Origin of the sequence: Mycobacterium sp. SVM_VP21 (genome assembly GCA_024758765.1) — a bacterium.
Taxonomy (GTDB): Bacteria; Actinomycetota; Actinomycetes; order Mycobacteriales; family Mycobacteriaceae; genus Mycobacterium; species Mycobacterium heraklionense_C.
The window spans coordinates 514161-744846 of sequence record CP101406.1; the positions used below are offsets into that span (position 1 = coordinate 514161).

Consider the following 230686-nt stretch of genomic DNA (forward strand, 5'->3'; position numbering starts at 1 on the left):
GAGCATGCCTTTGGCCTGGCCGATGATGTCGCGGGAGGCCAGCGCACTGCGAAACTGCTCGTCGCGACGAACCATGTGCCAGGCCAGTGCGGCGTGAGTGGCCAGGATCAGCCCTAATTCCACCGCGTCGTCATCGAAAGCGTTGGCGGTTTGGGCGTAGAAGTTCAGAGCGCCAGTGGTGCCATCACCGGTGAATATTTCGAATGCCAGAACGGAACGGATCGGCGTGGTGGCTGCGACCTCCCGGCAATACGACGGCCAGCGCTCCTCCCCGCAGACGTCATCCAGCCGAACCACATGATGCTTCCACGCCGCGGCCAGACACGGCCCCTCCCGCAGACGACGCTGAATGCCGTCCAGCGCAGCCGGGTATCCATCTGTCGCGGAGAGGGTCTGCACCTCACCGCTCGATGTCGCGAGCGTGACACCAGCATGCTGGGCACAAGACATGTGCCCGAGAAGATTGGCGACCAGTTCGTCGAGCGCGCCATCGGCGTCGGCACGAGTCCGCTGATTCAGCGTGTGCACCAGGTCCGCCACGTCACGCATCATGTCGTTGCGGCTCGTCACCGCCATGTCTTCGCTCCGCCCAGGTCCCCCGCCAGATGGATCCATGCTCCTCCGATCAGCCAGTAGCGGCAACCACTTCAGCGTTGGGTCCCGACAATCCGTGCTGAAACGAAAGTTTCACCAAATTTCGTTCAGGTGTTACATATTTGAAGCCCGGGCCGGGGCTGCGGTAGGCAGGAGCCGTTCGTACACCCGCAGCGTATCGGTCGCAACCCCGTCCCAGGAGTACCTTGCACGGGCCCGCTCTCGCCCGGCCCTGCCAAAGCTGGACGCAGCGCGCCGATCCCGACGTACTGCGTTGATGGCGTTCGCGCAGGCGCGCGGGTCCTTCGGCGGGATCAGCAGGCCCGTCACGTCGTAGACACCAGTGTCGAGCGTGCGGGTGTAGACGTCGACATCGTGGCCACGGCGGGCCAGCGCCGCCGACAGCTCAGCGACGTGAACGGTCTGGCCGCCAGCGTCGGCTCCGCTCAACGCGGCGAGCGGGCTGGCATGTTCGGAGATCATCGCGATCTTCACGGCGATCCTCCCCCGCCGCATTGCGCCTCGATGATCTGGTCCCACTGATGCAGGAATCGGTCGAGGCCGAAGTGTTCCGTGGCGTAGTTGCGGGCTGCCTTGCCCACGACCTCGGCCAGGTAACGGTCGGCGATCAGCCCGCTCAGCGCGGTCTGCAGGGTGTCGAGGTCCGCACTGACGACCCCTGCCTCGGGTGGCACCACCAGCGGGGCCATCGTGGCAGCCACCGCCACCACCGGCATGCCCAGGAACATGGCCTCCAACAGCGAGGGGCCCAGCGATGTCCAGCGCGCGGTGTGCAGATAGACCCGGCGGTGTGCCAGTTCCTTCATGAGCTGGTCGGTGCGCAAGTCGCCATGGCCGACCACACCCGCACACCGATGCGCCGGCTCATTCAGATCCTCGGTGCCGATTCCCCAGACATCGACCGGCGCGAACCGCCCCAACGGGCCCAGCAGGTCGGCGCCGACGGTGCGCCACCGACGCAACGGTTCGTCGATCAGGGCACCGGCTGCCGCGATGTCCCCGGTATAGAGGTGGCCCGGGTCGGCGATCCCGTGGTCGATCACCATGGTCGGTGCACGACCGTTGTCCCACATCAGCTGGTTGAACGCGGTGACGTGGATCAGCGGGATGTCATTGCGGTCCGCGATGGGGTGCAGGCTCTCCACCACAAACGGTCGCGGGGTGTTGTGCTCGACGTACACCGCGGGGACATCGATTCCGGGCCGGCGGCCCAGCAGGCGTGCCGTCAGCTCCAGCTCGTGGGGTCGCTGCAGCACCACCAGGTCGATCTCCTGGTCACGCAATGCGGTCAGGGGCACTTCCCGTGCCCGCGGCCAGTCCCGACCGCACAGCCCACGCCCGTCGGGATCACGCGGGGCGTTGACCGGAATGAGGTAGCGGTGTTCGCCGGCGACGAAGGAATCCATCCACGAGCCGTGCACATGCCAGACGAGCAGCGAACGGCGGGTGGTCTGCGGAAATGCCATAACCGGTTGTTACCCGCGACACCGGAGCCTAAACGTGGAAAAGGTCCCCGAAGCGGTTTGCTACAAGGGGATTCGGCGGCGATCGGGGAAGGGACCGTTACCAAATCGTTGCAGTGCGCCGAACATCGGCGTAGGTTCGTTAGCAGGTTGAGTTAACAGCCACCCGGAAAGACGCGTCAACCACGCTAGCCAGGGAGGCACACTCCCTGCATCTCATCCGTGAAGGTGTAACTCGCATCGACGCGATCCACAGTACGAGTTTCGACTGATGGAGTAATTCAATGCCCGCTTTAAGAACCGCCGGATCGGTGTTCCCGGCGACCCGAATAAATTCCCTTCCCCCGTCCGATACCTGGGCGAGCCGCACCGCCCGTTCCGTAACCCGCTGGGGGCGGTCTGGCGCAGTGATCAGCGTCGGCGGTGAACTCGACGCCTCCAACGCCAACCAGCTGTCCGACTACGTGCAACGCTGCGCGGGATACTGCGAGTGGCTGGTCCTCGACCTCAATGACCTGGAATTCATTGGTACCGCAGGCTTTTCGGCACTCAAGACGATAACCGACCGATGCGCCGAAACGATGGTGTACTGCACGACGGTGCCCGGTGTCGCGGTATCGCGCCTGCTGCGAATCTGCGATCCCGGAAACGCATTCCCCACCACCACGTCGGTGGCTGACGCACTGGCCGGCGTGCAGGGGTTCCGGCAGGTCCGCTAGCTATCCCGTCCCCGGGCGAGTTCGCGGGCCCGTGCTTCACTCTCCACCGCCGGCCCCGAACCGGGTAGCCGCCTTCCAGCGACTTCGGGGGTGAAGGCCAGCGCGAGCGCGCCGATGGCCCCGGCCACGACCAGCAGGTAGGCCGGTGCCATCGGGTTGCCGGTGCTTGAAACCAGTGCCTCGGCCATCAGCGGTGTGGTGCCGCCAAACGCCGAGACCGACACATTGAAGCCGATGGCTAGCGCTCCGTAACGAACCGGGGTGGGAAACAGGGCGGGCAGTGTCGCCGGCAACGTCGCATCGAAGCACAGCAGCATCAGCCCGATCAGCAGAACTCCGGCAAACGCCGTCGGACAGTTGTGGGCGGAGCAGATCAGACCAAACGCTGGAACCGAAAGAGCCAGCAACATAGCGCATCCCGTCCACAGCACCGGTTTGACTCCGATGCGATCGGACAACCGTGCCACCGGAATCACAGTGGCCATCAGCACCAACAGCGTCAGCACGATTACGAGCAGCCCGGCAGTGTGTGGGATCTGCGCGGTGGTCTGCAGGTACGTGGGCAGGTAGCCGGTGAGCAGGTAGTCGGTGACGTTGTAGGTCAGCACCAGTGCGATACACAGCAGCAGGGGCCGCCACTGACTGGCGGTACGTCCCAGTTGCCGCACGGCGGAGTCCTCGGAGTCTTCCTGCTGGCCGCTTGTCTGTTCATAGGCCGGTGATTCCTCCAAACGCAGCCGCAGGTAGAGGGCGATCATGCCCAGTGGGGCGCTGAGCAACAACGGAATTCGCCACCCCCAACTGACCATTTCCGCGTCAGTAAGCCGACTCTGCAGTACGGTGACCAACACACCGGCGGCGACGTAGCCGGCCTGCGAACTCAGCGGAAGAAATCCGGCCATCATGCCGCGTTTGTTATCCGGAGCCTGCTCACCCACGTAGACCATCGCACCGACGTATTCACCGCCGGCGGAGAAGCCCTGCACCATGCGCGTCGCGACGAGCAGGATGGGTGCAGCGACACCGATAGCGCTGTAGCCGGGAAGCAACCCGGTGGCGGTGGTGCCGAGCGTCATCAGCAGCAGCGTGGTGACCAGCACCCGCTTACGCCCGATCCGATCACCGAGTGGGCCGAAGACCACTCCGCCGACCGGGCGCACCGCGAACGCCGCGGCCAGGGTGCCGAAGGCGCCGATCAGGCTGCTGGTGCCGGTGCCCGGGTAGAACACCCTCGCGATGGTCGTGGCCAGGTATCCGTAGACACCAAAGTCGTACCACTCCATGAAGTTACCGATCGCAGTGCCGCGGATGGAGCGCCGGAGCTGCTCAGGATCAGCGACCCGGATCTGTTCGCGCCGCCACAGTCGGCGGCGATGTCTGCGTCCGACCAGCGGGCTATCCCACGCGGCCCTGGAGCTGCTGCGCGGCGAAGTCGGCCCCCTGTTGGACCATCGTTGCGTCATCGCCGGCGTAGCTGTCGTGTGCCGCAAAGTTCATGCCGTCGGAGCACACCGCATCCTCGACTGCGCACACCTGCAAAGTCTTTGCCTGGTACAGGGGTCCGATCACGATCGTGGGCTCTTGCAGAAAATTCATCGCCCGCTCGTTGGGCATGGCGAACAACACGACCGCGGCCACGTGGTCGGCAACGTCGGGGTCCAACGGTTTGGGCACTGTCGCCGGGTCGATCCCGTCCGGCACCTGGGCCGACGTGACGAAACCCATCACCGCCGCGCCCTGGGAGTAGCCGCCCAGCACCATCTTGGTTTTAGGGCAGCTGGTCGCCCGGGAGACGACGTGAGTACCCGCGTCTCGAATGCCGTCGACGCCGGTGTCCCAGTGGTCGGTGGCGGGGTAGTTGACCGCGTAGACAGCCGGGCTCGTTCCCAGGCGGGCATTCAGCGCGTTGAGGAAGGCTTGGCCCGTCGGGCCGACGCCTGGCGGCTCACCGGTTCCGCGCGCGAAGACCACCTCGGTGTCGGGACACGGCGCTGCCCTCGCGACGGGGACGCCGGGAGCCAGAAGCATCGCGGCCCCGGCAGCGGACGCCGCGATCGCCAGCGGGCCAATGGAATCGAGGCTGGTACGCGCAGACATGTCGGTGTAGGTGCCCACCGCGCACCCGCCTCAAACCGCATGTCCGAAAAATTTATATCCCGGTAGCGCTTTGGCGAACACTCTGGACAACAGTCCGCCACTTTGTTAAGACAAGAAGGTCAGATATCTGTCTTCAGACTGCAGGGCAGCCATCCGCGGATTTTCCTAACGCCGACGGGTGGGCCAAAGCCTCCGGGCCCTGTGTCGATCTCTCCCCTCTCGCGCACCCGGCCGACGGGCCTTGGCGCTCGGGTCTTCGCGAAAGGGGAGAACGATGTGGAACAACGCAACGTACCGGCCGCGCCGGGTCAGCGCGGTCGCAGCAGCGACGGTGTTGCTGCCGGCATTGATCGGCTTGGGTGCGTCGGCCCCGCCCGCCGGAGCTGCCGGGCCGGAATTTCTCTCTGTGCCCTCGCCGAGCATGGGCCACAACATCACCGTGGAATTCCAGGGCGGCGGCGCGCCGGCCGTCTACCTGTTGGACGGCTTGCGGGCTCGCGACGATCGCAGCGGCTGGGACATCGAAACGCCGGCATTCAGCGAGTACGCCGGTTCCGGGATGTCGGTGGTGGCACCGGTTGGCGGACGTTCCAGCTTCTACACCGACTGGTACGGGTCGGCCAACGGGCAGACCTACAAATGGGAGACGTTTCTGACCAGTGAGCTGCCGAACTTCCTTGCCGGGAAAGGTGTGCGCTCCACCCGCAACGCGGTGGTGGGCATTTCCATGTCTGGATCTTCCGCACTGATCTTAGCGGCCTACCATCCGCAGCAATTTGCCTATGCCGCATCACTTTCGGCGCTGCTGACCCCGTCCAGCGGCAACGGGCCCATGCTGATCGGCATGGCGATGAACGACGAAGGTGGGTTCAATCCCCAGGACATGTGGGGCCCCTCGGGCAGCGCAGGGTGGCAGCGCAACGACCCCACGGTCCAAGCCGGGCGTCTGGCGGGCAACGGCACCCGGCTATGGATCTACAGCGGCAACGGCACTCCGTCGGAGATCGGCGAGGGAAGCCTGCCCGGCCAGGTGATCGAGCAGGTCGTCATGCAGAGCAACGTCGCCTTCCGCGACGCCTACACCGGTGCGGGCGGGCACAACGCGACATTCAACATCGACAGCGCCGGGGTGCACAGTTGGGGCTACTGGAACGCCCAACTGGTGGCCATGAGGCCGGACATGCAAGGCACGCTGGGCGCCGGTGGGCGAGTCTGACGTGGGGGATCCAGCGTGAACGCCGCTAGGGCATTCAGTACCAGTAGCGTCGGCCGCCGACCGGCCGCCCCACCGCCCCCAATATCCAGAACACCGCGCCCACGACCAGCAGGACAATCCCGATCGCCCACAAAACGTAGACGTTGAAAACCAGGCCCAGGATCAGCAGCAACAAACCGAGGCCGATCATGAGTCATACCCCAGGATTGCGTCGCGTGCCCGGTCCACCATCGAGGCAAACGGTCCGACGAAGGCGTTGGCAAGCGCGCCCTCGACCCTGGCGTGCGGCCTGGTCGGTGCGATCGCCTCGGCGAGCCTGACCGCCCGCTCCAACAGCTTCAGTTCGGATTCACTGAGTTCGTCACGCAGCTGGGCGAATTCGTCGTGTTCTTCGTGGCCGGCATGTTCGAGAACATCGTCGCGAAGTTCCCGGAGTTTTTCGGTGAAGAACTCCGAATCGACATTGACGTTCTCCAGCTCGCCCAGGGCCTCCTTGGCTTTCTTCTCCTCGGCCAGCCGTGCATCGATCATTGCGCGGCCGTTGTCGAGCTCCTGGGCAGCTCGCGGGTGCACGATCTCTTCTTCGGCCGTCTCGTGGACGGCCAGCAGCCGGCGCAACCGTACGAACGACTCGTCGCGCTCGGAGCCGGCGGCCAGCAGTGTCTCGTCAAACAGCGTCTTGATGCGGTGGTGCTGCTCGGTGAGGAAATCGACCACGTCTGTCCGGCTGTGCAATGTCGTCTGTGCCATGGCTATGGGCTACCCCAACGAAGTTGGGGCAAAACCCGCACCTAGGCCACCACTCGGATGTGCTCGAGTAACGAGTCGGCAGCGTCGGGCAACGCCATCCCGGCGGCCAGCCCAGAGCGCAGATAGTCGATGACAGCGGTGTTGAGCCGTTCGCCGGGCACCACAGCCGGCACTCCCGGCGGATACGGCGTGATCTGCTCTGCTGCGATACGGCCGGCAGCTCGTGATGCGGCGATCATCTCGGTAGCGCCAAAGAATGCATCCCGGGGCAACTGCACGGTCTCCAGCTGCAGTTCCTGCGGCGAGGGCAGACGGATCTCCGGCGGTCGTTGGAAAGACGTTGCGGCGTCGCGCCACCCGCGCAGCGCCTCCAGCAGCCGGTCAGTCGTTCCGTGGTCATCGGCGAAGGACATGGTGACCAGGATCCGCCGGTGGTCGGCCAATCCCACGTCGAGGCAGCGCTGTTCGCGGAGCCAGTCCCGGGCCTGATAGCCCGACGTCCCGGTTGCCGATACGTCGACCAGCACCTGCAGCCGGTCCAGATCGTGGGAGGCCTCCGCACCGAGCAGCGCATGTTCGAGCACTTCGACGTCCGGAATCTCATCGATACGCCCGCGCACGTCGCGCGCCAACTTGATTGCGGCATCCAGCAGTTCATGTCCGTGGTACACCATCTGGCGACGCCAGCCGTCCAGTGCTGCGTAGATCGGCACGCTGGGACTGGTGGTCATCAACAGATCGGCGCACGCCGTCAGTCGCTCCCGGTCGATGAGATCACCTTGGATGTGGTAAACGGAGCCCTGCTCGAATCCCGCGCCCATCTTGTGCACGCTGACCACGCAGACGTCGGCGCCGGAGTCCATCGCCCAGGTCGGCAGGTCTTCGTGGAAGGGCAGGTGGGCGCCCCACGCCTCATCGACGATCAGCGGCTTGCCACGTTCATGACAGATCTCGGCGATGGCGGCCAGGTCTGCGCAGGTGCCGTACGGCGACGGGCTGACCACCAGCGCGCCCGCTGCGTCGGGATTCTCCTCCCACGCACCGGCAACCCGTTCCGGTGACGGCGGATGGCACAGATGCCGTTCGGCGTCCCAGCGCGGGGCGATCCAGCGCGGTTGGATGCCGGAGAAGATCAACCCACCCACCACAGACTTGTGACTGTCGCGCGGCAGCAGCAGCCCACCGCCCGCGCCGCCGGCCACCGCCATCATCGCGGCACGAACGGAAAGCGAACTGCCACAGGTGGAGAAGAATGCCGTCGAGGCACCAACGGCGTCGGCCATCAGTTGCTCGGCATCGGTCAAGTACTCTGCGCGTGCTTCCCAGTCATCCAAGCCGCCGCGGGCGAGCACATCGGCACGGAACAGGTCGGCCCCCAACACCTCGAGCACTGATGTGTCTGCGCCACGTCCCCGGCGGTGCCCGGGAGGGTTGAACCCATATCGGTCCTTGCGGTGATAGTCGGCCAGGGCTTCCAGCACAGGTGCTCGGCGCTGATCCATATCGACGAGCCTCCTGTCTCTCTAGTGCCGGAAGGCGATCACCAGCGCCAACAGATCGACCCCCAGCAGCGCCCAACCGGCCACCGGCACCAGGAAGCCACGCCGGCGTCCCGCTGTGAAAAATGAGGCCAGGATGGTCAATGCGGCAATGGCCGGCGCGCCGTAATAGAGCAGTCCGAAGACCGCTCCGCTGGGCCCGAGGTCGGGGCACTCCGCGGTGCTGCAGGCGGCGGTGCTCATCACCGCGCCGGTCGCTACCACCATCACCAAGGCGGCCCCGGCGGCGGTCAGCAGAGCAGCGGCCCAGTTCACCCAGAGTCGGGCGCGGCGGTTGTCGGTCTCGACCGGTACCGGCATCGGTTCGGCCATCACAACGTCGCCTCGCGTGTCGCGAACTCCGCCACCAGGGCATCGCAGAAGGCCGGCAGGTCGTCGGGTTTACGGCTCGACAAGAGGATCGATGGCCCGCAGTCGCAGCGCACCAACTCCTCGTCCACCCAATCACCGCCCGCATTGACGATGTCGGTACGCAAGCTCGGCCACGACGTAATCCGCCGGCCGGCAACGACTCCGGCCTCCACCAGCGTCCACGGGCCATGGCAGATGACAGCGACCGGTTTGCCGACATCGAAGAACTCGCGCACGAACGACACCGCGCGTTCATCGGTACGCAACTGGTCGGGGTTGGCCACCCCGCCCGGCAAGACCAGCGCATCGAAGTCATCCGCCGACCCATCCTCGACCTGCCGGTCCACATCGAATTTGTCGGCACGGTCCAGGTGGTTGAAGGCCTGAACCGGGCCATCGGCGGTGGACACCAGCACCGGACGCCCACCGGCCTCAGTGACCGCGCGCCACGGTTCGGTCAGCTCGACCTGTTCGACGCCTTCCGGCGCCACCAGAAATGCGACCCGTCGTCCTTCCAACGGTCCGGACATGACCTCTCCTTTCTGTGCTGCAGTCAGGTCCCCCGGTAGCGACCCGCATACCCGGCTGCCCGGTCCCACAAACGAAGCGGTGTAGCAAGCCAATTGCGGGGGTACCCCGCCGTAATGGATTGGCGGACCGGACGCGTTGCTCCGGTTATAGGCGCGCTCATGTGTCGGCCGCTCGCCGATCTTCTTGCACGCCACCATCCCGGCGTGCCATCGACCACCGGGCCGGCCTACCGTCCGGGCCGGCCCGGTCCGCACCACTGCCCGGCAACCGGCAGCGCAGCAGTAATACAGCGCCCGCCAGCGTGAGCAGTGGTACGTGCGGTTCCCGGCAGCGTCTCTCGCCCAACCAGCGGGGAGCGGCTGGATTGCCGCGACGGCCACGGTTACCGCCACGGCAATCCAGCCGATGGGTATCCCGGCTGCGGTCTATGAAGCCATCCTTCAGTACTTGTTGCAGGTCTTGGCGATGGGACCGACCATGTTGACGAACGGCGCCGCTTCCGGCACCCCCTGTGCCTGCTGAAGCATCTGCTCACGCTGCGGCGCCGGTGAGGCGAGGAAGTTCTGCAAGAAAGACTGAGCCATCGGCGTGGCGTCGAATTGTGCCGCGGTATCCGGTGACTGAGCATTCATGGCCGCCACCACCTGCGAATAACTACATGTCGTGTTCACCGCGGGATTCTGCGACCACTGGCTCGGCTGCCCCGGCTGGTTCGGCTGACCCGGTTGAGCCGGCTGGCCGGGTTGGCCCGGTTGGGTCGGCTGAGGTGGCTGCCCCGGTTCGGCGTTCGCCAGTCCGATGCCGCCTGCCAACGCCAGCGCCATGCCGCCGACAGCGGCAAGCCTGATCAAAGACGTTGTGATCATTGGTTTCTCCCCTTCAATTCATGTTCCGTCGACGACGGCACCGGGTTAGGCTTGCCGTTTTCGCCCGAGCTAAACCCCGGTTTGCCGCCGGGAGCAATGGTTTGCCCACTGTTTACAGCGGGTACGGACCAAGTGCTGTGATTACTCGAATCCTCACCGTGGTGGGCCTGTCGAGTTGCGCGCTGCTGTGCTGGCCGGGCCCCGGCGAAGCGGCCGCATCCGGATGCCCCGACATTCAAGTCGTGTTCGCTCGCGGCACCGGGGAACCGCCCGGTGTCGGCTGGATGGGCCAGCAGTTCGTCGACGCACTACGGTGGCGCACCTGGGGACGCACCGTGGACGTTTACCCGGTCGACTTTCCCGCCGTGCCCGAATTCGGTCCCTCCGCTGCGGGTGTCAGCGATGCAGCCGACCACATCCGCGACACGGTGGCGAGTTGCCCGAGCACCCAAATGGTCCTCGGCGGATATTCACGTGGCGCGGCCCTGATCGGATACCTCACCGAACCGAGCGCCAGACTCGGGGCACCGTTAGCACCCGCTGCGGCCGACCACGTCGCCGCGGTGGCGCTGCTGGGAAGGCCATCAGCGGCGTTCCTGAACTCCATCGGCGCTCCGCCGCTGGAGATCGGTTCGGGCTACACCGGCAAAACGATCGACCTGTGCGCGCCGGGTGATCCAGTCTGCTCGGTGGGCGGTGACGGTGCCGCGCATGCGGCATACGCGGCCAACGGAATGACGGCACAAGCGGCGGACTTCGCCGTCGACCACCTCAGGCCACCCGAAAGCGTTCCAGATCAACCGCTTTGACCGTCAATCCTGCCCAGCGGAGCTGCGGTCGGGACGCAACACCCCGCCCGCTTGCGGTGGTAGCACACCGGCGAAGGCCATCCGCGTGGCGTCCACCGCGGGGTCGCGGCCGACTGCCAGGGTCTTCGGGAGCGCGTTGCCGTCTGCCGTCTCGGTGCCGGCAACACACCGGTTGACAGGCCCACGCACTGCTGAGCGTGATCTGCACACGTTTCACCACCGCCCCGCGGGGTACTGATCGACCATGACCTCGTTGTGGCTTGCCGACCGGATCGCAACATCACCGGCTTCGGGCACCGCTGAAGATCTGCCCGGTATCGCCGACGTGGTGGTGGCCGGTGCCGGTATCACCGGTCTGATGACCGCGGTGCTACTGGCACGCGCAGGCCGCCAAGTGCTGGTGCTGGAGGCCAGGACGGTCGGAGGCTGCGCGACCGGCAACACCACCGCCAAAATCAGCCTGCTGCAGGGCACCCAGCTGTCGACGATCTCGGCGAAGCAGGGCAAGAGCCTGGCCGCTGCATACCTGGACGGCAACCGCACCGGACAGGACTGGCTGCTGTCGTTCTGCGCGGCTACCGGAGTGCCGGTCCAGCGCGAGGACGCCTACAGTTTCGCCCAGTCTGAGCGTGGGGTGGCGGCAGCGCGCGCCGAGTTCGAGGCCTGCCGGGCACTGGGGCTGCCGGCAACCTGGGAGGCGCACGCCGACGTGCCGTTTGACTACCACGGCGGTGTCCGACTGGGCGAACAGGCACAGTTCGACCCGATGCCGCTTCTCGACGCACTGCGCGCCGAACTGCTCACCAGCGGTGGACAACTGCTGGAACACACTCGGGTGCAGCGTGTTTCCACCAACCGTCGCGGCCTTCGGCTAGAAGTCGACGGCCCGCACCGGCACGCCGAACTGCAGGCCACCCACCTGGTGCTGGCCACCGGAATCCCGATCTTGGACCGCGGCGGATACTTCGCCCGCGTCAAACCCAGCCGGTCATACTGCATGGCTTTCGACGTGCCCGGCGAGGTCACCCGCCCCATGATGATCTCCACCGATTCACCGACGCGCTCGCTGCGCTATGCCCCGGTCGACGGCTCAGAACTACTCCTGGTCGGCGGGGCCGGGCACACCGTCGGCCGCGAAAAGCACCCGATCGACGCGCTAGCCGAACTCGAGTCATGGGCGGTCAGGCATTACCCGGGCGCCACCCGCACGCACCTGTGGTCAGCGCAGGACTACGCGCCCATCGGCGAGCTGCCCTATGTCGGTCCTATCCTTCCGGAGAACGACACCATCTACGTGGCAACCGGTTTCAACAAATGGGGCATGACCAACGGGGCCGCCGCTGCCCTCGCATTGTCGGGCCGGCTGCTTGGCGAGCGGCCGCCGTGGGACCGGGCGTTCGCGAGCTGGAGAACCGGTGAGCTACGTGGACTGCCGGCGGCGGCGGCCAATCTTGCGGTCGGCGTCCACCTGGCGAAAGGCTGGATCACGCCGACGGCCCACGTCGGCCAGCAGTGCCTGGGCACGGACGCCGGCGTGGTCAGCGGGCCACCGTGGCGCCTGCAGGCCCACTGCCGAGTGGACGGTGTCGAACACCGCCTCTCCCCGGTCTGCCCCCACCTGGGTGGCATCGTCACCTGGAACGACGCCGATCGAGCCTGGGAGTGCCCGCTGCACGGATCACGCTTCACCCCCGACGGGACCCTTCTGGAAGGCCCGGCCACCCGCGGGCTGGCCGCCAGCAGCTGAGCAGCCGGCCGGCGTCGTTTACCCCACGCCGGGGCGGGTAATCGACCGCTGGGCGGTCAAAGACGGCTGCGAAGCGACGAGGTGCGCGGTGTGCATCATCGACCATGCCATGCGTCAGATCGTCGAGAGCGCAAAGCTGGCGTTCGTGGCCACCGTCTGCGACGACGGTTCGCCGAACCCGTCACCGAAGGAGTCCCTGCCGGTCTACGGGGACGAGCACCTGGCATTCATGCACATGGCGTCGCCGACGACGGCGGCCGATCTGCGCCGCGACCCGCGCATTGAGGTCAATGTGGTGGACTTCCTCAAACGGCGCGGCTACCGATTCAAGGGCACCGCACAGTTGCGACCGCCCGGCGACGAGGTCTACGAGTGGCTGCGGCAGGCAGTGGGGACCACAAGCGGATGAGTTCGGCTTCGTGGGCATCGCCGAACATGTAGGCCCCGTACAGATCTACGGGCTGCGATGAGCAAGGCTACTGCAGCTGATCGCGCAGCTTCGCCAGCGATTTAGCCAGCAAGCGCGACACGTGCATCTGCGAGATGCCGACCCGCTCGGCGATCTGAGTCTGGGTCATCGACTCGAAGAACCGCAACACCAGCACTGTTCGTTCCCGCTCCGGAAGGGCGTCCAGCAAGGGCCGCAACGCCTCTCGGTCCTCGATACGGTCCATCCGGGCGTCGACCTCACCGAGGGTGTCAGCGATCGAGCGGACGTCGTCCTCGTCCGAGCTGCCGCCGCCGTCAATCGACAGCGTGTTGTACGAGCTGCCCGCGACCAGCCCTTCGACCACCTCATCGCGGCTCAACTCGAGCTCGGCCGCGAGTTCGGAGGCGGTCGGCGCGCGCCCCAGGCGTTGGGAAAGTTCGGCCGTGGCCACCCCCAACCGCAGGTGTAGCTCTTTGAGCCGGCGGGGCACTTTGACCGACCAGCTGTTGTCGCGGAAGTGGCGGCGGACCTCGCCCATGATCGTCGGCACCGCGAACGAAACGAAATCCGAGCCGGTCTCGACGTCGAAGCGTGTCACGGCGTTGACCAGACCCACCCGGGCTACTTGGACCAGGTCGTCGCGCAACTCTCCGCGGCCCTCGAATCGGCGAGCAATGTGGTCGGCCAACGGCAGACACCGCTCCACGATCTTGTCTTTGCGGTTACAAAAGTCGGGCGAATCGGCATCGTATTGGGCTAGTTCCCGAAACATATCGCCGACATCGGAATACTCCGATCCGGACTGTGAGCCGCTGCCGGCGGCACGCGGAGTCACCGTCTGGAGTCCGCCCGGCGGGTTGTCAGCGTGACCCCGAATACCTCACCCGCATTGTCGGATTCATGCGCACCGCGGAATGTCTGGACATCATCGACCAGCGAAGTCAGCACGTGCCAGCTGAAACTTCCCGGAGTCAGTACACCCGCCCCATCACCGGCAGCCGACGCCTGGATCGTCACGTGGTCGTCATGCGGGTCGATGACGACTGTCAGCATTGCGCCGGGTGCCGCGCTCCGGATCAGCTGGGTGCAAAGCTCATCGATCGCCAACCGCAGATCAGAGACGGTGTCGACATCAAGGTCCTCGTAGGTGGCGATCGCACCGACCAACATGCGCACCACCGCCAGGCTTTCCAACCTGGGCGTAACCCGCAGTTCGACGGCCCGTTCGCTGCACGATCGCTGAGCCCGGTCACTGTCAATGTCGGTCATGAGGCCTCCCGGCGAAATCGGACCGAGACTACTGCTGCGTGTCAATCGACTGCTCACCACCCTCGCCCGCAGGCACCCTCGCGCATTCCGCCCTGAGCCGACACCGTCAACATCGCACGCCGGCCGCCCGGAGATCAGTCATGGGAAGTCTGTACCCGATCGCCAGGGAACTCAATCATCGATTTCGGCGCCTAGTCATTTTGGCGCCCAGTCATAGAGCGGCCCGGCCGGAACACCGGCCGGGCCGACTTGCCCCCCGGGTTAACTTGTGGAGGGCTGCTCGCGCATCTCGGCGTGTGCCAGATGCCACTGATGGTTCACTTTGCCGATCCGGCGATGCTCGACCAGCAGCCACACCGTGCCCAGAGCGGCGGCGAGCACCGCGATGATCGCGACCTCCACGCCCTGACGATCGTGACCGGTCCCAAACGCGGCTAGGCAGCCGATACCAGCCACCATGCCCACCACCAGCAGTGAGTAGCCCGGCCAACCCATGACGTCGATCATGGCGCGGCCCGCATGGGGCCGAGTCGTCCGGACATGGTCGACCGGGTCATGAAACGTGTCGCCCATCGCACTTCCTCCTCCTGAACAGCAATCTGGAGCCGCTCGAAGAAGTCGACCGATATGAGGTGAACCCGTCCGCGACCCAAAACTATCGTATGCCGATATGTAGATCGCAGCGCCTCGCTTACAGGATGTTCACAGCCACGCAACAGCGAAGTCATGGCGGCCCCCGCGATCAGCCAATGCCCATGATCGGAACCCCACTCACCAGCAAGACGACCAGCATCAGCGTCAACAAGAACCATCCGGCACCCTGCCAGCCCCACCAAGTGCCCCGTGCGCGCCACACCTGGTACGTGCGCGCAAACGCGCGCAACCCACCGGAGACCAGGATCACCGGAGCACCCACGGCCAGGACGGTCCGGTAGGGCCGCCCGCACCCCGCGGTGGCCGCCCGCGGGTCGCACGTGCCCACCCACAACACCGCTATCACGACAAACGCCAGCGCGGCAGCGGTGATCATCCCGGCGAATCGAGCGGCCGCTCGGACCTCCCGGTCCTCCTGGCCCAGCCGATCGCCACCGGGAGCAGTGCGCGACGGTGTGCGCGGTTCCACATCTCCCACCGTCCGCGCTGATGAGCTCTGCGTCAAGGCGATTCATTCATCTGCGCCAACGTTTGGGCGCCCGGCTGCCCGGGAAGCCTTGCGGTTGTGGCGGGCCTCTCCACCGGGTGGGGCTGTCACACGAACACGAAGGGAGGGCTCATGTCGGACGACAAGAGCAGCGCTACCGAAGACGGCATCCGCGGCACCGTGGAGGGCGTCAAGGGCAAGGCCAAGGAAGCGTTAGGGGCCGTGACCGGCAACGACGAGCTGGCCCGCGAGGGCCGGGCGCAGCAGGACAAGGGCGAAGCGCAGCGCGACGCCGCGAAGCACCAGGCCGAGGCCGAATCGGCCCGAGCGGGTGCGAAGGCAGCCGAGGCGCGCGAACAGTCTCACCAGTAGCCCGAGGGGAGGGCAGGCCCGGTCCGCCTGACGGGCCGGGCCTGTCGCTACCTGCGGGGTGGTTATTACCTGGGTACAACGGGTAGTAAAAGCCTTGAGGCAGAAAAGTATCCACGGGTTGGAGCCAGGCGATGGAGATCATGTTACTGACCGGCCGCGACGCATTCGCGCGGTCACTGTCTGGGTTGGGTGTCTTCGGCCATTCGATCGTCCGCAGTCCACTGGCACTCACCGCGCGAGCCGACTGCCGTGGGGCGACAGCCGTTCTGGTGGACGGCTGTGCTGACGTGCCGACCGCGAAGGAGAGCTGCCGCAAACTCGGAGTCTGGGAGCCGTCGGCTGCCGTGCTGGCCGTCGTTGCCGCCGAGAACTTCGCCGCGGTCGGTCTCGATTGGCACGTCGATGATGTTCTGATCGCGACCGCAGGCCCCGCGGAGGCGAACGCTCGGCTGCGACTGGCCCTAGCCCGTCGGCGCGAATCCACCCACAACACGCTGCAATTCGGCGCCTTGGTCATCCACCCGGACAGTTTCACCGCGTCGCTGTCGAATCGCGATCTTGACCTCACACTCACCGAATTCAAACTGCTCAACCATCTGGTACAGCATGCCGGCCAAGCATTCACGCGTGCCCGGCTGCTGCGTGAGATATGGGGCGGCGAGGGTGGCCGCCGCAAAGTCGACGTTCACGTGCAGCGATTGCGCGCCAAGCTCGGCGCCGACCACGAGTCGATCGTCGATACCGTTCGCGGTGTCGGCTACATGACACCGGAGTTGCCTCAATCGCAATGGGCCATCGCCAACTGAGAAAGCCAAATGCCATGACAGAACAACCCGATTCCGATTCGGCGGCCACCGACACCACCGGCGACGACACGCTGCCGCCGAGTGAGGCCACCGACTCCGACGAGCTGCGCAATGACGACGGCGACGCCACTGTCACCCCACCGGACAATTGGCAAGCCGCTGACAGCGCGACCGCTTACGAGTCGTTGGACGCCAAGCTGGCAGCCGAGCAACCCGAGGACGCGGGCACTGGCCACGATCCCGATGACGTTGTCGGAGCTGTTGGAGGCGGTCGACACCGCGCACAGGTATCTGGAAGTCCCGAAGACGGCGACTCGTTCTTCGCTGTCGAGGAGTGAACTCAGTAGTAGTTGTCGCAGCGATCCCCTCTGCAGATCCGCCACTGGGTCCGTCAAAACATCAGGACCAAAACCCCCAAGTCGGCCAGCAGTAGCGCCCACCCGCACGCCCAGACCACGATCCCGCGGCGATGCGTCGCCAGGAAGAAGGCGAGGAACAGCGTCAGCGCAGCTACGCCAGCCGCTCCGTGATAGAGCACGCCGAACAGTGGCCCGTTCACCTTGAGCTCCGGGCACGCCGCCCGGTTACACAGCGCGGAGCCGGAGACCCTGGCCAGCGCGAATGCCATGAGCAGTGCGGCGGCCGGCGCGGTCAGCAGCGACAGTGCCCAGTTGGCCCACGTCCAATCGCGGGGCAGCGCTTCGGACGGCGCAGCGCCTGCCGCGCGCGGTTGCGCATCGGCGAAGATCGGCCGGACTGCCGTCACACCGTCATCCAGAATGATCATCCCCCGCCTCCGATCACCGACATCACCGTTGCCGGATACCCGGCGACGACGAGCACAAAACCGCAGCGCGGGAGCGCTCCGGCTCCACACTTGGCACCATGGCTGGGTGGGACCACACGACCGACAAACCCCCGGGCCGCTCGCTCGGTTCTCGGCGCTGACCCGCGACTGGTTCACCGGCACCTTCACGGCGCCGACGCCGGCGCAGGAGCAGGCCTGGTCGGCGATCGCCGACGGCCACAACACGCTCGTGGTCGCGCCGACCGGTTCCGGTAAGACGCTGGCGGCATTCCTGTGGGCGCTCGACCAACTGACCGCACAGCCCGGTCAGGGCACCCGGGTGCTCTACATCTCGCCGCTCAAGGCGCTGGCCGTCGACGTCGAGCGCAACCTGCGTACCCCGTTGGCCGGCATCGCCCGGATGGCCGCACAGCGCGAGCTACCCGCTCCGGGCATCACCGTGGGCGTGCGCTCCGGCGACACCTCGCCGGCGCGGCGCCGTGAACTGGTCGCCAAGCCGCCCGACATCTTGATCACCACCCCGGAGTCGCTGTTTCTGATGCTGACTTCGGCGGCACGGGAGACATTGACCGGAGTCCGCACGGTGATCGTCGACGAGGTACACGCAGTGGCCGGGACCAAGCGGGGCACCCACCTAGCACTGTCCCTGGAGCGCCTCGACGCGATCCTCGCCCGGCCCGCCCAGCGGATCGGGTTGAGCGCGACGGTGCGCCCGGCCGAAGAGGTCGCCCGGTTCCTGTCCGGTCAGTCCCCCACCACGATCGTGACTCCCCCGGCCGCCAAGACGTTCGAACTGACGGTTCAAGTTCCCGTCCCCGACATGGCCAATCCGGCCGAGGGCACCGTCTGGCCTGAGGTCGAAGAACGCATCGTCGACCTGATCGAAGCCCACCAGTCCTCGATCGTCTTCGCCAACTCTCGTCGGCTCGCCGAGCGTTTGACTGGGCGGCTCAACGAGATTCACGCGGAACGTTGCGTTGACACCGCGCAGGAGCTGGCCCCTCTGGCACGAGCCCACCACGGCTCGGTATCGCTGCAGACCCGAGCCGACGTCGAGGAGGACCTCAAGAGCGGGCGGCTGCGCGCGGTGGTGGCGACCTCGAGCCTGGAGCTGGGTATCGACATGGGTGCGGTCGACCTGGTCATCCAGATCGAGGCGCCGCCGTCGGTGGCCAGCGGACTGCAGCGCGTCGGCCGGGCCGGGCACCAGGTCGGCGAGATCTCCTCGGGTGTACTGATTCCCAAACACCGCACCGATCTGATCGGCTGCGCGGTCGCGGTACAGCGGATGCTCGCCGGCCAGATCGAAACCCTGACGGTACCGGCCAACCCGCTGGATATCCTGGCCCAGCACACGGTGGCCGCGGCCGCGCTGGAGCCATTGGACGCCGAAGCCTGGTTCGACACCGTGCGCCGCAGCGCTCCGTTCGCCACCCTGTCGCGCGGTGTTTTCGAGGCGACGCTGGACCTGCTCTCCGGCAAGTACCCGTCGACCGAATTCGCGGAACTGCGACCACGTTTGGTCTACGACCGCGACACCGGAACCCTGACCGGCCGGCCCGGCGCGCAACGACTCGCCGTCACCTCCGGCGGCGCCATCCCCGACCGTGGACTGTTCGCGGTGTACCTGGCGGGCACTGACGAAACACGGAAGCCCTCCCGGGTAGGCGAACTCGACGAGGAGATGGTCTACGAGTCGCGTCCCGGCGATGTGATCTCGCTGGGCGCCACCACCTGGCGGATCACCGAGATCACCCATGATCGGGTGCTGGTTGCCCCGGCACCCGGCCAGCCGGGACGGCTGCCGTTCTGGCACGGCGACGGTGTCGGGCGGCCGGCCGAGCTGGGTGCGGCGCTCGGTGCGTTCACCGGTGAATTGGCAGGCCTTGACGCTGAATCGTTCGACAAACGCTGCGCGGATTTGGGTTTCGACGACTATGCGCTCGACAATCTGAGGCAACTGCTCCACGATCAGCGCGCCGCCACCGGGGCCGTGCCCACCGACACCACGCTGGTGGTGGAGCGGTTCCGCGATGAGCTCGGTGACTGGCGGGTGGTCCTGCACTCCCCGTACGGACTACGTGTGCACGGGCCGTTGGCACTGGCGGTGGGCCGGCGGCTGCACGACCGCTACGGCATCGACGAGAAGCCGACGGCCTCCGACGATGGCATCGTGGTCCGGCTGCCCGACACCGACTCCGGTGCGCAAGCGCCCGGCGCGGAACTGTTCGTGTTCGACGCAGATGAGATCGAGCCGATCGTCACCGCCGAGGTGGGCGGCTCGGCCTTGTTCGCCTCCCGGTTCCGGGAATGCGCGGCACGGGCATTGCTGTTGCCGCGCCGGCACCCCGGCCGGCGGACCCCGCTTTGGCAGCAACGCCAACGAGCGGCCCAACTGCTCGACGTGGCCCGCAAATATCCGACGTTCCCGATCGTGCTGGAGACGGTGCGCGAATGCCTGCAGGACGTCTACGACGTCCCCGCGCTGACGACGCTGATGGCGCAGATCGCCCAACGCCGGGTGCGGGTGTCCCAAGTCGAGACCGCCACCCCGTCACCGTTCGCGGCGTCGCTGTTGTTCGGCTACGTCGGGGCATTCATGTACGAAGGCGACAGCCCGCTGGCCGAGCGCCGCGCGGCGGCCCTGTCACTGGATCCCACTCTGCTGGCGCAATTGCTGGGCCGAGTCGAACTGCGCGAACTGCTCGACCCGGAGGTGGTCACCGGCCTGAGCGCACAACTGCAGCATCTGACGCCGGAGAAGGCCGCCCGCGACGCCGAAGGGGTAGCCGATCTGCTGCGGCTACTCGGTCCGCTCACCACCGAAGAGGTCAGCGCCCGAGCCGCCGGCGCTGCGGTGAACGGCTGGCTCGAACACCTGTTGGCCGCCCGGCGGGTGCTGACGGTGGCGTTCGGCGGGCAGCGCTGGTGGGTGGCGATCGAGGACATCGGCCGGCTGCGCGACGGCCTCGGGGTGGCGGTACCGCCCGGGGTGCCGACGGGCTTCACCGAACCGGTCGCCGATCCGCTGGGCGAGCTGCTGGGCCGCTTCGCCCGCACCCGGGGGCCGTTCACCACCGGGCAGGCCGCAGGCCGGTTCGGGCTGGGAGTGCGGGTCGCGGCCGACGCGCTGGGTCGATTGGCCGCCGACGGACGGGTAATGCGTGGCGAATTCGCCGACTTCCCGGACTCCCCCGGCGAACAGTGGTGCGACAGCGAGGTGCTGCGGATCCTCCGGCGCCGGTCACTGGCCGCGCTGCGAGCGGCGATCGAGCCGGTGTCGCCGGGCGCCTACGGGCGCTTCCTGCCGGCCTGGCAGCAGATCGGCACTCCGGACGTCGCCACCACCGGCGTGGACGGGCTGGCCGGGGTGATCGAACAACTGGCCGGCGTAGCACTGCCCGCTTCGGCGGTCGAACCGTTGATCTTCGGGCCGCGGGTGCGCGACTACTCACCGGCCATGCTCGACGAACTGCTGGCCTCCGGGGAAGTGCTGTGGTCGGGCGCGGGCGCGCCGGCCGGCAGCGCCCCGGCCACCGACGGCTGGATCAGCTTTCACACCGCAGATTCGGCGCCGCTGACGTTGTCACCCGCGACGCCGATCGAGTTCGGCGACGCCCACCGGGCGATTCTGGACGCCCTACACGGCGGCGGTGCGTTCTTCTTCCGCCAGCTCTGCGGTGACGCGAGCGAAGCGGAACGCAAAGCCGCACTGTGGGAGCTGATTTGGGCGGGATGGGTCACCGGCGACACCTTCGCTCCGGTGCGCGCGGTGCTGGCCGGCACCCGGCGCGCCACCCCGGCGCACCGCAGTAGACGCCCGCCCCGGCTTAGCCGCTACAGCGTGGCGCAGGCCGCTGCCCGCGCCACCGACCCAGCAGTGGCCGGTCGCTGGTCGGTTTTGCCCGCCCCGCAATCCGATTCCACCGTGCGAGCGCACCACACCGCCGAACTGCTGCTGAACCGCTACGGCGTGCTGACCCGCGGCGCAGTCGCCGCTGAGGCGGTACCGGGCGGTTTCAGCACCGTCTACAAGGTGTTGACCGCGTTCGAGGAAGCCGGGCGATGCCAGCGTGGCTATTTCATCGAGTCGCTGGGGGCTGCGCAGTTCGCGCTGGCCTCCACCGTGGACCGGCTGCGCGGCTACCTCGACGGTGTCGACCCCGCCCGGCCCGACTACCACGCGGTGGCACTGGCCGCCGCCGACCCGGCAAACCCGTACGGCGCGGCACTGAGCTGGCCGGCCCACCCGGGAACGGCCCGACCGGGCCGCAAAGCCGGCGCGCTGGTGGTCCTGGTCGACGGGGAACTGGCGTGGTTCGTCGAGCGAGGCGGTCGAACGCTGCTGAACTTCGCCGACACCGCCGAGGCACAGCGTGCCGCCGCCGGGGCGCTGGCTCGGCTGATCGCCGACCGGCGGGTGGACGGGATTCGCATCGAGCGGGTCGACGGCGTGCCGGTATTGGAGCTACCCGATTCTCCGACACTGGATGCGTTGATCGAGGCCGGATTCTCCCGCACGCCACGCGGATTGCGGATGCGCTGATGCCCGAGGGGGACACCGTATTTCACACTGCGACGGTGCTGGACGCCGCGTTGACGGGAGAGACCTTGACCCGCTGCGATATCCGAGTGCCACGATACGCCGGCGTCGATCTGAGCGGGCAACGCGTCGATGAGGTAATCAGCCGCGGCAAGCATCTGTTCGTCCGCGTCGGATCGTCCAGCATCCATTCTCATCTGAAAATGGAGGGCAGTTGGCGGGTGGGGCGACATCTTGCCGGACACAGCCTGGTCAATCATCGGGTGCGAATCATTTTGGAGGCAGGCCCCGTTCGAGCCACCGGTGTTGATCTGGGTGTGCTGGAGGTGCTGAACCGCCACCATGACGGCGATGCCGTGGCGCACCTGGGACCGGATCTGCTCGGCGCCGACTGGGATCCGGCCTTGGCCGCAGCCCGCCTAGTTGCCGATCCTGCGCGTCCGCTGGCGTCGGCACTGTTGGATCAGACGGTGATGGCCGGGATCGGCAATGTCTACTGCAATGAGTTGTGCTTCGTCGTCGGCCGGCTGCCGACGACACCCGTTGTGGAACTGAATGATCCGGATCGACTGGTGTCGCGGGCACGCGAGATGTTGTGGGCGAACCGGTTGCGATGGTCGCGCTGTACCACCGGCGACACCCGGCCGGGCCGACAGCTGTGGGTGTACGGCCGGGCCGGCCAGCCGTGTCGGCGATGCGGTACCAGCGTGGATTCCGACCGCAACGGCGAGCGTATTCGGTTCTGGTGCCCGTCGTGTCAGCGGTGATGCCGGAGTTCCCGGCCGCCGACAAACCGAAGCCGGCCGGCTAGCTTGCCGGCCGGCTTTCGGCTGTCAGCACCCGAGGCGCTGGTCGATCACGGCCAGCCGCCGCAACCCACGCCGGGCACGCAACCGCCGCCGCCGCCGGGTCCACCCCAGCCGGTGGGGCCACCGGGGATCGTGCCGCTGCCCCCGCCGGGCCCACCGCCACCGGTCGGACCACCGGGAATCTGGCCCCCGCCACCACCAGGCCCACCACCACCGGTCGGGCCACCGGGAATCTGGCCCCCACCACCACCGGGTCCGCCACCACCGGTCGGACCACCCGGCTCGCCCGGCTCACCCGGGTTTTCTGGGCCCGGTCCGCCCGGTACCGGCTCGAGTGTGGTCTCAGTTGTGGTGGTGGTCGTCGTCGTGGTCGTGGTGGTACTCGGACCCTCCTCTTTGGTGCCGTTGCAACCGGCTGCCACCAGCGCGACTGCGCTGCCGAGCACCGCGATCGTCATCTTGCCGTGTGCCTTCATCAGAATCAGACTCCTTCTGCTCTGGTCGTGCCTTCCTGTACCCAGGACTGTCACAGCCGAAACCCCGGGCGGCTGGAGTCAGTTCGCGTCGAGGTCGCGTTCACTCACGAAACCGCGCGGCCGCCCGGTGAAGGGGTCGTCGAACTCCAGCCGGTGGGCCAGCAGTCGTAACGGCTGCGAGAAATCGTCGGGGGCAACGTCGATGATCTGCGGGTACAGCGGATCGCCGTCGATAGGCAGACCGAGTGAGGCCAGGTGAACTCGCAACTGGTGGGTGCGCCCGGTGCGCGGGGTAAGCCGGTAGCGGCCATCCCCCACCGACTCGACCAGCGTCTCGGCGTTCGGCTCGCCGGGTTCTTCACGCGCCTGCAGGCAACCACGCTCCTTGACGATGCGACTGCGCACCAGCTGCGGGAACGCGACGGTCGGCTCGGCGGAGGACCGCGCCAGGTACTGCTTGCGCACTGCGCCGCGGGCGAACAGGGTCTGATAGGGCCCCCGCAGCTCTCGGCGGGTGGTGAACAACAGCACCCCGGCGGTCAGTCGATCCAGCCGGTGCGCCGGACTCAGCTCTGGAAGGTCTAATTCGCGCCGCAGCCGTACCAGCGCGGTCTGGGCCACATGGCTGCCGCGCGGCATGGTCGCCAGAAAATGCGGCTTGTCGATCACCACCAGGTCCGCGTCGCGGTGCAGCACCGGAAGGTCGAACGGCACCGGCACCTCGTCGGGCAGATCGCGATAGAAGAAGACGTGCGCCCCGGCCGGCAACACCGTGGTGTCGTCGACGACCGCCCCGTCTACGGTAACCACTTCGCCGGCAGCCACTTTCGCCGCAGTGGCCGTACCGAACCGGCTACGCAGCTCGGCGGCGACCGGGCCCCCGTGCAAACGCAGCCGGGCCGGCCCCAGACCGTCGCGCACGGGCAGCGGGGCGGGGCGTCGCCGGGTCACGGCAGCGTGAGGTCGAACGACGAGGCGTTGTCTTCCGAGCGGGCATAGGCCCGGTCGCGAGAAGTCAGCAGTACCGCCGCCAGCAGCGCCGAAGTCAGCGTGCCAATAAGCACGCCCAATTTGACGTGTTCTCGGCGGACGGGGTCGGCAAAGGCGAGGTCACCTACTAGCAGTGCGACGGTGAATCCGATGCCGCCGAGTAAGCCCAGCGCAACCACATCAATCCACTTCAGCGAGGTGTCGAGTTCGGCTCGCGTCAACGCGGCGGTCAGCGCGGCGGCTCCGACGACGCCGACGACCTTTCCCACGACCAGGCCGGCGACGATCCCGATGGCGACGGGATCCCGCAGTGCCGTGGCCAATCCATGCAGGCCACCAAAGGTGACCCCGGCAGCGAAGAATGCGAATACCGGTACCGCAAGGCCGGCGGACAGCGGGCGAATCCGGTGCTCGAGGTCTTTGGTGTCCAGCCAATGCCGCGCTGACGTGCCGCGCTTGCCCGACTCGCGAACGGGAACGGCTAGACCGAGCAACACACCGGCGATGGTGGCGTGCACACCGGATTCGTGGACCAGATACCAGGTGACGGCGGCCAGCGGAAGCAACACGGCGGCGTTGCCGAAACGCCGAGTGGCCACCGCGAACAACGCCAACGGAACGAGTGCCAGCCCAAGGGCGGCGAGGTTGAGGTCGTCGGTGTAGAACACCGCGATCACGGTGACCGCCATGAGGTCGTCGACCACAGCCAAGGTCAGCAGAAAGGTACGCAGCGCCGAGGGCAGGTGTGACGAGATCACGGCCAGTATGGCCAGCGCGAACGCGATGTCCGTGGCGGTGGGAATGGCCCACCCGCGTAGCGCGCCACCCCCGGTGTTGGCGTTGACGGCGATGAATATCGCTGCGGGCATGACCATTCCGCCGACCGCGGCGATGACGGGAAGCGCTGCGCGACGCGGGTCACGCAGGTCGCCGGCGAGCACCTCGTACTTCAATTCCAGGCCGACCACGAAGAAGAAGATCGCCAGCAGGCCGTCGGCCGCCCACGCCGACAACGGAAGACTCAAATGCCAGGCGCGGGGGCCGACAGTCAGGTCGCCGAGCCGGAAGTAGAAGGCCGACCAGGGTGAGTTGGCCCATACGATGGCGACGGTGGCGGTGAGAAGCAACAGCGCTCCACCGACGGTCTCCTTGCGGAGCACGTCGGCGAGCCGTCGAGCTTCGGCCGAAGATTCGCGGCCGAAAAGTGGGGGGCGACCAGAGGTCAAAGGAGAGCCTTTGATTCGAATGACAGATTGTCAGCGGCCTAGAGCCTCGAAGGCGAAAGGCGTTGTCGCTCAGTGGTGCGCCGGGGGGCAGCCGGCAAGCTTGCCATGCGCATTGTTGCCCCAGGACGTGGTGTAGCCGTTGGTGCCCCGGGGGCGCAGATCCCGATCGGCCGGCAGCAGCACTTTCCGCATGGTGGTGCGGCGCGTCTGCTCGGGCATGCCGCTCACCATACCGGGACCGACAGACGTTCCGCCAGGTCAGCGGTATTCGGTGTTCAGGTAAGCGGAATCGGCTCCAGAATTTCGGCCCGCGCCTCGGGCGCACTGACTCGCAGCGCATCCGCCGAGGCGTCGTCGGGCTGCTCCTGCGAGAGGATCTCGGCCTCCACCCGTGCGGTGTAGTTGGCCACCTCCGCCTCGATGTCGGCGTCGTTCCAGCCGAGCACCGCCGCCATCACTTCGGCGACCTCGCGCGCGCAGTTGACTCCGCGGTGGGCGTACTCGATGGAGATCCGGGTCCGCCGGGCCAGTACGTCCTCCAGGTGCAGTGCGCCCTCCGCGGCGGCCGCGTAGGCGACTTCCACCTTCAGGTAGGTGGCTGCCTCGGCGATCGGGTCCAGTAGCTCCGGCTGCCCGTCGGCCACCGCCAGGACGTCGTGGATCAGCGAGCCGTAACGGTCCAGCAGGTGCCGCACTCGGTAGGGGTGCAGGCCCTGGTGGGCACCGACGTGCTCGACCTGGTTGATCAGCGCGAAGTAGCCGTCGGCGCCCAACAGCGGCACCTTCTCGGTGATCGAGGGAGCGACCCGCGTCGGGATGTACTCGGCGGCGGCGTCGATCGCGTCGGCTGCCATCACCCGGTAGGTGGTGTACTTGCCGCCGGCGATCGCCACCAGGCCCGGCGCCGGAACCGCGACCGCGTGCTCGCGCGACAGCTTCGAGGTGTCGTCGTTCTCCCCCGCCAACAGCGGCCGCAGCCCCGCGTAGACGCCTTCGATGTCGGCATGAGTCAGCGGCGTGGCCAACGCGGTGTTGACGTGGGTCAGGATGTAATCGATGTCGGCTTTGGTGGCCGCGGGGTGGGCCAGATCCAGATTCCAGTCGGTGTCGGTGGTGCCGATGATCCAGTGGGTGCCCCATGGGATGACGAACAGCACCGACTTCTCGGTCCGCAGGATGATGGCCGCTTCCGAAACGATCCGGTCGCGCGGCACCACGATGTGCACGCCCTTGGAGGCCCGGACGTGGAACCGACCGCGCTGACGCGAGAGCGCCTGGATCTCATCGGTCCATACCCCGGTGGCGTTGACCACGACGTGTCCCTGAACTTCGGTGACTTCGCCGTTCTCGGAGTCGCGGACCCGCACCCCGGTCACGCGGTCGCCTTCGCGCAGCAGCGCGACGACCTGGCTGGAGATGCGGATGACCGCGCCGTAGTGCCCCGCCGTGCGTGCGACGGTCAGGGTGTGGCGGGCGTCGTCGACGACGGTGTCGTAGTAGCGGATGCCGCCGATCAACGCGCTGCGCTTCAGCCCCGGACACAAACGCAGTGCGCCGGCGCGGGTCAGATGACGTTGCGCGGGAACCGATTTCGCCCCACCAAGCTGGTCGTAGAGGAAGATCCCGCTGGCCACGTATGGCCGTTCCCACCACCGCCGGGTCAGCGGGTACAGAAACGGCAGCGGCTTGACCAGGTGCGGCGCCAGCGTTGTCAGCGACAGCTCGCGTTCGTGCAGCGCCTCGCGCACCAGCCCGAACTCCAGCTGCTCGAGGTAGCGCAGTCCACCGTGGAACATCTTCGAGCTTCGGCTCGAGGTCCCAGCGGCGAAGTCACGCGCCTCCACCAGCGCCACCTTGAGGCCGCGGGTGGCGGCATCGAGCGCACAGCCGGCGCCCACCACCCCGGCGCCGATCACCACTACGTCGAACTGCTCACTGCCCAGTCGTTCCCAGGCTCGTGCTCGTTGGTCCGGTCCCAGCGTGCTCACGTGTGCCAGGCTACGTGGCCGCCCGCCCAAACACGCTGCGACGCTCGCTTCAGTACCGCTGCTCAGTCGAGGTCGTCGTGCGTCATCAGCCGGCGAGCCGCCTCGGTGAGCGAACCCGACAGCGACGGATACACCGCCAGGGTCTGCGCCAGGTCGGACACGGTGATGCGGTTCTGCACCGCCAGCGCGATCGGCAGGATCAGCTCGGAGGCGATCGGCGCCACCACCACCCCGCCGATCACCGTTCCGGTGGCCGGTCGGCAGAACAGCTTGAGGAAGCCGTATCGCATCCGGCTCATCTTGGCCCGGGCGTTGGTCTGCAGCGGCAGCATGACGGTGCGGGCGGGCACCGTGCCGTCGTCGATCTGCGACTGCGGTACCCCGACCGCGGCAATCTCGGGTCGGGTGAACACCGCGGCCGCCACCGTCCGCAGCCGGATCGGGGCCACCGCGTCGCCCAACGCGTGATACATCGCGATCCGGCCCTGCATGGCCGCCACCGACGCCAACGGCAGCAGCCCGGTACAGTCCCCGGCCGCGTAGATCCCGGGTACCGACGTCCGCGACACCCGGTCCACCTGCAGGTAATTGCCGGGTCCGAGCTCGATTCCGACCCGCTCCAGACCCAGCCCGGCGGTGTTGGGCACCGACCCGACCGTCATCAACGCGTGGCTGCCCGCCACGGTGCGGCCGTCGGTCATGGTGACCAGCACCCCGTTGCCCGCGCGGCTCACCGAGGCGGCGCGGGCGTTCTTGACCAGGGTGACGCCGCGTTCGGCGAACACACTCTCCAGCACCCGGGCCGCGTCGGGATCCTCGTGCGGGAGCACCCGGTCGCGGCTGGCCACCACCGTCACCTTGACCCCGAGCTCGGTGTAGGCGTTGGCGAACTCCGCTCCGGTGACCCCGGACCCCACCACCACCAGGTGTTCGGGCAGGGTGTGCAGGTCATAGAGCTGCCGCCAGGTCAGGACTCGCTCGCCGTCCGGCTCGGCACCCGGCAGGGTGCGAGGACTGGCGCCGGTGGCGATCAGCACCACGTCGGCGTCGAGCACACGTTGCGCACCGTGCTCATGCGGCGGTCCCGGCTTCCCCTCGCCTCCGGCGAGCCTCGCCGAACCGCCGTCGTGTTCGGTGACCCGGACCCGGTGGTGCGCCAGGCCGGGTTCGGGGTCGATCAGCTCCCCGCGGCCGGCGATGACCTCGACGCCGGAGTTGACCAGCTGGGTACGGATGTCGGCGGACTGCGCCGCAGCCAGGGATTTCACCCGCTCGTGGATCTTGTCCAGCTCGATCTCGGCATCGGTGAAGTGGATGTCGAAACCCAGGTGCGGGGCGCGTCGCAGCTCGGTGCGGACCCCGGACGAGGCGATGAAGGTCTTGGACGGCACGCAGTCCCACAACACGCAGGCGCCGCCGAGGCCGTCGGCGTCGACCACCGTCACCGATACCGCTTCGGGCCCCTTGGCCGCTGCAACCAGCGCCGCCTCGTAGCCGGCCGGGCCACCGCCGACGATCACGATGCGCGTGGAGGGAGAAGTCACAGCGACTAACCTATCCGGGGCGCGACGTTTAAGCTTTCTGCCGTGCCGCTCTACGCCGCCTACGGGTCGAACATGCATCCCGAACAGATGCTGCAGCGGGCTCCGCACTCCCCGATGACCGGCACCGGCTGGTTGCACGGCTGGCGGTTGACGTTCGCCGGCGAGGACATCGGCTGGGAAGGTGCCCTGGCGACCGTGGTCGAAGACCCGGAGTCGAGTGTGTTCGTCGTCCTCTACGACGTGACTCCCGAGGACGAGAAGAACATGGACAGCTGGGAGGGTTCGGAGTTCGGCATCCACAAGAAGATCCGCTGCCGGGTGGACCGGGTGGACGGGATGACCGCGGACCCGGTCGAGGGTGCGCCCGCGCCGGTGCTGGCGTGGCTGTACGTGGTGGACGCCTGGGAGCGCGGGCTGCCGTCCGCGCGCTATCTGGGTGTGGTGGCCGAAGCCGCCCAGATCGCCGGTGCGCCAGAAGAATACGTGCGCAACCTGCAGACCCGCCCGGCCCGCAACATCGGCCCCGGCAGCTAGTAGCCCAGATCGGTCTGGTCGACGACGCCGGCCATCACCCGCACCCCGACTGCCAGCGCGCGCTCGTCGAGATCGAACGTCGGCTGGTGCAGATCCAGTTGCGGCCCGCTGCCCGGCCACACCCCGAGTCGGCCCATGGCACCGGGAACCTGCTCCAGATACCAGGAGAAGTCCTCCCCGCCACCGGACTGTTGGGTCTCGGCCAGCACCTCGGGCCCGATGGACTCGATCGCGTGGGTCAGCATCCGCGTCGACACCGCTTCGTTGACCACCGGCGGCACTCCGCGGTGGTAGTTGAGCGTGTGTTCGATGTTCAGCGGCTCCAGCAGAGACGCCACCGCCTCCTCGACGATGCTCTCCATCGCAACCCAGGTATCCCGGCTGGCCGTGCGCACCGTACCGGCCAGACGCCCCGACTGCGGTATGGCGTTGGCGGCGGCACCGGAATTCACTGCACCCCAGACCAACACCGTGCTGTTTCGCGGATCGATGCGCCGAGACAGCACCCCGGGCAGCCCGGTGATGAGCGTGCCCAGCCCATAGACCAGGTCGGCGGTCAGGTGCGGCCGCGAGGTGTGTCCGCCGGGACCGCTGAGGGTGATCTCGATGGTGTCGGCCGCCGACGTGATGGGCCCCGGAATGGTGGCCACCCGGCCGACCTCCAGCCGCGGATCGCAGTGCAGCGCGAAGATCCGGCTGACCCCGCTCAACACGCCGGCGGCGATCGCGTCGATCGCCCCGCCCGGCATCAGTTCTTCAGCGGCCTGGAACACCAGCCGCACCCCGACCGGCAGTTCCGGCGCCGAAGCCAGCGCCAGCGCCGCACCCAACAGGATCGCGGTGTGCGCGTCGTGACCGCAGGCGTGCGTCACCCCCGGCACCAGCGAGGCGTACGGCGCCCCGGTCTGTTCGGTCATCGGCAAGGCGTCGATATCGGCCCGCAACGCGACGCGAGGCCCATCTTCCGGGCCGAAGTCGCAGGTCAAGCCGGTTCCGCTGGGTAATACCTTGGGGTTGAGTCCAGCGCTGGCGAGACGCTCGGCGATGAACTGGGTGGTCGCGAACTCCTGCCGGCTGAGCTCCGGGTGGCGGTGCAGGTGCCGTCGCCACGCCACCAATTCCTCGGCATGGGCCGCCAGCCACGCCTCGACGGCGTGCGACACGGGAGTTGGAGACATTCAGGCAGTATCCCATCGCGGCGCGCTATTAAACTCAGTGCCTGTGACGGTACCGCTGGCAACTCAGGCGGCTGCGGTTGTAGCCCGGCGCACCGGCGTGCGGACGCATGACGTGGCGGTCGTGCTCGGTTCCGGGTGGGCGCCCGCGGTGGCAGCCCTCGGCACCGCGACTGCGACCCTGCCGATGGCCGACCTGCCCGGGTTCAGCACGCCGACCGCGGCGGGCCACACCGGCGAGCTGGTATCCATGCAGATCGGCACGCACCGGGTGCTGGTGCTGGTCGGCCGGATCCACGCCTACGAGGGCCATCAGCTCGTCGACGTCGTCCGCCCAATCCGCACGGCCGTCGCGGCAGGGGCCAACACCGTGGTGCTGACCAACGCGGCCGGCGGCTTACGGACCAGCTACCACGTCGGCCAACCGGTGCTGATCAGCGACCATCTGAACATGACCGGGCGCTCCCCCCTGGAGGGCGCGCACTTCGTCGACATGGTCGATGCCTACACCCCGTCGCTGCGCGCGCTGGCCCACCAAGTCGACCCCACCCTCGCCGAGGGGGTCTATGCCGGGATGGCCGGCCCGCAGTACGAGACCCCGGCCGAAATCCGGATGCTGCGCACCCTCGGCGCTGACCTGGTGGGCATGTCGACCGTGCACGAGGCGATCGCTGCCCGGGCGGCCGGTGCCCAAGTCCTGGGCCTGTCGCTGGTGACCAACCTGGCGGCCGGGATCACCGGTGAGCCGCTCAGTCATGCCGAGGTGCTGGCCGCGGGTCGGGAATCGGCTGCCCGGATGGGCACGCTGCTGGCCGACGTGATCGCCCGGCTGCCGGCGCCCTCAGATCAGTAGCTCACTCCCGAGCTGTGCCGCATCCGCGGCCACATCGTTGCCCAGCTGCCTACCGGCTGCTCGCACAGGTAGATCTTCGCGGCGCTCTCCCCGTTGCGCACCCCGGTGGGGAACCGGGTCGACGTCAGGTAGGTGACGTGCCGCCAATACTGCGTCAACTTCCCGACCGGGAATCGCCCGACGCACAGCACCGTGTCGGCGCTGCCGTCCGGCGGACCCCACTGTGCGTAGGTGCTGTCGCCGCTGACTACCGGCCGGTTGATGCCGGCCGTCGGACCGAGTACCCGCAGCGCCGAGGCTTCGCCGTAATTGCTGGTGAAGATCGGCACGTCGTCGGGCAGCGAGGCCGCGGCGGCCGCGACCTCGTCGACGAACCGCGGCCACCCGTAGGTCTCCATCGGAATGGGATTGACCTTCCGCAATTTTGTGGCGTTCGCCGGTGGTAGCACCGGCAGGCAGAACACGACCGCGCCGGCGAACAGCGCGACCAGGGCAATCGCCCAGCCGCGCGGCGGCCGGTCGGGATTCTCGGCTTCGATATACACGGCCCCGGCAGCAAACAGCGCTGCCAGCGCCGGCCCGGCGTAATAGCAGCGGCCGCCGGTGCTGACACACAACACCAGTGCGGCCACCGGCACCACCAAGACCCAGCGGTGCTCCCGACCCTCGGGCGACGCCAGCCAGTAGGCCCCGATCGCCCAGAGCAGCACCAGCAGCGGACCCGCATACAACAACAGCAGCAGCGGTAGCTGGATCAGCGATCCCGCCGGGCCGCCCATCCGCACCGACATGGCGTGGGCGAACGTCAGACTGGGCCAGCCGTGCGCGGCCTGCCAGATCAGGTTGGGGGCCGCCAGCGCCACCGCCACGGCGGCGGCCAGCCACGGTCCGGCCGTGCGCAACACGTCGCGCCGGTACATCGCCAGACCGACCCCGATACCGATGAGCAGCAATGCGACGGTCTGCTTGGCTTCTAGTCCGATGCCGGCCACCACGCCGGCCGGCAACCAGGCCAGCACCGTTTCGATCCGCAACGCCCGCGTCACCAGCAGCAGCACCGCTATCCAGATCAGCTGGTCGACCACGGTGGTCCCGAAGAACATTGCGGCACCCATGAACAGCGGGCTGGCCGCGACGGCCGCCGCCGTGATGATCTGGGCGACGCGCCGCCCACCGAATTCGGCGGCCAACAGGGCCGCCAGCACGATGGTGCCCAGATGTATCGCGATCGCCAACAACCGAAGCCCCAGCAAGCCCCCCAAGGCCGCCATCCGGGCTAGCAGGGGTACCAGCGGCGGGTGGTCGAAGTATCCCCAGGCCGGGTGCTGGCCACAGATCACGTAGTAGAACTCGTCGGGGTGCCAGCCGTAGTTCATCGCGAAAACCCCGTGGACGACCGCGGCCACGGCGACCACGATGCCTACCGGCATGAGCGTTCGTCGATTCGCCGGCGAGGCAGTTGAACAACTCGCCAGGGAAGGTGTGGAACCAGTCACACCGGCACTCCCTTGTCATCTTGGGCACAAACGCGGGCATCGTAACAAGTAGTTGACACATGTCCATTTGCCGCTTGTCACAATCAACGGGTGACCCCCGAGGATTGGATCGCCCACGACCCCGACCCGGTTACCGCGGCGGAGCTGCGCGCGTGCAGTCCGGGCGAGTTAGCCACCCGGTTCGCGACACCGCTGCGGTTCGGCACGGCCGGGCTGCGGGGACCGGTGCGGGGCGGGCCGGACGCGATGAACCTCGCCGTGGTGCTGCGCGCCAGCTGGGCGGTGGCGCAGGTGCTCAGCGCGCAGCGCCGCACGAGTTCGACGGTGGTGGTCGGCGGCGACGCGCGTCACGGCTCGGCGCAGTTTACGATCGCGACGGCTGAAGTGCTTGCCGCCGCAGGCTTTTCGGTATTACTTCTTCCCCAACCATGCCCGACGCCGGTGGTGGCGTTCGCGGTGCGCCACACCGGTGCGGCGGCCGGCATTCAGATCACCGCCTCGCACAATCCGGCAGGAGACAACGGCTACAAGGTGTACTTCGACGGCGGCGTGCAGATCGTCTCGCCGACCGACACCGAGATCGAGGCAGCGATGGCCGACGCTCCCCCGGCCGACGTGATCGCCCGCCGCCGTGTTGCGCCGACCGGAGATGAACTCATTGCGCGCTACATCGGGCGGGCCGCCGCCGTGCGGCGCCACGGCGGCCGGGTTCGAGTAGCGCTGACACCGCTGCACGGCGTGGGCGGCAAGATTGCGGTCGAGGTCCTGCGCGCCGCGGGGTTTGCTGATATCCACCCGGTGAAGACCCAGTTCGACCCCGATCCAGACTTTCCCACCGTGGCGTTTCCCAACCCGGAAGAACCCGGGGCCACTGACGCGCTGCTGTCGCTGGCCGCCGACGTTGGCGCCGACGTCGCGATCGCCCTGGATCCCGATGCCGACCGATGCGCGGTCGGCATCACCGGGCCTGACGGCTGGCGGATGCTGACCGGAAATGAAACCGGTTGGCTGTTGGGTGATTACCTGCTGTCACGACTGCCCGTGGGTCGGGCGGCTGGCGTGGTGGTGGCCAGCAGCGTGGTGTCGTCGCGCATGCTGGTGCGCATCGCACAGCGCTACGGCGCCCGCCATGTGGAGACGCTGACCGGGTTCAAGTGGCTGGCGCGCGCCGATAACGCCCTGCCCGGCGCCACGTTGGCCTACGCCTACGAGGAGGCGATCGGCTACTGCGTCGACCCGGAGGCGGTGCGCGACAAAGATGGCATCAGCGCCGCGGTGTTGGCCTGCGATCTGGTGGCGGCCCTGGCAGGTCGGGGCAGCTCCGTTCCCGAAGCCCTCGACGAGTTGGCCCGCCGGCACGGTGTGCACGTCACCGACGCGGTGACGCGCCGAGTCGCCAACCCCGCCGAGGCGGCTGCGGTGATGGCCCGGCTACGCGCCGAGCCCCCCGAGACGCTGGCCGGATTCGCCGTCACCGCAACCGATCTGCTGCACCGCAGCGGACCGGTGACCGACGCGCTGGAGTTCAGCGGCGAGCGTGACGGCAGCTCGGTACGGGTGGTGGTGCGACCGTCGGGTACCGAGCCGAAGCTCAAGTGCTACCTCGAGGTCACCCGGCCGCCGTCGGATGACCTTGCCGGGGACCGCGCCGAGGCTCAGCGGGTGTGTGGGGCCGTCGCCGACGCGGTCCGCTGCTGGTAGCGCTCATTCGCCCCATTCGTTGCCAGCCGCCACACCCGACTCAGCGGCCACCAGCCCGACAGGGTGTGATGGTTGCCCGGCTTTGCGCGACAACGGGCGTCGGGAGGGCTGGCTCCGCCAACGCAACAACGTTTGTCGCTCAAAGCCGGGCAACAGTCACATACTCGCCCACCGGTTACCGGTGTGACGGTGGTGATCTCAGCGTGGCCCGAACTGGCGGTCACCGGCATCGCCCAGTCCCGGAACGATATAGGCGTCCTCGTTCAGTCCGTCGTCAACCGTGGCGGTGAACAGCCGCACCCCCGGTGCCGCCTGCGCCAGTGCCGCAACGCCTTCCGGTGCCGCCACCACGCACAGCACGGTGATGTCGGTGGCGCCGCGGTCGACCAGCAGTCCCAGGGTGTGCGCCAGCGAGCCGCCGGTGGCCAGCATCGGGTCGAGGACCATGACCGGCGTGCCGCTCAGGTCCGCCGGCAGCGACGCCAGGTACGGAACCGGTTGGTGGGTTGTCTCGTTGCGCGCCACCCCGACGAAACCAACGTCGGCTTCGGGGATCAGGGCGTGTGCCGCGTCCACCATGCCCAGTCCGGCGCGCAGCACCGGCACCAGCAGCGGTGGCCGCGCCAGCCGCGCCCCGCCGGTGTCGGTCAGCGGGGTGCGCACGGCGATGTGCTCGCGGGGCGCGTCGCGGGTGGCCTCGTAGACCAGCATCCAGGTCAGCTCGCGCAGCGCCGACCGGAATGCCGCATTGTCGCTGCGCTCGTCGCGCAGCGTCGTCAACCGCGCCGCGGCCAGCGGGTGGTCGACGACGCGCACATTCACGCCTGGGACCCTACGGGTCATGCGCCGAGGAAGTTGAGGATCTCGAACACCACGCCGCCCATCTCCAGCATCGGTGCCAGTGAGATCAACGGTTCCCCGTTGAACACGGCGTCGGGGCCCAGCCAATCGGCGACGTTCAGCGATATCGCCAAGTCGTTCCAGGCGTCGAGCAGATGGGCGTCCACGGCATTGGTGAGGTGGTAGCCGGTCAACAGTGCATCGACCAACGAATCCGGCAGCGGGGACTGCCCGGCGAGTCCCAGCAGGTCATTGACCGGGTCGACGAAGCTGTGCACCGCGGCGTACTGCAGGCCGGCCAACATCTGCAGCGGGTCCATCCGCAGTCCGAAACCGGCTACATCGGAGCCGTCGGCCAGCTGGCCGCCGGCGGTGACGGCCCAGGGCCCGACGGCATCAGTACCGTTGGCACCGACGAACGGGTCACCCGGATTGCCGTAGCCCCAGTCGATCACCAGTTTGAGCATCGGCGCCAGCGCATCCCCGATGACCGTGCCGACGTCGCCGAGCTGGTAGAGCGGCCACAGGATGGGCAACTGCTGCGGAATCAGGTAGAAGTCGGTGTCCCCGATCCTGCCGAGGTCGATGGTGTCGGCCAGGTTGTCGAAGTCGATGTAGGAGAAATGCACGGTCGCCGTGCCGATCAGCGCGTTGACCATGGCCAGCAGGTTGGCCGGGTCCTGCGGGAAGTTGGCCAGGCCGTCGTATTCACCGGTGTAGATGGTGGTGTCGAATCCGCTGGTCGGGGTCGGCCCGATGCTCAACGGGATGCCCAGAAACGGCAGATGGACCGGCTGATCGCCCAACAGCGGGTATGCCGGGAAGCGGGTCAGGACGCCGCCGAGCGGGTTATTGGGGTTGCCGATCAGCACGAAGTTCAGGTTGTCCGGGTCATAAACGCCCCCGCCTCCGCCCGGTGCGTTGGCGAGCAGGTCGATCATCAACTGGGTGGAGACCGTGGCGCTCTGGGAGTAGCCGAACACCGTGACGTTGTCGCCGTTTTCCAGTTGCGGTACCACCGCGGCCTGCAGGATCTCGGTGCCGCGGGCTATCGATTGGGCGAAGGTCAGATACGGGTTCGGTGGGGGCAAGCACACCAGCGGGCAGAACTGGTTAGGGGTGACCAGACCGGCGAAATCGTAGGAGGGAAAAGTCGGCTGACCTGGGAACCAGGGTGTCGCAGGCTGCAGGAACAGGTTCAGCACCGCGTCCATGTAGCCGCCGACCGTGGGGTCGGGAATGCTGGTCGGCCCCATGATCCAGCCCTCATTGGCCAACAGCGCAACGTTGGGCCGATCTGCCGCGCCGAGGCCCGGCGCCCCTGGCCCGCAGGTCACCGAGAGCACCGACGCCGCTACGAGCAGTGCTGCTCCCAGCGAGCGTCGGTGCGGCATCGATCTAGGCGTCGAGCAGGTTGACCAGGCTGAAGCCCACCCCGAGCAGGTCCAGCAGCGGCTGGGCGGAGATCAGCGGCGCGCCGTTGAAGATGGCGTCCGGGCCCAGCACGTCGAGCAGGTTCCACTGGGTGGCCAAGTCTTGCCATCCGGTGAGCAGCCCCTGGTCCAGGCCGACGGTCAGGTTGTAACCCGACAGCAGCGTGTCGACGAACGAGTCCGACAGCGGGCCCAGCCCGGCGAAGTCCAGCAGGTTGTTGATCGTGTTGGCCAGGCTCTGCACGCCGGCGTACTGCAGGCCGGCCAGCATCTGCAGCGGGTCCATCCGCAGCAGGAAGCCGGCGACACCGGTGTCCTCCGACAGCTGGCCGGTCGCGGTGACCGCCCAGGCGCCGGCCGTACCGATCGGGTCGACACCGTTGACGGTGATTCCGGCGTCGGGGGCGCCCGGGTTGCCGTAGGACCAGTCGATGACCGTCTTGAGGATGGGCGCCACCGCGTCAGCGGCGAACTTGCCGATGTCACCGAGGCCGTAGAGGGGTCCGAGGATCGGCAGCTGCTCGGGCAGCACGAAGTAGTTGGTGTTGCCGATCGTGCCCAGGTCGATGGCGTTGGCGAGGTTGTCGGTGAAGTAGGCGTTGTGCACCGCCCCGATCCCCATGATCGCGTTGATCACGGCCAGCAGGTTGGTGGGGTCCTGGGGGAAGACGGCCCAGCCGTCGTATTCGGTGGCATAGACGTCGGTCGCGAACGGCAGGGTCGGGGTCGAGTCGATACCCAGCGGGATGTTCAGGAACGGGATGTGCTGCATGTTCCCGTCGAACCCGTCCGGGAAGTGCAACCGGGTCAGCATGCCGCCGATGGGGTTGTTCGGGGCACCGATCAGCACGAAGTGCAGGTTGTCGGGGTCGAAGCTAAGACTGCCGCCGCTCGGATCCCCGGCGAGCAGGCTGTGCATCGCCAGGGTGGCGATGACCGAGCTCTGCGAGTAGCCGAACACCGTGACTTCGTCACCGGCCTCGAGCTGTGGGCGGATCGCAGCTTCGAGGTTGGCCACGCCCTCCGCGAGCGAGTCCCCGAAGTTCAGCTGCGGGACAGGCAGCGGTTGGCAGACGATCGGGCAGAACTGTTCGGGCGTGGTCAGGCCGTTCAGCGCGTAGCCCGCATACGTCGTCTGCCCGGCGAACCACGGTGTGACGGGCTGCAGGTAGAAGTCCCGCACCACGTCCATGTAGCTGCCGATCGTCGGGTCGGCTTGGCCGGTGCCGGTCATGATCCAGGCCTGACCGGCCAGCAGCGTGACGTCGGCGAGCATCCTCTCGATCCGGGACGCCAACGCCGGACTCAGCAGCGACGACACGCCCAGGAGAACGGCGCAGAGTGCGGCCAACAACGTCGCCCCCAACGGATGCACTCGCTTGGCCGTCATCGCAGACCTCCCAGGTCAGTTCGAATACGTCATCGGTGATCACTTACCCCCACCTGGCAAGATCACATTAATCTATTAGGTGGTTTTCAGCGTTGACCTTCATGGAGAAAACGCATGTTGTCAAATCGATGACAATCGACCTGGCTTTGCGCGAGGTGGGCCGGCTTAAGCGCCGAAGTAGTTAAAAAGACTGAAGCCCAGGCCGATCAGGTCCAGCAGCCCGTCGCCGGGCACCGCCGCTCCGCTCAGCAGGGCGTCGGGGCCCAGCACATCGCCCAGGTTCAGCGCAGTGGCCAGGTCGCTCCAGCCGTTGATCAGGAACTGGTCGATGGAGTTGATCAGGTCGTAGCCGGTGACGGTCTGCAGGACGTCGGTGATACCGGTGATGGTGCTGATGTCGCCGGCGGTGAGGACACCGCCACTGGCCGCGGCCGCGACGTCGGCCCACGGGCCGACGAGGCTCTGGATCAGCGCGTTCTGGACCCCGGCCAGCATCTGCAGCGGGTCCATCCGCTCGAACAGGCCCATCACGCTGGATCCGTCGTAGAGTTCGCCGGTCGGCGTCATCGCCCAAGGCCCGCCCGCCACCCCGAACGCCTGCTGGTAGGCGCTGCCGCTGATGAAGTCACCGGCCGGGATCCGGTACAGCCCGTTGACGGCCGGGTCACCGGCGTTGCCGTAGCCCCAGTCGATGACCAGCCGGGCCCACGGCGAAAAGAAGTCGCCGAAGAACTGCCCCGCAGTCCCCCCATTGAACATGAACTGCAGGATCGGCAGGTTCTGCGGAACCATGTAGAAGCTCGCGTCGCCGATCGTGCCGACGTTGATGGCACCGGCCAGCTGCTCAGCGGTGTAGTCGGGGTAGTACGGGTGCACGGTGAGGATGCCGATGAGGGCATTGATGACGGCCAGGATGTTGGTCGGGTCCTGCGGGAAGTTGGCCCAGCCGTCGTACTCACCGGTGTAGATGTCCGAGGCGATGTGCTCGGTCGGGGTGGCGTCCAGGCTCAGCGGAATGTTGACGAACGGCAGGTGCTGGTCTCCCGGGAATTGGAAGCGATCGAGGATCCCGCCGATCGGATTGTTCGGGTCGCCGATCAGAACGACGTGCATGTTGCCCAGCTGATCCAGGGTCGGGTAGCCGGCGGTCCCGGCGTTGGCGATCAGATTGTTCATCTCGATGGTCGCGATGGCGGCGCTCTGCGAGTAGCCGAACACCGTCACGTTGTCGCCGGCCAGGAGCTGCGGCAGGATCGATTGGTTGAGCAAGCCCACCCCGGTGTTCAGCGAGGTGCCGAAGTTCATCGGCGGTTGGCCCGGGATGCACACGAACGGGCAGAACTGCTCCGGCGTGGCCAGGCCCTGGAAGTCGTAGCCGGGGAACGTCGGCTGGCCGGTGAAGAGCGGCGATGACGGTTGCAGATATCCCGCGAGAATCTGGCCCAGGTAGGGCCCGACGCTGGGGTCGGGCACGCCGGTGCCGCTCATGATCCAGCCCGCATCGGCCAGCAGCCGCAGCCGGATCGCCAACTGGTCCACGCTGTAGGCCACCGCCGCGGACAACGCCGAGGTCAGGACCAATACCGCGGCGCACAGCACCGCCAGCAGCATCGCGCCCGCCTGGCGCAACCGACCAGTCGTCATCGACCTCCCCCGGCCCCGGTTTTCCAACAGCAGCGACGCTAGCCACCCGGCGGCCGCGGCCAACCCGATCACCGCAAAATTCAGGATTCTTTAATTCGCGATGCGAAGCGCCCCGCCGCCAATCACGACGCCAATCCCGGTGCAATCCCGCCTTCGGGCCGCGCGGGCTACATCGTTACTCTGTGCGCCATGGCAGCTGACCTTGTACCGATCCGCCTCACGGTGACCGATGGTGACCGCTACACCCTGTGGGCGCCGAGCTGGCGCGACTCCGGTGACGAGTGGCAGGCGTTCCTGGGCAGGGATGAAGACCTCTACGGTTTCGCCACCGCAGCCGACCTGGTCGCGTTCGTACGGGTGAACGACAACAACGACCTGGCTGACCACCCGGCCTGGACGCAGCTTGTCCAGGCCAACGCCCACAAGCTGAACCCGGGCCGAAACCGGCAGTACGACCTGATCGCGGTCGAGGAACTGCTCACCGAGAAGCCGACCAAGCAATCCGTCCAGTCACTGGCCAATGCACTGGAGATCGTCTCGGCGATCGGCTCGGTCTGCGACCTGGCACCGGTGACGAAGTTCTTCAACGGCAACCCCAACCTCGGCTGGCTGGCCGGCGGCGTCGACAACTTCACCGGCCGGGCCGGGCGCAAGCGCTGGGAGCTGATCGCCGAGATCATCGGCCGCAACTGGGGCGGTGTGCTGACCGCGATCGAAGAGATCATCACCACGCCCGACGTCGACGCCGCCGCGGCGTCGCAAGCGGCCGATGAGCTGGCCGCAGAAGCCCCGGCCGAGCCGGAGCCGGCCGACGAAGACGTCGATGACACCGAGGCCGCCGACGAGGAGACCGGTGACGACGAACCGGTCGCCGCGACCACCGAGCGGGCCTCGGGCGACCGGCTAGTGCTTGGCGGCGACGCGAACTTCTGGACCAAGGTGGGCATCGACCCGATTCGGATCATCACCGACAACGGGACGTTCTTCACCCTGCGCTGTTACCTCGGCGACCAGCCGGTGTTCCTGGGCCGCAACGGCCGGATCAGCGTGTTCGGTTCCGAGCGCGCCCTGGCCCGCTACCTGGCCGACGAGCACGACCACGACCTGTCGGATCTGAGCACCTACGACGACATCCGGACCGCCGCCACCGACGGTTCGCTGTCGATCGACATCACCGATGACAACGTCTACGTGCTCTCCGGAATGACCGACGACCTCACCGACGGGCCGGACGCAGTGGACCGTGAGCAGCTCGATCTAGCCGTCGAATTTCTGCAAGACGTGGGTACCTACGCCGAGGACGGCGTCGTCGCCGACGCCCTCCAGCCGGACCGTCCGCTGGGCCGGATGGTCAGCTATGTCCTCGACCGGGAATCGGTCAATGAACCGCAGCGCCCGTACGCGCCCGCCGTCAAGGAATGGGAGCAGCTCGAACAGTTCGTGCAGTCGCGGCTGCGGCGCGAATAACGCTTTGCCGCCCGGTCGCGTCAGCACGGCGTGGCCGGCGGGAGGAGTCCGCACGCAGGAAGCCATGCGCAGTACCGCGAAATTCAATCCGAATTACGGCAATCAATAACGCCAATTCATTGCCGACCGGACATATTCACGACTAACATCTGGCCCGATAGCACTCGGGCCGAGCCGTGCGGTTTGCGGGGGCCTTCCAATTCGAAAGGACTACACATGCGCAAGGCAACACAGCGGGCCGCAGCAGTATCCGCAGCAGTATTGGGAGTCGCGCTGATCGGCACGGGTTGCAACGGCACCGCCAAGGAGAAGACCAGCGAGGCCCTGAGCTCGGCCAGCTCGGTTGCGTCCTCAGCCAGCTCGGTGATCTCGTCCGCGATGAGCACCCCGGCCGAGGAGAGCGCCGCCAGCTCCACCGAGATGACCGGCGCCGACGGCAAGGAATACACCGTCTCCGGGCCGATTCTGGCCAAGCTCGACTCCCTGGACGCGACCGCCAAGCAGGACCTGGGCGAGCCCACCGGCGCCGAGCAGAAGAACCCCGATGGCGGCATCTACCAGCAGTTCGACGGCGGCGTGATCGTTCACACCACCCGTTCGTACGTGGTGTGGGGCAAGATCCGCGACAAGTGGAACGAGCTGGGCGGTTCGCAGGGCAAGCTCGGCTACCCGACCAGCGACGAGACCACCAACGCGGACGGGTCCAAGCAGACCACCTTCGAGCACGGCATCGTCACCTGGAAGACCGGCGACGCCGAGGCCACCGTCACCGAGCACTGATAACTGGATCGAAGGCCGGGCAGTCGCCACCGCGATTGTCCGGCCTTCGCCAGTTCTCGCCCGCTGGGAATCAGCCGATCAGCGCCGCATATTGCGGCTTGATCACTTCTTCGATGATCTGCACCCGCTGATCGAACGGGATGAACGCCGACTTCATCGCGTTCACGGTGAACCGCTGCAGATCGGCCCAGCCGTACCCGAAGGTCTCGGCCAGCACCAGCATCTCCTTGCTCATGGTGGTGTCGCTCATCAGCCGGTTGTCGGTGTTGACCGTCACCCGCAGCCGAGCGCGGGCCAACAGATCGAAGGGGTGCTCGGCAATGCTGCCGACTGCCCCGGTCTGGACGTTGGAACTCGGACACAGCTCCAACGGGACCCGCTTGTCCCGCACGATCGCCGCCAGCCGTCCAAGTCGCACCGTACCGTCGTCGTCGACGGTGATGTCGTCGGTGATCCGCACCCCGTGCCCCAGCCGGTCGGCGCCACAGAATGCGATCGCCTCGTGGATCGAGGGCAGCCCGAACGCCTCGCCCGCATGGATGGTGAAGCGCGCGTTGTGGTCACGCATGTACTCGAAGGCATCCAGGTGCCGGGTCGGGGGGTAGCCGGCCTCGGCGCCGGCGATATCGAAGCCGACCACACCCTTGTCGCGGAACCGGATGGCCAGCTCAGCGATCTCGCGCGACAGCGCGGCGTGGCGCATGGCGGTGACCAGGCAGCGCACCGTGATCTCCCGCCCGGCGGCGGCCGCCTCACGCTCACCGTCGGCGAAACCGGCCAGCACCGCGTCGGTCACCTCGTCGAACGACAGCCCGCCCTCGATGTGCAGTTCGGGCGCGAATCGCACCTCGGCGTAGACGACGGCGTCGGCGGCCAGATCCTCGACGCATTCGCGGGCCACCCGATGCAGGGCGTCGGCGGTCTGCATCACCGCCACGGTGTGGCTGAACGGTTCGAGATAGCGCTCCAGCGAGCCGCTGTGTGAACGTGTCCGGAACCAGGTGGCCAGTTCGTCGGGATCGGTCTCCGGCAGCTCGTCGTAGCCGACCTGTCCGGCGATGTCGACGACGGTGGCCGGGCGCAGGCCGCCGTCCAGGTGATCGTGCAGCAGCGCCTTGGGGGCCTGCCCGATGGTCTCCAGGCTCACCGGTGTGCTCATGGCTTCATCATGGGGTCGCCTCGATGATCAGGGGGCGCGGCAGCGGCGGTGTGTCGCCGACGCAGTAGCCGCCGTGCAGCTCGGCCAACGCGGGGGCGAGCCGCTCGGGGGTGTCGGTGTACAGCGTGAACAAGGTCTCGCCGGCGGCCACCGGGTCGCCCGGCCGGCGGTGAATCCGCACCCCCGCGCCGTGCTGCACCCGCTCGCCCGGCCGAGACCGGCCCGCGCCGAGACGCCATGCCGCCAGGGCCACCGCCATTGCATCGATGTCACCCATGAAGCCGCCCCGATCTGCAGTCACGGACTCGGCGCACGCCGCCACCGGCAACGGCACCCCCAGATCCCCGCCCTGGGCGGCGACCATCGCAGTGAACCGGTCCATCGCGGTGCCATCACGCAGGGTCTGCGCGGGATCCACACGGTCGATCCCGGCCAGCGCCAGCATCTCACTCGCCAGCCGCACCGTCAGCGCCACCACATCGGCCGGGCCGCCGCCGGCCAGCACTTCGAGGGCTTCGGCCACCTCGATGGCGTTGCCGACGGTGCACCCCAGCGGCGTGCTCATCTCGGTGAGCAGGGCTCGGGTGGCGACCCCGTGCGCCACGCCCAGTCCGACCATCATCCGGGCCAGTTCCCGGGCCTGCTCGGCGGAGCGCATGAACGCGCCCGACCCGACCTTGACGTCCAAGACCAGGGCTGCGGTGCCCTCGGCGAGCTTCTTGCTCATCACCGAGCTGGCGATCAGCGGCAGCGATTCCACCGTGGCGGTGACGTCACGCAACGCGTAGAGCTTGGCGTCGGCCGGCGCCAGAGTGCCGGCCGCGAAGACCGCCGCGCCGACGCCGGCCAACTGCTCGCGCAGCCTTGTCGTAGACAGCGCCACCTCGAAACCCGCGATCGATTCCAGCTTGTCCAAGGTGCCGCCGGTGTGGCCCAAGCCGCGCCCCGACGCGCTCGGTACCGCAGCTCCGCAGGCGGCGACGACGGCGACCAGCGGCAGCGTGATCTTGTCGCCGACACCACCGGTGGAGTGCTTGTCCACGGTTTTCAGGGGCATGCCGCCGCGGCTCAGGTCGGTGAAGTCCATCCGCTCCCCCGAGGCGATCATCGCCGAGGTCCAGCGCACGGTTTCGGCCGCGTCCATCCCACGCAGGTAGATCGCCATCAGCAGCGCCGACATCTGCTCTTCGGCGACCAGCCCTGCGGTGTAGCCGTCGATCAGCCAGTCGATCCCGGCATCGGGCAGCCGGTGGCCGTCACGCTTGGTGGCAATCAGCGTCGGGGCGTCAAAGGAGGCCAGCACGCTCATGGCAGCGCATCGGGCCCGAAAGCGTCCGGCAGCAGCTCGGCCAACGGCCGTGGCCCCGCCGGGTGGTCGATGAGCAGCTCGGAGCCACCGTGTTCGAGCAGTACCTGGCGGCAGCGACCGCACGGCATCAGCAGATTCCCATCGGCGTTGCTGCACGACAGCGCCACCAGCCGGCCGCCGCCGGCGGCGTAGAGCCCACAGACCACCGCGCACTCAGCGCACAGGCCCAGCCCATATGAGACATTTTCCACATTGCAGCCGGTGACGACCCGGCCGTCGTCGGTCAGTCCGGCCGCGCCGACGCGCAGTCCCGAGTACGGCGCGTAGGCATTAGCTGAAACATTGATTGCGTTGCGCCGCAACATATCCCAGTCCACTTCGTGGGACATTCAACAGATCCCCTGTCGACCTGAGCGCACCACATCACCTCGTCCGTCCGTCAGCAACGATCAAATTTCAGCGTAGTCGCAGGCCTTGGCTACTCGTCAGTAACTTTTACGTGGTCGTTTCGGACCTGTTGATGGGTTTAGAGTCCTTGCCGAGGTTTATTAACAGCGATGGCGTTGCGGAGCGACCGTACGCACGGTATAGGCCGGGCGCAGCGGGCCGCCGCAGAAAATTTGGAGGCGCTGATGACGGCGACATCCGCGGATGCGGCGACGCCGGGGACCCGGACGGATGGGATGCGGTTCCGGCGGCAGAGTCTGTACAAGGGCGACCCGGGAATGTGGGCGTTCGCGCTGCACCGGATCACCGGTGCGACGATCTTCTTCTTCCTGTTTGTCCACGTGCTCGACACGGCCCTGGTGCGGGTAAGCCCGGAGGCCTACACCGAGGTGATCGCGACCTACAAGACCCCGCTGGTCGGCCTGATGGAGCTGGGCCTGGTGGCCGCGGTGCTGTTCCACGGTCTCAACGGGGTCCGGCTGATCCTGATCGACTTCTGGTGGCAGGGCACTCGCTGGCACCGCCAGATGCTGGTGGCCGTCGGCGCCATCTGGCTGGTGGTAATGGTCCCGGTCGTGGTTCGGATCGGCATGCACATGGTGGAGCGGTTCCTATGAGCACAACTGACGTACAAAGCAGCCGGGGCCCGATAGCTCCGGTTCGCGGCCTGGACCGCGACCGTCCGGCCAGCCTCGGCGACCCGCGCGCGCCGCAGCAGCACAGCGGGATGCCCAACTTCGAGAAGTACACCTGGCTGTTCATGCGGTTCTCCGGCGCCGTGCTGATCTTCCTGGTGCTCGGGCACCTGTTCGTCATGCTGATGTGGCAGAACGGCGTGTACCGCATTGACTTCAACTACGTGGCGGAGCGCTGGCACTCGCCGTTCTGGCAGATCTGGGACCTGGTCCTGCTGTGGCTGGCGGAACTGCACGGCGGCAACGGCCTGCGCACGATCATCGGCGACTACACCCGCAGCTCGCGCAGCCGGTTCTGGCTGATGACGCTGCTGGCGGTGTCGATCATCTTCACGCTGGCACTGGGCAGCTACGTGCTGCTGAGCTTCGACGCGAACATTTCTTGACGGCAGATTCGGTAGCGAACGGGTGATATCGCGGTGATTCAAGAACATCGATACGACGTGGTGATCGTCGGTGCAGGCGGCGCCGGGATGCGCGCGGCGGTGGAAGCCGCGCCTCGCGCTCGTACTGCAGTACTGACCAAGCTGTACCCCACGCGTAGCCACACCGGCGCAGCCCAGGGCGGCATGTGCGCCGCGCTGGCCAACGTCGAGGACGACAACTGGGAGTGGCACGCCTTCGACACCGTCAAGGGCGGCGACTACCTGGCCGACCAGGACGCGGTGGAGATCATGGCCAAAGAGGCCATCGACGCCGTGCTGGACCTGGAGAACATGGGCATGCCGTTCTCCCGGACCCCCGAGGGCCGCATCGACCAGCGCCGGTTCGGCGGGCACACCCGCGACCACGGCAAGGCTCCGGTGCGCCGCGCGTGTTACGCCGCCGACCGGACCGGCCACATGATCCTGCAGACGCTGTACCAAAACTGCGTCAAGCACGGCGTGGAGTTCTTCAACGAGTTCTACGCGCTGGACCTGGTGCTCACCGAGACGCCGTCGGGCCCCGTGGCCACCGGCATCGTTGCCTACGAGCTGGCGACCGGTGACATCCACGTCTTCCATGCCAAGGCCATCGTGTTCGCCACCGGCGGCTCGGGCCGGATGTACAAGACCACCTCGAATGCGCACACCCTGACCGGCGACGGCCTGGGCATCGTCTTCCGCAAGGGACTCCCGCTCGAAGACATGGAGTTCCACCAGTTCCACCCGACCGGTCTGGCCGGCCTGGGGATCCTGATCTCCGAGGCCGTTCGCGGCGAGGGCGGCCGGTTGCTCAACGCCGACGGTGAGCGGTTCATGGAGCGCTACGCCCCGACCATCGTCGACCTGGCCCCGCGCGACATCGTGGCCCGCTCGATGGTGCTCGAGGTGCTCGAGGGCCGCGGCGCCGGACCGAACAAGGACTACGTCTACATCGACGTGCGTCACCTCGGCGAAGAGGTGCTCGAGGAGAAGCTGCCCGACATCACCGAATTCGCCCGCACCTACCTGGGCGTGGACCCGGTCAAGGAACTGGTGCCCGTGTACCCGACCTGCCACTACGTGATGGGCGGCATCCCGACCACCAACACCGGACAGGTGCTGCGCGACAACACCAACACCGTGCCGGGCCTCTACGCCGCCGGCGAATGCGCCTGCGTGTCGGTGCACGGCGCCAACCGGCTCGGCACCAACTCGCTGCTGGACATCAACGTGTTCGGCCGCCGTGCGGGGATCGCCGCCGCCGAATACGCCAACGCGCACGACTTCGTCGACATGCCGGAGAACCCCGCCGAGATGGTGACCGGCTGGGTGTCCGACATCCTCTCCGAGCACGGCAACGAGCGCGTCGCCGACATCCGGGGTGCGCTGCAGCAGTCGATGGACAACAACGCTGCGGTGTTCCGCACCGAGAAGACCCTCAAGCAGGCGCTGAGCGATATCCATGCGCTGAAAGAGCGGTACGCCCGGATCACCGTGCACGACAAGGGCAAGCGCTTCAACTCCGACCTGTTGGAGGCGATCGAGCTGGGCTTCCTGCTGGAGCTGGCCGAGGTCACCGTGTTGGGTGCGTTGAACCGCCAGGAGTCGCGCGGCGGACACGCCCGCGAGGACTACCCCAACCGCGACGACGTCAACTACATGCGCCACACCATGGCCTACAAGGAAGGCCCGGATCTGATCGCCGATATCCGGCTGGACTACAAGCCGGTGGTGCAGACCCGCTACGAACCGAAGGAACGGAAGTACTGATGTCCTCCTCAGCTGACTCCGGTTGCTGCTCGTCCGAGGGCGGTTGCTGCTCCCCCGGGTCGTCGAGCGCGGCACCGGCGGCGTTGGTCGACTCTGCCCCCGCCGGTGACCCGCCGCTGCCCCCGGTTCCCGAGGGCGCGCAGATGGTCACGCTCAAGATCGCCCGGTACAACCCGGAAAACCCGGACGCCTACGCCGCCACCGGCGGCTGGCAGAGCTTCCGGGTTCCGGCGCTGCCGACCGACCGGTTGCTCAACCTGCTGATCTACGTGAAGAGCTACCTGGACGGCACGCTGACCTTCCGCCGGTCCTGCGCGCACGGCGTGTGTGGTTCCGACGGGGTGCGGGTCAACGGCAACAACAAGCTGGCCTGCAAGCTGCTGATGCGCGACATCCTGCCCAAAAAGCCGAGCAAGGAACTGACGCTGACCATCGAACCGCTGCGCGGGCTTCCGGTGGAAAAAGACCTCGTGGTCAACATGGAACCGTTCATGGACGCCTACAAGGCGGTCAAGCCGTACCTGATCACCTCGGGCAACCACCCCACCCGCGAGCACATCCAGAGCCAGACCGACCGGGCGCGCTACGACGACACCACCAAGTGCATCCTGTGCGCCATCTGCACCACCAGTTGCCCGGTGTACTGGAGCGAGGGTGCCTACTTCGGGCCGGCCGCGATCGTCAACGCCCACCGGTTCATCTTCGACAGCCGTGACGAGGCCGCCGCCGAGCGCCTGGACATCCTCAACGAGGTCGACGGGGTGTGGCGCTGCCGCACCACGTTCAACTGCACGGACGCCTGCCCTCGCGGTATCGAGATCACCAAGGCGATCCAGGAGGTCAAGCGGGCGCTGATGTTCGCTCGCTGATTTCCGCCGCGACCGACGTGCAAGCCCCCAATTTCGCCCACGAAATGGGGGCTTTCGCGTGTGGTCACCACCACCGTGATAGGACACTGAGCATGCATTGGTACACCGGCAACACCGTCTACGACACCGTCCTGACCTTCGCGTTCGGCTTCGCGGCGTTCGTGATCATCGGCGGCTTCTTCGGTCAGAGCTCCTACGGCCGGTTCTCGACGACCAAGCTCGGCCTGAACCTGAACCCCAAGTTCGGCTGGTGGCTGATGGAGATCCCGGCGACCGTGGTGTTTCTGGTCGCCTACCTGAGCGGGCCGCACCGCTTCGAACCGACGTCGCTGGTGCTGGCCGGGATCTGGGCGCTGCACTACGCCAACCGCGGCTGGTTCTTCCCGCTGGCCATCCGCCAGGTGCCGGGCAAGCGCAGCACCTTCAACATCTCGGTGGTGGTGATGGGCATGCTCGTCACCTCCATGCACGGCTACCTCAACGGTGCACTGTTCAGCCACGACTATTTCGGCCAGTACGGCACCGGCTGGCTGACCGATCCGCGGTTCCTGATCGGCCTGGTGATTTACCTGTGCGGTTTCGCCCTGCTGGTCAACTCCGAGTCGATCGTGCGCAACCTGCGCGACAAGAACAACCCCGGCGGCGCCGAGTACAAGATCCCGTTCGGCGGCGGCTTCCGCTTCGTCACCAGCCCGGCCTATCTGGGCGAGATGATCGCCTGGACCGGCTTCGCGGTGCTGACCTGGGCGCTGCCCGGTGTCGCCATCCTGCTGATCACCGCCGGCAACCTGATCCCCCGCGCGCTGGGCACCCACAAGTGGTACCAGGAGAAGTTCGTCGACTACCCCACCGACCGCAAGGCACTGCTGCCGTTCCTGATCTGAGGCGCGCCGACCCGCCGAGCGTGAAGCCACCTTCACGTTCGGCCGCCGAGCGTGAAGCCACCTTCACATTCGGCGGCGGCGGGCGCTCGTCACACTTAGGCGAGCCGGCTCGTCTAACGGGTATGACTACCAAACCCCGCATCGACCCACTGCCGCCGAAACGCACCAACATGCTGGTGCGTGCCATGTACCGCTACGCCAAGCGGCGCTTCGGTGAAGTGCCGGAGCCCTTCGCCGTCGCCGCGCATCATCCGCGACTGCTGGTGGCCAATGCGGTGCATGAAGGCCTGCTGCAGTCCGCGTCGCGCAAGCTGCCAGCCGGCCCGCGGGATCTGGCGGTGCTCTGGACCGCCCGCACCGTCGGTTGCTCCTGGTGCGTGGACTTCGGATCCATGCTGCAACGCCTGGAGGGCATCGACACCGACCGGCTGAAGCACATCGATGACTACGCGACCTCCCCGCTCTACAGCGAGGACGAGCGGGCCGCCATCGCCTACGCCGACGCGATGACCACCGATCCGCATTCGGTCACCGACGAACAGGTCGCCGATCTGCAGCACCGGTTCGGCGACGCCGGCGTGATCGAGCTGACCTACCAGATCGGGGTGGAGAACATGCGATCCCGGATGTACTCCGCACTGGGCATCACCGAGCAGGGCTTCAACTCCGGAGACGCCTGCCGGGTGCCCTGGGCCACCGAAGATCAACGAGGCTGACTCGCCGGAGTGATCTCGATGTAGGCGATCGGGAGTCCGGCCGCCGCACTGCCCTTGTCCAGACCGCGCTCGAAGATCCGCATCACCGGACTCCAATTGGCGGCGATCGCGTGTTCGGCGACCGCATGGTCGGACTCGGGCAGAATCCGGGCGATCGCGGCAACCGGTTGCCCCTCGGGTTTGCCGCGCAGGCTGCTGGGGACCACGACGACGTTCGGGTTGTTGCGGATTCGTTTGACCTTGCCGGTGGACGCGTCGGTGCGCACGTAGAGCTTTCCGGCATCGACGCCGTGGTTGATCGGGCTCGGCATCGCCTCCCCCGAGCGCTTGAACGTGACCAACAGGATCTGCCGAGACTTGTCGAAGCCGGTGAAGTCCACACCGGTGGGATTGCCGATGGCAAAGGCATCGCGGTGGCGCATCTTGTCCATGGCGCGAAACATCAACGCACCCAACTTCTTTGAGATGCTATTGGCCACGTTTCTGCTCCGATCGGCTAGCTGGGCGCAGCGGGGATCCGGTGAACTTGTCCGGGTTGGCGATATCCCAGATCGCCACCACTCGCCCGTCGCGCACCGTCATCGCGGTGCCCCGCGGCATCAGCTCGGGGAACCCGTCGGCGCCGGGCGCGCCCGGGGTGTAGGCGCCGAGTTCGCCGTTGACCAGCGCCAGCTGATTCGCGGTGATCAGGGTCGGACCGTAGCGGCGTGCCAGGCCGAGCAGGAACCGCGCCACCTTCTCTGGACCGCGAATGACCCGCGGAGCGGTCGGCGCCCGGCGATTCGCGTCGCCGGTGAACGTCACATCGGGGTGTAGCAGCGCCACCACGGCCGCGAGATCGCCGGATGCCATCGCGGCCATCAGTGAGCCGACCGCCTCGTCGTGGCGCGGATCAGGCTGCGGCGGCGGATCAGCGGTGACGGCCTTGCGGGCACGTGACGCCAGCTGGCGGGCGGCGGCTTCAGTGGTGTTGAGCACCCCGGCCACTTCGCTGAACGGCACCGCAAACCCGTCGTGCAGCACAAACGCCACCCGCTGATCGGGAGTCAGCCGCTCCAGCACCACCATGGCGGCGAACCGGGCGTCTTCACCGGCCACCACCGACGACAACGGATCGGCGTCGTCGGTGGTAGTCACCACCGGCTCGGGCAGCCACTCGCCGAAGTAGGCTTCCCGCCGCCGCGACGCCGAGCGCAGCCGGTCCAGGCCCAGACGACTCACCACGGTGGTCAGCCAGGCCCGCGGGTCGACGATGTGGTCACGCTCGGCGGCGTCGAAGCGCAGCCAGGCGTCCTGCACGATGTCCTCGGCGTCGGCGAACATGCCGGTGAGCCGGTAGGCCACCGCCAGTAGGTGAGGCCGCAGCGCCTCGAAGTCCTCCACCGATGCCGTCATCGCCACCAGCCTAGGCGCGGGATCGGTCAGTGCGGCGCCTCGTCGCCGGGCCGCAGGCCCACCAGGACGATGACGCAGACCGCCAGCATCGCGATGCTCAAGCTGTAGAGACCGGCGTCGACGAGATTCTCCTGCCATATCCCGCTATGGTGACCGGCGCCCGCGATCGGAGTGGACCGGCCGGTACCGAAGATCGCCGCCGCCAGGGTGCTGGCCCAGTTCACGTAGGTCCCGTAGAGCGCCAACCAGAACAACGCGGTCAGCCAGCGCGCCGAGAGCCTCAACCGGCCCCATAGCAGACCGAGCGCCAACAGAAACAGGCCGTTCATCACGCCTTCCAGGTGCGCGGACAACCCCATCCGGGGATTGCTCATCGCCCCGGTGGCCATGCCGGTGAGCAGGCCCAACAGAAACAGGAAGACGCCGTGCCACAACAGAGCTCGGCCCTTGTCCGCAGCCATCATCGGCCGACCTTAGATCCGGACAACGCCGTGGGACTGCCGAACGGGGCAATTGCGGCCTTAATGTCGTTGGCATGAGCCGCAAGCCGCGTATCGACCCCGTCCGCTGGCAGCCGCCGGGTTCACGGCCGTTGCCCCCGCCGGATCCCACACCGGTACTGAGGCTCGTCGAGATTCCCGGTAACGCGCCCGAGGACGTGGTCGCCGCGGCCGACGGCAGCATCTGGACCGGGGTCGAAGACGGCCGCATCATCGCCGTCGACGCGGCAGGCGTCGCACCACGGGTGGTGACCAACACCGGCGGGCGCCCGCTGGGCCTGGCCTTCACCCACGATCAACGGCTGCTGATCTGTGACAGCCACCGCGGCCTGCTGCGCTATGACCCGCAGACCCAACAGCTGGAGACCTTGGTCAGCGAAGTGGGCGGGCAGCCGCTGACGTTCTGCTCCAACGCCGTCGAATCATCTGACGGCACAATCTATTTCACCGAATCCACCAGCCGGTTCCACTACGAGCACTACAAGGGCTCGGTGATCGAGGCCCGCGGCAGCGGGTCACTAATGCAGCGAAGTCCGGACGGCACAGTGAGCGTACTGGCGACAGGGTTGCACTTCGCCAACGGCGTGACGCTGACCGCCGACGAATCGGCCGTGGTGTTCGCCGAGAGCACCGGGCGGCGACTGTCCAAGTACTGGCTGACCGGCCCGCACCGCGGTTCGATCACTGCGCTGGTCGAGGAACTGCCCGGCCATCCCGACAACATCTCGACCGGGCGCGACGGACGGATCTGGGTCGCGATGGTCTCCGATCGCAACGCGCTGTCGGACTGGCTGAGCCCGCGCGCGCCGGTGTTGCGCCGGCTGCTGTGGCGGCTGCTGCCGTACCGCTGGCTGCCCGACCCGCAGTCGGTGGTGTGGGTGGTCGGCTTCGACGCCGGCGATGGGCGGGTGCTGGCCCAGTTCCGCACCGAGCACCCCGACTTCGGGCTGGCCACCGGTGTGGTGGAGGCCGACGACCGGCTCTGGATGGGCCGGATCGCCGGGCCGGGTCTGGCGTATTTCGACGTCCGCCCAGCGTGAAGTTAGCTTCACGCTCGGCGGCGAGGGTGAATCTAGCTTCACGTTCGGCGCCGCGCTGCTGTAACTTCCGCCCCATCAGCCACAGCGTGGCTCCCCGGATTTGCCCCGCCGGTGCCCTACCCTGCACACACGATGACTTCTCTGCGCTCGGTGTCAGCCCTGGTGGCGGCGGGTTTCCTCGCCACTGCCGCACCGCTGGCGACCGCGGATCCCACCCCGGGCCTGAACGCCGGAACGGTCGGCTGCCCGTACCAGGTCAACACTCCACCCGCGGTTGACGCCTCCGAGGTTCCCCAGGCCGGCGCTCCGCCGCTGCCGTTGCCGGTGCCGGCCACCCCGGTCGGCGGCGAGGCCTTGTCCGGCTGTGGGATCGTGGCCGCACCCGACACCCCGCCGATACCCAGCGAGGTCTCCGCCGAATCCTGGCTGGTGGCAGACCTGGACAGCGGCGCGGTGATCGCCGCCCGCGATCCGCACGGCCGGCACCGGCCCGCGAGTGTGATCAAGGTGCTGACCGCGATGGCGTCGTTGAACGAGCTGGACCCCAACCTGGTGGTGCTCGGCACCCAGGAAGACGCCAATGCCGAAGGCACCCGGGTGGGCGTCGGCCCCGGCGGCCGCTTCACCGTTGACCAGTTGCTGCACGGCCTGCTGATGGGGTCCGGCAACGATGCCGCGCACGCCCTGGCCATGCAGCTCGGCGGCTGGGATGTCGCACTGCACAAGATCAATACCTTGGCCGCGCGACTGGGCGGCCGCGACACCCGTGCCGCCACCCCTTCCGGACTGGACGGGCCCGGCATGAGCACCTCGGCCTACGATATCGGGCTGTTCTACCGCTACGCCTGGAACAACCCGGCGTTCGCCAACATCGTTGCGACCCGCAGCTTCGACTTCCCGGGCTACGGCGACACTCCCGGCTACCAGCTGGAGAACGATAACCAGCTGCTCTACAACTACCCGGGCGCGCTGGGCGGCAAGACCGGCTATACCGACGACGCCGGGCAGACGTTCGTCGGCGCCGCGACCCGGGACGGACGCCGGCTGGTGGCCGTGCTGCTGCGCGGCACCCGACAGCCGATCCCGCCCTGGCAGCAGGCCGCGCAGCTGCTCGACTACGGCTTCTCCGTCCCGGCCGGCACCCGAGTCGGGACACTGATCGAGCCCGACCCGTCACTGGTAGCGGCCGGCAGCCCGGCCGACACCCCCAACCCGCAGGCCATGCTGCTGGCACCGTCCGACGACACGGTGCCGGTGCGCGTCGGGGTCGGGATCTTCGGGACGGTCGTGGTGTTCGGGCTCATTATGGGTGCCCGGGCGGTGAACCGGCGCCCAGGCAGGGGCTCGGCATGGTGATCAAGGCTCTGCGCACGTTCGGCTGGCTCACCGGGCTGCTGCTGATCGCGCTGGGGATCAGCCGAATGGCGTTCTCGCTGGACTCCATTCCCGACGGCCAGACCGTCAACGCGACCGTGGACAGTGAGACCCGCGCGGCCGGCGCCCTGCTGATCGGCTTCGGGGTCGGCTACCTCGAGGCGTTCCGACGCTCCCCGATCCCGGCTTCAGCCGTGCGCCTGCTGGCCGCCACCATGGCGCTGCTCGGGGTGTCCCGGCTGATGTCCATGGCCGACGTCGGCATGCCGCATCCGGCCTTCACCGCGGCGTGCGCCGTCGAATTCGCCGCGGCCGCACTGACCTACTGGTACGCCACCCTGGCCGAGCGGCGCGACTCGGGCATTCGATAGCTGACCGCATCCCCTACGGTGAGCCAGATGGGCCGATTCGCCGAACTGCGCCGCTCCTCGCCGCTGGCGCTGGCGGTGGGAGTGGCCGCCGCCAGCGTAGGCGTCATCTACGGCTACGACCTGTCCAACATCGCCGGCGCGCTGTTGTTCATCGAGCGTGATTTCGGGCTGACCGAGACCCAGCAGGAGATGATCGCGACCGCAACGGTGATCGGCGAGATCGCCGGCGCCATGGCCGGCGGGTGGCTGGCCAACGCGATCGGCCGGAAGCGCTCGATGGTCTCGGTGGCGCTGGGCTACGCGGCCTTTGCCGTGCTGGGGGCGGCGGCGACGTCGGTGTCGACGCTGACCGTCGCGCGGCTGCTGCTCGGCATCACCATCGGAGTATCGGTAGTGGTGGTTCCGGTGTTCGTGGCCGAGTCGGCGCCGGCGCATGCCCGCGGCGCACTACTGGTCACTTACGGGCTGGCGACCGTGATCGGGATCATCGCCGGCTACCTGTTCGCCTACCTGCTGGCCGGTACCGGCAATTGGCGGGCAATGCTGGGCCTGGCCGCGGTCCCGGCGGTACTTGTCGCCCTGCTGCTGGCGCGCGTCCCCGACACCGCTCGCTGGTACCTGCTCAAGGGCCGTGCCGCCGACGCGGAACGCACCCTGCGGCGGATCGAACCGGGCGCCGACGCGCAGCGCGAGCTGGCCGAGATCGGCCGCACCCTGGCCGAGGAACAGGCCGGCGGAGTCGGCGTGCTGCGCGAGATGCTCCGGCCGCCCTACCTGCGAGCGACGCTGTTCGTGGTGACGCTGGGGTTCTTCATCCAGATCACCGGGATCAACGCGATCGTCTACTACAGCCCCCGGCTGTTCGAGAAGATGGGTTTCGAAGGCGATTTCGCGTTGCTGGTCCTGCCGGCGCTGGTTCAGGTCGCCGCCTTGGCCGCGATGGTCGTCTCGCTGGCGATCATCGACCGCGTCGGCCGGCGGCCGATCCTGCTGTCAGGGATCGCCGCGATGGTGGTGGCCAACCTGCTGCTGGTCGCGGTGTTCGCCGCCGGCGAGACGTTCGGCGAGGCACTGGCGGCGGTCAAGTTCGGCGGAGTGCTGCTGTTCACCGTCGGCTATACCTTCGGATTCGGCTCCCTGGTGTGGGTGTATGCCGGAGAGAGCCTGCCGGCCAGGATGAGAGCCATGGGGTCCTCAGCGATGCTGACCTCCGACCTGGTGGCCAATGCGATCGTCGCCGCGGTCTTCCTGACCATGCTGACCTCGCTGGGCGGGGCCGGGACGTTCGCGGTCTTCGGTGTGCTGGCGGTGCTCAGCCTGGGCTTCGTGTATCGCTACGCGCCGGAGACCAAGGGCCGCCAACTGGAAGACATCCGGCACTTCTGGGAGAACGGCGGACGCTGGCCCGCCGAGGAACCCACGGCCCTGGTTGCTGACAGCGAGGCCCCGGCATGAGCGTCATCTCCGCGGGCGCCGCCGTGCTCGACGGCGCGGTGCACCGGCCCGGCTGGGTGTCGGTGACCGAGGGGCGGATCGCCGATTGCGGGGCTGGGCCACCTCCGGTTCGGCCCGATATCGATTTCGGTGACTGCGTTGTGGTGCCCGGCTTCGTCGATATGCACTCCCACGGCGGCGCCGGCGTCTCCTACGCCGAAGATCCAGACCGCGCGGCGGCCTTGCACGCGTCGCACGGCACCACCGGCGGCCTGGCGAGTTTGGTGACCGCCTCACCGGAAACCCTGCTGGCACAAGTGCACACGCTGGCTGCCGCGACCCGCCGCGGTGTGCTGGACGGCATCCACCTGGAGGGGCCCTGGCTGAGCCGGCTGCACTGCGGTGCGCACGACCGCGGTCAGCTGCGCGCCCCGTCCGACGCCGAGGTCGACGCGCTGCTGGTTGCCGGCGGCGGCACGATCCGGATGGTCACGCTCGCGCCCGAGTTACCCGGTGCTTTTCCGGCCATCCGACGTCTGGTGGATGCGGGAATCGTTGTGGCCGTCGGGCATACCGATGCGAGCTACGAACTGACGCGGCAAGCGGTCGATGCCGGCGCGCGGGTCGGCACGCACCTGTTCAACGCGATGCGGGCACTGCATCATCGCGAGCCGGGACCGGTTCCCGCACTACTGTCCGATCCCCGGGTGACCGTCGAGCTGATCGCCGACGGCGTGCATCTGCACCCGGGGGTGATCCGGCACGTGGTGACCACCGCCGGCCCGGACCGGGTCGCGCTGGTGTCCGATGCGATGGCCGCCGCCGGCGTCGGCGACGGCGTGTTCCGTCTCGGCGTGCTCGACGTCGACGTCGCCGACGGGGTTGCCCGGCTGCGCGGTACGGCGACGATCGCCGGCAGCACCGCCACCATGGACCGGCTGTTCGCGACCGCGGTGCGACTGCTCGAGGCCGAGATCGGCGTCGAGGCCGCCATTGCCGCGGCAGTGCGCATGACCTCGTCCACCCCGGCGCACATCCTCGGGCTGCACCGGGCCGGTGTTCTGGCCGCCGGACGTGACGCCGACCTGGTTGTGTTGGACCGGGATTGGCGGGTCTCGCGAGTAATGCGGCGCGGCTCCTGGCTCGGATAGGCTGCAAAGATGAGCGAACCAACCGTCACCCACGACGACCAGCAGTACAAGATCAGCGTCGATGGCGAACAGGCCGGATTCGCCGACTACATCGAACGCGGCGATCAGCGGATCTTCCACCACACCGTGATCGACAAGGCGTTCGGCGGGCGCGGCCTGGCCAGCACGCTGATTGGCACCGCCCTGGCCGACACCCGCGCGGCCGGCAAACGCGTCGTGCCGACCTGCTCGTTCGTCGAGGCCTACATCACCAAACACCCCGAGTTCGCCGACCTCGTCGACCCGGCCAGCGACTGATCATGACGCGGGTAGCCGTCAACAGCAGTCAGCCGCGGTCTACCGGGCCTACCTGGACGCTGCAGCCGAGGTGCGGGCACGTGACCGCCCACCGCCCGGAGTGACAGCCGGCGCCATTCAGGCGCGTGATTGCCGCTGCCACCGATTCGGATCTGCTTCGAGGGCAGCACGATCCCAGTTGCCGCGCACCGCCGCCGCTTCATAGGTGTCTTGCAGAAAATCCAGCAGCACCCGGTCCGGCTCGGGTGCTTGCCGCACCGCCTCGTAGGGCAACACGTACTCCCCCATCTGTGTGCTGTAGAACGCTTCTGCGGGGCGGACCGGGTGATCGGCGAAGCCATCGGGTTCCGGGTAGGCGTAGGCATAGAAGCCGCCTTCGGCGCCGCCGCCCGGCCAGAACCCGCAGCTGCTGAGTTCGTGTGAGTAGCCTTCGACCATCACCCAGTCGCCGCAGTTGGGTGCCCCACCGGGGTGCGGCGGAGCGCGTCGGCCGGAGAATCGGGTGCAGGCAAGATCCATTGCTCCCCAAAAGAAATGGACGGGGCTGACCTTGCCGATGAAGCGCGACCTGAACTGGCCCAGCACGCGGTTCGCCTGCACCAGTTGCCGCCAGAACAGGTGGGCGGCCCGTGGGTCATAGGAGGCGTGCTCGACGTCGTCGGCGAACGGCACGGCGGGCTCGACCTCGTTGGGGTGAGACTGGATACGTGTCTGCAGGCCCAACTCGGCCAGCATCGACATGACCGTGGCGTAGAACTCCGCCACCGACTGCTCCCGCAGCGCCGTGGTCCGGGTCGCACCGGAGCTGGTTCGGATCACCAACTGGTGGTCGATGAAGTCGAATGCGATGTCGAAAACATCGCAGCCGTAAGGGATCGCCGACGTGGTGAGCCCTCGTGGGGTGACGTACAGCGTCACCTGCCACCAGTGGTTCACCAAGGGCGCGTGCGCCAGACGGACCTTGCCGACGATCTGAGTCCACATGTGCAGGGTGTCCCGGGTCGGACCCCAGTCCTCGACACGGAGACTCGGCCAGGTAGTTGCGGATTCGTGCGCCACGCTCGTCCTCCGTCCATGAGCAGTCGGGCAGACCGGACCGGGAACCAGACGGTCCGCTCCGTAATGCCGACTACCCGTTTCGGGTACCGGTCACACCGTCAGTCGGCGTGGAGATTGTCCGCCGACGTCGCCGCCCACGCGGTGGCGAACAGGATGAGCCGGGCGGTGACGTAGGCGAATACCAGCAGGCCCAGCACCGGTCCGAACACCGCCCCGGCCGGGCCGTTGATCACCGACTGCAGATACACCGAGCCGGCCTGCTTGAACAGTTCGTAGCCGACCGCGGCGATGGCACCGGCTTCCATCGCGCTGTTGAAGTTCACCGACTCCCGAGGCAGCCGCGCGATCATCCAGGTGAACAGCAGCCACGACACCCCGGCCGCCATGATCAGCGACGCGACCCGCAACAGCCCACCCAGCAAGGTGAAGTCGGGAACGCCCAGCCAGCGCAGGACACTTCGCATCAGCTTCGGATCGGCCAGGGCGGTCAGCGCGATAGTGGCCAGCGTGGCGCCGAACGCCCACACCATGGCGAGCAGGTCAGACAGCTTGGAAGAGACGAAACCCTTTTTGTCCGAGCGGGTTTCCCACATCTCCGACAGCGCCTCGCGCAGGTTGGCCATCCACGTCAAGCCCACCCAAGCGGCAGTCGCCAGGCCGATCGCCCCGACGGAGGCGCGTGATGAGATCGCGCTGTCCATCAGCGTGACGAGCTCATTGCCGAACTCGCCCGGGATCGAATGCTTGATCCGGCGCTCGATCTCGTCGAGCACCTCGGGTCGCCGTGACAGCAGGAAACCGCCGACGGAGAAGCCAACCATCGCCAGCGGGAACAACGCGAAGATGGTGTAGTAGCTCATCCCCGCGGCGAAGAAGTTGCCCTGACAGTCGTCGTAGCGTTCCTGAGCACGCATTACGTGATCGAACCAGCCGTACCTGGTGCGCAGGCGTTCGATGACGCCCGGCTTGGTCGGGTCGGACTGGTCGGTCACGGCTTTGCTCATGGCCGTGCTGGAAGCAATCCCACCCGGTCGTACACCCGCGCAAGTGTTTCGGCCGCCACCTCTCGCGCCCGGCTCGCGCCGGCGGCCAGCACCGCCTCCAGCTCAGCCGGATCGGCGAGCAGCTCATCCACCCGGGCCTTGATCGGGGTGACGAACTCGGCGACGGCCTCGGCGGTCTCCTTCTTCAGGTCGCCGTAGCCGCGTCCGGCATAGCCGTTGACCAGGGACTCGACATCCGAACCGGTGACCGCGGCCTGAATGGTCAGCAGATTCGAAATGCCAGGCTTGGCCTCCGGGTCGTAGCGGATCTCGCGCTCGGAGTCGGTGACCGCCGAGCGAATCTTCTTGGCGCTTTTCGCCGGTTCGTCGAGCAGGCTGATCAGGCCGGCGTCGGTGGCCGCCGACTTGCTCATCTTGGCGCTCGGATCCTGCAGGTCATAGATCTTGGCGGTGGCCTTCGGGATCATCGGCTCGGGGACGACGAAGGTCTCCGGGAAGCGTGCATTGACGCGCTGGGCGACGTCGCGCGCCAACTCCAGGTGCTGACGCTGGTCTTCCCCGACCGGGACCACCTCGGTGTCGTAGAGCAGCACGTCGGCGGCCATCAACACCGGATAGGTGAACAGACCCACGGTGGTGGAGTCGGCGCCTTGCTTCTGCGACTTGTCTTTGAACTGCGTCATTCGCGACGCCTGCCCGAAACCGGTGAAACAGCCGAGCACCCAGGCGAGTTCGGCATGCGCCGGCACATGGCTCTGTACGAAAACCGTGCTGCGGGCCGGGTCGATGCCCAGCGCGAGGTACTGGGCGGCTGTCACCAGCGTGCGGCGACGCAGCGTCGCCGGGTCCTGCGGCACGGTGATCGCATGCAGATCCACGACGCAGAAGAATGCCTCGTGATCGTCCTGCAGGCTGGTCCACTGAGCGACCGCGCCGAGGGCGTTTCCGAGGTGAAGCGAGTCGGAGGTTGGCTGGGCGCCGGAGAATACGACGGGACGGGATCCGGGAGTGCTCATGATTGTCCGATCCTGTCACGCCGGGATCCGGATGACCGCACCTGGTAACAGAGCGCTCGCTCTGTTACGGTGACGGCCATGCCCCGCCCGCGCGTGTACGACCCCGAGCAGGTGCTCGACGCCGTGGAGACGCTTGCCGCACGGTCCGGCCCCGCCGCGGTGACCATTCGCGCCATCGGGGAGGCCACCGGTGCCTCCAACGGTGCGGTCTACCACGGGTTCGGCTCGCGGGCCGGGCTGGTTGCCGCCGCCTGGCTGCGGGCCGCCCGGCGGTTCCTGGCGGTGCAGGGCGAGCTGGTGGACGCGGTCTCAGACCCACTCGAGGCGGTGGTTGCCGCCGCCGACGCTCCGGTGGCGTTCGCGCAGCGTCATCCCGACGCCTGCAAGCTGCTGTTCGCGATCCGGCGCGACGAATTGCCCGACGACGACCTGTCTCCGGAACTGGCCGAGCGGCTCCGCGGCGCCGACGCCGAGCTGGTCGGCTTGCTCATCGGGCTCGCGGAGGCCCTGTGGCAGCGCCGCGACGCCGCCGCCGTCGACACCATCACCACCTGCGTCGTCGATCTACCCACCGCTATCGTGCTCAGCCGGAACCGGTTGGGCTGCAACATCGCCCGCGCCCACCTGCACGCGGCGGTCCGCGCCGTACTGTCGGTCGGGCCACCCCCGGCGGTTCAGCGAGGCTCGACGGAGGAGAGCCGAAGTTGGGGCCGCCGCATGAATCAGAAAGGATCCACCCCATGAACCTGACCTATGACGACACGATCGCCGTACTGGACCTCGGTGATGACGAAAACCGGTTCTCCCCGGACTTCCTCGACGAGATCAATCGCGTGCTCGACGACGTGCTGGCCGCCAACGCCAAGGGGAAGGCCCACGGCCTGGTCACCACCGCGGGCGGCAAGTTCTACACCAACGGCCTGGACCTGGACTGGCTGATGGCCAACGGCGACCGCACCGACTGGTACGTCGGCCGGGTGCACGCCCTGCTCGCGCGGGTGCTGACACTGCCAATTCCGACCGCGGCGGCCGTGGTCGGCCACGCGTTCGGGGCCGGCGCCATGCTGGCGATCGCCCACGACTTCCGTGTCATGCGCGCCGACCGCGGCTTCTTCTGCTTCCCCGAGGTCGACATCCGGATTCCGTTCACCGCGGGGATGACCGCGTTGATCCAGGCCAAGCTCACTCCGCAGGCTCAGGTGGCGTCGATGACGACCGGCCGCCGATTCGGCGGGGTGGACGCCGCGACCTTCGGCATCGTGGACACCACCGCCCCCGAGGGAGCGGTGACTCCGACCGCGACCGAGTTGCTGCGGCCGCTGGCCGGCAAGGACTCGGGCACGCTGGGCGCAATCAAGGACGCCATGTTCGGCCCGGCGGTGGCGGCGCTGGGCGGTTGAGCCACACCCGTCCCACCTGTCACCGGAGGGCGGGGGCATGTCTGTTGCCCGCCTGTGAGCGACAATTCAGTCCGTGCACGCCAAACCCGCCGCCGGCAGCGCTGACTTAACGGGTGTTGTCGCGCAAAGGTGGGCAACTCTTCTATGCCCTCCCCCGCGTGGCGGGTGTGACGGATGAGGACGAGGGCCGACCGGTGCCCGGGCGTACTGCGCCCCTGGGCGGCCGACGACGGACTGCTGGTGCGGCTGCGGCTGGTCGGCGGCCGGCTGCCGGCCGCCTCGCTGGCCCGCTTGCTGCAAGTCAGCGCCGAGTTCGCCGACGGCTCGGTGTACCTGACCAAGCGGGCCAACCTGCAGTTGCGCGGGTTGGCCGATCACGGCGGTGCCCTCGCCCCCAACGCGGTGGCCGCCCTGGAGTCGACCGGGCTGTTGCCGTCGCCTAGCCACGAACTGGTCCGCAACATCCTGGTCTCGCCGCAGACCGGCTATGCCGGTGGGCGGGCGGACCTGCGCCCGGTGGCGGCGGGACTGGATGCACTGCTGTGTGCCGATCCGCGACTCGCTCGGCTGCCCGGTCGCTTCCTGTTCGTGCTCGACGACGGCCGCGGCGACCTGATCGATCGGCAGAGCGACGCCGGCCTGGTGGCGCTCAGTGACACCGAGGCACAGCTGCGAGTCGGTGACGACTGGGGCGATGTGGTGAACATTGCCGACGCCGCCGCACAGCTGGCCGTCCTGGCGGCGTCGTTCCAGGCCGCCCGCGGCGAGCAACCGGACGCGCCCTGGCACATCCGCGAACTGTCCCGCCCGTTGGCGCCGGTCCAAGCCGCCGACCCGCGCGTCCCGGCCCCGTCGGGTCCGTTACCGTTCGGCAGCGTGCCCGGCGGCACCCACATGCAGGTCCCCGACGGCGTGCTAACGGCGGACCACGGGCGATTGCTGAGGGAGCACACCGAGCTCGTGGTGACGCCGTGGCAGGGTGTCTTCATCCCTCAAGCCCAGGAGGCGAACCGGTGAGCAGGCCCACGCGCCCGTCTCGGCATTACGACTACATTGCCGACGGTCCGGCCATCTACGTCGAATCGTTCGCGACCATCCGCCGCGAGTCCGACCTGTCGCACATCCCGGCGACCGCCGAGCGCCTCGCGGTGCGAATGATCCACGGCGCCGGGCAGACCGACGTCGCCAAGGACTTGCTGATTCACCCCGACGCGGTGCCGGCCGGGCGGGCCGCACTCGACGGCGGCGCGCCGATCCTCTGCGATGCCCGGATGGTGGCAGTCGGAGTGACCGCCGGGCGCCTACCCGCCGGCAACGAGGTGCGCTGTTACCTGCGCGACGAGCGGGTTCCAGATCTGGCGAAGGAATGGGGAACCACCCGTTCGGCGGCGGCCGTCTCGCTGTGGGAACCCGAGCTGGCCGGCGCCGTCGTGGCAATCGGCAACGCGCCGACCGCGCTGTTCCACCTGCTGGAGACGATCATCGACGGCGGACCGCGCCCGGCGGTGATCGTCGGCTGCCCGGTGGGGTTCATCGGCGCGGCCGAGTCCAAGGAGGCGTTGGCCGCACTGCACCGCGACCACGGCATCGACATCCCGTTCGTGACCGTGCGCGGCCGGCGTGGCGGGTCGGCGATCACCTCGTCGGCGTTGAACGCACTCGCCTCGGATACCGAATGAAAGACACAGCATGACCGGCCGTTTTTATGGCGTGGGCCTGGGCCCCGGTGACCCGGAACTGATCACCCGCAAGGCGGCCCGGATCATCGCCGACGCCGACGTGGTCGCCTACCACGCCGGGGTCAACAAGGCGTCGTATGCGCGCACCATCGCCGCGGACCTGATCCGGCCCGGTGTCGTCGAGGAAGAGCTGCGCTACCCGGTCACCACCGGCGTCACCGATCACCCCGGCGGCTATGCCGGAGCGCTCGCCGACTTCTACGAAGCGTCGGCATCAAGGCTGGCCGCCCACCTGGATGCGGGTCGCACCGTGGCACTGCTGACCGAGGGCGATCCGCTGTTCTACGGCTCGTTCATGTACATGCACGACCGGCTGTCGACGCGCTTCGACACCGAGATCATCCCCGGCGTGCCGGCGTTCAGCGCCGCCACCGCCGCGCTCGGGATGCCGCTGGTGCGCCAGACCGACGTGCTGACCGTGCTGCCGGGCACCCTGGCAGAGCACGAGCTGGCGATGCGACTGGCCGACACCGACGGCGCCATCATCATGAAGCTGGGCCGCACGTTCCCGGCGGTGCGCCGGGCCCTGGTCGCGGCGGGCCGCCTCGAGCACGCCTACTACGTCGAGCGGGCCAGTCACCCCCAGCAGCGCTGGCTGCCGGTGTCCGGCATGGACGAAGCGGAGGAGGTCCCGTACCTGTCGTTGATCGTGGTCGACGGGGATTCCCGCAACGGACAGCGCTCCCGAACACCGGCCGACCAGACCGCTGCGATCGTTGAGCCGGTGCGTGCCGCCGCTGAGTTGCTGGTGATCGGCTTGGGCCCGGGCCCCGAAGGCTGGCTCACCGCCGAGGCCACCGCGGCGCTGGCCACCGTCGACCACGTGGTGGGCTACGGCCCGTACGTCGCGCGGGTTCCGCAGCGCGAGGGTTTGCAGCGACACACCTCGGGCAACACCGTCGAGCTGGACCGGGCCCGCTTCGCACTGGATCTGGCCGCCCGAGGCGAGAAGGTGGCGGTGGTCTCCGGCGGAGATGCCGGGGTGTTCGGGATGGCAGCTGCGGTGTTCGAGGCGGCCTCCGATGTTCAGTATCAACACGTTTCGGTGCGCGTGCTGCCGGCAGTGTCGGCGGTGCAGGCGGTGGCCGCGGCGGCCGGCGCCCCGATCGGGGCCGACTTCGCGGTGCTGAGCCTGTCGGATCGGCTCAAGCCGTGGTCGGTGATCGAGGCGCGGCTGCGGGCGATCGCCGAAGCCGATCTGGTGCTGGCGATCTACAACCCGGCGTCTCGTGCCCGACCCGACCAGATCGCGATCGCGCGCAAGGTGCTGCTGGAACACCGGGACGCGGGGACGGTGGTGGTGATCGGCCGTGACGTCGGCCGAGAGTCGGAGACGCTGACCGTGACCACCCTGGGCGAGCTGGACACCGACACCATCGACATGAAATGCCTTGTCCTGGTGGGCGCCTCGTCGACCCGGGTGACGGCTGGACGGGTATGGACGCCGCGATGGGTGCGTTAGCGGTCCAGTTCGTCGGCGCCGGCCCGGGCGCGGCGGATCTGCTGACGGTGCGGGCCGCTCGCCTGCTGGCCGGCGCCGACGTGGTGCTCTACCCGGGCAGCTATCTTGACCCGCAGGTGCTCGAACAGTGCTCACGCACAGCCGAACTCGTCGACACCGCCGACCTGGATCTGGATGCGATCACCGACCGGCTGGTCACCGCGCATCGGGCGGGCCGCGCGGTGGTGCGGCTAGTCTCCGGGGATCCGTCCCTGTACAGCGCGGTCTTCGAGCAGACCCGCCGCCTCGACGCCGCCGGGGTGCCGTGGGAGGTGACACCCGGAGTGCCGGCGTATGCGGCGGCCGCAGCGGCGCTCGGCCGTGAGCTCACGGTGCCGCTGGTGACGCAGTCGGTGGTGTTGACCCGTACGCAAGCCGCCTCCACCGCAATGCCGCAACGCGAAGCGCTCTCCGCATTCGCCGCGACGCAAGCCACGCTGGTGTTGCACCTGGCGATCACTCGCATCCGGGCGCTGATGGCTGAACTGGCGCCCGAGTACGGTGCGGACTGCCCGGTCGCGGTGGTCTATCGTGCGTCGCAGCCCGAGGAATTGGTGCTGCGCGGCACGATCACCGACATCGCCGGCGCGGTCGAGGCGGCGGGCCTGCGGTCGGCCGCGGTCATCCTGGTCGGCCGGGCGGTAGCCGATTTGCCCGATCCGTGCGCCGGCGAGAGCCATCTCTATGACCCGGCACGAGACCGGTCAGGACCGCGTTAGCGCCCACTGGGTGACGGCCCGGCTCGGTGACCAGCCGGTGAAGGAGCCGAGCGGGGCGGCGTGTTCGACGTGGATGCGGGTCAGTTCACCGCCGTGTTCGCGGTGGGCCGCCGCCAGCAGCGCCTCGGTCTCCAGCGTCACCGCGTGCGCCACCAACCGGCCGCCCGGCGCCAGGGCAGCCAGGCAGGCCGCCAGCACCCCGTCCGTCGTCAACCCGCCGCCGATGAACACCGCGTCCGGCGCCGGCAGGCCCGCCAACGCCTGCGGAGCCGCGCCGCGAACGACCTGCAACGCAGGCACACCGAGGTTGCGGGCGTTATCCGAGATGCGTTGCGCCCTAGCAGCATTCGCCTCGACAGCGATGGCACGGCAGGTCGGATGCGCGCGCATCCATTCGATGCCCACCGAGCCGGCGCCCGCGCCGACGTCCCAGAGCAGCTGCCCGGGGGCCGGGGCCAGTCGCGCCAGCGCGGCGGCCCGCAGGTCACGTTTGGTGAGCTGCCCGTCGTGGTCGTAGCCGTCATCGGGCAGACCGGCCGCCCAGCCGGACATTAACGGTCCGGCCAGTTCCAGGGCGACGATATTGAGCCGCGGGGCCGGACCTTGAAAGGCGGGGTAGGTTGCCGCCGTGCTGTCCAGCCGCGATTCGCCCGTACCACCGAGATCGCCGAGCACCACCATCCGGCTGGCTCCGTAGCCGCGCTCGGTCAACAGGGCGGCCAGCTGCCCCGGGGTGGTCTTGTCCGACGACAGCACCAGCACCCGCCGGCCCGGCGCCAGCTCCCGCAGCACCGCGTGCACGTCGCGGCCGACCACGCTGACCACCGCGGCGGATTCCGCCGGCCAGCCCATCCGGGCGCGGGCCAGCGTCACCGAGGAGACCGCCGGCAGCACCGTCACCTGGTCGGCACCGAACAACCGGATCAGCGTGGTGCCGATGCCGCTGAGCAGTGGATCACCGGATGCCAGCGCCACGATCCGCAGTCCCGCCAGCTCCTCGAACAGCGCGGGCAGCCCGGCGTGCAGCGGCACCGGCCACCTGTGCCGCCGCTGGCCGTTGACCTCCGGTAACAGGTTCAGTTGGCGAGGTGCGCCGACTACGACGTCGGCGGCCAGCACGGTCTGCCTGGCCGACTCGGCCAGCCCTGCCCAGCCGTCGGCTCCGATGCCGACGATCACCGTGTGCGTCATTCGACGGACCGCAGCGGGAGTCGCAGCCGGGTCAACACCAGGCAACGCTACCAATCATGACTACGGCTCTCGGCGACGCTCGATCAGGACACTCAGCTCGGCGAGGTCGGGTACTCCGCTGCCGGCGGTAGCGGCGTGCGAGAGCTCGCCGATCGAAGTCGGCTCGAAGAGCGCGCGGACCTGATCCGAGAGGCCCCGACACGGCATGGCCACGCCATTGGGCGTTCGGGGATCATCCGGATCGGCCCGGAAGAACGGATCTTCGACGAGCGCACCGGCCGACCGCCGCCGATCGCTCGGGCCCAGGGCCCGCATCTCCGCCCAGTACTCGGCCAACCAACGCTCGCCGAAACATGTCCAGCCCGGCGGCGGATCCGCATGGTCGGGCGCCATGACGCAGCGGTACAACGCCATCAGGTGGGCACGGACGGTCGGTTGATGCAGCACAGCGCAGTCGAGTTCGGCGTCGCACTCCAGCGAGCGCCGGTTCATGTTGGCCGAGCCGCACACCAGCAGCCGGTCGTCGTAGGTCTGCACCTTGGCGTGCACATAGATGCCGACGTCGGCGTCGCGATTCCACAGATCGAACACCTTGACGCGCAAGCGCGCATCGGGATGCAGTGCCCGCCACAGGGTTTGCAAAGCGGACATCCGCAGCGGCAGTTCGCCGGCGGCCTGCGTCGTGCCGTAGGGCGGCAGGACGATCATCAGGTGCAGCGTCGGCACGGCGTTCAGCCGCGTCGCCAACAGGCGTGCCAGCGGCACGCTCCAGAAGTACTGGTCCCAGATCGTGATCAGCTCAGTCGCCCGGGTGACCGCCTTCGCAATCCCGGCCATCACGGTGAACTCGCCGCGCCGAAGCGGCCACCCGGTCGCGGTCGCACGCAGCGGAATGGTCCGCCACAGCTGGACGGTGGCCGCGCCGGCGGCCGGTTCGGGCTCGGCCGGCGCCAGCGGGTACATGCCGCCGTCCGCGCCCGGGCGGGTGATCTGCACCTGGTCCTTGTGCCGCGGCGCCGGGTTCCGGTCGAACACCCGCACGTCACCGTGCAGCGCCCACCGCTCGGCGAACTGCTGCTCCAGCGTGGCGACGACGGGGCCCCGCAGTTCCAGGTGTTGGTCATGCCAGTGGCGGTTTCCCCGCCCGTAGACCTGCTGCGGCAACGCCTCGGGGAACCGGCCGCTGTCCCAGACCGGGTAGTCCCGCGGGTAGCCGACGGTGACACAGGTCTGCCCGCCGAGGTGTTTCTGCTGGGGCCAGCCGTCCTTCGGCCGCGGGATCTGCGCACCCGATTGCCAGTCGCCGATGCCGTGCGGTCCGGTATCACGACCGAAGTCGCGGCGTGAGAATGCGAGGTCTATTCCGCCGCAGTACGCGACGTTGACCGCGCCCACCCGCACCACGATCGCCTTCTGGTGCAGAGCGGCGCTCTCCGGCCGCGCAGTGCGTGAGTCGAGCGCGACGATGCCGCGGCCCTTGCCGCCCAGTTGCCGGTCGAAGTCCTGGACTGCGGCGGCGATGCTCACGTGCTCGGCCACCAGCGGTTGCAGCTCGGGCGCGGCGTCCGTCTGATCCGTCGTCGGCGTCCACAGCAGCATCCGCACGTCGATACCGGCGGCCATCATGCGAAGGACGAAACCGAGCACCGTCTGGTCCCGTTCGACGACGGCGCTGGGGTCCCAGGGTTGCGCCCGGCCCGGATCGAGGTCGCGCAGCGCGTTGACCTTCAGCCCGGTCAGGTAGACGTGGCCCTTGGCGGCGCCGGTGTCCCGGTTCGCCTCGGCGATGGCCGCTTCGAAGGTCTCGCACATGGCATTGAACGTGTCGTGGCCGCCGATCATCGGCCGGACCGAGCAGTCCCGGTCCCACGGGGGTCGCCCGGCGTGGGCCCGCGCCGCCATCGCCGTGCCGTCTCCCCACGGCCGCCCATCGCCGTTGGGTGCACCCGCGTCGGCGGCGGCAAACGTCAAAAGCCAATCAGCCTCAGCCCCAGAGGATGTCACCGCTGCCCTCGCTTACCCCTGCAACCGTTCGGTGAGGAACTGCACCACCCGTTTGCGCGCCTCGTAGGCAGGGTGGCCGTCGACCTCGCGGACCTGATCGGTGAGCACCGAATGCGCCATCCGGGACAGCTCGTCCGGATTGCCCGGCGAGGAGTCGATCTCGATCACCTCGAAGGCATCCCCCAGCCGGGCTTTCAGCGTCGCGAAGCGGTCGCCGGGGGCCATCTTGTCCTCGCTGAACCGCAGGCCGAGGGCGCACAGCCCGGCGGTGGCGGCCCGGTCGGCGACCACCCCCAACTCGACCTCGGAGAGTCCGGGGTCGCGGCGCTGTTTGAGGGTCAGCGGGAGGGGCACGGATGGTTGGCTGAGCACCGGGGCCAGCACGGCGTCGTCGACAGCAGCGGCCAGCGCGAAGCCGCCGGTGAAGCATTGCCCGATCACCCCGACGCCCTTGCCGGGCGTCTTCTCGTTGAGGTCGCGGGCCAGCGCCCGCAGAAACTGGGTGACGGGGCGCTGCTTGTCGGTGGCGAATGCGGCGAATTCCCGGGTAACGCAGGCCCGGGCGATGGTGGTCAGCGCATACCCGGGTGTGACCGCCTTACCCGGCTCGCCGAACAGCGAGGGAATCGCCACGGTGAACCCGTTGTCCACCAGGTGATTTCCCAACGCCAGCACACCCGGGTGAATCCCGGGGATCTCCGGGATCAGCACCACCCCGGGGCCTTCGCCTTTGCGGTACACGTCGTGGGTGAAACCGCCGCCGGTGAACGGCGTCGCGATCCATCCGGTCAGGTCTGCTTGCGGTGCGGTCATTTTCGATACCCCTTTTAGTCCAACGGTCCATTCGGCGAACGAGTCAGATATCCGACGAGATCGGACTTCATGGCCCGCAGCTGATTTCCCCAGTAGGTCCAGTTATGGATACCACCACGGGGGAAGTCGAAGTGGGCGTTTGTGCCCCCAGTTGCGGCGTAGGCGTCGGCGAACCGTTTGTCCGAGCCGATCACCTGGCCTTCGATGACACCGCCGGAGAGGACCTCCAGGCCGTTGCGGCCGTTGTCCAGTTCGGTGGCATCGCCGCTGCCGCAGTAGATCCACAGCCGGGTGTTGTCGGCGACGAGCTTGTCGATGTGCAGGTACGGATCGTTGCGCTCCCATGCCGGATCGTCGTCGGGTCCCCACATGTCTTCGGCGTTGAAGCCGCCGGCGTCCCCCATGGCGATCTTGATCTGCCATTTCTGGTCGGACGGGTGCAGCGGCGCCGACAGGGCCGCGGCGTAGACGAACTGCTGGGGATGGTAGATCGCCAGGGTCAGCGCCGACGGGCCGGCCATGGACAGTCCGACGACAGCATTGTCGGTCGGCGAGATGCCCTTGTTGGCGGCCAGCCAGCGGGGCAGCTCACTGGTGAGGAACGTCTCCCACTTGTAGGTCCAGACACCGTCTTTGCCTTTGGCTGGCCGGTACCAGTCCGCGTAGTTGCTGGACTGGCCGCCGACGGGCATGACCACCGAGACTCCCGACTGGTAGTAGTCCTCGAACGCGGTGGTCTCGATGTCCCAGCCGCTGTAGTCCTCCCGCGCGCGCTGGCCGTCGAGCAGGTAGACCGCGTTGGGTCCGCCGGGCTGAAACTCGACGGTGATGTCGCGGCCCATCGACGGCGATGGCACCCGCAGGTACTCCACCGGCAGCCCGGGCCGGGAGAATGCGCCCGCCACCGCCGACCCGCCGGTCAGCCCAGCCGGCACCGCCAGCAGCACCATGGCCGCGGCCACCGAACCCGCCCAACGCGCCTTCTGACGGAACGTGGGGAAACCCATCGTCAGCCTCCTTCGATCAAACGATGTTTCAAACGATGTATGACGAACGGTAGCGGGCCTGCGCAACGGACGCAAACGGTGTTTCAATACAGCGCTATGACACGTGACACCCGGGCGATGCTTCTCGACGCCGCCGAGCAGGTGCTCCTCGAGGACGGCCTGGGCGCGATGTCGATGCGCCGCGTCACGGCCGTGGCCGGCGTGAACCTCGCCGCGGTCAACTACACGTTCGGCAGCAAAGAGGCGCTTCTGGAAGCGCTACTGATGCGGGTGATGGAACCGGTGCTGACCGAACGGGCACGACGGCTCACCGAGGTCGAACGAACCCCGGGACACACCATTGAGGACCTGGTGCGGGCATTGCTGGAGTCAATGCTGCGCGTCGACGCACGGCATGTGGCGCTGTACGTGGAGGTGAGCGTCAAGCCGCGGTTGGGCGGCGAACGCGCCCAGTTCGAGCAGACCAGGCTCGCCTCGGTTCAGGCCGGAATCGACCAGATGGTCACGGCGCTCGCACCGCTGCTGCCCGGCCAGCCCCGCGAGGCATTGGGATTCCGGGTCGAGCGACTGCTCAAGATGGCCGCCGTCCAGGTACTGGACGACGTCGGGCTCGCCGCGAAATACCGGCTCGACCCCGGTGACACGCATCAGGATCTCATCGACGATCTCGTGGTATTCCTCGCCGCGGGGCTGGCGGCCCCCACCCCGTTGCGCGTTCGGCGCTGAGCCGGTCTGCCGGCACCGAGGCCGGTGTTAGGGTATCGGCGCGAGGTGCCAGGGAAGCCGGTGAGAGTCCGGCACAGGCCCGCTACGGTGTTCCGCGGTGCGCTCCGTGCGCCTCGGTCAGTCCGATTACCGGCTTCGCGTAACACACGAGCGGAGCCTCAGATGCAGCAGCTGTACCCCTTCCCTGCCGTCCTCGGCGGCGATCCGGACGCCCCGGGCGGTCTGGACGACATGGCGCTGGCGCTTGTGCTGAGCGCGATCTCCCCCGGTATCGGCGGGGTGCTGATCCGCGGCGAGAAGGGCACCGCCAAGTCGACGCTGGTTCGCGCGCTTGCCCAGGTGCTGCCGCCGATCGATGTGGTCGCCGGTGACCGGTTCTCTTCCGATCCCGCTGAGGCGCACCCACTCTCCCCCGACGGGCCGTTCCCCAGCGACGCCGCCGTCGAGACCCGTCCGGTGCGGCTGGTGGAGCTTCCGGTCGGCGCTACCGAGGACCGGGTGGTGGGCTCCATCCACCTGGAGCGGGCGCTGAGCGCCGGCACCGTCGACTTCGAACCCGGGCTGTTGGCGCGCGCTAATCGCGGCATCCTCTACGTCGACGAGGTCAACCTGCTGGCCGACCACCTGGTGGACCTGCTGCTGGACGCCGCGGCGATGGGCCGGCTGACCGTGGAGCGCGACTCGGTGTCGGTCAGCCACGCCGCCCGTTTCGTGATCATCGGGACGATGAATCCCGAGGAGGGCGAGCTGCGCCCCCAACTACTTGACCGGTTCGGTCTGACCGTCGAGGTGTCTGCCCCGCGCGATCCGGTGTTGCGGGCCGAGGCGGTACGGCGGCGGCTGGCCTTCGACGCCGACCCCGATGGTTTCGCCGCGACTTACTCCGCGGCCGAAGAACGGCTGCGAGCCCGGATTCATCAAGCCCAGGAACTGCTGCCGCAGGTGGCGCTGACCGACCCGGCGCTGGTGAAGATCGGCGAGATCTGCGCGGCGTTCGACGTCGATGGCCTGCGCGGCGACATCGTCTGTGCCCGCACCGCGGTGGCTCATGCGGCGTGGCAGGGACGCAACGCGGTCAATATCGAGGACCTGCGGGTGGCCGCCCGGTTGGCCCTGCCGCATCGGCGGCGACGCAAGCCGTTCGACGCGCCGGGCCTCGATGAGGCCGAACTCGACGAACTGCTGCCACCGGAGGAGCCCGCGCCCCACCCGGACGGTCCGGAGCCCGATGGTCCGGACCCCGACGGTCCACCGGAAGGTGGTTCGCCGCCGCCGGAACAACAGCGCGGGCCCGCACCGACCGGGCACTCTGAGCCCGGCGCCACCTCGACGGTCGGCGCCGACTCCCCGTACCGCGCAAGGCTCTTTTCGGTCGACGGTGTGGGCGAGGGGCGCGCCGGCCGGCGCAGCAGGGCCCGCACCAGCTCCGGTCGCCGGGTGGGCGCCACCACCTCCGGCAACACCGGCGGGCTGCACCTGTTCGAGACGCTGCGCGCCGCTGCGCCGCATCAGGGCGCCCGGGGCCGTGCTGAAGGCCGGATGCTCCTGCAGGCGAACGATCTTCGTCGCGCCGTCCGGGAAGGCCGGGAGGCCAACCTAGTGCTGTTCGTGGTCGACACGTCCGGGTCGATGGCCGCCATCGAGCGGATGCGCCATGTCAAGACCGCGATCTTGTCCCTGCTGCTGGACGCCTATCGTCGTCGGGACCGGGTGGCGGTGGTGACGTTCCGGGACACCAAGGCGGAGGTGGTGTTGCCCGCGACCGGCTCGGTGGAGATCGCCGCCGTCCGGCTCGACGAGTTGCCCGCCGGCGGCCGCACTCCATTGGCTGAGGGCCTTTTGGAGGCCGCCGAGGTGATCCGCCGGGAGCGGCTGCGCGAGCCGGCCTGCCGCCCGCTACTGGTGGTCTTGACCGACGGGCGGGCCACCGCCGGTGCCGACCCGGTCGCACGGTCCCTTTTTGCCGCCGACCAGCTTGCCTCTCAGGGATATTCGGCCGTCGTGGTGGATTGCGAGAACGGCCGGATGCGACTCGGGTTGGCCCGAACGTTGGCCGAGCACTTGCGGGCCGAGTACGTCCCGCTGCCGCAGGTCAGTGCCGAGGCACTGACCGACGTCGTCCGCGATGCCACCGGAAGAGGAGCCGCCTGATGCCGCAGGGACAACCGTTGACGGTGCCCGACGACAACCTGACCACCCGCCAGCGCCGCAACCGGCCGCTGTTGATGGTGCACACCGGCGACGGCAAGGGGAAATCCACTGCCGCATTCGGATTGGCGCTGCGCGGCTGGAATCAGGGCTTTGACATCGGGGTTTTCCAGTTCGTGAAATCCGCGAAATGGCGGGTCGGCGAACAGACCGTGCTCGAGCGGCTGGGCGCACTGCACGCCGAGACCGGTGAGGGCGGCCCGGTGCAGTGGCACAAGATGGGCTCGGGCTGGTCGTGGAGCCGCAAGGCCGGCGGCGTGGAGGATCACGCCGGCGACGCCGCCGAAGGCTGGGCCCAGATCAAGGAACGCCTGGCGGCGCAGACCCACGACCTGTACATCCTCGACGAGTTCACCTACCCGATGGGCTGGGGCTGGGTGGATGTCGACGACGTGGTGGAGACCTTGGCCAACCGGCCGGGCCACCAGCACGTCGTGATCACCGGCCGGCGCGCCGATCCGCGGTTGATCGAGATCGCTGACCTGGTCACCGAGATGACCAACATCAAGCACCCGATGGACGGCGGCCAGAAAGGCCAGCGCGGCATTGAGTGGTAAGGGCATGGTTCATTCCCTTCCCCGTCTGGTCATCGCCGCACCCGCATCCGGGCATGGCAAGACCACGGTGGCGGTCGGGGTGATGGCAGCGCTGTCCGCCCGCGGCCAACAAGTCAGCGGGCACAAGGTCGGCCCGGACTACATCGACCCCGGCTATCACGCGCTGGCGACCGGCCGGCCGGCCCGCAACCTGGATCCGTACCTGGTCGGCACCGACCGGATCGTGCCGTTGCTGCTGCACGGCGCCGCCGGCGCCGATGTCGCCGTGATCGAAGGCGTGATGGGGCTTTTCGACGGGCGCCTGGGCACCGACGGTGAGGCCTCTACCGCCCATGTAGCGGCATTGACGGCAACCCCGGTGGTGCTGGTCGTCGACGTCTCGCACGCCTCCCGGACGCACGCGGCGGTCGTGGCGGGCCTAGCCGGTTTCGATCCGGCGGTACACATCGCCGGGGTGGTGCTCAACAAGGCCGGCAGCGCGCGGCACGCTGATGAAGTCGTTGCCGCGTTGCGCCCCAGCGGCATTCCGGTGCTCGGGGTGTTGCCGCGCGACACCGGAGTGCAGACTCCGTCGCGGCATCTCGGGCTGGTGCCGGCGGCCGAGCGCGACGAGGCGGCCGCCACGACTGCTCGACTTGCCGAGCTGCTGGCGCAGTACGTCGACTTGGACGCGCTGCTGGCGGTGGCGCGACGTGCTCCGGAACTGGTTGGCAGCGCCTGGGATCCGGCTGCCGAGGTCAGCGCACCGTCCGGGCGCCGGCCAGTGGTGGCCGTCGCCGCGGGACGCGCATTCACGTTCGGCTATACCGAGACCTTTGAGCTGCTACGCGCCGCCGGGTGCGAGGTGGTGAGCTTTGACCCGCTCATCGACACGTTCCTGCCGGCCGGTACTGCGGGCATCTACCTGGGCGGCGGGTTCCCCGAGGTCTACGCCGAGCATTTGGGAGCCAACACCGCGCTGTTGGGCGCGCTGCAGGCGGCGATCGCGGCGGGAGTGCCGACCGTCGCCGAGTGCGGCGGGCTGGCCTACCTGTGCCGCCGGGTGGGCGATGACGCCGGGGTCGGGGCGTTGCCGGGTTGTGCGGCCATGACCCCGCGCCTGACGCTGGGCTATCGGGAGGCCACGGCGGCGGTCGACAATCTGCTGGCGCGAGCGGGAGATCGGGTCACCGGGCACGAATTCCACCGCACCCAGGTGGTTTTCGATGAGGCCGTCAGCGCGGCCTGGCAGCTTCCCGACGGGCCGGACGGTTTTGCCTCGACCAGCCTGCATGCGTCCTACCTGCACACCCATTGGGCCGGGCATCCCTTACTGGCGCAGCGGTTCGCCGACGCGGCGCACGGTTTGGCCGGCCCGGATCTGCACCATCACGGCGACGTCGAGGCCGTTCCGGGGTTGCTCGATTTCGCGGTCAACGTCTACGCCGGGCCACGCCCGGACTGGCTTGAGCACGCCCTGCATGCCTCCCTGGACGACGCGGTGGCATACCCCGAGGTATCGGCGGCCCGCGCCGCGTTGGCAACTCGGCACGGTCTCAGCACCGCCGAGGTGCTGCCCACGGCGGGCGCGTCGGAGGCCTTCGACCTGGTCGCTCGCATGCGGCCGTGGCGTTGCCCGGTGGTGGTGCATCCGCAGTACACCGGCCCGCATGCCGCGCTGACCGCCGCCGGTCACACCGTCGGCACGGTGCTGTGCCGGGCCGACGACGGCTTCGCTCTGCATCCGAACGCGGTGCCCGAGGACGCCGACCTCGTCGTCGTCGGTAACCCGACCAATCCCACCGCGGTGTTGCATCCGGCGCAGACGCTGCGTCAGCTGTTGCGTCCGGGCCGGGTGGTGCTGGTCGACGAGGCGTTCCTCGATGCCATTCCCGGTGAGCCGGAAACCCTGTCCGGGGAACGTCATTCGGGGCTCCTGGTGAGCCGCAGCCTGACCAAGCACTGGTCCATCCCAGGGGTACGCGCGGGATATCTGCTCGGTGATCCCGCGCTGCTCGCCGAGGCTGAACGACTGCAGATCCCCTGGTCGGTGTCCGCCGCGGCGGTGGCCGCCATGCTGGCCTGCTCGGATGAGCGGGCGGTACGCGAAAGTGACCGCCGGGCTGGGCAATTGGCATCCTGGCGGGCGCACCTGGATGAGGGACTCGCCATGCGCGAGGTGCGGTTCGTCGCAGGCTTGGCCCCGTTCGTTTTAGCCCAGGTCGGCTGCGGGGTCCATGCGGCATTGCGCGAGCACGGTATTGCCGTGCGGCGCGCCGACACTTTTCCGGGCCTGGATGACAGCTGGGTGCGGATCGCGGTACGGCCCCCGGACCTGACCGATCAGCTGCTGGCCGCGCTTGACCGGACGCGGCGGTGATTGCGGCCCGGGCACTCGGGCTGGCGCTCGGCTACGCCGTCGACCGCGCTTGGGGCGATCCTCGGCGACTGCATCCGGTTGCCGGATTCGGGACGTGCGCGCTGGCGTTGGAGCGGCGGATCTACCGCGACGATCGAGCAAGCGGGGTCGCCAACGTCTTGGTCTTGGTCGGCGGCGTCACCGGTCTGGCGTACGCGGGCGAACGCTTCGCTCGAAACCCATTGGCTCGCACCGCACTGACCGCCGTCGCTACCTGGGCAGTGCTCGGCGGCCGGTCCCTGGAACGCGAAGCCGAAGCCGTGCACGCCTTCCTGGCCGCCGGCGACCCGGACTCGGCCCGGACCCAGGTCCGCAACCTGGTCGGCCGTGACACGACCGCGCTGGGACCCGACGAGGTCGCGCGTGCCGTCGTCGAATCCGTGGCGGAGAACACCTCCGACGCGGTGGTGGCATCGCTCGTGTGGGGTGCGGTGGCCGGCGTTCCGGGCCTGGTCGCGCACCGAGCCGCCAACACGCTGGATGCGATGATCGGGCACCGCAATACCCGCTACGACCGGTTCGGCTGGGCCGCAGCACGATTGGATGACGTGCTGGGATTGCCGGCCGCCCGGTTGAGCGGTGTCCTGGCTGCTGTTCTGGGCCCTGATCCCGCTAGTGCGCTGCGGGCGTGGCACCGCGACGCCCGGCACCACCCCAGTCCCAACGCCGGGGTGGTCGAGGCCGCCTTCGCCGGGGCGCTGGGGCTGCAGCTCGGCGGGGTCAACACCTACTACGGAAATCGGCGTGAAGATCGCGCGCGGATGGGCTACGGTCGGGCGCCTGCGCCGTCCGATATTCCGCGGACGACGCGGCTGGCCCGGCGGGTGGGCGTGGGCGCCCTGCTCACCGCGGTGGCGTGGTGTCTGACCCGAGGCGGATGAGGAGGTAGCGGTGGCGGCCCTCGACGGTGTTGAGTTCTTAACCGATGCTGCGCGGGTGGATCGAGATTGGCTCTGGAACGAGCTGGTCGAGCACACCTATTGGGCGAAGTACCGCACCCGCGCCATGTTCGACCGTCAGCTCGACAGCGCGTGGCGCACGGTGGGCGCCTACCGGGCCGGTGACGGAGCAATGATCGGTTTCTGCCGCGCGGTGTCCGACGGTGCTGCCTTCGCGTATCTGGCTGACGTCTATGTCTCTCGTGATCAGCGCGGCCAGGAGGTCGGCAAGGGGTTGTTGCGGACGATGATCGACGAGGGCCCCGGTCGCGACTTTCGGTGGACGTTGCATACCGCTGACGCGCACGGTCTGTATGAGCAATTCGGCTTCGCCGCTCCCGACGCGACATATATGGAGCGGCCGTCGCGGCTGGCGCACGTCCGGGACTGACACCTTCAGGTGTGCGTCAGCTCCTCGGCGTGGCACTTTTCGCTCGACCGGATATCACTGGCAGCTGTCGATTTCAGCCGCCATGTCGTGACCAGCCCGTCGGGGCCGGTCTGTTCGCCGGCACCGAGTGCTTCGCCGATCAGCTGCCGCACGCGTGGCTCGTCGGCGGGTTCCGTGGCGAACAGCACCCGCAACACCACTTCGTCGCCCACAACGTGATTGGCGACGTGGTGGGGTGCAAGCGGGCACGGCGGCGAATGATCCCAGCTGCCGCACAGCGCTTCGGCGATGGCTCCGCCGGGCGCATTCGGGCTACCGCCGGGCTCCATCACCACGACCGCATCGTGGGCGTAGGCATGGCGAACCATGGGTCGCGATGCTACGGGATTTATCCCCAGTTGCGGGTTGATCCACAGTCCGGGTTGCCGGCAGCCTCCGGTTGGGGGTTGTTGTCAGAGGCGGTTTTTAGCGTCAGGGGTATGGCAACAGCCTTGGGCGCGATTGGGGCGCGGGAGCAGATCCGGTCTGCTCTCGATGCCATCGATGCCGCCCAGGAGGTGTTGCTGTCGACCTCGACGGATCTGGTGGGCAACGACTTTCGGATCGACATTGCCGACCGGCTGGAAACCCAGGAGCGGGTGAATCGCGGGCTGATGTACCGAATCTTCGGGGAACTCGCCGACCCGCCCGATGGTGAAGGATCCCTCGCGGCGGTCCGGGCCGCGCTGTGGAAGCGGCTGCGGATCACCCCACGCGAGATCACCCGGCGCTGCCGCCTGGCCGCCCGGATCCGGCCGCGGCGTTCTCTGACCGGTGCCGCGATCCCACCCGAGCTCCCGGCCCTGGCCGCCGCGGTCGAATCCGGTTCGATTGGGGAGGACCACATTCGTGCGATCTGCCAAGCCGTCGATATCCTGCCGGGATCGGTCACCCCGCCCCAGATCGCACAGGCCGAGGCCGCCCTGGTCTCCCACGCCACCCGTGTCGATGCCGGCGTCCTCACCAAGATCGGGCAACGCATCGCCGATCACCTCAACCCCGACGGCCTGTTCAGCGACCGCGACCGGGCACGGCGGCGCGCCCTGGTCCTGGGCCGGCAAGGCCCCGACGGCATGTCGAAACTCACCGGACTTCTCGATCCCCAAGCCCGCGCCTACTTCGAAGCGGTTGCCGCCGCCGTGCGACCCGGACGCCACCTGCCCGATCCTGCCGATCCAGCCGCCGCAGACTCCCGCACCGCGGCGCAGCGCAGCCACGACGCGTTCAAGCTGGCCCTGTCCACCGCTATCGCCTCCGGCAAACTCGGCACCCACCGCGGCCACCCCGTCACCGTCGTGGTCACCACCACCCTGGCCGAACTCAACCAAGCCGCCCACGCCGCATGCGATTCATCGGTCCCGATGCCACCACCAGCACTCACCGGCGGCGGATCCCGACTGCCCATGCGGGATCTGATCGCGATGGCCGCCAAGGCGATCCACTACCTGGCCGTCTTCGACGACCACACCACACGCCCGCTGTACTTAGGCCGCCAGAAACGCATCGCGACCGCCGATCAACGATTGATGTGCTACGCCCGTGACCGGGGTTGCACCCGCCCGAACTGCCTGGTACCGGGCTATCACTGCGAGGTACACCACTCCCGCCCCTGGGCCAAAGGCGGGCGCACCAACGCCGATGAACTGTTCTTCGCCTGCGGATGCGATCACACCGACGCCACCGACGGCCACCAACAGACCCTCGTCACCAAAACCGGCCGCCTCGGCTGGACCGACGGCACCGGACCACCCCAAATCAACCACGCCCACCACCCCCAAGAACTCCTGCGGGGCGACACCGACCCACCCGCCGAAGGGGTGGCCTAGCCAGCATCAGGCTTCGGTTCTGATCAGCTCCAACACCGGGATGACCCGCTGGGTCCGTTCGCGGTAGGTGGCGAAACCCGGGTAGCGCTGCGCCTGAATCCCATAGAGCCGATCATGTTCCTCGTCGGTGATCTCGGTGGCCGTAACCGCAAAGGTGTCGGTGCCGAGTTCGACAGTCGCCGAGGGGTTTGCCCGCAGGTTGTGATACCAGCTCGGATGGTTGTCCTTGCCCTCGTTGGACGCAAACACGATGATCCGGTCGCCCTCGGGGAGATACATCATCGGGCTGGTGCGCTGCTGTCCGGACTTGGCCCCGGTGGTGGTCAACAACAGCACCGGTGCCCCTTCGAACCGACCACCCAATTTCCCACCGCTGCTGCGAAACTCGGCGATATTACCGGCGTTGAACTCCAAAGTTCGCTGTGCGTCCACGGTCGACCATCTCCCTAGTCAATTCCCACGAAGTGCTCGATCACCGGCGGGGACTCGTAGAAACCGTGCAACAGCGCACGCCACTGCTCGAATTCCGGGGACTTCCGAAATCCCTCGGTGTGCGCCTCAATGTTCTCCCACTGCACCAGCAACAGGTAGAGGTTCGGCGACTCGACCGACCGGGACATCGAAATCCCCAGGAATCCGGGCTGGGCGGCGATCAACGGGCGCGCCTTGGCGAACGCTGCTTCGAAGTCGGCTTCGCTGCCGGGCCGGATGGGCAGTACTCCATGTTCCACAATCACGCCTGCCAGTGTGCCCGACATAGTGTGGCCTGGATTACCGCCTAAAGACTCTTGTCTGTTACCGAATGGCACAGATAGGTTACCTGCAACTAACAGACACAGATATCTCTGGAGGTGCGGGGTGAGCGCTCTAGCCGCGGCGGTCGTCTTTGCCTGGTTGGGCATGGTGTTGGCGATCTCGTTCCTGGAAGCGCCACTGAAGTTCCGGGCACCGGGGATCACCATCCCACTAGGGTTGGGGATCGGGCGGCTGGTGTTCCGGGCCCTCAATGCAGTGGAGATCGTGCTGGCGACGGCGGTGGTGTTGGCGGTGGCCACCGACGCCCCGGGGCCGATTTCGCTGGCCGGAGTCTGCGTTGCGGTGGCCGTGCTGACCGTGCAGGTCCTGGTGGTCCGGCCCCGGCTGCGCCGTCGCTCGGATGCGGTGCTGGCCGCGCAGACCGCCCCGCCCGGTGGGATGATCGAGCGCTCTCGCGCTCACTACGCCTACGCGGGGCTGGAGGTGGTCAAGGTCGCCGCACTGCTGACCGCCGGTGCCGCTCTGCAATTCGCCTTAGTCGCCGGTTAGTACCCAGGCCAACGCGCGCTCGACGTCGTTCACCGTGGTCACGCCCGCCGGCCGGGCCGGGCGGCGCACGACGACCACCGGGAGACCGAGTTCCTCGGCGGCCAGCATCTTCGGCCAGGTGTATTCGCCGCCGGAGTCTTTCGTGACGACGACGTCGGCCCGGTGCTCGCGCAGCAGCGCGAGTTCTCCGGTCAGCGCGTAGGGTCCCCGGTCGGTGATCACCGACCAGCTGGGCGGCAGGTCGAACGACGGTGGCTCGACCACGCGCGCCAGCACTGCCTCGTCGGCCAGCGCCGGCAGGTAGGACGCCAACTGCTGACGCCCGATGGTCAATACCGGCCGCCGGCCCAGCCGGGCCGCGATCTGGGCGGCCTGCTCGTGTGAGTCGGCCCAATGCCACGCCTGCCCGGCGCGCTGCGCCCAGCCGGGCCGCTCGAGCCGCAGCAGTGGCCGGCCAGCCGCGGCACACGCGGCGGCCGCATTCGCCGACATTGTCGTCGCGAAGGGATGGGTGGCGTCCACGACGACGTCGTAGTCGGTCAATGCCGCTCGTAGACCATCGATTCCGCCGAACCCGCCGATGCGCACCGCCCCGACCGGCAACCGGGGATCGGCGACCCGGCCGGCCAGTGACGTCGTGACGTCGACGCCCGCGACGACCAGCCGATCAGCCAAGGCGCGGGCTTCGGCGGTGCCGCCGAGCAGTAGCACGCGCGTCACGGCGCCCCCGGCGGTAGGAACGGCAGCCCCGGCGGAGCGCCGCCGCCCGCCAGCTCCAACAGGGCGTCGACGTCCAGGTGCTCTTCGATCAGATCCCCCAGCAGGTCCAGCCGGCGCTCGCGGGCGGCGGGAAAGGACACCTGCGACGGCGCCAGCCCGAGGGTTTCGGTCAGGAATGCCGCCCGCAACGCGTCGACTTCCAAGCACCCGTGCCGCATGGTGCCGAAAACCTGACCGGTGCGGACACCGCCGGGAAACGCCTCGACCACCTCCCCGCGGTTGATCCGGCCATGGTGGATCTCGTAGCCGCCGTCGGACAGGCGCAGCACCTTGTCTGCGGCAAAGCTTGTTTCGACGTCCAACAGACCCAGCCCGGCCACCTCGCCGGGCGCTCCTTCGATTCCCTCGGGATCGCGGATCATCCGGCCCAGCATCTGAAAGCCCCCGCAGATCCCGAGTACGGGCTTGCCCGCGGCGGCGTGCGCGGCGATCGCGGCATCGATTCCACGCGAACGCAGCCAGGCCAGATCACTGATGGTTGCCCGCGTTCCAGGCAGCACCACCAGATCAGCGTCGGACAACCCACGCGGGTCGGCGGCGAACACCACGTCCAGATCGGGTTCGAGCCCGAGCGCGTCCAGGTCGGTGAAATTGCTGATCCGCGGCAACCGGATCACCGCCACTCGTCGGGCGCCGCTGCGTACCGAACGCCGGCCATCGAGGTCGAGCGCGTCCTCGGAGTCCAGCCACAGCTGCGGGTGCCACGGCAGGGTGCCGAACACCCGCCTACCGGTGAGGCGCTCCAGATCGGCCAGGCCGGGTTCCAACAACCGCAGCCGGCCGCGGAACTTGTTGACGATGAACCCCGCCACCAGCGCCTGGTCCTCGCTCGACAGCAGCGCGACGGTGCCGAAGAACGCCGCGAACACCCCGCCGCGGTCCACGTCACCGACCACCACCACCGGCAGGCCGGCGTGGCGCGCCAGGCCCATGTTGACGTAATCGCCGGCGCGCAAGTTGATCTCGGTCGGGCTGCCCGCCCCCTCGGCGACGATCACGTCGTAGCGCCCGGCGAGATCGTCGTAGGCCCCGTGTGCTGCCTGCGCCAACGCTGCGCGGCCGTGCGTCCAGTTCGACGACGACAGGGTTCCCCACGGCCGGCCCATGAGCACCACGTGACTTTGCTGGTCGCTGCCGGGCTTGAGCAGAACCGGATTCATGGCCGGCTCCGGTGCGACTCGGGCAGCGCAAGCCTGAATCCATTGCGCCCGCCCGATTTCGGTCGCCACCCCGTCGGCACCGACACACACCATGGAGTTGTTCGACATGTTCTGCGCCTTATAGGGCGCCACCCGCACGCCACGGCGCGCCAGCGCCCGGCACACCCCGGTGGCCACCACGGTCTTGCCGGCGTCGCTGGTGGTTCCGGCGATCAGGATGCCCGCCATCAGGTTCGCCGCACCAGGAACACATCCATCACCCAGCCCGCCTCGGCCCGGGCCGCATCACGGGCGGTCGCGATCTCGTCGACGACGTCACAGACCCGGCCGGTGACCAGCCGCTCCCCCGCCGCGCCGAGGTTGGCGCCCCACCAGATCGTCCACTCGCCCACTGCCGAAAGATCGAGCTGGCTGTTGAGCATCGCGACGATGTTGTCGTGACCATCGGCAACCGCCTCCGCCAGCCGGCGGCCGGTGGTGATGTGTACCGGCCGGCCCACTTCGTGCAGCACGATCCGATGCCGGGCAGCCAGCAGTTGCGGCGCGCTGATCCCGGGCAGCACGTCGTAATCCAGTTCCACGCCAAGGGCTTTCACTTGCTCAACGATGCGGATCGTCGAGTCGTACAGCGCCGGGTCGCCCCAGACCAGGAACGCGGCCGTGCCGCCGCGGGCTCGCAGCACGTCGGCGTAGCGCTGCGCCCGAGCCGCATGCCAGTCGGCCACGGCGCGGGCATAGCCGGGCTCGGTCAGCCCCGGGGAGCGGTCACGCGCCGGGTCTGCGACCGTGACGATTCGAGTCGAGGGGGCGTAGGTGTCGACGACGGTGCGCCGCAATGCCAAGAGGCTGTCGTCGGAGGACTTCTCGGATGCCACTACGTAGTCGACCGACCGTAGTGCGCTGGCGACCTCGGCGGTGACGTGCGCAGGTCCCATACCGATTCCGAGAATCCAGACTTTCACCGATCCTCCAGGTCGCCTTCTACGTCGAGGTAAGCCTGCCGGAGCGCCGCCATGGTCTCCGGGTCGGGGCGCTCCCACAGGCCCCGGTCGGCGGCCTCGGTCAGCCGTTCCACGATGCCCTGCAGCGCCCAGGGGTTGGATTTGTCGAGGAACTCCCGGGTCTGCGGGTCCAGGACATATTCGGCCGCGAGTTTTTCGTACATCCAGTCGTGCACCACGCCCGCGGTGGCGTCGAACCCGAACAGGTAGTCGACGGTGGCGGCCAGTTCGAACGCACCCTTGTAGCCGTGTCGGCGCATCGCGGAGATCCAGCGCGGGTTGACCACCCGTGCCCGGAATACCCGGGCGGTCTCTTCGGCCAGCGTGCGGGTGCGGATGGTGTCCGGCGAGGTCGAGTCGCCCACATAGGCTTTCGGGTCGGATCCGGTCAGCGCGCGCACGGTCGCGATCATGCCGCCGTGGTAGACGAAGTAGTCGTCGGAGTCGGCGATGTCGTGCTCGCGAGTGTCGATGTTCTTGGCGGCCACCTTGATCCGGCGGTAGTTGGTGCGCATGTCGTCGGCAGCCGGCGCGCCACTCAGGCCGCGGCCGTAGGCGAACCCACCCCACGTCGTGTACACCTCGGCCAGGTCCTTGTCGTCACGCCAGGTTCCCGACTCGATCACCTGCAGGATTCCCGCCCCGTACGACCCGGGTGCCGAACCGAAGATTCGGGTGGTGGCGCGGCGCAGATCCCCATGTTCGGCCAGGTCGGCGCGAGCATGCGCGGCCACGAAGTTCGCCTCGTTCGGCTCGTCGAGAGTCGCGACCATCTGCACGGCGTCGTCCAGCATCGACACCACGTGCGGGAAGGCATCCCGGAAGAATCCCGAGATCCGCACCGTCACGTCGATTCTGGGGCGGCCGAGCTCCTCGGGCGAGATGACTGCCAGCCCGGACACCCGACGTGACGCCTCATCCCACTCGGGACGCACGCCGAGCAGGGCCAGCACCTCGGCAATGTCGTCGCCGGAGGTGCGCATCGCCGAGGTGCCCCACACCGACAGCCCGACCGACTCCGGGTAGCGGCCGGTGTCGTCGAGGTAGCGCCGCACCAGCGAGTCGGCCATCGCCTGCCCGGTCTGCCAGGCCAGCCGGGACGGCACCGCGCGGGGGTCGACGGTGTAGAAGTTGCGACCGGTGGGCAACACGTTGACCAGACCACGCAGCGGCGACCCGGACGGCCCCGGCCGGACGAACCCGCCGGACAGCGCGTGCAGCACCGCGTCCAGCTCGGCCGAGGTGCCGGCCAGCCGCGGAACCACCTCGGTGGCAGCGAATCTCAACACCCGGCAGACCTCGGGGTCGGGATGCAGCGTGTCGGCCACGCCGATCTCCCAATCGGCCGCCTCCATGGCTTCGACCAACGCGCGAGCGCGGCCCTCGATCTCGTCGACGACAGCCGCGGCGGCGTCTTCCTTGAGGCCCAGCGCGGCCCGCAACCCGGGGACCGCGTGGTTCACCCCGCCCCACACCTGCGGGGCACGCAGGATCGCCAGCACCAGGTTCACCCGTTCCGGGCCGGCCGGAGCGCCGCCGAGCACATGCAGGCCGTCACGGATCTGGGCGTCTTTGATCTCACAGAGCCAGCCGTCAACGTGCAGCAGGAAGTCGTCGAACTCCTCATCCTCGGGCCGCTCGTCCAGCCCCAGGTCCCGGTGCATCTCCGCGGCCCGCATCAGGTTCCAGATCTCACCGCGGATCGCCGGCAGCTTGGCCGGGTCCATGGACGCGATGTTGCCGTACTCGTCGAGCAGTTGCTCGAGCCGCGCGATGTCGCCGTAGGACTCCGCACGTGCCATCGGCGGGATCAGGTGGTCGACGATCGTGGCGTGCGCCCGCCGTTTGGCCTGAGCACCCTCGCCGGGGTCGTTGACCAGGAACGGGTAGATCAGCGGCAGGTCGGCGATCATCGCGTCGGTGGCACACGCGGAAGACAACGCCGCCGTCTTGCCGGGCAGCCATTCCATCGATCCGTGCTTGCCTAGGTGTATCACCGCGTGCGCACCGAAACCATGTGCCAGCCAACGGTATGCGGCCAGGTAGTGGTGGCTGGGCGGCAACTCGGGGTCGTGGTAGATCGCCACCGGATTCTCCCCGAACCCACGGGGCGGCTGGATCATCAGCACGATATTGCCGGATTGCAGTGCGGCCAAAACGATCTCGCCGGCATCGTTGACGAACAGCTTGCCCGGCGCCGGACCCCACGCCGTCGCCATGGCATTGCGCAAGTCATCGGGCAAATCGGCGGTCCACTGCCCGTACTGCTGCGCGGTGACTCGCACCTGCGCCCCGGCCAGCTGCGCCGCACTCAGCCAGTCCTCGTCCTGGCCGCCGGCCTCGATCAGGGTGTGGATCAGCCGATCCCCTGCCGCTGTCTCGTCCGCGATGTCGAGTACCCCGAAGCCGTCGCCGATGTCATAGCCCTCGTCGGACAACCGGTGCAGCAGCCGCACCGCCGAGACCGGGGTGTCCAGACCGACGGCGTTGCCCACCCGGGAGTGCTTGGTGGGATAGGCCGACAACACCAACGCCAGCTTCTTCTGCGGGTTCGGGATACGGCGCAGCACTGCGTGATTCACTGCGACCCCGGCCACCCGGGCGCAGCGTTCGGGGTCCGCGGCGTAGTGCGGCAGCCCGTCGTCGTCGATCTCCTTGAAGGAGAACGGGACCGTGATGATCCGTCCGTCGAACTCCGGGATGGCGATCTGGGTGGCCGAATCCAGCGGGGTCACCCCGTCGTCGTTGGCCTCCCAGTCCGCGCGCGACGACGCCAGGCACAGCCCCTGGAACACCGGGATGTCCAGCGCCGCGATCCGTTCGATGTCCCACGCGCCGTCGTCGTCGCCGGCACTGACCCCGGCGGTGGCGTTCATCGCCCCGCCGGCCGCCAGCATGCAGACCACCACCGCGTCGAGCCCGCCCAGCGCGGTGAAGAGCTCCTCGGGGGCGTTCCGCAGCGACGCGGCGAAGATCGGCACCCCGACCGCCCCGCCGGCTACCTCCACCCCATCGATGGCGTCGGCCAGGGCATGCGCGAAATCGGCATTGCCGCTGACCTCGTGGGCCCGGTAGTACAGCACCCCGATCCGCACCGCGTCGGGAGCCTCGACCGCCGACCGCTGGCCGTAACCCCACTCCGGGATCGCCACCGGTTCCTCGAAACCCTCCCCGGTGAGCAGCACCGTGTCGCACAGAAACGCATGCAGCTGCGCAAGGTTGGCGGGCCCGCCCTCGGCGAGGTAGGCGTGCGCCTGCGCGGCCAGGCCGATCGGGACCGTGGAGCACTCCATCAGCTCGGCGTTGGGCGAGCGCTCCCCACCAAGCACCACCAACGGCAGGCCGGTCGCGCGCAGCAGCTTCAGTTCGTCGGCGATCTCGGCCGACGACCCCAGGATGCGCAGCACCACGACATCGGCGCCGTTGACCAACGGTTCGATGTCGTGGCGTGCCGGGTTCCCGAGCCGGTATGCCGCGCCGCTGGCCCGCGCGGACAGCAGGTCGGTGTCAGAAGTGGAAAGCAGGGCGATACGCCGGACATCAGACATCCACGGTCCTCCTTCGGGGTTCGCGCCCCATGCAGTCGGTTGCCCCGCGGCCGTATCTGGCTAGTGGGCCGGCTGCGCCGATGGCGTTGACCTGCTGCGCCCGGCTTCGCCGCGCTTGCAGTCAACGCACGCCCCTCACAGTGGCGGAACCGCCCCGGATTCACACCGGGTTCCTGACGCCACGAGACGGCGGCCAGCCTAACGCAGCACGACATGCAACAATGTCGCCGGTAAGGCGATGACGAATGAGGAAGCCGGTGCGAATCCGGCGCGGTCCCGCCACTGTCATCGGGGAGCGACCCTCAGCAGCCACGGCCCGCCATTTGTGGGGTTGGAAGGCGAGGCGAGCAGTGATCCGAGAGCCAGGAGACTCACGTCAACGCGTCCTGCGAACCGGGGCGGTGTACCCCGAGGAAGCTGGCTCACGCCCATGCCCCGTGCGCTGCGGGTAGTCCCTGCGCTCCTAGTAGCCCTGGCCTTGATGCTGACGACGGCATTGGCCGGCTGCTCTGGCGAACCCGCTTCCCGCACACCGCAAGCGCGTGCCGGCTGCATCACCGACTTCGACCCGGCCGCCGACTACTTCCCGGACAAGTCGACGCTGACCGAGGCCACCAACTTCACCATCACCTACCACGGCAGCTACCAGATCCTGACCGTCAAACGGCCTTACCTCGGCGGCAAGCCGGTGTCGTGGGTGCTGGTGCGCTGCGGCGCGCCCATGCCGGCGCTGACCGGCGATCTCGCCCAAGCCCAGCGGATCACCGTCCCGGTACACAGCCTCTACTCGGGCTCGACCACGCATCTGGCGATGATCACCGAACTCGGCCAAGCCGGCGTGGTTACCGGAGTGGCGAGCCCGGCCGCGGTCGCCGACCCGCAGATCCGTGCGCGTATCGAGAGCGGTGAGATCGTCGGCTACGCCCCCGGCGGGCAGATCAATATCGAGCGCGTGATCGGCGCGGGCCCCGACCTGCTGGTCACCGAAGGCATGGATGATCCCGGCTATCCCAAGCTGCGCGAAGCCGGTACGCCGGTGCTGGCCGACGCCGAATGGCTGGAATCCACCCCGCTGGGCCGGGCCGAGTGGATCAAGGTGTTCGCCGCGCTGACCGGGACCGAACGTCAGGCCGCGCAGACCTATCAGGACATCCGCAACCGCTACCACGCCTTGGCGGCCCGCGCCGCCGCAGCCAAACCCGTCGAGGTTCTGGTCGGCACCATGTATTCGGGCAGCTGGTCCATGCCCACCGGTGACAGCTACTCGGGGAGTCTGGTAGCCGACGCCGGAGGCACCTATCCCTGGCTGTCGGACGCCGGCGCCGAGAACAGGCAACTGAACTTCGAGTCGGTGTACGCCCGGGCCGGTACCGCGCCGGTATGGCTGGTCACCGACGACTGGCAAACCCTGGGCGACGCGGTGGCCCGCGACAGTCGCTATGGCGAGCTGACCGCGCTGCGGACCGGTCATGTGTGGTCGGCGACCAAGGCGATGACACCCGGTGGCGGCAATCTTTATTGGGAACGCGGCACGGCGCGCCCGGATCTGCTGCTCGGCGACCTGGTCGCGATCCTGCATCCCGAGCTCGGCCCGAACGTTCACAACCACGCGTTCGAGTTCTACCGGCGGGTGCCGCGGTGAAGCCACGTATCGCCCTGGTACTGACTGCGCTGAGCGCCGCGGTGGTTCTGCTGGCGCTGCTGGGGTTGGTGCTCGGGCCGGTGCGGGTGCCGCTGCTCGACACCGTGCAGGTGCTGTTCGGCGCCGAACCCTCCGACCCGCGCTGGCAGGTGATCGTCTGGAACATGCGGATGCCGCGGGTGCTGACCGCGCTGGCCGCCGGGTCCGCGCTGGGCGTCGCCGGCCTGCAGCTGCAAACCCTGTTCCGCAACACGCTCGCCGATCCCTACATCCTGGGCGTGAGCTCCGGGGCCAGCCTCGGCGTCGCGGTGGTGGTGCTGCTCGGTGGCGCTGGCGGTGGCGGTTTCACCACCGCGGTGGCCGGTGCCAGCCGCACCGCGGAAGTGATCGCGGCGGCCCTGGGCGCAGCGGCCATGCTCACGCTCGTGCTGGTGCTGTCGCGATGGACCCGCTCGGCGGCGACGCTGCTGCTGATCGGCGTGATGATCGGCGCGGCCAGCACTGCACTGGTGAGCCTGGCGATGGTGTACTCCGATCCGCAGCGGGTGCAGCAGTACCTGCTGTGGGGCTTGGGCAGCTTCGCCGGAACCGGCTGGGCCGATTTGAGGCTGCTGCTACCGCTGGTGGCCGTCGGGCTGGCGACCGCGGCGCTGACGATCCGGCCGCTAAACGCACTGCTGCTCGGCGAGAGCTACGCGGCCACCATGGGCATCAACGTGCACCGGGCCCGGGTGGTCACGGTCATCTCGGCGTCGCTGCTGGCGGGCGTGACGACCGCATTCTGCGGACCGATCGCGTTCCTCGGGCTGGTGGTGCCGCACGTGGCCCGCATCGTGACCGGCACCTCCGACCATCGGGTGGTGGTCCCCGCAGTGGTCTTGCTGGGCGCGGTCGCTGCGCTGGGCTGCGGCCTGGTCAGCCAGGTGCCCGGCAGCGACCTGGTCATCCCGATCAACGCGGTCACCGCATTGGTCGGGGCGCCGGTGGTGATCGCCGTGCTGTTGCGGGCTCGCCGCGGACCGGGGTTGCCGTCATGACACCCGTCGCGGCCGCACCCGCCGTCGAGCTCGCCGACCTGGCAATCGGCTACCGCAGCCGGCGCCGGTCGACGACAGTAGCGACCGGACTGGCAGCCCAAGCCCGCCGCGGGGAGCTGACCGTGCTGATCGGGCCCAACGGCGCCGGCAAGTCCACCCTGATCCGCACCCTGGCGGGGTTGCAGCCCGCGCTCGGCGGACGTGTTCTGTTGGACGGCGCTGACCTGACCGCCCTGCCCCGAGACGAGCTGGCCCGCCGGGTCGCGGTAGTGCTGACCGAACGCGTCGACCCGGGTTTGCTGTCGGCGCGCGAGCTGGTCGGGTTGGGCCGCATCCCACACCTGGGCCTGGGTGGCCGACTTCGCCAGGCCGATGAGGAGATCATCGACTGGGCACTGGCGGCGACCGGCGCCCAGCATCTGGCGTCGCGGCCGGCTGCCGAACTGTCCGACGGCGAATGCCAGCGGGTGCTGACCGCCCGGGCGCTGGCCCAACAGCCGGGTCTGCTGATCCTGGACGAGCCGACCGCGTTTCTGGATGTGTCTTCACGGGCCGCACTGTTCGGGCTGCTGCGGGAGCTCGCCCGCAACCAGCAGTTAGCGGTGGTACTGAGCACCCACGACCTGGAACTGGCGCTGCGGGTGGCCGATCGGGTGTGGCTGATGGATCCGGCGGGCATCCTCGTGGACACCGTCGGCGAGGAGCTGATGTTGTCCGGGCGCATCGGGGACATGTTCGGCAATGACACCCTGCGTTTCGACCCGGCCAGCGGCATGTTCACCTTCGTCGGGGACGACAACGAGCGCACCGCCCGGGTCGACGCCGAAGAGCCGCTGCGCTCAGCACTGACCCGGGTGCTGTCCCGGGAGGGCTGGGGTATCAGCGATTCAGCGGAAATCGTAGTCACCGCAAACGATCCCGCTGCCGTCACGGTACGTACCTCTAGCGGCAGCCAGATCATCGCGCTACGTGATCTACCGCAGCGACTGCGCGCCCTGCCGGCGACCCCACTTCGCTGCGCATCTCGGGAACAGACGCTCACGGCGCTGGCCGAGTTATCGTCTGTCAGCTCATATTTCGCGGTCTCCACCGGGACAGCGGACGACGCCGACTGGCATCCGGTCACCCAGCTCTACACCGACCACGAGCTGCTCGCGGGCGCCATCGCCGAAGTGCAGAACCGCGTCGGAGCAGCGGATCTTCGCGTGGCGGTGTCCACTTTCTATCTCGGATTCGCGGCACGACTGTGGTCGATCGGGCTGGGCGGGCTCGCCGAGCACAACCTCTTGATCGATCTGGATCCCGATCAGCTCTGGTACACCGATTCGGGCGGACCGGTCCGACTGCATCTGCCGAATCCGACGGCCTGGCAGGGGTCTTCGGCGAACGATGATCTGGAGCCGGCGCTGGCCGACATGATCCTCACCGGGCACCTGGAACCGTTGGCCGCCGCGGTGCGCCGGCTCGGCCCGATCTCGGAGGGGCTGCTGCGCGGCAATATCGCCTCCGCAGCCCTGGGCGCCGCCCGCGCCCTGCGCTGGCATCACGGCGGAGAGCTTGCGGACGAGCCGAGCTGGGAACTCGCGCGCACCATGTGCGATGACGAAAGACTCACCGGCGCAGTATTTTTCAGCGACTCCGGGACCGACTACCGCCGAGCCAGCTGCTGCCTGTTCTACCGCACACCCGGCGGCGGACTGTGCGGCGACTGCGCACTGACTCACAAGCCCAAGGTTCGCCTGAACCCGTGAAGGAAGGGATTCCCATGACCGAGAACACCGGCAGCACCGTCGTCGCCGATCCTCCGATCGTCGACACCGAAGACCGCGGTCGCGAACAACGCTGGCCGCTGCCGACCGACCAGCAGAGCCTGCTGGATCTGCTGCACCTGTGCTTCGACGAGTACTGGAACGAGATCTGGTTCGGAATCATCATGGAAGGCGCGGCCTGGGAAGTGGCCGCCCCAAACGCGCCACGCAAGATCGGCATGCTCGATGGCTACGCCACCATCGACTTCGGCCGCTGGCACTTTCACCTGTGCATCGGCAAGCACCGGGCCAGCGGTTCGGAGCTGGGTCGCATCCGCCGCTGTAGTCGGGCCGAGCTGTACCGCCGAATCGGCAAGGACGGCAACCCGCAGTCGTGGGGCGTGCGGCTGTTCAACGGGCGCGACGAGCAGATGATGACCGTGATGCTGCCGAACCCGTTCCTCACCAACGACCAGCAGATGCGCGACGAGCCCGAGTGGGCCCAGCTGGAGCTGTGGGACAAGCTGCGCGAGAAGTACCTGGGCCTCGGGCCGGACCCGGTGGACCGCGGCGGGAATCGGATCCGCTGCGGCGGTTAGCGAGACTCGACGCAGGAGAGCCGAAGCTGGACCGCCGCAACAAACCCGGCGGTTAACAGCGTGGTTCGGTAACGGTTCGCCGGGTGGGAGTCTGGGGCAAAGTGATGTTGATTTTGCGTCCAGGGCTGTGCGCGCGGGGCGAGAACAGCCCTGGCTGCAATTTCAACGCCGCCAGGTCCGGCTAGTCCGGCTCGCCCGGCCAGGTGTTGGGCATCATCGGGCTGACCGCCCCACCGCCGAACCCGTCGTCGGCCAGTGCGGTCAGCCCGCTCGGCCGTGCGCTGGCCACCCGGTGGGTGCCACCGGCGAAGCCCTGTGATCCGGCACCCCTACTCGAGGCGACCGCCCCGGCAAGTTCCGGCACCGGATCCGGCTCCAGGTCCATGTACTCGTAGCCCCGGCCCAGCATGCCGACCTTGGCCTTACGCCGACGTCGCTGCGCGGCCTTCTGCTCCACCGGCTCCTCCGCGGGCGCCGCCGCACTGTCCGGTTTCGGTGCCGCCTTCTTGCGGGAGCTGGTACCCGAGCCCCGACGAGCGCCCATGTCCAGGCCACCGACCATGTACATGTAGGCCGGCATGGTGACCGACGGCGGTCCCGCCGGAGTCGGCGGCGGGGCGGCGGGCGGCGGAGCGGCAGCTGCTGCCGGTGCCGGGGCCGGGGCGGGCGCGGGAGCCGGGGCGGGCGCCGGTGCGGGAGCCGGTGCCGGCGGCTGAGCCAGGGCCAGTCCCGGCGGGGGCGCGGGTGGCGGCGGCACCGCAGCGGCCAACGCATGATGTGCCATCGCCCCGATACCCAGACCGCCGATCACTCCCGCAGATCCGAGCACGGTCGTGCCGGCCATCGTGGCGGCCAGCGCCGGCAGCAGCGCCGTCTGGGTGATCAGGTAGTTCATTGCCTGGATGGTGTTGCCGATCGTCGACGTGACGATCTCGACCATCGCCAAGGGCACGACCAGGCCCAACCCCTGGGGGTTGAACAGGGCGGTGTACATGATCGCGATCAGGTCGTCGATGATGACGATGCTGGTGAACGCGAAGTAGGAGCCCGGGTCCAGCGGCACCGAGAAGACGTAGGCCAGGCTCGCCGGGTTGAAGAAGCTCAGCGGGTTACCCGACCAGGCCAGCCACGACCCGGGCACCCCCGGCGGTGGCAGCAACGACGATCCGCCTTGCAGTCCTGCGAAGAACTTGGCCAGCGGGTCCGCGAAGCCGGTGAAGCCGACCTTGGTGAAGAACTCCTGCCATTCGAGATACGCCGGATACTGACTGACATCGGGGTAGGGCGGATGCGGGACCAGGCTTTCGAGCCATTTGGCGAAGTCCAGAAACCACTGCGGTGGCTGCGGCGCGGTGTCCGCCGCGCTGCCGGGCGTCTTGAGCACCACTGGCGCCGGTTCGGTCTGGGCTGCCGCCGCGGTGGCCACCGCCGCGCCGGCCACCGCCTGGTAGGTGGTCATCACAGCCGCAGCCTGCGCCCACATTCGCGCGTAGTCGGCCTCGTTCAACGCGATCGGAATCGTGTTGACACCGAAGAAGTTTGTGCCCACCAGCACCGCGTGGGTGACATGGTTGGCGACCAACTCGGCCATGGTCGGCATCGCCGCCAACGCGGCGGTGTAACCCGCGGCCGCCGTCTCCTGTTGAGCCGCCGTGGCGGCACTGTTGGTGACGGCACGCAGCAGCCAGGCCAGATACGGAGCGTTGGCGGCCACGAAGGCCTCGGCGGACGGGCCCTGCCACGCCCCCGCCTGCACTGCGCCCAGCACTGCCGTCAGTTCGTCGGCGACCGCGGCGTATTCAGTGCTCAGCGCGCTCCACGCGGCGGCCGATGACAGCAATGGCCCGGCCCCCGGTCCGGCCGACAGTGCCGTTGAATGTACTTCTGGCGGAGAGGCCATCCAGATCGGTGCAGTCATCGCAGGCCGCCGGATGCCACCCGAAAGGGGCGCAACATGGGAGTTTTTCAGCTCTCTCGGGGTACACCGCCCCGGGTCGCAGGATGCGACGATGTGAGTGTCCTGACTCTCGGATCAACGCTCGCCTCGCCTTCCAGCTCCATCAGAGCCGTGGCAGTTGAGGGTCGCTCCCCGATCACAGTGGCGGGACCGTGCCGGATTCACACCGGCTTCCTGCACCATCGTTGCCGTACCGGGGCATTATCGCACGCTGCGGCACGCAACGCCGGCAAAGCGCGGCTACACGCTGGCCCGGCCGGGGCCGCGCACCGCGTTGGCGACCGCATCGGCCAGCGGTTCGATGTCGGCGGGCGCCAACTCGGCGATGGTGACCCGTAGGCCCGGGGCACCCCGAATCCGGAACCGCGCCCCCGGGGCCGCGGCCCAGCCCGCGGCGAACAACGCCGTCATCGCCAGCGCCTCGTCGGGTACCGGGATCCACACGTTGAGCCCGGACCGGCCGTGCGCGCTCACGCCCCGGTCGGCCAGCGCCGTGCATAACCCGACCCGGGCCGCGCGATAGGCGGATTCGGCGTTGGCCACCTGCCTTGTCGCCGCGTCGTCGCGCCACAGCTCGACGGCCAGGTTCTGCAGCAGGTGGCTGACCCAGCCCGGCCCGAGCCGCTGGCGACCCTGCACCCGTTCGACGGTGCGCTGGTCACCGGCCAGCACCGCCAGCCGCAGGTCCGGGCCATACGCCTTGGCCGCCGACCGGATGAACGCCCAGTTTCGGGTCACGCCTGCCAGCGGGTGCAGCGACACCCCGGCGATCGCCGCACCGTGGTCGTCTTCGACCACCAATACGTCTGCTCCGTCCAGCAGTGCCCGCAGGGCATCGGATCGTTCGGCGGAAACTGCTGCGCCGGTGGGATTTTGGGCGCGGCTGGTCACCACCACTGCGCGTACCCCGTGTTGCAGCGCGCGGTCCAGGTCGGCAGGCAGCGGACCGTCGTCATCGACTCCGACCGGCTCCGGAGTCAGCCCCAGCGCGCCGAGCAGATCGAGCAGATTGGGCCAGCCCGGATCTTCGACGGCCACCCGGTCGCCCGGACGCAGGTGGGCGCAGAGCACCCGCTCGATTCCGTCCAGGGCTCCGGAAGTGACCGCGAGGTGGTCGGCCGGGACGCCGTCGGCGACCAGTTCGGCTGCGGCATGCTCGGCCAGCGCCGACGCGATCGGCGGATGTCCGTAGAGCACAACGGGTCCCGGCGCAGCGGCGATGATGGGCAGCAGCGCCGGGTTGGGGTTTCCGGAGGACAGGTCCCGCACGCCCGAGGGCACGGCCAGCCCGCGCAGCGACCGTGGTGTGGTCGCCGGCCGATCACGCACCCGGGTGCCGCGTCGGCCCGAGCTTTCGACGGCGCCGCGGTCGCGCAACAGCCGGTAGGCGGCGGCGACGGTGTTCGGATTCACCCCGAGTTGCTGGGCCAGCCCGCGGATCGGCGGCAGTGCGGCCCCGGGCGCCAACGCACCGCACGCGATGCCCTCCTCGACGCTGGCCGCGATAGCCTCGGCTCCCCCACCGTTAATGCTGTATTGTACTGGCACATCTTATATATTGCACTAGTACATTATTGGAGGCAACCCGTGTCTTACGCGCCGACCCCACAGACCACCCCCACCCGGTATCGGGAGCGGGCCCGCTACGACCGCGACATCGTGCACCGCATCCTGGACGAGGCGCTGATCTGCCATCTGGGTTACACCCGCGACGGCCATCCGGTGGTGCTGCCGACCACACACGCCCGGGTCGAGGAGACCCTGTATCTGCACGGCTCCACCGGCAGCGGCCCGGTGCTGGCCGCCGGTCCCGCCGGTCTGCCGGTCTGCGTCACCGCCACCCTGGTCGACGGGCTGGTGCTGGCCCGCTCGGCGCTGCACCATTCGATGGCCTACCGCTCGGTGGTCGTCATCGGCGCCGCGCGCCTGGTCGACGACGAGGCCGAGAAGCGGCTCGGGCTCGACGCACTGCTCGATCACGTCGCACCCGGGCGGGCCGCCGACTCCCGACCGCCCAACCGTCGGGAACTGGCGGCGACGGCCGTGCTGGCCCTCGACCTGGTGAAGGTGTCCGCCTCGGTGCGCGACGGCGGCCCCAACGACGAGCCCGAAGACGTCGCGTTGCCGCACTGGGCGGGAGTGGTTCCGCTGCGGATGGTCGCCGGCCGCCCGGAGCCGTCCGCCGATCTCGACCCTGCCATCACGCTGCCGCCTTACCTGGAGTCTTACCGCAGACCGCGGTGATACTCCGGCCTCCAGGTGCCCGGCGTCATGGGAGTCGTGGCACCGCCGCCGAAGGCGTCGGCCGCCAAGACGGTGAGTCCGCTCGGCTCGACGGCATCCTCGGCGTCCTCCAGGTCCATGTATTCATACCCGCGGCCGAGCATGTCGACCTTCGCGCGCCGCCGCCGGCGGGCCTTGGCCTTCTCCTCGGCGACGACGGCCTCCGCGGGCGCTGCCGCGGCGTCGGGTTCGGGGGCCTTGCGTCGGCGCGCACTGGTGCCCGCGGACCGACGGGCCTGCTGGCTCGCGCCGGCGACCAGGTACATCGCGGCCAGACTGTCTCCCGGGGACAGCGGTGGTGCGGGCGGAGGCGGCGGCGCCGACGGCGCTGCGGGCGGCGCCGATGCAACCGCGGGCGCCGGAGCGGGTGCCGGGGCCGGGGCGGGAACCGGCGGCGTGGGAGCGACCGTCACCCCGGCGAAGGGCGGGGGCATGATCGGAACCACCGGCACCGGAACCGCATGCAGCGCGGCCAGGCCGGACAACCCCGCCAATCCGGCCAACGGTGCCGCGGCCAGCGGCGCCAATGCGGCGGTCAGCATCGGCAGCACCACCGGAATCAACACCAGAGCCTGCTCCAACAGGGTCTTGAGCAGCGCAATCACGTCGGTGATGATCGTGCCGACCGCTTCCACGGCGGCAAACATCAGCGTGAACGCAATGGTGCTGGGGTTACCGGAAGCGAACGCTGCGGCGATATCGGCGCCGATGAAGGCGAACGTCTGCGACAGGTAGGCGGCGAACGACCCGAAGTCCATCGGATAGCCGATCGCGAACGCCAGGTTGTAGGGACTCAGAAAGCTCAGCGGGTTGCCCAGGATCGGCAGCCAGGGGTCGAACCCACTGAACAACGACTGGAAGAGCGGGTTGCTCGCCAGCTCGTTGATCATCGGCTGCAGCACATTGTTGTAGAAGTCGATGTAGCCGCTGTTCTGCAGCCATTCCATGATTTCGTTCTGCCGATCCGGCGGGAGCTGCGGCTGGCTGGCGTCCGCGGACTGCGCTTTGGCGATCTGCGGCGCTGCCGACGTCTGCGGGCTCGACGCCACCGCGGTGCCCGCGACGGCCTGATAGGTGGTCATCACCGTGGCGGCCTGCAACCACATCCGGCCGTAGTCGGCCTCATTGAGCGTGATCGGGATGGTGTTGACGCCGAAGAAGTTGGTGGCCACCAGCACCGCGTGGGTAGCGTGGTTGGCCGCGAGCTCACCCAGCGTCGGCATCGCAGCCAGTGCGGTGCTGTAGGCGGTGGCTGCGGCCTGCTGGGCGGCGGCGGTCAGGGCACTGGCCACGCCGGCTTGGATCAGCCACGCCAGATACGGCAGATTCGCCGCCAGATACGCGTCGGCGCTAGGTCCCTGCCAGGCCCCGGCCTGCACCGTGCCCAGCAGCGCCGTCAACTCTTCGGCGACCGCACCGTATTCGGCGCTCAAGGCGTTCCAGGCGGCCGCCGACGCCAGCAACGGCCCGGCGCCCGGGCCGGCCGACAGCAGGGTGGAGTGGACTTCCGGAGGTGACGCGATCCAGATCGGCGCGGTCACGTTCGCCAGCTCTCTCGGGGTCGTCCGCCCCAAACCGAGGGTGCAACGATGCAGTATCTGGCTCTCGGTGAGTTCACTCCCCGATCACAGTGGCGGGACCGCTCCGGATTCGCACCGGCTTCCTACATCGTCGTCGCCTTACCGGCGAATTGTCGCACGCCTAATGCCGCCGACCACCGACAATCACCGCCGAGAGCCAAATCCACGACGCCTGTGTCGGCGTGTCTGTCGTGGATTTGGCTCTCGGCGGAAGATCAGTCCCTGGCGTCGATCGCGGCGTTCAGCGTCGCGCTGGGCCGCATCACCGCCGAGGTCAGGTCGTGGTCCGGCGCGTAGTAACCGCCGATGTCCACCGACTTGCCCTGCACCACATTTAGCTCGTTGAGGATGACGTCCTCGTTCTTGGCCAGCGTGTTCGCCAGCCCCGCGAAGTGCTTGGCCAGCTCAGCGTCCTCGGTCTGCGCGGCGAGCTCCTCCGCCCAGTACTTGGCCAGGTAGAACTGGCTGCCGCGGTTGTCGAGTTCGCCGGTCTTGCGCGACGGGCTCTGGTTGGCGTCCAGCAGCTTGCCGATCGCCGAGTCCAGCGTCTCGCCCAGAATCTTGGCTGCGACATTGCCGGTCTTGGCACCCAGGTCGTCGAAGCTGGCGCCTAGCGCCAGGAACTCACCGAGCGAGTCCCAGCGCAGGTGGTTCTCCTCCACCAGCTGCTTGACGTGCTTGGGGGCCGAACCGCCCGCGCCCGTCTCATACATGCCGCCACCGGCCATCAGCGGCACGATCGACAGCATCTTGGCGCTGGTGCCCAGCTCCAGGATCGGGAACAGGTCGGTCAGGTAGTCGCGCAGGATGTTGCCGGTTGCGGCGATGGTGTCCTGGCCGCGGATCAGCCGCTCGCACGTGTACCGCATGGCCCACACTTGCGGCATGATCTGGATCTCGAGGCCCTCGGTGTCGTGGTCCTTGAGGTAGGTCTTGACCTTCTTGCGCAACTCGGCCTCATGCGGACGCTCGGTGTCGAGCCAGAACACCACTGTCATGCCCGACGCCCGTGCCCGCTCGACGGCCAGCTTCACCCAGTCCCGGATGGCGGCGTCGGTGACCGTGCAGAGCCGCCAGATGTCGCCGGCCTCCACCTTCTGGGTCAGCAGCACCTCGCCGGTGGCCAGATCCACGATGTCGGCGACGCCGCCCTCTGGGACCTCGAAGGTCTTGTCGTGGCTGCCGTACTCCTCGGCCTTCTGCGCCATCAGGCCGACGTTCGGCACGGTGCCCATGGTGGCCGGATCGAACTGGCCGTGGGTCTTGCAGAAGTTGATCATCTCCTGGTAGATCCGGGCGAACGTCGACTCGGGGTTGACGGCCTTGGTGTCCTTCTGCCGCCCGTCGGCGCCGTACATCTTCCCGCCGGCCCGGATCATCGCCGGCATCGAGGCGTCCACGATGACGTCCGAGGGCGAGTGGAAGTTGGTGATGCCGTTGGCCGAGTCCACCATTGCCAGCTCCGGGCGGTGCTCGTGGCAGGCGTGCATGTCCTCGATGACCTCCTCACGTTGGGAGGCCGGCAAGGTCTCGATCTTGTTGTAGAGGTCGACCAGACCGTTGTTGACGTTGACGCCCAGATCGTCGAAGAGCTTCTGGTGCTTGGCGAATGCGTCCTTGTAGAACACCTTGATGGCGTGACCGAACACGATCGGGTGGCTGACCTTCATCATGGTCGCCTTGACGTGCAGCGAGAACATTACGCCGGTCTTGCGGGCGTCCTCCATCTGCTCCTCGTAGAACTCGCGCAGCGCCTTGACGCTCATGAACATCGAGTCGATGACGGTGCCGTCGAGCAGCGACACCTTCTCCTTGAGCACAATCGTCTTGCCGCTCTTGGTCGTCAGCTGCATCTTGACGTCGCGGTCGCGGTCCAGCGTCATCGACTTCTCACCGTGGTAGAAGTCGCCGTGGCGCATCGTCGCCACGTGGGTGCGCGAGGCCTGTGACCACTCGCCCATGCTGTGCGGGTGCTTGCGCGCGTACTCCTTGACCGCCTTGGGCGCACGACGGTCCGAGTTGCCTTCCCGCAGAACCGGGTTCACCGCGCTGCCCAGGCATTTCGCGTAGCGGTCGTGAATGTCGCGCTCAGCGTCGGTCTTGGGGTCTTCGGGGTAGTCGGGCAACTTGTAGCCCTTGCCCTGCAACTCCTTGATGGCGGAGACCAGCTGCGGCACCGAGGCACTGATGTTGGGCAGCTTGATGATCGTGGTATCCGGCAGCTGGGTCAGCCGGCCGAGTTCGGCCAGGTTGTCCGGCACCCGCTGATCGTCGGTCAGACAATCGGGGAATGCGGCCAGGATGCGGGCCGCAAGCGAGATGTCACTGGCTTGGACGTCGATTCCCGCGGGCCCGGTGAAGGCCTGCACGATCGGCAGGAACGAGTACGTCGCCAGCAGCGGCGCCTCGTCGGTCAGCGTGTAGATGATGGTCGGCTGGTCGGCGCACATGGCTGTTCTCCCGGCGTCAGGGGCTTAGGTGTTCGATTGTCCCGCGTTGTACACGGCGGCATCAGTATCGCGTACCGCTCCGCTGGCGTTCACGGCCGGTGAGCAGGTGGCGACACCTCTATGAGATGCGATAGGCTGCGTGGCGGTCATGAGTGCCAGCGCGAAGCCCCGGCTTGCTGGCCGGCAACCCTCCAACCGCGGTGGGGTGCCCCGGGTGATGACCGGGTTGAGTAGCCACTATCGGCTACGCGGCAAGCGCGGGTCCGCCACAACGGGCCCCCCGAGTAGACAGGGGAACCTGATGCGTGCCTCCTTGCGCCCGCTCACCCGTTGCTGTTGTCGCTGAATCCACGCCTAATCCGCACGTCACCCAGCGACAACACATCCGAGGACACCATTCAGCAATGACCGACAACAACATCGACCCCAGTTCGCACTGGTCCTTCGAGACCAAGCAGGTCCACGCCGGGCAGGTTCCCGACGCGGCCACCAATGCCCGCGCGCTGCCGATCTACCAGACCACCTCCTACACGTTCGACAACACCGATCACGCGGCCAAGCTGTTCGGTCTGGAGCAGCCGGGCAACATCTACACCCGGATCATGAACCCGACCAATGACGTCGTCGAGCAGCGCATCGCCGCGCTCGAAGGTGGGGTCGCGGCGCTGCTGGTGGCCTCCGGGTCCGCCGCGGCAACCTTCGCGATCCTCAATCTCGCCGGCGCGGGCGACCACATCGTCTCCAGCCCGCGGCTCTACGGCGGCACCTACAACCTGTTCCACTACTCGCTGACCAAGCTGGGTATCGAGACCACCTTTGTCGAGGACCCCGATGACCTGGAGTCCTGGCGGGCGGCGGTGCGGCCCAACACTAAGGCTTTCTTCGCCGAGACCATCTCCAACCCGAAGATCGACGTACTCGACATCCCGGGTGTGTCGGGCGTGGCCCACGACAACGGCGTGCCCCTGATCGTCGACAACACCGTGGCGACCCCGTACCTGATCCAGCCGCTGGCCCACGGTGCCGACATCGTGGTGCACTCGGCTACCAAGTACTTGGGCGGACACGGCGCGGCGATCGCAGGCGTGATCGTCGACGGTGGGACCTTCGACTGGACGCAGGGCCGCCACCCCGGTTTCACCACACCCGACCCGAGCTACCACGGAGCGGTCTTCGCCGACCTGGGAGCGCCCGCGTTCGCACTCAAGGCCCGCGTGCAGCTGCTGCGCGACCTGGGATCCGCGATCTCGCCGTTCAATGCCTTCCTGATCGCCCAGGGCCTGGAGACATTGAGCCTGCGAGTGGAGCGGCACGTCGCCAACGCTCAGCGGGTCGCGGAGTTCCTGGAGGCCCGCGACGACGTGCTGAGCGTCAACTACGCCGGGCTGGCCAGCTCGCCGTGGCATGCACGGGCGCAGCAGCTGGCACCGAAGGGTGTCGGCGGCGTGCTCTCCTTCGAGCTCGCCGGCGGTATCGAAGCCGGCAAGGCGTTCGTCGACGCACTGCAGCTGCACAGCCACGTCGCCAACATCGGTGATGTGCGTTCGCTGGTGATTCACCCGGCGTCGACGACGCACGGCCAGCTCAGCGCCGAAGAACAGCTGGCCAGCGGTGTCACCCCGGGCCTGGTTCGCCTGGCGGTCGGCATCGAGGGCATCGACGACATCCTGGCGGACCTGGAACTCGGCTTCGCCGCGGCCTCGGCACAGCTCGGCGACTCGTCGGCGCTGGCGGCCCGTTGAGGCGGTCCCCGGTGACGATCTCCGACGTGTCCAGGCAGTTGCTGCCCGCCGAGTCAGAGACCGGCGTGGTCGCCATCGGGTCACTGACGCTGCAAAGCGGCGCGGTGCTCGATGACGTCCACATCGCCGTGCAGCGCTGGGGCGAGCTGTCGCCCCAGCGCGACAACGTCGTCATGGTGCTGCATGCACTGACCGGGGATTCCCACGTCACCGGGCCCGCCGGGCCGGGCCATCCCACCCCGGGCTGGTGGGACGGGGTCATCGGCCCCGGCGCTCCGATCGACACCGACCGCTGGTGTGCAGTAGCCACCAACGTGTTGGGCGGCTGCCGCGGCTCAACCGGCCCGGGATCCCTGGCCCGCGACGGGAAGCCTTGGGGCTCAAAGTTTCCCGCAATCACGATCCGCGACCAGGTCGAGGCCGACATCGCCGCACTGGCTGCGCTGGGTATCACCGAAGTGGCCGCCGTGCTGGGCGGTTCGATGGGTGGTGCCCGCGGGCTGGAGTGGATGGTGAGTCACCCGGATCGGGTGGGCGCGGCCTTGCTGCTGGCCGTCGGCGCCCGGGCCACCGCCGACCAGATCGGCACGCAGAGCACCCAGATCGCGGCCATCAAGGCCGACCCGGACTGGCAGGGCGGCGACTATCACGGCACCGGCCGCAGCCCCGAGGCCGGACTAGCGATCGCCCGGCGGATCGCGCACCTGACTTACCGCGGTGAGGCCGAGCTGGACCGGCGGTTCGCCAATGCAGCCCAGGACGGGGAGGACCCGGCTGACGGCGGGCGCTACGCGGTGCAGAGCTACCTGGAACATCAGGGCGACAAGCTGGTGTCGCGGTTCGACGCGGGCAGCTACGTGATCCTGAGCGACTCGCTGTCCAGCTTCGACGTGGGCGCCGGACGTGGCGGGGTGGCCGCGGCGTTGCGTGGCTGCCCGGTTCCCGCGGTGGTCGCCGGGATCGCCTCGGACCGGCTGTACCCGCTGCGGTTGCAGGCCGAGCTGGCCGAACTGCTGCCCGGCTGCGACGGGCTGCAGGTACTCGACTCCGACTGCGGACACGACGGCTTCCTGCTGGACACCGCCCGAGTCGGCGAGCTGATCCGCCAGACTTTGGACTTGGCGAGCTCGGCCCGGGAACGCCGACGGTGAGCCCCTCCGAGCAGGGCCGCCGCGACCGCTCATTGTCGTTCGGGTCGCAGGCCGCCGCCTACGAGCGGGGCCGTCCGTCCTACCCCCCGGAGGCGATCGACTGGCTGCTGCCGCCGGGCGCCCGCGATGTCCTGGACCTGGGTGCCGGCACCGGCAAGCTCACCGCGCGCCTGGTGGAGCGCGGCTTGGACGTGGTGGCGGTGGACCCGATCGCCGAAATGCTCGAGGTGCTGGCCCGCGCCCTGCCGGCCACCCCGGCGCTGCTTGGGTCCGCCGAGCAGATCCCGATGCCCGACAACAGCGTCGACGCGGTGCTGGTGGCCCAGGCCTGGCACTGGTTCGACCCCGCGCGGGCCATCCCCGAGCTGGTCAGGGTGCTGCGGCCCGGCGGCCGGCTAGGGCTGGTGTGGAACACCCGCGACGAACGACTGGGCTGGGTCAAGGAACTCGGCGCGATCATCGGCCGCGAGGACGCCCGCGACGTTGTCGATGCCGGGGTGAGTCTGCCCGCGCCGTTCGGCGACATCCAAAGCCACCAGGTGGAGTGGACCAGCTACCTGACGCCGCAGGCCCTGATCGATCTGGTCGCTTCCCGCAGCTACTGCATCACCTCACCGGACGCGGTGCGCACCAAGACACTGGACCAGGTTCGCAACCTGCTGGCCACCCATCCGGCATTGGTCGGGTCCACCGGGCTGGCACTGCCCTACATCACGGTGTGCACCCGGGCCACGCTGGGCTGACTTCCCGCTACGCGGTGAACAGGTCGGTGAAGTCCGCGACGACCGACTGAACCGCGCTCATGATGCTCAACAGGTCGAACCCGATGGCAGTAGGGATGAGCCCGACGTCAGCAGCGATCGGAAGACCGATCGCGTTCACCAGGTTGGTCAGCAGGTCGCCGTCGCCGCCGAGTTCGTTGAAGAACAGGCTGATGTTGTAGGCCGGCATCGTGGTGAACAACGCGTTGAGGACGTCCGCCAGCGGCAGCAGCTGCGAGTACAGCGTCGAGGCCGCACCGGAGAACGTGTTCACGATGTCCATCAGGCTCGGCAGGACGAAGTCGGCCGCCGGCAAGACATCGGCACCCTGCGCGCCGCCGCCCAGCGACAAGTTCCCGAGGTCATCGATGAAGGCGTCGATGCCGTGCTGCACGCCCTGTCCCAGCGAACTCAGCAGCTGCATCACGTCGATGTCTTCGGGGAACAACGCGAACGGGGTGGCGACGTTCGCCGGGCCCATGTTCCAGCCGCCGTGGGTCAGTTCGCCGTCGACGTAGGTGTCGACGTTGCCGTAGCCGAGGTCGACCAGGATCCTGGTGACCGGCTCGAGCAGGTCATACAGCGGCACCCCGAGCAACGGAATGCTCTGCATGAGCTGCAGCAGCGGCAGGGTGTCGGTGGGGATCGCGTAGTAGTCGGTGTTGACTGCGGCCGAGACGCCATCGGGAAGCGACAGCGGCCCGTCGTAGTTCGTCGACCCCAGCATCAGCTCGGCACTGTCGATGACGCCGTCGCCCGAATATCCGGAGCCGTGCACGAACGCGATACCCAGTACCGCGTTGAGCGTCGCAAAGATATTGAGCGGATACAGCGGGAAATCCGAGTAGCCGTCGTACTCGGCCATGTAGATGTCGGTGTGATAGGGGGTGTCATCCGGTGTGCCCCCGTAGAACGGGATACCCAACGACGGGATGTAGAGCGGGACACCCGGCACGGCGAAGCGGGACAGCAGGCCGCCGTTGGGGAACATCTCGTTTGCGAGCAGGACGAACGACAGCTGGTCCGCATCGGGCGCACCGAGGCCCAGCGCGGCGAAGTCGTTCATCACCAGCGAGGAGATGACCGCGCTCTGCGAGACGCCGAAGGCCACCACGTTGTCGCCGGCCCCGATGCGGTCCATGATCGTCTGCGTAAGGATCTTCACGCCCTGGTCCACCGAAGTGTCCAGCGGCAGGCTCTTGACGCCGGTGCCCGGGTACAAGCCCTCGGGGGTGAAGACGCCCTGCATGGTGTAGCCGCCGTACCCAAGGTGGTCGAGGTAGAGCTCAGCGCCGGCAAATGACCCGGGCCCCGGAATGGGGGTGCCGCTGCCGCCCATGATCAGGGCGACGTTGTCCAGCAGCGTTACGTCGGCGGTGACCGTCCGTACCGCGGACGCCAAGCCAGGGGTCAGCACCGGACCCGCAACCAGGGCGGCGGCACTGGAAGCGGCAATTGCCGCAACGGCCAACGGGCGGAACGTGGGGCTTGCCTTCATGGCGACCTCCGGAAGCAGGGACGGGACTGAAATATCTCTCACGTTGACTTGCGGATAAATCCGCCAGGCACCTAGCCGCTGAACAAGTCGGCGAAGTCGTTGGCGATCGACTGGAACGCGCTCATCATGCTCATCAGTTCGAACCCGATGGCCGTGGGGATCAGTCCAGCGTCGGCCGCGATCGGCATTCCGATGGCGTTCGTCAGTGTGGTCAGCAGGTCGTCGCCGTTGCCGAACGCGTTGAAGAACATGCTGATGTCGTAGGCGGGCATGGTGGTCAGCAAGGCGTTGATGATGTCTGCGGTCGGCAGCAGCACCGAATACAGCGTGGCGGCCGCGCCGGAGAAGGTGTTGACGACGTCGAGCAGACTGGGCAGCGAGAAGTCCATCCCCGAACCGAGCGCATCGGCCGGGCTCCCGAGCGACAGGTGCCCGAGGTCGTAGATGAAGTCGTCGAATCCGTGCTGCGCACCCTGCCACAGCGAGTTCAGCAGCGTCATGACGTCGATGTCCGGGAGCACGCCGTAAGTGGTGAGCAGATTGGCCGGGCCCTGGTCCCAGCCGCCATGGGTCAATTCGCCGCCGACGTAGGTGTCGACGTTGCCGTAGCCCAGGTCGACCAGGATCCGGGTGACGGGCTCCAGCAGGTCATACAGCGGCTCGCCGAGCACCGGGATTCCGAGCAGCGGCTGCAGCAGCGGCAGGATCTCCGTCGGGATCATGTAGTAGTCGGTGTTGAGCGCAGCCGAGGCGCCGTCGGGCAGTGTCAAAGGCCCGTCGTAGTTGGTGGAGCCCAGCAACAGCTGTGCACTGTCGATGGAGTCCGGCCGGGTGTAGCCGGGGCCGTGTACCAGCGCGATTCCCAGCACGGCGTTGAGCACTGAGAGGAAGTTCAGCGGATAGCGCGGGAAGTCGGAGAATCCGTCGTATTCCGCGACGTAGATGTCGGTCGCGTAGGGGGTGTCGGGCGTGGCGCCGTAGAAGTCGATGCCCATCGACGGGATATACAGCGGGACTTCGGGAACGGCGAAGCGCGACAGCAGGCCACCGTTGGGGAACATCTCATTGGCGATCAAGACGAACGACAATTGGTCGGCGTCGGGGGCGTTGCCGGAAGCGAGCAGGTGGTTCATCTCAATCGAGGAGAGGACGGCGCTCTGCGAGACGCCGTAGACCACCACATTGTCGCCGGCCTCGATGCGGTCGCGGAGAGTCGAGTCGAGCATCCGCACACCCTGATCGACCGAGGTGTCCAGCGGCAGGCTCTTGACGCCGGTACCCGGGTACAGGCCTTCGGGCGTGAAGACGCCCTGCACGGTGTAGCCGTCGTATCCGAGGTGCGAGAGGTATTGATCGGCCCAGTGAAAGTCCCATGTCCCCGGGATGGGGGTGCCGCTGCCGCCCATGACCAGGGCCACGTTGTCGAGGAGCGTCACGTCGGCGACCATCGTGCGTGCCCCAGAAGAGGCCGCCAAGGCCGGCGTCATGATCGGCGAGGCAACCACCGCGGCGGTGCTGGTCACAGCCACCGCCGCAACGCCCAGCGAGTGGAACATGGGCCTTACCTTCATGGCGACCTCCGACAGCGAGCGCGGGACTGCTTATTGCTTGCAGCACATTAACGCTTACATGATGAAAACCTGAAGTAACTCTGAATAACTCAAACTTTCTACTGTAGAAATCTCCGCCGAACAGGGCTTTTCCCTCGACATCTCACCCTAAGCCGACTTATGTTGCTAGCCGTGCGCATACCCGGAGGAAACGTCAAGGTTTGACCGGCCGGCCCCAGACAGTCCCGCCGCCGGGTTTCAGGCCGGCTTCACCTGGACGTCGACGGTGGTGGCGCCAGGATCGGCGGCAATGATCAGCACCGAGGATCCCGGCCCCGACACCACGTGCCCGCCGATGACATCCACCTGGTAGCCGTTCGGGTACTGCAGAGCCGGCATCACAATCCGGGTCTGCGCGTCGGCGGCGAAGCTGCCCGAACCATCAGCCATCGCAGTTGAGTAGTTGAAGTGGAAGATGCCAGAACCATCCGAGCTGAACGACCAGGCGTTCGGGACTCCGGCGATCGTCTGCGGGTACGGCTCGGCCAGCGCTGCGAGTTTGGCGGCGTCGACGTTGTCGCCGACCGGCGGCAGATTGGTGTCGAAGACCAGCGCCTGGCCCTCCGGTGAGCTGCTGGCGACGTCACCGCCGGTATAGGCCCACTCCAGCCAGCCGTACCGGAAGGGATTGGTGTGCGCCAGCGTGTTGGCGATGACACCGGCGTTGGCGGTGGCACCGAACTCGGTCATCAGTGCCGGAATATTGTGCGAGTCGGCATATGTCGCAGCGTTGTTCAACAGGATGTCGAAATTCAGCCCGCAGCCGAAGTCGATTTCGAAGACCGAATTCGCCAGGCAGTAGTTGTGGAACGCGAAGATCCCGTGCGGATCGTCCACGGCGTCCAGCGAAGTCGGTATCGCCGTGTTGAACAGGAAGGTCGGCTCAAACAGCACCGGGGTGTTGGGGTCGACGGAGCGAATCGCCGCGGCCATCTGGTTGTAGAACGGCGTCAGGGTCTGGGCATCGAAGTGTGGGCTGCCCAGCACGCCCGACAGCCACGGCGAGCCCGGCCACGGCTCGTTGATGATGCCGTAGCCGGCCACACTGGCATCGTCCTTGAAGTAGTCGGCGACGTACTGCCAGGAACGCGCGTAGTGGTTGGCCAGACCGATGCCGTCCTCGGCTTTGGCGTTGGACCAGAACGCATCCCAGGCATGCAGCTGCGCGGGGTTGAACAGGTAGGTGCCGATCTGACCCACGTCGGGGTTGGGCAACCCACCGGTCAGCACCGCCCACTCCGGCGCGCCGTCGCCGCCGAAGCCGGCGCTGTAGAAGTCCTGGTGGAAGTCGAGGATGCTGTAAATGCCATGGTCGGACAGGGTTTGCACGGTCTGCTTGATCGCGGCGAGGTAATCGGGGTCGAATACGCCGGGCTGCGGCTCCACGCCCGCCCAGAGCACGCCTACCCGGACGGCATTGAAGCCGTTGGCGGCCAGGAACGCGGCGTCATCGTCGCCGAACCCGTCGGCGCCCGGGGTATACGGCGCGATCTTGTAGACCTGGTTGAGCCCGTGCAGGATCACCACCCTGCCTTCGCTGTCGGTGATCCAGGCGCCGGTGGTGGACAGGCCGGTGTAGGGGCCGCTGGCCGGGGCACCGGCCAGAGTGCCGAAATGCCCGACCGCACCGTGGATGCCGAACATGCCGGCCGCGCCGCCGGCACCGCCCAGCGCCGGCAAGCTTCCGGCGCCGCCATAGACCCCGTTGCCCGCGTCCCCACCGGTCCCGCCGACGCCGATCAACCAGCCGCCGGCACCGCCGTCTCCCCCATTGCCGCCGAGACCGCCCTCACCGCCGTCGCCGCCGGCACCGCCGTTTCCGAACATGCCCGCCGCTCCCCCGGCCCCTCCGCCACCGACTGCGGTGTTGTCCCAGCCGGCGCCGCCATCGCCGAACAGCCAGCCCGCGTCACCGCCGTCGGGATGCGCCTCGGTTCCCGCCGTACCGTCGGCGATCATCGCACCCCAGCCCAGCGCCCTACTGAGGTCGTTGAGCCCGTCCAGGATTGGCGTGTGACCGGTGCTGTGGATCCAGCTTTCGATGCCGGAGTGCAGCGGCGTGTAGATGAGCTGCTGCAACCACATCGTCGCATCGGCCGCTCCCTCGCTCGGCGCGGCGGACAACCCGGCGAGGACGTCGTTCCAGTGCTCCGGATCGAAGAATGCGTCCCAGGCCGCCGGGCTCGACAGCGCGGACCAGTCCACGCTGTGGGTGTCCGCACCCACGAACGGTGCCATCACCTGCTCAAGCATGTCGCCGATCACGTCGGCGCCCGCCGGGACCGGCACGGCCACACCGGCCACCAGAGCCGAACCCACTGCGGCGCCCAGCCGACGATTCAACTTCCCACTACGACGTCGAGCCATCTGGCGTGGACCTCTTTCGCGTCCCCACAAAGCTGAGCATTGGATGTGTTTACCATGAACGATTCCAACAACCTAGCGGGCTGAGCCCCGATTTCGGCCCAAAGTCCCGAAATTGCGGCGTTGGCCCGGGCGAGACAGCGCCGTAGGCAAACCGTGACCCGGCCGACTCGCCGGTGTTACCGCTTTGATGCAGGATTTCAACAAGAACGTTCGGACAAATCTCGGGCACCGCTCGGCGCCGAACCAAGACGAGGGGGATGCATGCGAGGCTTCATGAGCAAGACGGGCGCGGGGGCGGGCTTAGTAGGCCTGATCGCCACCACGGGGTTGGCGGCACCGGCGCAGGCGAGCCCGGTGGACTCCTCGTTCCTGTCCGATCTGGCCGGGGCCGGCATCCCGGTCGCCGACCCCGCCGCAACGGCTGCCCTCGGCCAATCCGTCTGCCCGATGCTGACCGAGCCGGCCGGCACCGCCGCAGCTGTGGCGGCCCCGGTCACCGGCCTGGGCGGCGGGCCCAGCATGTCGCCCCAGATGGCGCAGCTGTTCACCGAGATCGCCGTGCAAATCTACTGCCCGCAGATGCTGTCGCAACTGGCCAGCGGCCAGATGCCGGATCTGCCGCAGATCCCGGGGATGTCGGTCGGGATCCCCGGCTTGTCGGGTGGAATCCCAGCCATTCCGGCTATTCCCGGGTTTTAGGAGCCCGTCGCGGCGCCGGGTTTGAGGTAGCTGACCAGGCTGACGTCGAGGACTTCGTCGATGAAGTAGTACTCGCAGCCGCGTAAGTACTTCAGGTAGCGCTGGTATACCTCGTCGGACTGAATCTCGATGGCCTTTTCCTTGTTGGCTTCCAACGCATCGGCCCAGACCTGCAGGGTCTTGATGTAGTGCGGCCGCAGCGAAAGCGCTTCTGGAACAGAAAAACCGGCCTTCTGGCCGTGCTCAACCATCATGTCGGTGGTGGGCAGTCGGCCGCCGGGGAAGATCTCGGTGAGGATGAACTTGATGAAGCGGGCGGTCTCGAACGTCAGCTTCTTGCCGCGCGCATTCAGATCGTAGGGATGGTAGCTGACGCTGCTCTGGATCGTCATTCGCCCGTCCGTGGGCATGATGTCGAAACACCGTACGAAGAAGTCGTCGTAGCGCTCGTGCCCGAAATGCTCGAACGCCTCAATAGAAACGATTCGGTCGACCGGCTGATCGAACTCTTCCCACCCGTGCAGCAGTATTCGGCGCTCACGATCGGTAGCGATGGTGTCCAGTAGCCGCTGCGCGTAGGCATGTTGATTCTTCGACAGGGTGAGCCCGATGACGTTGACGTCGTAGCGCTCGATCGCCCGCTTCATCGTGGAACCCCAACCGCAGCCGATGTCGAGCAGCGTCATTCCGGGCTGCAGGTCGAGCTTGTCGAGATTGAGATCGATCTTGGCGATCTGGGCCTGTTCCAGTGACAGCTCCGGCGGCTCGAAATAGGCACAGCTGTAAGTGCGGGTCGGATCCTGGAACAGCGCGAAGAAGTCGTCGGAGAGGTCGTAGTGAGCTTGGACGTCGGCGAAATGCGGCCGTAAGGTCCTGGCGGCCGGAGTATCAGTCATCGCCAGGCCTACTTCTGCAAGGTGTACTGGTTGACGTCGATGTAGCCGGTGCGGAATCCGTTGGCGCACCCGGTCAGGTAATGCATGTAGCGGTCATAGACCTCTTGGCCCTGGATCTCGATCGCCTTGTCTTTGTTGCCTTCCAGCGCCGCCGCCCAGCAGTCGAGGGTCCTGGCGTAATGGGGCTGCAGCGAGTGCCTTCGGGTCAGAGTGAAACCCGCTCGGGCCGAATGCTCTTCAACCATCTCGATGGTGGGTAGCCGCCCGCCGGGGAAAATCTCGGTGGCGATGAACTTGATGAACCGGGCCATCGCGAAGGTCAGCGGCATGCCACGGTCGGCCATCTGCGGCAGCGTCAACCCGGAGATGGTGTGTAGCAGCATCACGCCGTCGGGCGGCAGAACGGCGTGGGCCATGGTGAAGAAGTCCTCGTAGCGCTCATGACCGAAGTGCTCGAAGGCGCCGATGGACACAATCCGATCGACCGGTTCGCCGAAGTTCTCCCAACCCTCCAATAGCACCCGCTTGGTGCGCTGACTGTCCATGCCGGCGAACATGGCCTCCACGTGGACGGCCTGGTTCTTGCTCAACGTCAGGCCGATGACGTTGACGTCATGGGCTTCGACGGCGCGCCGCATGGTGGCCCCCCAGCCGCAGCCGATGTCGAGCAGCGTCATGCCGGGCTGCAGGCCCAGCTTGCCCAGCGCAAGGTCGATCTTGGCGATCTGGGCTTGCTCGAGCGTCATGTCGTCGCGTTCGAAGTAGGCGCAGCTGTAGGTCTGGGTCGGGTCGAGGAAGAGCTGGAAGAACTCGTCGGACAGGTCGTAGTGCGCCTGCACGTCTTTGAAATGCGGTGTTAGGTTTTTCGGCATGACAATGTGCTCTCGGCTGGGGCCGAGAGCACCCCCCCTTCTAGTACTTTCCGAACGCGAGGGCCACGTTGTGGCCACCGAATCCGAAGGAATTGCTGATCGCGTATCGGTAGTCCCCCACCCGTACGTCACCGGCCACGACATCCAGGTCGATCTCTGGATCGATGCGGTGCAGGTTCAGCGTCGGCGGGACTACGCCGTCCCGCAGCGCCAGCACTGTCAGAATCGCCTCCACGGCACCGACCGCCCCGACCGAATGACCGAGAGCGGATTTCGGTGCATACACCGCGGCGAGGTGCCCGCCCATGGCGTTGTTGATTGCCTGGGCCTCGGCCAGATCGCCGATCCTGGTTCCGGTGGCGTGTGCGTTGATGTGGTCGATGTCGGTCGGAGCCAGGCCCGCAAGATCGATCGCTCGGGTCATCGCGTAGCCCGCGCGCTCGCCCTGCGGATCGGGCGCCACGATGTGGTGGCCGTCCGAGGTGATTCCGGCGCCCATCAGCCGGCCGAGAATGGTTGCGCCCCGCGCCTTTGCGTGCTCAAGAGTCTCGATGACGAGCAACGCGCCGGCCTCGCCGAATACAAAACCGCTGCGGTCGGCGTCGAACGGCCGGCACGCGCCGGTCGGGTCGTCGTTGTGAGTGGACAACACGATGCGCATCGCGGCGAATCCCGCGATGGGAACCGCTTCGATCTTGGTCTCGACACCGCCGCAGATTGCGATGTCAGCCTCGTCGTAGACGATGTTGCGCCAGGCTTGCGCGATCCCCTCGGCGCCGGACGCGCACGCCGAGATCGGGGTGAAGACACCTGCTTTGGCGCCACGCTCCAGACCCACGGCAGCGGCCGCCGCGTTGGGCATGTACTTCTGCACGCCTAGCGGCGAGACCGCCTTCATACCGCGTTCCACCATGCCTTGGTAACCCCAGACCAGCTCCTCCGGGGAGCCGAGCCCGGTGCCGATCGAGACCAGCAATCTGCGTGGATCCACCTCTGGCGAACCGGCATTCGCCCAGACCCGACGGCCCAGGATGACCGCCATCTTCTGCAGGTACGACAGCCGGTGCAGTTCCTTGCGGTTCAGCTCGTGGTCGAAGTCCTCGAGCAGATGCCCGCCGATACGCACCGGGAGATCGAACCGCTCGACGAAGGGGTCTTCGAGCTTACGGATGCCGCTTTGTCCGTCCAGCAGTTTCTTCCAGGTGTCCTCGGCGTCCGTCGCCAGCGCCGTCGTCATCGCGACACCCGTGACCACTACCTCGGGGAGGCCATTCCCGGTGGAAAGCCGAGTCCCTCTGGCCATGTCCGCACCTCGCTTCCGGGCCACTACTTAGTCAGGATGAACTGCCCGACATTGCTGATCCCTCGTTCGAAGAGGTCTGCGCAGCCGGTCAGATAGCGCAGGTAGCGCTCGTACACTTCCTCGGACTGGACGGCGACGGCGCGTTCACGGTTGTGGCGCAGATTATCCGCCCACATGTCCAGGGTCCGGATGTAGTGCTCCGGCATCAAAAAGGCGTCCTGGATATGGAATCCGGCGCCTTGCGAGTACTGGTAGATGTCGTCGCGACCCGCCATCTCCCCACCGGGAAAGATCTCCTTGCCGAGGAATCGGACGAAGCGCAGATCGCTCATCGTCACCTTGATGCCATGCTCACGCCAATAGGTCTGCGGGTAGGTGAATATGCTGTGGAACAACATTCGACCGTCGTCGGGCAGAATGTCGTAGGCGCGTTCGAAGAACGCGGCGTAGCGAGCCTTCTTGAACGCGTCGAACGCTTCGATGGTGAAGATCCGATCAACCTTCTCGTCGAATTCTTCCCACCCCTGCAGGCGCGCCTCCGCACGGCGCTCGGTACCGATCCTCGCCAGAGTGGCCGCGCTGCGCGCGCAGTGGTTGCGACTGAGCGTGATTCCGATGACGTTGACGTCGAACTCCGTCACCGCCCGGACCAGTCCCGCTCCCCACCCGCAACCAACGTCCAACACCGTCATTCCCGGCTCGAGGTTGAGCTTGCGCAATGCCAAGTCATACTTGGCGTTCTGCGCCTCTTCCAGCGTCATGTCGTCGCGCTCGAAGTACGCACAGGTGTACGCCATCGTCGGATCGAGGAACAGCGCGAAGAAATCATCGGAGATGTCATATGCCGCTTGAGACTCTTCGTAGTACGGCTTGAGATCAGTCATCTGTGTCACCATGTCCTCGAAAGTCGCTTACGCCATTGCCTTTTCCATCGTGAACTGGCAGACGTCGGTGTAACCGTCACGGAACAGCTCCCGGCAACCCGTCAGGTACTTCAAGAACGTTTCGTAGGTCTGCTCGCCCTTGAGCTCGACCGCCTGGTCTTTGTGCGCTTCAAGTGCCTTGGCCCAGGTGTCCAGCGTGCGTACATAGTTCGACCCGATCAACTGGTGACGAGTGATCGAGAAACCGCAGCGGGTCGCGTGCTCGTCGACGATGGAGATCTGCGGCAACCGGCCCCCGGGATAGATCTCGGTCAGGATGAAATGGATGAAGCGCAGCAGCGACATCGTCTTTTTCAGCCCCCGCCGTTCGCCCTCTTCGGCGGTGGGCACCACGATCGAATGCAGCAGCATCACGCCGTCGTCGGGCAGCACGCGGTGGCACATGGTGAAGAAGTCGTCGTAGCGCTCATAGGTCCCGACGCCATCGGCGAAGTGCTCAAAGGCGCCGAGCGACACGATGCGGTCCACCGGTTCGTCGAATTCCTCCCAGCCCTGAAGTCGCACCTGCTTGGAGCGCGGGCTGGCCATCTCGGCGAATTTCTGTTCGCAATGAACCACTTGGTTTTCACTCAGCGTCAGCCCGATGACGTTGACGTCGTACCTCTCGACGGCTCGCCGCATGGTGGAGCCCCAACCGGACCCGACGTCGAGCAGCGTCATCCCGGGCTGCAGTCCCAACTTGCCCAACGCCAAGTCCACCTTGGCCATCTGAGCCTGTTCGAGCGTCATATCGTCGCGCTCGAAGTAGGCGCAGCTGTAAGTCATGGTCGGATCCAGCCACAGCCGGAAGAATTCGTTGGACCGGTCGTAGTGCGACCGGATGTGGTCGACATCCGGAATCAGCTCGACGTCGCTCATCTGTTCCTCCGCTGCACAAAGCGACTTCAAAGGCGTCCGTCATCTCGACGACGCGGCAACTCACGCCGTGTTCCCGGGTGATCGAACGATTCCCGAGCTGCGCTTTACACGACCAGCTGTCGTCAAAGGGACTGTTTGTGCGATGAATTCATTGCGGGCACAGCCCCTCCCCGACACAGCCGGCCCGCACCGGCCGACCGGACAACGTGTTCCCCCAGAACAGAGCCATCAAACACGGCAGCCGATCCGATTGGGAGACGGGCGAATCCGCGCGGTCGCACGGCCGAAATATTGTCGGGCCGGTCAAAAATGACTAGCTGGTCCCCAGCGGGTCGATCGTCGCGGCCACATAGAGCATCACCGTCGCTGCGGTCGTCATCGTCGCGAAGTCCAGCCCCCGCTCGCGCAGCACCAGCAGCCCGGCCCGGTCCTCGGTCAGCACCAGGCGCAGCGCGGCCGCCACCCCGGTTCCGATCCCGATCAGCAGCGCGCCGCGCCGCCAGAAGTTCGCCCCGGCCAGCACGAATGCCGCCGTGAAGATCAGCCCGACCAGCAGGATCGGCCACTGCGCGGCGATCACCCGGCGGACATCGGCGAGGGTCACAGCGTGCTCTCGACTCTTTCCACAACGTTGGTCAACAGGAACGCCCGAGTCAGCGGACCCACCCCGCCGGGGTTGGGCGACACGTGGCCGGCCACCTCCCACACGTCGGGATGCACGTCGCCGACCAGTCCGGCGTCGGTACGCGATACCCCGACGTCGACGATGGCCGCACCCGGACGCACCATGTCGGCGGTGAGCATGTGCGGCACGCCGACCGCGGCGACGATGATGTTCCCCTGGCGGGTCAGCTCAGCCAGATCGCGGGTCCCGGTGTGGCACAGCGTGACGGTGGCGTTCTCCGACCGGCGGGTCAACAGCAGTCCCAGCGGGCGCCCGACCGTCACACCACGTCCGATCACCACGACATGGGCGCCCGCAATCGGCACCTCATAGCGGCGCAGCAGGTGCACGATGCCGCGCGGGGTGCAGGGCAGCGCCGCCGGGGTGCCCAGCACCAGCCGACCCAGGTTGGTCGGATGTAGCCCGTCGGCGTCCTTGGCCGGGTCGACACGCTCGAGGGCGGCGTTCTCGTCCAGATGTTTGGGCAGCGGCAGTTGCACGATGTAGCCGGTGCAGTCATCGTTGGCGTTCAGCTCGTCGATGGTGTCGTTGAGCTGCGCCGGACTGCAGTCCGCGGGCAGGTCGCGGCGGATCGAGGTGATGCCGACCTTGGCGCAGTCGGCATGCTTGCCACGCACGTAGGCATGCGACCCGGGGTCGTCTCCGACCAGAATGGTGCCCAGACCAGGCGTGCGGCCAGCGGCGGACAACGCTGCCACCCGTGCCTGAAGGTCGACGAAGATCTCGTCGCGCGTGGCCTTGCCGTCCAACGTAATCGCACCCACGCGGACAGTCTGGCATGCCACCCGCAGTTCCAACGATGACGATCCGTCATTAGGCTCCCGCTATGGGAGTTCCCGACGTCTTCAGCCCTGCCAAACTCGGCCCGATCACGTTGCGCAACCGGATCATCAAGGCCGCGACGTTCGAGAACCGCACGCCTGACGCACTGGCCTCCGACGATCTCATCGAGTATCACCGGTTGCCGGCCGCCGGCGGGGTGGGCATGACCACCGTGGCCTACTGCGCGGTCTCCCAGGGCGGGCGCACTTCCAACGACGGGCTGTGGATGCGCCCGGAGGCAGTCGCCGGGCTGCGCCGGCTCACTGATGCGGTGCACGCCGAGGGAGCCTTGGTCAGCGCTCAGATCGGCCATGCCGGCCCGGTCGCCGACGCGCGCTCTAACAAGGCCCGCGCCCTGGCCCCGGTGCGGTTCTTCAACCCGATCGGCATGCGTTTCGCCAAGAAGGCCACCCGCGACGACATCGACCAAGTCATCGCCCAGCACGCCGACGCCGCCCGCTACGCCGTGGACGCCGGGTTCGATGCCGTCGAGATCCATCTCGGCCACAACTACCTGGCGAGTTCCTTTCTGAGCCCGCTGATCAACCGTCGCACCGACGAGTTCGGGGGATCGCTGGCCAACCGCGCGAAGGTGGCCCGCGGCATCGTGGCGGCCGTGCATCGCGCGGTCGGCGGACAGATCGCGGTGACGGCCAAACTGAACATGGCCGACGGAGTTCGCGGCGGTATCAACCTGGACGAGTCGCTGACCACCGCCAAGTGGCTGCAGGACGACGGCGGCCTGGACGCGCTGGAGCTCACGGCCGGCAGCTCGCTGGTCAACCCGATGTACCTGTTCCGCGGGCACGCCCCGGTGAAAGAATTCGCGAGCGTCTTCCCCCCGCCGTTGAGCTGGGGCATGCGGATGACCGGCAACAGATTCCTGCGCGAATACCCCTACACCGACGCCTACCTGCTGGACAACGCCCGACTGTTCCGCGCCGAGTTGTCGATGCCGCTGATCCTTTTGGGCGGCGTCACCAACCGCGCGACGATGGATCAGGCGATGGCCGAGGGATTCGAGTTCGTCGCAATGGCCCGGGCGTTGCTGGCCGAACCGGACCTGGTCAACCGGATCGCTGAGGACTCGACGACGCTGTCGGAGTGCACGCACTGTAACCAGTGCATGCCGACGATCTACCGACGCACGCACTGCGTCGTTACGGGCGCACCGGACGCAACTCGCTAGAGTTGACTCGATGAGTCACCCAGCCCCGCCGGTGCTGACCGTCCGTCATGACGGGTCGCAAGGCACGTTCTCCGCAGGCCACGACGTGGTCATCGGACGCGACCTGCGGGCCGACGTCCGCATCCCGCATCCCCTGGTCTCGCGGGCTCATCTGCTGCTGCGCTTCGAGCAGGGCCGGTGGTTGGGGATCGACAACGGCTCCCTGAACGGCATCTACGTCAACGGCCAGCGGGTGCCCGTCGTCGACATTCGCGACGGACAGGCCGTCAACCTCGGCAACCCGGACGGACCGCGGGTCGCCTTTGAGGTGGGCCGACACCAGGGTCAGGCCGGCCGGCCGCCCCAGACCGTCTCGATCCAGTTGCCGCAGCCCGGCCAGCCAGGAATCGCACGTCCGAGCCGGCCGCCACAGCCGTCGGGCTGGCCGTCTCCACCCGAACCCGCGGCGTATGCGGATCCGCGGTCGGCCGGGCACCCCGGCGTGCAGCAGCCCTACCGGCCGCAATCCGGCCCGGCGCCCCATCCACCGTCTGCCCCGCTCCGGCCGCCGGCGTATCAGCCCGGGCCCGCCCCCGACGCGGCGCTGCGCCCCGGCTATCAACCTCCCGCACCCCCGGTGGCTCCCGCTGAGGTATTCCCCCCGCACCAGCCCGCCACCCGGATGGCACCGGTGTCGGCGACGCCGCCCGAAGTCGGCAACATCGCCACCCGCATGATCGACATCCTGCGGCCGGCCTCCAGCTCCGCGCCGGACGCACCGGTCGGGGCTCTCACCATCGGCCGTGCCACCGACAACGACGTGGTGATCTCCGACGTGCTGGCTTCCCGCCACCACGCCATGCTGATCCCCACGCCGCTGGGCACCGAGATCCGCGACAGCCGAAGCATCAACGGCACCTTCGTCAACGGCGTCCGGATCGGTTCGGCGATCCTGTCCGAAGGCGACCTGGTCACGATCGGCAACGTCGACCTGGAATTCACCGGCGGCACCCTGCTGCGCCGCACCGAAGCCGCCACCCGCACCGGAGGGCTGGAAGTTCGCGATGTCTGCTTCGACGTCGAGGGCGGCAAGCGGCTGCTCAACAACATCTCGCTGACCGCCCGGCCGGGCACCCTGACCGCGATCATCGGCGGCTCGGGCGCCGGCAAGACGACGCTGTCGCGGCTGATCGCCGGCTACACCCGGCCCACCGCCGGCTCGGTCACCTTCGAGGGCCACAACATCCACACCGAGTACGCCTCGTTGCGCAGCCGGATCGGGATGGTGCCCCAGGACGACGTGGTACACCGGCAACTGACCGTCAACCAGGCCCTGGGATACGCCGCCGAACTGCGGCTGCCGCCGGACAGCAGCAAAGCCGACCGGGACAAGGCCGTCGCGCAGGTCCTCGAGGAACTCGAGTTGACCAAGCACGCCGACACTCGGGTGGACAAGCTCTCCGGTGGCCAGCGCAAGCGCGCCTCAGTGGCCTTGGAGCTGCTGACCGGGCCGTCGCTGTTGATCCTCGACGAGCCAACCTCGGGCCTGGACCCGGCGCTGGACCGCCAGGTGATGCTGATGCTGCGCGGACTGGCCGACGCCGGCCGGGTGGTACTGGTGGTCACCCACTCGGTGTCCTACCTCGACGTGTGCGACCAGATCCTGTTGGTAGCTCCTGGCGGCAAGACCGCGTTCTGCGGACCGCCCAAAGAGGTATTCCCGGCCATGGGGGCCGACAACTACGCCGACATCTTCGCCAACGTCGGCGCCGACCCGGACGAAGCCAACCGCCGCTTCCTCGAACGCGGCGGCGGCGGCCCGCAGGGCGCGGCTGCTGCCGTCCCGTCGACCCCGCCCGCCGACTTGGGCAGTCCGCCGGCGGAAAGCCTGCGCAAACAGCTGTCGACCATCGCGCGTCGCCAAGTCCGGCTCATCGTCTCCGACCGGGGCTATTCGGTCTTTTTGGCGATACTCCCCTTTATTGTGGGCGCGCTGTCGCTGACCGTGAAGGGCAACGGGGGGCTCGGGATGCCGGGGCCCGATGCCCCGACCGAGCCGCAGTACATCATGGTGCTGCTCATCATCGGCGCGGTCTTCATGGGAACTGCGCTGACGATTCGAGATCTCATCGGCGAACGCCCGATCTTCAAACGAGAACAGGCCGTGGGTCTGTCCACCGTGGCCTACCTGCTGGCCAAGATCACGGTGTTCTGCGCGTTCGCCACCGCGCAGGGAGCAATCGCCACCATCATCGTGATTCTGGGCAAGGGCGGGCCGACTCAGGGCGCCGTGATGTTCGGCAGCGCGAATTTCGACCTGTTCCTCGCCGTGGCCGGGACCTGTGTGGCCTCCGCGGTGCTGGGGTTGGCACTGTCGGCGTTCGCGCAATCCAACGAGCAGATCATGCCGATGCTGGTGGTCTCGATCATGTCGCAGCTGGTGCTGGCCGGCGGCATGATCCCGGTGACCGGGCGCGCCGGGCTGGCGGAGGCCGCCTGGGTGACGCCGGGCCGGTGGGGATATGCCGCGGGCGCGTCGGCGATCGACTTCAACAAGCTGGTCAACGTGCCGCAGATCCCCAAAGACCACCTGTGGGACCACACCAAGGGCATCTATCTGCTCGACATGGGGATGCTGGCGCTGCTGTCGCTGTTCTACACCGTGCTGGTGTGGTGGAAGATCCGGCTCAAGCGCTAGCCGTGCCGCACACTCAACGCCGTCAACGCACAATGAACGCTGGCCGATAGTCGCGGGACTGCAGTGCCTGACACACCCGCCACACGATCTCGGGAGCATGGTCGCCGGCTACCACCCGGATGACGATCCAGCCCATCCGGGCCAGCGTCTCAAGCCGGATGATGTCCTTGCGCCACTGCAGGCTGTCGACCTGATGATGTTCGCCGTCGTACTCAGCGGCCACCATGACGTCCGGCCACCCCATATCCAGGTAATAAGTGACATCGGCGGTCGGAACCGGGATCTGAGTCCGCTCCGGGGGCAACCCGGCGTCGGTCAACAGTAGCCGCAGGTAGGTCTCCCGGGGAGACTCCGCACCCCGGTCGACCAGACCCAACGCCCAGTCCAACTGCCGCAGCCCACGCATGCGGGGATGACGCAGGGCCAGCGCCGCGACGGCGGCGACATCAAGACGAGTCGCCCGGGCCAACGCATCGAGCCGCGCGACCGCTGGCCGTGGCCTTTCGTGGCGGCCGATGTCGAAGGCGGTGCGCTCGGGGGTGGTGACGAGCATGCCGCTGTCCTGGCCGGTCAACGTCTGTACCTCGTCGTCAAGCAGGGTCTCGCGCCGGCTGATCACGCCGTCCGGCGAACGCGGGTTCGCATGCACCAGCTCGACCGGCACGTCGTCGTCAACCCATCTGGTTCCGTGCAGCGCCGCGGCCGCCGCACCGGCGACGATGCCGTGCCGCCCTGACCACAGCCACGCCGCGATGGTGCGCTCACCGAGCCGCAACGACGCCTGCGCGGGTACGTACACGTTCGGGTGCGCGGCCCGATAGTGGGTCCGCAGCCCGTGCCGGTTCAGCCGTCCGGCCGCCAGTGCCTCACTGCCAATGAACGGTTGTCCCTCCACGATCGATGAGCCTCGCCGTGTCGGGCAACCAGCGCCATTCAGCTATCCACAGGTGATCGAGTGTGCGGCGACGTCGTTGAGTGTGCGGTGAGGTCGGCAGCGGCGAGACTGTGTGTCGTGCTGGCGTCAGCGCTCGTCGGATTCACTGTCCAGGCGCAGCCCGTGGGCGGCCGCGTAGGTCAGCGCCTGGGCGATGTCGATCCGCGCGCCGGTCAGCGACGCGGTGGTCCACAGCGTGGGGTCGACCCGCGCGCCACGCAGGTCCGCCTCGTCCAGCCGGGTGCCGATAGTCCGGGCGCCGCTCAGGTCGGCGCCCCGCAGCACCGCTTTGCGCAGGTCTGCCTCCACCAGGTTGGCCTCTCGCAGCCGGCAACCGCTCAGGTCCACCGCCCGCAGGTCACTGCCACCGAGCCCGGCCAGGGTGAAGTCCACCTCCTCGAACACCAGCGGCCGCATCCGGCACTGCACGAATTGGGAGCCGAGCATGCTGCACTGGACGAACTCGGAATGCCACAGCGAGGCCCGCTCGAAGCGACAGTTGCGGAAGGCCGATCCGCGGTGCACCGACTCGCCGAGGTCGGCACCGGTGAAGTCGCACTCGTCGAACACCACCCGCTCGGTGCGCAGCCGCGACAGGTCCGCATCGCGAAAGTCGTGACCGGTGAACTCGCGCCCGGTCCACTCTTGTGTGTCGCTCAAGCCTGCGGCGCCAGCGTGGACAGCGCGTATTCGCTGATCGCGATGAGCGCGTCGCGGGCCGACCGGGGGTCGCGGGCGTCGACGGCGATCACCGGAATGTGTTCGGCCAGAGCCAGGGCCTTGCGCACCGCGGCGACCGGATAACGCGGTGCACCGTCGAACTCGTTGACCGCGATCAGGAAAGGCAGATTGCGGTGCTCGAAGAAGTCCACCGCGGCGAAGCTGTCCTGCAGTCGGCGGCAGTCGACCAGGACGATCGCACCGATCGCACCGCGCACCAGGTCGTCCCACATGAACCAGAACCGCCGCTGGCCCGGCGTACCGAATAGGTAGAGCACCAAGTCGTCGGCCAGCGTGATGCGGCCGAAGTCCATCGCCACCGTGGTGGTCCGCTTGTCGGGGGTGGCCTCTAGCACGTCGACACCGGCCGAGGCATCGGTGACCAGCGCTTCGGTGCGCAACGGCATGATCTCTGAGACCGTCCCGACGAAGGTGGTCTTGCCGACCCCGAATCCGCCGGCAATGACGATCTTCGTCGAGGCCGAGTCTCGCGGAGGAGCTACGGACCTGTCGGAGGGCCTATCCGAGCGCTCGTAGGCCACGAAGGGTCCTTCCTATCAGGTCTCGGCGTTCGTCCCGGGTCGATGTCTCGGTCAGTGTGGCACGCACTCGAAGGTATCCCGACGTGACCAGATCACCCACCAGCACCCGCGCGACACCCAGCGGCAGGTTCAGCCGGGCAGAAATCTCGGCGACCGACGGCGCGCCCTGACACAGTTCGACGATCCGCCCGCGCGGATCGCTGACCGGCCATTGGTTGGGCTGGGCTACCCGCAGGGCCTGCACCGGGGCCTCCAGCGGCAACGGCACGTCGGTGTGCGTTCGACCGGCGGTCAGCGTGTACGGGCGGACCAGATTTGCCTCAGCCTCCAGGTTCTCTGTGACCTCGGGCGGCTGCGGGCGCGACCAACGCTCGGGCATGTCCATCGCCATTCACCGGCACCTCACGAGTGGCCGCCCCGCGACGGCGCCGACCGGCGCGCCGATGAGACCACCGCTCCGACTCGTTCCACCAGAACCGCCATCTCGTACCCGATCTGGCCGATATCGCAGGACGTGCTCGCCAACGTCGCCAGGTGCGAGCCGTCTCCGACTCGCATCAGCAGCAGGTAGCCGTGCTCCATCTCCACCACCGACTGCAGGACCCGGCCACCTTCGAACAACTGCGACGCCCCGGTCGCCAGGCTGGCCAATCCGGACGCCACCGCGGCCAGCTGGTCGGCCCGCTCGGTGGGCAGGTGCTCGCTGGCCGCCACCGTCAGACCGTCGACCGACACCAGCACCGCATGCGACACCCCGGGCACCTCGCGTGCGAAATTGGAGACCAGCCAGTCCAACGAGCTTTCGGCGGTACGGCGCTGCGCGGTGGGATCGGTTGGGAAAGTCATTACTGGTTCTGTCCCTGGTCGGTGTCGAGGCTATTTTCTGGGCCCTTTTCTGGGCCCTTTTCTGGGCCCTTTGCCAAGCCGCCTTCTAGGCCGATTTCTCGGGCGTGCGATCGTGCGGCGTGCACTCCGCCGAAGTGACTGCTGATCGAAGTGCGGATCGCCGCGGGATCCCGTTCCAGTGGCTCGGGGGCGGGCTGGGGCGGTACGCCGTTGGATGTTACCGGCTGTTCTGAGTCAGCCGAACCGTGCGCCGCGGCATGGGGGTCTTCGTCTGCCGGCGCCTCTGCCGCGGCTGAGCCGGGCACCAGCCGGGCGCCGGGCTCGCGGACCGGCAGGCCGTGCTCGGTGTGAGCGAGCACCGGCACGTTTTCCGCTTCCGCGGCTACCGACCAACCGCGGTCCCAGACCGACTGCCAGTCCAGATCGGCGCGCAGGCTGGGCTCGTTGGGGTCGTTGCCCACCGACTCCGAGAGCATCCGCTGGTAGATCGAGTCGGTTTCGGACTCGGGCTCGGGCTCGGGAGCTGCCGTGGCGACTCGGGCACGCGCCGCGAAATAGCCCGAGGTATCAATGGGAGCAAACTTCTCGGCCACCGGTTCAGCGGCCCGCTGCGGGTCCGGGGTCGGTGCTTCCGGCTGCCGAACGCCCGGCTGCTCGGCTTCCCACCACGGTTGCGGCAACTCGCGGCGTACCCGCTCGGGGGCCGTCGGCGGCTGCGACGGTTGTTCAGAGGGCACGCCGGTGATGCCGCTGGACCCCGGGGTGCGTCGCGGCAGCAGCGAGACGACGGGACCGGGTTCGGCAGGCTCGGCGTCCTCGTAGGGCGCATACGACTGGTAGGGCTCGGGCTCATATTCGTATGGTTCGGCTTCATCCCGCTGCGGTGCGGGCTGCGCCTGCTCGGCGGGAGCGAAGTCGGCCTGGGCGGGCGGCGCGAGTGCCGGCGACTCCTCGAACGACCTGACGGTCAGCAGGTGCGGCGGCAGATACACCTCGGCGGTGATGCCACGAGATCCTTGCGAGGCCGGGAACAGCCGGACCTCGATTTCGTGGCGAGCGGCCAGTCGAGAGATCACGAACAGACCCATGTGCCGGGCGTTCTCCGGACTGAACTCGCCGCCGGCCGCCAGGCGCATGTTGGCCATCCGCAGGTCGGCGTCGGTCATCCCCAAGCCGGCGTCGACGACCTCGACCACTACCCCGCCGTCGTTCTCGAAACCGGCGACCACCCGCACCGGCTCCGTCGGCGCCGAATAGCGCAGGGCATTGTCGATCAGTTCCGCGAGCAGGTGTATGCAGTCCGCGCCGGCGGCGCCGATCACGGTGGTGTCGGGCACCAGGACGGTCTGCACCCGGTCGTAGCCCTCCACCTCCGAGGCGGCCGCGCTGATCAGGGTCGCCAGCGGAACCGGCCGGCCCCGCTCATGCGGCACCCGCGCACCGGCCAGCACCAGCAGGTTCGCGCCGTTGCGCCGCATCCGGGCGGCCAGGTGGTCCAGCCGGAACAGGCTCTCGAGTCGATCCGGGTCGTCCTCATTGCGCTCCAGCCGGTCGATGAGCGCCAACTGCTGATCGACCAGGGACCGGTTGCGCCGCGACATCGTCTCGAACATCTCGTTGACCAGGCGCCGAAGCCGTGCCTCATCACCGGCGAGCAGCAGCGCCTGGGCGTGCAGCTCGTCGACGGCGTGGGCGACCTGCCCGACCTCCTCGGTGGTGTACACCGGCAGCGGGTCGGGGTCGCGGTCTGAACCGGGTACACCGGCACGCAACCGGGTGATCTCCTGTTCGAGGTCGACGTGGGCGACCTGCAAGGCGCTGTCGCGCAGGGTCCGCAGTGGCCGCACCAACGAGCGTGCCACCAGCCACACCGCCAACAAGGTGGCGGTGATCGCGGCCAGCACCAGCACGATGTCGCGGAGGGCGGCAGCGCGCCGGTCCGCGGCACGGTCTTCCACCGCCGCGGTGACTGCCCCGGTGTTCTCGCTGATGAGCTGGGCGGCGATCTGGTCGGTGGTACGGATGGAGTCGCGCAGCACCGGGTTATTGGGCAGCACCTGCTCCGGGTCGGACATGATCGACATCCGGGTCACCAGCTGCTGTTGCAGCGATTTGGCGTCCGGGGAGTCCACCCCGAGCACCTCGCTCATCCCGAACAGCGTCGACGGCTCGGTACCGGCCAAGGTCATCATCGAGCTGCGCAGCTCCGGATCGGGAAGCTCGCCACCCCGATTCACCAGCAGTTCCTGCATCATCATCTGGCCCCGCGCGCCGACGGCACGGCTCAAGCCCTCGGTCTGCGCCCGGATCCGCTCGCTGTCCACCCGCACCGACCCGTTGATGGCGTCCTCGGCGGTCAGCAGGATCGGCGCATAGCCGGTCACCTCGTCGCGCAGGCCGACCCCGGTGGTCGAGACCGAACTCAGCAACCCCTGGCCGCGTTCGATCAGCGACTCCACTCCGGACCGCACATCGGTCGCCACATCGGTGTGCGACAGCCGAGACTGCAGCTCGTACTTGCGGTTCTCGAAGTTCTTCCGGGCACCTTCGGCATCGCCGTCAGAGGAGGCGGCCACCAGCGCGTCGCCCAACGCCGACATGTAATTGGTGATCGCCGGAATCATCTCGGCGCGGTCGGCGACCAGCCGAAGCCGGTTGGCCTCGGTGAGCGCATTGGAGACACGCAGCCCGCCGAACAGCCCGGCCAGCGCCAGCGGCAGCAGTGCGATCGCCAGCACTTTCCACCGAACCGGCCAGTTGCGCACCGACCACCGCGACGGACGTTTGACCGCCGCGGCGTCCGGCTCCTCGTCCCGGTCGACTGGGTCTTCTACGGCCGGGTCCACCCCGTCCGGGTGGTCGAAGAGCGTCACCAGTCAGCGGCCGGCTCACCGACCGCTCGGCTGAAATTCACCGTTTGCGCCTCATTCATCGGACTTTCCAGAACCTGGTACCCGCACCGCGGGTTGCGGTGTGGTGCCGGTCTTGAATCAGGGTATGGGACCGGTCTTGAATCAGACGGTCCACCTAGATCGGCAATTCGACGAGTATGACAGTCGCCACGCGGCATGACCAGAGCCTTTATCGAAAAGGCACAGCTCCCGAGACCGGATCGTGCCCTCAGAAGGCGGGCACGACACCCCCCGGCGTGGTCGTTGATTGCCGCAATGTCAATAGCAGACGGTGCTTCGTGGGCAAACTACGATGCGTAGCCAAGACGCCATCTGTATCGAGTAATTCATAAAAGTCGGGACCAGTGAATTCGTCGCCTGCGTGCGCGGTGCGGACAGCTCACGGTCGACACTCTCGCCAGCCTCGACCCGGCGCCGGGAGAGTGGCCGCCGTCGTGATCATCACGTCGGTCAGCGACACCGCGGGGTCGTGAGGCAGGGCGGGAGCCCGCCCTGGGTGAGCCTCGGCGTTACTGCTCGACTTTGCTTTCGAGGTTCTTCACCGCAGCGGGGTCGTTCTCGGTCATGCCGATCTTGGCGGCACCGCCGGGAGAGCCGAGTTCGGCGAAGAAATCCGCGTTGTTCTGCGTGAAGACGCTCCACTCTTCGGGCACGTCATCCTCGTAATAGATGGCCTCGACCGGGCAGACCGGCTCACACGCGCCACAGTCGACGCACTCGTCGGGCTGGATGTAGAGCATCCGAGCTCCCTCGTAAATGCAGTCGACGGGGCATTCTTCGGTGCACGCCTTGTCTTTGACGTCGACGCAGGGCTGAGCAATCACGTAAGCCATCAGAGTTCTCCTCGAGTCTCGATTGTCCCGGGATGCGCCTCCGGGAGTGGAGTCACGGCGAATCCGACACGTAGTAGATCCGGTACGGTCGGCAACTTAACGCGCGGCCGCCCCTCCCGCTCGCCGGCAGCCCGCTCGTGCCGGTCGATGGCAAGCCAGTGCTCGGCCCTGACGAGCCCGGGCTGGCGTTCGGCCAGCCAATCCGCGGGATCGCCACCTGAGTCGACGGGAGCGACCGTCGCCAGGTCGGCCAGCAGAGAATCCACGGTTTCCTGGGAGTCCTTCTTGTTCGTACCGATCACCCCGCTGGGGCCGCGCTTGATCCATCCGGCGACGAATTCATTACGGCTGCCGGCTACCCGCCCGGCAGTGTTGGGGATTGTCCCGCTTCGCTCGTCGTACGGCAGGCCCGCGATCGGGGTGCCACGGTAACCCACCGCACGCACCACGAACTGTGCGGGCAGGGTCTCTCTGGCACCGGTGTCCTTGGCGGTGAGCCGGCCGCTGGCGTCCATGACCAACTCGTTAGTCCCCAAAACGATGTTCTCCACTTTGCCGGATCCGGTGATCTCGATCGGCGACGTGAAAAACTTGAAGACGATCCGGCGGTGGCCGGGGCGCGGTGTACGACTTGCGTAGTCACGCAACAGCTTCAAATTCTGCCGGACCGACTTGCTCGCCGCAGCGATATCCTCGTCGGTGATGCCGTCGAGTTGCGCGGGATCGACCACGACGTCGACGCCCTCAAGCTCGCCCAGTTCACGCAGCTCCAGGTTGGTGAATGCGCTCTGTAACGGCCCCCGCCGACCGATGATCACGACCTCGTCGATTCCACACGGGCGCAACGCCTGCAGTGCATGATCTGCGATGTCGGTCGCGGCAAGCGCCTCGGGATCCGTCACCATCATCCGGGCGGCGTCGAGTGCGACATTGCCGTTGCCGACCACTATCGCCCTCCCCCGCGACAACTTGGGAGACAACATCGCACACGACGGATGCGCGTTGTACCAGCCGACGAAGTCGACCGCAGACACGCTGCCCAACAAGTCTTCACCGGGGATGTTCAACGGCCTATCGGCTTGCGCTCCAACGGCGTAAATTACCGCATCATAGTGCTCCGCCAGCTCGTCGGCCTCAATGTCGCGTCCCACCATGACGTTACCGAACAGTCGGAATCGCTGGTCCTCGGCGGTCTTCTCGAATTGTGCGGTCACCGACTTGATCTTGGGATGGTCGGGCGCCACACCGGAACGTACCAGGCCCCATGGGGTCGGTAACATCTCCAGTACATCCACGCGCACGTCGAACTCGTCCGACGCGTCGGCAGCATTGAGCAACGCCGACGCCGCGAAGAATGCCGACGGCCCGGAGCCCACGATGGCAACGCGGTAGTGACGCATGATCAATTACCTCTGAACCGGCACGAAGCCGGTGTCTTCGGGGACGTCAAATGTGTCATACCTGCGATGATTCCCCGTGCCGAACGCTCCCGGTAGCGGTCGACGCCTTGTGAAGTCACAAACTTCCGTTGTGGCCGGTCTTCGCGGGGTGACGGCAGCGCGAAGTTCGCGAGATTACTTCGAAAGTGGTCGGGGTGTCCTGCATACGGTGCCGTATCGACTGCGCCGTCAACGATCTTGTGCTTTCATCGGGCATGCCGCTCAGTTCCCGCATGCCTGAGCTCAGCGCGTTCGAAATCTTTCTGGCACTGGCCCAGACGGGCAGCCAAGGCGGCGCGGCGCGCCAACTCGGAATAACCCAGCAAGCCGTCTCGACGCGCCTCGCCTCCATGGAAGCCCAGATCGGCGCACGACTGGCCGTACGCACGACACGCGGCTCCCAGCTGACTCCAGCCGGCGACCTTGTCGCCGAGTGGGCGGCACGCCTGTTGGACCTCGCCAATGAGGTCGATACCGGGCTCCGATCACTTCGTGCCGAGGCCCGTCAGCGCATACGAATCGTGGCCAGCCAGACCATCGCCGAACAACTCATGCCCAACTGGCTGGTGTCATTGCAGACCGCCGCCGACCAGCAGGACCGGCCCGCCATGCAGGTAACGTTGACCGCCACCAACAGCGAACACGCGGTCATCGCGGTGCGTGACGGCGATGCGGACTTGGGGTTTATCGAAAGCCCGAGTTTGCCAACGGGATTGGGAAGCTGCGTGGTAGGCAGGGACGAACTGGTGGTGGTGGTTCCGGCGCGGCACAAATGGACTCGACGGCCGCAGGGTGTCAGTGCTGCCGAAGTGGCTCAGACACCGTTGGTGACGCGCGAGCCGCACTCCGGTATACGCGAGTCGCTTACCGTGGCCCTGCGCCGAACCCTGGGCCGCGACATGGAGCAGGCAGCCCCCGCCCTGGAGTTGTCCTCGGCAGCGGCCATGCGTGCTGCTGTTCTTGCCGGAGCGGGCCCAGCGGTGATGAGCCGGCTGGCGGTGGCCGACGATCTGGCGGCCGGCCGGTTGCATGCCGTCGCAGTCCCGGAGTTGGACCTGCGGCGCCAACTACGCGCCATCTGGATCGGCGGGCGAACACCACCCGCCGGTGCGGTACGCGATCTGCTGAGTCACATCAGCACCCATAGTCGAACGATGGCCCGATCCGGCCCCGCCGGACCCAGATCCTATCGAGGTTCGTCGACCCGGTGATCCGCCGGGAAGGGCGTCGGCGGCCCCAAGACCGGGGCTGGAATGGCGTGACCGCCGTGGCCCCGGGTCTCGCCAACCCGATCACGCCCTGCGCCACCACAGATCGCGGGAGTAGCCACAGGCGGCCCCGTTGGGAGGCTTACAGCGCGTGCAGGATGTCTTCGACGCGGTCTTTGGCGTCGCCGAACAGCATGGCGGAGTTGTGCCGGAAGAACAGTGGGTTCTGCACGCCGGCGTAGCCGGAAGCCATGGAGCGCTTGAAGACGATCACGTTGTCGGCGTCCCACACGGTCAGCACCGGCATCCCCGCGATGGGGCTGGACGGGTCTTCGGCGGCGGCCGGGTTGACGGTGTCGTTGGCCCCGATCACCAGGACCACGGAGGTGTCGGCGAAGTCGTCGTTGATCTCGTCCATCTCCAGCACGATGTCGTAGGGCACCTTGGCCTCGGCCAGCAGCACATTCATATGCCCGGGCAGTCGGCCGGCGACCGGGTGGATGCCGAAGCGCACGTTGACGCCGCGGTCGCGCAGCTTGCGGGTCAGCTCAGCGACCCCGTACTGGGCTTGGGCGACGGCCATGCCGTAGCCCGGGGTAATGATCACCGAATCCGCGCCCGAGAGCAGTTCGGCGACGCCTTCGGCGGTGATCTCGCGGTGCTCGCCGTAGTCCTTGTCCTCGGCGGGGCCGGCTTCGATCCCGAAGCCGCCGGCGATCACCGAGATGAACGAGCGGTTCATCGCCTTGCACATGATGTAGGACAGGTAGGCACCCGAGGAGCCGACCAGCGCGCCGGTGATGATCAGCAGGTCGTTGGAGAGCAGGAAGCCTGAGGCGGCCGCCGCCCAGCCGGAGTAGCTGTTGAGCATCGAGACGACCACCGGCATGTCCCCACCACCGATGGAAGCCACCAGGTGCCAGCCCAGCGCCAGCGCCAGCACGGTCACCACGATCAGCGACCACAGCTTGGGCTCGTTGACGAACCACACCGTCAGTGCGACGAACGCAACCAGGGCGCCGATGTTGAGGAAGTTCTTGCCGGGCAGCATCAGCGGGTTGGACTTCATCCGCGCCGACAGTTTGAGGTTGGCCACGATGGAGCCGGTGAAGGTGACCGCACCGATGAACACGCCGATGAACACCTCGGCCGAGTGGATGCCGAACAGCCCCTGGGCGGCCAGTTCGCGAGCGTCGGCGCTGCACGGGCTGTTTTCTACGTGCAGGTAGCCGTTCCAGCCGACCAGCACGGCAGCCAGGCCGACGAAGGAGTGCAGCAGGGCGATCAGCTCGGGCATGCCAGTCATCTCGACCACCTTGGCGCGCCACAACCCGATCGCCGCACCCACCACGGTGGCTCCGATCAGCAACGCCAAGCCGACCGGATTGATGTCGTGATGCACCGCCAGGGTGATCGTCGCGGCCAGCGCCACCGCCATCCCGAGGATGCCGAAGCTGTTGCCGGCCTTGGACGTCTCGTGGCGGCTCAGCCCGGCCAGGGCCAGGATGAACAGCAAGGCCGCGACGATGTATGCCGCCGAGGCGGCGGTCTCAACTGAAAACATAAGCGGGGTCTACTCCAAGTCGGGGTGCGCAGCGCCTAGCTGCGGGAGAACATGGCGAGCATGCGGCGGGTCACCGCAAAACCACCGAAGATGTTGATGCTGGCCAGCAGGATCGCCGCGGCGGCCAAACTCGTGATGGCCGGGTCGCCGTGGCCGATCTGCAGCAGCGCGCCCACCACGATGATTCCCGAGATCGCATTGGTCACCGACATCAGCGGCGTGTGCAGCGCGTGGTGCACATGGCCGATCACGTAGTAACCGATCACGATCGCCAATGCGAAGACGGTCAGGTGCACCTGCAGCGCCGCCGGCGCCAGCGCAACCAGCGCGAACAGCACGGCCGCAGCCGAGACCACCACACCCAGCCGGCGCCCGGCCGACATCGGTTCCTTATTCGCCTGCGCGACCACCGGCGCTTCGGCGACCTTCGCCGGGGCGGCCGAGACCTGCACCGGCGGCGGGGGCCACGTCGACTCACCGTCGCGCACCACGGTCATCGACCGCTGCACCACATCGTCGAAATCCAGCACCAGCTGACCGTCCTTGCCCGGGGTCAGCAGCTTCATCAGGTTGACCAGGTTGGTGCCGTAGAGCTGCGACGCCTGCGCGGGCAGCCGGCCGGCCAGATCGGTGTAACCGACGATCGTCACCCCGTTGCCGGTGACCACCGCCTGATCCTTCACGGTGCCCTCGACGTTGCCGCCGTTAGCCGCAGCCATATCCACGATCACGCTGCCCGGCTTCATCGACGCCACCATCTCCGCGGTGATGATCCGCGGCGCAGGCCGACCCGGAATCAACGCCGTGGTGATAATAATGTCGACGTCGGCGCACTGATCGCTGTACAGCTGCGCCTCGCGAGCCTTGTAGTCGTCGCCCATCTCCTTGGCATAGCCGGTGGCCGACACCTCAGCTTCGGGGTCTTCGATGGACAGGTACTCCCCGCCGAGCGAGCGGACCTGGTCGGCGACCTCCGGGCGCGGGTCGGTGGCCCGCACGATCGCACCCAAGCTCCCGGCCGCACCGATCGCGGCCAGACCCGCGACGCCGGCACCTACCACCAGTACCTTGGCCGGCGGCACCTTGCCTGCGGCGGTCACCTGGCCGGTGAAGAACCGCCCGAAGGTATGGGCGGCCTCGACCACGGCGCGGTAGCCGGCGATGTTGGCCATCGAGCTCAGTACGTCCAGCGACTGGGCACGCGAGATCCGGGGGACGGCGTCCATCGACAGTGCTGTGATGGGCCGGCAAGCCAGATCCTCCACCCGTTCCGGGTTCAGGGCGGGCGCCAGCAGGCTGATCAGCGTTGCGCCCGGCTTCATCCCATCCAGCTGCTCGGCCGACGGGGCGTTAACACCGAAGACAATGTCGGCGGCGCGCGCATCGCCGATAGTGGCGCCGGCCTCGACGAACGCCGCATCGGAGAAGGACGATGCTTCCCCAGCACCAGCATCCACCACCACGTCGTAACCGAGCTTCATCAACGCCGCGACCGTCGTCGGCGTCGCCGACACACGCGTCTCACCAGGCAACGCCTCGGAAAGGACACCTATAATCAATCTGCTTCTCCGTTAATCCCGAATCTGATTGGCAGCACATCTATCTCGCCAGGAATGACACCCGAAAGAGCCGACCTGAAAGCACCCGCTGCGCCACCCACGCATCAGCCACGGCAACGTGAAGCCGGGGAAATGCGAGAAGTGTTCGTCGACGACGGTCAGGTCGATATCGTCCAGCGCGACACCTGTCTCGCGGGAGTTCCTTGACGACACTCAGGTCTCCAACCCCAGGATGACAACCTTCTTCTTTGCCCCGCGCTTCGTCCACCTCGGCAGTTTCAGAATTTCCCCGACAGCACGGCCAGAAGGCCGAGTCAGGCCAAGTAGCGGTCGACGACTTCCGGTCCGGTTGAATTCAGCAAAATGGACAACTCCAATAGTTTATCCTTCGCCTCTTTGGGCAGAAGTTCGATCGACGAGGTCGTCGAGGAATCATATTTAGCCGCAGCATGACGAGCCAGGAGCTCGTCTTTCTGGTCCTCGGTGACGTCCAGGACCAGCACTTTCATCCCGGCGAATTCGTCATTCGCACGGTCCGCCATGCCGACCTCTTCGAGTAGACGCAGGCGCTCGTCATTGATCCAGATCTTGATCTGGACACCGGTAACGCTTCGGGTCATGTCAGTACTCCAGTTTTTCGAGAGAGAAGATCGGTTGCCTGTCTTGCAGATATTTCTCCGTCACGAATGGAGTACCTTCCCCATAATCGATTGCCGCCTTCATCGTGACGTCGTAAACTTCTGGCCGCATCACCATGCGCGTCGGCTTGACCTCATCGGTGAGCACGCTTCTGATCACACTGCCGCTGAAGCTCTGCGCCACTGAATCGTGACCGCAGAGGCTGGAGTTGGCCACCTCCATGCACTCGGGGCAGTACCAGTTCTCCCGGAGGAAGACCGGCTTGACGGCCAGTTTCTCCCGATAGCGGACGAGGAGATCTTGAGCGTCATAGGGCCGGTAGAAGTCGCCGACGCCGGCATGGTCTCGGCCGAACATGTGGTGCGTGCAGCCCAAGTTTGCCCGCAATATCGCGTGGAATATCGCTTCCCGCGGGCCCGCGTATCGCATGTCCCAGAGCGTGAGGGTGACCATGTGCACGTTCTCGCGAAAATAGTTGTGGATGCGCAGTGCATCGTGGGCGAGAAGAATCGACTCGTCGATGTAGTCACCGACCCTCTTCTCCCCGATGATCGGGTTCACCAGAACCCCGGTCCGGGACTCGGAGATCGGCATGTCCTCATTTGCGGCGAACCATGCGTACTTCATCAGACTCTCGTGACCGGTATGCGGGACATTCCTGGTCTGGTGAGCGACCACATGTTTCCAGCCCTTCGTCCGAAGAGCGTTGATGTGCTGTTTGGGAGTGCGCCAAAACGATCTGAACGGCTCGTTGAAGACGGGTTCGTTGACCAGCGTTATCGGCCCGCCGATGAACGTGCTCTCACCGGACATCACCCGTTTGACGCCCGGGTGGCGGGCATCCACGGTGCCGTAGGTTTTCTCCGCCATCTTCTCGAGGTCGAAGTCGTAGATCTCCTCGACGTCGAGCACGGCCATCGGGGTGTTCTGGTATTCGAGGACGACGCGACTTTGCTGGTCAACCCCGTATCGCTTGAGATCCTCGCGCGAAATATCGAGGACGATCGGGATGCTCCACAAAGTGCCGTCCGGGAGTTGCATGTCCTCCAGGGTTGTCTCGACCTGCTGCCGGCCCATGAATCCGGTCAGCGGCGTGAAGAAGCCGTAGGAGAGGTCAATGACCTCGTGGGCGATTGATCTCTTTATCGGAATCCGTGGCAGGGCCGCGATTCCCGGGATCGCGTCGAGGGACGACACCCGTTCCACGATCGGCATGCCACCGTGGCCGATGTACTCCATGTTCTGTTCCCTTTCCTGAAGTCTCCGCAATCCGGGGACGCCGCTGTGCTGTCAACGGATTTGATCCACGTTTGCGGTTCAGAATCGTCCCGACGCTGAACAGCAGTGAACGCTGTTGCTGCACAGGAGGTTTCCGAACGATCTTCAACATACTGCGAGTTGCCTGTCGCAACATTGGTCCTGGCAACAAGTAAACGTTGTGGCGTCACAAGGTTTGCCGAGCTACCGGGGGTGTCACCGGCGGGGAATCATCAATACCGAGTGGCCAATCCGAAGATTGCAGCAGCCGTGAATCGCCGACTCAGATCTGCTCACGGGTAGCAGAACCGCGTTGATGCGGGCGGCGCAGGCCAGGACATCTTTCCTTGGGAGGAAACACCGATGACCACCACCCAAACAGCCAAGGGGCGCAGTGAGGGCCAATGGGCGCTCGGGGAGCGCGAGCCCCTCAACGACAGCGAGCGGATGAAGCAGGACGATGCGCCGCTCAATGTGCGCGACCGCATTCTCAACGTCTACAGCAAGCAGGGCTTCGACAGCATCGACAAAACCGACCTGCGCGGCCGGTTCCGCTGGATGGGGCTCTACACCCAGCGCGAGCAGGGCTACGACGGAACCTGGACCGGCGACGAGCATATCGACACCATCGAAGCGAAGTACTTCATGATGCGAGTCCGTTCGGACGGCAAGCCGATGTCGGTCGCCACCATGCGTACGCTCGGCCAGGTCTCCCAAGAATTCGCGCGCGACACCGCAGATATCGGCGACCGCGAAAACGTGCAGTTCCACTGGATAAACGTCGAGGACGTGCCGGCGATCTGGGACCGTCTGGCCACGGTCGGCCTGCAGACCACCGAGGCCTGCGGTGACTGCCCGCGCGGCATCCATGGCTCACCGCTGGCGGGTGACTCGGTCGATGAGGTGCTCGACCCCTCACCGGCGATCGACGAGATCCTGCGGCGCTTCATGGACAATCCTGAGTTCGCCAACCTTCCCCGGAAGTACAAGACGGCGATCTCGGGCCTACAGGATGTCTCACACGAGACCCACGACGTCGCGTTCATCGGTGTCAACCATCCAGAGCTGGGTCCCGGGATGGACCTGTGGGTCGGCGGTGGACTGTCCACCAACCCGATGATGGCGCAGCGGCTCGGGGCCTGGGTGCCCCTCGACGAAGTCCCCGACGTCTGGGAAGCGGTCACCATGCTGTTCCGCGACTACGGCTATCGGCGACTGCGCTCGAAGGCCCGCCTGAAGTTCCTCGTCAAAGACTGGGGCGTCGAGAAGTTTCGGCAGGTTCTGGAGACCGAATATCTACAACGTGAGCTGATCTCCGGTCCCGCACCCACGCCGGTTCCGCACCCGATCGACCATGTCGGCGTACAGCGGCAGAAAAACGGGCTCAACGCGATTGGCGTCGCACCCATCGCCGGGCGGGTGTCCGGAACAATCCTGTGCACGGTGGCAGACCTGATGGAACAGGCCGGAACGCAGCGGGCCCGATTCACCCCGTATCAGAAGCTGGTGATCTTGGACGTACCCGACGACAAGGTCGACGAGATGGTGGCCGGCCTGGATGCGTTGGGATTGCCGTCCCGGCCGTCGCTGTGGCGAAAGAATCTGATGGCGTGCACCGGAATCGAGTTTTGCAAGCTGTCTTTCGCCGAAACCCGGGTACGTGCGCAGACGCTGGTCCCCGAGCTCGAGGAGCGGCTGGCCGACCTCAACGCAACACTGGATGTTCCGATCACCGTCAACATCAACGGCTGCCCGAACTCCTGCGCCCGGATCCAGGTTGCCGACATCGGATTCAAAGGCCAGTTGGTCGACGACGGCAACGGTAACTCGGTCGAAGGCTTCCAGGTGCACCTCGGGGGAAGCATCGGCGCCGACAGCGGTTTCGGCCGAAAACTACGCCAGCACAAAATCACCAGCGATGAAATCGGCGACTACATCGACAGAGTGGTGCGCAACTTTATGAACCAGCGGGAAGACGGCGAGCGCTTCGCCCAATGGGCGATCCGAGCCGAAGAGGCGGAATTGCGTTGAGCAACCAGGAGGATACGTTGGACGAATCCAAGTTACGTGAACTGGCGGACCGCGGAGCGGCTGAGCTCGTCGATGCGACAGCGATCGAGCTGCTGCGCTGGACCGACGAGAACTTCGGCGGGGACGGCGCCTGCGGTTACGTGGTGGCGTCGAACATGGCGGACGCGGTGCTCATCGACATGGCCGCCAAGGTTCGCCCCGGAGTTCCGGTGTTGTTCTTGGACACGGGTTACCACTTTGCGGAAACCATCGGCACCCGCGACGCCACGATGGCGTCCTACGACATCGACATGGTGAATGTCGAGCCGGAGCAGACCGTGGCCGAGCAGGACGCCGCCTACGGCAAAGATCTGTTCGCCAGTGATCCTGCGACGTGTTGCCGGCTGCGCAAGGTCGAGCCATTAGCCAGGACACTTCGCAACTACTCGGCATGGGTGACCGGTTTGCGCCGGGTAGAGGCGCCGACCCGCGCCAACGCGCCGCTGATCTCCTACGACGAACAGTTCCACCTGGTCAAGATCAATCCGATCGCCGCCTGGTCGGACCAAGATATGGCGGACTACATCGCTGAGCATCACGTGCTGGTCAACCCGCTGGTGGACGAGGGTTATCCGTCGATCGGCTGCGCTCCGTGCACCGCCAAGCCGGCGCCGGGTTCAGATCCGCGCAGCGGGCGCTGGCAGGGTAGCAACAAGACCGAATGCGGGCTGCACTCCTCATGACCCCGCTCATTCTGGCCGCTCACGGGAGCAGAGATCCGCGATCGGCGGCGAACCTACGCGCCGTAGCCGACCGGTTGGCCGAGAGTCGCCCGCGCCTGGACGTGCGGGTGGCGTTCTTGGAGCACAATGCGCCGAGTCTCCGGGACGTTCTTGCCGCGTTGCCGATCGGGCGGCAGGCAGTGCTCACGCCGTTCCTGCTGTCGAGCGCCTACCACGCCCGCATCGACATTCCCGAACAGGTGAAAAATTGCCGAACAGCTCTGCGCAATGCGGACCCGCTCGGTGAGGACGACCGGTTGATCACCGTGATGCACGACCGGTTGGCGGAACTGGGCGTCTCCAAATTCGACACTGAGCTCGGCGTGGTGGTGACCGCGGTCGGTTCTTCGGTTGCCGAGGCGAATGCCCGGACGGTGCAGGTAGCTTCCAAGCTGGCCGCCGATACCTGTTGGGCCGCGGCGACGACCGCGTTCGTGACCGGGTCGGGCAAGACTCCGGAGCAAGCCGTAGACGAGTTGCGTCGACGGGGGATCCGTCGGGTGGCGATCACACCCTGGTTCCTGGCTCCGGGCCTTCTGCTCGACCGTGTGGCGAAATTCGCTGCGGAGAGCAAGATTCCGCTTGCGGAACCGTTGGGGGCGCATCCGCTCGTCGCCGAGACGGTGGCGAACCGCTACGACCGGGCGCTGGCTCAGCCGGCCGCCGCCTGATCCTAGCAACGCCAACCACTTCGATGCCCGCTGCGACCAAGAGCGGCAATGAATCGAGAATCGACAGGACTTTCAATGCCCGACATCAACAGTCCCGCCACGGTGACCATCACCGACGCTTCCTTCGCCTCGGAGGTGCTGTCGAGCAAACTCCCTGTCCTCGTTGACTTCTGGGCTACCTGGTGCGGCCCGTGCAAGATGGTCGCCCCGGTGCTCGAAGAGATAGCCGGAGAGAAGGCCGACCAGCTCGTCGTCGCCAAACTCGATGTCGACGCCAATCCCGAGACCGCCCGGCAGTTCCAGATCTCTTCGATCCCGACGCTGATCCTGTTCAAGGACGGTAATCCGGTAACCCGGATCACCGGCACCAAGGGCAAGGCGGCGCTGTTGCGGGCACTCGCCGAACACGAGTGACCGGCTACCCGCCGTGGCAGGACGGGGCATCGTGAACCGACGGGCCCGCATAGCCAACACCTTTTTCTGGCCGCCGGCGCAGCCCGCATCGAGCTGATGCCCCGCGGGGAATCCGCCGGGCACATTCGTCGGCGCATGCGCCCACCCCGGGAAGGCTCGGAAGCCGGTTCCCACGGCACGTGGCATCTCGGCCGCTGCATCCGATGCCCAGGCCGGCGGGACCGTTGCCCGACGAATAGGCAAGCGTCGGTTCCCGTATCAGCGGGCTTCTTCTCCGGAGATCGGCAGTCCGACCAACACGTCACCGGCCACCGCACTTGCCGAGGACCGCGGCTCCGGCTCCGCGGCAGTTCGGCCCGACATGACCGACCGACTGGCATAGGGGCGGCGCACGTATGCCAGCCAGGTGATCGCGGCGGCCGCGGCGTAGATCACCAAGAACAGGCAGAAAGCCGATGTGTCCGATCCGGTGCTGCGGTACGACGCGCGCAAAGCCATGTCAACGCCGACCCCGCCGGCCGCCCCGGCCGCCGCGGCAAATCCGATCAACGCCCCTGACGTGTTCCGCGACCAATGGCGGCGTTCGGTTTCATCAATTCCGGGTCCAAGCGAGTGACTGCGCGCTTCAATGACCGCGGGAATCATCTTGAACACCGAGCCCTTGCCGAATCCGGCCAGCGTGAACAGGCAGAGCAAGCACGCGACATATCCGACCATGGTGCCGGTGGTTGTACCGCCCGCAGAGTGATCACTGCGGATACTGATGGCGACCAATGCGGCTGTGGTGGCGATCATCCCGACGAAGACGACAAGGGTGACCCTGCTGCCGCCGACCCGGTCTGCCAGTCGACCACCGTAGATCCGCGACAGCGCCCCCAGCAGCGGCCCGATCCAGGCGAACTGGGCAGCGTGTAATGACGCCGCCTTGGCGGCTTGTCCTGCAGCGATGAAATTGACCGTCAGCACTTGGCCGAACGCGAACGAGAATCCGATGAACGTCCCGAAGGTGCCGACGTAGAGCAGCGCGAGGACCCAGGTATCAGGCACGCGCATGACGTCCCCCAGCGTCTCCACCTCGATCGCGTGGTCCAGGTTGTCCATCAACAGCGCCGCCGCTATCGCCACGGCCACCGAAAGAACCAGGTAGATGCCACATACCCAGTACGGTTTGCTCCCGACGGTGCTGAGGACCAGCAGGCCCACCACTTGGACGCCGGCCACCCCGAGGTTACCGATGCCGGCGCTGAGACCCAAAGCCCCGCCCTTGAGCCGTTGCGGGTAAAAGGCGTTGATGTTGGCCAGCGATGCCGCGTAGTTGGCGCCTCCGCATCCCGTTAGTGCGGCGCACATCACGTACATCCACAGCGGTTGGCCCGGGTTGGCCAACAGGAGGATGGTCCAGACGCTCGGGATGAGCAGCAGCAACGCCGAGAACACCGTCCAGTTGCGGCCACCGTAGCGCGCAATCGCCAGGGTGTACGGGATCCGGAGCGCGGCCCCGGTCAAGGTGGCGGTGGCAGTGATCAGCAACTTGTCGCCGGTCGAGAGCCCGTACTCGGATTCCGGCATGAACAGCACCATGACCGACCAGAGCGCCCAGATCGAGAAGGCGACGTGGTCGGCGGCCATCATGCACAACAGGTTGCGCCGCGCGATATTCTTGTTGCCGCCTTCCCACGCAGCAATATCTTCAGGATTCCAATCGAAAATTTGATGACTGTGCGTCATTCAAACTCCTAGCAGCCGAAAGCGGGTCGCCGTGGACAGTACGCCCGCTAGGTCATGGGCTCCGTAATAATTGCTGTCGATTACCAGTGAGCGCCTGCCTCGGCAAATCAAAGAACTATCACCATCAGAATTCTCAGGCGAGCGGATGCTTATCATGCACTTAGCCGGCGCAAGAAAGCATCCCTGGTCACATTTAAGCAGCTCAAGGTATGGTCCAAGCAACTTCTCCGCGGCTTCGACCGCCCCGATGAATCACAACAGTCAATTGTCACAAGCCCTCGTTGACCCGGTGTGGCATTAGGCCAATTGCGTCGCAAAAGCTATACCTCAGCACTTTGTGACCCTACAGCATTTGGTTGTGTGTGAGGAATGCGTTACCCCTTCGTCACGGAATGACGTGCACCGCCTGAGGTAGGCTCACGGCGAGATCACTGATCAAATACGTTTTACCGATATCTGCTGACGGCGGAGGCCGGTTCGAACCGAAAGGCCCACAATGTCTGCCACCACCAGGGTCCACGACGTGATTGTCATCGGTTCCGGTCCAGCCGGCTACACGGCTGCCCTGTACACCGCACGTGCGCAATTGGCGCCGCTGGTATTCGAGGGCACATCGTTCGGCGGTGCGCTGATGACCACCACCGAGGTGGAGAACTACCCGGGATTCCCCGAAGGGATCACCGGCCCCGAGTTAATGGATCGGATGCGAGAGCAGGCGCTGCGATTCGGGTCGGAACTGCGCACCGAAGACATCGACTCGGTATCCCTGGCCGGCCCGGTCAAATCGGTTGTCACCGCCGACGGCGAAACCCATCGAGCACGGGCCGTCATCCTGGCGATGGGTGCGGCGGCGCGGTACTTGAATGTCCCCGGCGAACAAGCACTGCTCGGGCGCGGGGTGAGTTCGTGCGCGACGTGTGACGGATTCTTCTTCCGCGACCAGGACATCGCAGTAATCGGTGGCGGCGACTCGGCGATGGAGGAGGCCGTCTTCCTGACCCGATTCGCCCGCAGCGTGACACTCGTCCACCGCCGTAACGAGTTCCGCGCCTCCCGAATCATGGTGACCCGGGCCCGCGCCGAGGGCAAGATCCGGTTCGTCACCAACAACACGGTGGTCGCCGTCGAAGGCGGCGACACGGTCACCGGACTGCGCTTGCGCGACACCGCGGGTGTCGAATCGGTACTCCCGGTGACCGGTGTGTTCGTCGCGATCGGCCACGACCCGCGTTCGGCATTGGTACGCGATCAGGTGGCAGTCGACGCCGACGGCTACGTGTTGGCCCAGCCCGGCAGTACCCGCACGTCGCTGGAAGGCGTTTTCGCGGCCGGCGACCTGATGGACCGCAGGTATCGCCAGGCGGTCACCGCCGCCGCTTCGGGTTGCGCAGCCGCTATCGACACCGAGCGCTGGCTGGCCGAGGGCAATCCACCGACGGCGACGCCTGCCGTGGGAGGCGTGGGCGCCTCGACCGACAGCGGCCTGCTCGAAGCACTGCCGTGAGTGGCGGACGGTGCACGGCCCACCGACGCGCGACGGCGTGGGGAGAGCGATTTGGCCCGCTAACCGCAAGGATGACGTGTTGTGTTCAACGTGCTGTTCTACTCACCGCGGATCCCGCCCAATACCGGCAACGCAATCCGCATGGTGGCGGCCACCGGCGCGCAACTGCATCTGGTCGAGCCGCTGGGCTTCGACCTGTCCGAGCCCAAGCTGCGCCGCGCCGGGCTGGACTACCACGACCTGGCTTGGGTGCGAGTGCACGCGTCGCTGCCGTCGGCATGGGAGGCGCTAGGTGACGGCCGGGTGTTCGCGTTCACCGCCGGCGCCCACATCCCCTACACCGATGTGAGCTATCAGCCCGGCGACGTGCTGATGTTCGGCCCCGAACCCACCGGCTTGGACGAGGCGACACTGGCCGACCCACACATCACCGCTCGAGTGCGCATCCCAATGCTGGCCGGGCGGCGGTCACTGAATCTGTCGAACGCCGCCGCCGTCGCGGTCTACGAGGCGTGGCGCCAGCACGGGTTCGCCGACGGGGTGTAGCCACCTTCAGCCCAGCCTCCGGGTGAGGCCGCTCCCCCAGCGGCATGGGCGACCGGCAGACCGAGTCCGCAAGGCGACGTACTTGTCACCACTCGGCGAGACCGTGTACGGTCTTGTCCATACCCTTACCCCCTAGGGGTATAGATAAAGGGAGGAACTCATGACGTCGGCGACGGCAGTGGATTGGCACTTGCGAGGCGAGTGGTTTGACGTGTGCAGCTGCAAGCTGCCCTGCCCGTGCAGTTTCGCCCAGGAACCCACCCACGGAGACTGCCTGTTCACCCTGGTTTGGCAGGTCCACGAGGGGCACTACGGCGACATCGATCTCGCCGGCCTGGGCGTGATCGCCCTCGGTGAGTTCGAGGGAAACATGTGGGTCGACGATCCCGACACCACGATGAAATTGATGTTTTACATCGACGCCAAAGCGGACACGGACCAGCGCTACGCCCTCGAGCGCATCTTCACTGGGAAAGCGGGCGGTTGGCCGGGCGAATTCGGCAGCCTGATCGGCACGCTGGACAAGATCGAGTACGCACCGATCGCCTTTGAAGCCGCCGATGATCTGGCGTACTGGCGCGCGGAGATACCGGGCAAGGTCGACGTACGTGTCGAGGCGCTCACGGGCCCGACGTCGGATCCGAACCGGCGGGTCACCACCGTCAACGCACCAGGCGCGGAGGTCGGCCCGGGCCAGGTGGCGACGTGGGGCGTAGTCAAACGCGACCAGGCAAAGGGTTTCGACTACTCCCACGAATACCGCGGCGGCTCAAGCAAACACTTCCCCTTCGACTGGCAACCGCACCCGGATAGCCCAGGAGCTGAGCAGGACAGTGCGGGCGTTGACAGTCGTTCAGGCTGCCATTGCGGCACCTAAAGCACCGCAGAAGAAGCGATTTCACCACCACCGAAAGGAAAGACGATGGGAATCTTCCGCAAACTCAGCACCAAGTTCGGTGAGCACAAGCGCCGAGTTGCCGCCACATCGGCCTACACCGGCATCGCGGTGGCAGTCTTCGTCGCCGGAGCCTGGGCAGGGTCATCCGGAGCACTCACCTTGGGCCCGACTCCGGCTATGACGTCGCACGCCATGCATGCACCCGAGGCCAACGGCCATGAACCCGAGGAATCATGCTGCGACAAGCCGATGCCCGACGGCGCGATGGGCCCCAACATGATGAAGCACGGCGAGATGGGCCACGACGAGATGGGCCCGAACATGAAGAAGCACGGCGAGATGGGCCACGACGAGATGGGCCCGAACATGAAGAAGCACGGCGAGATGCCACGCGACGAAATGGGGCCCAACAAGCCTATGAAGCCAGGCATGCCCATGCACAAGTCGGACAAGAAGTGCTGCGACAAGCCGTGATTCGCGACCGGAAAGGGAGCCCTCGTGCTTGACACCATCAATGGCCTACCGGTACATCCGCTGCTTGCACACCTGGTCGCGACCTTGGTTCCCGTGACCGCCCTACTGGCCGTACTTGCCGTGCTCTGGCCCGGCGCACGACGCCGCATCAGTGGCACCGCGTTGTTCGTCGCGGTGGGCACGCTGATCGCGATCCCGCTGACCACGACGGCCGGCAGCCGGCTCCAGCAACGGGTGATGGGAGGTGAGATCCTCCAGCGTCACGCCGCGCTAGGGGCTCAGCTGGTCCTGTGGTCCGCGCTGCTCACCATCGCCATGATCGGGTGGTGGGCGCTGCATACCCCACTGTTTGCCGACGAAGTGGGCACGATGTCACCGGCGATCCGTCGCATCGGCATCACCGTCACCGGAGCAGGCACTCTGGTGTTCGCGGCCGCGTCGACGTGGCTGGTCATCCGCATCGGCCACACCGGCGCTCAGTCGATGTGGGGCGGCATGGGATGTTGACGATAAGTGTTGGGTTCGCTTGGCCCGGAACCTGGTTGGGATACTCACCCAGACCCGGACCTCACCAACTGTCCCAGTGCGCCACCTGCTCGGCCGGCAGCCGCTGGGCCGGCTTGAAGTCGGTGCCCTTGGTGTAGGCGATCGGGAACAGCCCGCCCTGGCTGTACTCCTCGTACGGGATGCCGAGCACCTCGGCGGCCTGCTTCTCGCCGTCCCCGAGCAGGTGCAGCGTCGTCCAACAGGAACCCAGTCCACGGTTGCGCAACGCCAGGCAGTAGCTCCACGCGGCCGGGAACAGCGACGCCCAGAACGACGCACTGAGCCCCAGTCCTCCCGTCTCGGGCCGGCCCTCCAGACACGGGATCATCAGCACCGGTACGTCCTGCAGGTTCTCCGCCAGATATTTGGCTGAGCCGCTGACGAACTCCATCCGTTCGCTGCGCACGTCGCCGTCGCCGTAGTCGGGCTTCATCCGGTTCAGATACGGCATGGCGTTCGCCCGGTAGATGTCGGCGAGCGCCTGCTTCTTGACCGGGTCGGTGACAAACATCCACTGCCAGCCCTGAGCGTTGGATCCGGTGGGCGCCTGCAGAGCGATCTCAAGACACTCCATCAGCACCTCGCGGGGAACCGGCTTGTCGAGATCGAGGCGTTTGCGGACCGATCGCGTGGTGGTCAGGACTTCGTCGGCGGACAAGTTGAGGTTCATGGATGGAGGTTACCGTCGATGCCTACCGGAAATCCCGAGAGCGCGAACTCACAGTCAACTCAAGAGAGCCCAGCCGATCGGCCAGCACGGTGACCGCCCCGCTGGCGTTCTGCACCCGCCCGCGGATCAGCAGTGCCATCGCGGTCTGCGCCAGCCGTCGATGCCGCTGCCACACCCCCGGCGTACACAGCACATTGACCATCCCGGTCTCGTCCTCGAGGTTGACGAACGTGACCCCGCGGGCGGTCGCCGGCCGTTGCCGGTGCGTCACCGCCCCGGCCACCAGCACCCGGGTGCCGTCGGGCACGCTCAGCAGCTGGTCGGCGGGAATCACCCCGAGTGCATCGAGGTCGGCGCGCAGGAACTGGGTCGGGAAGCTGTCTGGGGACACCCCGGTGGCCCACACATTGGCGGCGGCAAGCTCGATCGCGCTCATCCCCGGCAGCGCTGGAGTCTGCGTCGCCACCCCCACCCCGGGCAGCCGGTCCGGCCGCTGCCCCGCCGCTGCCGCGGCCGTCCACAGTGCCTCGCGGCGCGAAATACTGAAGCAGTCAAACGCGCCTGCGGTCGCCAGCGCCTCGGCCTGTGCCGCCGAAAGCTGAACCCGGGCAGTCAAATCCAGGAGTGAAGCGAATGGCCCATGAGCTTCACGGTCGGCCACCAGCCGCTCAGCGAGGTCAGTACCGATGCCACGGACGACGCCCAGTCCGATCCGGACCTGCGTTCCGGCTTCGGCCAATGTGGCGTGCGCCAGGCTGGCGTTGACGTCCGGGCCGTGTACGACGATTCCGTGCCGGCGGGCATCGGCCACCAGTGACTGCGGCGAGTAAAAACCCATCGGCTGTGCCCGCAGTAGCGCGGCGCAGAACGCCGCCGGGTAGTGCAGCTTGAACCAGGCCGAGTAGAACACCAGCGACGCGAAGCTCATCGCGTGGCTCTCCGGAAATCCGTAGTTGGCAAAGGCTTCCAGCTTCTCGTAGATCCGGTCGGCCACCTCACCGGTGATGCCGTGACACTGCGCCATGCCGTCATAGAACCGGGTGCGCAGCTGTCGCATTCGCTCGGTGGACCGTTTAGAACCCATGGCCCGGCGCAGCTGGTCGGCTTCGGCCGGCGAGAACCCCGCACAGTCGACGGCGAGTTGCATCAGCTGTTCCTGAAACAGCGGCACCCCCAGCGTCTTGCGCAGCGCTGGTTTCATCGACGGGTGCTCGTACTCAACCAAGGCCTGACCATTGCGCCGCTGGATGTAGGGGTGCACCGAGCCGCCCTGGATCGGTCCCGGGCGGATCAGCGCGACCTCCACCACCAGGTCGTAGAACACCCGCGGCTTCAGCCGCGGCAGGGTGGCCATCTGGGCGCGCGATTCCACCTGAAACACCCCGACGGAATCCGCCCGGGTCAGCATCTCGTACACCGCGGGCTCGGACAGGTCGATTCGGGCGAAGTCCACCTTCACACCCTGATGTTGCGCCACCAGGTCTTTCATATAGTGCAGCGCCGAGAGCATGCCCAGCCCCAGCAGGTCGAATTTCACTAGACCGATGGCCGCACAGTCGTCTTTGTCCCACTGCAGCACGCTGCGTCCGGGCATCCGGGCCCATTCCACCGGGCACACGTCGGCGATCGGGCGGTCACAGATCACCATGCCGCCGGAGTGGATGCCCAGATGCCGAGGAAGGTCGGCGATCTGGGTCGCCAAGTCGATCACCGATTCGGGAATGCCTTCCGTATCGGAGGATTCAGCCACCCCATGCCACCGGCCGACCTGCTTGCTCCAAGCATCCTGCTGTCCTGGAGAGAAGCCCAGCGCCCGGGCCATGTCGCGCACCGCGCTGCGACCCCGGTAGGTGATGACGTTGGCGACCTGGGCGGTGTAGTCCCTCCCGTAGCGCTTGTAGACATACTGGATGACTTCTTCGCGCCGGTCCGACTCGATGTCGATGTCGATGTCGGGGGGCTCGTCGCGCTCCGACGACAAGAACCGCTCGAACAGCAGCCCATTGCCCACCGGATCCACCGCGGTGACACCGAGGGCGTAGCAGACCGCGGAGTTGGCCGCCGATCCCCGGCCCTGACACAGGATGTCACTCTCCCGGCAGAACCGGGTGATGTCGTGCACCACCAGGAAATAGCCCGGAAAGCCCAGCTTGGCAATGACATTCAGCTCATGCTCGATCTGCGTGTACGCCTTCGGCGACCGCTCCGGCGACCCGTAACGCCTCCGCGCGCCGGCCAGGGTCAACCGGCGCAGCCAACTGTCCTCGGTATACCCGGCCGGCACCTCGAAGGGTGGCAGCTGCGGAGCGATGAGCTGCAGCGCGAAGGCACACTGCTCGCCGAGTTCGGCCGCAGACGTGACCGTCCCGGGATATTGCGCGAACAATCGGGCCATCTCTGCACCAGACCGCAGATGCGCCCCGCCCAGCGGAGCCAGCCGGCCGGCAGCGATGTCCAAAGACTGCCGGGCTCGGATCGCTCCCATCGCCATCGCCAGCCGGCCTCGGTCCGGCCGGGCGAAATGCGCGCCGGTGGTGGCCACCAGCCCCACCCCGAACCGGGGCGCCAGGGCGGCCAGTGCCGCATTGCGCTCGTCGTCGTATGGGTCGAAGTGCCGGGTCAGCTCCACGCTGACCCGCGCGGCCCCGAACCGGTCGACCAGGTCGGCCAGCGCGGCGGCGGCCGCATCCGGGCCACCGGTGGCCAGCGCCTGGCGGACGTGGCCCTTGCGGCAGCCGGTCAGGATGTGCCAGTGCCCGCCCGCCGCCTCGGTCAGCGCATCCAGATCGAAACGCGGCCTGCCCTTCTCGCCGGCCAGGTGCGCGGCGGCGATCTGCCGCGACAACCGCCGATAACCCTCCGGGCCACGGGCCAGCACCAGCAGGTGCGGACCGGGCGGGTCCGGGTCATCGGTACGAGCCACCCTCCCCAGCGACAACTCGGCGCCGAACACGGTGCCTATCTGAAGGCCCGCAGCCTCCAGCTCGGCGGCCGCCTCGGCGAACCGCACCACCCCATATAAACCGTCGTGATCGGTCAGCGCGATCGCCCGCAGGCCCAGCCGGGCGGCCTCGGCGACCAGCTCCTGCGGGTTGCTGGCCCCGTCCAGAAAGCTGTACGCCGAGTGCGCGTGCAACTCGGCATAAGGCGGGGAAGACAGGGAAGATGCCGTCCGCCCAGCCGGCCGGAGCGGCTCGACCTGCGGGAACGACGAGCCGTGATCCGCCGACACACCGGCCGCAATACCGGTGTGACGAGGCTTACCATCGAGCACCCGCTCCATTTCCGCCCAGCTCGGCGGCCCACTGCCCCAGCCCATACCCTTCACGATATCGAACATATGTGCGAGACGGTCTGGGATGGGTGTGAAAAAGAACTTTGATGCACTAATCTGTGTCAGATTCCGGCACGATGCGAAAGGGCCACTGCTTTCATGTTCGGCGCTCTCAGACGCGCGTGGTTACCCCTGCTCATCGTCATAGTCGTCGCGGTAGGGGGGTTCACCGTGCAACGAGTCCGCGGCTTCTTCGGAGCCGACGACAGTGGCTCAGGATCTACCCCCTTCGAGGACACCAAGCCGTTCCACCCCAAGGTCGTGGTCTACGACATCTTCAGCCCGGACGGCACCTACGCCGACATCAACTATCTGGACCTCGACGCCACCCCGCAGCGGATCGACGGCGCCAGCCTGCCGTGGTCGCTGACCCTGTCGACCACCAACCCGGCGGTGAGCCCCAACATCGTCGCCCAAGGTGACGGCGCCACCATCGGCTGCCGCGTCACCATCGACGGCGTCATCAAAGAAGAAAGAATCGCCACCGGCCCCGTGAGCGCCCAGACCTTCTGCATTGTGAAATCCGCATGAGCAAGCACACCAGCGACGAGACCCCGACCGACACACTGCCGGCGTCGCCGCAGCCCAAGCGCGGCGGCATCCCGGCATGGATCCGCCGGCTCGCGGTGCCTATCATCTTGGCCTGGTTAGCGATCACCGTCCTGGTGAATGTCGTTGTGCCGCAACTCGACGAAGTCGGGAAGATGCGCGCGGTGTCCATGGCCCCCCGCGATGCTCCGTCGATGATCGCGATGATGCGCATCGGCAAGGTGTTCGACGAGTTCAAATCGGACAGCTCGGCGATGGTGGTCCTCGAAGGCGACCAGCCGCTCGGCGACGACGCGCACAAGTATTACGACCAGCTGGTCGCCAAGATGGAGGCCGACCACACCCACGTCGAGCACATCCAGGACTTCTGGAGCGACCCGCTGACCGCGGCGGGGTCGCAGAGCCCGGACGGCAAAGCCGCCTACGTTCAGGTGTATCTGGCCGGCAACATGGGCGAGACCCTGGCCAACGAGTCGGTCGAGGCCGTCCAGCAGATCATCGCCGACACCCCGGCACCTGAGGGGGTGCACGCCTACGTCACCGGTGGGGCCGCCCTCAACGCCGATCAGCACATCGCGGGCGACAAAAGCCTGAAGATCATCACCGCGCTGACATTCGTGGTGATCATCACGATGCTGCTGTCCATCTACCGGTCGATCGGCACGGTGCTGTTGGTGCTGGGCATGGTGGTCTTCGAGCTGAGCGCTGCCCGCGGCGTGGTGGCCGTGTTGGCCTACTACAACATCATCGGCCTGTCGACGTTCGCGGTGAACCTGCTGGTGACACTCGCGATCGCCGCCTCGACGGACTACGCGATCTTCCTGCTGGGCCGCTATCAAGAGGCCCGAGCGCTCGGCGAGGACAAAGAGTCGGCCTTCCACACCATGTATCACGGCACCGCGCACGTGATCTTGGGCTCGGGTCTGACCATCGCCGGTGCCACCTTCTGTCTGCACTTCACCCGACTGCCCTACTTCCAGTCGCTGGGCGTTCCCCTGGCGATCGGCATGGTGGTCGTGGTTCTCGCGGCGCTCACGTTCGGTTCCGCGGTCGTGGCGGTGGCCAGCCGCTTCGGCATGCTGGAACCCAAGCGGGCGATGCGGATCCGCACCTGGCGCCGGATCGGCGCGATGATCGTGCGCTGGCCGGGGCCGGTGCTGGTGGCCACCACGGCGGTCTGCCTGATCGGCCTGCTCACGCTGCCGGGTTACAAGACCAACTACAACGACCGGCAGTACCTGCCGGACTACGTGCCGGCCAACATCGGCTACGCCGCCGCGGACCGGCACTTCTCCCAGGCCCGGATGAGTCCGGAACTGCTGATGATCGAGACCGACCACGACCTGCGCAACCCGGCCGACTTCCTGGTGATCAACCGGATCGCCAAGCGGGTGTTCGAGGTGCCGGGCATCGGGCGAGTGCAGACCATCACCCGGCCGCTGGGCACGCCGATCGAACACACCACGATCCCGTTCGCGATGAGCATGCAGGGCACCACCCAGCAGCTGAACATGAAGTACCAGCTCGACAGCATGAAGAACATGCTCAAGATGGGCGACGACATGCAGGTGTCGATCGACAGCATGAAGGAGATGCTCAAGGTCACCACCGAGATGTCGGCGACCACCCACAGCATGGATCTCAAGATGCACCAGATGCTCGACGACATCCAGAAGATGCGCGACGCGATCGCCGACTTCGACGACATGTGGCGCCCGATGCGCAGCTACTTCTATTGGGAGCCGCACTGTTTCGACATCCCGATCTGCTGGTCGATCCGGTCGATCTTCGACGTGATGGACGGCCTCGACCAGATGACCGAGGACTTCGAAAAGGTCCTGCCCGACATCGACAACCTCGACAAGCTGATGCCGCGGATGATGCAGATCATGCCGCCGATGATCGAGACCATGTCGAACATGCGGGTCACCCAGCTGAAGATGCAGTCCACCATGGAGGGCCTGCAGCTTCAGATGGAGAAGATGATGGAGGGCCAGAACGCCATGGGCAAGGCGTTCGACGACTCCAAGAACGACGACTCGTTCTACCTGCCGCCCGAGGCGTTCGACAACCCCGACTTCAAGCGCGGCATGAAGATGTTCCTGTCCCCCGACGGGCACGCGGTGCGGTTCATCATCAGCCATGAGGGCGACCCGATGTCCCCGGAGGGCGTCAGCCACATCGCGCCGATCAAGCACGCCGTGCACGAGGCGCTCAAGGGCACCCCGCTGGAGGGCTCCAAGGTCTATCTCGGCGGTACCGCGGCCATGTTCAAGGACATGAAGGACGGGTCGGCCTACGACCTGATCATCGCCGGCATCGCGTCGCTGTGCCTGATCTTCATCATCATGCTGCTGATCACCCGGGCCGTGGTGGCCTCGGCGGTGATCGTCGGCACGGTGCTGCTCTCACTGGGCACGTCGTTCGGGATCTCGGTGCTGATCTGGCAGCACATCATCGGCCTGGACCTGCACTGGATGGTGCTGGCGATGTCGGTGATCATCCTGTTGGCGGTGGGTTCGGACTACAACCTGTTGCTGGTATCCCGGATGAAGGAAGAACTCCCCGGCGGAATCAACACGGGCATCATCCGCGCCATGGGCGGCAGTGGCTCCGTGGTCACCTCGGCGGGCCTGGTGTTCGCGTTCACCATGATGTCGATGCTGGTCTCCGACCTGCGCGTAATCGGTCAGGTGGGTTCCACCATCGGCCTGGGTCTGCTCATCGACACCCTGGTGATCCGCTCGTTCATGACGCCGTCGATCGCCGCGCTGCTGGGCCGCTGGTTCTGGTGGCCGCAGCGAGTGCCGTTGCGGCCGAGTCCGGTGGCGCAGCAGGCCATGGCCCGGGCGAGCGAACCGGCGTCGGTCAGCTGACGCTGGCCGCTATGCCGGCGGGCGGACAACGACGACCGGTGTGTGGGCCGACTGCACCACCGCCTGGCTGACCGAGCCCAGCAGCATGCCGGTGAAGCCGCCGCGGCCGTGGCTGCCCACCACCACCAGCTGAGCCTCCTGGGATTGGTCGACGAGTTGGTCGGCCGGTCGGTCATCGACCACCACTCGGCGCACCGTGACGTCGGGGTAGCGCTCCCGCCAGCCCGCCAACCGTTCGGCCAGGGCCAACTCGCCTTCGGACGCCATCGCCGCCGTGTCGATGCCGGGGAAGTCCAGCAGTCCGGTGTCGTGCCAGGCATACACCGCGATCAGTTCCACCCCGCGCAGCGAGGCTTCTTCGAATGCCAGCGCCGTTGCGGCCTCCGACACCGGGGACCCGTCGATACCGACGACCACCGGGGCGGTGTCGGGGCGCAGATGGTCTTCGTGGATGACCACGACCGCGCAGTGCGCATGCCGCACCAACGACGAGCTGACCGAGCCGAGCAACAGCCGGCGCATCCGCCCGTGCCCGCGAGAACCGACCACCAGGCGGGCGGCCTCGCGGCTCATGTCCACCAGCATCGGCACCGTGGATCCCACGACGGTCTCCGCGGTGACCCGGGTCGCGCCGGCCGCCTCGGCGATCTCGACGGCCTCGCGCAGGTAGCGCTCGCCCTGATCACGCTGCCACTCGGTGTAGCCGGGCGGCATCGGTGTCTCGGGGAACGTCATCACCACCGGGGAGGCCAGCACGTGCACCAGGATGAGTGGCAGGTTGTGCAGCGCGGCGTCACGCGCCGCCCAATCGACTGCGGCTACCGACGACGGTGATCCGTCGACACCGACCAGGATTCCGGGAGTGGACGACATCGGGGCTCCCTACCTTTCTCTTTGCGCTCGACGACCTCTCTAGACCCCTACCACGCTAATCGGAGCGCGGCTGTGGCACCGTGGTGGACATGGTTGGCATGTCGGTCACGATCGACCCGCGCCGGCATGACGCGGTGCTGTTGCGGCTCGACGGGGGTGCCGACACGGCGGCGTTGACCGAACGGCTCCGGCAGGCGGGCGTGCGGGTGGCCGCGGTCGCCGAGGCAACTTCCGACGGTTCAGGCGCCGAACTGGTGGCTGCCGCCACCGGGTTGGCGGTGCGGCCGGGCCGCTGCGTGGTACTCACCGACTCCGAATCGGGGGTAATCTCCGCTCGCAGTGCCGGATTCGCCCTGGTGATCGGTGTGGGATGCGATGGCGGTGACGCGGTGGTGGCTGATCCGAACGCGGTGCAGGTGCGTACCGGCGATCGGCCGATGTCGGCGTTGCCGGATGCGATGACGGCTGCCGAGTTGCGCGACCTCGATCACCCGGCGGTGTTCTTCGATTTCGACGGGACTCTCTCGGACATCGTCGACGATCCCGACGCGGCCCGACCGGTGGCCGGCGCGGTGGATGCGTTGGCCGCGTTGGCCGCCCAATGCCCGGTCGCGGTGCTGTCCGGTCGCGATCTGGCCGACGTGCGGACCCGGGTGGGCTTGGACGGGATCTGGTATGCGGGCAGTCACGGCTTCGAGCTGATCGGGCCGGACGGCACCCACCACCAGAACGACGCCGCCGTCGATGCGGTGCTGGTGCTGGCCGCCGCGGCCGGCTCACTCAATGAGCAGCTCGGTGAAATCCCGGGAATCATGGTGGAACACAAACGCTTCGCCGTTGCCGTGCACTACCGCAACGCCGCCCGGGATCGGGTCGGCGAGGTACTGGCGGCGGTGCGCGAGACCGGTCGGCGCCGCGGGCTGCGGGTCACGACCGGGCGCGAGGTAATCGAGCTTCGCCCCGAGATCGACTGGGACAAGGGACGTACCCTGCACTGGCTGCTGGATCGGATGGCCGGGGTGAGCACACCGCTGTTCCTCGGCGACGACATCACCGACGAGGACGCGTTCGACGCGGTCGCCGAACTGTCGGGTTCCGGAATAGTGGTGCGGCACAACGACGACGGCGATCGTGCGACCGCCGCCCGTTATGCCCTGGAGAGTCCGGCTCAAGTCGCTGGGTTCACCGCGCGGCTGGCGGAGCGCCTGGCCGGCTGACGCACCACCGGTTACGGACCGAAGATCGGGCCCGGGCCCCACAGCGGCCCCGGGCCGCCGGTGAGCAGGCTGGCCAGCAAGATGACACCCAACACTGTCCCGGCAACCAGGAGCCAGGGACGCCAGCCCGCCAGGTTGTCCTCATCTGCTCGGCGGTGGGTGCCCAGCCAGTAAGCCAGGGCAGCCACCGACGCGAGCAATAACACCATGATCATCACCGGCTCAGCGCGGTGGTGCAGGCGGTGCCGGCGCTCCCCACCCGGGCGGCGGCGCTCCCCACCCCGGAGGCGGTGGCGGCGGCGCTCCCCACCCCGGAGGCGGTGGGCCCCACCCCGGAGGCGGCGGGCCCCACCCCGGAGGCGGTGGCGGCGGCGCTCCCCACCCGGGCGGCGGCGGGCCCCACCCCGGAGGCGGCGGTGGGCCCGGCGGCAACGGAGGAGGTGGCGGCGCCGGCCACAGCGGGGCCATGGCCGCGATCGGCGCGGGGAGCGGGGGCATCGGACCGGGCCCGAAGCTTACCGACGACCCGGCACAGCTCGCCATGGCCAGTCCTCCGACGATCAGGCCGCCGACACCGGCGGCGACCGTGGTGAACCACGGCCGTTTGATCAGCCGTCGCGCCGGGCTGTCGGGAGTGGGCGTCGGGCTGGGGGGTGCGGTCGAAGTTTCGACATGTTCCGAATCAGTCATGATTTCCTCCGTCCGTCGTGCACTGCTGCCATCAACGCTGCGCCACAACGCTGAAGCGCAGCTGAAAACATGCGCCTGGAGCCGGTTTGCTCAGCTCGGCTTCAGCAATCGGGCGGTCACAATGGCAGGGTGCACAACAGCGCACCCAGGGTGCTGGTGGTAGAGGATTCCGACGCGATCCGCGAGACGGTGGTGGTGGCGCTCGCGGACGCCGGATTCGTCAGCGGCGGACGGGTCGACGGTCGCGGTCTGGAGGACGTGTTACCGGCATTCCGCCCGGATCTGGTGGTGCTCGACGTGATGTTGCCGGGCCGGGATGGATTCGCCCTGATCGATGTGGTGCGCGACTACGGCGACACCGGGATCATCCTTCTCACCGCCAAAGACGCACTCGACGATCGGCTACGCGGGCTGGACACCGGCGCCGACGACTATGTGGTCAAGCCATTCGAATTGGCCGAACTGCTGTCCCGTATCGCAGCGGTGCTACGACGGCGTGGACGAGTGCCGTCGGCGATTCAGGTCGGCGACTTGGTGGTCGACCTGGAGGCCGGCGTGGTGAGCCGTGCCGGTGCGGTACTGGAGCTGACCGGCACCGAACTCAAGTTGCTCGGCTATCTCGCCGAGCAGCGTGGCCGGACCGTGAGCAAGGACCGGATCCTGGCGGCGGTGTGGGGCTACGACGCCTACGACGCCAACCTCGTCGAGGTCTACGTCAGCGGTCTGCGCCGCAAACTGGAGGCCCACGGGCCGCGAATGCTGCACACCGTCCGCGGTGTCGGCTATCGGCTGGCGGCCGCCCGCCCATGAGCACTCCCACCCCATCGCTGCGCCGGCGGGCGACGGTCGCCACGGTCGGCGTGATCGCTGCACTGCTGCTCGTGCTGGGCGTAGCCGGCGACCAGCTGCTCGGCGCACAACTCAACCGTGACCTACGGGCGCGGCTCGACGACACCGCCGTTCGTGCCGCCAATCTCGTCGAGGCCGGGGTGAGTCCGGCCGCTCTGGTAACCCAGTTGCAAGGCAACGATATTCGCGTTCAGGTGATCAGTCGGGACGGCGCCGCCTACGGCGATCTGTCCCTTCGGCCCGCACCATGGCAACCTCCGCCGCCACCACCCCCGCCACCGCCGGCATGGGGTCCGCCGCCCCCGCCACCTCCGGGATGGGGGCCGCCGCCACCACCGCCACCCCCGGGATGGGGGCCGCCGCCACCACCGCCCGGCGGGCCACCGCCACCGCCCCCGCCCGGTGGGCCACCGCCGCCACCAGCACCACCGCTCGGCCAGTGGACGAGCACCACGGTGACCCGCCTGCTGCCGGACGGTTCGACACTCACCCTGGTGGCCGACACCTCGGGAATCAGCGCACGCCACGCAGAGCTCCGGCATGACCTGCTGATCGGCGGCACGATCGGGCTCGGATTGGTCGCGTTGCTCGTCGGCCTCGCCGCCGCCCGGGCACTGGCCCCGTTGCAGCGGATGACCGCGACCGCACAGCTGATCGCCCGCGGCGACCGGGGCCGTCGACTGCGCCCGGATCGGCCGCAAACCGAACTCGGGCAGGCTGCCGCCGCGTTCGACAGCATGCTCGACGCCCTGGAGACCGCCGAGAGCGACGCCCGCCAAGCCGCAGCCGCCGCGCAGCGAGCCGAGGCGAATACCCGCCGGTTCCTCTCCGACGCCGCACACGAACTGCGCACCCCGATCGCCGGAATTCAGGCGCTGGCCCAGCAGCTCACCGCCGACACCGGAAACGCCGCTCGCCGGCGTCGATTCGCGACCCTGCTGACGGTTGAAACCCGCCGCGCGGCTCGGCTGGTCGGCGACCTGCTCGATATCGCGCGCATTGACGCCGGGGTGGCCCTGCGCTGCGAAGACGTTGACTTAGCCGAGATCGCAGCCGCCGAAGTCGAGCGGGCCGCCATGCTGGCGCCCCACCTGACGGTCCGCCTCAGCGGGGACGGTCGAGCCCTGCCGGTCCATGCCGATCCGCAACGCATCGCGCAGATCCTGTCCAACCTGCTGGACAACGCCTGTCGGCACACCCCTCAGGGCGGCGAGATCATCGTGCGCACCGGCCGCCGCGAGCACGACCTCGAGGTAGCCGAGGTGACCGTCGTCGACACCGGCCCGGGCGTCCCGGACTCCGACCGCGAGCGGATCTTCGATCGGCTGGTCCGCCTCGACGATGCGCGCAATCGCGACTCCGGCGGAGCCGGTCTGGGCCTGTCGATCGCCAGGGCACTGGCACAGGCGCATCACGGCGGCCTCGAATGTCTGCCCAGCCAGACCGGCGCGGCATTCCGGCTCAGCCTGCCGCTGGCACCCGGGGAGAGCGCTGACTAGCAGCGTCAGACCTGGTATTCCACCGCGCCGTCGTCGAGCACCACTCGCGGGTTGGCGCCGTCGGGACCCGCGGCCTCGGTGCGAAACACTGCCTTACCCGGCTCGGTCCGCCAGATCGAGGTGGTCAGCGTCTCGCCCGGGAACACCGGGTCGGTGAACCGCGCCGAGATGGCGCTGACTCGGCTGGCGTCGCCGCCACCAAGCTCGGCAACCAGCGCACGACCAGCGAAACCGTAGGTGCACAGCCCGTGCAGGATCGGCTTGGGGAAACCGGCCAGCGTGGTGGCGAACCATGGATCGCTGTGCAGCGGGTTGCGGTCGCCGGAGAGCCGATAGAGCAGCGCCTGGTCCTCCCGGGTCGCGTACACGACGCGGGAATCCGGTTCGGTGTCGGGGATCTGCGGCGCGAGGGCCCGTTGCCCGGGTTCCCCGCCGAAGCCGCCGGCTTTGCGGATGACCAGGGTGGTCAGCGTCTCGACGACCAGTTCGGAAGTCTTCGAATCGGTGCCGCGCGCCCGCAGCATCACGACAGCGTTCTTGCCCTCACCCTTGTCCTGGATGTCGGCCACCTCGGCCACCACCTGCAGGCTTCCGGCGGGCGGCAGCGGCGCGAACAGTCGCACCTCTTGGGAGCCGTGCAGCAGCAGCGCCGGGTTGAACGTGCCGATCTTGCCGACGGCCGCAAAGCCCATGCAGCAGATGACGGCGTAGGTGGGCAACACCTGCTGCGGGGTGTCATGGCTGTTCTCGGTGGTGAACGCCAGATCGGCTGTTCCGGCGCCGACCCCGAGCGCGTAGAGCATGGTGTCGCGCTCGGTCCATGCGAACGGCATCGGGTCGGCGGTCGCGCCAATGGCCGTCGGGTCCAGTGCCACGGATTCTCCTTCACCTCGGACGAATTGGCCTCCACCATTTCAGCAGAACCGGTCCCGTCAGCGCCATCCACACGGCAGGCTGTCGAACATGGGGAAGCGCATCTGGAACCGCACCGGCACCCTGTTCGCACTGTTGGCGGCGGCGCTGGCCGCGGTCCTGGTGCTCAGCGGTTGTTCGGGGACACCGCACCCGCGCAACATCACCCTGACGCTGGTCCGGCACGCGGAATCCGAAGCCAACGCCGCCGGAATCCTCGACACGTCGGTGCCCGGTCCGGGACTGACCGAGAAAGGCCGCGTCCAGGCTCAGGAAATCGCAGATCAGCTCTCCCGCGGCCACCACGACGGTGTCTACGCCTCGTCGATGGTGCGCACTCAGCAGACCGCCGCCCCGCTAGCCCGCGAACTCGGACGTCAGGTGCAGATCTTGCCCGGGCTGCGAGAGATCAGCGCCGGTTGGTTCGGCGATAAGCCTCGATCGATAGCCGATTCGGCGTATTGGCTTGCCCCGCAGGCATGGCTTCACGGCGACCGGACCGCGGCCATCCCCGGCTCGATCGACGGCAACCAGTTCAACGACGAGTTCGGCGCCGCGGTCCAGCAGATCTACGACTCCGGCGACACCAACCCGGTGGCGTTCGCCCACGGGGCGTCGATCGCGACGTGGACGCTGATGAATGTCAAGAACCCCCGCGATGAGCTGTTGATCGACCATCCACTGCCTAACCTCGGCAAGGTGGTGCTCACCGGCAACCCAGCCACCGGCTGGAAACTGTTGGACTGGGACGGAATTCGCGCATTCTGACCTCAGGTGCCGATGAGCACATCTGACGGCTCCGATGCTCCGGCCGGCTTGACCGACACCGGGCGGGTGGAGGCGTTCAGCGACGGTGTGTTCGCGATCGCGGTGACCCTGCTGGTGCTCGACCTCAAAGCACCCGAGCACGCCCCCGGGCAACTGCTGGAGGGCCTGATCCGGCAGTGGCCGGCCTACCTCGGCTACCTTGCGTCGTTCGGCTACGTCGCGGTGATCTGGCTCAACCACCACCAGGCGTTCACCGCAATCAAACAGGTCAACAAGGGTGTACACCTGGCCAACATCGCCCTGCTGTTCACCACGGCACTCATCCCCTTTCCGACCGCGGTGCTCTCCCGCGCGTTCATCGACGGCGCTGACAGCCACGACGCGCGTACCGCCGTGGCCCTGTACGCCGGCATTCTGACAGCGATGTGCGCGAGTTGGCTGCTGCTGTTCGACCAGGTCAGCCGATGCCCCGACCGGCTGGTCGCAGATGAGGTGGATCCGCGCGTGTTCGCAGCCCAGCGGTTTCGGTCGATGACCGGGATCGTCGCCTATCTGGTGGCGGGCGTGATCGGCGTGGTGTGGTCGCCGATGGTCGCGCTGGCGGTTTTCGTCGTGATGCCGGCCTTCTACGCGATCAATATCCCGGGTATCGGACGGCGAGACTCAACTCACCATTGACGTAGCCGACCCGAGCGACCACGATGACCGCATGCGTTATGTCGTTACCGGCGGTACCGGGTTTATTGGGCGGCGGGCGGTGACGCGTCTGCTGGAGACCAGGCCGGAAGCGCAGGTGTGGGTGCTGGTGCGCCGCGCCTCGCTGGGCCGCTTTGAGGCCCTGGCCGCTGCGAACGGTCAGGCATGGGGCGAGCGGGGGAATCCGCTGGTCGGCGACCTGACGGAAGAGAATCTGGGGTTGACCGACTCGGCACTTGCCGAACTCGGCGACATCGACCATGTGCTGCACTGCGCGGCCATCTACGACATCACCGCCGGTGCGGCCGAGCAGCAGGCGGCCAACGTCGAGGGCACCCGCGCGGTGATCGGGCTGGCCCGGCGCCTGGACGCCACCTTGTCGCACGTGTCCTCGATCGCGGTGGCCGGTGACTACGCCGGCGAGTTCACCGAAGACGACTTCGACATCGGCCAGGAACTGCCGACCCCGTATCACCAGACCAAGTTCGAGGCCGAAGCACTGGTGCGTTCGGCGCCGGGGCTGCGGTACCGGATATACCGCCCGGCGGTGGTGGTGGGCGATTCCCGCACCGGCGAGATGGACAAGGTCGACGGGCCCTACTATTTCTTCCCGCTGCTGGCCAAGCTGGCGGCACTGCCCAGGCTCACCCCGATGGCCGTGCCCCACACCGGGCGTACCAACGTCGTGCCGGTCGACTACGTGGTCGACGCGCTGATCGAGCTGATGCACGCAGACGGGTACGACGGGCGCACCTTCCACCTGACCGCGCCGAAATCCATTGGCCTGCCCGACATCTACCGGGCTGTCGCAGCCGAGGCCGGACTGCCGCCGCTACGCGCCACGCTGCCCGGCGCGCTGGCAGCCCCGGTGCTCAACGTCAGTGGGCGTGCCCGGGTGTGGCGCAACATGGTGGCCACCCAGCTGGGCCTTCCCGCCGAGGTGCTCGACCTGGTGAACCTGCGGCCGACGTTCGTCGCCGACGCCACCCGTGCGGCGCTGGGAGATTCTGTCCGGCTGCCCGAGTTCGCCGACTATGCGCCGGGACTGTGGCGATACTGGGCGGCGCACCTGGATCCCGACCGCGCCCGCCGCGACGACCCGGCCGGGCCCCTGGTGGGGCGGCACGTCGTCATCACCGGGGCGTCCAGTGGTATCGGCCGGGCCTCGGCGATCGCCGTCGCCGAGCGCGGCGGCACGGTCTTCGCGCTGGCCCGCAGCGGCTCCGCACTCGACGACCTGGTCGCCGAGATCCGGGCCTCGGGCGGACAGGCCCACGCGTTCACCTGTGACGTCACCGATTCGGCGTCGGTGGAGCACACCGTCAAGGACATCCTGGGCCGGTTCGGGCACGTCGACTACCTGGTGAACAACGCCGGCCGGTCGATCCGTCGCTCGGTGACCAACTCGAGCGACCGGCTGCACGACTACGAACGCACCATGGCGGTCAACTACTTCGGCGCGGTGCGGATGGTGCTGGCCTTGCTGCCGCACTGGCGGGAACGCCGATTCGGCCACGTGGTGAACGTCTCCAGCGAAGGGGTGCTGGCGCACAGCCCCCGCTACAGCGCGTACGTGCCCACCAAGGCCGCACTGGACGCGTTCGCCGATGTGGTGTCGACCGAGACGCTGTCGGATCACATCACGTTCACCACCATCCACATGCCGCTGGTGGCCACCCCGATGATTGCGCCGTCGCGAAAGCACCTCCCGGTCGGGGCGATCAGCGCCGAGCACGCCGCGGCCATGGTGGTGCGCGGCCTGGTCGAGAGGCCGGACCGGATCGACACCCCACTGGGCACCTTGGCCGAAGCCGGCAACTACGTCACCCCCGGGCTGGCGCGCCGAGTGCTGCACCAGCTCTACCTGGGCTACCCCGACTCTCCTGCGGCGCGCGGCGTGGCACCCAGTGACACCGTTGCAGCCGTTGCGCCCGTTACGCAATCGCCTCGGCGGCAGGCGTCGCGCCGGCCGAAGCGGCCGTCGCGAGCGATCGCCAGGGTGCGGGTGCCCCGCCCGGTCAAGCGGGCGGTGCGGTTGGTTCCGGGCGTGTACTGGTGAACCTGCGCTCGTGACGCTGCCCTCACCGCCGCGAACGTGCACTGAGGACGGGATTTTTACGATTCTTCCGCTCTGAGTGCACGCTCGACGCGGCGGGCCAGGCCGAGCCGCGGGTCACTCGTACACCCCCTCCAGATACCACCGCCGCAGCCGGTAACACAGCAGCAGCGCCCGCCCGGGCGCTGCACTTCCCGGCGAGTCCTCCAGCAGCGCCTGGACCCGGGCGGTGCGCCCGGATCCCGGCCCCTCCCGCTGCGGGTCCCACCACCGCTCGTCGACCGGCCAGGGACCGGCCCACCAGCGCAGCCGGTCGTCGCGACCCCGGGCGACCAGCCACGCCGGGTCGGCGGAGAAGAGCCCCCGGCCCGTCACTCGGATCGGATTGCGTTCGGCGTCAAGCAGTTCCACCGGATCATCGAGCAGTACCGATGGCGAGGGTTCGGGGAGCCGGCCGGGCCACGGCTGGCGCGGGTCGGCTAGCGGCACCGGCTCATCCCCCAGCGGGGTCAAGGTGATGCGCTCGGCGGGGCCGCGGCCGCCGGAGAGCACCGGCACCCGCACCGCTTCGGGACCGAGCAGGCCCTGCACCCGCACCAGGGCGCGGCGGGCACGCAACCGATCTTCCTCCCCGAGGCCGCCCCACAGCGGCAACTGCAGCGCCTCGGTCGCCGAGAGCACCTCCACCGGCTCCAGCCGCAGCAGCGTCACCGGACCGGTCGGCCGGTCGGAGCCGACGCGGCTGTTCAACCAGCCGTCCAGCTGCCAGCGCACCCGATCCGCGGTAGCGTCCTCGGTCAACGGCTCGGCGCACCGCCACACCCGGGTCAGCTCTTCCCCGGTGTCGGTGACGGCGTGAATGGCCAGCCGGGTGCAGCCGACCCCGGCGGCCATCAGCGTCCGGTGCAGTGCACCGGCCAGCGAGCGCCCGGCGAACGCCGCGGCGTCGACCCGGTCGATCGGTGGATCGCAGTGCAGCACCGCCTCGAGATCCGGCGTGGGCTCCCGCCCGGACGGCCCGCGTTCCGGCTCGGCGCGGGCGAACCTGTGCGCGATGAGCGCATCGGGGCCAAACCGCGAGGTGACATCCGGACGGGGCAGCGCAGCGAATTGCCCAATGGTTCGAATTCCCAGGCGCCACAACAGGTCGACCAGGCCGTCCCGCCCGGGCCCGGACAGGCTGGGCTCGGCGGCAAGCTGGCGGATCGACAGCGCCGACAGGAATCGGGCGTCTCCCCCAGGCGGCACCACGGCTCCGGCACGTGCGGCGAGCACCGCGGTGGAGAGCCCATCGGCGATCCCGACCTGGCATTCAACATCGGTCGCGGCCACTGCATCGACGAGGCGTTCAGCGGCCCGCTCCTCGGAGCCGAAGGCGCGCACCGCACCGCGCACCGACACCACCAGCAGCCCGGGCCGCAACACCTCAGCAGCCGGCATCAGTTCGTCGACCGCAGCCAGGACCGGCTCAAACAGCCGGGCATCACGATCGGTGTCGGCGGCCACCACATGCAGCGCTGGACAGCGGGCCGCCGCTTCTCGGCGTCGCAGCCCACGCCGGACCCCCGCCGCACGGGCACCCGCCGAACAGGCGATCACCCGGTTGGCCAGAGTGACCGCGATCGGCGCGGTGGCCGGCAGCCCCGCCGCGGCCGCCGCGGCGACCGCGGGCCAGTCCATGCACCACAGCGCCAGTACTCGAGAGTCGGCCATGAGCAGGCTCGCTACCCGGCCCTGGTTCGCCCGGCCGCGCGTCCGGCGGCCCGCACCTCGAGCCGCACCGCGCCGATCCGCCCGAAGCCGGAGATGGCGCCGCAGCCCGTCATCTTGTCGCCTACCGTCTCATAGCCGCTCACCCGGGCGTCCAACTGCAGCGCCGCGCCCTGCCAGGCGCCGCCGGAGACCAGCAGGACGCAGCCACGGTGACGCGCGCGGGCCAGCACCACCCGGGTGCGCGCCGGCGGCACCGATCGGCCGCCCAGTCCGAGCACCACCACATCCATGCCGTCCATCAGCACCGTGGCCACCTCCACCGGGTCGTTGCCGGGGTCGGGGATCACCGCGAGCCGGCTCAGGTCGGCGCCCATCTCGGAGGCGGCCAGCAGCCCGAGATCGGGCTGACCGACGATGGCTGCGTTGCCGCCGGCCGCCGTCACCGTGGCCACCATGCTCAGCATCAGCGAGCGGGCCCCCGAGAGCACCGCCACCGTGCCGCGCGGCAGTCCGGCGGGCAACACCCCGGCCAGCAGCGACGGGACGGGCAGGGCGGCTTCGAAAACCGGGCCGGCCGGCGCCGTTGCAGCCGACGGTCCGGCCCCCCGCCGGCCCGCACCCACCTTGCCCGACACCGCCGCCATCTGCCGACGCAGCTGTTCCAGCTGGTCGGCGCGATTTTCTCCGGAGCTATGGCGTTGCCCCAAGTCCACCGCCGCCGTCATGATCGCCTCCGGAAAACACTCGAATATGTTCGAAACTATGTTCGATTGACCCGAGTGAACACTTCCCCACCGACAACCGTCAAGCCGGATCTCGTGGCGGCGCATCAACGGCCTCTCGCGCCCCATCAGCACCGCGTCAACGGCCGTCAACCACCAACGGTTGGTACATAGTTCAAAATATGTAACACTGTTCCGCATGGCCCAATCCGTGGAGACCGACGCGGCTACCGACGCCCTGCCGCTGGGGCCGCAGTCCCTGGTGTGGCGCTACTTCGGGGACAACCGGATGTTCTTGATCGGGCCGCGGCCCGCGGTGCTGCAGAACATGCTCGCCGAACTCGGCCAGGGCGTACTGGACCACTCGGTGTTCTTCAGCGACACCGCCGCCCGCATCAAACGCTCGCTGCCGCCGATCTTCATGACCGTCTACGGCGACGAGTCGGACAACACCGGCCAGCAGGTGCGCGACTTCCACCGCGACATCAAGGGTTTCATGCCCCCCGGGCAAGGAAAAGCAAACCGGTATCACGCCCTGGATCCCGAGACCTACTACTGGGCACACGCCACCTTCGTCGAGCAGGTGCTGTACTTCGCCGACACCTTCGTCAAGCGGCTGACCCCGGCCGAGAAGGAGCGGATCTACCTCGAATCGAAGACCTGGTATCGCCGCTACGGTGTCAGCGATCGGGCTATGCCGGCCGACTACGCCGCGTTCGAGCGCTACTGGAATCAGATGCTGGACAAGGTTCTCGTCGACCACCCGACCGCCAAGTACGGCGTCGGCTATGTCACCAAGGGCTTTCCCTGCCCCAAGGGAGTGCCGCCGGCGCTGTGGCGGGCGATCTCGGTGGTCTTCAATCCGCTCGCAGCGTTTCTCACCACCGGCGGTATGCCGCCGAGCACCCGTGCCCAACTGGGCCTGCCGTGGAGTGAGCGACAGGCGCGGCGTTATCAGCGGTTCGCCGCGGTCTGCCGGTCGCGGCCGGTTAACTGGGCGTGGGATCATTTGCCGATGCGACTGCGCTACAACCAATTCGCCTATGCCGGCTACACCCGGGGCTGACCCGGCGACCACCGCCATCCTCGATGCCGCGGTCGCCGAGTTCGAGCAGCACGGCTTCCGGCGGGTCGCACTCGACGACGTCGCTCGCCGCGCGCGAGTCAGCCGCACCACCATCTATCGCCGGTTCGCCGGCCGCGATGAGCTGGTCGCCGCGGTCATCGACCGGGAGAATGCCGCGCTCTACGACGACATTGCCGCCGAGCTGAAAAACTCTGGGCCCCAGTCGAATTACTATGTCGAGGCGTTCACCGCGGCGATCATGCAGTTTCGCCGGCATCGGGTGCTCAACCGGATGATCACCGACGAGCCGGCGCTGGCGCTGGAACTGGGCCAACGGCACTACGACGCGATCGTGGACCGGATGTCCGAAGCGCTGCGAGTGATCTTCCCGGCCGGATTCGCCGAACGCATCGGCGCGGCGGTGGTCACCGAATTGGCCGACACCATCCTGCGCTACGCCGCGATGGCACTGTTATTGCCGTCGCGCGAACCGCTGGATTCCGCCGAGGACATCCGCACATTCGCGACCGTGCATTTTCTGCCGAGTCTTCCCCCGGCACTACGCCAAGTGCCGGTGTAGCGGCTACTCCCACTCAATAGTGCCGGGTGGTTTGCTGGTGATATCCAACACCACGCGGTTGACCTCAGGAACCTCATTGGTTATCCGGGTTGAGATCCGCTCCAGCACCTCGTAGGGCACCCGAGTCCAGTCGGCGGTCATGGCGTCCTCACTGGACACCGGCCGCAGCACGATCGGATGGCCGTAGGTCCGGCCGTCGCCCTGCACCCCCACCGAACGGACATCGGCCAGCAGCACCACCGGGCACTGCCAGATCTGGTGGTCCAGACCGGCGGCGGTCAACTCCTCGCGGGCTATCGCGTCGGCCGCCCGCAATGTTGCCAACCGCGGGCCGGTGACCTCGCCGACGATCCGGATGCCCAGCCCGGGACCCGGGAACGGTTGGCGCGCAACGATCTCCTCCGGCAGTCCCAACTCGCGCCCGACCGCGCGCACCTCGTCTTTGAACAGCAGCCGCAGCGGCTCGACGAGGCTGAACTTCAAGTCGTCGGGCAGCCCGCCGACATTGTGGTGGCTTTTGATGTTCGCAGTGCCGGTACCCCCGCCGGATTCCACCACGTCCGGATACAACGTGCCCTGGACCAGGAACTCGACGCCGTCTTTAGAAGCGTCGTGGTCTCCCAAGGTGTCTCGCACCGCACCCTCGAAGGCCCGGATGAACTGGCGACCGATGATCTTTCGCTTGCCTTCGGGATCGGACACCCCGGACAGTGCGTCGAGGAACACCGCTTCGGCATCCACGGTGACCAGCTTGGCGCCGGTGGCGGAGACGAAGTCGTTCTGCACCTGCTCGCGTTCCCCGGCGCGCAACAGCCCATGGTCGACGAACACACACGTCAGCCGGTCACCGATGGCACGTTGCACCAGCGCCGCGGCCACGGCGGAGTCCACCCCGCCGGACAGTCCGCAGATGGCGTGACCGTCGCCGATCTGTTCGCGCACCTGCTCGATCAGCGCATCGGCGATGTTGGCGGGCGTCCAGGCCGCGTCGATGCCGGCGAACTCGTGCAGGAACCGGCTGAGCACCCGCTGCCCGTAGGGGGTGTGCAGCACCTCGGGGTGGTACTGCACCCCGGCCAATCGGCGGGCACGGTTCTCGAATGCGGCCACCGGGGCGCCCGCGGTGCCGGCCACCACGGTGAACCCGTCCGGCGCGGCGGTCACCGCGTCGCCGTGGCTCATCCACACCGGCTGGGTGCCTGGCAGGCCCGAGTGCAGCTCCCCGCCGGTCACGGTCAGTTCGGTGCGGCCGTACTCACTGGTCCCGGTGTGCTCGACGGTGCCGCCGAGCGCGGCCGCCATGGCTTGGAAGCCATAGCAGATACCGAACACCGGAATGTCGAGGTCAAACAGCGCCGGATCGAGCTGGGGGGCGCCCTCGGCGTAGACGCTGGACGGCCCGCCGGACAGCACGATCGCCAGCGGATCGCGCGCGGCGATCTCTTCGACGGTCGCGGTGTGCGGGACGACTTCGGAGAACACCCGCGCCTCCCGAACCCGGCGGGCGATCAATTGGGCGTACTGCGCGCCGAAGTCGATGACCAAGACGGGGCGAGACGATGGTGATGACACGCAAAGAGTGTAGTGGCGGCAAAAGTCAGCCGGACCAACGGCGGGCATGGTGAAGTGGAGGCACACCGCATCGGAAGAAGGAGGACACGTGCTGGGTCTGCCCGAAACGGTGCGTGCCTGCCTGTTCGACCTCGATGGAGTGCTCACCGACACCGCCAGCGTGCATACCCGGGCCTGGAAGGCCATGTTCGACGCCTACCTGTCGCGGCGCGCCGAACGCACCGGTGAACCGTTCGTGCCGTTCGACGCAGAAGGTGATTACCGGCGCTTCGTCGACGGCCGCAAACGCGACGACGGAGTGCGCGCGTTTCTGGCCAGCCGCGGCATCACGCTGCCCGACGGCGCCGACGACGATCCACCCGACGCCGAAACCGTGCACGGTCTGGGCAACCGCAAAAACGAGGCGTTCCAGGTGACGCTGCAGGCCGACGGCGTGGAGGTGTTCGAGGGGTCCCGGCGCTACCTGGCGGCGGTCACCGCTGCCGGCCTGGCCACCGCCGTGGTGTCAGCCAGCGCCAACGCCGGTGACGTGCTGGCGCTCACCGGTCTGGAGAAGTTCATTGCGCAGCGGGTCGACGGCGTGACGCTGCGCGCCGAACACATCGCGGGCAAACCCGCACCGGACTCGTTCCTGCGGGCCGCGCAGCTGCTCGGGGTCACCCCCGCCGCGTCCGCGGTGTTCGAGGACGCGCTCTCGGGGGTGGCGGCCGGTCGAGCCGGCGGGTTCGGCTTTGTGGTGGGCGTCGACCGGGTGGGCCAGCGCGATGACCTACTGAGCCACGGCGCCGATGTCGTCGTCACCGATCTGGAGGAACTGTTGTGAAGGCGGGCCGATGATCTCCGAGGACTACTTCCCGATCGAACCGTGGCAGATCCGCGAAACCCACCTCGATCTGGATCTGCTCGGGCAGACCGAGTCCCTGTTCGCACTGTCCAACGGACACATCGGCTTACGCGGCAACCTCGATGAAGGCGAACCGCACGGCCTGCCCGGCACCTACCTGAACTCGTTCTACGAAGTACGGCCGCTACCGCACGCCGAGTCCGGATTCGGTTACCCGCAGGCCGGGCAGACCGTCGTCGACGTGACCAACGGCAAGATCATCCGGTTGATGGTCGACGACGAACCGCTGGACGTCCGCTACGGCGAGCTGATCGACCACGAGCGCATCCTCGACCTGCGAGCCGGCACCCTGTCCCGCCACATCCACTGGCGCTCGCCGGCGAAAAAACAGGTCAAGGTGCACTCGACCCGGTTGGTGTCGCTGGCGCACCGCAGCGTCGCGGCCATCGAATACGTCGTCGAGGCGATCGACGAATTCGTCCGTGTGACGGTGCAATCCGAGCTGGTCGCCAATGAGGACCAGCCGCCGACCTCCGACGACCCGCGAGTGGCGGCGATCCTGGAGAATCCGCTGGAGGCCGTCGAACGCGAGAACACCAACACCGGTGCGGTGCTGGTGCATCGCACCCGCGCCAGCGAACTGATGATGGCTGCGGCCATGGATCACGAGGTCGAGGTACCCGGCCGGGTCCAGGTGTCCACCATGACGATCGCCGACGTGGCGGCGACCACCGTGGTGTGCGGCCTGCGCCCGGGGCAGAAACTGCGCATCGTCAAATACCTGGCCTACGGCTGGTCCAGTGAGCGGTCCCGGCCCGCGCTGCGCGATCAGGCCATCGCGGCGCTGACCGGTGCCCGCTACAGCGGCTGGCAAGGGCTGGTCGACGCCCAACGCGCCTACCTCGACGAGTTCTGGGACGGTGCCGACGTCGAGGTCCACGGCGACCCGGACTGCCAGCAGGCGATCCGCTTCGCGCTGTTCCACCTGCTGCAGGCCAGCGCCCGCGCCGAACGCCGAGCCATCCCCAGCAAGGGTCTGACCGGCACCGGTTATGACGGCCATACCTTCTGGGACAGCGAGAGTTTCATCCTGCCGGTGCTGATCTACACCGCTCCGCACGCCGCAGCCGACGCGCTGCGCTGGCGAGCGACCACGTTGGATCTCGCGCGCGGGCGAGCGACCGAGCTGGGGCTGTCCGGCGCGGCTTTCCCGTGGCGGACAATCCGTGGCCAGGAGTGCTCCGGGTACTGGCCGGCAGGCACCGCCGCCTGGCATATCAACGCCGATATCGCGGCGGCGTTCGAGCAGTACCGGGTAGTCACCGGCGACAACACGGTGGAGCAGGAGTGCGGGCTGGCGGTGCTGGTCGAGACCGCGCGACTCTGGCGCTCGCTCGGGCACCACGATCGGCACGGGGTGTGGCACCTGTACGGGGTCACCGGACCCGACGAATACACCGCGATCGTCCGCGACAACGTGTTCACCAACCTGATGGCCGCTCACAACCTGCGCACCGCCGCCGAGGCGTGCGCCCGCCACCCCGACGCCGCCCACGAACTGGGGGTCACCACCGAGGAAATGGCCGGCTGGCGGGACGCGGCCGACGCGGCGCACATCCCCTATGACGAGGAACTCGGGGTGCATCCGCAGTGCGACGGTTTCACCACGGCCGCGGAATGGGACTTCGACACCCGCAACACCTACCCCCTGCTGCTCAACGAACCCTATGTACGGCTGTATCCGGCCCAGGTGGTCAAACAGGCCGATCTGCTGCTGGCCATGCAGTGGCGCTCCCACGCGTTCACCGACGAGCAGAAGGCCCGCAACGTCGACTACTACGAGCGGCGCACGGTGCGCGACTCGTCGCTGTCGGCCTGCACCCAGGCCGTGATGTGCGCCGAGGTAGGGCATTTGGAGTTGGCCCACGACTACACCTACGAGACGGCGTTCGTCGACCTGCGCGATCTGCACGACAACACCCGTGACGGCCTGCACATGGCGTCGCTGGCTGGGACCTGGCTCGCTTTGGTGGCCGGGTTCGGCGGTCTGCGTGACGACGCCGGCGTGCTGTCGTTGGATCCCGCACTGCCGGACGGGATCTCACGGCTACGGTTTGGGTTGCGCTGGCAGGGATTTCGGGTGACGGTCGACGCCAACCACAGCGAGGTCACCTACACCCTGCGCGATGGCCCCGACGGCCGGCTGATGATCAACCATGCCGGGGAGGACGTCGAACTGAGCACGCAGTCCCCGACCACGCTGCCCACCCGTCGGCGTGAACCACTGTTGCCCACGCCGCCCCAGCCGCCCGGGCGCGAACCGACGCACCGCCGGGAGGTGGCGCGCTAGGAGCCTCAGCGCATCTTCGCCGACCAGCGCAGGGCGCCGTCAGCTTGGCGGCCCGCTGATCCGCTCCAGCTGTGCGGCCACCTCCGCACGCAGCTCGTCGCCGGTCAGCTTCTCCAGACCGGCCGCCGAGCGCAGGAACGGCTCGAACAGCCACCATCCGAGTTGCAGCGCAACGGCGTTCGCGACGGCCAGCCGGGCGGTCGGCTCGTCGTGACGGAAGCGCTGCTGGTCCAGCAGCCGCTCGATCGCGGGAAACCGGCTCTGTAACTGCCCCACCGGATAGCCGTCGAGCAGTGCGCGGGCCATCACCCGCAGCTGCCGGTCGGCCACCGGTTCCACCTGATCGGCGGGGGCCCCGGCCTCCAGCAGCACGGTGAGCTCGCCGCCGAGGTGGTCGAGCACGGCACCCACCAGCCGATCCTTGGCGCCGAAATGGCGGAACACCAAGCCGTGGTTGACCTTGGCCCGCGCAGCGATGTCCCGGATCGACGTGGCGGCTGGTCCGCGTTCGGCGAACAGCTCGGCGGCCGCCGCCAGGATCGCCGCAGACACCTCTTCCCTGCCGACCGGGGTCGCGGCCCGCCGCCCGGTTGCCGAGTCTGTAGTCATATGACTACACTAGCGCACACATCATGTAGTCACATGACTACAGATGATCCGAAAGGACAACCCGATGACTGTTCCCCCGTTCTCCATCACCCGGCTTGGCAGCCGCATCGGCGCCCGCGTCGACGGCGTGCGCCTCGGCGGTGACCTCGACCAGGCCATGGTCGACGAAATCCACCAGGCGCTGCTGCGCTACAAGGTGCTGTTCTTCCAGGGCCAGCACCACCTCGACGACGACTCCCAGCACGCGTTCGCCACGCTGCTGGGCAACCCGGTCGCCCACCCGACGCTGCAGCGCGACGACGCGCCGCTCATCACCCCGATCGACTCCGAGTACGCCAAGGCCAATCGCTGGCACACCGACGTCACGTTCGTACCCGACTATCCGGCGGCGTCGATCCTGCGGGCGGTCACCCTGCCCAGCTACGGCGGGTCCACCCTCTGGGCATCCACGGCGGCCGCCTACGACACACTGCCCGAACCGCTGAAGCGGCTCACCGAGAACCTGCGAGCGCTGCACAGTAACCGTTTCGACTACGCCCTGGGCGGCGCCGTCGCGGTTCCCGACGAGGTCCGCGCCATGGCGGTGCGGTTCCAGATGCCCGACCTGCGCACCGAGCACCCGGTAGTACGGGTGCACCCGGAGACCGGGGAACGCACACTGGTGGCGGGTGATTTCGTGCGCGGCTTCGTCGGCCTCGACGACCACGAGTCACGCGTACTGCTGGATCTACTGCAGCAGCGGATCACCTTGCCGGAGAACACCGTTCGATGGAGCTGGGAACCCGGCGATGTCGCTGTCTGGGACAATCGCGCCACCCAGCACCGCGCTGTTGCCGACTACGACGACCAGCACCGGGTGATGCACCGAGTCACGCTGGCCGGCGACGTCCCCGTCGACGTGCACGGAAACCCCAGCCGGGTGATCAGCGGTGTTCCGCTGCAAACGCTCGCCAGCTGAAACCCGCTGCGGACTCAGCCGACCGCGTCGGTGCGCTTGTCCGGCCAGCGCAGCGCGCCGAATGCGCCGCTGGGCACCGCCGGGTTCTTCGGCGCGATCGGGTCGAGGCGCCGGTAGGCCTCGCCCTGGGCCGGCCGCAGATCGGCCTCACCCTTGTTGGGCCACAGCGACGCGGCCCGCTCGGCCTGCGCGGTGATCGACAGCGACGGGTTGACGCCGAGGTTGGCCGACACCGCCGCGCCGTCCATCACCGCCAGAGTCGGGTAGCCGTACACCCGCTGGTAAGGGTCGATGACGCCGTGCTCGGGGCTGTCCCCGATCGCCGCCCCGCCCAAGAAGTGCGCGGTGAGCGGGATGTTGAACAGCTCACCCCAGGTGCCGCCTGCCACCCCGTCGATCTTGGCGGCCATGCGGCGGGTGACCTCGTTGCCGACCGGGATCCAGGTCGGGTTGGGCTCACCGTGGCCCTGTTTGCTGGTGTAACGGCGGAGGCCGAGCTTGCCGCGTTTGGTGAACGTGGTGATGGAGTTGTCCAGGTGCTGCATCACCAGGGCGATCACCGTGCGTTCGCTCCAGTGCCGAGGGATCAGCAGCCGAAGCATACGGGGGGGATTCTTGCCGGCCTGGCCCAGCAGCTGCAGCCACCGTGGCACCTTGGTGCCCTGCGGTCCGGCGCCGTCGGTCATCAGGGTTTGCAGCAGGCCCATGGCGTTGGAACCCTTGCCGTAGCGGACCGGTTCGACGTGGGTGTCGGCGGTCGGGTGGATCGAGGAGGTGATCGCCACCCCGTGGGTCAGGTCCAAATCCGGATCGACCTTCAAGGTTGCTGCGCCCACGATGGATTCGGAGTTGGTGCGAGTAAGTACCCCAAGCTTGCTGGAAAGGTTGTCCAGCTTTCCTTTGTCCCGCATCTTGAACAGCAGCCGCTGGGTGTTGTAGGTGCCGGCGGCCAGAATCAGATGCCGGGCGGTGAAGGTCTTGCGGTGCCGCCGCGCGCGCCGTCCGGTGCGCACCGTCGTCACCTGCCACAATCCGTCGGCACCCTGTTCGAATGCTGTCACCGTCGTCATCGGATGTATCTGTGCGCCAGAAGATTCCGCCAGATATAGGTAGTTCTTCACCAGGGTGTTCTTGGCGCCCCAGCGGCAGCCCGTCATGCATTCGCCGCACTCGATGCAACCGGTGCGCTGCGGGCCCGCGCCGCCGAAGTACGGGTCGGCCACGGTTTTGCCCGGCTCCTTGGCACCGTTGGCGCCGTCCGGGCCGAAGAACACCCCGACCGGGGTGGCAACGAACGTGTCGCCGACTCCCATCTCATCGGCGACCTGCTTGACGATGCGGTCGGCGTCGGTGAAAGTCGGGTTTTGGACCACGCCGAGCATCCGCTTGGCCTGGTCGTAGTGCGGCATCAGCTCGGCGCGCCAGTCGGTGATGTGCGCCCACTGCTTGTCGGCAAAGAACGGCTCCGGCGGGACATAGAGCGTGTTGGCGTAGTTCAACGACCCGCCGCCGACGCCGGCGCCGGCCAGCACCATGACGTTGTTGAGCAGGTGGATGCGCTGGATGCCGTAGCAACCCAGCTTCGGCGCCCACAGAAACTCGCGCAGATGCCAGGAGTTCTTGGCGAAATCCGCGTCGGCGTATCGGCGTCCGGCTTCCAGTACGCCGACCCGATAGCCCTTCTCGGTCAGCCGCAGCGCGCTCACGCTGCCACCGAAACCAGAGCCGATGATCAGGACGTCGTAGTCAGGCTGCATCGGATCAGTATGCCCTAGCCGGTACCGGTGGTAGCAGGGTCGTCGCGGCCATATTTCGTCGCGATTTTCGTCGTCCGGAGACGAAGACTGGGGCGTCAGGAACCGACGGTCAGGCCGACCTTCTGGAACTCCTTGAGGTCGCAGTAGCCGGCCTTGGCCATTGAGCGACGCAGCCCGCCGACCAGGTTCAACGAGCCGAACGGGTCGTCGGACGGGCCCTCGAGCACCTGCGCCAGGCTGGGGCGCTCGCCGTAGGCGACCTGCATCAGCGCGCCGCGCGGCAGGGAGGGGTGGGCGGCTGCCGACGGCCAGTACCAGCCGTCGCCCTGCGCCTCGGCCGCGCCCGCCAGCGGCGTGCCCAGCACCACCGCGTCGGCGCCGCAAGCGATCGCCTTGGCCAGATCGCCGGACGTGTGGATGTCGCCGTCGGCCAGCACGTGCACGTAGCGCCCGCCGGTCTCGTCGAGGTATTCGCGGCGCGCGGCGGCCGCATCGGCGATCGCGGTGGCCATCGGCACCGAGATGCCCAGCACCTCGTCGGAGGTGGTCACCCCGGAGGTGGAGCCGTAGCCGACGATCACCCCGGCCGCCCCGGTCCGCATCAAGTGCAACGCGGTGCGGTGGTCGATGACCCCACCGGCCACCACCGGGATGTCCAGCTCGGAGATGAAGGTCTTCAAGTTGAGCGGTTCGCCGGCTCCGTCGCGGTCCACGGCGACCCGCTCGGCGGAGATTATGGTGCCCTGGATGACCAGCAGGTCGACGCCGGCGGCCACCAGCGCCGGAGTCAGCGCCGCGGCATTCTGCGGGCTCACCCGCACCGCGGTGGTCACTCCCGCCCCACTGATGCGCGCCACCGCGGCGCCGAGCAGCTCGGGGTTCAGCGGCGCGGCATGCAACTGCTGCAGCAGCCGGATCGCCGCCGACGGCTCGGGTTCCTTGGCGGCCGCTTCGACTACCTGGGCGATCTTGGCCTCGACGTCGGCGTGGCGGCCGATCAGTCCTTCGCCGTTGAGCACACCCAGTCCACCGAGCCGGCCCAGTTCGATGGCAAACTCCGGGGAGACCAGCGCGTCGGTGGGATGAGCCAGCACCGGCATCTCGAAGCGGTAGGCGTCCAGCTGCCAGGCAGTGGACACATCCTTGGACGAACGCGTGCGCCGGGACGGCACGATGTTGATGTCGTCGAGCTCATAGGTGCGACGGGCGGTGCGGCCCATGCCGATCTCAACCATGTCACGCATGCGGGGTCACCCTTATCTCTCCGCGAGACCGACGTTTTGCAGCAAAAGTACGAGAAGCGACCTGCAAAACGTCGGTTTCGACGCTTAACGCACGTAGTAGTTCGGCGCTTCGACGGTCATGGTGATGTCGTGCGGGTGGCTTTCCTTCAGCCCCGCGGCCGTGATGCGCACGAACTGTGCCTGCTGCAGCGCCTCGATGGTGGCCGAACCGGTGTAGCCCATCGCCGCCCGCAGCCCGCCGGTGAGCTGGTGGATGACCGTGCTCAACGGGCCCCGGAACGGCACCCGGCCCTCAATGCCCTCGGGCACCAGCTTGTCCTCGGAGAGCGCGTCGTCCTGGAAGTAGCGGTCCTTGGAGTAGGACTTGGCTCCACCCCGGCCCTGCATGGCGCCCAGCGACCCCATCCCGCGGTAGCTCTTGAACTGTTTGCCGTTGACGAAGATCAGCTCGCCGGGCGACTCGGCGGTGCCGGCCAACAGTGAACCCAGCATCGTCGTCGAGGCGCCGGCGGCCAGCGCCTTGGCGATGTCTCCGGAGTACTGCAGTCCCCCGTCGGCGATCACCGGCACACCGGCCGGGGCACACACGGCGACGGCCTCCATGATGGCGGTGATCTGCGGGGCGCCCACCCCGGCGACCACCCGGGTGGTGCAGATCGAGCCGGGGCCCACCCCGACCTTCACCGCGTCGGCGCCGGCCTCGACCAGCGCCGCGGCGCCGCTTCGGGTGGCCACGTTGCCGCCGACCACATCGACCCGCTCCCCCACTTCGGCTTTGAGCTTGCCCACCATGTCCAGCACCCCGCGGTTGTGGGCGTGCGCGGTGTCCACGATCAGGACGTCCACCCCGGCATCCACCAGCGTCATCGCCCGGATCCAGGCGTCGTCGCCAACACCCACCGCGGCACCCACCAGCAGCCGCCCGTCGCTGTCCTTGGTGGCCAGCGGGTGCTGCTCAGTCTTGACGAAGTCCTTGACGGTGATCAGCCCGGTCAGCTTGCCATGGCCGTCGACGATCGGGAGTTTCTCGATCTTGTGCCGGCGCAGCAGGCCCAGTGCGGCGTCGGCGGAGACGCCCTCCTGCGCGGTGATCAGCGGCGTCTTGGTCATCACCTCGGCGACCGGCTTGTTCTGGTCGACCTCGAAGCGCATGTCCCGGTTGGTGATGATGCCAACCAGGGAGCCCTTGTTGTCGACCACCGGCAACCCGGAGATCCGGAAGCGGGCGCACAGCGCATCCACCTCGGCCAGGGTGTTCTCCGGCGTACAGGTGACCGGGTCGGTGACCATCCCGGCCTCGGACCGCTTGACGGTCTCGACCTGGCCGGCCTGCTCGGTGACGGGCAAATTGCGGTGCAACACGCCCATGCCACCGGCGCGGGCCATCGCAATCGCCATCCGGGCCTCGGTGACGGTGTCCATCGCGGAGCTGACCAGCGGCACCTTGAGCGCGATGTTGCGCGTGAGCCGACTCGCGGTATCGGCGGTGGCCGGCACCACGTCGGACGCTGCCGGAAGCAGCAGGACGTCATCGAAGGTCAACCCCAGCATCGCGATCTTGGGGGACTGTCCGTCGAGCGCGCCACCGGCGTATACCGCATCATCCTGCGGGCCCATGGCATCAATCATCGGAGCGCTGACCTCTGTTTTGGACAACCAACGGCCATCTGGGAGCCTCCACTACAAAACCGGGGTGAGAAGTCCATCTTAATCGCGGCGCGCAGCTGCGTTCGCCCGCCACCACCCTTGACCTCCGGGCGGGCCCCTGGACCCACCGCTGGCGTTCTGTCATGGCGACTGCGTACCCTGATGGGCGTGCGTGACCACCTGCCACCCGGTTTGCCGCCCGACCCGTTCGCCGACGATCCGCATGACCCGTCTGCGGCGCTGGACGCCGTCGAACCGGGCCAGCCGCTGGATCCGCAGGAACGGACCGCAGTCGAGGCCGATCTCGCCGATCTGGCGGTCTACGAAGCGTTACTGGCGCACAGGGGAATTCGCGGCCTAGTGGTGTGCTGCGACGACTGCCAGCAGGACCATTATCACGACTGGGACATGCTGCGCGCCAACCTGCTGCAGCTGCTCATCGACGGCACCGTCCGGCCGCACGAACCGGCCTACGACCCGGAACCAGACAGTTACGTGACGTGGGATTACTGCCGCGGTTACGCCGATGCGTCGCTCAACGGGGCGACCTCGGAAGCCGACCGCTACCGCCGATTCTCGGCCCCTGATTAGGGCCGCTGCCAGCTGCCACCGCGGTGGCGCACCAGTTCTGCGGCCCCGTCACGCAGACCGCGTAACTCTTCAGCCGTCCGCGTAGTGCTGCCGACATCGGCCAACATGCACGCCAGCGCCCATCGCAACGGCACCAACCCCAGCCGCCCGGTGTCCTTCAGCGCGGCGTCGGCCACGGCGCGCGCCCGCTCGATCTTCCCCGCACAGCACAACGCACCGGCGAGCACCACCTGGCTTTTCACCCGGTGTCGCACCATGCCATCGCTCACAAGCTCGCACGCCTGCTCGGCATGACGCACCGCGGCGGCTCCGTCGCCAGTGACCATCGCCAATTCTGCGGTCACCCAATGCCGGCGGACCATCAGGCGCGGCGGTGCGGTGCACGGCTCCGGTTCGGCGCGGGCCAGCAGTGCCGCCGACGCCGCGAAGCGCCCGACTCCCAGGGCGTCGGCGGCCAGCCCGACCAGCGCATCGGCGCGGGCCTCCAGGTCGACTTCGCGGTCTTTGAGGGCCAGCGCCAGCGCCCGGCCGTCGAAGCCGCGGGCCAAATCGTGCCCGCCGAGTTGGCGCAGGAACGAGCCCCGCGTGCTGTAAGCCAGGGAGGCCAGCGGTCCGGCCGGCACCTCGCGCACCAACGCCGCCAGATCGGCGGCGGCGCTGGCGTAGCGCCCCTGCCCCCCTGCCGCGACGGCGCGCAGCCACCGCTGCCGGGGATTGGTCGCCTCGGGCAGGGGCCAGCGGCCGGGTTCATCGCCGAAAGCGGCGGCCACTAGGACGGCATTTGGGTCGTCAATCATCGCTGGCGACGTTACGCGGTACCGCTTTCGCATAACCACTCCACAGAATGCGGAATAACATCCACTCTCACGGAAACTCCACCCGTTTAGGCCAGTCTTTCTTAACCATCGCGTTGGTTTTACTTCAGATCGTTTCGTTACCGTCCCCTCGGCGCCGGAAGACAGCCGGCGCTGCTTTACGCGCACCACCTGAGATACCGCTCGACAAGCCGCATCCGAAAGATCCGGCCCCAACAGCGTTTTGAGAGGGGTTCCCATGCCACAGGTTGAGCAATTGCCCGGCCGCAACGCGGACGTATGGGATTGGCAGCTCCGGGGAGCGTGTCGAGGGGTCGACTCGTCGGTGTTCTTCCCGCCCGACGGCGAGCGCGGCCGCGCCCGCGCCCAGCGCGAACAGAACGCCAAGAAGTGGTGCCGCAATTGCCCGGTGCTGGAACAGTGCCGCACGCACGCACTCGCCGTCGGTGAGCCCTATGGCATCTGGGGCGGCATGTCCGAAGCCGAGCGGCACGCCGCGCTGCGCTGCAACCTGCGCCCCAGCGGCTGATTACTTCCCGACCGGCCGCGGCGTCACATCCGCGGCCCGTGGGCACCCTGAGCAGCCCCCGGTTAGCCGGGGGCTGTTCGCCCAACCCACCTCTCCCGGCGACGCGACCGTCGCGCTGAGTTGAGCGCGGATCACTCGGTTCTCCGACCCCAGGCCAGTTGCGCCATTACGCTTTTCTTTCGGCAGCCCGCGAGGCTGCGAGGGTAAGAAGAGCAAGGAGAGCACCGTGAGAAAGCACCTGCTGTTTGCAACCATCGCAGCAGGGTTCGCCGTGGGCCTCCTCGGCGCACCCATCGCGAGCGCTGACGACGAGGGATTCCTTAATGAACTGCGATCCAATGGGTTTCCGGGCCTGACGCTGGGAGACCAGCAATTGCCCGACGGCGTGGTGGTGGCCAACGGTTGGATGGCCTGCAACCGGCTGCGACTGGGCGAGAAGCCCGAACAGACGCTGGCACAGGTGAACCCGAACGATGCCGACAAGGGACGCATGCTGATCAATGCCGCGCAACATCACCTGTGCCCCGACACCCTCTAAACGCGCGATGACATCGCAAGGCAGAGCGGGCAAAAGCGCAGTTGCTCACGTCGTCGCCGTCGGTCTGGTAGCGGCCGGAGTCGCAACCGGCCAACCGGTCGTCCACGCCGCGGCGGCGCTGCTGTCGGCCACCGGGCCGCTGGCGGGCAGCCAAACAGCGCTCATCCTCGGCGGAACCACTGAACCCACGCCCTCACCTGAATTCGCGCGGTCCGCCGAGAACCTGTTTCTGAACCCGCTGGGTTTCAACGGTGGTTCAACCGACTCGATGGTCTGCTACATGGACGGCACCGACCCGTGCAGTGCCCCACTGCAGGTGCTGACGACACCCGAACTGATCCAGCAGGGCCCCAGCAGTCTCACGGCAGCCTCGGCGATCGTCCTCGCCGTCGAGAACCAATTCAACGCCAATCCAGGCGCTTTCGACGCCGAGCATCCGCTGACGATCTTCGGCTACTCGCAAAGCGCCACCGCCGAGTCGATCGCAATGACCCGACTGGCCGAGGCCGGCATTCCCAGCGACGCTCTGCACTTCGTGTTCATCGGCGACCCCTCCACCCCGACCGGCATCTGGCAACACCTGGAAGCGGCCGTGGAAGCGCTGCTCGGCCCCAGCTTGACGGCCTATCTGTTCAATCTTTTCGGCATGACCGATGTCCTGGGCGTCGAAACACCCAATGATCTGTATTCGGCCACCATTTACGGCCTGCCCGGCGACCCGGTCTCCAACTTTGCTGCCGTCTACGCCTCTGAAGGCCTGTGGGGTGCGCTGCTGGATGTCTTGGGCCCGCACGTGTGGTATCTCGGATTGACGCCGGAGCAGGTCGCCGACGCCACCATCACAGTCGACGGCAGCTTGACCTACGTCGATATTTCCGACACCGACATCAACGGCTTCGACGCCTGGATCAATGCGGTTTTCAACGGCGGGGCCGCCAACAGCGGCATCTTCGATAGCCTGTGGGATTCTCTGCAGCTGTTCGTCAATGACTTCTTCTGAGCGATGCATTGCATTTGGTATTCATCGGCAATCCCTCCAACCCGGACGGCGTCTGGCAAAACCTGGAAGCCAACGCGCTGTTGTTCAATGGGGTCGCCACCAGCGATCCGCTCAAGAGCGTGCGGGACTCGCTGGTGCTGCTGTTCATCAACGCGTACTGAACTCAACCGGACTTATCCGGCCGAACTGCGCTGTGCCCTCAGCCGTGCGGCGCCTCGGATATCTTGCTGTCCGGCTTTCCTAACGTCTTGCAGTAGGTCGACACCGACAGACGGGTCGCCGAGATTTCCAGATTCGATGGGTCAGCACCGCTCTTGTCTTTGAGCATCTTGGTGATCTCGTCGTCTTGCTTCTTCTCGTCCTGGTCGACGAAATCCTTGCACTTGGTGTCGCCGCCGGTGTTGATCACCTGCGAGGTCGAGCACCCACTGGAAAGCAGCACCCCTAGCGCAAAGGCGGCAAACGCAACGTTTTTCATCATCGTCACTCCTTACGCCTCACGCCCGACGAGACGCAGCAACCAGAGCAGGATGATCGCGCCCAAAATTGCAGTGAACAAGGTGAACCACCAGCCGCCGCTCGCCGTATCCACGACGAAGCTGAGCAAGAACCCGCCGATCAACGCTCCGACGACACCTACGACTACGTCGGCGAGCAGGCCATATTTGGTCTTCATGGCCATGCCCGCGATCCAGCCGGCAATAGCACCGATCACGATGTAGCCGATCCACCCCACACTGGTCAACGTTGTGGAACGGGCCAGGAATTCGGTGGCCGCCACTGCGTTCATGGTGATCTCCTTTTCGACACCCTTAGCGCCGTTGAGGTCAACGCCGCGGGAGATTCATACCCGTTCTGCGCGACGGCTAATCACCTCTCCGATACGGGGCGCGTTGGCCGGACCGCTGGCGCCCAGCCCGTCCGGTTAGCTCGCGCCCGCCGTGATCACCTCGTTGACCTCGACGGCCCGTGCGGCCATCTCGGCGTGTGCCCGTTCCAGGGATTCGGCTTGGTCCTCGTCGGCCTTCATCAGCGCCTCGATATCGAAGCCGGCCATGTCAAGCACACCCATGTCCCGGAACGCCTTCTGCACCTTGGGACCCCACAAGCCGATGTCCTTGACGATCGGCACGATGCGACTGAACAGGTGCGAACGGAACTGCGTCATCGGCGGTGACGCGTCGACCCATTTCGCACATTCCCTGACGTCCAGGCCGAGAGTCTCGAAGACCTCCTCGCCGCGGAACCGGTCGCGCATCAGGTAACAGGCGTCTACCACGAACTCTTCGCGGTCGTCACGTTCAGCCTCGGTGAGCTCAGAGTAGTAGTCCTTCAACGAGATTCGACCGAAGGCGACATGTCGAGCCTCATCCTGCATCACGTAGGCCAGCACCTTCTTAGCCAGTGAGTCCGGCGCCGCCAGGTCGCGCTGCACCCCGAACGCCGCCAGCGCCAGCCCCTCGATGAGGACCTGCATACCGAGATAGGGCATATCCCAGCGTGAGTCATGCAGGGTGTCATCCAACAGTGCGGTCAAGTTCTTGTTGATCGGGTAGACGATGCCGATCTTCTCTTGCAGGAACCGCGAGAAGGCCTCGACGTGCCGAGCCTCGTCCATGGTCTGGGTGGCCGCGTAGAACTTCGCGTCCAAATCCGGGACTACCTGGACGATCTTGGCCGCGCACACCATCGCGCCCTGTTCGCCGTGCAGGAACTGGGAGAACTGCCAAGCTTGGGAGTGCTGGCGCATCTCGGCGCGACGCGCCTCGTCCGCGGACTCCCACATCGGGCTGCCGAACAGTGGATGGAACTCGTCGGGCAGCCCGATCGGGTTCATCGGGTCGACGTCTTGGGACCAGTCGATGCGTGACTGGGCATCCCACTGCTTGTCCTTGCCCTTCTGATACAGCGACAGCAGCCGCGCTCGACCGTCGTCGTACTCCCACGTGAAGCGCGCGTCGCCGCCGCTGGCGACCTCCCACGAGTAGGGCGTGGGCACGTCGGTGTACTTGTCCCTTGTGGTCATGCGCTGCCGCCTTTACCGGGTGTGACCAGTGGTCTTATGACGTGTATCACACTGCGCCGCGGGCGGCGGTGCGTCAAGCATCGGCGCGAAGACCAAGCACATGACAACACCCCCGGCCCAAACGGCGGGACCGGGGGTGTTGCGTGCGAACTACCTAGTGGGCGTGCCCGTGATGCCCGTGCCCGGCGTGCTCGTCGACCTCGACAGGCTTCTCCACGACGGCCGTTTCCGTCGTCAGGATCATCCGCGCGACCGAGGCGGCGTTGAGCACCGCCGAACGGGTCACCTTGACCGGGTCGACGACGCCGTCGGTGGCCAGGTCGCCGTAGGACAGCGTTGCGGCGTTGAAGCCCTGCCCGACCGGCAACTCGGCGACCTTGCTGGTCACCACGGCACCGTCCACACCGGCATTGGTGGCGATCCAGTGCAGCGGTGCGCTCAGCGCGGCGGAGAACACCTCCACGCCGGTCGCCTCATCGCCGGTCAACGCCAGCCCCGACAACGCCGCGCGGGCCTGCACCAGCGCGGCACCGCCGCCGGTGACGATGCCCTCCTCAACCGCAGCCTTGGCCGCCGCCACCGCGTCTTCGACCCGGTGCTTGCGCTCCTTGAGCGCGGTCTCGGTGGCTGCGCCGACCTTGATCACGGCCACGCCGCCAGCCAGCTTGGCCAGCCGCTCCTCGAGCTTTTCGCGGTCCCAGTCGGAGTCGGTCGCCTCGATCTCGGCGCGCAGCTGCTTGACCCGTCCAGCGATGGCCTCGGCAGTCCCGGCACCATCGACGATCACGGTGTCGTCCTTGCTGACCACCACCCGGCGGGCCGAGCCCAGCACGTCCAGACCGGCTTCCCGCAGCGTCAGGCCGACGTCGGGGTTGACCACCTGGGCGCCGGTGACAATCGCGAGGTCTTCCAGGAAGGCCTTGCGCCGGTCACCGAAGTAGGGCGCCTTGACGGCAACGGCCTTGAGCGTCTTGCGGATTGCGTTGACCACCAGGGTCGACAGCGGCTCGCCCTCGACGTCCTCGGCGATGATCAGCAGCGGCTTGTTTGCCTCAACGACCTTCTCCAGCAGCGGCAGCAGGTCCGGCAGCGAGCTGATCTTGTCGCGGTGCAGCAGGATCAGGGCGTCTTCGAGGACGGCTTCCTGCGAGTCGAAGTCGGTGACGAAGTACGCCGACAGGAAACCCTTGTCGAAGCCGACACCGTCGGTGATCTCCAGCTCGGTGGACAGCGTCGAGGACTCCTCCACGCTGACCACGCCGTCGCTGCCGACCTTGGTCATCGCCTCGCCGACCAGCTCACCGATCTCCTCGTCGCGCGAGGACACGGTGGCCACCTGCGCGATCGACTCCTTGCCGGAGACCGGGATGGCCGCGGCCAGCAGCGCTTGCGACACCGCGTCGGCGGCCTTGGCGATGCCGGCGCCCAGCGCGATCGGGTTGGCGCCGGCCGCGACGTTGCGCAGTCCGCCGGAGATGATGGCCTGGGCCAGCACGGTGGCCGTGGTGGTGCCGTCGCCGGCCACGTCGTTGGTCTTGGTGGCCACCGACTTCACCAGCTGGGCGCCGAGGTTCTCGAAGGGGTCTTCCAGGTCCACGTCACGGGCCACGGTGACGCCGTCCATGGTCACCGTCGGGCCGCCGAAGGACTTGGCCAGCACCACGGTGCGGCCGCGCGGGCCCAGTGTCACCCGGACTGCGTCAGCGAGCTTGTTCACGCCGGCTTCCATCGCCCGGCGCGCGGCCTCGTTGAACTCAATCTGTTTGCTCATAGCTGTTTAAGCCCTTTTCTCTACGCGTGCCGCCCCGGACATCACCCGTATTACGGGGATCTCCGGGGCGGGCACGGTGGTTGCTTTGTGGCTACTTGCCGACCTACTTGCTTACAACGGCCAGCACGTCGCGCGCGGACAGGATCAGGTACTCCTGGCCGCCGTACTTGATCTCGGTGCCGCCGTACTTGCTGTAGACGACAACGTCACCCTCGGCGACGTCCAGCGGGATCCGCTTGCTGCCGCTCTCATCCCACCGGCCAGGGCCGACGGCGACAACGGTGCCTTCCTGCGGCTTCTCCTTGGCCGTGTCCGGAATGACCAGACCGGAAGCGGTCGTGGTCTCGGCCTCGTTGGCCTGAACGAGGATCTTGTCCTCGAGTGGCTTGATGTTCACGCTCGCCACGATTGGAGCCCTCCACATTGTCTGGATGCGACCCGGCCGATGCCGAGCCCATCGGAACGTACTTACTTAAGGTGTTCGGCATTCGTGCGAGCCCTCGCGTCGTCGTCGCGGGTGCCGAGCGAGAATCCGACCGACTGCCACCTAGCACTCTATACATGAGAGTGCTAGCACTCAAGGTGGCCCCGGTGCCGAGATCATTTCCCAGGCAGCACCCAGGAACCGAACCGACAATGGCGCACATGTTTACCACCATGCGCGCCGTGACGCGCTCCACCGCAGCGGTCGCACTGATCACCGCAGTCGCCATCGGCGGGGCCGGGATCGCCTCCGCTGACCCGAGCGGTCAGATGTACGGAAACCCGGGCGCCGCCGCGCCCTACTGGCGCTACCAGCACCAGGAGGACTGCGGGCTGATGGCGGTTGCCGACGTGGTCGGCCAGCTCACCGGCCACGAACCGATGCAGATCGGCATAGAGTTGCGCGGCCTGTTCACCCCGAGCAGCGACCACCAGGGCAGCGTCTACGAATTCGACGGCACCTCACCGCAGGACATGGTGGTGCTGTTGAGCAACTACGGCATCACCTCGGAGCTGACCAGCGGCAACACCCTGGCAGGTCTGGAACAGAGTCTGGCGACCGGGCACAAGGTGATCGCCGGGCTCAACGCCGAGACCATCTGGGACTACCCGGCCGGGCAGGGCCAGCGCACCCAGGCCGACCATGCCGTCGTCGTCACCGGCGTGGATACCGCGAACAACGTGGTGCACCTCAACGACAGCGGCACCCCCGACGGCCGCGACGAGCAGATCCCGATGGCGACCTTCACCCAGGCCTGGGCGACCGGCGACAACCTGCTGATCGTCACCCAGGCGACCGGGTACGGCACGCTGCCGTGGGCGCCGCAAATTTAGGGGCAAGTTTCGGTCAGCTCACCTGGCCCGCCACCACCGGCAGGCCCGGGTTGGTGGCCACGTCCAGCGGCGACGGCGGGGAGCCGGCGGCGATCAGGTGCGCCGCGAACGACGCAATCATCGCCCCGTTGTCGGTGCACAACCGCAGCGGCGGGATGCGCAGTGTCAAACCTGCTGCCGCACAGCGCTGTTCGGCGAGTTCGCGCAGCCGGGAGTTGGCGGCCACGCCGCCCGCGATCAGCAGGGTGCTGACCCCCAGATCGGTGGCCGCGCGCACCGCCTTGGCGGTCAGCACGTCGGCGACAGATTCCTGAAAGCCAGCCGCCACGTCGGCGGGGACGAAGTCGGGGTTGCGCTCCACATAGCGGGCCACCGCGGTCTTCAAGCCCGAGAAGCTGAACACGTACGGGTCATCGCGCGGGCCGGTCATGCCGCGCGGGAACACTGGGATCTCCGCGGCCTCCCGGCCGCAGGTACGGGCCAGCTCGTCGAGCACCCGCCCGCCCGGATAGCCCAGCCCGAGCAGCCGGGCCACCTTGTCGTAGGCCTCCCCCGCGGCGTCGTCGACGGTGCTGCCTAGCTCGACGATCGGCTCCCCCAGCGACCGCACGTGCAGCAGGTGGGTATGGCCGCCGGAGACCAGCAGACCCACGCACTCCGGCAGCGGGCCGTGCGCGTAGACGTCGGCGGCCAAGTGTCCGCCCAGGTGGTTGACGGCGTAGAACGGCACTCCCCAGGCCGCCGCGTAGGCTTTGGCCGCGGCGGCGCCCACCAGCAGCGCCCCGGCCAGTCCCGGTCCGATGGTGGCCGCCACTGCATCCGGACGGCGGTCCTCTCCCAACCCTGCCGTTGCCAGCGCCCGGCGCATGGTCGGCCCCAACGCCTCCAGATGCGCCCGCGAGGCGATCTCCGGCACCACCCCGCCGAACCGGGTGTGCTCCGCCACGCTGGAGGCCACCTCGTCGGCCAGCAGCGTCAGGGTGCCGTCGGCTTCCAGGCGGGTGATACCGACACCTGTTTCGTCGCAAGAGGATTCAATGGCCAGGACTATTGTCACGATAGGGCCTCCCGCCGCATGGTGTAGGCGTCGGCTCCGTTGCGGTAGTAGCGCTTACGCAGTCCGGTCTCGACGAAGCCGACGTCGCGGTAGAGCGCGATCGCCGGAGCGTTGTCGGTGCGGACCTCCAGGTACACGATGCCGCCGGCGGCGTACTCCAGCAGGTCTGCAAGCAGCCGCCGCCCGATGCCGCGCCCCTGATGCGCCTTGTCCACCCCGATGGTGTGTACCTCGTACTCGAACGGCGCTGTGCGCCCAAGCCGCGCGATTCCGCCGTAACCCACTACGGCGTCACCGATTCGGGCGGCGACGTAGTGGCTGTCGCGCGCGCCGATCGCCCGGCTGAACGCCTCCGCCGGCCACGGGTCATCACCGGGGAACAGTTGCGACTCCAGCTCGGCGCAACGGTCGGCGTCGATGTTGGTCAGCGCCCCCAAAGTGACCGGGGGTGCGGCCGAAGCAGGCGGCTTGGCGTCGGGACGGCGCAGATACAGCGGCACCAGCGGCTCGGGCTCGCCATCCCAATCCCCCACCGCGGCAACCAGTCCGGTAGGCGTCGGGTAGGAGACGTCGAGTACGGGCAGGCCGAACAGTTCGGCGTGCGCCGGTGAACCCGCCACCGCGACAGCTTCACCCGGGTCGACGTCGGCCGGCGCACTGACCCCCGGTCCCGCGATGCGAATCCCGTCGCGATAGCGCGCCCAGTAGACCTCCCGACGGCGGGCGTCGGTGACCACCAGGGTTGTTGCGCCAGTGCGCACCCCGATCGCGTCCAGGCTGCACACGCCGTACACCGGGATACCCAGGGCGTGCCCATAAGCGGCGGCGCTGGCCATCCCGACCCGCAGGCCGGTGAACGGCCCTGGTCCGCAACCCACCACCACCGCGGCCAGATCGGCCATGCTCAGGCTGGCATCGGCCAGTGCGCCCAGGACATTCGGGGTCAGCCGTTCGGCGTGAGCGCGGGCGTCGAGGGTGACCCGCTCGGCCAGCACGGTGCGCCGATCGGCGGCCACCACGCCCGCGGTGACGGCGGGAGTGGCGGTATCGATGGTCAGAATCGCTCCGGTCACGGCGTGTGCCACCGCCAGATCGCGGTGCGCGTCTCGGAGTCCACGGCGCGGTCCAGCCTGATATCGAGGTGCCGGTCGGAGAGTCGCTCGGCCAGTCCTTCGCCCCACTCCACCACGACAACGGCGTCGTCGAGTTCGGTGTCAAGGTCCAGCGAATCCAGCTCGGCCGACAGGTCCAGGCCCGTCTCGTCGAGCAGGCGGTAGAGGTCGACGTGAATCATCGCCGGGGTGCCCGGACGGCGAGCCCGATGCTCGCGGGCCAGCACGAACGTCGGCGAGGTTACCGGCCCATCGACATCGAGTGCGGCAGCGATTCCCTTGGCCAACACGGTTTTTCCAGCCCCCAGCGGTCCGGACAGCACCACCACGTCGCCTGCTCGCAGCTGTTCGCCCAGCCGGGCTCCCAGCGCGACGGTCTCCTCGGCGGTGGCCAGGGTCGCCTCCTGCGGATCAGCCACTGCGCCCGGCCTTTCGGCGCAACCGGTGCGTCAGCATGCCGCGGCGCGGGGTGGCCCGCTCCACCAATCGCACCAGCGCCTCGTCGATGACATCGGGTTCCTCCAACTGCACCAAATGCCCGGCCCCGGGCACAATCACCAGCTCACAATCCCACAACGTGGCCGCCATCGCCCGCGAGTACCCCGGCGGGGTGAGCAGGTCCGCATCACCGCAGGCAACCAGGGTAGGGATCTTGGCCAGCGTCGACAGCGCGGCACTCTCGTCGTGCACTTCGAGGGCGTGCAGGAAGCCCACCATGGTGGCGACCGGGGTGGAGTGCATCATCTCCTCGGAGAAGGCCACCACACTCGGGCTGATCTGGTCGGTGCCATAGGAGGCGGCACGCAGGATCGGCGCGATCACCCCGCGGGCCGCGCCGCGGCCGCGATGCACCAGCTTCGGTGCGTACCGCACGCTAAACTGCACGGCTTCCAGCGCCGGGTTACGCAGAATCTGGCCCAGCGGGGACCGGGAAACCCCTTTGGCGGCCGACGAAATCAACGCGGCACCGACGATCCGGCTGCCATAGCGCTGGGGAAACTGCCGGGCGTGCGCCAGCACCGTCATGCCGCCCATCGAATGCCCCACCAGCACTATTGGGCCGCGCGGCACGGCCGCCCGCAGCACCGCTTCCAGGTCCTGGCCGAGCCGCGGCACGGTGTAGGTGTCCGGCGGCGCGATGCCGGACTCGCCGTGGCCGCGCTGGTCGTAGAAGACCATGCGCACCTGATCGCCCCACTCGGCCGCCAACCGCGCCCGCTGAAAGTGAAACGACCCCATCCGCAGGCAGAACCCGTGCGCGAACACCACAGTCAACGGTGCGTTGCGCGGACCTACGTCGCGCACCGCCAGTTCGACGCCATCATCGGTGACCACCACCGACTCGTGGTCGTGGTCGAGGATCTCGAAATCCTCGTCGGCGTAAGCGTCTTCGGCGGTGGTGCGTCGTGTCACCGACCGAGCGATGGTGCTCCCGGCGATGGTGCCGACGGCGGTCAGGCCGGCCACCCCCGCGAGCCAACCGCCGGCCCGCCGCGACCCGCGCCGATTACCGGCCATCAGTGCCCCGATACGTCCTGGCGACTCGCCCACGTGGGCTGTTGACCACCTCGTAGTGGATGGTGCCCAACGCGTCGGCCCAGTCCTGGGCCAGCGGTTCGCCGTCCGCTCCGGACCCGAACAGGATGACCTCGTCCCCCTCGGTGACGTCGACGGGGCCGGGGCCCAGGTCGACGACGAACTGATCCATGCACACCCGTCCGACGCTGTGCCGACGGCGGCCGTTGATCAGCACGTCGAACCGTCCGCTCAGCGGTCGAAACACCCCGTCGGCGTAACCCATCGGCACCAGTGCCACGGTGGTGTCAACCGGCGCGATCCAGGTGTGCCCGTAGGAGACTGCCTCCCCAGCTTTGATCGGACGGACCAGCACCACAAGCGATTTCAGCGTCATCGCCGGAATCAGGCCCATGTCACCACGCTCGGGGATGGGACTCAGGCCATACATGGCTATTCCGGGCCGAACCATGTCGAAGGCCAGATCGGGCCGGGTCATGGCCCCGGCCGAGTTGGCCAGGTGGGCGACCGGGAACTCCAGGCCCTGGTCGCGCGCCACCCTCAGCAGATCGGAAAAGCGTTGGGCCTGAACGTCGTTGACCGGATTAGCGGTCTCATCGGCGCAGGCTAGGTGCGACATCAGGCCACGTACCCGGACCGCGTCGTCGGCGGCGGCTCGCCGCAGTGCGGTCACCAGTTCCGGGAAGTCGGCGGCGCTGACCCCGTTGCGGTTCATGCCGGTGTCGGCCTTGACCGTGACGGTCGCGGTCCGTCCCGTGCACCCCACCGCATCGAGCAACTCGTTCAGCTGCGCCACCGAAGAGACCGCGATCTGCACATCGGCGGCCAAAGCGGGAGCGAAGTCGGTATGCGGCCCGTGCAGCCATGCCAGCACCGGTGCGGCGATGCCGGCCGCCCGCAGTGTCAGGGCCTCGTCGACGGTGGCGACCCCGAGTTCCGCCGCGCCGGCGGCCAGCGCGGCGCGGGCCACCTGGACCGCGCCGTGGCCGTAACCGTCGGCCTTGACCACAGCCATCACCCCGGCGGCGCCGGCGTGTTCGGCCAGCACCCGCACGTTGTGGGCAATGGCGTCCAGGTCCACCAGCGCCTGCGCGAGCAGGCCGGACGTTCGGGATACGGCAGTCATGTCAGCTTCGATTGTCCCAGAACCTCTCGAACCGGCCCGTCGGATCGCCGAGTGTGCGGTTTGATCGGCGCTCAAGCCGTTTTGCGACCGAGAACACACACTCGACGCCGGCCTGTGAATCGACGTCGGCGCCGCGGCCCGCCCGCGTGCCAACCTGCTGGCATGCAAACCCGGCAGGGGCCATTTCGGGCGTCCGATGCGCTGGCCGCCGGCGCGGTGACCCGCGCCCAGCTGCGGCGCGACTACATCCCCGTCTACCCCGGCGTTTGGCTGCCGCACGAGGCAGCCCTCTCGGCGACGCAGCGGGCCCGGGCCGCCTGGCTCTGGTCACGTCGGCGGGGCGTGCTCGCCGGGCTGTCGGCATCGGCGATGCTCGGCGCGGAGTGGATCGACTCCGACAAACCCGCGGAACTTGTTCACGGCAACCGGCGGGCACCACCGCTGCTCACCGTGCACACCGACACACTGCTGGCCGGCGAAGTTCGAGTAGTGAGCGGACTGCCGGTGACCACGGCCGCGCGCACCGCGTTCGACCTGGGAAGGCGCCTGGCTGTCAGCGAGGGCGTTCAGCGTATCGACGCCCTGATGAACGCCACCGATCTCAAGGCGGTGGACATCGCGGCGGTAGCCGCCGCCCACCGGGGCGCCCGGGGGCTACGGCAGCTCGATGCGACATTGCAGCTCGTCGACGGCGGCGCGGAGTCGCCGTACGAGTCTCTAACCCGGCTGTGCCTCGTGCAAGCCGGTTTCCCACGGCCACAGACCCAGATACCGGTGTACGACGCCCATGGCAACGTCGGCGCCCGCATCGACATGGGCTGGGCGGAATACCTCGTCGGCGCCGACTTCGAGGGCGCTCACCATTGGCTTGACCCCAAGCAGCGGGAACGTGACGCCGAGCGCTACAACTTCATCGCCGAGGCGGGCTGGATCGACATCCGGTTGACGTCACGCACGCTGCACTTACGCCCCGAAGCCTTCCTGGAGCGCATCGGCGCGGCGCTGATCGGTCGCGGCTGCCCGAAAACCTGGTGACGGGCGCGCCGAGTGAGCGGTTTGGTAGCGAAAACAGCCGATTCCGGTGCCAAACCGCACGCTCGGCGGCAAAACCTAATGGGCGAAGTGCTGTGCGTCGTAGTGCCCGCCAGGCTTCACCGTATCGAGCGCTTTGACGGATTTCATGATGTCGTCGAACAGCGCCCGGGCGAGATCCGCCGACAGTCCTTCACGGACCACGACGCGCAGCACCGCGACGTCCTCGGCGCCCTCCGGCATGGTGTAGGCCGGCACCTGCCAGCCGAACGTGCGCAACTCGTGGGACACGTCGAACGCGGTGTAGCCGCGCTCACCGACGAGCCGACAGCTCACCACCGGGATCGCCGAACCGTCGCTGATCACCTCGAAATGCTCCGAAGTGGCTAATTGATGCGATAACCAGCGGGCGGTGTCGGACAGCGTCCGCATCACCTCGGTGTAGCCGGCACGGCCGAGGCGCAGGAAGTTGTAGTACTGGCCGACGACCTGATTGCCCGGGCGGGAGAAGTTCAGCGTGAACGTCGGCATGTCCCCGCCCAAGTAGTTGACCCGGAACACCAGCTCCTCGGGCAGATAGTCGGCGCTGCGCCACACCACGAAACCGATGCCCGGATAGGTCAGGCCGTACTTGTGGCCGCTGACGTTGATCGAGACCACCCGCGGCAGCCGGAAATCCCATTTAAGGCCGGGATGCAGGAACGGCACCACGAATCCGCCGCTGGCCGCGTCCACGTGCACCGGCACGTCCGGTCCGCCGCCGTCGGCTAGGGCGTCCAGTGCCGCGCAGATCGCCTCGATGGGTTCGAGCTCGCCGGTGTAGGTGGTGCCCAGGATGCCGACCACGCCGATGGTGTTCTCATCGACGGCGTCGATCACCTGCTCGGGGGTGATCACGTAGCGGTCTTCGGCCATCGGCAGGTAGCGGGGTTCGACGTCGAAATAGCGGCAGAACTTCTCCCACACCACCTGGACGTTGGAGCCCATCACCAGGTTGGGGGTGCGCCCCCGCCAATCGGCGGTCTTGGCCCGCCAGCGCCATTTCATTGCCAGCCCGCCCAGCATCACCGCCTCGCTGGACCCGACGGTGGACACCCCGATCGCGCTGGCGGGGTCGTCGTCGCGCAGGTTCTCGGCGTGGAACAGGTCGGCGACCATAGACACGCAGCGCTGCTCAATGGCCGCGGTGGCCGGGTATTCGTCTTTGTCGATCATGTTTTTGTCGAACGACTCCGCCATCAGCGCCGACGCTTCGGGGTCCATCCAGGTGGTGACGAAGGTGGCCAGATTCAGCCGGGAACTCCCGTCGAGCATCAGCTCGTCGTGGATGAAGCGGTAAGCGGTCTGCGGGTCCATCGGGTCGTCGGGCAACCGCAACGCCGGGACCGGCGAGGTGAACATCCGGCCGGTGTAGGCCGGAGCGATGGCGTGCGCCGGCACGGACGGGTGGGAATGGGTCACTGCGACTCTCCTCTATAGCTGGGCCAGGGCGGTGCGGATGTGGGCCAGGATGCGCGAGGCCGACGTAGGGGTATCGCCGGGTCCGGGGTCAGCGGCCGAGGCCGCGGCCGCACGGGTGTGCACGAACGCGGCGGCGGCAGCGGCCTGGGCGGGCGGCAGGCCGGATGCCAACAGCGCGCCGATCATCCCGGACAACACGTCGCCGGAACCTGCGGTGGCCGCCCACGACCCGCCGGCTTCGTTGAGGTAGACCGGCCCGGCTCGGTCATACGGCGGTCCCGGTGTCAGCTCTCCTCCGTCGAGCTTCGCCGAACCGCCGGGGTCGGCGATGACGGTGACGTTGCCCTTCAACAGCACGGTGGCCCCGAAGCGGTCGGCGAGGGCGCGGGCGGCACCGACCCGGTCAGGTCCGGGCGGTCGCCCGGCCAATCGGGCGTATTCGCCCGCATGCGGGGTCAGCACCGTCGGGGCGCTTCGGTCGGCGACCAGCGAGGGGTGGGCAGCCAGGATGGTCAGCGCATCGGCGTCGACGATCACCGGCAGGTCGGTGCCGAGCGCGAACCACAGGGCGGCGGCAGCCTGTTCGCCGGTGCCCAGACCGGGACCGACCGCCCAGGCCTGCACCTTCCCGGCGGCCGCCGGGCTGGGTGCCGCCACCACCTCCGGCCAGCGCGAAACCACTTGGGCGTCAGCGCTTCCGGCGTAGCGAACCATCCCAGAGGTGGCGGCTACCGCTGCCCCGGCGCACAGGATCGCCGCGCCCGGGTAGGTCGCCGAGCCGGCCAGGATTCCGGTGACGCCCTGGGTGTACTTGTCGTCGCGCGGGCCGGGCGCCGGCCAGCGGGCCTCGACGTCGGCTGCGGTCAACGATCTAATGTCGGTGTCCGGCAGGTCCAGGCCGATCTCAACAAGCTCGACCCGCCCACACTGCCCCAGTGCGTGCACCGGTTTGAGGCCGCCGAAGGTGACGGTCAGAGCGGCGTGCACCGCGGGACCGGCCGCCGCGCCAGTGTGCGGGTCCAGACCACTGGGAATGTCAACGGCCACCACCGGGATGCTGCGCGCATCGACGTCGGCGAAGATCTCGGCGGCGTGCGGCCGCAGCGGACCCCGCCCGGAGATGCCGACTACGCCGTCGATCACCAGATCCGTTGCGGGCGGGACGGTGTCGACAATTCGGCCACCGGCACGTTTGAATGCCGCGAGCCCTTTGGCGTGGGCACGCTCGGGGTCGAGCAGGATGGCGCTGGCCGCGACGCCACGTCGGCGCAGCAGGGTGACCGCCCACAACGCGTCGCCGCCGTTGTCGCCGGAACCCACCACCGCACACAGGTTGCGCCCGGCCACCCCGCCGGTGCGCGCGGCCAGTTCCCGAGCGATCGCGGTCGCCAGACCGAACGCGGCCCGGCGCATCAGCACCCCGTCGGGCAGGCTGGCCAACAGTGGTGCTTCGGCGGCACGAATGACCTCGACGCTGTAATAATGCCGCACTTGCCCTCCTCGCCCTGCTCGCGATTGTCAGGCTAGTGGCCGCCGGCGGCGCTCGGGTGATGTCGCAGCGGATGGTGGGGGTGAGTCAGCGGGTAGCAGCACAGGCCGATGACCAATGCGGCGGCGTGGCCGATCGCGGTGAAGTCGGGGTTTATGAGCAGGGGCACGGTGAAGATGACGACCAGGCCGGCTAGGTATACCCAGCGCCACGGCCGACGAATTCGGTAGGTGAGCACCGCTATCACGCCCACCAGGAAGTAGCTGACACCGATGTCTCGGGCGTAGGTCAGCCGCTCCGATTCCCGGTGCAGGTGGATCAGCGCATACAACGCACCCTCGCTGACATAGGTGGCACCGACATGGGAGATCAATCCGACCATCAGCCAACGTAAGTGTCCCAGCCAGTGTTCGGCCGGCGCCAGAAACAGGGTGAACAGCACCAGGTACGGCGACCAGTCCTTGCCGTCGATCCACAGCAGGCTCGAGACCAGCACCTCCAGCGGGTCGGTGGCCAGGTGGTGCAGGTTGGTGGATTGCTCGACAAGCATGGTGTGCAGGCGCCGGCCGACCAGATGCTGGATCACGGTGGTGACACCCAGCACCGCCAGCCACAGGTAGGTCAGCGGCGCGGTGTGCACAAAGTGCCACACCGCGGCCAGGCGCGTTCTGACGTCCGCCACGGCGTACAGCGTCGCATGGTCGGTGCAGACACGGACAGACCGACCGCTGATAACGTCTCATGCCAGTGAGGCCCGTCCGCCTGTGACCGGCCCCGATGGGACGGGGGTGCCCCGATGAGCGAACCGCACGGTCCAACTCCCAATCCGTACGACCCAGCGCAATTTGGGCCCACCCACCGGCCCATGCCGCCGCTTGCGGGCGGACAGTTCCCGCCGCCATGGCCGCCCGGTCCTCCGCCGCAACGCAACCGCCGATTGATATGGGCCCTGCTGGGGCTGGTCATCGCGCTGACCGCGACCGCCGTAGTGCTCGGCGTGACCGCCGGCGGCCGTGACCGGCAGGAGAACGCGCATGCCACCGCAGAGTCTGACTCCGGCGACCGGGCGCCGGTACCCGTCTCGGCGCTCGAGGCCTTACTGCCAGACACCGATGTCGTTCGCGACGCGACGGCCGACCCTGGGATCGGCGTCGTGGACAAAGGCGAAAGCATGTTCCCCGGGGTCGTGGCGGAGAAATCCTGCCAAGGGATGAGCTTCGTCGCCGCGGGCCCAGTCTATGCGGGCTCTGGCTGGACCAGCGTCCGCTGGCAGATTTGGAGCAGTCCCGCCGAACCCGAGCCGGCGAAGCTGGAGCATCAGATGCTGACATCGGTGGTGAGTTATCCCTCAGCCCAAGCCGCCCGCAGCTATTACGACAAACAGCGCACCGACTGGCAGTCGTGTGCTGACCGTACCGTGAACATGCGGGTAACAAACCTGGAGAACCCAACCGACGCCTTCTGGACCGTAGGAGCGGTCACCGAAAACGACGGCGTACTCAGTACCACCGAGATCAGTGAAGGCGGTGCCGGTTGGTCCTGCGGGCTCACGACCGCGGTGCGCAACAACATCATCACGCAGCTGAATCTGTGCGCCCTGACCCCGTCTAGCGATGCGGCACAGAAGGTCCTCGACTCGATCATTGCGAAGATCGACGCGGCAGCATGACATTGATGCCCAGGCGCGACGGGATGGGGTTGCACGATGAACGAACAACAGGGTCCGATGCCCAACCCTTACGATCCGACGCGGCCTACGCCTGCCAACTGGCCTATTCCACCGGGGCCTAGCGGTCAGCTGCCGCCGCCTTGGCAACCGATGCCGCCACCTCACGGCAGCCGACGGCGGATCTGGCTGCTGCTGGGGCTGATCTGCGTGCTGACCGCGACCGCAGTGGTGGTCGTCGTAGCCCTCGTAGGCCGTGATCGGCACCCGATCGCGCAATCCAGCACAACCTCATCATCCAGCGCAGCACCGTCGCCTATTGCCTCCACCGACCGGGCATCGATACCCGTCTCCGCTCTCGACGGCTTCTTGCCCGACCGCGGCATCGTCTCTTCCGCGGTGGCCGACCCCGCCATCGACCTGGTCGATCACGGCGGCAACATCGACAACGACGAAATTGTGGACGCCGATTGCCATGGGCTCTTCGCCGTCGCTTCGCGGGACTACACGGGCTCGGGCTGGACCGCGATCCGCTCGCAGCGATGGAATAGCCCCGCCGAACCCAATCCCCCCACCCTGACGAATCAGGTTCTGTTGTCGGTAGCGACATACCCTCAAGCCGAAGCTGCTCGCGCCTTCTATGCCAAGCAGAGCAATGCCTGGTCGAAATGCTCCGGCCATATCGTCAACACCCGTTTGGCCGGCGCGACAGGATCGGCTGACCAATTCTGGGGCGTCGGCAGGGTCACCGACGCCGACGGTGTACTCGCCGCCGCCGTACTGGACAAGGGCAACCACGAGTGGTTATGCCAGAACAGGCTGACCGCCCGCAACAACGTTGTCGTCCGCGTAGCGGCCTGCGGATGCGTCGAAGCCTGTGGGCAAGGCGATTTGGCAACCGCAGCGCGTGCCATCCTGGACTCGATCACCTCGAAGATCGACGCAGCCGGGTGAGCCGGCGCCACCCAACCCTTGATCAGCCTCAGCGCCTCGCGTATCGTCCGATTCAATTTCGCGTCGCACAGTAGCGAATACAGGGAAGGGCCGAGCCGTTGCGCAACCGCTACGCCGGGGAACCGTTCACCACCACCGATGCTGAGATCGCCGCGGCCTTGGAGCAGGTCTCGATCCCCACCTTGTTGCTGTCGTGCGTGCACATCACCGGCGACCCCCGCTTCATCCGGGACTTCAGGCAGAACGGGATCTTCCTCAACGAGATCCAGGGGTTTATGTCCGAGGAAGACAAGGCCCGTGCCCGCGCCGAAGCGCTGCCGGTGATCATCGACTACCGCGACCGCGGCTGTCCGCAGCCCGCTCCCCTGCCCGCCGAGCTAGTCAAAGAGATGATGGACTGGGCGGCCTGCGAGACCGTGCCGGATGCCTACCTGGGTTTACTCTCCGAAGAACTCGACCTCGAGGGCGTCGACCCGCGAAGCCCCGCGCCCCTGGACCCGGAACGCGCCGCGGAGCTTCCGGTGGTGGTGATCGGCTGCGGCGAATCGGGCGTGCTGGCCGGAATCCGGCTCGCGCAGGCCGGCATTCCCTTCACGATCATCGAGAAGAACGAAGGCCCGGGCGGAACGTGGTGGGAGAACGACTATCCGGGCGCTCGGGTCGATGTCGCGAACCACTTCTACTGCTACAGCTTCGAACCCAACAACGACTGGGGACACTACTTCGCCGAGCAGCCCGAGCTGCGGGCATACTTCACCGACCTGGTCACCAAACACAGTCTGGCTGACCATATTCGGTGGGGCACCGAGGTCACCGATGCCGTCTGGGACGAGGGCAACGGAACATGGACGCTGACCACCCGGACCGCCGGCGGTTCGGTGTCCACGCTGACGGCACGCGCGGTGATCACCGCGGTCGGCCAGCTCAACCGGCCGCACCTGCCGGATCTCGACGGCGCGGACAGCTTCACCGGGCCGTCGTTTCACTCCGCGGCTTGGGACCACAGCGTCGACCTGACCGGCAAGCGGGTGGCACTGATCGGGGCGGGCGCCAGCGGATTTCAGATCGCACCCGCGATCGCGGAAAAAGTGCAGCACCTCACTGTCTTTCAGCGCACCGCGCAGTGGATGTTCCCCAATCCGATGTATCACGACGCGGTCGACGACGGCGTGCGCTGGGCTCTGCAGCACCTGCCGTTCTACGGTCGCTGGTACCGCTTCCTGCTGCTGTGGCCCGGCGCCGACAAGGGCCTGGAGGCCGCCCGCGTAGACCCGGACTATCCCGACCAGGACTATGCGGTGAGCGAGATCAACGCCCTGGCCCGGCAGATGTTCACCGGCTGGATCACCGATCAGGTGGGCGACGACGACGAGCTGCTGGCCAAGGTGCTACCGGACTATCCGGCGACCGGCAAACGCACGCTGCAGGACAACGGCACCTGGCTCAAAACCCTGCGCCGCGACAACGTCGAACTGATGCGCACCCCAATACGGCGAATCACCCCGCAGGGGGTTGAGACCGAAGACGGCGTCCATCACGAGGTGGATGTGATCGTATACGCCACCGGATTTCGGCACACCGATGTGTTGTGGCCGATGCGCATCACCGGCCGCGACGGCACCGATCTGCACGCGCTGTGGGGCAGCAAACCATATGCGTACCTGGGCATCACGGTGCCCGGTTTCCCGAACTTCTTTGTGCTCTACGGGCCCGGCGCGCATCTGGCGCACGGCGGCAGCCTGATCTTCAACTCCGAGTTGGAGATGCGCTACATCGACGCCTGTCTGGCCAAGCTCGCCGACGAACAACTGCACTCGATCGAGCCGACCATGCGGGCGGCCACCGAGTGGCATCAGGCCACCCAGGCCGCGATCGCCAAGACGGTATGGGCGCATCCGGCGGTCAAGCATTCCTACTTCAAGAACGCCGACGGCGAGATCCACACGGTGAGCCCGTGGCGGCTCGACGAGTACTGGTCGGCGGTTCGTGAACCGGATTGGTCGCAGTTCGTCGTCGCAAAGGAGCGCTGAGTTGAGCGGAGTTGTCGTCACCGGGGCAGCATCGGGAATAGGCCGGGCCTGCGCCCAGGCCTTGGCCGCCGAAGGCCGCCGGGTTGCGTTGTGGGACATAGCCCCGACGGTCCAGGACGTCGCCGAGAGTTTGGGGATGCCCGGCGCGGTTGTCGACGTGTGCGACGACGCCGGGCTGCCCGCTGCGGTCGCGGCAGCGGCTGAGGCACTCGACGGAATCGACGGGCTGGTGCATGCCGCGGGCCGAGTGCTGCCCGAACCGGTGGGCGCCTACACCGGCGAATCCTGGGATGCGGTGATGGCTGTCAACCTGCGTGCGCAGGCCATGCTCGTACAGCTGATGCTGCCGCACCTGGAGGCTGTCGCCCGATCCGGCGGCGACGCGGCAGTGGTCGGTATCTCCAGTATCGAGGGCCTGACCGCCAACCCGTTCATCCCCGCCTACTGCGCGTCCAAGGCCGGACTGCTGGGTTTGACCAGGTCGATGGCCGCCCAGTTGGGCCCGGCCGGAATCCGCGTCAATGCGGTCTGTCCTGGCTTCATCGAAACCCCGATGCTGCAGATCGCGCTCGACGTCGAAGAGGTCGCCGCCGGATTTGTGGCCGCGGCGCCGCTGGGACGCATCGGTCAACCGGCGGAGGTCGCCCAGGCGGTGGCGTTCCTCATGTCGCCGAGGGCATCGTTCATTACCGGAACCCAGATCGTCGTCGACGGTGGGGTCACCGCCCGGCATCCGTAGCGGGCTTAGAAGACCCAGCTCTGTGGGGCGGCGATGACGAAGCCGTGGGTGGCTGCCGGACTACTCACCTCACCGGGCACCTGGGGTTCGCGGAGCACACAGACCAAGTCGGTGGACGGGGGAACCCCGCAGACCATCGACTCGGCGGGTGAGAATTCCCAGAATACGATCTTGTGGCCCACCGGAAGCTTTGCTGCCGGCGGACTTCCGGCAAGCAGAGCGTCCGGCGGAGCGGGAAGGAAACGCGCCGGGATGCTTTCCTTGCCGTAGATCCCGGGCAGCTCTACCGCGCCGGCGTCGCGCGGCGCCCCCGGGAGGTCGCCCGCGCAGTTGACCTCATGAGTGATCCTGCCCTGCCGCATCCTGCAGACCAGCCCGGAGTCGGTCGCGAAGACCACGTTGGGGATCTTCTGCAGGTCGCTAACTGACGCGGGCGGCGGTCCACTGTCGTCGATCAGGGAGTCCATATCGGGAACCCCGGGTACCGCAACGGCATCCGGCGCCGGGATCAGCAGGGCCGCCGTCGCGACCGCCACCGCCAGTGCCCGCCGCGCCATCTCATCGCCCCCTCGTTCGGCATCTGACACTCAAACGTACGAGGGGTGCTCTCGAAGGTCAACGCCGGAACGGGGCCCCTCTTGCGCACCCGCTGCGCGATCTACGCGCATTGGCGGATGTTCTCCGGCCCCGGCGATCCGATAGTCGACTCATCGATTCCCGGAAGGAACCCCGATGAGCACACACTGTGGAGAACATGCCGTGGTCCTGGGCGCCAGCATGGCCGGACTGCTGGCCGCGCGGGTACTCGCCGACTTCTATCGTCGCGTCACCATCGTCGAGCGCGACGTGCTGCGTGACGGCCCCGGGTCCCGGCGCGGGGTGCCGCAGGGCGGGCAGGCCCACATTCCGCTGGCCCGCTGCACGGAGATTCTGGAGGAGCTGTTTCCCGGCATCCTCGACGAACTGCTGCACCGGGGCGTTCCGACGTGGGACGACGGCGATCTGTCCCGGTTGTGCATCAAATACCTTGGGCACCAGTCAATTCAGCACGGGACGCTGCCCCAGACGGTGGCGAACTCGCTGTACTTTCCCAGCCGGCCGCTGCTGGAACACCAGGTACGACGACGGTTGACGGCCATCCCGAATGTCACGGTCCTCGACGGGCACACCGTGCTCGGGTTGACCGCCACCGAAGCCGGCGACCGGGTGACCGGCGTTCGCGTCGGCGCGGGCCGCACGGAGCAGGAGCTGGACGCCGAACTGGTGGTCGACGCGACCGGACGGGGCTCTCGCACCCCGGTGTTTCTGGAAGCATTGGGCTACCGCCGGCCGCCCGAGGACGAGCTGGTGATCCGGCTGACCTATGCCAGCCAGCTACTGCGTTTTGAGCCCGGGGCGTTGCCGGAGGATCTGGTCCTCATCGGCCCGGAACCCGGCCGGCCCACGACTTTCGCATGCACCGCCCAGGAAGACGGAACCGCGATGGTGCTGGTGAGCGGTATGACCGGCACGCAACCACCCGGCACCCGGGAGGAGTTGATCGCCTTCGCCGCGCCGTTCGCGCCGCCACACGCGCTGGCGGCCTGGGCGGCGGCCGAACCGCTGGGTGAGGTGGCCCGCTACCGAATACCGTCCAGCCGGTGGCGCCGTTACGACCGGATGCGCCGGTTCCCGCGTGGTCTGCTCGTGGTCGGTGATGCGATGTGCAGCGTCAACCCGATCTACGGCCAGGGGATGACGGTGGCAGCGATGGAAGCTCTGGTGTTGCGGGACTGTTTGACCCGCGGCGACCAGGATCGGCCGCAACGGTTCTTCCGTGCCGCGGCGAAGAAGGTCCGGGTGGCCTGGCAGACCGCGGTCGGCTCCGATCTGGCTTTGCCCGAGGTGGAGGGTCCGCGTCCGGTGTCGATGCGGCTCACCAACGCCTACCTCGACTGGGTGATGACCGCCGCCGAGACCGATCGGCTGGTCTCCGGCCAACTGGCGCGGCTGACCGGAATGATCGACCCGCCCTCGCGGCTGCTGCGGCCCGCCTTCGTCGCCCGGGTGGCGCAAGCCCATCGCAGGCGACGGACCCGAACCGCCGATGTCGGCCGTGCCCAACACGTTCCGGAAACGGTTGACGCTGGCTAACATGAGCGAGGTTCCGCCGGTGACGGTGGTGTCCTGGGAGTGGAGCGCAGGTGGCGTGAGCGATCTTGTACCGACCGGCATCGTGACACTGCTGCGGGCCGACGTCGACGACGCCTCCGTGTTGTGGCAGAACCAGCCGGATGAGATGGGCCGCGCGATCACCGATCTGAATGGCACGCTGAGCCGTTTGGTCAGCGCCCACCATGGCGTCTGCCCGGTCGATCGGCGCGAAGCCGACAGCTTTGTGATCGCCTTCGCCCGCGCGTCCGACGCGGTGGCATGTGCACTGGATCTGCAACGATCTCGGCTGGCCCCGATCCGATTGCGAATCGGCCTGCATACCGGCGAGACGCAGTTGGATGACGCGGGCTACTACACCGGAACGGCCATCGACCGCACCACCTTGCTGAGCGAATTGGGGCACGGGGGTCAGACCGTATTGTCGCGAACCACAGCAGATTTGGTCGCCGATCTGCTTCCCGACGGCGTCTGGCTGAATGATCTTGGCACCCATGTCCTGCGCGGCCTGTCCCGCCCGGAGCGAGTCGTGCAATTGTGTCACCCGGACCTGCACCACGAGTTTCCGGAGCTGCGAGTCTCCCGAGCCAAGGGCGCACACCGACTGCCGAACCAACGCACCAGATTCGTGGGCAGGGTCGACGACATCGCCCACGTACGGCAGCTGTTGGACCTCAACCGGATGGTCACCCTGACCGGCGCCGGCGGAGTCGGAAAGACCCGCCTGGCAACGCAGATCGCCGGCGAGATCGCCGGTGACTACCCGGGTGGGATCTGGTACGTCGACCTGGTGCCGATTACCGACCCGGCGTTGGTGACGGTCGCGACGTCCCGATCACTCGGCCTGCCGGATCAGCCGGGCCGCTCGAATGTGGACACCATTGTGGATTGCATCGCCGACCGCCGGATGCTGGTGCTGTTCGACAATTGCGAACATCTGATCGACGCCTGCGCCGCCCTGTTCGACACACTGTTGGCCGCGTGCCCGGCACTGACTTTGTTGGCCACCAGCCGAGAACCCATCGCGGTGGCCGGCGAACAGATACGCCGGGTTTCCCCACTCGCGGTCGAGAGCCAGGCAGTCGAACTGTTCGTCGACCGCGCCCGGCTGGCGCGTCCGGAGTTCAGTGTCGTCGGCGACGACGCGGCGGCGGTATGCGAGATCTGCCGACGTCTCGACGGCATGCCGCTGGCCATCGAATTGGCCGCGGCGCGGGTGCGCGCCCTGTCACTGGCCGAGATCGTCGACGGCCTGCATGATCGCTTCCGGCTGTTGACCGGCGGATCGCGCACCGCGGTGCGCCGCCAGCAGACCCTGCGGGCATCCGTGGATTGGTCGCATGCGCTGCTCAGCGATCCCGAACGGGTGCTGCTCCGGCGGGTTTCGGTGTTCTCGGGCGGCTTCGACCTCGACGGCGCTCAAGCGGTGGCCGCCGGCGGGCAGGTGCACCACTACGAAGTGGTCGATCTGCTCACCCTGCTGGTGGACAAGTCGCTGTTGAATACCGAAAACACTACCGGCCGAACGCGATACCGACTCTTGGAGACGGTGCGCCAGTATGCACTGGAGAAGCTCGGCGACTCCGGCGAGGCCGATTCCCTGCGGACGCGGCACCGCGACCATTACGCCGGAATCGCCGCCGCACTCGACGCGCCCTCGGTCGCCGGCCACGAACGCCGGCTCAACCAGGTCGAGTCCGAGATCGACAACCTGCGTGCCGCCTTCGCCTGGTCCCGTGACACCGCCGACACCGAAGCCGCTCTGGCCCTGGCCGCGTCGCTACAGCCGCTGTGGCGCAGCGGAGGTCGCCAACTCGAAGGAATGGCGTGGCTCGACTCGGCGCTGGCCGATTATGACCGCCATCTCGTCCGGATCGATCCCGGCGTCTATGCGCGGGCGCTGGCCGGCAGGGTGTCCCTGGACGCCGTCGTGGGAATCACCGATCGCCTGGATCGCGCCCAGCAGGCCTTGTCCATCGCTCGCGAGATCGGGGACCCGGTGCTGCTGGCCCGCGCCCTGGCCGCCTACGGCGGCGTCACCGCCTACAACGCCGACATCGCCGTGCCGGCCTTGACCGAAGCGGTCAGTCTGGCCCAGCAGACCGGCGACACCCGAACCCTGGCCGAAGCCCTGACGTGGCGGACCTACGCCGCGGCGATGGGCGAGGGCGACCCCGTGAGGACGTGCTCGGTCGGTGAACAGGCGCGCTCGCTCGCCGACGCGACCGGTGATGGCTACCTCTCCCGCACCTGCGGCTGGTTCCTCGGCCTCGGGCATACGTTTCAGGGGAACCTCGACACGTCTGTCGATCTGCTCAGCGGCGTCATCGCCGAAGCCGCCGCGATGCGCGACATCCTCAGCGAGTGCGCCGCGCGGGTGATACTCGCCAACACACTGGCCTACCGAGGCGATACCGACTCCGCCCTGGACAACGTCTACGCGGCCATCGACTTGGTCACCGCAGATGCCAGCCCGGCCCATGCCGGTATCGCCTACGCATCACTGGCTTTTGTGAACTTGTCGGCCGGCAATCTCACCACTGCCGGACCCGCCAGCGACTCGGCCACCCGCTCCTACGGCCCCAGCCAAGCGGGAAGCATTCTCGACCCCAACATGGCCGCTCAGATCGCCTGGCTCCAAGGCGATCTGGATACGGCACGCTGCCTGGCCGACGCCGCGGTGTCGGTCACCAGAGGTGGTTATCGCGCTATGGCGCTGACCACCCGCTACCACATCGCGATTGCCCACAGCGATCTGGAGCAGGCTGAGCGCGATGCCTACGACGCGCTGAGCACCGCAGGGTCTGCCGGCGCTGTCCTCTTCGTCCCCGACGCCCTGGAATGCGTCGCATCGTTGCCCGCGATCCGCGATCAGGAGGCGGCTCGGCTGTTCGGCGCGGCCGATGCCGCTCGCCGGCGGATGGCCACTGTTCGCTTCTCCATCTACCGGCCGTGGGTCGACTCGGCTCTGAAACGTGTTCGAAAGGATCTGACCGACGCCGTGTTCGATGACTGTTGGGCCGACGGAGCCGCACTGTCCGCCGACGACGCGATCGGCTACGCGCAACGCGGACGCGGTGAACGCAAACGCCCGTCCAGCGGCTGGGGTTCCCTGACTCCGACCGAACTGGAGGTGACCCGGCTGGCCGGCGAAGGACTCGGCAACAAAGAGATCGGTGCGCAGCTGTTCATCTCGCCGCGGACGGTACAGACCCACCTCACCCATGTCTACGCCAAGCTCGGTCTGACCACCCGAGTGCAGCTGGCCCGCGAGACACTTCGCCACACCGAGCACGAGCATCGGTAGCACCACCGAGGATGTCCCAGAGCTACCCACCGCCGAGGCCGCCGATCTCGCGGACGGACCTCGCCGGGTCTATCGCAGCACTGGCCCTGACGGTCGTCGGGGTGGTGCGGCTGCGGTCCTGGGGGTATTCATGATGGCCGTCACGGACTGCTGCCCGGCCGCGGCGTGCGCCGCGGGCATCGGCGGCTACCTCTTCGCGGTGGGCGGCTGACTCCTAGGCTCTGGCCGCCTCGGCGATCGCTTCCCGTAGACCCCGCGTCGCCAACGCATCGGCCAGCTCGTTGTCGGCAACCCCCGAATGGCCCTTCACCCAGAACCATTCGACCTGGTGACGCGCGCAGGCGGCCTGAAGCCGTTGCCACAGGTCGACGTTCTTCACCGGCTGCTTGGCGGCGGTCAACCAGCCGTTGCGCTCCCAGCCGGACACCCACTTGGTGATGCCGTTGCGGACGTAGGTGCTGTCGGTGTGCAGATGTACCACCACGGGCCGGGTGAGGGCTTCCAGCGCCACGATCGGAGCGGTCAGCTCCATCCGGTTGTTGCTCGTCTCGCCGGGCTCGCCACCGCACATCTCGCGGACGTGGTGGCGCATGCGCAGCACCGCGCCCCAACCACCGGGGCCCGGGTTGGGGCGACACCCACCGTCGGTGTGGATGACGACCACGTCATCGGTGGATTCGGTCATCGGCTGAGGATAGGCGGCGAGATCAGCGCGGTGCGGACCGACATACCCAGATCGCGATGCCGCAGCGTGGTGATCCGGCGACCGGGCTGCACGGCGTCCTTCACCGGCAACGTGCGCTCGCCGAAGAACGACGCGGTCGCCTCGATATCGGCGACGACGTAGGTGATACCCCACAACGATGACGGGCCGCCCGCGGCGGCGTCGGGCGACCCGACGACTTCGAGGATCACCGCACCCAGCCGGAAGAAGATCTGCCGCATCGGCCGGCCGCCGAGTTCGGCGTCGCGGACCCGGCGCGACTGCAGCCCGACTGCAGCCAATGCCTCGACGGTGCGAGACAGGTTGGGCGACAACAGCACCACGTGATCGATCGAGGTCACGCCGTTGGGATGCGCGGCCGGTTCGGCGGCCGCCGCGACGGAACGGGAGGTGGGGATACCGTCGAGCGGGCCGTCCTGGGGCAAGCCCCGCAGTGTCCAACCGAGGATGCCGGTGCCGCCTCCGGTCAGCCGCAGCCGAACCTCACCCACTCGGCAGACATCGTCGGGGTCGACGCTGAACCCGGCCGACCGCCACGTGTCAGCCGGATCGGCAAGATGGAGTTCGTCGACGGTGACAGACACGCCGCGCATCGTGTCAGGTCTGGGTGAGGGGCTCGGGTTTCAAGTCGCGCCACCAGCAGAAGATGAAGACCATCATCGCCATCACCAGCGCGACGATCACCCAGAGTGTGACCGTGACGTCGATCCAGGATCCGATCGGCGGAGCATCAGGTAGCGCGTTTCGCAGCGGGACCACCGCGAAAAGCATTGCCGCATACCAGGTCGTCATCGGCGGCTGGAATTTGCGCCAGCCCAGGAAAGTCAGGTTCGCGACCACGACAGCCACCGCGGCCAAGGAGATCAGGACACCCACGATCACGGCACCGAAAGCCATGGTGCTCGGCGACCGGCGCAGCGTGATGCGGTACGGGCCGCCGTCGTCGCGGTCACTGACGATCTCGTTCTTCCAGCCGGCGATATGGTCGACAAACGTCACCGACATCCGTTCCGGAATCGTGGCGTCCCCGCGCACGACATCGACGGTGATCGGCCCGGTCTGATAGTGATCGAACGGCCACTTGGCAGAATTGCCGGAGATGGTCAAGGGGACCGGGAACTCACCCGGCACCGTGCCCTTGGTCCAGGTGCGCTTCGTCGGCGTGACCGCGGAGTGCACCGCGATGCTGAGTTCTTCGGTGAGCCCGTGCCTGACTGGATCGAGAAGTTCAGCCCCCGGGGTGATGGTGACCTTGCCGGTCAATGTGCCCTTCACCGTCTGCAGATCTTCGATGTCAATGGTGACTGTCGTGCCATCGGCCGACGCCACACCTTCGGTGAGGTGGCGCGGGCATCCACACCCCGCCCGCTCATACAGCGCAACGGTGACGACGTAGGACGCGACGAAAAAGACCGTCATGCCGAGGATCAGCAGTAACCTGGGCCGGTTGACGTGAACAGCAGGATCGGCGTTGGACATGCCTGTTCTCCTCACTCGGTCAGATCGATGGTTGACAATAACGGCTGCATCGTCTCACCGTCACCGCGCTTGCCGCCGAGTTTTCGACGGACGAGCGACACACAATCGAGCTGCGGCAACCAGATTTCGGCGGTGCCGGGAGTCTGTCGCGCGTTAGAAGACTTCGCTGTGCGGTGCCGAAATGACGAATCCGTGCGTCACCGCCGGGCCGGCCTTAGCGCCGCTCTCGCGCGGGGCCTTGAGCACACAGGCCACCTCGGTGCCCATCGGAGCGCCGCAGACCAGCGATTCAGTCGGTGAGAAATCCCAGAACACGATCTTGTGGCCGGGCGCCAACATGATCGACGGCACCTTCGCGGGATCGCCGAGCAGCCCAGCGGGCGCCATCGGCATGAACTGCGCCGGCCCGTTGCCGTCTGCATAGACGGAGCCAAGGCTCACACTGCGGGTTCCCGCCGGGGCGCCGAAGAGATTCCCGACGCAGGCCACACTGTGCGTCACTTTGCCGCGACTCTTCCGGCAGGCCAGACCCGACGGGGTGGTAAACGCCAGATCCGGGATTCCGGTGAGGTCAGCAACCGAGCCGGGCAGCGGCCCGCTGTCGTCGAAGAGCGGATCGAGGTCGGGGATCTCGTTTGCCGCACCGGCATTCGGCACCTGCGCAAGCAGCGCCATCGCGGCGCACGCCACCGCCAACAATTGTCGCACTGAATGCTCCCGCTACTCGACGGTGACTGACTTGGCCAGGTTGCGCGGCTTGTCCACGTCATAGCCGCGAGCCTGCGCCACCCCGGCAGCGAACACCTGCAGCGGGATGGTCGACAACAGCGGCTGGTACAGCGTTGACACCGCAGGGATTTCGATCAGATGGTCGGCGTAGGGGCGCACCGTCTCATCGCCCTCCTCGGCGATCACGATGGTGACCGCGCCGCGGGCCTGAATCTCGCGAATGTTTGAGAGCAGCTTGGAGTGCAACATCGCCGCGTTCTTGGGCGACGGCATCACGACGATCACCGGAAGGTCGTCCTCGATCAATGCGATCGGGCCGTGCTTGAGTTCACCGGCGGCAAAGCCTTCGGCGTGCATGTAGGCCAGTTCCTTGAGCTTGAGCGCGCCCTCCAGCGCCACCGGGTAGCCGACGTGGCGCCCGAGGAAGAGCACCGCACTCGATGAGGCGAACTGCCGCGCCAACTCCGCGACCGAGTCGATGCCTGCCAGCACATGCGACACCAGTTCGGGCATCGCCTCGAGTTGCCGGTACTCGTGCTCCACCTCGTCGGGATACTTGGTGCCCCGAGCCTGGGCCAGGGCCAGACCCACCAGGTAGTTCGCGGTGATCTGCGCCAGGAACGTCTTCGTGGACGCGACACCGATCTCCGGCCCAGCCCGGGTGTAGAGCACCGCGTCGCATTCCCGCGGAATCTGCGAACCGTTGGTGTTGCAGACCGCGAGCACCTTGGCCTTCTGCTCCTTGGCGTGCCGGACAGCCTCCAGGGTGTCGGCGGTTTCGCCGGACTGGCTGATCGCCACCACCAGGGTGCTGCGGTCCAGCACCGGGTCGCGGTAGCGGAACTCACTGGCCAGTTCGACTTCCACCGGCAGCCGCGTCCAGTGCTCGATCGCGTACTTGGCCAACAGACCCGAGTGGTACGCGGTGCCGCAGGCCACCACGAACACTTTGTCGATCTCGCGCAGCTCCTGGTCACTCAGGCGCTGCTCGTCGAGGACGATGCGACCGTCCTCGAAGTGCCCCAGCAGAGTCTCGGCCACCGCGGTGGGCTGCTCGGCGATCTCTTTGAGCATGAAGTACTCGTAGCCGCCCTTTTCGGCGGCAGACAGGTCCCAGTCGATGTGAAATTGACGAGCGGCGGCAGTGTCGTCGTTGCCGTGAAAGTCAGAGATGCGGTAGCCGTCGGCGGTGATGACCACCGCCTGGTCCTGGCCCAACTCAACGGCTTCACGGGTGTAGGGGATGAACGCAGCGACGTCCGAGCCCAGGAACATCTCGCCCTCACCGATACCGACCACCAGCGGGGTGGACCGACGCGCCGCCACGATGGTGCCCGGTTCGTCGGCGTGGGCGAACACCACGGTGAAGTGGCCCTCCAACCGGCGGAGCACTGCCAGCACCGAGCCCACGAAGTCTCCCGCGGAGTCGCCGTCGCGGTACTCGCGCGCCAGCAGGTGGACGGTCACCTCACTGTCGGTCTCGCTGGTGAACTCCACCCCGGCGAGTTCCAGCTCGTCGCGCAGCACGGCGAAGTTCTCGATGATGCCGTTGTGCACCACAGCGAACTTGCCGGACGCGTCGCAGTGCGGGTGGGCGTTGTGGTCGGTGGGACGGCCGTGGGTGGCCCACCGGGTGTGACCCAGCCCGGTACCCCCGGCCAGCAGGGCCGGATCAGTGGCGGCCAGTTCGGCTTCCAGGTTGGCCAGCCGGCCGGCACGGCGCCGGACGGTCAGCTGCCCGATTCCGTCGACGATGGCGATTCCCGCGGAGTCATAGCCGCGGTATTCCATGCGACGCAGGGCCTCGACGACGACGTCGCGAGCAGGGCGTTGCCCGACGTAGCCGACGATTCCACACATAGCTGTTCAGGGTAGTGCACCGGCCGGGGGCCGCCATAAACCGTGCAGGTCAGCGGGGTGCCCCGTGGTGCGCCGCACAAGGCGCTCATGACCGAATACCCCGTGCGTTACCGTCTTCAGATGGCCAGCATCAAGCGTCTTTACGCCGCGTTGACCCGCCCTGGACCGCATCGCGTCCTGCGCGGAGATCTGGCCTATGCCGGCCTGGCCGGGGTGGTGTACACGCCGCAGTCCGGGTACCGGCTTCCCGCGGTGGCCTTCGGCCACGACTGGCTGACCGGGGCCGATCGCTACGCCGGACTGCTCGAACACCTGGCCTCGTGGGGCATCGTGGCGGCGGCCCCCGACACCGGACGGGGGCTGGCGCCCTCGGTGCTGGATCTGGCCGCTGACCTGGGCCGAGCCCTGGAGATCGCTACCGAGGTCCGGTTGGGGCCGGGTCGAATCAGCGTCGACCGCAATCGGCTCGCGGTGGCCGGACACGGGTTCGGCGGTTCGGCCGCGGTATTCGCCGCGGCCTCACTGTCGGTGGAACCCAAAGCGGTGGCGGCGATTTTCCCGACTGTCACCGAACCGCCCGCCGAGCAGGCGGCGTTGACGCTGGACGTGCCGGGCGTGGTGTTCAGCAGTCCCGATGACCCGAAAGCACTGCGGTCCAACGCGATCGAGCTGGCACACGCCTGGCAGCTTTCCACCCTGCGAGTGATCGACAAAGTGTCGCCGGCGGGCCTGCCGCAGGGACGCCGGCTGACCGGGTTCTTCGGTTTGCCGACCTCGGATCGGCGCACGCAGCGGCGGGTGCGGGCCCTGCTGGCGGGATATCTGCTGGCACAACTGGTGGGCGACAAGACGTTCCGAGACTTCGCCAACCCGCAGGCGGCCTTGCCTAAGACCGAGGCACTCGACGCCCTGCCGGAGCCGGTGAGCCCGGAAGAGAAGATCGCCGCACTGTTCAAGTAGAGCCCTGGAAAGCGATAGCGGCGATCGGGTTACAACCCGACGGCCGCCATCGCTGCATGCCCAGATGTCGGACAGCACGTCGCCGAAGAGCGAGGCGACGCTGGAGCCGGCGTCGTCCATCATGATCGGGTCGAGCCCGAAGATGGGCGGGACCTGGTCTGCACCCTTGCCATCCCAGTTGTCGCCGAGCAGCACGCCTATGACCTGTGACCACTGCTCCATCGCGGCGATCGGGCCGATCGGAACGCTCTCGAGGTTCAGCTCATTGAGGATCGGCACACCTGTCAGCGTCAGGCCCAGGTTGTTGAAGATCGAACCGCCCACCGGGTCCACCGTGGTGCCGTCCGGGGAAGGTGTTTAGGTGCCCTCCCCGCCCGCAATGCCGGGGCTGAGCAACCGCGGTCGCTCTCAACTGTGGGCTACGTGCCTGGCGTACCGCCCGCGCCCGCACTGCCGGCGCTACCGGGGCTGCCATTGGTGCCGGGAGTCCCGGTACCGGTAGCGGCACCGCCCGCGCCGCCCGCACCAGCTCCACCGGCGGTGCCACCGGTGCCAGCAGCACCGCCGTTGCCGTTGCCGGCACCGCCCGTGCCGTGACCGCCGCCGTTGCCGCCGGTCCCACCGTTGCCGCCGTTGCCACCGTTGCCACCGTTGTAGCCGTTGCCTGTGGTGGGGTTGGTACCGCCGACGCCACCGTCGCCACCGGCACCGCCGCCACCGCCGGTGCCACCGGCACCGCCGTCGCCGCCTGTGCCGGAAGTAGAGGCTCCGCCGACTCCGCCGTTACCGCCGGTGCCGCCGGCGTTGCCGTTACCGCCGTTGCCGCCGGCGGAGTTGGATCCGCCCGCGACCAGTGGTATGCCGCTGAGGCCAGTCGCGCCTTGGTCGCTGTCGCCGCCGTTACCGCCTGCGCCGCCCGTACCACCGTTACCGGCCGCCGCGGTACCGCCGGCACCACCGTTGCCACCGGCACCCGCGGTGACGCCGTCGCCGCCGACGCCGCCAGCACCGCCGGTGCCGCCGTCGACCGAACCTGATCCGGAACCACCCGTTCCACCATTGCCGGCGGCGCCACCATTGGCGCTGCCCGCGGCCGAGCCGCCGGCACCACCGGTGCCGCCACTGCCGGCGTGGCTGGTCCCGAATCCGGTGGGCGCCCCGGCCGGAGTGGTGATACCGCCGCTGTTACCGCCGGTGCCGCCGGCGCCGCCGGCGCCGCCGTCAGACTTGCTCGACAGGCCCGAGTAGCCCGAACCACCCATGCCGCCGCTGCCGCCGTCGCCGCCAGACGCGGTGCCGTTACCGCCGTTACCCCCGGTGCCACCCACACCGGTGGTCCCACCACTGCTGGAGCCACCCTGGCCACCGGTGCCGCCGTCGCCGCCGATGCTGACCACGCCTGTGCCGGTCGCGCCGTCGGCCCCGACCGCACCGGCACCGCCGTTACCGCCGGTCCCGGTACCGCCGCTCATGCCGCCGGTACCACCGGAACCACCGCTGCCGCCCATGCTCCAGGTGGTGGTGCCGTCGTTCCAGCCCAGACCCTTACCTGCGGCGCCACCGTTGCCACCGACCCCGCCGTTTCCGGTGGTGCTGTAGCCGCCCCCGCCGCCGCCGCCGCCGGTGCCGCCGGCCAGCGTCCCGTCGCCGCCAGCCGCACCATTTCCACCGGCGCCGCTGGTGCCGCTGTTGCTGTTGCCGCCCTGGCCGCCGTAGCCGCCCTGGCCGCCGGTGGTCGAGACAGTGGCGTCATTGGTGGCGCCGTTACCGGCGACACCGCCGTTTCCGCCGACGCCGCCGGTTCCGCTGTCGCTGTTGCCACCCTGACCGCCGTTGCCGCCTTGGCCGCCGAAGCCCACGGTGCCGAGGCCGCCGGTACCGCCATCGCCGCCGGCGCCGCCGGTGTTGGCCCCGAGGGAATTACCGCCCTGGCCGCCGGTACCGCCCATGCCGCCGGTGTTCCAGGGTTCGCCGGGGTTGGTAACGCTGACACCGGTGCCGTCGCCACCCGCGCCACCGGTACCGCCGTTGCCGCCTTGCTCGCCGTTGCCACCGTAGCCACCCTGACCGCCGTTACCCCCCATGCCGAGGTAGTCACCGTTGACGTCGGTGGCAGCCTTACTTCCGGCGCCACCATTGCCGCCGTTCGCGCCGTCACCGGCCTGGCCGGCGCTGCCGTAGAACGAGCTGGCGTAGTAGTCGGAACCGCGGGCACCGCCGGCGCCACCACTACCGCCGTTGCCACCGGCACCACCGTTCACGCCATCGTTTGCGGTTCCGGTAACGCCGTTGCCGCCGTTGCCCGCCGCACCGCCGGCACCGCCCTTGCCACCGTCGCCGAACATGAAACCGCTGCGGCCGCCGACGCCGCCGTTGCCACCGGAGCCACCAGCCATTCCGGCGCCGCTCCCGCCATTGGCCAGGCTGCCCGCGGCGCCGTCCATTCCGGCGCCGCCGACACCACCGGCACCGCCGTTGCCGAAGAACCAGGCCGCGGCCGCTCCGCCGTTACCGCCGACACCACCGGAACCACCCGCAACCACTGCAGCACCACCGGCACCGCCGTCACCGCCGTTGCCCATCAGCCAACCGCCGGCGCCACCATCGCCGCCGGCCGCACCGGCACCACCGGCGCCGCCGTCACCGCCGTTGCCCAGCATGCCGAGCGCGGAGCCGCCGGTGCCGCCGACCGTACCGGCCACGTCGCTAGTCCAGCCGGCGCCGCCGTCACCGAACCACAGGCCGCCGTTACCGCCGTTGGGGTCGGCCTCGGTACCGGCAACGCCGTTGCCGATCAGGTACAGGCCGGACCAGTCGTTGATCATCCCGTCGATCGATTCGCCGAACGGGCTGGTGATCCACGCCTGTATGACCGTGTGCAGCGGGTCGTAGAACCACTGGTCCATGATCCCCGTCCATGAGAACGCGTCGCCCGCTGCGCCGCCCGGGTCTGCTGCACCGAACAGCGCGCCCAGGTCCCAGCTGGCTGCGGCATCGCCGGTGTCGGTCGTGGACGACGAACTGAACAGGTCGCCGAAGAGGTCGCCGAGATCGAAATCGCCATCGGCATGCGCCGGCGGCACCGCGGCCAACGGGGTCATCCCGAAAGCCAGGAACGCTCCCACCGCGCTGGTGGCACCAATCACCCGCTTGCGGTATCGCGCTCCGGTGTTATCGGGCTGACTAATGCTGTGACGAAGGCTCATTTGCGAACACCTCTCCTGTGAAGCGGTTCTGGAATGCAGTGCTGAAAGTTGTCAGAGGGACCGTGGTGCGGCGGGCTCAGCTGTCGATACCGAAGAGACCTGCCAGATCAGCGAAGATGTCGGTGGCCGCGCCTGTACCCGCGCCACCGTCGTCGAAGAAGTCGACGGGCACCGTCGGGAAGTCGATCCCCGGCCATGGCGGGCTGACCTCGACGGGACCCTTGCCGGTCCAGCCCGAGCCCAGCAGCGAACCGACGATCTGGCCCCAGGCCTCCATCGCCGCGATCGGGCCGACGCCCTGCCCCTCGACGGCGATGGGCACCCCCGGCAGAATGCCGGTCTGCAGCGTGATGCCGAGGCTGTTGAACATCGACCCACCGACCGCGGGGACGTCGACGACATTGCCGGCCTGGTCGGTCACCTGGTAGGGGCCCACAGCTACCGAGCCGGGAGTCAGCAGGCCACCCAACGCGAATTCCAGGTGGGTGATATCGGTGCCTGCCGGCAACAGGCCGGTGCTGGAGATCAACGGGATCAAGCTGTCCAGGTTGAGGGTGGCGCCGTTGAGGTAGCCGCCGACCATGTTGGCCATGATCTGGTTGAAGCCGTCGCCGTCCTGGATGCTGTTCAGCATCGCGACCCATGGGCTCAGCCCCGGCCCCAGCGACCCGATGATGATGGCACTCAACGGTGAAGCCAGGAAGTCGACGATCGGTGTTGCCGTCGAGGACAGGTCGGCCGGAAGGAACTGTGGCAGCAGCGCGAAGAGCGCGTCGTGACCGAGGGCCAAGGTGCTCAGATCCGACCCGCTGAGGGTGTGCACCGCGACCGCACCGACGGTGCCTTCCACGCTGCCCAACCCGAGACTCCCGGAGGCGTTCTGCAAGGTGTAGCCCGTCAGCACGGCGTCCAGGTTCTGCTGGATCTGCTGCATCACGGCCGGGATCTTCGACGGGTCGTTGAGGACCTCTTGCCAGTACTGGGTCTGGTTGGCCAGCATCTGCTGGAACGCCACCCCGGGGGCCAGGAGGAAGTTCTGGGTGAGGATCGTGGCGTTCTGGGAGGCCTGGTTGAACACGTCGGTCCACGGCGCGAGCAGGTCGGGCAGGCCGCCACTCGCGGTGAGCGCGACATCCCGGATAACGGGTACGCCCGCCACCGGAGCCGTTACCGGGGTGGCGGCGATCAGGCCTGAACCGACGATCGCGATACCGGCGGTGACGTAGGGGCGAAGGGTTTGCTGCACAGCCATCTCCTTTTGTGAGGTGCCGCCCTCGGCCAGCGTCCCAAGGGGCAGACGCTGCCCGTGTTGCTCCTGGATTCACACTTATTCACTAATGTGAAACAGCACACTACCCGTGAGTAAGCTAAGACACAAGTATATTTGTCAGCTGTTTTTTCGCTGTTTTCAGAGCTCGTAGCATTAACTTATTGAAATTCGCCATCCCACACTGATTTTCCCCTGAGAGTAAACAGGAGTCCTGTTTTGGACACGACATGCCGCCTGAAGAGGTCTTCGTCTCCCGAACACGCTCTGCTATGTGTCAGAGACGCCGATCGGTGTTCAGCTGCGCCACTCCGGTGGATCCAAAGAAACAGCCGAGTAGGTGGTCGAGCTGGAGGGAGACCTCGCGGGTGCAGCTGCTCACCGGGGTCTTGCCGATCTACACCCGCACGCCGGCCCGGCTGGCGATGACAGCCGCGGGTCTGGACTACGTCTCCGACGGCCGTTTCACCCTGGGCATCGACACCTCCGGCCCGCAGGTGGTGGAGGGCTTCCACGGTGTGCCCTTCGACGCCCCGCTGGGGCGTACCCGTGAAGGACCTAAGAACGTTGAACTGACCGTTGAGATCGCCGAGGCTGGCAGCCGGTGTTCTGCTCCCCGGAACGAGCCGATGACCTAGGGGGATGCCCTGAAAGCCGGCGCCGCCAACGGGATCAGGTCCGGAACTTGGTCCGCTGAACGTGATGGTCGAGGCGTCGCTAGTCATCGGCGACGACGTGGAGGACCGGTTGTCTTGGGCCAAACCGCAGCTCGCGCTCGGGCGTGATGTTCAGCAGTCCGGAGCGGGTCCGCCGCCGGGCCGCCGGCTGACCGGGTTCTTTGGCCTGGCCACATCGGATCGGCGCACTCAGCGCCGGGTGCGGACCCTGCTGGCCGGATATCTGTTGGCACAGTTGGTGGGCCGGAGGCGGCCCTGCCCGTCGACGCGCTGCCGGAGCCGGTGAGCCCGCACGAGAAGATCGCCGCACTGTTCAAGTAGTTCTACATACGGCAGCGGCCGCCGGGTCCTTTCAGACCCGACGGCCGCTGCCGTTGTTATGTGGCGTCTAGCCGCCCGCACCCGCGGTGCCCGACTCGCCGACCGTACCAGCGGTCCCGGGCGGCGTGCCGGCGCCGGCCGCGCCACCCGCGCCACCCTTGCCGAGCGCCCCGCCGGCGCCAGGCGTTCCGGTGCTCGCACCACCGGTGCCACCGTCGCCGCCGTGGCCACCGTTGGCGCCGTTACCGCCACCGGCACCGTCGGTTCCGGCACCGCCGGCTCCACCGGCCCCGCCGGCCGCACCAGCGCCGCCCTTGCCGCCTGCGACACCGCCAGTGCCGACTCCACCGGTACCGCCGTTGCCACCGGTTCCGGCCGCGCCACCGTTACCCGCGGTGTTTCCCGCACCGCTGGCAGCGCCACCGGCCCCACCGGCGCCACCGACGCCACCGGCTCCACCAACTCCGCTGGCGCCCGTCGAACCATTGGTGCCCGAGGTGCTCGTGCCGCCCAGCCCGCCGGACCCGGCAACGCCGCCGTTGCCACCAGAACCGCCGGTACCACCATCGAACCCGGCACCGTTGTTCGTGCCGCCGACACCGCCGACACCGCCCTTGCCACCGCTACCACCGGTGCCGCCCGCGCCTCCAGCGCCACCGTTGCCGGTGCCCGACGTACCGCCGTTGCCGCCGGTACCGGCGGCGCCGCCGTTGCCTCCAGTGGTGCCGTTACCGCCGGCTGCGGTCGTGCCGGCATCGCCGGCAGTGCCCGCAACCCCGGCCCCACCGGTACCGCCTCGGCCACCCGCGCCGCCATTGCCGTCCAGCGCGCCGGCGCCGGTGTTGCCGGCAGTTCCGCTGGTGCTGGCCCCGCCGCTGCCCGCGGCACCCGCGGCGCCACCGGCACCACCGTCACCGCCGGTCCCACCAGCCAAGCCGTTGCCGGCGTTGTCCACGCCGCCGGTTCCGCCGGCACCACCGGTGCCACCGTTGCCGCCCTTGCCCGCAGCCCCGCCGTTGCCACCGTTGCCGGTGTTCGAGGTACCACCGTTGCCGCCGGTGCCACCGGCTCCACCGGCGGTGCCGTTACCACCGTTGCCGCCCACCGTGCCGGCCGCGGTGTCTGTGGCACTCGCGCCGGTTGTACCGGTGGTGCCGGTTGCGCCACCGCCACCAGCGCCACCGCTACCACCGTTACCGCCCTTGCCGGCGTCCGCGGTGCCGCCGTTGCCACCGGTGCCGCCGGCGGCGCCCGCACCGCCGGTGCCACCGTTACCGCCGTTGCCGCCGTTGACCGCGAGGGCGCCGTTACCGCCGGCACCACCGGCACCACCGACCCCATTGGCGCCGCCCGTGCCGCCGTTACCGCCGTTACCGGCATGGCTGGGTGCAACACCGATGTTGTTGGTCGGTATCGCAGTTCCGGCGCTGTTGCCGCCCTTACCGCCCGCGCCGCCGGCCGCATCGGCGCCGCCGGTGGCGCCGTTGCCGCCGTTGCCGCCGCTGGCGGTGCCGTTGCCACCGTTACCACCCGCGCCACCGGCACCGACCGCACTGCTACCACCGTTGCCGCCGTTGCCGCCGATGCTCACCCCGGTGGCCGCACCGTTGCCGCCGGCGCCGCCGTCACCGCCGGTGGCGCCGGTACCGGCCGTGGAGGACGGACCCGATCCGCCGTTACCGCCGTTACCGCCGACGCTGTAGACGGTGCCTGCGGTGAAGTGGTCGCCGTTGACGTCACGCCAGCCGGTGCCGGTACCACCGGCACCACCGTCACCACCGTTGCCGGCGGTTCCCGCGCCGGCTAGGCCGGTACCACCACCGGCACCACCGTTACCACCTTGAGCGTGGTTGCCGGAGAGCAGTCCGCCGCCGGCACCGACGGTGCCATTACCGCCGGCGCCACCGTTACCACCGGTGCCGCCGACGCCGGAACCGGGCGTGCCACCGGTGCCACCGTTACCGCCGTTGCCGCCGAAGGTTTGGACGGTGTCGTCGTCGGTGGCGCCGTTACCGCCCGCGCCACCATTGCCGCCTGCCCCCGCGGGCGCGCTGGCACCGGCACCACCGGCACCGCCATTGCCGCCGTTGCCCGCCACACCTTGGACATTGGCGGCGCCGCTGGCGTCACCACCGCGGCCGCCGTCACCACCGGCAGCGCCCGCGTTGAATCCAGTCGAGGCACCAGCGGCACCACCGACACCGCCGTTACCACCGTTGGTAACGCCGTCACCACCGGCGCCACCGGCGCCACCGGTACCACCGGTGCCGTCACCGGCGTTCGCGCCGGCGCCACCGACGCCACCGTTGCCGCCCTTGACACCGTCACCGCCGAAACCGCCCGCAGCACCGTTGCCCGCGACACCGCCGCTGGTGCTGCTCAGGGGGTCACCGCTGCTTCCGCCGGCACCACCGGCACCACCGTTACCGCCGTTACCCAGGAAGTTGCCGCCCGCGTCCTTGAAGCCGTCGCCACCGTTACCGGCCGCGCCACCATTGGCCCCAACGCCCGCGTGGCCGTGCTCCCAGAAGTTGCTACCGGCCGCGCCACCGGCGCCGCCGGCCCCGCCGTTGCCACCGTTGACGTGGTCGGCAGTGCCAGCAGCGCCGTCACCGCCGGCGCCGGCCTTGCCGCCGTCGCCGCCGTTGCCGAGGTTGAAGGCGCCGCGTCCACCGGCACCACCGTTACCGCCGGCGGTGCCGTTCCCGTTGCCGCCGTTGGCGAAGCTGCCGGCCACGCCGTCACCGCCGGCGCCGCCGGCCCCGCCGTTGCCGAAGGCCCAGGCCACCGAGGCGCCGCCGTCGCCACCGTTGCCACCGATACCGCCGGCCCCGCCGTCGCCGCCGTACCCCAGGCCCCAGGCGCTTGCGCCACCGTCACCGCCGGCGGCACCGAGTCCGCCGGCCCCGCCGCCACCACCGTTGCCGAAGAACCCGAGCGCGTCTCCGCCATTGCCGCCGGCCACGCCGTCGACATCGCTGCTCCAGCCGGCACCGCCGTCGCCGAACCACAAGCCGCCGGTGCCACCGTCCGGGTTCAGCTCCGTGCCGTCGGCACCATTACCGATCAGGAATTGCCCGGATATTTCGTTGATGGCGTGGTCGACCATCGAGCCGAAGTCGCTGTCGATCCAGGCGGTCATACCCATGTGCAGCGGGGTGTAGAACCATTGGTCGAGAATGCTGATCATGTCGAAGGCGGCGGGATCGAAAGCCGCCAGTCCGGGGTCGACATCGGTGGTGACGTCGGCCGGAGTGAGCCAACTGAAGTCGAACATGTCCTCGAAGCCGTCGGCCTGGGCCGCCGGCGCGCCGGCCAGCGGCGCCATCCCGAAGGCCAAGAACGCTGCCACCGCGCTGCCTGTGCCGACCGCCCGGCTGCCGCGTTGCGCTCCGGCCTGAACTTCTGACTCCGGCTGGCTACCGGTGTGACGACGAGTCATTGCGAATACCTCTCCTGATGAAAAGTTCGGCTAGTAATGGAAGTTGGTGGGGTACGAGCGAAGGATCAGCCGACCAGACCGAGGTCGGAGAGCAGGTCGCCGAAGCTGAAGCTGTCCGCCATCGAGCTACCCGCACCGCCGTCGTCGACGATGAAGCCTTCGGGCGCCGGGATGCTGAAGATGGGGTCCTTGCCGCTCCACGAGCCCCAGCCGAGCTGCGACCCGATGACCTGCGACAAGCCCAGCCAGGCGCCGAGCGGGCCGATCGCGTCGCTGGGCGCGTGGATCGTGGGCGACAGCGCGACGCCGGTGTTGAGGTCGAAGCCGATGCTGTTGAAGATGGAGCCGCCGGATGCCGGCGCCGTGGCGATCTCGTTTCCGTCGGCGTCCAGAATGTGCATGGGGCCGGCCGTGACGTGACCGCCGGTGCTGAACCATCCACCGAAGGCGAAGTCCAGGTGGGTCAACTCCAAGGGCGGCGGGAGGACACCGGCGCCGTTGATCGCCGGCAGCAGGCCGTCCAGGTTGAGGGTGGCGCCGTTGAGCGAGGCGTCGAACATGTTCGCCGGGATGTTGATCAGGCCCTGCATCGCCCCAGAGAAGTCACCGTCGCGCAGTGCGTCGCTGATATCGCCCCAGCTGTTGCCCATGGCGATCAAGGGCGCGATCCAGGGGCTCACCGAGGCGAGCATGATCGCGCTCATCGGCGAGCCCAGGAAATTGATGATCGGGGTCAGCGTCGCGGCCTGATCCTCCGGCAGGAAGCCCGGGACCTGGTTGAAGATGATTTCGTGGCCACCGCTGAGGTTGCCCACGGTGTAGCTGCTGTCCATGGTGTGGCGGATGACGTCGTTGATGGTCGCCTGGTCGGCGTTCATCAACGTGATGGCCGACCACGCGTTCTTGAGGTCAGTCTGGATCGCGCTGACCATCGCCGGGATGGTCAGCGGGTCCTGGACCATGTTGTTGATGTAGTCCGACAGGTGTCGCACGGCCTGGGTGAAGCCGATGTGGGGCGCCGCGTCGTAAGACGCCATCATCTGCGCGATGTTGTCCTGGGCGGCGTTGTAGGCCGCGACATACGGGTCGGTGAGGTCGGAGAAGCTGAAGTCGGCGGTCAACGCAAATTCACGGGCAATGGCCATGTGGTTCGCCGGCGTCACACCGGGGGTGACAGCGATCAGGCTTGCGCCCACGATCGCGACACCGGCGGTGGCGTAGGGGCGAAGGGCTTGCTGCATCAATTTTCTCCTCACAACTTGTCGCCGCACCCTGAGGCGCAGGTAGGACCAGAGGCAACATAGCTAATATTTAACTTAGAGGCAACCGGGCGCATGGACTGCCTCAAGCGCGGCAAGAAATGTGACCCCGCCCCAAATCTTTCGCCACTAATCCACTCTGACCTGCAATTATCGGTCGCGATAACGTCCAAGGACCCACACTCCGACCCTCCGGAAGATTCGTTCACGTAAGTGGACTTACCTTCTATGCTGTGAGGTCCCTTAGGAAGGGTGATAAGAACATCGACGGACCCCCGGACCGGGGCAAACCCGCATGATCGATAACTTGCGTCCGCTTCGCGACGTGGCTTCGTCGGTGGATTTGTGGTCCTGGCAGGTGCGCTGAACCGCCCATCAAGTGGACTCTCAAGCTCATATCTGGCTCTAAGGCCGTTCAAGTCGCGCTGGGACTCCCACGCCCGCCCGCAACGAAGGCGAGAACGACACCAAAACGACCACGGTCGCCGAGCCCGTGATGGACTCGGCGACCGTGGTCGCGTTCAGGTGTCGGCTAGGCGCCGGGCGCCCCGTCAGTGCCCGGGGTACCGGGGGCGCCGTTGCCGGCACCGCCGGTACCGGTGCCGCCGGCGCCGGCCGCGCCACCAGCCCCGCCGGGACCACCCGGCGTGCCACCGTTGCCGCCGTTCGCGCCATCGCCGCCGTCGCCACCGGTGTTGCCAGCGCCCTGGGCGGTACCGCCCTTACCTCCGGCCCCGCCGTGACCGCCGGCCCCGCCGGCCCGGTCGGCACCGTCGGTACCGGCAGTGGCACCGCTGCCGCCAGCCCCGCCGACGCCGCCCTGACCGCCAGTGCCGCCGACTCCGCCATTGCCGCCGTCGAAGCCGTCGCCGGTGGCGTTGGTTCCGCCGGTGCCACCGTTGCCGCCGGCACCGCCCGCGCCGGCAAGGCCGCCGGCGCCGCCGGCACCGCCGGTACCACCAGTCGACGTGCCACCGGCACCGCCCTTGCCGCCGTTGCCTCCATCACCGGCCGCACTGCCGTTGCCACCGGCCGCGTTCGAGTGGTTAGCGCCCGCTGCGCCGGCCCCGCCGACCCCGCCGTTACCGCCGGCCCCGCCGGCCCCGCCGGTGCCGTCGGCCCCGACGGTTCCGGCCGGTCCGCTGGTGCTCGTTCCGGCTGCACCGCCGACCCCAGCTTTACCGCCGACCCCGCCGTTACCGCCGTTGCCGCCGTCCAGGCCCTGGCCGCCGGTGCCGCCGTCGCCGCCTTTACCGGCAGCGCCGCCGGTGCCGCCGACTCCGCCGCTGCCGGCGGCACCAGTGCCCGAGGTACCGCCTGCCCCGCCGTTGCCGGCACTGCCACCATTGCCGCCGTTGGTGCCGTTGCCGCCGGCCGCGCTCGCCGAACTGGCCCCGTTGGTGCCATCGGCTCCAGCCCCGCCGTTACCACCGGCACCACCTTGGCCGCCACTGCCGTCGAGTCCGACGGTTCCCGCGGCACCAGCGGTCCCGCTGGTACTGGCGCCGCCGGCACCGGCCGCCCCACCGCCTCCGCCGGCACCGCCCTTACCGCCGTTACCGCCGGCCAGGCCGTTGCCATTGGCGTCAGTGCCACCCTTGCCGCCGGCCCCACCGTGACCACCGGTGCCACCGACTCCGCCGTTACCACCCTTGCCACCGTCGCCCGCGGTCGCGGTGCCGCCGGCACCACCCTTGCCGCCTGCGCTTCCGGCCGAGCCGTCACCGCCGTTACCACCGGCTGCGCCGGCCAGGGCGCTGCCAGCGGCTCCGGCCGCGCCGGCCGTGCCGGCACCGCCGTTACCGCCGTTACCGCCGTCGGCCGTGCCGGTGGCGGCGCCGCCGTTACCGCCCTGGCCGCCACCGGCACCACCGTCACCGCCATTACCGGCGTGGCCGGCACCGAGCGCCAAGCCCAGGGGGTTAAGCGGATTCACCACCACTGCGCTGCCGCTGCTCGCACCGCCGTTACCACCGTTACCGGCCGTACCGCCCGGGTCACCGGCAGCGCCACCGGCACCGCCGTTGCCGCCGATGACCGTGCCGCTGCCGCCGGCACCACCATTGCCGCCGTTACCACCATTCGTCGTGCCGCCGGTGAGGCCGGAGCCGCCGGCACCGCCGGCACCACCGGCACCACCATTGCCGCCCACGCTGACGCCAGTGGTCGCGCCGGCACCGCCGGCACCGCCGGCACCACCGTTACCACCGTTAGTTCCCAGGAGGCCGGACCCGCCGCTGCCATAGCCACCCGAGCCGCCGTTGCCGCCCCGGCTGTAGACGCCGGTCCCGTTGTTCCAGCCCGTCGCGCTACCGCCAGCGCCACCCTGGCCGCCGTCGGCGGCCTGGTACTGACCCGTGCCACCGGCGCCGCCGTTACCGCCGGCGAAGGTGCCGGTACCGCCAGCACCACCGGCACCGCCGTTACCGCCGGGGCCCTTACTTCCGAACCCACCGCCACCGCCAGCGCCGCCCGCTCCGCCGGTTGTCTTCACAGTGGCATCGTTGGTTGCGCCGGCACCACCGGCACCACCGGCACCACCGGCACCGGCTGCCCCGGTGCCTTGGCCCCCGCCGCCGGTACCGCCCTGACCTCCAGCCCCGCCGACGCCCGCAGCTAGTGCCGAACCGGTGGCGGCACCGCCGGCACCACCGGCACCACCCTTACCCCCGGTGTCGGCCCCGAAGCCGCTGCCGCCCATACCGCCGCCACCGCCAGCGCCGCCGTTGATGCCGGCACCGCCAGCACCGCCGGCACCGCCGTCCGCTCCGGCGCCGGCCTTGGCGCCGTAGGTCTGGCCACCGCCTTGACCGCCGGCCCCACCCCTGCCGCCGTTGCCGAGGAAGGCGCCGCTGCCGTCCTTGGCCGCGTCACCGCCGGCGCCACCGGCACCGCCGGCCGAACTGGCGCCGAGCTGGCCGGCCCCGCCAAGGGGGCCGTTGAACTTCTCACCGCCGATACCGCCGTTGAGGTGGGTGGCGTCACCGGCCGCGGCCGCGCCGCCGTTACCGGCGGTACCGGCCGCGCCGCCGTTGCCGCCCGCGCCGAAGGTGTACCCGCTGCGGCCACCGTCACCGCCGCTGCCAGCTGCGCCGCCCCCGGCGCCGTTGCCGCTGCCGCCGTTGGCGAAGGTGCCGGCCGCGCCGTTACCGCCATCGCCACCGGCACCACCGTTGCCGCCCGTGCCGAAGAACCAGGCCACCGCGGCACCACCGTCACCGCCGGCGCCACCAGCGAAGCCGGGCGTGATGGCGTTGCCGCCGGCACCACCGTCACCGCCGAGGCCCATGAACCAGCCACCGGAACCGCCGTCACCACCGGCCGCGCCGGCACCACCGGCACCACCGTCGCCGCCGTTGCCGATCCAGCCAAGAGCACTGCCGCCGTCGCCGCCGGCAACGCCGGCCGCGTCGCTGGTCCAGCCAGCACCACCGTCACCGAACCACAGGCCGCCGTCGCCGCCATCGGGATGCAGCGCCGTTCCTGCGGCACCGTCACCGATCAGATACAGCCCGGAGATGTCGTTGATGGCACCGTTGACCAACTCACCCAACGGGTTGTTGATCCAGAACTCCATAACCATATGGATCGGGTTATAGATGAGACCGTTGATCAGATCCGTGCCGAAGTCCGCCGCGGGCATGGGTTCGAAGTTGAAGCTGAAGTCCGCCGGCTGGGCACCCGACTGGAACATGTCGGAGAGCCAATCGAAGTTGAACAGATCTTCGACATCGGCCTGCGCCGCGGGCGCGGATGCCCACGGCGCCATGCCGAACGCCAAGAATGCGGCGACCGCGCTGCCGGCGCCGGCCGCCCGGCTACGGCGCCGCGCGCCAGTCCCGGGTTGAGTGCCACGCTGGCTGCTGGTGTGACGACGATTCATTTTCGAACACCTCTCCTGTGAACAGTCCTGTTGAGCGGTTGTGACTTCTCAGTTCGGGTCATGCGATGTGCGGGCCGTACGGGATTAAAGACCCAGGGCGTCCATGAGGCCCGTCCAATCGAACGCATCCCCCACGCTCGAGCCGGTACCGCCGTCGTCGAAGAAGTCAGAGGGGACGACGGGGAAAGAGAATCCGGACAGCGGCGGCTCTGCGGGCGGTTGGCCAGGGGTCTTGCCGTCCCAGTTCCAGGCAGCCCCGCCCATCAAGCCGGCCATCGCCTGCTCCCAACCCATGATGGCGCCGATCGGGCCGACACCGTGGCTTAGAACGGTGAGCGTGAGCGGTGATCCCAGAATGGCCGACGCGTCGATAGCGAGGCCGACACTGTTGAAGATCGAACCGCCGACCGCGGGCACTGAGTCGACGATGTTTCCGGCAGAGTCGTAGTACGTGTAATCGGCGTTGGCCACCGAGCCGGGGGTGAGCAGGCCGCCGAACGCGAAATCCAGATGCGAGATGGTGCCCGGCGGCACCACGCCGTCAAGCAGCGGCAGGATGAAGCCGAGGTCGAGGGTGGCGCCGTTGAAGAAGGCGCCGGTCATATTGGCCAGGGTCTCGTTCAGGCCGTCGCCGTCGGTGATGCTGTTGAGCAGCGCGACCCAGGGGCTTATCCCCGGCCCGAGCATGCCCATGATCATGCCGCTCATCGGTGAGGAGATGAAGTTGATGATCGCGTTTATCGGTTCGACGTCGGTACCGGCGGGCAAGAAGGCCGGCAACAGTTGAGGCAGGAGCCCGAAGAGCAGGGAGTGGCCGAGGGTGAAGGTGCTGAGGTCGGCGCCCCCGCTGAGGGTGTGCAGAATCGTGGTAGCGGCGATCGGGTTATCCGCTGCAACATTGAGCAAGGTGTAGCCATTGCTCACCGCGCGCAGGTGCTCCTGCATCTCGTTGACCACGTCCGGGATCTTCGACGGGTCGTTGAGGACCTCCTGGAAGAACGCGTACTGGTTGGCGATGAACTGCTGGAACGCCACGAACGGAGCGACGTTGAAGTTGTTGGCGAGCACCGTGGAGTTCTGGGCCGCGATGTTGTACTGATCGATCCACGGCGCCATCGCGTCGGTCAGGAAGCTGGTGAGTGCCACGTCGCGGGCCGCGGGAATGTCGGGCAGTGACGCGACCGCCGGCGGGACGCTGATAAGAGTGGCGCCCACGATCGCGACACCCGTGGTGGCGTAGGGGCGAAGGGTTTTCTGCACAGCCATCTCCTTTTGTGAGGTGCCGCCCTCGGCAAACGCCTCGAGAAGCCTTGGCGCCGCCGTGTTGCTCCTGGATTCACACTTATTTGCTGATGTGAAACAGAACACTAACCGTGAAAAAGTTAAGACACAAGCATCCTAGTCAAATAATTTTCGAACATTTCCAAAGCTCACAGGCGTTAACTTCCGGATAGCTCGTGCTACAGCATATTTTCCCCCTGAGAGTGGACAGTGTTCCTGTTCGGGGCAGGGCACGTGCGCCACACCAGACCAGGAACCTGTGGTATAGGCAAATCGGTGGACAACCCCGCAAACGACACGGTCGCCGGGCCCCTGTCGGGGACCCGGCGACCGTGAGGCGATCTATCTGGGTGTAACTAACTGCCCGGGTTGCCCGGGGTGCCGGCGGTACCGTCGGCACCCGCGGTGCCGGGCGTGCCGTTGGGGGTGCCGGTGCCGCCCGCACCGAGCGCACCACCGGTCCCGAGGGCGCCCCCGGCGCCGCCGCCGCCAGGGGTGCCGGTGCCAGCCGCGTTGCCGCCGTTGCCGCCGTTGCCGCCGTTGCCGCCGCCGCCGCCGTTAGCGCCGGCGCCGCCACTCCCCTGGGAGCCGCTGGTGCTGGCACCGCCCGCGCCGCCGGTGCCGGCGCCGCCGCCGGCCCCGCCGTTACCGCCCTTGCCACCGGCCAAGCCATCGCCGTTGGCACCGGACCCGGCGCTGCCGGTCCCGCCGCCGCCGCCATTGCCGCCTTGGCCACCAGCCCCGGAGGCGCCGCCGGCGCCGCCCGTGTTGCCGGTAGAGCCGCCGCCGGCCCCGCCGTTGCCGCCGAGTCCGCCGGTCCCGCCGTTGCCGCCAGCGGCGCCCGGGTTGGTGGGCACGCTGGCACCTTGGCTACCGTTCCCGCCGGCCCCGCCGACACCGCCGGCGCCGCCCGCGCCACCGAAAAGGTCGCCGCCGGCGCTACCAGCGGTACCGCTGGTGCTGGCACCCCCCGCCCCGCCCGTGCCGCTGTGCCCACCGACTCCGCCGCTACCGCCGTTGCCGCCGGCCAGGCCGTTGCCGTTGGCGTCGACACCGCCGGTACCACCGGCGCCACCGTTCCCGGCAGCGCCGCCCTGACCGCCAAAGCCTCCACCGCCGCCATTGCCGGTGCCCGACGTTCCGCCGGCGGCACCGTTACCGCCCTGACCGCCGGCGCCGCCAACCTGGCCGTTGCCGCCGGCAGTGGTGGCCGAGCTGGTGCCCGCGGCTCCGTTTCCACCGGCGCCACCCGAACCCCCGAATCCGCCGAGGCCGCCATTGCCGTCAGTGGCGGTGGCACCGTTACCGGCACCGCCGTGCCCGGCCTGACCGGCAGCACCGCCGGCCCCGCCGATCGCGCCGTTACCGCCGTTGCCGCCGGCCAGGCCCGCGCCAGTGGTGGGGTCATTGCCGCCGGCGCCGCCGTCGCCGCCGTTGCCGCCCCGGCCACCCGCACCACCCATGCCGGCGTTGCCGCCGGTCCCGTTCTCGGAGGTGCCGCCGTTGCCGCCCTTGCCTCCGGCGGCAGCGTTGGTGCCATTGCCTCCGACGCCGCCGGGGGTGGTGCCGCCGGTGCCGGTGAAGGCACTGTTGGTGCTCGACCCGGTGGCGCCGGTCGCACCCGCGCCGCCGACGCCGCCAACACCGCCGTTGCCGCCGTTGACGTCGCCGGCACCGTTGCCGCCGTTACCGCCGGCCCCACCGACGCCGCTGGTGCCGTTGCCGCTGCCGCCCACCCCGCCAGTACCGCCGTTACCGGCGTGGCTGGCGCCGAAGCCGGCGGGGTTGCCGATGGTGGTCTGCACGCCGCCGCTGTCGCCGCCGTTGCCGCCGGCCCCGCCGACTCCGGCGGCCGCCTGCTCGGCGTCGCCGCCGGCGCCGCCGACGCCGCCGTTGCCGCCGGAGGCGGTGCCGTCAGCGCCGTTGCCGCCGGCGCCGCCGGTGCCCGCGACCTGCTCGCCGAAACCGGCTCCGCCCGCGCCGCCGTTGCCGCCATTGCCGCCGACGCTGACCACGCCGGCGCCCGTGGCACCGGCTCCGCCGTCACCGCCGACACCACCGTTGCCGCCGATGCCGGAGGCGCCGATCAGCACGCCCGAGACCGAACCGCCGCTGCCGCCGGCACCGCCGTTGCCGCCTTGGCTGTAGATGGTGCCGTCGGCGGCCTTCCAGCCGGTGCTGGTGCCGCCGTCTGCACCGTTACCGCCGATGCCGCCAGTGCCGCCGGTGATCGTGGAGCCGCCGCCACCGCCAATACCGCCGGTACCGCCCTTGAACGTGCCGGTGCCGCCGACGGCGCCGTTGCCGCCGTTGGCGCCGGTCAGGCCGTCGCCACCAGCGCCACCTGTACCGCCCTGGCCGCCAATGGTCTGAATGGTGTTGTCGTCGGTGGCGCCGTTGCCGGCCGCGCCGGCATTGCCGCCGACGCCACCGACGCCTGCGACACTGGAACCGCCGGTGCCGCCGCCGCCGCCGTTGCCGGCGGTGCCGGTCACGCCGACTGCTCCCGTGGCGCCACCACCGGCGCCACCGTTACCTCCGGCGCCACCGACATTGGCGCCGAGGGAGGCGCCGCCGTTGCCACCCTGGCCGGCCTGACCACCGTTGATACCTTCGGCGCCGTTACCGCCGTTGGCGCCCGCGCCGCCGATGTTGCCGCCGCCCCCAGAGCCGCCGAGGCCGCCCCGACCGCCGTCGCCGAGGTAGTTGCCACCGGCGTCCTTGAAGGCCACACCGCCGTTGCCGCCGGCACCACCGTCGCCGCCGTCGCCCACCTTGCCGGCCGCGCCGACCAGCGGGGAGTTGTAGAAGTTGGAGCCGCGGGCACCGGCCGCACCGCCCGCACCACCCTGGGCCTGGCTGAACGTGGCGGCGCCACCGTTGCCACCGTTGTAGTGGTCGGCGGTGCCCGCAGCGCCGTCGCCGCTGGTGCCGCCATTGCCGCCGACGCCACCGCTACCGCCGTTGCCGAACAGGTAGCCCGAGACGCCACCCGCGCCACCGGCACCACCGGTTCCGCCGATGCCGCCGTTGCCGGTGCCGCCGTTGGCGTAGGTGCCGGCCGCACCGTTGGCGCCGTGGCCGCCAACGCCACCGGCGCCGCCGTTGCCGAACAGCCACGACATGGCCGCGCCGCCGTCGCCGCCGGCGCCGCCGGTCAGACCGTTGCCGGTCGCCGACAGACCGGTGGCGTCGCCGCCTGCTCCGCCGTCGCCGCCGTTGCCCATCCAGACCCCACCGATACCACCGTTGCCGCCGACCGCACCCGCACCGCCGTCACCGCCATCGCCACCATTGCCGAAGCCCAGCGCGTTACCGCCA

202 protein-coding genes, 6 pseudogenes and 6 riboswitches (2 of these 214 only partly in view) are annotated in these 230686 nt (G+C 68.0%); of the genes and pseudogenes, 91 read left to right on the forward strand and 117 right to left on the reverse strand.

What is annotated here, in order from left to right:
* From NM962_02655 to NM962_02665, 3 genes are all read right to left on the reverse strand, one after another.
* On the reverse strand, positions 1-576 hold the 5' portion of the coding sequence (locus NM962_02655; GenBank protein ID UVO13068.1) for a GAF and ANTAR domain-containing protein. Its footprint begins 126 nt before the window's first position; the window shows 576 of its 702 coding nt (coding positions 1-576); it begins with the start codon at positions 574-576; its stop codon lies off the left edge, out of view.
* A 132-nt stretch (positions 577-708) separates the two neighbouring features.
* Positions 709-1089 (reverse strand): glycosyltransferase, encoded by a 381-nt coding sequence (locus NM962_02660; protein ID UVO13069.1) that lies wholly within the window; start codon positions 1087-1089, stop codon positions 709-711.
* On the reverse strand, positions 1086-2081 hold the full coding sequence (locus NM962_02665) for a glycosyltransferase (protein UVO13070.1): 996 nt from the start codon (positions 2079-2081) through the stop codon (positions 1086-1088). Before NM962_02665 ends, NM962_02660 begins: the two co-directional genes overlap by 4 nt.
* A 404-nt stretch (positions 2082-2485) precedes the next feature.
* On the opposite strand from NM962_02665, the gene NM962_02670 reads away from it, so the two are divergent.
* A complete protein-coding gene (locus NM962_02670; protein ID UVO13071.1) occupies positions 2486-2797 on the forward strand; it encodes an STAS domain-containing protein in 312 nt (103 codons plus the stop codon).
* On the opposite strand, the gene NM962_02675 is transcribed toward NM962_02670, so the two are convergent.
* Together NM962_02675 and NM962_02680 are read right to left on the reverse strand one after the other, a co-directional pair.
* The gene (locus NM962_02675) at positions 2794-4080 is read right to left on the reverse strand and encodes an MFS transporter (protein UVO13072.1); all 1287 of its coding nucleotides are present in this window, start codon (positions 4078-4080) and stop codon (positions 2794-2796) included. The genes NM962_02670 and NM962_02675 overlap by 4 nt on opposite strands.
* A gap of 112 nt (positions 4081-4192) precedes the next feature.
* Positions 4193-4825 (reverse strand): cutinase family protein, encoded by a 633-nt coding sequence (locus tag NM962_02680; protein UVO14527.1) that lies wholly within the window; start codon positions 4823-4825, stop codon positions 4193-4195.
* 343 nt (positions 4826-5168) lie between these two features.
* On the opposite strand from NM962_02680, the gene NM962_02685 reads away from it, so the two are divergent.
* Entirely contained in the window at positions 5169-6110 is a 942-nt protein-coding gene (locus tag NM962_02685) for an esterase family protein (GenBank protein ID UVO13073.1), read from the forward strand.
* 34 nt (positions 6111-6144) lie between these two features.
* On the opposite strand, the gene NM962_02690 is transcribed toward NM962_02685, so the two are convergent.
* The 6 genes from NM962_02690 to NM962_02715 all read right to left on the reverse strand — a co-directional run bounded on the left by NM962_02690 (position 6145) and on the right by NM962_02715 (position 10167).
* A complete protein-coding gene (locus NM962_02690) occupies positions 6145-6300 on the reverse strand; it encodes a DUF6131 family protein (GenBank protein UVO13074.1) in 156 nt (51 codons plus the stop codon).
* Positions 6297-6860, reverse strand: a complete 564-nt coding sequence (locus tag NM962_02695) for a hemerythrin domain-containing protein (GenBank protein ID UVO13075.1) — start codon at positions 6858-6860, stop codon at positions 6297-6299. The genes NM962_02690 and NM962_02695 overlap by 4 nt, the downstream gene beginning before the upstream one ends.
* Positions 6861-6901: 41 nt before the next feature.
* A complete protein-coding gene (locus NM962_02700; GenBank protein ID UVO13076.1) occupies positions 6902-8362 on the reverse strand; it encodes an ornithine decarboxylase in 1461 nt (486 codons plus the stop codon).
* A gap of 21 nt (positions 8363-8383) precedes the next feature.
* The gene (locus NM962_02705; GenBank protein UVO13077.1) at positions 8384-8731 is read right to left on the reverse strand and encodes a hypothetical protein; all 348 of its coding nucleotides are present in this window, start codon (positions 8729-8731) and stop codon (positions 8384-8386) included.
* Positions 8731-9300 carry a type 1 glutamine amidotransferase gene (locus NM962_02710; GenBank protein UVO13078.1) on the reverse strand — a complete coding sequence of 190 codons (570 nt, stop codon included), beginning with the start codon at positions 9298-9300 and terminating at the stop codon, positions 8731-8733. The genes NM962_02705 and NM962_02710 overlap by 1 nt, the downstream gene beginning before the upstream one ends.
* Positions 9301-9741: 441 nt before the next feature.
* Positions 9742-10167: a hemophore-related protein gene (locus NM962_02715; protein ID UVO13079.1), complete on the reverse strand. Its 426-nt coding sequence runs from the start codon at positions 10165-10167 to the stop codon at positions 9742-9744.
* A gap of 137 nt (positions 10168-10304) precedes the next feature.
* Here NM962_02715 and NM962_02720 point away from each other — a divergent pair, with 137 nt between their 5' ends.
* Positions 10305-10976, forward strand: coding sequence for a cutinase family protein (locus NM962_02720; protein UVO13080.1), 672 nt, complete (start codon positions 10305-10307; stop codon positions 10974-10976).
* Between the two features lie 3 nt (positions 10977-10979).
* On the opposite strand, the gene NM962_02725 is transcribed toward NM962_02720, so the two are convergent.
* Positions 10980-11165: a hypothetical protein gene (locus NM962_02725; GenBank protein UVO13081.1), complete on the reverse strand. Its 186-nt coding sequence runs from the start codon at positions 11163-11165 to the stop codon at positions 10980-10982.
* 55 nt (positions 11166-11220) lie between these two features.
* On the opposite strand from NM962_02725, the gene NM962_02730 reads away from it, so the two are divergent.
* Together NM962_02730 and NM962_02735 are read left to right on the forward strand one after the other, a co-directional pair.
* A complete protein-coding gene (locus NM962_02730; GenBank protein ID UVO13082.1) occupies positions 11221-12723 on the forward strand; it encodes an FAD-dependent oxidoreductase in 1503 nt (500 codons plus the stop codon).
* An 88-nt stretch (positions 12724-12811) separates the two neighbouring features.
* Complete coding sequence (locus NM962_02735; protein UVO13083.1) at positions 12812-13132, forward strand: pyridoxamine 5'-phosphate oxidase family protein; 321 nt, start codon at positions 12812-12814, stop codon at positions 13130-13132.
* A gap of 67 nt (positions 13133-13199) precedes the next feature.
* Here NM962_02735 and NM962_02740 read toward each other — a convergent pair whose 3' ends face one another.
* From NM962_02740 to NM962_02755, 4 genes are all read right to left on the reverse strand, one after another.
* Positions 13200-13988 (reverse strand): RNA polymerase sigma factor SigF, encoded by a 789-nt coding sequence (locus tag NM962_02740; protein UVO13084.1) that lies wholly within the window; start codon positions 13986-13988, stop codon positions 13200-13202.
* Positions 13985-14422, reverse strand: a complete 438-nt coding sequence (locus NM962_02745) for an anti-sigma factor (GenBank protein UVO13085.1) — start codon at positions 14420-14422, stop codon at positions 13985-13987. Before NM962_02745 ends, NM962_02740 begins: the two co-directional genes overlap by 4 nt.
* A 261-nt stretch (positions 14423-14683) precedes the next feature.
* Positions 14684-14995, reverse strand: coding sequence for a LapA family protein (locus NM962_02750; GenBank protein ID UVO13086.1), 312 nt, complete (start codon positions 14993-14995; stop codon positions 14684-14686).
* A 169-nt stretch (positions 14996-15164) separates the two neighbouring features.
* A complete protein-coding gene (locus NM962_02755; protein ID UVO13087.1) occupies positions 15165-15545 on the reverse strand; it encodes a hypothetical protein in 381 nt (126 codons plus the stop codon).
* Between the two features lie 150 nt (positions 15546-15695).
* On the opposite strand from NM962_02755, the gene NM962_02760 reads away from it, so the two are divergent.
* The 3 genes from NM962_02760 to NM962_02770 all read left to right on the forward strand — a co-directional run bounded on the left by NM962_02760 (position 15696) and on the right by NM962_02770 (position 17079).
* Complete coding sequence (locus tag NM962_02760; protein UVO13088.1) at positions 15696-15935, forward strand: CsbD family protein; 240 nt, start codon at positions 15696-15698, stop codon at positions 15933-15935.
* A gap of 131 nt (positions 15936-16066) precedes the next feature.
* The gene (locus tag NM962_02765) at positions 16067-16741 is read left to right on the forward strand and encodes a response regulator transcription factor (GenBank protein UVO13089.1); all 675 of its coding nucleotides are present in this window, start codon (positions 16067-16069) and stop codon (positions 16739-16741) included.
* Positions 16742-16755: 14 nt separating this feature from the next.
* Positions 16756-17079 (forward strand): hypothetical protein, encoded by a 324-nt coding sequence (locus NM962_02770; GenBank protein ID UVO13090.1) that lies wholly within the window; start codon positions 16756-16758, stop codon positions 17077-17079.
* A 53-nt stretch (positions 17080-17132) separates the two neighbouring features.
* Here NM962_02770 and NM962_02775 read toward each other — a convergent pair whose 3' ends face one another.
* Complete coding sequence (locus tag NM962_02775) at positions 17133-17528, reverse strand: hypothetical protein (GenBank protein UVO13091.1); 396 nt, start codon at positions 17526-17528, stop codon at positions 17133-17135.
* 106 nt (positions 17529-17634) lie between these two features.
* Here NM962_02775 and NM962_02780 point away from each other — a divergent pair, with 106 nt between their 5' ends.
* Together NM962_02780 and nei2 are read left to right on the forward strand one after the other, a co-directional pair.
* A complete protein-coding gene (locus tag NM962_02780) occupies positions 17635-22095 on the forward strand; it encodes an ATP-dependent helicase (protein UVO13092.1) in 4461 nt (1486 codons plus the stop codon).
* Positions 22095-22859: an endonuclease VIII Nei2 gene (gene nei2, locus NM962_02785; GenBank protein ID UVO13093.1), complete on the forward strand. Its 765-nt coding sequence runs from the start codon at positions 22095-22097 to the stop codon at positions 22857-22859. The genes NM962_02780 and nei2 overlap by 1 nt, the downstream gene beginning before the upstream one ends.
* A gap of 89 nt (positions 22860-22948) precedes the next feature.
* On the opposite strand, the gene NM962_02790 is transcribed toward nei2, so the two are convergent.
* The 6 genes from NM962_02790 to NM962_02815 form a co-directional block, all read right to left on the reverse strand.
* The gene (locus NM962_02790; GenBank protein UVO13094.1) at positions 22949-23377 is read right to left on the reverse strand and encodes a hypothetical protein; all 429 of its coding nucleotides are present in this window, start codon (positions 23375-23377) and stop codon (positions 22949-22951) included.
* Between the two features lie 78 nt (positions 23378-23455).
* Positions 23456-24328 (reverse strand): pseudouridine synthase, encoded by an 873-nt coding sequence (locus tag NM962_02795; GenBank protein ID UVO13095.1) that lies wholly within the window; start codon positions 24326-24328, stop codon positions 23456-23458.
* Positions 24325-25593 (reverse strand): Na+/H+ antiporter NhaA, encoded by a 1269-nt coding sequence (nhaA, locus tag NM962_02800; GenBank protein ID UVO13096.1) that lies wholly within the window; start codon positions 25591-25593, stop codon positions 24325-24327. Before nhaA ends, NM962_02795 begins: the two co-directional genes overlap by 4 nt.
* 69 nt (positions 25594-25662) lie before the next feature.
* Positions 25663-25812, reverse strand: coding sequence for a hypothetical protein (locus NM962_02805; GenBank protein ID UVO13097.1), 150 nt, complete (start codon positions 25810-25812; stop codon positions 25663-25665).
* Positions 25813-25868: 56 nt separating this feature from the next.
* Complete coding sequence (locus NM962_02810; GenBank protein ID UVO13098.1) at positions 25869-27581, reverse strand: glycerol-3-phosphate dehydrogenase/oxidase; 1713 nt, start codon at positions 27579-27581, stop codon at positions 25869-25871.
* A 62-nt stretch (positions 27582-27643) separates the two neighbouring features.
* Positions 27644-29125, reverse strand: a complete 1482-nt coding sequence (locus NM962_02815) for an NAD(P)H-quinone dehydrogenase (GenBank protein ID UVO13099.1) — start codon at positions 29123-29125, stop codon at positions 27644-27646.
* Between the two features lie 42 nt (positions 29126-29167).
* Here NM962_02815 and NM962_02820 point away from each other — a divergent pair, with 42 nt between their 5' ends.
* Positions 29168-29659 carry a gamma-glutamylcyclotransferase gene (locus NM962_02820; GenBank protein UVO13100.1) on the forward strand — a complete coding sequence of 164 codons (492 nt, stop codon included), beginning with the start codon at positions 29168-29170 and terminating at the stop codon, positions 29657-29659.
* Here the strand turns inward: NM962_02820 and NM962_02825 are convergent.
* Positions 29656-30837, reverse strand: coding sequence for a M20 family metallopeptidase (locus NM962_02825; GenBank protein ID UVO13101.1), 1182 nt, complete (start codon positions 30835-30837; stop codon positions 29656-29658). The genes NM962_02820 and NM962_02825 overlap by 4 nt on opposite strands.
* A gap of 37 nt (positions 30838-30874) precedes the next feature.
* Between NM962_02825 and NM962_02830 the strand changes: the two genes are divergently transcribed.
* Positions 30875-31687: a purine-nucleoside phosphorylase gene (locus tag NM962_02830; protein UVO13102.1), complete on the forward strand. Its 813-nt coding sequence runs from the start codon at positions 30875-30877 to the stop codon at positions 31685-31687.
* Here NM962_02830 and NM962_02835 read toward each other — a convergent pair.
* On the reverse strand, positions 31681-33117 hold the full coding sequence (locus NM962_02835) for a glycosyltransferase family 39 protein (GenBank protein ID UVO13103.1): 1437 nt from the start codon (positions 33115-33117) through the stop codon (positions 31681-31683). The two genes, NM962_02830 and NM962_02835, sit on opposite strands and share 7 nt — an antisense overlap.
* Positions 33118-33273: 156 nt before the next feature.
* Between NM962_02835 and NM962_02840 the strand changes: the two genes are divergently transcribed.
* The gene (locus NM962_02840; protein ID UVO13104.1) at positions 33274-34884 is read left to right on the forward strand and encodes a phospho-sugar mutase; all 1611 of its coding nucleotides are present in this window, start codon (positions 33274-33276) and stop codon (positions 34882-34884) included.
* 198 nt (positions 34885-35082) lie between these two features.
* On the opposite strand, the gene upp is transcribed toward NM962_02840, so the two are convergent.
* The 4 genes from upp to NM962_02860 form a co-directional block, all read right to left on the reverse strand.
* Positions 35083-35706: a uracil phosphoribosyltransferase gene (upp, locus tag NM962_02845; GenBank protein ID UVO13105.1), complete on the reverse strand. Its 624-nt coding sequence runs from the start codon at positions 35704-35706 to the stop codon at positions 35083-35085.
* Between the two features lie 17 nt (positions 35707-35723).
* Positions 35724-37118: a PE-PPE domain-containing protein gene (locus NM962_02850; protein UVO13106.1), complete on the reverse strand. Its 1395-nt coding sequence runs from the start codon at positions 37116-37118 to the stop codon at positions 35724-35726.
* A 4-nt stretch (positions 37119-37122) separates the two neighbouring features.
* Positions 37123-38547 (reverse strand): PE-PPE domain-containing protein, encoded by a 1425-nt coding sequence (locus NM962_02855; GenBank protein UVO13107.1) that lies wholly within the window; start codon positions 38545-38547, stop codon positions 37123-37125.
* A gap of 165 nt (positions 38548-38712) precedes the next feature.
* Positions 38713-40191 (reverse strand): PE-PPE domain-containing protein, encoded by a 1479-nt coding sequence (locus tag NM962_02860; protein UVO13108.1) that lies wholly within the window; start codon positions 40189-40191, stop codon positions 38713-38715.
* Positions 40192-40380: 189 nt separating this feature from the next.
* On the opposite strand from NM962_02860, the gene NM962_02865 reads away from it, so the two are divergent.
* Both NM962_02865 and NM962_02870 read left to right on the forward strand, forming a co-directional pair.
* The gene (locus NM962_02865) at positions 40381-41658 is read left to right on the forward strand and encodes a primosomal protein (protein UVO13109.1); all 1278 of its coding nucleotides are present in this window, start codon (positions 40381-40383) and stop codon (positions 41656-41658) included.
* Positions 41659-41874: 216 nt separating this feature from the next.
* A complete protein-coding gene (locus NM962_02870; GenBank protein UVO13110.1) occupies positions 41875-42438 on the forward strand; it encodes a hypothetical protein in 564 nt (187 codons plus the stop codon).
* A 70-nt stretch (positions 42439-42508) separates the two neighbouring features.
* Here NM962_02870 and NM962_02875 read toward each other — a convergent pair whose 3' ends face one another.
* From NM962_02875 to NM962_02885, 3 genes are read right to left on the reverse strand one after another with little or no spacing between them, the layout of a single operon-like run.
* Complete coding sequence (locus tag NM962_02875) at positions 42509-43597, reverse strand: adenosine deaminase (protein UVO13111.1); 1089 nt, start codon at positions 43595-43597, stop codon at positions 42509-42511.
* Positions 43598-43604: 7 nt separating this feature from the next.
* Positions 43605-44906: a thymidine phosphorylase gene (locus tag NM962_02880; protein UVO13112.1), complete on the reverse strand. Its 1302-nt coding sequence runs from the start codon at positions 44904-44906 to the stop codon at positions 43605-43607.
* Entirely contained in the window at positions 44903-45295 is a 393-nt protein-coding gene (locus NM962_02885) for a cytidine deaminase (GenBank protein ID UVO13113.1), read from the reverse strand. The genes NM962_02880 and NM962_02885 overlap by 4 nt, the downstream gene beginning before the upstream one ends.
* Before the next feature lie 243 nt (positions 45296-45538).
* Between NM962_02885 and sdhC the strand changes: the two genes are divergently transcribed.
* The 6 genes and pseudogenes from sdhC (at position 45539) to NM962_02915 (ending at position 50691) form a co-directional block, all read left to right on the forward strand.
* Positions 45539-45970 carry a succinate dehydrogenase, cytochrome b556 subunit gene (sdhC, locus tag NM962_02890; protein ID UVO13114.1) on the forward strand — a complete coding sequence of 144 codons (432 nt, stop codon included), beginning with the start codon at positions 45539-45541 and terminating at the stop codon, positions 45968-45970.
* Positions 45967-46434 carry a succinate dehydrogenase hydrophobic membrane anchor subunit gene (locus NM962_02895; GenBank protein ID UVO13115.1) on the forward strand — a complete coding sequence of 156 codons (468 nt, stop codon included), beginning with the start codon at positions 45967-45969 and terminating at the stop codon, positions 46432-46434. Before sdhC ends, NM962_02895 begins: the two co-directional genes overlap by 4 nt.
* A gap of 33 nt (positions 46435-46467) precedes the next feature.
* Positions 46468-48222, forward strand: a complete 1755-nt coding sequence (sdhA, locus tag NM962_02900; GenBank protein ID UVO13116.1) for a succinate dehydrogenase flavoprotein subunit — start codon at positions 46468-46470, stop codon at positions 48220-48222.
* Positions 48222-49091, forward strand: coding sequence for a succinate dehydrogenase iron-sulfur subunit (locus NM962_02905; GenBank protein ID UVO13117.1), 870 nt, complete (start codon positions 48222-48224; stop codon positions 49089-49091). The genes sdhA and NM962_02905 overlap by 1 nt, the downstream gene beginning before the upstream one ends.
* 92 nt (positions 49092-49183) lie before the next feature.
* Positions 49184-49975 carry a 3-oxo-5-alpha-steroid 4-dehydrogenase gene (locus tag NM962_02910; protein UVO13118.1) on the forward strand — a complete coding sequence of 264 codons (792 nt, stop codon included), beginning with the start codon at positions 49184-49186 and terminating at the stop codon, positions 49973-49975.
* Between the two features lie 86 nt (positions 49976-50061).
* Positions 50062-50691, forward strand: a pseudogene (locus NM962_02915) (carboxymuconolactone decarboxylase family protein).
* On the opposite strand, the gene NM962_02920 reads toward NM962_02915, so the two are convergent.
* The 3 genes from NM962_02920 to NM962_02930 are packed head-to-tail and all read right to left on the reverse strand — an operon-like array spanning position 50679 to position 52550.
* On the reverse strand, positions 50679-51170 hold the full coding sequence (locus tag NM962_02920; protein ID UVO13119.1) for a PPOX class F420-dependent oxidoreductase: 492 nt from the start codon (positions 51168-51170) through the stop codon (positions 50679-50681). The pseudogene NM962_02915 and the gene NM962_02920 sit on opposite strands and share 13 nt — an antisense overlap.
* Positions 51160-52086 (reverse strand): sigma-70 family RNA polymerase sigma factor, encoded by a 927-nt coding sequence (locus tag NM962_02925; GenBank protein ID UVO13120.1) that lies wholly within the window; start codon positions 52084-52086, stop codon positions 51160-51162. Before NM962_02925 ends, NM962_02920 begins: the two co-directional genes overlap by 11 nt.
* A 26-nt stretch (positions 52087-52112) precedes the next feature.
* Entirely contained in the window at positions 52113-52550 is a 438-nt protein-coding gene (locus tag NM962_02930; GenBank protein ID UVO13121.1) for a hydrogenase, read from the reverse strand.
* Between the two features lie 71 nt (positions 52551-52621).
* On the opposite strand from NM962_02930, the gene NM962_02935 reads away from it, so the two are divergent.
* The 6 genes from NM962_02935 to NM962_02960 all read left to right on the forward strand — a co-directional run bounded on the left by NM962_02935 (position 52622) and on the right by NM962_02960 (position 58253).
* Positions 52622-53626, forward strand: coding sequence for an SMP-30/gluconolactonase/LRE family protein (locus NM962_02935; GenBank protein ID UVO13122.1), 1005 nt, complete (start codon positions 52622-52624; stop codon positions 53624-53626).
* Between the two features lie 132 nt (positions 53627-53758).
* The gene (locus tag NM962_02940) at positions 53759-54982 is read left to right on the forward strand and encodes a D-alanyl-D-alanine carboxypeptidase (GenBank protein UVO13123.1); all 1224 of its coding nucleotides are present in this window, start codon (positions 53759-53761) and stop codon (positions 54980-54982) included.
* On the forward strand, positions 54976-55371 hold the full coding sequence (locus NM962_02945) for a DUF4345 domain-containing protein (GenBank protein ID UVO13124.1): 396 nt from the start codon (positions 54976-54978) through the stop codon (positions 55369-55371). The genes NM962_02940 and NM962_02945 overlap by 7 nt, the downstream gene beginning before the upstream one ends.
* Positions 55372-55398: 27 nt before the next feature.
* Positions 55399-56826: a sugar porter family MFS transporter gene (locus NM962_02950; GenBank protein UVO13125.1), complete on the forward strand. Its 1428-nt coding sequence runs from the start codon at positions 55399-55401 to the stop codon at positions 56824-56826.
* Positions 56823-57956: an N-acetylglucosamine-6-phosphate deacetylase gene (nagA, locus tag NM962_02955; protein ID UVO13126.1), complete on the forward strand. Its 1134-nt coding sequence runs from the start codon at positions 56823-56825 to the stop codon at positions 57954-57956. The genes NM962_02950 and nagA overlap by 4 nt, the downstream gene beginning before the upstream one ends.
* A 9-nt stretch (positions 57957-57965) precedes the next feature.
* A complete protein-coding gene (locus NM962_02960; GenBank protein UVO13127.1) occupies positions 57966-58253 on the forward strand; it encodes an N-acetyltransferase in 288 nt (95 codons plus the stop codon).
* Positions 58254-58370: 117 nt separating this feature from the next.
* Here NM962_02960 and NM962_02965 read toward each other — a convergent pair whose 3' ends face one another.
* From NM962_02965 to trpS, 3 genes are all read right to left on the reverse strand, one after another.
* On the reverse strand, positions 58371-59237 hold the full coding sequence (locus NM962_02965) for a DUF5996 family protein (GenBank protein ID UVO14528.1): 867 nt from the start codon (positions 59235-59237) through the stop codon (positions 58371-58373).
* A 173-nt stretch (positions 59238-59410) separates the two neighbouring features.
* Positions 59411-60304 (reverse strand): inner membrane protein YhjD, encoded by an 894-nt coding sequence (gene yhjD, locus NM962_02970; protein UVO13128.1) that lies wholly within the window; start codon positions 60302-60304, stop codon positions 59411-59413.
* A gap of 8 nt (positions 60305-60312) precedes the next feature.
* Positions 60313-61332: a tryptophan--tRNA ligase gene (gene trpS / locus NM962_02975; GenBank protein UVO13129.1), complete on the reverse strand. Its 1020-nt coding sequence runs from the start codon at positions 61330-61332 to the stop codon at positions 60313-60315.
* Positions 61333-61410: 78 nt separating this feature from the next.
* Between trpS and NM962_02980 the strand changes: the two genes are divergently transcribed.
* From NM962_02980 to cobM, 6 genes are all read left to right on the forward strand, one after another.
* Positions 61411-62076 carry a TetR/AcrR family transcriptional regulator gene (locus NM962_02980; GenBank protein UVO13130.1) on the forward strand — a complete coding sequence of 222 codons (666 nt, stop codon included), beginning with the start codon at positions 61411-61413 and terminating at the stop codon, positions 62074-62076.
* Positions 62073-62732 carry an enoyl-CoA hydratase-related protein gene (locus NM962_02985; GenBank protein ID UVO13131.1) on the forward strand — a complete coding sequence of 220 codons (660 nt, stop codon included), beginning with the start codon at positions 62073-62075 and terminating at the stop codon, positions 62730-62732. The genes NM962_02980 and NM962_02985 overlap by 4 nt, the downstream gene beginning before the upstream one ends.
* 174 nt (positions 62733-62906) lie before the next feature.
* Positions 62907-63749, forward strand: coding sequence for a nitrite reductase (locus NM962_02990; protein UVO13132.1), 843 nt, complete (start codon positions 62907-62909; stop codon positions 63747-63749).
* Positions 63746-64411, forward strand: a complete 666-nt coding sequence (locus NM962_02995) for a precorrin-8X methylmutase (protein UVO13133.1) — start codon at positions 63746-63748, stop codon at positions 64409-64411. Before NM962_02990 ends, NM962_02995 begins: the two co-directional genes overlap by 4 nt.
* Positions 64412-64421: 10 nt before the next feature.
* The gene (gene cobJ / locus NM962_03000; GenBank protein UVO13134.1) at positions 64422-65933 is read left to right on the forward strand and encodes a precorrin-3B C(17)-methyltransferase; all 1512 of its coding nucleotides are present in this window, start codon (positions 64422-64424) and stop codon (positions 65931-65933) included.
* Positions 65909-66691, forward strand: a complete 783-nt coding sequence (cobM, locus tag NM962_03005) for a precorrin-4 C(11)-methyltransferase (protein UVO13135.1) — start codon at positions 65909-65911, stop codon at positions 66689-66691. Before cobJ ends, cobM begins: the two co-directional genes overlap by 25 nt.
* Here cobM and cbiE read toward each other — a convergent pair.
* Genes cbiE through NM962_03025 form a run of 4 tightly spaced genes read right to left on the reverse strand, consistent with a single transcriptional unit; the run spans position 66677 to position 71649 of the window.
* Positions 66677-67882: a precorrin-6y C5,15-methyltransferase (decarboxylating) subunit CbiE gene (gene cbiE, locus NM962_03010; GenBank protein UVO13136.1), complete on the reverse strand. Its 1206-nt coding sequence runs from the start codon at positions 67880-67882 to the stop codon at positions 66677-66679. The genes cobM and cbiE overlap by 15 nt on opposite strands.
* Positions 67883-67942: 60 nt before the next feature.
* Entirely contained in the window at positions 67943-69853 is a 1911-nt protein-coding gene (locus NM962_03015) for a hypothetical protein (GenBank protein ID UVO13137.1), read from the reverse strand.
* A 45-nt stretch (positions 69854-69898) separates the two neighbouring features.
* Complete coding sequence (locus tag NM962_03020; GenBank protein ID UVO13138.1) at positions 69899-70699, reverse strand: dienelactone hydrolase family protein; 801 nt, start codon at positions 70697-70699, stop codon at positions 69899-69901.
* 14 nt (positions 70700-70713) lie between these two features.
* Positions 70714-71649 carry an esterase family protein gene (locus NM962_03025; protein UVO14529.1) on the reverse strand — a complete coding sequence of 312 codons (936 nt, stop codon included), beginning with the start codon at positions 71647-71649 and terminating at the stop codon, positions 70714-70716.
* Between the two features lie 153 nt (positions 71650-71802).
* Between NM962_03025 and NM962_03030 the strand changes: the two genes are divergently transcribed.
* From NM962_03030 to NM962_03055, 6 genes are all read left to right on the forward strand, one after another.
* Entirely contained in the window at positions 71803-72432 is a 630-nt protein-coding gene (locus tag NM962_03030; GenBank protein ID UVO13139.1) for a TetR/AcrR family transcriptional regulator, read from the forward strand.
* Between the two features lie 13 nt (positions 72433-72445).
* Positions 72446-72585: riboswitch (cobalamin riboswitch) on the forward strand.
* 9 nt (positions 72586-72594) lie between these two features.
* Positions 72595-74583 carry a magnesium chelatase subunit D family protein gene (locus NM962_03035; protein ID UVO13140.1) on the forward strand — a complete coding sequence of 663 codons (1989 nt, stop codon included), beginning with the start codon at positions 72595-72597 and terminating at the stop codon, positions 74581-74583.
* A complete protein-coding gene (gene cobO, locus NM962_03040) occupies positions 74583-75197 on the forward strand; it encodes a cob(I)yrinic acid a,c-diamide adenosyltransferase (protein ID UVO13141.1) in 615 nt (204 codons plus the stop codon). The genes NM962_03035 and cobO overlap by 1 nt, the downstream gene beginning before the upstream one ends.
* Before the next feature lie 4 nt (positions 75198-75201).
* Positions 75202-77556, forward strand: coding sequence for a cobyrinate a,c-diamide synthase (locus NM962_03045; GenBank protein UVO13142.1), 2355 nt, complete (start codon positions 75202-75204; stop codon positions 77554-77556).
* Positions 77553-78476: a cobalamin biosynthesis protein gene (locus NM962_03050; protein ID UVO13143.1), complete on the forward strand. Its 924-nt coding sequence runs from the start codon at positions 77553-77555 to the stop codon at positions 78474-78476. The genes NM962_03045 and NM962_03050 overlap by 4 nt, the downstream gene beginning before the upstream one ends.
* A gap of 10 nt (positions 78477-78486) precedes the next feature.
* The gene (locus NM962_03055; GenBank protein UVO13144.1) at positions 78487-78924 is read left to right on the forward strand and encodes a GNAT family N-acetyltransferase; all 438 of its coding nucleotides are present in this window, start codon (positions 78487-78489) and stop codon (positions 78922-78924) included.
* Between the two features lie 5 nt (positions 78925-78929).
* Here NM962_03055 and NM962_03060 read toward each other — a convergent pair whose 3' ends face one another.
* Positions 78930-79292, reverse strand: coding sequence for a hypothetical protein (locus NM962_03060; protein ID UVO13145.1), 363 nt, complete (start codon positions 79290-79292; stop codon positions 78930-78932).
* Between the two features lie 111 nt (positions 79293-79403).
* Here NM962_03060 and NM962_03065 point away from each other — a divergent pair, with 111 nt between their 5' ends.
* Complete coding sequence (locus NM962_03065) at positions 79404-80789, forward strand: HNH endonuclease (protein ID UVO13146.1); 1386 nt, start codon at positions 79404-79406, stop codon at positions 80787-80789.
* Positions 80790-80795: 6 nt separating this feature from the next.
* Here NM962_03065 and NM962_03070 read toward each other — a convergent pair whose 3' ends face one another.
* Together NM962_03070 and NM962_03075 are read right to left on the reverse strand one after the other, a co-directional pair.
* Positions 80796-81221, reverse strand: a complete 426-nt coding sequence (locus NM962_03070) for a nitroreductase family deazaflavin-dependent oxidoreductase (protein UVO13147.1) — start codon at positions 81219-81221, stop codon at positions 80796-80798.
* A gap of 14 nt (positions 81222-81235) precedes the next feature.
* The gene (locus NM962_03075) at positions 81236-81526 is read right to left on the reverse strand and encodes an antibiotic biosynthesis monooxygenase (protein UVO13148.1); all 291 of its coding nucleotides are present in this window, start codon (positions 81524-81526) and stop codon (positions 81236-81238) included.
* A gap of 121 nt (positions 81527-81647) precedes the next feature.
* On the opposite strand from NM962_03075, the gene NM962_03080 reads away from it, so the two are divergent.
* The gene (locus tag NM962_03080; protein ID UVO13149.1) at positions 81648-82094 is read left to right on the forward strand and encodes a hypothetical protein; all 447 of its coding nucleotides are present in this window, start codon (positions 81648-81650) and stop codon (positions 82092-82094) included.
* Here NM962_03080 and NM962_03085 read toward each other — a convergent pair.
* From NM962_03085 to cobN, 4 genes are read right to left on the reverse strand one after another with little or no spacing between them, the layout of a single operon-like run.
* Complete coding sequence (locus NM962_03085; GenBank protein UVO13150.1) at positions 82080-82814, reverse strand: cobalt-precorrin-6A reductase; 735 nt, start codon at positions 82812-82814, stop codon at positions 82080-82082. The genes NM962_03080 and NM962_03085 overlap by 15 nt on opposite strands.
* A complete protein-coding gene (locus NM962_03090; protein UVO13151.1) occupies positions 82811-84262 on the reverse strand; it encodes a cobyric acid synthase in 1452 nt (483 codons plus the stop codon). The genes NM962_03085 and NM962_03090 overlap by 4 nt, the downstream gene beginning before the upstream one ends.
* Entirely contained in the window at positions 84262-84969 is a 708-nt protein-coding gene (cobF, locus tag NM962_03095; protein ID UVO13152.1) for a precorrin-6A synthase (deacetylating), read from the reverse strand. The genes NM962_03090 and cobF overlap by 1 nt, the downstream gene beginning before the upstream one ends.
* 23 nt (positions 84970-84992) lie before the next feature.
* On the reverse strand, positions 84993-88583 hold the full coding sequence (gene cobN, locus NM962_03100; GenBank protein UVO13153.1) for a cobaltochelatase subunit CobN: 3591 nt from the start codon (positions 88581-88583) through the stop codon (positions 84993-84995).
* A gap of 52 nt (positions 88584-88635) precedes the next feature.
* Positions 88636-88757: riboswitch (cobalamin riboswitch) on the reverse strand.
* Between the two features lie 31 nt (positions 88758-88788).
* Positions 88789-88976: riboswitch (cobalamin riboswitch) on the forward strand.
* A 37-nt stretch (positions 88977-89013) separates the two neighbouring features.
* Here cobN and NM962_03105 point away from each other — a divergent pair.
* The 4 genes from NM962_03105 to NM962_03120 are packed head-to-tail and all read left to right on the forward strand — an operon-like array spanning position 89014 to position 93609.
* Positions 89014-90225: an ABC transporter substrate-binding protein gene (locus NM962_03105; protein UVO13154.1), complete on the forward strand. Its 1212-nt coding sequence runs from the start codon at positions 89014-89016 to the stop codon at positions 90223-90225.
* The gene (locus tag NM962_03110) at positions 90222-91262 is read left to right on the forward strand and encodes an iron ABC transporter permease (GenBank protein ID UVO13155.1); all 1041 of its coding nucleotides are present in this window, start codon (positions 90222-90224) and stop codon (positions 91260-91262) included. Before NM962_03105 ends, NM962_03110 begins: the two co-directional genes overlap by 4 nt.
* Positions 91259-93013 (forward strand): ATP-binding cassette domain-containing protein, encoded by a 1755-nt coding sequence (locus NM962_03115; protein ID UVO13156.1) that lies wholly within the window; start codon positions 91259-91261, stop codon positions 93011-93013. The genes NM962_03110 and NM962_03115 overlap by 4 nt, the downstream gene beginning before the upstream one ends.
* Positions 93014-93027: 14 nt before the next feature.
* Positions 93028-93609: a hypothetical protein gene (locus NM962_03120; GenBank protein UVO13157.1), complete on the forward strand. Its 582-nt coding sequence runs from the start codon at positions 93028-93030 to the stop codon at positions 93607-93609.
* Positions 93610-93790: 181 nt separating this feature from the next.
* Here NM962_03120 and NM962_03125 read toward each other — a convergent pair whose 3' ends face one another.
* Positions 93791-95527 carry a PPE family protein gene (locus NM962_03125; protein ID UVO13158.1) on the reverse strand — a complete coding sequence of 579 codons (1737 nt, stop codon included), beginning with the start codon at positions 95525-95527 and terminating at the stop codon, positions 93791-93793.
* A 97-nt stretch (positions 95528-95624) separates the two neighbouring features.
* Positions 95625-95741, reverse strand: a riboswitch (cobalamin riboswitch).
* A gap of 65 nt (positions 95742-95806) precedes the next feature.
* Complete coding sequence (locus NM962_03130) at positions 95807-97114, reverse strand: aminotransferase class I/II-fold pyridoxal phosphate-dependent enzyme (protein ID UVO13159.1); 1308 nt, start codon at positions 97112-97114, stop codon at positions 95807-95809.
* A 39-nt stretch (positions 97115-97153) separates the two neighbouring features.
* Between NM962_03130 and NM962_03135 the strand changes: the two genes are divergently transcribed.
* Complete coding sequence (locus NM962_03135; protein ID UVO13160.1) at positions 97154-97810, forward strand: pyridoxamine 5'-phosphate oxidase family protein; 657 nt, start codon at positions 97154-97156, stop codon at positions 97808-97810.
* On the opposite strand, the gene NM962_03140 is transcribed toward NM962_03135, so the two are convergent.
* Positions 97792-99390 carry a PPE family protein gene (locus tag NM962_03140; GenBank protein ID UVO13161.1) on the reverse strand — a complete coding sequence of 533 codons (1599 nt, stop codon included), beginning with the start codon at positions 99388-99390 and terminating at the stop codon, positions 97792-97794. The genes NM962_03135 and NM962_03140 overlap by 19 nt on opposite strands.
* A 30-nt stretch (positions 99391-99420) precedes the next feature.
* Positions 99421-99558, reverse strand: a riboswitch (cobalamin riboswitch).
* An 86-nt stretch (positions 99559-99644) separates the two neighbouring features.
* The gene (locus NM962_03145; GenBank protein UVO13162.1) at positions 99645-101879 is read right to left on the reverse strand and encodes an NADP-dependent isocitrate dehydrogenase; all 2235 of its coding nucleotides are present in this window, start codon (positions 101877-101879) and stop codon (positions 99645-99647) included.
* Between the two features lie 144 nt (positions 101880-102023).
* A riboswitch (SAM riboswitch) is annotated at positions 102024-102143 on the forward strand.
* A gap of 140 nt (positions 102144-102283) precedes the next feature.
* Between NM962_03145 and NM962_03150 the strand changes: the two genes are divergently transcribed.
* From NM962_03150 to NM962_03160, 3 genes are read left to right on the forward strand one after another with little or no spacing between them, the layout of a single operon-like run.
* On the forward strand, positions 102284-103621 hold the full coding sequence (locus NM962_03150; protein ID UVO13163.1) for a bifunctional o-acetylhomoserine/o-acetylserine sulfhydrylase: 1338 nt from the start codon (positions 102284-102286) through the stop codon (positions 103619-103621).
* Between the two features lie 11 nt (positions 103622-103632).
* Positions 103633-104772, forward strand: a complete 1140-nt coding sequence (locus NM962_03155) for a homoserine O-acetyltransferase (protein ID UVO13164.1) — start codon at positions 103633-103635, stop codon at positions 104770-104772.
* On the forward strand, positions 104769-105515 hold the full coding sequence (locus tag NM962_03160; GenBank protein ID UVO13165.1) for a class I SAM-dependent methyltransferase: 747 nt from the start codon (positions 104769-104771) through the stop codon (positions 105513-105515). The genes NM962_03155 and NM962_03160 overlap by 4 nt, the downstream gene beginning before the upstream one ends.
* A 7-nt stretch (positions 105516-105522) precedes the next feature.
* On the opposite strand, the gene NM962_03165 is transcribed toward NM962_03160, so the two are convergent.
* The 3 genes from NM962_03165 to NM962_03175 all read right to left on the reverse strand — a co-directional run bounded on the left by NM962_03165 (position 105523) and on the right by NM962_03175 (position 111008).
* Positions 105523-107031, reverse strand: coding sequence for a PE-PPE domain-containing protein (locus tag NM962_03165; GenBank protein ID UVO13166.1), 1509 nt, complete (start codon positions 107029-107031; stop codon positions 105523-105525).
* Between the two features lie 71 nt (positions 107032-107102).
* Complete coding sequence (locus NM962_03170; GenBank protein UVO13167.1) at positions 107103-108602, reverse strand: PE-PPE domain-containing protein; 1500 nt, start codon at positions 108600-108602, stop codon at positions 107103-107105.
* 237 nt (positions 108603-108839) lie between these two features.
* Positions 108840-111008 (reverse strand): cellulase family glycosylhydrolase, encoded by a 2169-nt coding sequence (locus NM962_03175; protein ID UVO13168.1) that lies wholly within the window; start codon positions 111006-111008, stop codon positions 108840-108842.
* Positions 111009-111281: 273 nt separating this feature from the next.
* Between NM962_03175 and NM962_03180 the strand changes: the two genes are divergently transcribed.
* Positions 111282-111707: a DUF732 domain-containing protein gene (locus NM962_03180; protein ID UVO13169.1), complete on the forward strand. Its 426-nt coding sequence runs from the start codon at positions 111282-111284 to the stop codon at positions 111705-111707.
* Here the strand turns inward: NM962_03180 and NM962_03185 are convergent.
* The 7 genes from NM962_03185 to NM962_03215 all read right to left on the reverse strand — a co-directional run bounded on the left by NM962_03185 (position 111704) and on the right by NM962_03215 (position 118029).
* On the reverse strand, positions 111704-112603 hold the full coding sequence (locus NM962_03185) for a cyclopropane mycolic acid synthase family methyltransferase (GenBank protein UVO13170.1): 900 nt from the start codon (positions 112601-112603) through the stop codon (positions 111704-111706). The two genes, NM962_03180 and NM962_03185, sit on opposite strands and share 4 nt — an antisense overlap.
* Before the next feature lie 8 nt (positions 112604-112611).
* A complete protein-coding gene (locus tag NM962_03190) occupies positions 112612-113475 on the reverse strand; it encodes a cyclopropane mycolic acid synthase family methyltransferase (protein ID UVO13171.1) in 864 nt (287 codons plus the stop codon).
* Positions 113476-113515: 40 nt separating this feature from the next.
* Positions 113516-114778, reverse strand: coding sequence for a 3-oxoacyl-ACP synthase KasB (gene kasB / locus NM962_03195; protein UVO13172.1), 1263 nt, complete (start codon positions 114776-114778; stop codon positions 113516-113518).
* A 23-nt stretch (positions 114779-114801) separates the two neighbouring features.
* On the reverse strand, positions 114802-115662 hold the full coding sequence (locus NM962_03200) for a cyclopropane mycolic acid synthase family methyltransferase (GenBank protein ID UVO13173.1): 861 nt from the start codon (positions 115660-115662) through the stop codon (positions 114802-114804).
* Positions 115663-115689: 27 nt separating this feature from the next.
* Complete coding sequence (locus NM962_03205; GenBank protein ID UVO13174.1) at positions 115690-116580, reverse strand: cyclopropane mycolic acid synthase family methyltransferase; 891 nt, start codon at positions 116578-116580, stop codon at positions 115690-115692.
* 313 nt (positions 116581-116893) lie between these two features.
* Positions 116894-117184, reverse strand: a complete 291-nt coding sequence (locus tag NM962_03210; GenBank protein UVO13175.1) for a DUF3017 domain-containing protein — start codon at positions 117182-117184, stop codon at positions 116894-116896.
* Positions 117181-118029 carry a bifunctional methylenetetrahydrofolate dehydrogenase/methenyltetrahydrofolate cyclohydrolase gene (locus NM962_03215; protein ID UVO13176.1) on the reverse strand — a complete coding sequence of 283 codons (849 nt, stop codon included), beginning with the start codon at positions 118027-118029 and terminating at the stop codon, positions 117181-117183. The genes NM962_03210 and NM962_03215 overlap by 4 nt, the downstream gene beginning before the upstream one ends.
* A gap of 62 nt (positions 118030-118091) precedes the next feature.
* Between NM962_03215 and NM962_03220 the strand changes: the two genes are divergently transcribed.
* Together NM962_03220 and NM962_03225 are read left to right on the forward strand one after the other, a co-directional pair.
* Entirely contained in the window at positions 118092-119276 is a 1185-nt protein-coding gene (locus NM962_03220; protein ID UVO13177.1) for an NADH:flavin oxidoreductase, read from the forward strand.
* A 10-nt stretch (positions 119277-119286) separates the two neighbouring features.
* On the forward strand, positions 119287-121953 hold the full coding sequence (locus NM962_03225) for an ATP-binding cassette domain-containing protein (protein UVO13178.1): 2667 nt from the start codon (positions 119287-119289) through the stop codon (positions 121951-121953).
* A 22-nt stretch (positions 121954-121975) separates the two neighbouring features.
* Here the strand turns inward: NM962_03225 and NM962_03230 are convergent, their stop codons facing one another.
* The 8 genes from NM962_03230 to NM962_03265 all read right to left on the reverse strand — a co-directional run bounded on the left by NM962_03230 (position 121976) and on the right by NM962_03265 (position 130140).
* Positions 121976-122848 carry a hypothetical protein gene (locus NM962_03230; GenBank protein UVO13179.1) on the reverse strand — a complete coding sequence of 291 codons (873 nt, stop codon included), beginning with the start codon at positions 122846-122848 and terminating at the stop codon, positions 121976-121978.
* Positions 122849-122974: 126 nt separating this feature from the next.
* The gene (locus tag NM962_03235; GenBank protein UVO13180.1) at positions 122975-123547 is read right to left on the reverse strand and encodes a pentapeptide repeat-containing protein; all 573 of its coding nucleotides are present in this window, start codon (positions 123545-123547) and stop codon (positions 122975-122977) included.
* Entirely contained in the window at positions 123544-124149 is a 606-nt protein-coding gene (locus NM962_03240; GenBank protein ID UVO13181.1) for an ATP/GTP-binding protein, read from the reverse strand. The genes NM962_03235 and NM962_03240 overlap by 4 nt, the downstream gene beginning before the upstream one ends.
* A complete protein-coding gene (locus tag NM962_03245) occupies positions 124127-124528 on the reverse strand; it encodes a DUF742 domain-containing protein (protein ID UVO14530.1) in 402 nt (133 codons plus the stop codon). Before NM962_03245 ends, NM962_03240 begins: the two co-directional genes overlap by 23 nt.
* 23 nt (positions 124529-124551) lie before the next feature.
* Positions 124552-124995 carry a roadblock/LC7 domain-containing protein gene (locus NM962_03250; GenBank protein ID UVO13182.1) on the reverse strand — a complete coding sequence of 148 codons (444 nt, stop codon included), beginning with the start codon at positions 124993-124995 and terminating at the stop codon, positions 124552-124554.
* Positions 124995-127841: an ATP-binding protein gene (locus tag NM962_03255; GenBank protein ID UVO14531.1), complete on the reverse strand. Its 2847-nt coding sequence runs from the start codon at positions 127839-127841 to the stop codon at positions 124995-124997. The genes NM962_03250 and NM962_03255 overlap by 1 nt, the downstream gene beginning before the upstream one ends.
* Positions 127842-128416: 575 nt before the next feature.
* Complete coding sequence (locus NM962_03260; protein UVO13183.1) at positions 128417-128740, reverse strand: ferredoxin family protein; 324 nt, start codon at positions 128738-128740, stop codon at positions 128417-128419.
* On the reverse strand, positions 128740-130140 hold the full coding sequence (locus tag NM962_03265) for an FAD-dependent oxidoreductase (protein ID UVO13184.1): 1401 nt from the start codon (positions 130138-130140) through the stop codon (positions 128740-128742). Before NM962_03265 ends, NM962_03260 begins: the two co-directional genes overlap by 1 nt.
* Positions 130141-130394: 254 nt before the next feature.
* Here NM962_03265 and NM962_03270 point away from each other — a divergent pair, with 254 nt between their 5' ends.
* Positions 130395-131390, forward strand: a complete 996-nt coding sequence (locus NM962_03270) for a LysR family transcriptional regulator (GenBank protein UVO13185.1) — start codon at positions 130395-130397, stop codon at positions 131388-131390.
* A 139-nt stretch (positions 131391-131529) separates the two neighbouring features.
* Here NM962_03270 and pntB read toward each other — a convergent pair whose 3' ends face one another.
* The 5 genes and pseudogenes from pntB to sat form a co-directional block, all read right to left on the reverse strand.
* Positions 131530-132951, reverse strand: coding sequence for a Re/Si-specific NAD(P)(+) transhydrogenase subunit beta (pntB, locus tag NM962_03275; protein UVO13186.1), 1422 nt, complete (start codon positions 132949-132951; stop codon positions 131530-131532).
* Between the two features lie 35 nt (positions 132952-132986).
* Positions 132987-134510 carry a Re/Si-specific NAD(P)(+) transhydrogenase subunit alpha gene (locus NM962_03280; protein UVO13187.1) on the reverse strand — a complete coding sequence of 508 codons (1524 nt, stop codon included), beginning with the start codon at positions 134508-134510 and terminating at the stop codon, positions 132987-132989.
* A gap of 90 nt (positions 134511-134600) precedes the next feature.
* Positions 134601-134727, reverse strand: a pseudogene (locus NM962_03285) (NAD(P)/FAD-dependent oxidoreductase).
* 97 nt (positions 134728-134824) lie between these two features.
* A complete protein-coding gene (locus NM962_03290) occupies positions 134825-135130 on the reverse strand; it encodes a hypothetical protein (protein ID UVO13188.1) in 306 nt (101 codons plus the stop codon).
* Position 135131: 1 nt separating this feature from the next.
* Positions 135132-136388 (reverse strand): sulfate adenylyltransferase, encoded by a 1257-nt coding sequence (gene sat, locus NM962_03295; GenBank protein ID UVO13189.1) that lies wholly within the window; start codon positions 136386-136388, stop codon positions 135132-135134.
* Positions 136389-136769: 381 nt separating this feature from the next.
* On the opposite strand from sat, the gene NM962_03300 reads away from it, so the two are divergent.
* From NM962_03300 to trxA, 4 genes are all read left to right on the forward strand, one after another.
* A complete protein-coding gene (locus tag NM962_03300) occupies positions 136770-138437 on the forward strand; it encodes a nitrite/sulfite reductase (GenBank protein ID UVO13190.1) in 1668 nt (555 codons plus the stop codon).
* Positions 138401-139159, forward strand: coding sequence for a phosphoadenylyl-sulfate reductase (locus NM962_03305; GenBank protein UVO13191.1), 759 nt, complete (start codon positions 138401-138403; stop codon positions 139157-139159). The genes NM962_03300 and NM962_03305 overlap by 37 nt, the downstream gene beginning before the upstream one ends.
* Positions 139156-139869, forward strand: a complete 714-nt coding sequence (locus tag NM962_03310; GenBank protein UVO13192.1) for a sirohydrochlorin chelatase — start codon at positions 139156-139158, stop codon at positions 139867-139869. The genes NM962_03305 and NM962_03310 overlap by 4 nt, the downstream gene beginning before the upstream one ends.
* Before the next feature lie 75 nt (positions 139870-139944).
* Positions 139945-140283 (forward strand): thioredoxin, encoded by a 339-nt coding sequence (gene trxA, locus NM962_03315; protein ID UVO13193.1) that lies wholly within the window; start codon positions 139945-139947, stop codon positions 140281-140283.
* Between the two features lie 258 nt (positions 140284-140541).
* Here trxA and NM962_03320 read toward each other — a convergent pair whose 3' ends face one another.
* Positions 140542-142011 (reverse strand): MFS transporter, encoded by a 1470-nt coding sequence (locus tag NM962_03320; protein UVO13194.1) that lies wholly within the window; start codon positions 142009-142011, stop codon positions 140542-140544.
* A gap of 496 nt (positions 142012-142507) precedes the next feature.
* Between NM962_03320 and trxB the strand changes: the two genes are divergently transcribed.
* The 5 genes and pseudogenes from trxB to NM962_03345 all read left to right on the forward strand — a co-directional run bounded on the left by trxB (position 142508) and on the right by NM962_03345 (position 145940).
* Positions 142508-143515, forward strand: coding sequence for a thioredoxin-disulfide reductase (gene trxB / locus NM962_03325; GenBank protein ID UVO13195.1), 1008 nt, complete (start codon positions 142508-142510; stop codon positions 143513-143515).
* 81 nt (positions 143516-143596) lie between these two features.
* Positions 143597-144061: a tRNA (cytidine(34)-2'-O)-methyltransferase gene (locus NM962_03330; GenBank protein ID UVO13196.1), complete on the forward strand. Its 465-nt coding sequence runs from the start codon at positions 143597-143599 to the stop codon at positions 144059-144061.
* A 160-nt stretch (positions 144062-144221) separates the two neighbouring features.
* Positions 144222-144863: pseudogene (locus NM962_03335) on the forward strand (DUF1326 domain-containing protein).
* Between the two features lie 120 nt (positions 144864-144983).
* Positions 144984-145433, forward strand: coding sequence for a hypothetical protein (locus NM962_03340; GenBank protein ID UVO13197.1), 450 nt, complete (start codon positions 144984-144986; stop codon positions 145431-145433).
* Positions 145434-145457: 24 nt separating this feature from the next.
* On the forward strand, positions 145458-145940 hold the full coding sequence (locus NM962_03345) for a hypothetical protein (GenBank protein ID UVO13198.1): 483 nt from the start codon (positions 145458-145460) through the stop codon (positions 145938-145940).
* A gap of 61 nt (positions 145941-146001) precedes the next feature.
* Here the strand turns inward: NM962_03345 and NM962_03350 are convergent, their stop codons facing one another.
* Both NM962_03350 and NM962_03355 read right to left on the reverse strand, forming a co-directional pair.
* Entirely contained in the window at positions 146002-146649 is a 648-nt protein-coding gene (locus NM962_03350) for a nitroreductase family protein (GenBank protein ID UVO13199.1), read from the reverse strand.
* Between the two features lie 22 nt (positions 146650-146671).
* Positions 146672-149968 carry an error-prone DNA polymerase gene (locus NM962_03355; protein ID UVO14532.1) on the reverse strand — a complete coding sequence of 1099 codons (3297 nt, stop codon included), beginning with the start codon at positions 149966-149968 and terminating at the stop codon, positions 146672-146674.
* A gap of 114 nt (positions 149969-150082) precedes the next feature.
* Between NM962_03355 and NM962_03360 the strand changes: the two genes are divergently transcribed.
* Positions 150083-150514, forward strand: a complete 432-nt coding sequence (locus NM962_03360; protein UVO13200.1) for an MmpS family protein — start codon at positions 150083-150085, stop codon at positions 150512-150514.
* Positions 150511-153408 (forward strand): MMPL family transporter, encoded by a 2898-nt coding sequence (locus NM962_03365; protein UVO13201.1) that lies wholly within the window; start codon positions 150511-150513, stop codon positions 153406-153408. Before NM962_03360 ends, NM962_03365 begins: the two co-directional genes overlap by 4 nt.
* Before the next feature lie 9 nt (positions 153409-153417).
* Here NM962_03365 and NM962_03370 read toward each other — a convergent pair whose 3' ends face one another.
* Positions 153418-154281: a universal stress protein gene (locus NM962_03370; GenBank protein UVO13202.1), complete on the reverse strand. Its 864-nt coding sequence runs from the start codon at positions 154279-154281 to the stop codon at positions 153418-153420.
* A 98-nt stretch (positions 154282-154379) separates the two neighbouring features.
* Between NM962_03370 and otsB the strand changes: the two genes are divergently transcribed.
* The gene (gene otsB / locus NM962_03375) at positions 154380-155498 is read left to right on the forward strand and encodes a trehalose-phosphatase (GenBank protein ID UVO14533.1); all 1119 of its coding nucleotides are present in this window, start codon (positions 154380-154382) and stop codon (positions 155496-155498) included.
* A gap of 11 nt (positions 155499-155509) precedes the next feature.
* On the opposite strand, the gene NM962_03380 is transcribed toward otsB, so the two are convergent.
* Both NM962_03380 and NM962_03385 read right to left on the reverse strand, forming a co-directional pair.
* The gene (locus NM962_03380; protein UVO13203.1) at positions 155510-155707 is read right to left on the reverse strand and encodes a hypothetical protein; all 198 of its coding nucleotides are present in this window, start codon (positions 155705-155707) and stop codon (positions 155510-155512) included.
* 5 nt (positions 155708-155712) lie between these two features.
* On the reverse strand, positions 155713-155955 hold the full coding sequence (locus NM962_03385; GenBank protein UVO13204.1) for a hypothetical protein: 243 nt from the start codon (positions 155953-155955) through the stop codon (positions 155713-155715).
* Positions 155956-156317: 362 nt separating this feature from the next.
* On the opposite strand from NM962_03385, the gene NM962_03390 reads away from it, so the two are divergent.
* Together NM962_03390 and NM962_03395 are read left to right on the forward strand one after the other, a co-directional pair.
* Positions 156318-156998, forward strand: coding sequence for a response regulator transcription factor (locus NM962_03390; GenBank protein ID UVO13205.1), 681 nt, complete (start codon positions 156318-156320; stop codon positions 156996-156998).
* A complete protein-coding gene (locus NM962_03395) occupies positions 156995-158536 on the forward strand; it encodes a HAMP domain-containing histidine kinase (protein ID UVO13206.1) in 1542 nt (513 codons plus the stop codon). Before NM962_03390 ends, NM962_03395 begins: the two co-directional genes overlap by 4 nt.
* A 5-nt stretch (positions 158537-158541) precedes the next feature.
* Here the strand turns inward: NM962_03395 and NM962_03400 are convergent, their stop codons facing one another.
* Positions 158542-159411 (reverse strand): dehydrogenase, encoded by an 870-nt coding sequence (locus NM962_03400; protein UVO13207.1) that lies wholly within the window; start codon positions 159409-159411, stop codon positions 158542-158544.
* Between the two features lie 88 nt (positions 159412-159499).
* Here NM962_03400 and NM962_03405 point away from each other — a divergent pair, with 88 nt between their 5' ends.
* From NM962_03405 to NM962_03415, 3 genes are read left to right on the forward strand one after another with little or no spacing between them, the layout of a single operon-like run.
* Entirely contained in the window at positions 159500-160216 is a 717-nt protein-coding gene (locus NM962_03405; protein ID UVO13208.1) for a phosphoglycerate mutase family protein, read from the forward strand.
* A 12-nt stretch (positions 160217-160228) separates the two neighbouring features.
* Complete coding sequence (locus NM962_03410; protein ID UVO13209.1) at positions 160229-160894, forward strand: TMEM175 family protein; 666 nt, start codon at positions 160229-160231, stop codon at positions 160892-160894.
* 31 nt (positions 160895-160925) lie between these two features.
* The gene (locus NM962_03415) at positions 160926-162971 is read left to right on the forward strand and encodes an SDR family oxidoreductase (GenBank protein ID UVO13210.1); all 2046 of its coding nucleotides are present in this window, start codon (positions 160926-160928) and stop codon (positions 162969-162971) included.
* Positions 162972-163085: 114 nt separating this feature from the next.
* On the opposite strand, the gene NM962_03420 is transcribed toward NM962_03415, so the two are convergent.
* Together NM962_03420 and NM962_03425 are read right to left on the reverse strand one after the other, a co-directional pair.
* Positions 163086-164681 (reverse strand): DNA polymerase Y family protein, encoded by a 1596-nt coding sequence (locus NM962_03420; protein UVO13211.1) that lies wholly within the window; start codon positions 164679-164681, stop codon positions 163086-163088.
* Positions 164682-164692: 11 nt separating this feature from the next.
* Positions 164693-165406 (reverse strand): hypothetical protein, encoded by a 714-nt coding sequence (locus NM962_03425; protein ID UVO13212.1) that lies wholly within the window; start codon positions 165404-165406, stop codon positions 164693-164695.
* A gap of 196 nt (positions 165407-165602) precedes the next feature.
* Here NM962_03425 and NM962_03430 point away from each other — a divergent pair, with 196 nt between their 5' ends.
* Both NM962_03430 and NM962_03435 read left to right on the forward strand, forming a co-directional pair.
* Positions 165603-166469: a DUF2236 domain-containing protein gene (locus NM962_03430; GenBank protein ID UVO13213.1), complete on the forward strand. Its 867-nt coding sequence runs from the start codon at positions 165603-165605 to the stop codon at positions 166467-166469.
* A complete protein-coding gene (locus tag NM962_03435) occupies positions 166447-167049 on the forward strand; it encodes a TetR/AcrR family transcriptional regulator (GenBank protein UVO13214.1) in 603 nt (200 codons plus the stop codon). The genes NM962_03430 and NM962_03435 overlap by 23 nt, the downstream gene beginning before the upstream one ends.
* Before the next feature lie 3 nt (positions 167050-167052).
* Here the strand turns inward: NM962_03435 and guaA are convergent, their stop codons facing one another.
* Positions 167053-168621 (reverse strand): glutamine-hydrolyzing GMP synthase, encoded by a 1569-nt coding sequence (guaA, locus tag NM962_03440; GenBank protein ID UVO13215.1) that lies wholly within the window; start codon positions 168619-168621, stop codon positions 167053-167055.
* Positions 168622-168667: 46 nt separating this feature from the next.
* Between guaA and NM962_03445 the strand changes: the two genes are divergently transcribed.
* Entirely contained in the window at positions 168668-169444 is a 777-nt protein-coding gene (locus NM962_03445; GenBank protein ID UVO13216.1) for a beta-phosphoglucomutase family hydrolase, read from the forward strand.
* Positions 169445-169454: 10 nt separating this feature from the next.
* Positions 169455-171815 carry a glycoside hydrolase family 65 protein gene (locus tag NM962_03450; protein ID UVO13217.1) on the forward strand — a complete coding sequence of 787 codons (2361 nt, stop codon included), beginning with the start codon at positions 169455-169457 and terminating at the stop codon, positions 171813-171815.
* A 39-nt stretch (positions 171816-171854) separates the two neighbouring features.
* On the opposite strand, the gene NM962_03455 is transcribed toward NM962_03450, so the two are convergent.
* Positions 171855-172424 carry a TetR/AcrR family transcriptional regulator gene (locus tag NM962_03455; GenBank protein ID UVO13218.1) on the reverse strand — a complete coding sequence of 190 codons (570 nt, stop codon included), beginning with the start codon at positions 172422-172424 and terminating at the stop codon, positions 171855-171857.
* 64 nt (positions 172425-172488) lie between these two features.
* On the opposite strand from NM962_03455, the gene NM962_03460 reads away from it, so the two are divergent.
* Complete coding sequence (locus NM962_03460; protein UVO13219.1) at positions 172489-173382, forward strand: TauD/TfdA family dioxygenase; 894 nt, start codon at positions 172489-172491, stop codon at positions 173380-173382.
* Between the two features lie 14 nt (positions 173383-173396).
* Here NM962_03460 and NM962_03465 read toward each other — a convergent pair whose 3' ends face one another.
* The 3 genes from NM962_03465 to guaB all read right to left on the reverse strand — a co-directional run bounded on the left by NM962_03465 (position 173397) and on the right by guaB (position 178000).
* On the reverse strand, positions 173397-175139 hold the full coding sequence (locus NM962_03465) for a GMC family oxidoreductase (GenBank protein ID UVO13220.1): 1743 nt from the start codon (positions 175137-175139) through the stop codon (positions 173397-173399).
* 95 nt (positions 175140-175234) lie between these two features.
* Positions 175235-176374, reverse strand: coding sequence for a GuaB3 family IMP dehydrogenase-related protein (locus NM962_03470; GenBank protein ID UVO14534.1), 1140 nt, complete (start codon positions 176372-176374; stop codon positions 175235-175237).
* Between the two features lie 93 nt (positions 176375-176467).
* On the reverse strand, positions 176468-178000 hold the full coding sequence (gene guaB, locus NM962_03475; GenBank protein ID UVO13221.1) for an IMP dehydrogenase: 1533 nt from the start codon (positions 177998-178000) through the stop codon (positions 176468-176470).
* 198 nt (positions 178001-178198) lie between these two features.
* On the opposite strand from guaB, the gene NM962_03480 reads away from it, so the two are divergent.
* Positions 178199-178621 (forward strand): DUF5319 domain-containing protein, encoded by a 423-nt coding sequence (locus tag NM962_03480; GenBank protein ID UVO13222.1) that lies wholly within the window; start codon positions 178199-178201, stop codon positions 178619-178621.
* On the opposite strand, the gene NM962_03485 is transcribed toward NM962_03480, so the two are convergent.
* A complete protein-coding gene (locus tag NM962_03485) occupies positions 178618-179418 on the reverse strand; it encodes a hypothetical protein (protein UVO13223.1) in 801 nt (266 codons plus the stop codon). The two genes, NM962_03480 and NM962_03485, sit on opposite strands and share 4 nt — an antisense overlap.
* A gap of 256 nt (positions 179419-179674) precedes the next feature.
* Between NM962_03485 and NM962_03490 the strand changes: the two genes are divergently transcribed.
* From NM962_03490 to NM962_03505, 4 genes are all read left to right on the forward strand, one after another.
* Positions 179675-179965, forward strand: coding sequence for a WhiB family transcriptional regulator (locus NM962_03490; protein ID UVO13224.1), 291 nt, complete (start codon positions 179675-179677; stop codon positions 179963-179965).
* Positions 179966-180191: 226 nt separating this feature from the next.
* Positions 180192-180503, forward strand: coding sequence for a DUF732 domain-containing protein (locus tag NM962_03495; protein ID UVO13225.1), 312 nt, complete (start codon positions 180192-180194; stop codon positions 180501-180503).
* A 7-nt stretch (positions 180504-180510) separates the two neighbouring features.
* Positions 180511-181503 (forward strand): PE-PPE domain-containing protein, encoded by a 993-nt coding sequence (locus NM962_03500; GenBank protein UVO13226.1) that lies wholly within the window; start codon positions 180511-180513, stop codon positions 181501-181503.
* Between the two features lie 8 nt (positions 181504-181511).
* On the forward strand, positions 181512-181664 hold the full coding sequence (locus NM962_03505) for a hypothetical protein (protein UVO13227.1): 153 nt from the start codon (positions 181512-181514) through the stop codon (positions 181662-181664).
* A 38-nt stretch (positions 181665-181702) separates the two neighbouring features.
* Here NM962_03505 and NM962_03510 read toward each other — a convergent pair whose 3' ends face one another.
* The 5 genes from NM962_03510 to groES form a co-directional block, all read right to left on the reverse strand.
* A complete protein-coding gene (locus tag NM962_03510; GenBank protein ID UVO14535.1) occupies positions 181703-181984 on the reverse strand; it encodes a hypothetical protein in 282 nt (93 codons plus the stop codon).
* 9 nt (positions 181985-181993) lie between these two features.
* Positions 181994-182293: a GlsB/YeaQ/YmgE family stress response membrane protein gene (locus NM962_03515; protein ID UVO13228.1), complete on the reverse strand. Its 300-nt coding sequence runs from the start codon at positions 182291-182293 to the stop codon at positions 181994-181996.
* A gap of 135 nt (positions 182294-182428) precedes the next feature.
* Complete coding sequence (locus NM962_03520) at positions 182429-183529, reverse strand: ferritin-like domain-containing protein (protein UVO13229.1); 1101 nt, start codon at positions 183527-183529, stop codon at positions 182429-182431.
* A gap of 154 nt (positions 183530-183683) precedes the next feature.
* The gene (gene groL, locus NM962_03525; GenBank protein UVO13230.1) at positions 183684-185300 is read right to left on the reverse strand and encodes a chaperonin GroEL; all 1617 of its coding nucleotides are present in this window, start codon (positions 185298-185300) and stop codon (positions 183684-183686) included.
* A gap of 103 nt (positions 185301-185403) precedes the next feature.
* A complete protein-coding gene (gene groES / locus NM962_03530) occupies positions 185404-185706 on the reverse strand; it encodes a co-chaperone GroES (protein ID UVO13231.1) in 303 nt (100 codons plus the stop codon).
* 239 nt (positions 185707-185945) lie between these two features.
* Here groES and NM962_03535 point away from each other — a divergent pair, with 239 nt between their 5' ends.
* Positions 185946-186617 carry a C39 family peptidase gene (locus NM962_03535; GenBank protein ID UVO13232.1) on the forward strand — a complete coding sequence of 224 codons (672 nt, stop codon included), beginning with the start codon at positions 185946-185948 and terminating at the stop codon, positions 186615-186617.
* A 13-nt stretch (positions 186618-186630) separates the two neighbouring features.
* On the opposite strand, the gene tsaD is transcribed toward NM962_03535, so the two are convergent.
* From tsaD to alr, 6 genes and pseudogenes are all read right to left on the reverse strand, one after another.
* Positions 186631-187674, reverse strand: coding sequence for a tRNA (adenosine(37)-N6)-threonylcarbamoyltransferase complex transferase subunit TsaD (gene tsaD, locus NM962_03540; protein UVO13233.1), 1044 nt, complete (start codon positions 187672-187674; stop codon positions 186631-186633).
* Complete coding sequence (gene rimI / locus NM962_03545; protein UVO14536.1) at positions 187671-188111, reverse strand: ribosomal protein S18-alanine N-acetyltransferase; 441 nt, start codon at positions 188109-188111, stop codon at positions 187671-187673. The genes tsaD and rimI overlap by 4 nt, the downstream gene beginning before the upstream one ends.
* Positions 188112-188132: 21 nt before the next feature.
* Positions 188133-188747: pseudogene (gene tsaB / locus NM962_03550) on the reverse strand (tRNA (adenosine(37)-N6)-threonylcarbamoyltransferase complex dimerization subunit type 1 TsaB).
* Complete coding sequence (gene tsaE / locus NM962_03555) at positions 188744-189205, reverse strand: tRNA (adenosine(37)-N6)-threonylcarbamoyltransferase complex ATPase subunit type 1 TsaE (protein ID UVO13234.1); 462 nt, start codon at positions 189203-189205, stop codon at positions 188744-188746. Before tsaE ends, tsaB begins: the two are co-directional and overlap by 4 nt.
* Entirely contained in the window at positions 189198-190304 is a 1107-nt protein-coding gene (locus NM962_03560; protein UVO13235.1) for an alpha/beta hydrolase, read from the reverse strand. The genes tsaE and NM962_03560 overlap by 8 nt, the downstream gene beginning before the upstream one ends.
* Positions 190294-191448 carry an alanine racemase gene (gene alr / locus NM962_03565; protein UVO13236.1) on the reverse strand — a complete coding sequence of 385 codons (1155 nt, stop codon included), beginning with the start codon at positions 191446-191448 and terminating at the stop codon, positions 190294-190296. Before alr ends, NM962_03560 begins: the two co-directional genes overlap by 11 nt.
* A gap of 162 nt (positions 191449-191610) precedes the next feature.
* On the opposite strand from alr, the gene NM962_03570 reads away from it, so the two are divergent.
* Positions 191611-192483: a hypothetical protein gene (locus NM962_03570; GenBank protein UVO13237.1), complete on the forward strand. Its 873-nt coding sequence runs from the start codon at positions 191611-191613 to the stop codon at positions 192481-192483.
* 75 nt (positions 192484-192558) lie between these two features.
* On the opposite strand, the gene NM962_03575 is transcribed toward NM962_03570, so the two are convergent.
* Genes NM962_03575 through NM962_03585 form a run of 3 tightly spaced genes read right to left on the reverse strand, consistent with a single transcriptional unit; the run spans position 192559 to position 196112 of the window.
* The gene (locus NM962_03575; protein UVO13238.1) at positions 192559-193941 is read right to left on the reverse strand and encodes a glutamate decarboxylase; all 1383 of its coding nucleotides are present in this window, start codon (positions 193939-193941) and stop codon (positions 192559-192561) included.
* Between the two features lie 12 nt (positions 193942-193953).
* Positions 193954-195432 carry a bifunctional ADP-dependent NAD(P)H-hydrate dehydratase/NAD(P)H-hydrate epimerase gene (locus NM962_03580; protein UVO13239.1) on the reverse strand — a complete coding sequence of 493 codons (1479 nt, stop codon included), beginning with the start codon at positions 195430-195432 and terminating at the stop codon, positions 193954-193956.
* A gap of 32 nt (positions 195433-195464) precedes the next feature.
* Positions 195465-196112, reverse strand: a complete 648-nt coding sequence (locus NM962_03585; GenBank protein UVO13240.1) for a hypothetical protein — start codon at positions 196110-196112, stop codon at positions 195465-195467.
* A gap of 315 nt (positions 196113-196427) precedes the next feature.
* Between NM962_03585 and NM962_03590 the strand changes: the two genes are divergently transcribed.
* The 4 genes from NM962_03590 (at position 196428) to NM962_03605 (ending at position 200819) form a co-directional block, all read left to right on the forward strand.
* On the forward strand, positions 196428-197099 hold the full coding sequence (locus tag NM962_03590; protein ID UVO13241.1) for a sensor domain-containing protein: 672 nt from the start codon (positions 196428-196430) through the stop codon (positions 197097-197099).
* A 207-nt stretch (positions 197100-197306) separates the two neighbouring features.
* Positions 197307-198050, forward strand: coding sequence for a sensor domain-containing protein (locus NM962_03595; protein ID UVO13242.1), 744 nt, complete (start codon positions 197307-197309; stop codon positions 198048-198050).
* 98 nt (positions 198051-198148) lie between these two features.
* Entirely contained in the window at positions 198149-200080 is a 1932-nt protein-coding gene (locus tag NM962_03600; GenBank protein ID UVO13243.1) for an NAD(P)/FAD-dependent oxidoreductase, read from the forward strand.
* Between the two features lies 1 nt (position 200081).
* Complete coding sequence (locus NM962_03605; protein UVO13244.1) at positions 200082-200819, forward strand: SDR family oxidoreductase; 738 nt, start codon at positions 200082-200084, stop codon at positions 200817-200819.
* 5 nt (positions 200820-200824) lie between these two features.
* On the opposite strand, the gene NM962_03610 is transcribed toward NM962_03605, so the two are convergent.
* Entirely contained in the window at positions 200825-201376 is a 552-nt protein-coding gene (locus NM962_03610; protein ID UVO13245.1) for a hypothetical protein, read from the reverse strand.
* A gap of 175 nt (positions 201377-201551) precedes the next feature.
* On the opposite strand from NM962_03610, the gene NM962_03615 reads away from it, so the two are divergent.
* On the forward strand, positions 201552-202952 hold the full coding sequence (locus tag NM962_03615; GenBank protein ID UVO13246.1) for an FAD-dependent monooxygenase: 1401 nt from the start codon (positions 201552-201554) through the stop codon (positions 202950-202952).
* Position 202953: 1 nt separating this feature from the next.
* A complete protein-coding gene (locus tag NM962_03620) occupies positions 202954-206277 on the forward strand; it encodes a LuxR C-terminal-related transcriptional regulator (GenBank protein UVO13247.1) in 3324 nt (1107 codons plus the stop codon).
* 214 nt (positions 206278-206491) lie between these two features.
* Here the strand turns inward: NM962_03620 and rnhA are convergent, their stop codons facing one another.
* The 5 genes from rnhA to glmS form a co-directional block, all read right to left on the reverse strand.
* Positions 206492-206962: a ribonuclease HI gene (rnhA, locus tag NM962_03625; GenBank protein UVO13248.1), complete on the reverse strand. Its 471-nt coding sequence runs from the start codon at positions 206960-206962 to the stop codon at positions 206492-206494.
* Positions 206959-207585 (reverse strand): glyoxalase, encoded by a 627-nt coding sequence (locus tag NM962_03630; GenBank protein ID UVO13249.1) that lies wholly within the window; start codon positions 207583-207585, stop codon positions 206959-206961. Before NM962_03630 ends, rnhA begins: the two co-directional genes overlap by 4 nt.
* Positions 207586-207598: 13 nt before the next feature.
* Positions 207599-208480, reverse strand: coding sequence for a DUF4436 domain-containing protein (locus NM962_03635; protein UVO13250.1), 882 nt, complete (start codon positions 208478-208480; stop codon positions 207599-207601).
* A 153-nt stretch (positions 208481-208633) separates the two neighbouring features.
* Entirely contained in the window at positions 208634-209188 is a 555-nt protein-coding gene (locus tag NM962_03640; GenBank protein ID UVO13251.1) for a hypothetical protein, read from the reverse strand.
* A 12-nt stretch (positions 209189-209200) separates the two neighbouring features.
* Entirely contained in the window at positions 209201-211069 is a 1869-nt protein-coding gene (gene glmS, locus NM962_03645) for a glutamine--fructose-6-phosphate transaminase (isomerizing) (protein ID UVO13252.1), read from the reverse strand.
* Positions 211070-211189: 120 nt separating this feature from the next.
* Here glmS and NM962_03650 point away from each other — a divergent pair, with 120 nt between their 5' ends.
* Both NM962_03650 and NM962_03655 read left to right on the forward strand, forming a co-directional pair.
* Entirely contained in the window at positions 211190-212029 is an 840-nt protein-coding gene (locus tag NM962_03650) for a hypothetical protein (protein ID UVO13253.1), read from the forward strand.
* A gap of 1995 nt (positions 212030-214024) precedes the next feature.
* Positions 214025-214294: pseudogene (locus tag NM962_03655) on the forward strand (hypothetical protein).
* Positions 214295-215311: 1017 nt separating this feature from the next.
* On the opposite strand, the gene gjpA (NM962_03660) reads toward NM962_03655, so the two are convergent.
* Positions 215312-216487 (reverse strand): outer membrane porin GjpA, encoded by a 1176-nt coding sequence (gene gjpA, locus NM962_03660; protein UVO13254.1) that lies wholly within the window; start codon positions 216485-216487, stop codon positions 215312-215314.
* Between the two features lie 355 nt (positions 216488-216842).
* Between gjpA (NM962_03660) and NM962_03665 the strand changes: the two are divergent.
* Positions 216843-217279, forward strand: a pseudogene (locus tag NM962_03665) (LLM class flavin-dependent oxidoreductase).
* Between the two features lie 288 nt (positions 217280-217567).
* On the opposite strand, the gene NM962_03670 reads toward NM962_03665, so the two are convergent.
* The 5 genes from NM962_03670 to NM962_03690 form a co-directional block, all read right to left on the reverse strand.
* On the reverse strand, positions 217568-220942 hold the full coding sequence (locus NM962_03670) for a hypothetical protein (GenBank protein ID UVO13255.1): 3375 nt from the start codon (positions 220940-220942) through the stop codon (positions 217568-217570).
* Positions 220943-221007: 65 nt separating this feature from the next.
* The gene (gene gjpA / locus NM962_03675) at positions 221008-222183 is read right to left on the reverse strand and encodes an outer membrane porin GjpA (GenBank protein ID UVO13256.1); all 1176 of its coding nucleotides are present in this window, start codon (positions 222181-222183) and stop codon (positions 221008-221010) included.
* Between the two features lie 550 nt (positions 222184-222733).
* Positions 222734-226084: a hypothetical protein gene (locus NM962_03680; GenBank protein UVO13257.1), complete on the reverse strand. Its 3351-nt coding sequence runs from the start codon at positions 226082-226084 to the stop codon at positions 222734-222736.
* 84 nt (positions 226085-226168) lie between these two features.
* Positions 226169-227350, reverse strand: coding sequence for an outer membrane porin GjpA (gjpA, locus tag NM962_03685; protein UVO13258.1), 1182 nt, complete (start codon positions 227348-227350; stop codon positions 226169-226171).
* Positions 227351-227721: 371 nt separating this feature from the next.
* Positions 227722-230686: the 3' portion of a hypothetical protein gene (locus NM962_03690; protein UVO13259.1), read on the reverse strand. 467 nt of this gene lie beyond the right edge of the window; only the last 2965 of its 3432 coding nucleotides appear in the window; the start codon falls outside the window, past its right edge; it ends in the stop codon at positions 227722-227724.

Bases quoted from the DNA above. Each gene is read 5' to 3' on its own strand.
- NM962_02665 (UVO13070.1), bottom strand. From the start codon at position 2,081: ATGGCATTTCCGCAGACCACCCGCCGTTCGCTGCTCGTCTGGCATGTG.
- NM962_02675 (UVO13072.1), bottom strand. From the start codon at position 4,080: ATGGAGTGGTACGACTTTGGTGTCTACGGATACCTGGCCACGACCATC.
- NM962_02680 (UVO14527.1), bottom strand. From the start codon at position 4,825: ATGCTTCTGGCTCCCGGCGTCCCCGTCGCGAGGGCAGCGCCGTGTCCC.
- NM962_02685 (UVO13073.1), top strand. From the start codon at position 5,169: ATGTGGAACAACGCAACGTACCGGCCGCGCCGGGTCAGCGCGGTCGCA.
- NM962_02690 (UVO13074.1), bottom strand. From the start codon at position 6,300: ATGATCGGCCTCGGTTTGTTGCTGCTGATCCTGGGCCTGGTTTTCAAC.
- NM962_02695 (UVO13075.1), bottom strand. From the start codon at position 6,860: ATGGCACAGACGACATTGCACAGCCGGACAGACGTGGTCGATTTCCTC.
- NM962_02700 (UVO13076.1), bottom strand. From the start codon at position 8,362: ATGGATCAGCGCCGAGCACCTGTGCTGGAAGCCCTGGCCGACTATCAC.
- NM962_02705 (UVO13077.1), bottom strand. From the start codon at position 8,731: ATGGCCGAACCGATGCCGGTACCGGTCGAGACCGACAACCGCCGCGCC.
- NM962_02710 (UVO13078.1), bottom strand. From the start codon at position 9,300: ATGTCCGGACCGTTGGAAGGACGACGGGTCGCATTTCTGGTGGCGCCG.
- NM962_02715 (UVO13079.1), bottom strand. From the start codon at position 10,167: ATGATCACAACGTCTTTGATCAGGCTTGCCGCTGTCGGCGGCATGGCG.
- NM962_02730 (UVO13082.1), top strand. From the start codon at position 11,221: ATGACCTCGTTGTGGCTTGCCGACCGGATCGCAACATCACCGGCTTCG.
- NM962_02745 (UVO13085.1), bottom strand. From the start codon at position 14,422: ATGACCGACATTGACAGTGACCGGGCTCAGCGATCGTGCAGCGAACGG.
- NM962_02750 (UVO13086.1), bottom strand. From the start codon at position 14,995: ATGGGCGACACGTTTCATGACCCGGTCGACCATGTCCGGACGACTCGG.
- NM962_02760 (UVO13088.1), top strand. From the start codon at position 15,696: ATGTCGGACGACAAGAGCAGCGCTACCGAAGACGGCATCCGCGGCACC.
- NM962_02765 (UVO13089.1), top strand. From the start codon at position 16,067: ATGGAGATCATGTTACTGACCGGCCGCGACGCATTCGCGCGGTCACTG.
- NM962_02770 (UVO13090.1), top strand. From the start codon at position 16,756: ATGACAGAACAACCCGATTCCGATTCGGCGGCCACCGACACCACCGGC.
- NM962_02775 (UVO13091.1), bottom strand. From the start codon at position 17,528: ATGATCATTCTGGATGACGGTGTGACGGCAGTCCGGCCGATCTTCGCC.
- nei2 (UVO13093.1), top strand. From the start codon at position 22,095: ATGCCCGAGGGGGACACCGTATTTCACACTGCGACGGTGCTGGACGCC.
- NM962_02790 (UVO13094.1), bottom strand. From the start codon at position 23,377: ATGAAGGCACACGGCAAGATGACGATCGCGGTGCTCGGCAGCGCAGTC.
- NM962_02805 (UVO13097.1), bottom strand. From the start codon at position 25,812: ATGCCCGAGCAGACGCGCCGCACCACCATGCGGAAAGTGCTGCTGCCG.
- NM962_02825 (UVO13101.1), bottom strand. From the start codon at position 30,837: ATGTCTCCAACTCCCGTGTCGCACGCCGTCGAGGCGTGGCTGGCGGCC.
- NM962_02835 (UVO13103.1), bottom strand. From the start codon at position 33,117: ATGCCGGTAGGCATCGTGGTCGCCGTGGCCGCGGTCGTCCACGGGGTT.
- NM962_02850 (UVO13106.1), bottom strand. From the start codon at position 37,118: ATGCCGCACCGACGCTCGCTGGGAGCAGCACTGCTCGTAGCGGCGTCG.
- NM962_02855 (UVO13107.1), bottom strand. From the start codon at position 38,547: ATGACGGCCAAGCGAGTGCATCCGTTGGGGGCGACGTTGTTGGCCGCA.
- NM962_02860 (UVO13108.1), bottom strand. From the start codon at position 40,191: ATGACGACTGGTCGGTTGCGCCAGGCGGGCGCGATGCTGCTGGCGGTG.
- NM962_02865 (UVO13109.1), top strand. From the start codon at position 40,381: ATGGCAGCTGACCTTGTACCGATCCGCCTCACGGTGACCGATGGTGAC.
- NM962_02870 (UVO13110.1), top strand. From the start codon at position 41,875: ATGCGCAAGGCAACACAGCGGGCCGCAGCAGTATCCGCAGCAGTATTG.
- NM962_02875 (UVO13111.1), bottom strand. From the start codon at position 43,597: ATGAGCACACCGGTGAGCCTGGAGACCATCGGGCAGGCCCCCAAGGCG.
- NM962_02880 (UVO13112.1), bottom strand. From the start codon at position 44,906: ATGAGCGTGCTGGCCTCCTTTGACGCCCCGACGCTGATTGCCACCAAG.
- NM962_02885 (UVO13113.1), bottom strand. From the start codon at position 45,295: ATGTCCCACGAAGTGGACTGGGATATGTTGCGGCGCAACGCAATCAAT.
- sdhC (UVO13114.1), top strand. From the start codon at position 45,539: ATGACGGCGACATCCGCGGATGCGGCGACGCCGGGGACCCGGACGGAT.
- NM962_02895 (UVO13115.1), top strand. From the start codon at position 45,967: ATGAGCACAACTGACGTACAAAGCAGCCGGGGCCCGATAGCTCCGGTT.
- NM962_02905 (UVO13117.1), top strand. From the start codon at position 48,222: ATGTCCTCCTCAGCTGACTCCGGTTGCTGCTCGTCCGAGGGCGGTTGC.
- NM962_02910 (UVO13118.1), top strand. From the start codon at position 49,184: ATGCATTGGTACACCGGCAACACCGTCTACGACACCGTCCTGACCTTC.
- NM962_02925 (UVO13120.1), bottom strand. From the start codon at position 52,086: ATGACGGCATCGGTGGAGGACTTCGAGGCGCTGCGGCCTCACCTACTG.
- NM962_02930 (UVO13121.1), bottom strand. From the start codon at position 52,550: ATGATGGCTGCGGACAAGGGCCGAGCTCTGTTGTGGCACGGCGTCTTC.
- NM962_02935 (UVO13122.1), top strand. From the start codon at position 52,622: ATGAGCCGCAAGCCGCGTATCGACCCCGTCCGCTGGCAGCCGCCGGGT.
- NM962_02940 (UVO13123.1), top strand. From the start codon at position 53,759: ATGACTTCTCTGCGCTCGGTGTCAGCCCTGGTGGCGGCGGGTTTCCTC.
- NM962_02945 (UVO13124.1), top strand. From the start codon at position 54,976: ATGGTGATCAAGGCTCTGCGCACGTTCGGCTGGCTCACCGGGCTGCTG.
- NM962_02950 (UVO13125.1), top strand. From the start codon at position 55,399: ATGGGCCGATTCGCCGAACTGCGCCGCTCCTCGCCGCTGGCGCTGGCG.
- nagA (UVO13126.1), top strand. From the start codon at position 56,823: ATGAGCGTCATCTCCGCGGGCGCCGCCGTGCTCGACGGCGCGGTGCAC.
- NM962_02960 (UVO13127.1), top strand. From the start codon at position 57,966: ATGAGCGAACCAACCGTCACCCACGACGACCAGCAGTACAAGATCAGC.
- NM962_02965 (UVO14528.1), bottom strand. From the start codon at position 59,237: ATGTGGACTCAGATCGTCGGCAAGGTCCGTCTGGCGCACGCGCCCTTG.
- trpS (UVO13129.1), bottom strand. From the start codon at position 61,332: ATGAGCACTCCCGGATCCCGTCCCGTCGTATTCTCCGGCGCCCAGCCA.
- NM962_02980 (UVO13130.1), top strand. From the start codon at position 61,411: ATGCCCCGCCCGCGCGTGTACGACCCCGAGCAGGTGCTCGACGCCGTG.
- NM962_02985 (UVO13131.1), top strand. From the start codon at position 62,073: ATGAACCTGACCTATGACGACACGATCGCCGTACTGGACCTCGGTGAT.
- NM962_02990 (UVO13132.1), top strand. From the start codon at position 62,907: ATGAGGACGAGGGCCGACCGGTGCCCGGGCGTACTGCGCCCCTGGGCG.
- cobJ (UVO13134.1), top strand. From the start codon at position 64,422: ATGACCGGCCGTTTTTATGGCGTGGGCCTGGGCCCCGGTGACCCGGAA.
- cobM (UVO13135.1), top strand. From the start codon at position 65,909: ATGGACGCCGCGATGGGTGCGTTAGCGGTCCAGTTCGTCGGCGCCGGC.
- cbiE (UVO13136.1), bottom strand. From the start codon at position 67,882: ATGACGCACACGGTGATCGTCGGCATCGGAGCCGACGGCTGGGCAGGG.
- NM962_03020 (UVO13138.1), bottom strand. From the start codon at position 70,699: ATGACCGCACCGCAAGCAGACCTGACCGGATGGATCGCGACGCCGTTC.
- NM962_03025 (UVO14529.1), bottom strand. From the start codon at position 71,649: ATGGTGCTGCTGGCGGTGCCGGCTGGGCTGACCGGCGGGTCGGCGGTG.
- NM962_03030 (UVO13139.1), top strand. From the start codon at position 71,803: ATGACACGTGACACCCGGGCGATGCTTCTCGACGCCGCCGAGCAGGTG.
- NM962_03035 (UVO13140.1), top strand. From the start codon at position 72,595: ATGCAGCAGCTGTACCCCTTCCCTGCCGTCCTCGGCGGCGATCCGGAC.
- cobO (UVO13141.1), top strand. From the start codon at position 74,583: ATGCCGCAGGGACAACCGTTGACGGTGCCCGACGACAACCTGACCACC.
- NM962_03045 (UVO13142.1), top strand. From the start codon at position 75,202: ATGGTTCATTCCCTTCCCCGTCTGGTCATCGCCGCACCCGCATCCGGG.
- NM962_03060 (UVO13145.1), bottom strand. From the start codon at position 79,292: ATGGTTCGCCATGCCTACGCCCACGATGCGGTCGTGGTGATGGAGCCC.
- NM962_03065 (UVO13146.1), top strand. From the start codon at position 79,404: ATGGCAACAGCCTTGGGCGCGATTGGGGCGCGGGAGCAGATCCGGTCT.
- NM962_03090 (UVO13151.1), bottom strand. From the start codon at position 84,262: ATGGCGGGCATCCTGATCGCCGGAACCACCAGCGACGCCGGCAAGACC.
- cobF (UVO13152.1), bottom strand. From the start codon at position 84,969: ATGGGACCTGCGCACGTCACCGCCGAGGTCGCCAGCGCACTACGGTCG.
- cobN (UVO13153.1), bottom strand. From the start codon at position 88,583: ATGTCTGATGTCCGGCGTATCGCCCTGCTTTCCACTTCTGACACCGAC.
- NM962_03105 (UVO13154.1), top strand. From the start codon at position 89,014: ATGCCCCGTGCGCTGCGGGTAGTCCCTGCGCTCCTAGTAGCCCTGGCC.
- NM962_03115 (UVO13156.1), top strand. From the start codon at position 91,259: ATGACACCCGTCGCGGCCGCACCCGCCGTCGAGCTCGCCGACCTGGCA.
- NM962_03120 (UVO13157.1), top strand. From the start codon at position 93,028: ATGACCGAGAACACCGGCAGCACCGTCGTCGCCGATCCTCCGATCGTC.
- NM962_03125 (UVO13158.1), bottom strand. From the start codon at position 95,527: ATGACTGCACCGATCTGGATGGCCTCTCCGCCAGAAGTACATTCAACG.
- NM962_03145 (UVO13162.1), bottom strand. From the start codon at position 101,879: ATGTGCGCCGACCAGCCGACCATCATCTACACGCTGACCGACGAGGCG.
- NM962_03150 (UVO13163.1), top strand. From the start codon at position 102,284: ATGACCGACAACAACATCGACCCCAGTTCGCACTGGTCCTTCGAGACC.
- NM962_03165 (UVO13166.1), bottom strand. From the start codon at position 107,031: ATGAAGGCAAGCCCCACGTTCCGCCCGTTGGCCGTTGCGGCAATTGCC.
- NM962_03170 (UVO13167.1), bottom strand. From the start codon at position 108,602: ATGAAGGTAAGGCCCATGTTCCACTCGCTGGGCGTTGCGGCGGTGGCT.
- NM962_03175 (UVO13168.1), bottom strand. From the start codon at position 111,008: ATGGCTCGACGTCGTAGTGGGAAGTTGAATCGTCGGCTGGGCGCCGCA.
- NM962_03180 (UVO13169.1), top strand. From the start codon at position 111,282: ATGAGCAAGACGGGCGCGGGGGCGGGCTTAGTAGGCCTGATCGCCACC.
- NM962_03185 (UVO13170.1), bottom strand. From the start codon at position 112,603: ATGACTGATACTCCGGCCGCCAGGACCTTACGGCCGCATTTCGCCGAC.
- NM962_03190 (UVO13171.1), bottom strand. From the start codon at position 113,475: ATGCCGAAAAACCTAACACCGCATTTCAAAGACGTGCAGGCGCACTAC.
- kasB (UVO13172.1), bottom strand. From the start codon at position 114,778: ATGGCCAGAGGGACTCGGCTTTCCACCGGGAATGGCCTCCCCGAGGTA.
- NM962_03200 (UVO13173.1), bottom strand. From the start codon at position 115,662: ATGACTGATCTCAAGCCGTACTACGAAGAGTCTCAAGCGGCATATGAC.
- NM962_03205 (UVO13174.1), bottom strand. From the start codon at position 116,580: ATGAGCGACGTCGAGCTGATTCCGGATGTCGACCACATCCGGTCGCAC.
- NM962_03220 (UVO13177.1), top strand. From the start codon at position 118,092: ATGGGAGTTCCCGACGTCTTCAGCCCTGCCAAACTCGGCCCGATCACG.
- NM962_03225 (UVO13178.1), top strand. From the start codon at position 119,287: ATGAGTCACCCAGCCCCGCCGGTGCTGACCGTCCGTCATGACGGGTCG.
- NM962_03245 (UVO14530.1), bottom strand. From the start codon at position 124,528: ATGCCCGAGCGTTGGTCGCGCCCGCAGCCGCCCGAGGTCACAGAGAAC.
- NM962_03250 (UVO13182.1), bottom strand. From the start codon at position 124,995: ATGACTTTCCCAACCGATCCCACCGCGCAGCGCCGTACCGCCGAAAGC.
- NM962_03260 (UVO13183.1), bottom strand. From the start codon at position 128,740: ATGGCTTACGTGATTGCTCAGCCCTGCGTCGACGTCAAAGACAAGGCG.
- NM962_03265 (UVO13184.1), bottom strand. From the start codon at position 130,140: ATGCGTCACTACCGCGTTGCCATCGTGGGCTCCGGGCCGTCGGCATTC.
- NM962_03270 (UVO13185.1), top strand. From the start codon at position 130,395: ATGCCGCTCAGTTCCCGCATGCCTGAGCTCAGCGCGTTCGAAATCTTT.
- pntB (UVO13186.1), bottom strand. From the start codon at position 132,951: ATGTTTTCAGTTGAGACCGCCGCCTCGGCGGCATACATCGTCGCGGCC.
- NM962_03290 (UVO13188.1), bottom strand. From the start codon at position 135,130: ATGACCCGAAGCGTTACCGGTGTCCAGATCAAGATCTGGATCAATGAC.
- sat (UVO13189.1), bottom strand. From the start codon at position 136,388: ATGGAGTACATCGGCCACGGTGGCATGCCGATCGTGGAACGGGTGTCG.
- NM962_03300 (UVO13190.1), top strand. From the start codon at position 136,770: ATGACCACCACCCAAACAGCCAAGGGGCGCAGTGAGGGCCAATGGGCG.
- NM962_03305 (UVO13191.1), top strand. From the start codon at position 138,401: ATGGGCGATCCGAGCCGAAGAGGCGGAATTGCGTTGAGCAACCAGGAG.
- NM962_03310 (UVO13192.1), top strand. From the start codon at position 139,156: ATGACCCCGCTCATTCTGGCCGCTCACGGGAGCAGAGATCCGCGATCG.
- trxA (UVO13193.1), top strand. From the start codon at position 139,945: ATGCCCGACATCAACAGTCCCGCCACGGTGACCATCACCGACGCTTCC.
- NM962_03320 (UVO13194.1), bottom strand. From the start codon at position 142,011: ATGACGCACAGTCATCAAATTTTCGATTGGAATCCTGAAGATATTGCT.
- trxB (UVO13195.1), top strand. From the start codon at position 142,508: ATGTCTGCCACCACCAGGGTCCACGACGTGATTGTCATCGGTTCCGGT.
- NM962_03340 (UVO13197.1), top strand. From the start codon at position 144,984: ATGGGAATCTTCCGCAAACTCAGCACCAAGTTCGGTGAGCACAAGCGC.
- NM962_03350 (UVO13199.1), bottom strand. From the start codon at position 146,649: ATGAACCTCAACTTGTCCGCCGACGAAGTCCTGACCACCACGCGATCG.
- NM962_03355 (UVO14532.1), bottom strand. From the start codon at position 149,968: ATGGGCTGGGGCAGTGGGCCGCCGAGCTGGGCGGAAATGGAGCGGGTG.
- NM962_03360 (UVO13200.1), top strand. From the start codon at position 150,083: ATGTTCGGCGCTCTCAGACGCGCGTGGTTACCCCTGCTCATCGTCATA.
- NM962_03365 (UVO13201.1), top strand. From the start codon at position 150,511: ATGAGCAAGCACACCAGCGACGAGACCCCGACCGACACACTGCCGGCG.
- NM962_03370 (UVO13202.1), bottom strand. From the start codon at position 154,281: ATGTCGTCCACTCCCGGAATCCTGGTCGGTGTCGACGGATCACCGTCG.
- otsB (UVO14533.1), top strand. From the start codon at position 154,380: ATGTCGGTCACGATCGACCCGCGCCGGCATGACGCGGTGCTGTTGCGG.
- NM962_03380 (UVO13203.1), bottom strand. From the start codon at position 155,707: ATGGTGTTATTGCTCGCGTCGGTGGCTGCCCTGGCTTACTGGCTGGGC.
- NM962_03395 (UVO13206.1), top strand. From the start codon at position 156,995: ATGAGCACTCCCACCCCATCGCTGCGCCGGCGGGCGACGGTCGCCACG.
- NM962_03405 (UVO13208.1), top strand. From the start codon at position 159,500: ATGGGGAAGCGCATCTGGAACCGCACCGGCACCCTGTTCGCACTGTTG.
- NM962_03410 (UVO13209.1), top strand. From the start codon at position 160,229: ATGAGCACATCTGACGGCTCCGATGCTCCGGCCGGCTTGACCGACACC.
- NM962_03415 (UVO13210.1), top strand. From the start codon at position 160,926: ATGCGTTATGTCGTTACCGGCGGTACCGGGTTTATTGGGCGGCGGGCG.
- NM962_03420 (UVO13211.1), bottom strand. From the start codon at position 164,681: ATGGCCGACTCTCGAGTACTGGCGCTGTGGTGCATGGACTGGCCCGCG.
- NM962_03425 (UVO13212.1), bottom strand. From the start codon at position 165,406: ATGACGGCGGCGGTGGACTTGGGGCAACGCCATAGCTCCGGAGAAAAT.
- NM962_03430 (UVO13213.1), top strand. From the start codon at position 165,603: ATGGCCCAATCCGTGGAGACCGACGCGGCTACCGACGCCCTGCCGCTG.
- NM962_03435 (UVO13214.1), top strand. From the start codon at position 166,447: ATGCCGGCTACACCCGGGGCTGACCCGGCGACCACCGCCATCCTCGAT.
- NM962_03445 (UVO13216.1), top strand. From the start codon at position 168,668: ATGGTGAAGTGGAGGCACACCGCATCGGAAGAAGGAGGACACGTGCTG.
- NM962_03450 (UVO13217.1), top strand. From the start codon at position 169,455: ATGATCTCCGAGGACTACTTCCCGATCGAACCGTGGCAGATCCGCGAA.
- NM962_03455 (UVO13218.1), bottom strand. From the start codon at position 172,424: ATGACTACAGACTCGGCAACCGGGCGGCGGGCCGCGACCCCGGTCGGC.
- NM962_03460 (UVO13219.1), top strand. From the start codon at position 172,489: ATGACTGTTCCCCCGTTCTCCATCACCCGGCTTGGCAGCCGCATCGGC.
- NM962_03465 (UVO13220.1), bottom strand. From the start codon at position 175,139: ATGCAGCCTGACTACGACGTCCTGATCATCGGCTCTGGTTTCGGTGGC.
- NM962_03470 (UVO14534.1), bottom strand. From the start codon at position 176,374: ATGGTTGAGATCGGCATGGGCCGCACCGCCCGTCGCACCTATGAGCTC.
- guaB (UVO13221.1), bottom strand. From the start codon at position 178,000: ATGGGCCCGCAGGATGATGCGGTATACGCCGGTGGCGCGCTCGACGGA.
- NM962_03485 (UVO13223.1), bottom strand. From the start codon at position 179,418: ATGATTGACGACCCAAATGCCGTCCTAGTGGCCGCCGCTTTCGGCGAT.
- NM962_03490 (UVO13224.1), top strand. From the start codon at position 179,675: ATGCCACAGGTTGAGCAATTGCCCGGCCGCAACGCGGACGTATGGGAT.
- NM962_03500 (UVO13226.1), top strand. From the start codon at position 180,511: ATGACATCGCAAGGCAGAGCGGGCAAAAGCGCAGTTGCTCACGTCGTC.
- NM962_03510 (UVO14535.1), bottom strand. From the start codon at position 181,984: ATGATGAAAAACGTTGCGTTTGCCGCCTTTGCGCTAGGGGTGCTGCTT.
- NM962_03515 (UVO13228.1), bottom strand. From the start codon at position 182,293: ATGAACGCAGTGGCGGCCACCGAATTCCTGGCCCGTTCCACAACGTTG.
- NM962_03520 (UVO13229.1), bottom strand. From the start codon at position 183,529: ATGACCACAAGGGACAAGTACACCGACGTGCCCACGCCCTACTCGTGG.
- groL (UVO13230.1), bottom strand. From the start codon at position 185,300: ATGAGCAAACAGATTGAGTTCAACGAGGCCGCGCGCCGGGCGATGGAA.
- NM962_03535 (UVO13232.1), top strand. From the start codon at position 185,946: ATGTTTACCACCATGCGCGCCGTGACGCGCTCCACCGCAGCGGTCGCA.
- NM962_03560 (UVO13235.1), bottom strand. From the start codon at position 190,304: ATGGCCGGTAATCGGCGCGGGTCGCGGCGGGCCGGCGGTTGGCTCGCG.
- alr (UVO13236.1), bottom strand. From the start codon at position 191,448: ATGACTGCCGTATCCCGAACGTCCGGCCTGCTCGCGCAGGCGCTGGTG.
- NM962_03570 (UVO13237.1), top strand. From the start codon at position 191,611: ATGCAAACCCGGCAGGGGCCATTTCGGGCGTCCGATGCGCTGGCCGCC.
- NM962_03610 (UVO13245.1), bottom strand. From the start codon at position 201,376: ATGGCGCGGCGGGCACTGGCGGTGGCGGTCGCGACGGCGGCCCTGCTG.
- NM962_03615 (UVO13246.1), top strand. From the start codon at position 201,552: ATGAGCACACACTGTGGAGAACATGCCGTGGTCCTGGGCGCCAGCATG.
- NM962_03620 (UVO13247.1), top strand. From the start codon at position 202,954: ATGAGCGAGGTTCCGCCGGTGACGGTGGTGTCCTGGGAGTGGAGCGCA.
- rnhA (UVO13248.1), bottom strand. From the start codon at position 206,962: ATGACCGAATCCACCGATGACGTGGTCGTCATCCACACCGACGGTGGG.
- NM962_03635 (UVO13250.1), bottom strand. From the start codon at position 208,480: ATGTCCAACGCCGATCCTGCTGTTCACGTCAACCGGCCCAGGTTACTG.
- glmS (UVO13252.1), bottom strand. From the start codon at position 211,069: ATGTGTGGAATCGTCGGCTACGTCGGGCAACGCCCTGCTCGCGACGTC.
- NM962_03650 (UVO13253.1), top strand. From the start codon at position 211,190: ATGGCCAGCATCAAGCGTCTTTACGCCGCGTTGACCCGCCCTGGACCG.
- gjpA (UVO13254.1), bottom strand. From the start codon at position 216,487: ATGGCTGTGCAGCAAACCCTTCGCCCCTACGTCACCGCCGGTATCGCG.
- NM962_03670 (UVO13255.1), bottom strand. From the start codon at position 220,942: ATGACTCGTCGTCACACCGGTAGCCAGCCGGAGTCAGAAGTTCAGGCC.
- gjpA (UVO13256.1), bottom strand. From the start codon at position 222,183: ATGCAGCAAGCCCTTCGCCCCTACGCCACCGCCGGTGTCGCGATCGTG.
- NM962_03680 (UVO13257.1), bottom strand. From the start codon at position 226,084: ATGAATCGTCGTCACACCAGCAGCCAGCGTGGCACTCAACCCGGGACT.
- gjpA (UVO13258.1), bottom strand. From the start codon at position 227,350: ATGGCTGTGCAGAAAACCCTTCGCCCCTACGCCACCACGGGTGTCGCG.